This is a genomic window from Halorubrum tibetense (assembly GCF_055396225.1).
In genome coordinates this window covers 115,343-336,313 of sequence record NZ_AP043742.1, presented here as the reverse complement: position 1 = coordinate 336,313, position 220,971 = coordinate 115,343, and the positions used below count along the sequence as shown (strand labels likewise).

At 67.9% G+C, this 220,971-nt stretch carries 215 protein-coding genes, 3 tRNA genes and 2 pseudogenes (2 of these 220 only partly in view); 111 read left to right on the top strand and 109 right to left on the bottom strand.

Going from position 1 to position 220,971, the window contains the following annotated elements:
• From trpE to ACZ5TV_RS01595, 4 genes are all read right to left on the bottom strand, one after another.
• A protein-coding gene (gene trpE, locus ACZ5TV_RS01610; protein WP_379781740.1) for an anthranilate synthase component I crosses the window boundary here: on the bottom strand, nt 1-1,457 show its 5' portion. The gene continues 151 nt to the left of window position 1, outside the view; 1,457 of the gene's 1,608 nt are visible here — the first part of the coding sequence; the start codon lies at nt 1,455-1,457; its stop codon lies off the left edge, out of view.
• Complete coding sequence (locus ACZ5TV_RS01605) at nt 1,454-2,098, bottom strand: phosphoribosylanthranilate isomerase (RefSeq protein ID WP_464384042.1); 645 nt, start codon at nt 2,096-2,098, stop codon at nt 1,454-1,456. Before ACZ5TV_RS01605 ends, trpE begins: the two co-directional genes overlap by 4 nt.
• Complete coding sequence (gene trpD, locus ACZ5TV_RS01600; RefSeq protein WP_379783559.1) at nt 2,098-3,165, bottom strand: anthranilate phosphoribosyltransferase; 1,068 nt, start codon at nt 3,163-3,165, stop codon at nt 2,098-2,100. Before trpD ends, ACZ5TV_RS01605 begins: the two co-directional genes overlap by 1 nt.
• Nucleotides 3,166-3,345: 180 nt before the next feature.
• Nucleotides 3,346-4,059 carry a universal stress protein gene (locus ACZ5TV_RS01595; RefSeq protein ID WP_464384041.1) on the bottom strand — a complete coding sequence of 238 codons (714 nt, stop codon included), beginning with the start codon at nt 4,057-4,059 and terminating at the stop codon, nt 3,346-3,348.
• Between the two features lie 227 nt (nt 4,060-4,286).
• Here ACZ5TV_RS01595 and sucC point away from each other — a divergent pair, with 227 nt between their 5' ends.
• From sucC to ACZ5TV_RS01570, 5 genes are all read left to right on the top strand, one after another.
• Complete coding sequence (gene sucC, locus ACZ5TV_RS01590) at nt 4,287-5,432, top strand: ADP-forming succinate--CoA ligase subunit beta (protein WP_379778803.1); 1,146 nt, start codon at nt 4,287-4,289, stop codon at nt 5,430-5,432.
• Complete coding sequence (gene sucD / locus ACZ5TV_RS01585; RefSeq protein WP_379778805.1) at nt 5,429-6,298, top strand: succinate--CoA ligase subunit alpha; 870 nt, start codon at nt 5,429-5,431, stop codon at nt 6,296-6,298. Before sucC ends, sucD begins: the two co-directional genes overlap by 4 nt.
• 137 nt (nt 6,299-6,435) lie before the next feature.
• Nucleotides 6,436-8,955 (top strand): hybrid sensor histidine kinase/response regulator, encoded by a 2,520-nt coding sequence (locus tag ACZ5TV_RS01580; RefSeq protein WP_379778808.1) that lies wholly within the window; start codon nt 6,436-6,438, stop codon nt 8,953-8,955.
• Nucleotides 8,956-9,056: 101 nt separating this feature from the next.
• On the top strand, nt 9,057-9,362 hold the full coding sequence (locus ACZ5TV_RS01575; protein ID WP_379778811.1) for an ArsR family transcriptional regulator: 306 nt from the start codon (nt 9,057-9,059) through the stop codon (nt 9,360-9,362).
• A 94-nt stretch (nt 9,363-9,456) separates the two neighbouring features.
• Complete coding sequence (locus tag ACZ5TV_RS01570; RefSeq protein ID WP_379778814.1) at nt 9,457-10,767, top strand: tRNA (N(6)-L-threonylcarbamoyladenosine(37)-C(2))-methylthiotransferase; 1,311 nt, start codon at nt 9,457-9,459, stop codon at nt 10,765-10,767.
• Between the two features lie 39 nt (nt 10,768-10,806).
• Here ACZ5TV_RS01570 and ACZ5TV_RS01565 read toward each other — a convergent pair whose 3' ends face one another.
• The gene (locus ACZ5TV_RS01565) at nt 10,807-11,880 is read right to left on the bottom strand and encodes an aldo/keto reductase (protein WP_379778817.1); all 1,074 of its coding nucleotides are present in this window, start codon (nt 11,878-11,880) and stop codon (nt 10,807-10,809) included.
• A 129-nt stretch (nt 11,881-12,009) separates the two neighbouring features.
• Between ACZ5TV_RS01565 and ACZ5TV_RS01560 the strand changes: the two genes are divergently transcribed.
• Together ACZ5TV_RS01560 and ACZ5TV_RS01555 are read left to right on the top strand one after the other, a co-directional pair.
• Nucleotides 12,010-12,921 carry an acyltransferase gene (locus ACZ5TV_RS01560; protein ID WP_379778820.1) on the top strand — a complete coding sequence of 304 codons (912 nt, stop codon included), beginning with the start codon at nt 12,010-12,012 and terminating at the stop codon, nt 12,919-12,921.
• 15 nt (nt 12,922-12,936) lie between these two features.
• Nucleotides 12,937-13,698 carry an Nmad3 family putative nucleotide modification protein gene (locus tag ACZ5TV_RS01555; RefSeq protein ID WP_379778823.1) on the top strand — a complete coding sequence of 254 codons (762 nt, stop codon included), beginning with the start codon at nt 12,937-12,939 and terminating at the stop codon, nt 13,696-13,698.
• A gap of 38 nt (nt 13,699-13,736) precedes the next feature.
• On the opposite strand, the gene hisS is transcribed toward ACZ5TV_RS01555, so the two are convergent.
• From hisS to ACZ5TV_RS01540, 3 genes are all read right to left on the bottom strand, one after another.
• Nucleotides 13,737-15,053, bottom strand: a complete 1,317-nt coding sequence (hisS, locus tag ACZ5TV_RS01550) for a histidine--tRNA ligase (protein ID WP_379778826.1) — start codon at nt 15,051-15,053, stop codon at nt 13,737-13,739.
• A 79-nt stretch (nt 15,054-15,132) separates the two neighbouring features.
• A complete protein-coding gene (locus ACZ5TV_RS01545) occupies nt 15,133-15,726 on the bottom strand; it encodes a DUF7411 family protein (protein WP_379778829.1) in 594 nt (197 codons plus the stop codon).
• Complete coding sequence (locus tag ACZ5TV_RS01540; protein WP_379778832.1) at nt 15,727-16,077, bottom strand: DNA-binding protein; 351 nt, start codon at nt 16,075-16,077, stop codon at nt 15,727-15,729. It lies immediately after the preceding gene.
• A 113-nt stretch (nt 16,078-16,190) separates the two neighbouring features.
• Between ACZ5TV_RS01540 and ACZ5TV_RS01535 the strand changes: the two genes are divergently transcribed.
• Entirely contained in the window at nt 16,191-17,309 is a 1,119-nt protein-coding gene (locus ACZ5TV_RS01535) for a 60S ribosomal export protein NMD3 (protein WP_379778835.1), read from the top strand.
• A gap of 139 nt (nt 17,310-17,448) precedes the next feature.
• On the opposite strand, the gene ACZ5TV_RS01530 is transcribed toward ACZ5TV_RS01535, so the two are convergent.
• The 3 genes from ACZ5TV_RS01530 to ACZ5TV_RS01520 form a co-directional block, all read right to left on the bottom strand.
• Nucleotides 17,449-17,640 carry a DUF7317 family protein gene (locus ACZ5TV_RS01530; protein ID WP_379778838.1) on the bottom strand — a complete coding sequence of 64 codons (192 nt, stop codon included), beginning with the start codon at nt 17,638-17,640 and terminating at the stop codon, nt 17,449-17,451.
• 350 nt (nt 17,641-17,990) lie between these two features.
• The gene (locus ACZ5TV_RS01525) at nt 17,991-19,883 is read right to left on the bottom strand and encodes a helicase C-terminal domain-containing protein (protein WP_379778841.1); all 1,893 of its coding nucleotides are present in this window, start codon (nt 19,881-19,883) and stop codon (nt 17,991-17,993) included.
• Between the two features lie 69 nt (nt 19,884-19,952).
• The gene (locus ACZ5TV_RS01520; protein ID WP_379778843.1) at nt 19,953-20,576 is read right to left on the bottom strand and encodes a hypothetical protein; all 624 of its coding nucleotides are present in this window, start codon (nt 20,574-20,576) and stop codon (nt 19,953-19,955) included.
• Nucleotides 20,577-20,880: 304 nt separating this feature from the next.
• Here ACZ5TV_RS01520 and ACZ5TV_RS01515 point away from each other — a divergent pair, with 304 nt between their 5' ends.
• Both ACZ5TV_RS01515 and ACZ5TV_RS01510 read left to right on the top strand, forming a co-directional pair.
• The gene (locus ACZ5TV_RS01515; RefSeq protein ID WP_379778846.1) at nt 20,881-22,911 is read left to right on the top strand and encodes an AMP-dependent synthetase/ligase; all 2,031 of its coding nucleotides are present in this window, start codon (nt 20,881-20,883) and stop codon (nt 22,909-22,911) included.
• A gap of 187 nt (nt 22,912-23,098) precedes the next feature.
• Nucleotides 23,099-24,349, top strand: coding sequence for a hypothetical protein (locus ACZ5TV_RS01510; protein WP_379778849.1), 1,251 nt, complete (start codon nt 23,099-23,101; stop codon nt 24,347-24,349).
• Between the two features lie 64 nt (nt 24,350-24,413).
• On the opposite strand, the gene ACZ5TV_RS01505 is transcribed toward ACZ5TV_RS01510, so the two are convergent.
• Both ACZ5TV_RS01505 and ACZ5TV_RS01500 read right to left on the bottom strand, forming a co-directional pair.
• Nucleotides 24,414-24,860, bottom strand: a complete 447-nt coding sequence (locus tag ACZ5TV_RS01505; protein ID WP_379778852.1) for a universal stress protein — start codon at nt 24,858-24,860, stop codon at nt 24,414-24,416.
• A gap of 162 nt (nt 24,861-25,022) precedes the next feature.
• Nucleotides 25,023-25,979: a DUF7260 family protein gene (locus ACZ5TV_RS01500; RefSeq protein ID WP_379778855.1), complete on the bottom strand. Its 957-nt coding sequence runs from the start codon at nt 25,977-25,979 to the stop codon at nt 25,023-25,025.
• Nucleotides 25,980-26,158: 179 nt separating this feature from the next.
• Between ACZ5TV_RS01500 and ACZ5TV_RS01495 the strand changes: the two genes are divergently transcribed.
• The 3 genes from ACZ5TV_RS01495 to ACZ5TV_RS01485 all read left to right on the top strand — a co-directional run bounded on the left by ACZ5TV_RS01495 (nt 26,159) and on the right by ACZ5TV_RS01485 (nt 29,403).
• Nucleotides 26,159-27,643: a restriction endonuclease gene (locus ACZ5TV_RS01495; protein ID WP_379778858.1), complete on the top strand. Its 1,485-nt coding sequence runs from the start codon at nt 26,159-26,161 to the stop codon at nt 27,641-27,643.
• Nucleotides 27,644-27,751: 108 nt separating this feature from the next.
• Nucleotides 27,752-28,723, top strand: a complete 972-nt coding sequence (locus tag ACZ5TV_RS01490) for a VOC family protein (RefSeq protein WP_464384040.1) — start codon at nt 27,752-27,754, stop codon at nt 28,721-28,723.
• A complete protein-coding gene (locus tag ACZ5TV_RS01485) occupies nt 28,720-29,403 on the top strand; it encodes an alpha/beta hydrolase (RefSeq protein WP_464384039.1) in 684 nt (227 codons plus the stop codon). The genes ACZ5TV_RS01490 and ACZ5TV_RS01485 overlap by 4 nt, the downstream gene beginning before the upstream one ends.
• Nucleotides 29,404-29,435: 32 nt before the next feature.
• On the opposite strand, the gene ACZ5TV_RS01480 is transcribed toward ACZ5TV_RS01485, so the two are convergent.
• A complete protein-coding gene (locus tag ACZ5TV_RS01480; RefSeq protein WP_379783381.1) occupies nt 29,436-30,278 on the bottom strand; it encodes an eIF2B alpha/beta/delta subunit family protein in 843 nt (280 codons plus the stop codon).
• 185 nt (nt 30,279-30,463) lie between these two features.
• Between ACZ5TV_RS01480 and ACZ5TV_RS01475 the strand changes: the two genes are divergently transcribed.
• The gene (locus ACZ5TV_RS01475; protein WP_379783383.1) at nt 30,464-31,249 is read left to right on the top strand and encodes a TSUP family transporter; all 786 of its coding nucleotides are present in this window, start codon (nt 30,464-30,466) and stop codon (nt 31,247-31,249) included.
• A gap of 185 nt (nt 31,250-31,434) precedes the next feature.
• Nucleotides 31,435-32,070 carry an IS6 family transposase gene (locus ACZ5TV_RS01470; RefSeq protein WP_379784111.1) on the top strand — a complete coding sequence of 212 codons (636 nt, stop codon included), beginning with the start codon at nt 31,435-31,437 and terminating at the stop codon, nt 32,068-32,070.
• Nucleotides 32,071-32,487: 417 nt separating this feature from the next.
• Here ACZ5TV_RS01470 and ACZ5TV_RS01465 read toward each other — a convergent pair whose 3' ends face one another.
• Nucleotides 32,488-33,531 (bottom strand): DUF726 domain-containing protein, encoded by a 1,044-nt coding sequence (locus tag ACZ5TV_RS01465; RefSeq protein ID WP_464384038.1) that lies wholly within the window; start codon nt 33,529-33,531, stop codon nt 32,488-32,490.
• 77 nt (nt 33,532-33,608) lie between these two features.
• Between ACZ5TV_RS01465 and ACZ5TV_RS01460 the strand changes: the two genes are divergently transcribed.
• The 6 genes from ACZ5TV_RS01460 to ACZ5TV_RS01435 all read left to right on the top strand — a co-directional run bounded on the left by ACZ5TV_RS01460 (nt 33,609) and on the right by ACZ5TV_RS01435 (nt 37,785).
• A complete protein-coding gene (locus ACZ5TV_RS01460; protein ID WP_379782330.1) occupies nt 33,609-34,121 on the top strand; it encodes a hypothetical protein in 513 nt (170 codons plus the stop codon).
• Between the two features lie 93 nt (nt 34,122-34,214).
• A complete protein-coding gene (locus ACZ5TV_RS01455; protein WP_379782332.1) occupies nt 34,215-34,544 on the top strand; it encodes a hypothetical protein in 330 nt (109 codons plus the stop codon).
• A 38-nt stretch (nt 34,545-34,582) separates the two neighbouring features.
• Complete coding sequence (mch, locus tag ACZ5TV_RS01450; RefSeq protein WP_379782334.1) at nt 34,583-35,521, top strand: methenyltetrahydromethanopterin cyclohydrolase; 939 nt, start codon at nt 34,583-34,585, stop codon at nt 35,519-35,521.
• Between the two features lie 11 nt (nt 35,522-35,532).
• The gene (locus ACZ5TV_RS01445; protein WP_379782336.1) at nt 35,533-36,042 is read left to right on the top strand and encodes a hypothetical protein; all 510 of its coding nucleotides are present in this window, start codon (nt 35,533-35,535) and stop codon (nt 36,040-36,042) included.
• A 71-nt stretch (nt 36,043-36,113) separates the two neighbouring features.
• Nucleotides 36,114-37,319, top strand: coding sequence for a potassium channel family protein (locus ACZ5TV_RS01440; RefSeq protein WP_379782338.1), 1,206 nt, complete (start codon nt 36,114-36,116; stop codon nt 37,317-37,319).
• A gap of 34 nt (nt 37,320-37,353) precedes the next feature.
• On the top strand, nt 37,354-37,785 hold the full coding sequence (locus ACZ5TV_RS01435) for a nuclear transport factor 2 family protein (RefSeq protein WP_379782340.1): 432 nt from the start codon (nt 37,354-37,356) through the stop codon (nt 37,783-37,785).
• A 48-nt stretch (nt 37,786-37,833) separates the two neighbouring features.
• Here the strand turns inward: ACZ5TV_RS01435 and arcS are convergent, their stop codons facing one another.
• The 3 genes from arcS to ACZ5TV_RS01420 form a co-directional block, all read right to left on the bottom strand.
• Nucleotides 37,834-39,636 (bottom strand): archaeosine synthase subunit alpha, encoded by a 1,803-nt coding sequence (gene arcS / locus ACZ5TV_RS01430; protein ID WP_464384037.1) that lies wholly within the window; start codon nt 39,634-39,636, stop codon nt 37,834-37,836.
• Nucleotides 39,637-39,737: 101 nt separating this feature from the next.
• Complete coding sequence (locus ACZ5TV_RS01425; RefSeq protein WP_379781426.1) at nt 39,738-40,784, bottom strand: polyprenyl synthetase family protein; 1,047 nt, start codon at nt 40,782-40,784, stop codon at nt 39,738-39,740.
• Entirely contained in the window at nt 40,781-42,133 is a 1,353-nt protein-coding gene (locus ACZ5TV_RS01420; protein ID WP_379781424.1) for an RNase J family beta-CASP ribonuclease, read from the bottom strand. Before ACZ5TV_RS01420 ends, ACZ5TV_RS01425 begins: the two co-directional genes overlap by 4 nt.
• A 324-nt stretch (nt 42,134-42,457) precedes the next feature.
• Here ACZ5TV_RS01420 and ACZ5TV_RS01415 point away from each other — a divergent pair, with 324 nt between their 5' ends.
• Complete coding sequence (locus ACZ5TV_RS01415) at nt 42,458-42,700, top strand: LSM domain-containing protein (protein ID WP_379781422.1); 243 nt, start codon at nt 42,458-42,460, stop codon at nt 42,698-42,700.
• On the top strand, nt 42,697-42,873 hold the full coding sequence (locus ACZ5TV_RS01410; RefSeq protein WP_080505266.1) for a 50S ribosomal protein L37e: 177 nt from the start codon (nt 42,697-42,699) through the stop codon (nt 42,871-42,873). The genes ACZ5TV_RS01415 and ACZ5TV_RS01410 overlap by 4 nt, the downstream gene beginning before the upstream one ends.
• Nucleotides 42,874-43,276: 403 nt before the next feature.
• On the opposite strand, the gene ACZ5TV_RS01405 is transcribed toward ACZ5TV_RS01410, so the two are convergent.
• Nucleotides 43,277-43,552 carry a hypothetical protein gene (locus ACZ5TV_RS01405; RefSeq protein ID WP_379781420.1) on the bottom strand — a complete coding sequence of 92 codons (276 nt, stop codon included), beginning with the start codon at nt 43,550-43,552 and terminating at the stop codon, nt 43,277-43,279.
• Entirely contained in the window at nt 43,552-44,745 is a 1,194-nt protein-coding gene (locus ACZ5TV_RS01400) for an aminotransferase class I/II-fold pyridoxal phosphate-dependent enzyme (RefSeq protein WP_379781418.1), read from the bottom strand. Before ACZ5TV_RS01400 ends, ACZ5TV_RS01405 begins: the two co-directional genes overlap by 1 nt.
• Nucleotides 44,746-44,893: 148 nt before the next feature.
• Between ACZ5TV_RS01400 and ACZ5TV_RS01395 the strand changes: the two genes are divergently transcribed.
• The 4 genes from ACZ5TV_RS01395 (at nt 44,894) to ACZ5TV_RS01380 (ending at nt 49,137) form a co-directional block, all read left to right on the top strand.
• On the top strand, nt 44,894-46,546 hold the full coding sequence (locus ACZ5TV_RS01395) for a succinic semialdehyde dehydrogenase (RefSeq protein WP_464384036.1): 1,653 nt from the start codon (nt 44,894-44,896) through the stop codon (nt 46,544-46,546).
• Between the two features lie 107 nt (nt 46,547-46,653).
• The gene (gene thyA, locus ACZ5TV_RS01390) at nt 46,654-47,682 is read left to right on the top strand and encodes a thymidylate synthase (protein WP_379782839.1); all 1,029 of its coding nucleotides are present in this window, start codon (nt 46,654-46,656) and stop codon (nt 47,680-47,682) included.
• A 20-nt stretch (nt 47,683-47,702) separates the two neighbouring features.
• Nucleotides 47,703-48,356, top strand: coding sequence for a dihydrofolate reductase (locus ACZ5TV_RS01385; protein ID WP_379782843.1), 654 nt, complete (start codon nt 47,703-47,705; stop codon nt 48,354-48,356).
• A 43-nt stretch (nt 48,357-48,399) separates the two neighbouring features.
• The gene (locus tag ACZ5TV_RS01380; protein WP_464384035.1) at nt 48,400-49,137 is read left to right on the top strand and encodes a competence/damage-inducible protein A; all 738 of its coding nucleotides are present in this window, start codon (nt 48,400-48,402) and stop codon (nt 49,135-49,137) included.
• A gap of 24 nt (nt 49,138-49,161) precedes the next feature.
• On the opposite strand, the gene ACZ5TV_RS01375 is transcribed toward ACZ5TV_RS01380, so the two are convergent.
• From ACZ5TV_RS01375 to ACZ5TV_RS01365, 3 genes are read right to left on the bottom strand one after another with little or no spacing between them, the layout of a single operon-like run.
• The gene (locus ACZ5TV_RS01375) at nt 49,162-50,265 is read right to left on the bottom strand and encodes an ABC transporter permease (RefSeq protein ID WP_379783310.1); all 1,104 of its coding nucleotides are present in this window, start codon (nt 50,263-50,265) and stop codon (nt 49,162-49,164) included.
• A gap of 29 nt (nt 50,266-50,294) precedes the next feature.
• Nucleotides 50,295-51,116 (bottom strand): ABC transporter ATP-binding protein, encoded by an 822-nt coding sequence (locus ACZ5TV_RS01370; protein ID WP_379783308.1) that lies wholly within the window; start codon nt 51,114-51,116, stop codon nt 50,295-50,297.
• Nucleotides 51,109-52,581, bottom strand: a complete 1,473-nt coding sequence (locus ACZ5TV_RS01365; RefSeq protein ID WP_464384034.1) for a COG1361 family protein — start codon at nt 52,579-52,581, stop codon at nt 51,109-51,111. The genes ACZ5TV_RS01370 and ACZ5TV_RS01365 overlap by 8 nt, the downstream gene beginning before the upstream one ends.
• Nucleotides 52,582-52,824: 243 nt before the next feature.
• Here ACZ5TV_RS01365 and ACZ5TV_RS01360 point away from each other — a divergent pair, with 243 nt between their 5' ends.
• Both ACZ5TV_RS01360 and ACZ5TV_RS01355 read left to right on the top strand, forming a co-directional pair.
• The gene (locus tag ACZ5TV_RS01360) at nt 52,825-53,640 is read left to right on the top strand and encodes an archaeal proteasome endopeptidase complex subunit alpha (RefSeq protein ID WP_379783587.1); all 816 of its coding nucleotides are present in this window, start codon (nt 52,825-52,827) and stop codon (nt 53,638-53,640) included.
• 46 nt (nt 53,641-53,686) lie between these two features.
• Complete coding sequence (locus ACZ5TV_RS01355; RefSeq protein ID WP_464384033.1) at nt 53,687-54,589, top strand: MOSC domain-containing protein; 903 nt, start codon at nt 53,687-53,689, stop codon at nt 54,587-54,589.
• A gap of 264 nt (nt 54,590-54,853) precedes the next feature.
• Here the strand turns inward: ACZ5TV_RS01355 and ACZ5TV_RS01350 are convergent, their stop codons facing one another.
• From ACZ5TV_RS01350 to ACZ5TV_RS01340, 3 genes are all read right to left on the bottom strand, one after another.
• Nucleotides 54,854-55,723: a hypothetical protein gene (locus ACZ5TV_RS01350; protein WP_379781699.1), complete on the bottom strand. Its 870-nt coding sequence runs from the start codon at nt 55,721-55,723 to the stop codon at nt 54,854-54,856.
• 133 nt (nt 55,724-55,856) lie between these two features.
• Entirely contained in the window at nt 55,857-56,033 is a 177-nt protein-coding gene (locus ACZ5TV_RS01345; RefSeq protein ID WP_379781701.1) for a hypothetical protein, read from the bottom strand.
• Nucleotides 56,034-56,084: 51 nt separating this feature from the next.
• Nucleotides 56,085-56,954, bottom strand: coding sequence for a CheF family chemotaxis protein (locus ACZ5TV_RS01340; RefSeq protein WP_379781703.1), 870 nt, complete (start codon nt 56,952-56,954; stop codon nt 56,085-56,087).
• Nucleotides 56,955-57,149: 195 nt separating this feature from the next.
• Between ACZ5TV_RS01340 and fer the strand changes: the two genes are divergently transcribed.
• Nucleotides 57,150-57,539, top strand: coding sequence for a ferredoxin Fer (gene fer / locus ACZ5TV_RS01335; RefSeq protein ID WP_379781705.1), 390 nt, complete (start codon nt 57,150-57,152; stop codon nt 57,537-57,539).
• Between the two features lie 205 nt (nt 57,540-57,744).
• A complete protein-coding gene (locus tag ACZ5TV_RS01330) occupies nt 57,745-58,578 on the top strand; it encodes a geranylgeranylglycerol-phosphate geranylgeranyltransferase (RefSeq protein WP_379781707.1) in 834 nt (277 codons plus the stop codon).
• A 103-nt stretch (nt 58,579-58,681) separates the two neighbouring features.
• On the opposite strand, the gene yciH is transcribed toward ACZ5TV_RS01330, so the two are convergent.
• From yciH to ACZ5TV_RS01305, 5 genes are all read right to left on the bottom strand, one after another.
• Nucleotides 58,682-58,975 (bottom strand): stress response translation initiation inhibitor YciH, encoded by a 294-nt coding sequence (gene yciH, locus ACZ5TV_RS01325; RefSeq protein WP_379781709.1) that lies wholly within the window; start codon nt 58,973-58,975, stop codon nt 58,682-58,684.
• 84 nt (nt 58,976-59,059) lie between these two features.
• Nucleotides 59,060-61,396: a transglutaminase TgpA family protein gene (locus ACZ5TV_RS01320; protein WP_464384032.1), complete on the bottom strand. Its 2,337-nt coding sequence runs from the start codon at nt 61,394-61,396 to the stop codon at nt 59,060-59,062.
• The gene (locus ACZ5TV_RS01315; RefSeq protein WP_464384031.1) at nt 61,393-62,604 is read right to left on the bottom strand and encodes a DUF58 domain-containing protein; all 1,212 of its coding nucleotides are present in this window, start codon (nt 62,602-62,604) and stop codon (nt 61,393-61,395) included. Before ACZ5TV_RS01315 ends, ACZ5TV_RS01320 begins: the two co-directional genes overlap by 4 nt.
• Nucleotides 62,605-62,607: 3 nt before the next feature.
• Nucleotides 62,608-63,642 (bottom strand): AAA family ATPase, encoded by a 1,035-nt coding sequence (locus tag ACZ5TV_RS01310; RefSeq protein WP_379783320.1) that lies wholly within the window; start codon nt 63,640-63,642, stop codon nt 62,608-62,610.
• A 219-nt stretch (nt 63,643-63,861) separates the two neighbouring features.
• Nucleotides 63,862-65,178, bottom strand: coding sequence for a dihydroorotase (locus ACZ5TV_RS01305; RefSeq protein WP_464384030.1), 1,317 nt, complete (start codon nt 65,176-65,178; stop codon nt 63,862-63,864).
• Between the two features lie 230 nt (nt 65,179-65,408).
• Here ACZ5TV_RS01305 and ACZ5TV_RS01300 point away from each other — a divergent pair, with 230 nt between their 5' ends.
• Nucleotides 65,409-65,618 carry a DUF1328 family protein gene (locus ACZ5TV_RS01300; RefSeq protein WP_379780797.1) on the top strand — a complete coding sequence of 70 codons (210 nt, stop codon included), beginning with the start codon at nt 65,409-65,411 and terminating at the stop codon, nt 65,616-65,618.
• Nucleotides 65,619-65,659: 41 nt separating this feature from the next.
• On the opposite strand, the gene ACZ5TV_RS01295 is transcribed toward ACZ5TV_RS01300, so the two are convergent.
• The 4 genes from ACZ5TV_RS01295 to ACZ5TV_RS01280 are packed head-to-tail and all read right to left on the bottom strand — an operon-like array spanning nt 65,660 to nt 69,324.
• Nucleotides 65,660-66,529, bottom strand: a complete 870-nt coding sequence (locus tag ACZ5TV_RS01295) for a phosphate ABC transporter ATP-binding protein (RefSeq protein ID WP_379780800.1) — start codon at nt 66,527-66,529, stop codon at nt 65,660-65,662.
• Complete coding sequence (locus tag ACZ5TV_RS01290) at nt 66,526-67,386, bottom strand: PstA family ABC transporter permease (protein WP_379780802.1); 861 nt, start codon at nt 67,384-67,386, stop codon at nt 66,526-66,528. The genes ACZ5TV_RS01295 and ACZ5TV_RS01290 overlap by 4 nt, the downstream gene beginning before the upstream one ends.
• Nucleotides 67,386-68,345 carry a phosphate ABC transporter permease subunit PstC gene (gene pstC / locus ACZ5TV_RS01285; protein WP_379780804.1) on the bottom strand — a complete coding sequence of 320 codons (960 nt, stop codon included), beginning with the start codon at nt 68,343-68,345 and terminating at the stop codon, nt 67,386-67,388. Before pstC (ACZ5TV_RS01285) ends, ACZ5TV_RS01290 begins: the two co-directional genes overlap by 1 nt.
• Nucleotides 68,346-68,349: 4 nt before the next feature.
• The gene (locus tag ACZ5TV_RS01280; protein WP_379780806.1) at nt 68,350-69,324 is read right to left on the bottom strand and encodes a PstS family phosphate ABC transporter substrate-binding protein; all 975 of its coding nucleotides are present in this window, start codon (nt 69,322-69,324) and stop codon (nt 68,350-68,352) included.
• Between the two features lie 264 nt (nt 69,325-69,588).
• Here ACZ5TV_RS01280 and serS point away from each other — a divergent pair, with 264 nt between their 5' ends.
• A complete protein-coding gene (gene serS, locus ACZ5TV_RS01275) occupies nt 69,589-70,959 on the top strand; it encodes a serine--tRNA ligase (protein ID WP_379780808.1) in 1,371 nt (456 codons plus the stop codon).
• Nucleotides 70,960-71,024: 65 nt separating this feature from the next.
• Here serS and ACZ5TV_RS01270 read toward each other — a convergent pair whose 3' ends face one another.
• Entirely contained in the window at nt 71,025-73,220 is a 2,196-nt protein-coding gene (locus ACZ5TV_RS01270; RefSeq protein ID WP_379780810.1) for a PAS domain-containing protein, read from the bottom strand.
• A 98-nt stretch (nt 73,221-73,318) separates the two neighbouring features.
• Between ACZ5TV_RS01270 and ACZ5TV_RS01265 the strand changes: the two genes are divergently transcribed.
• On the top strand, nt 73,319-73,885 hold the full coding sequence (locus ACZ5TV_RS01265; protein ID WP_464384029.1) for a helix-turn-helix domain-containing protein: 567 nt from the start codon (nt 73,319-73,321) through the stop codon (nt 73,883-73,885).
• 150 nt (nt 73,886-74,035) lie between these two features.
• Nucleotides 74,036-75,241 (top strand): HD domain-containing protein, encoded by a 1,206-nt coding sequence (locus ACZ5TV_RS01260; RefSeq protein WP_464384028.1) that lies wholly within the window; start codon nt 74,036-74,038, stop codon nt 75,239-75,241.
• A 32-nt stretch (nt 75,242-75,273) separates the two neighbouring features.
• Here ACZ5TV_RS01260 and ACZ5TV_RS01255 read toward each other — a convergent pair whose 3' ends face one another.
• Entirely contained in the window at nt 75,274-75,675 is a 402-nt protein-coding gene (locus tag ACZ5TV_RS01255) for a universal stress protein (RefSeq protein WP_379783442.1), read from the bottom strand.
• 224 nt (nt 75,676-75,899) lie between these two features.
• Here ACZ5TV_RS01255 and ACZ5TV_RS01250 point away from each other — a divergent pair, with 224 nt between their 5' ends.
• The 4 genes from ACZ5TV_RS01250 to ACZ5TV_RS01235 all read left to right on the top strand — a co-directional run bounded on the left by ACZ5TV_RS01250 (nt 75,900) and on the right by ACZ5TV_RS01235 (nt 79,737).
• On the top strand, nt 75,900-77,168 hold the full coding sequence (locus ACZ5TV_RS01250) for an HD domain-containing protein (RefSeq protein WP_464384027.1): 1,269 nt from the start codon (nt 75,900-75,902) through the stop codon (nt 77,166-77,168).
• Between the two features lie 194 nt (nt 77,169-77,362).
• Entirely contained in the window at nt 77,363-78,421 is a 1,059-nt protein-coding gene (locus ACZ5TV_RS01245) for an amidohydrolase family protein (RefSeq protein WP_379783696.1), read from the top strand.
• Between the two features lie 48 nt (nt 78,422-78,469).
• Nucleotides 78,470-78,934, top strand: coding sequence for a hypothetical protein (locus ACZ5TV_RS01240; RefSeq protein WP_464384026.1), 465 nt, complete (start codon nt 78,470-78,472; stop codon nt 78,932-78,934).
• Nucleotides 78,935-79,110: 176 nt separating this feature from the next.
• Nucleotides 79,111-79,737 (top strand): thymidine kinase, encoded by a 627-nt coding sequence (locus tag ACZ5TV_RS01235; protein ID WP_379781152.1) that lies wholly within the window; start codon nt 79,111-79,113, stop codon nt 79,735-79,737.
• 5 nt (nt 79,738-79,742) lie between these two features.
• Here ACZ5TV_RS01235 and ACZ5TV_RS01230 read toward each other — a convergent pair whose 3' ends face one another.
• The 3 genes from ACZ5TV_RS01230 to ACZ5TV_RS01220 all read right to left on the bottom strand — a co-directional run bounded on the left by ACZ5TV_RS01230 (nt 79,743) and on the right by ACZ5TV_RS01220 (nt 81,703).
• A complete protein-coding gene (locus ACZ5TV_RS01230; RefSeq protein WP_379781150.1) occupies nt 79,743-80,924 on the bottom strand; it encodes a hybrid sensor histidine kinase/response regulator in 1,182 nt (393 codons plus the stop codon).
• Between the two features lie 129 nt (nt 80,925-81,053).
• On the bottom strand, nt 81,054-81,341 hold the full coding sequence (locus ACZ5TV_RS01225) for a hypothetical protein (RefSeq protein ID WP_379781148.1): 288 nt from the start codon (nt 81,339-81,341) through the stop codon (nt 81,054-81,056).
• A 65-nt stretch (nt 81,342-81,406) separates the two neighbouring features.
• Nucleotides 81,407-81,703, bottom strand: coding sequence for a ubiquitin-like small modifier protein 1 (locus ACZ5TV_RS01220; RefSeq protein ID WP_379781146.1), 297 nt, complete (start codon nt 81,701-81,703; stop codon nt 81,407-81,409).
• A 234-nt stretch (nt 81,704-81,937) separates the two neighbouring features.
• Here ACZ5TV_RS01220 and ACZ5TV_RS01215 point away from each other — a divergent pair, with 234 nt between their 5' ends.
• The 3 genes from ACZ5TV_RS01215 to ACZ5TV_RS01205 all read left to right on the top strand — a co-directional run bounded on the left by ACZ5TV_RS01215 (nt 81,938) and on the right by ACZ5TV_RS01205 (nt 86,109).
• Nucleotides 81,938-83,344 (top strand): class II fumarate hydratase, encoded by a 1,407-nt coding sequence (locus tag ACZ5TV_RS01215; protein ID WP_379781144.1) that lies wholly within the window; start codon nt 81,938-81,940, stop codon nt 83,342-83,344.
• Nucleotides 83,345-83,757: 413 nt separating this feature from the next.
• Nucleotides 83,758-84,873 (top strand): hypothetical protein, encoded by a 1,116-nt coding sequence (locus tag ACZ5TV_RS01210; protein ID WP_379781142.1) that lies wholly within the window; start codon nt 83,758-83,760, stop codon nt 84,871-84,873.
• 30 nt (nt 84,874-84,903) lie between these two features.
• Nucleotides 84,904-86,109: an outer membrane protein assembly factor BamB family protein gene (locus ACZ5TV_RS01205; protein WP_379781140.1), complete on the top strand. Its 1,206-nt coding sequence runs from the start codon at nt 84,904-84,906 to the stop codon at nt 86,107-86,109.
• Between the two features lie 83 nt (nt 86,110-86,192).
• Here the strand turns inward: ACZ5TV_RS01205 and ACZ5TV_RS01200 are convergent, their stop codons facing one another.
• The gene (locus ACZ5TV_RS01200) at nt 86,193-86,522 is read right to left on the bottom strand and encodes a hypothetical protein (RefSeq protein WP_379781139.1); all 330 of its coding nucleotides are present in this window, start codon (nt 86,520-86,522) and stop codon (nt 86,193-86,195) included.
• Between the two features lie 289 nt (nt 86,523-86,811).
• Complete coding sequence (locus ACZ5TV_RS01195; RefSeq protein WP_379781137.1) at nt 86,812-88,095, bottom strand: tRNA pseudouridine(54/55) synthase Pus10; 1,284 nt, start codon at nt 88,093-88,095, stop codon at nt 86,812-86,814.
• A 57-nt stretch (nt 88,096-88,152) separates the two neighbouring features.
• Between ACZ5TV_RS01195 and ACZ5TV_RS01190 the strand changes: the two genes are divergently transcribed.
• Complete coding sequence (locus ACZ5TV_RS01190; RefSeq protein WP_379781135.1) at nt 88,153-88,575, top strand: DUF5830 family protein; 423 nt, start codon at nt 88,153-88,155, stop codon at nt 88,573-88,575.
• Between the two features lie 14 nt (nt 88,576-88,589).
• Here ACZ5TV_RS01190 and ACZ5TV_RS01185 read toward each other — a convergent pair whose 3' ends face one another.
• Nucleotides 88,590-89,873, bottom strand: coding sequence for a DUF7115 domain-containing protein (locus ACZ5TV_RS01185; protein WP_464384025.1), 1,284 nt, complete (start codon nt 89,871-89,873; stop codon nt 88,590-88,592).
• Between the two features lie 197 nt (nt 89,874-90,070).
• Between ACZ5TV_RS01185 and ACZ5TV_RS01180 the strand changes: the two genes are divergently transcribed.
• Both ACZ5TV_RS01180 and ACZ5TV_RS01175 read left to right on the top strand, forming a co-directional pair.
• Nucleotides 90,071-90,224 (top strand) — tRNA-Met (locus tag ACZ5TV_RS01180).
• A 122-nt stretch (nt 90,225-90,346) separates the two neighbouring features.
• Nucleotides 90,347-90,823 carry an efflux RND transporter periplasmic adaptor subunit gene (locus tag ACZ5TV_RS01175; protein ID WP_379783218.1) on the top strand — a complete coding sequence of 159 codons (477 nt, stop codon included), beginning with the start codon at nt 90,347-90,349 and terminating at the stop codon, nt 90,821-90,823.
• A gap of 10 nt (nt 90,824-90,833) precedes the next feature.
• On the opposite strand, the gene glmU is transcribed toward ACZ5TV_RS01175, so the two are convergent.
• A complete protein-coding gene (gene glmU, locus ACZ5TV_RS01170; RefSeq protein WP_464384024.1) occupies nt 90,834-92,018 on the bottom strand; it encodes a bifunctional sugar-1-phosphate nucleotidylyltransferase/acetyltransferase in 1,185 nt (394 codons plus the stop codon).
• A 57-nt stretch (nt 92,019-92,075) separates the two neighbouring features.
• Nucleotides 92,076-93,482 carry a phosphoglucosamine mutase gene (gene glmM, locus ACZ5TV_RS01165; protein ID WP_464384023.1) on the bottom strand — a complete coding sequence of 469 codons (1,407 nt, stop codon included), beginning with the start codon at nt 93,480-93,482 and terminating at the stop codon, nt 92,076-92,078.
• Nucleotides 93,483-93,605: 123 nt separating this feature from the next.
• Between glmM and ACZ5TV_RS01160 the strand changes: the two genes are divergently transcribed.
• Both ACZ5TV_RS01160 and aglF read left to right on the top strand, forming a co-directional pair.
• The gene (locus ACZ5TV_RS01160; protein ID WP_379782581.1) at nt 93,606-94,469 is read left to right on the top strand and encodes a M14 family metallopeptidase; all 864 of its coding nucleotides are present in this window, start codon (nt 93,606-93,608) and stop codon (nt 94,467-94,469) included.
• 121 nt (nt 94,470-94,590) lie between these two features.
• A complete protein-coding gene (gene aglF / locus ACZ5TV_RS01155) occupies nt 94,591-95,376 on the top strand; it encodes a UTP--glucose-1-phosphate uridylyltransferase AglF (protein ID WP_379782583.1) in 786 nt (261 codons plus the stop codon).
• 75 nt (nt 95,377-95,451) lie between these two features.
• Here the strand turns inward: aglF and ACZ5TV_RS01150 are convergent, their stop codons facing one another.
• The 3 genes from ACZ5TV_RS01150 to ACZ5TV_RS01140 form a co-directional block, all read right to left on the bottom strand.
• The gene (locus ACZ5TV_RS01150) at nt 95,452-96,279 is read right to left on the bottom strand and encodes an undecaprenyl-diphosphate phosphatase (protein WP_379782585.1); all 828 of its coding nucleotides are present in this window, start codon (nt 96,277-96,279) and stop codon (nt 95,452-95,454) included.
• 179 nt (nt 96,280-96,458) lie between these two features.
• Nucleotides 96,459-96,788 (bottom strand): 4Fe-4S dicluster domain-containing protein, encoded by a 330-nt coding sequence (locus ACZ5TV_RS01145; protein WP_379782587.1) that lies wholly within the window; start codon nt 96,786-96,788, stop codon nt 96,459-96,461.
• Between the two features lie 71 nt (nt 96,789-96,859).
• A complete protein-coding gene (locus tag ACZ5TV_RS01140) occupies nt 96,860-98,689 on the bottom strand; it encodes a glutamate--tRNA ligase (protein WP_464384022.1) in 1,830 nt (609 codons plus the stop codon).
• A gap of 420 nt (nt 98,690-99,109) precedes the next feature.
• On the opposite strand from ACZ5TV_RS01140, the gene ACZ5TV_RS01135 reads away from it, so the two are divergent.
• Complete coding sequence (locus ACZ5TV_RS01135; RefSeq protein WP_379782655.1) at nt 99,110-99,343, top strand: hypothetical protein; 234 nt, start codon at nt 99,110-99,112, stop codon at nt 99,341-99,343.
• 36 nt (nt 99,344-99,379) lie between these two features.
• On the opposite strand, the gene surE is transcribed toward ACZ5TV_RS01135, so the two are convergent.
• Both surE and carA read right to left on the bottom strand, forming a co-directional pair.
• A complete protein-coding gene (gene surE / locus ACZ5TV_RS01130; protein WP_379782653.1) occupies nt 99,380-100,303 on the bottom strand; it encodes a 5'/3'-nucleotidase SurE in 924 nt (307 codons plus the stop codon).
• Nucleotides 100,304-100,536: 233 nt separating this feature from the next.
• Entirely contained in the window at nt 100,537-101,598 is a 1,062-nt protein-coding gene (carA, locus tag ACZ5TV_RS01125) for a glutamine-hydrolyzing carbamoyl-phosphate synthase small subunit (protein WP_464384021.1), read from the bottom strand.
• A 123-nt stretch (nt 101,599-101,721) separates the two neighbouring features.
• Here carA and ACZ5TV_RS01120 point away from each other — a divergent pair, with 123 nt between their 5' ends.
• The 3 genes from ACZ5TV_RS01120 to ACZ5TV_RS01110 all read left to right on the top strand — a co-directional run bounded on the left by ACZ5TV_RS01120 (nt 101,722) and on the right by ACZ5TV_RS01110 (nt 105,225).
• Nucleotides 101,722-104,307, top strand: coding sequence for a penicillin acylase family protein (locus ACZ5TV_RS01120; RefSeq protein WP_464384020.1), 2,586 nt, complete (start codon nt 101,722-101,724; stop codon nt 104,305-104,307).
• Nucleotides 104,304-104,621 carry a hypothetical protein gene (locus ACZ5TV_RS01115; RefSeq protein ID WP_464384019.1) on the top strand — a complete coding sequence of 106 codons (318 nt, stop codon included), beginning with the start codon at nt 104,304-104,306 and terminating at the stop codon, nt 104,619-104,621. Before ACZ5TV_RS01120 ends, ACZ5TV_RS01115 begins: the two co-directional genes overlap by 4 nt.
• A gap of 190 nt (nt 104,622-104,811) precedes the next feature.
• Nucleotides 104,812-105,225, top strand: coding sequence for an Lrp/AsnC family transcriptional regulator (locus ACZ5TV_RS01110; protein ID WP_379783583.1), 414 nt, complete (start codon nt 104,812-104,814; stop codon nt 105,223-105,225).
• A gap of 42 nt (nt 105,226-105,267) precedes the next feature.
• Here ACZ5TV_RS01110 and udk read toward each other — a convergent pair whose 3' ends face one another.
• Nucleotides 105,268-105,999 carry a uridine kinase gene (udk, locus tag ACZ5TV_RS01105; RefSeq protein ID WP_379783581.1) on the bottom strand — a complete coding sequence of 244 codons (732 nt, stop codon included), beginning with the start codon at nt 105,997-105,999 and terminating at the stop codon, nt 105,268-105,270.
• Nucleotides 106,000-106,204: 205 nt separating this feature from the next.
• On the opposite strand from udk, the gene ACZ5TV_RS01100 reads away from it, so the two are divergent.
• From ACZ5TV_RS01100 to ACZ5TV_RS01090, 3 genes are all read left to right on the top strand, one after another.
• Nucleotides 106,205-106,882: a CBS domain-containing protein gene (locus tag ACZ5TV_RS01100; RefSeq protein ID WP_464384018.1), complete on the top strand. Its 678-nt coding sequence runs from the start codon at nt 106,205-106,207 to the stop codon at nt 106,880-106,882.
• Nucleotides 106,883-106,906: 24 nt separating this feature from the next.
• On the top strand, nt 106,907-107,485 hold the full coding sequence (locus ACZ5TV_RS01095; RefSeq protein ID WP_464384017.1) for an N-acetyltransferase family protein: 579 nt from the start codon (nt 106,907-106,909) through the stop codon (nt 107,483-107,485).
• A gap of 83 nt (nt 107,486-107,568) precedes the next feature.
• Nucleotides 107,569-107,642, top strand: a tRNA-Thr gene (locus ACZ5TV_RS01090).
• Between the two features lie 64 nt (nt 107,643-107,706).
• On the opposite strand, the gene ACZ5TV_RS01085 is transcribed toward ACZ5TV_RS01090, so the two are convergent.
• Together ACZ5TV_RS01085 and ACZ5TV_RS01080 are read right to left on the bottom strand one after the other, a co-directional pair.
• The gene (locus ACZ5TV_RS01085) at nt 107,707-108,171 is read right to left on the bottom strand and encodes a universal stress protein (protein WP_464384016.1); all 465 of its coding nucleotides are present in this window, start codon (nt 108,169-108,171) and stop codon (nt 107,707-107,709) included.
• Nucleotides 108,172-108,315: 144 nt separating this feature from the next.
• Nucleotides 108,316-109,950 carry a heme-binding protein gene (locus ACZ5TV_RS01080; RefSeq protein WP_464384015.1) on the bottom strand — a complete coding sequence of 545 codons (1,635 nt, stop codon included), beginning with the start codon at nt 109,948-109,950 and terminating at the stop codon, nt 108,316-108,318.
• Between the two features lie 259 nt (nt 109,951-110,209).
• On the opposite strand from ACZ5TV_RS01080, the gene ACZ5TV_RS01075 reads away from it, so the two are divergent.
• Entirely contained in the window at nt 110,210-110,782 is a 573-nt protein-coding gene (locus ACZ5TV_RS01075) for a PadR family transcriptional regulator (protein ID WP_379781943.1), read from the top strand.
• A 33-nt stretch (nt 110,783-110,815) separates the two neighbouring features.
• On the opposite strand, the gene ACZ5TV_RS01070 is transcribed toward ACZ5TV_RS01075, so the two are convergent.
• Nucleotides 110,816-111,694, bottom strand: coding sequence for an SDR family NAD(P)-dependent oxidoreductase (locus ACZ5TV_RS01070; protein WP_379781945.1), 879 nt, complete (start codon nt 111,692-111,694; stop codon nt 110,816-110,818).
• A 116-nt stretch (nt 111,695-111,810) separates the two neighbouring features.
• Between ACZ5TV_RS01070 and ACZ5TV_RS01065 the strand changes: the two genes are divergently transcribed.
• Nucleotides 111,811-112,029, top strand: a complete 219-nt coding sequence (locus ACZ5TV_RS01065; protein ID WP_379781948.1) for a hypothetical protein — start codon at nt 111,811-111,813, stop codon at nt 112,027-112,029.
• A 46-nt stretch (nt 112,030-112,075) separates the two neighbouring features.
• On the opposite strand, the gene ACZ5TV_RS01060 is transcribed toward ACZ5TV_RS01065, so the two are convergent.
• Both ACZ5TV_RS01060 and ACZ5TV_RS01055 read right to left on the bottom strand, forming a co-directional pair.
• Nucleotides 112,076-112,306: a hypothetical protein gene (locus tag ACZ5TV_RS01060; RefSeq protein ID WP_379781950.1), complete on the bottom strand. Its 231-nt coding sequence runs from the start codon at nt 112,304-112,306 to the stop codon at nt 112,076-112,078.
• Nucleotides 112,307-112,466: 160 nt separating this feature from the next.
• Nucleotides 112,467-113,240: a GTP cyclohydrolase III gene (locus ACZ5TV_RS01055; RefSeq protein WP_379781951.1), complete on the bottom strand. Its 774-nt coding sequence runs from the start codon at nt 113,238-113,240 to the stop codon at nt 112,467-112,469.
• Between the two features lie 167 nt (nt 113,241-113,407).
• Here ACZ5TV_RS01055 and ACZ5TV_RS01050 point away from each other — a divergent pair, with 167 nt between their 5' ends.
• The 7 genes from ACZ5TV_RS01050 to ACZ5TV_RS01020 all read left to right on the top strand — a co-directional run bounded on the left by ACZ5TV_RS01050 (nt 113,408) and on the right by ACZ5TV_RS01020 (nt 118,694).
• Nucleotides 113,408-114,187, top strand: coding sequence for an HAD-IIA family hydrolase (locus ACZ5TV_RS01050; protein WP_379781953.1), 780 nt, complete (start codon nt 113,408-113,410; stop codon nt 114,185-114,187).
• 349 nt (nt 114,188-114,536) lie between these two features.
• Nucleotides 114,537-115,889: a DUF92 domain-containing protein gene (locus ACZ5TV_RS01045; RefSeq protein ID WP_464384014.1), complete on the top strand. Its 1,353-nt coding sequence runs from the start codon at nt 114,537-114,539 to the stop codon at nt 115,887-115,889.
• Nucleotides 115,890-115,894: 5 nt separating this feature from the next.
• Nucleotides 115,895-116,347: a GNAT family N-acetyltransferase gene (locus ACZ5TV_RS01040; RefSeq protein ID WP_379783452.1), complete on the top strand. Its 453-nt coding sequence runs from the start codon at nt 115,895-115,897 to the stop codon at nt 116,345-116,347.
• 99 nt (nt 116,348-116,446) lie between these two features.
• On the top strand, nt 116,447-116,845 hold the full coding sequence (gene hisI / locus ACZ5TV_RS01035; RefSeq protein WP_379783450.1) for a phosphoribosyl-AMP cyclohydrolase: 399 nt from the start codon (nt 116,447-116,449) through the stop codon (nt 116,843-116,845).
• Nucleotides 116,845-118,020 (top strand): DUF7118 family protein, encoded by a 1,176-nt coding sequence (locus ACZ5TV_RS01030; protein ID WP_464384013.1) that lies wholly within the window; start codon nt 116,845-116,847, stop codon nt 118,018-118,020. The genes hisI and ACZ5TV_RS01030 overlap by 1 nt, the downstream gene beginning before the upstream one ends.
• 33 nt (nt 118,021-118,053) lie before the next feature.
• On the top strand, nt 118,054-118,452 hold the full coding sequence (locus tag ACZ5TV_RS01025) for a hypothetical protein (RefSeq protein WP_379781667.1): 399 nt from the start codon (nt 118,054-118,056) through the stop codon (nt 118,450-118,452).
• Nucleotides 118,453-118,529: 77 nt separating this feature from the next.
• A complete protein-coding gene (locus ACZ5TV_RS01020) occupies nt 118,530-118,694 on the top strand; it encodes a DUF7838 family putative zinc beta-ribbon protein (RefSeq protein ID WP_379781665.1) in 165 nt (54 codons plus the stop codon).
• A 45-nt stretch (nt 118,695-118,739) separates the two neighbouring features.
• Here ACZ5TV_RS01020 and ACZ5TV_RS01015 read toward each other — a convergent pair whose 3' ends face one another.
• The 4 genes from ACZ5TV_RS01015 to ACZ5TV_RS01000 form a co-directional block, all read right to left on the bottom strand.
• Complete coding sequence (locus ACZ5TV_RS01015) at nt 118,740-119,576, bottom strand: fumarylacetoacetate hydrolase family protein (protein WP_379781663.1); 837 nt, start codon at nt 119,574-119,576, stop codon at nt 118,740-118,742.
• A complete protein-coding gene (locus tag ACZ5TV_RS01010; RefSeq protein WP_379781660.1) occupies nt 119,576-119,923 on the bottom strand; it encodes a cupin domain-containing protein in 348 nt (115 codons plus the stop codon). The genes ACZ5TV_RS01015 and ACZ5TV_RS01010 overlap by 1 nt, the downstream gene beginning before the upstream one ends.
• A gap of 65 nt (nt 119,924-119,988) precedes the next feature.
• Complete coding sequence (locus ACZ5TV_RS01005; protein WP_379781657.1) at nt 119,989-120,786, bottom strand: SDR family oxidoreductase; 798 nt, start codon at nt 120,784-120,786, stop codon at nt 119,989-119,991.
• 46 nt (nt 120,787-120,832) lie between these two features.
• A complete protein-coding gene (locus tag ACZ5TV_RS01000) occupies nt 120,833-121,144 on the bottom strand; it encodes a hypothetical protein (protein WP_379781655.1) in 312 nt (103 codons plus the stop codon).
• Between the two features lie 105 nt (nt 121,145-121,249).
• On the opposite strand from ACZ5TV_RS01000, the gene ACZ5TV_RS00995 reads away from it, so the two are divergent.
• The 8 genes from ACZ5TV_RS00995 (at nt 121,250) to ACZ5TV_RS00960 (ending at nt 128,954) form a co-directional block, all read left to right on the top strand.
• Nucleotides 121,250-122,488, top strand: a complete 1,239-nt coding sequence (locus ACZ5TV_RS00995; RefSeq protein ID WP_379781653.1) for a CaiB/BaiF CoA transferase family protein — start codon at nt 121,250-121,252, stop codon at nt 122,486-122,488.
• Nucleotides 122,489-122,575: 87 nt separating this feature from the next.
• Entirely contained in the window at nt 122,576-123,814 is a 1,239-nt protein-coding gene (locus ACZ5TV_RS00990; RefSeq protein ID WP_464384012.1) for a threonine synthase, read from the top strand.
• 98 nt (nt 123,815-123,912) lie between these two features.
• Entirely contained in the window at nt 123,913-125,412 is a 1,500-nt protein-coding gene (locus tag ACZ5TV_RS00985; protein WP_464384011.1) for an SLC13 family permease, read from the top strand.
• A 62-nt stretch (nt 125,413-125,474) separates the two neighbouring features.
• A complete protein-coding gene (locus ACZ5TV_RS00980; RefSeq protein ID WP_379782164.1) occupies nt 125,475-126,389 on the top strand; it encodes a decarboxylating 6-phosphogluconate dehydrogenase in 915 nt (304 codons plus the stop codon).
• A gap of 186 nt (nt 126,390-126,575) precedes the next feature.
• Entirely contained in the window at nt 126,576-126,812 is a 237-nt protein-coding gene (locus ACZ5TV_RS00975; RefSeq protein WP_379782162.1) for a hypothetical protein, read from the top strand.
• A gap of 231 nt (nt 126,813-127,043) precedes the next feature.
• The gene (locus ACZ5TV_RS00970; RefSeq protein WP_379782160.1) at nt 127,044-128,123 is read left to right on the top strand and encodes an alpha/beta fold hydrolase; all 1,080 of its coding nucleotides are present in this window, start codon (nt 127,044-127,046) and stop codon (nt 128,121-128,123) included.
• A gap of 76 nt (nt 128,124-128,199) precedes the next feature.
• Nucleotides 128,200-128,526 carry a cupin domain-containing protein gene (locus ACZ5TV_RS00965; RefSeq protein ID WP_464384010.1) on the top strand — a complete coding sequence of 109 codons (327 nt, stop codon included), beginning with the start codon at nt 128,200-128,202 and terminating at the stop codon, nt 128,524-128,526.
• Nucleotides 128,526-128,954, top strand: coding sequence for a rhodanese-like domain-containing protein (locus tag ACZ5TV_RS00960; RefSeq protein ID WP_379782156.1), 429 nt, complete (start codon nt 128,526-128,528; stop codon nt 128,952-128,954). The genes ACZ5TV_RS00965 and ACZ5TV_RS00960 overlap by 1 nt, the downstream gene beginning before the upstream one ends.
• 119 nt (nt 128,955-129,073) lie before the next feature.
• Here the strand turns inward: ACZ5TV_RS00960 and ACZ5TV_RS00955 are convergent, their stop codons facing one another.
• From ACZ5TV_RS00955 to ACZ5TV_RS00935, 5 genes are all read right to left on the bottom strand, one after another.
• Nucleotides 129,074-131,290 carry a CARDB domain-containing protein gene (locus tag ACZ5TV_RS00955; RefSeq protein ID WP_464384009.1) on the bottom strand — a complete coding sequence of 739 codons (2,217 nt, stop codon included), beginning with the start codon at nt 131,288-131,290 and terminating at the stop codon, nt 129,074-129,076.
• Between the two features lie 269 nt (nt 131,291-131,559).
• On the bottom strand, nt 131,560-132,459 hold the full coding sequence (locus ACZ5TV_RS00950; protein ID WP_464384008.1) for a Vms1/Ankzf1 family peptidyl-tRNA hydrolase: 900 nt from the start codon (nt 132,457-132,459) through the stop codon (nt 131,560-131,562).
• 56 nt (nt 132,460-132,515) lie between these two features.
• Nucleotides 132,516-132,860 carry a DUF5802 family protein gene (locus ACZ5TV_RS00945; protein WP_379783819.1) on the bottom strand — a complete coding sequence of 115 codons (345 nt, stop codon included), beginning with the start codon at nt 132,858-132,860 and terminating at the stop codon, nt 132,516-132,518.
• Between the two features lie 111 nt (nt 132,861-132,971).
• Nucleotides 132,972-133,724: a transcriptional regulator FilR1 domain-containing protein gene (locus ACZ5TV_RS00940; protein ID WP_464384007.1), complete on the bottom strand. Its 753-nt coding sequence runs from the start codon at nt 133,722-133,724 to the stop codon at nt 132,972-132,974.
• Nucleotides 133,717-134,355 (bottom strand): class I SAM-dependent methyltransferase, encoded by a 639-nt coding sequence (locus tag ACZ5TV_RS00935; RefSeq protein WP_379783781.1) that lies wholly within the window; start codon nt 134,353-134,355, stop codon nt 133,717-133,719. The genes ACZ5TV_RS00940 and ACZ5TV_RS00935 overlap by 8 nt, the downstream gene beginning before the upstream one ends.
• Nucleotides 134,356-134,529: 174 nt before the next feature.
• Between ACZ5TV_RS00935 and ACZ5TV_RS00930 the strand changes: the two genes are divergently transcribed.
• The gene (locus ACZ5TV_RS00930) at nt 134,530-135,078 is read left to right on the top strand and encodes a CinA family protein (RefSeq protein WP_464384006.1); all 549 of its coding nucleotides are present in this window, start codon (nt 134,530-134,532) and stop codon (nt 135,076-135,078) included.
• Here ACZ5TV_RS00930 and ACZ5TV_RS00925 read toward each other — a convergent pair.
• Both ACZ5TV_RS00925 and ACZ5TV_RS00920 read right to left on the bottom strand, forming a co-directional pair.
• Nucleotides 135,066-135,269, bottom strand: coding sequence for a hypothetical protein (locus tag ACZ5TV_RS00925; RefSeq protein WP_379779181.1), 204 nt, complete (start codon nt 135,267-135,269; stop codon nt 135,066-135,068). The two genes, ACZ5TV_RS00930 and ACZ5TV_RS00925, sit on opposite strands and share 13 nt — an antisense overlap.
• A 120-nt stretch (nt 135,270-135,389) precedes the next feature.
• A complete protein-coding gene (locus ACZ5TV_RS00920) occupies nt 135,390-136,019 on the bottom strand; it encodes a hypothetical protein (protein WP_379779183.1) in 630 nt (209 codons plus the stop codon).
• A 188-nt stretch (nt 136,020-136,207) separates the two neighbouring features.
• Between ACZ5TV_RS00920 and ACZ5TV_RS00915 the strand changes: the two genes are divergently transcribed.
• Complete coding sequence (locus tag ACZ5TV_RS00915) at nt 136,208-137,113, top strand: DUF6159 family protein (RefSeq protein ID WP_379779185.1); 906 nt, start codon at nt 136,208-136,210, stop codon at nt 137,111-137,113.
• Nucleotides 137,114-137,146: 33 nt separating this feature from the next.
• Here the strand turns inward: ACZ5TV_RS00915 and ACZ5TV_RS00910 are convergent, their stop codons facing one another.
• A complete protein-coding gene (locus ACZ5TV_RS00910) occupies nt 137,147-138,130 on the bottom strand; it encodes a D-2-hydroxyacid dehydrogenase (protein ID WP_379779187.1) in 984 nt (327 codons plus the stop codon).
• Between the two features lie 64 nt (nt 138,131-138,194).
• Complete coding sequence (locus ACZ5TV_RS00905; protein WP_379779189.1) at nt 138,195-139,367, bottom strand: cystathionine gamma-synthase; 1,173 nt, start codon at nt 139,365-139,367, stop codon at nt 138,195-138,197.
• Nucleotides 139,368-139,590: 223 nt separating this feature from the next.
• Here ACZ5TV_RS00905 and ACZ5TV_RS00900 point away from each other — a divergent pair, with 223 nt between their 5' ends.
• The 4 genes from ACZ5TV_RS00900 (at nt 139,591) to ACZ5TV_RS00885 (ending at nt 143,842) form a co-directional block, all read left to right on the top strand.
• Complete coding sequence (locus ACZ5TV_RS00900) at nt 139,591-140,778, top strand: extracellular solute-binding protein (RefSeq protein ID WP_379779191.1); 1,188 nt, start codon at nt 139,591-139,593, stop codon at nt 140,776-140,778.
• Nucleotides 140,779-140,793: 15 nt separating this feature from the next.
• The gene (locus ACZ5TV_RS00895) at nt 140,794-141,738 is read left to right on the top strand and encodes an ABC transporter permease (protein WP_379779193.1); all 945 of its coding nucleotides are present in this window, start codon (nt 140,794-140,796) and stop codon (nt 141,736-141,738) included.
• Nucleotides 141,735-142,724 carry an ABC transporter permease gene (locus ACZ5TV_RS00890; protein ID WP_379779195.1) on the top strand — a complete coding sequence of 330 codons (990 nt, stop codon included), beginning with the start codon at nt 141,735-141,737 and terminating at the stop codon, nt 142,722-142,724. Before ACZ5TV_RS00895 ends, ACZ5TV_RS00890 begins: the two co-directional genes overlap by 4 nt.
• A gap of 89 nt (nt 142,725-142,813) precedes the next feature.
• Nucleotides 142,814-143,842 (top strand): ABC transporter ATP-binding protein, encoded by a 1,029-nt coding sequence (locus ACZ5TV_RS00885; protein ID WP_379779197.1) that lies wholly within the window; start codon nt 142,814-142,816, stop codon nt 143,840-143,842.
• A gap of 49 nt (nt 143,843-143,891) precedes the next feature.
• Here the strand turns inward: ACZ5TV_RS00885 and ACZ5TV_RS00880 are convergent.
• A tRNA-Glu gene (locus ACZ5TV_RS00880) sits at nt 143,892-144,002 on the bottom strand.
• Between the two features lie 195 nt (nt 144,003-144,197).
• Here ACZ5TV_RS00880 and ACZ5TV_RS00875 point away from each other — a divergent pair.
• The gene (locus ACZ5TV_RS00875; RefSeq protein ID WP_379779199.1) at nt 144,198-144,959 is read left to right on the top strand and encodes an alpha/beta fold hydrolase; all 762 of its coding nucleotides are present in this window, start codon (nt 144,198-144,200) and stop codon (nt 144,957-144,959) included.
• On the opposite strand, the gene pstB is transcribed toward ACZ5TV_RS00875, so the two are convergent.
• The 4 genes from pstB to ACZ5TV_RS00855 are packed head-to-tail and all read right to left on the bottom strand — an operon-like array spanning nt 144,935 to nt 148,911.
• Complete coding sequence (pstB, locus tag ACZ5TV_RS00870) at nt 144,935-145,795, bottom strand: phosphate ABC transporter ATP-binding protein PstB (RefSeq protein ID WP_379779201.1); 861 nt, start codon at nt 145,793-145,795, stop codon at nt 144,935-144,937. The two genes, ACZ5TV_RS00875 and pstB, sit on opposite strands and share 25 nt — an antisense overlap.
• A gap of 1 nt (nt 145,796) precedes the next feature.
• Complete coding sequence (gene pstA / locus ACZ5TV_RS00865; protein ID WP_379779203.1) at nt 145,797-146,810, bottom strand: phosphate ABC transporter permease PstA; 1,014 nt, start codon at nt 146,808-146,810, stop codon at nt 145,797-145,799.
• Nucleotides 146,807-147,832: a phosphate ABC transporter permease subunit PstC gene (gene pstC, locus ACZ5TV_RS00860; protein ID WP_379779205.1), complete on the bottom strand. Its 1,026-nt coding sequence runs from the start codon at nt 147,830-147,832 to the stop codon at nt 146,807-146,809. Before pstC (ACZ5TV_RS00860) ends, pstA begins: the two co-directional genes overlap by 4 nt.
• Nucleotides 147,829-148,911 (bottom strand): PstS family phosphate ABC transporter substrate-binding protein, encoded by a 1,083-nt coding sequence (locus ACZ5TV_RS00855; RefSeq protein WP_379779207.1) that lies wholly within the window; start codon nt 148,909-148,911, stop codon nt 147,829-147,831. The genes pstC (ACZ5TV_RS00860) and ACZ5TV_RS00855 overlap by 4 nt, the downstream gene beginning before the upstream one ends.
• Nucleotides 148,912-149,120: 209 nt before the next feature.
• Here ACZ5TV_RS00855 and ACZ5TV_RS00850 point away from each other — a divergent pair, with 209 nt between their 5' ends.
• From ACZ5TV_RS00850 to ACZ5TV_RS00820, 7 genes and pseudogenes are all read left to right on the top strand, one after another.
• Complete coding sequence (locus ACZ5TV_RS00850) at nt 149,121-150,122, top strand: PhoU domain-containing protein (protein ID WP_379779209.1); 1,002 nt, start codon at nt 149,121-149,123, stop codon at nt 150,120-150,122.
• A gap of 60 nt (nt 150,123-150,182) precedes the next feature.
• The gene (locus tag ACZ5TV_RS00845; protein ID WP_379779211.1) at nt 150,183-150,977 is read left to right on the top strand and encodes an alpha/beta hydrolase; all 795 of its coding nucleotides are present in this window, start codon (nt 150,183-150,185) and stop codon (nt 150,975-150,977) included.
• Between the two features lie 36 nt (nt 150,978-151,013).
• Nucleotides 151,014-151,397, top strand: coding sequence for a hypothetical protein (locus ACZ5TV_RS00840; protein WP_379779213.1), 384 nt, complete (start codon nt 151,014-151,016; stop codon nt 151,395-151,397).
• Nucleotides 151,398-151,507: 110 nt separating this feature from the next.
• Nucleotides 151,508-151,783, top strand: a pseudogene (locus ACZ5TV_RS00835) (ubiquitin-like small modifier protein 1); the annotation flags it as partial.
• Complete coding sequence (locus ACZ5TV_RS00830; RefSeq protein WP_379779225.1) at nt 151,760-152,131, top strand: MoaD-like domain-containing protein; 372 nt, start codon at nt 151,760-151,762, stop codon at nt 152,129-152,131. The pseudogene ACZ5TV_RS00835 and the gene ACZ5TV_RS00830, both read left to right, overlap by 24 nt.
• Nucleotides 152,131-152,592: a DUF8048 family protein gene (locus ACZ5TV_RS00825; RefSeq protein WP_379779215.1), complete on the top strand. Its 462-nt coding sequence runs from the start codon at nt 152,131-152,133 to the stop codon at nt 152,590-152,592. The genes ACZ5TV_RS00830 and ACZ5TV_RS00825 overlap by 1 nt, the downstream gene beginning before the upstream one ends.
• A gap of 82 nt (nt 152,593-152,674) precedes the next feature.
• Nucleotides 152,675-153,409, top strand: a complete 735-nt coding sequence (locus ACZ5TV_RS00820) for a fumarylacetoacetate hydrolase family protein (RefSeq protein WP_379779217.1) — start codon at nt 152,675-152,677, stop codon at nt 153,407-153,409.
• An 11-nt stretch (nt 153,410-153,420) separates the two neighbouring features.
• On the opposite strand, the gene ACZ5TV_RS00815 is transcribed toward ACZ5TV_RS00820, so the two are convergent.
• From ACZ5TV_RS00815 to ACZ5TV_RS00790, 6 genes are all read right to left on the bottom strand, one after another.
• Nucleotides 153,421-154,623, bottom strand: coding sequence for a DUF418 domain-containing protein (locus ACZ5TV_RS00815; protein ID WP_379779219.1), 1,203 nt, complete (start codon nt 154,621-154,623; stop codon nt 153,421-153,423).
• 81 nt (nt 154,624-154,704) lie between these two features.
• The gene (locus ACZ5TV_RS00810; protein ID WP_379779221.1) at nt 154,705-155,163 is read right to left on the bottom strand and encodes a hypothetical protein; all 459 of its coding nucleotides are present in this window, start codon (nt 155,161-155,163) and stop codon (nt 154,705-154,707) included.
• Nucleotides 155,164-155,540: 377 nt separating this feature from the next.
• Nucleotides 155,541-156,605, bottom strand: a complete 1,065-nt coding sequence (locus ACZ5TV_RS00805; protein WP_379779223.1) for a Gfo/Idh/MocA family protein — start codon at nt 156,603-156,605, stop codon at nt 155,541-155,543.
• 86 nt (nt 156,606-156,691) lie between these two features.
• Entirely contained in the window at nt 156,692-158,434 is a 1,743-nt protein-coding gene (locus tag ACZ5TV_RS00800) for a thiamine pyrophosphate-binding protein (protein WP_464384005.1), read from the bottom strand.
• A 152-nt stretch (nt 158,435-158,586) separates the two neighbouring features.
• Nucleotides 158,587-160,491, bottom strand: coding sequence for a DEAD/DEAH box helicase family protein (locus ACZ5TV_RS00795; RefSeq protein ID WP_464384004.1), 1,905 nt, complete (start codon nt 160,489-160,491; stop codon nt 158,587-158,589).
• Nucleotides 160,492-160,529: 38 nt separating this feature from the next.
• Nucleotides 160,530-161,264, bottom strand: a complete 735-nt coding sequence (locus ACZ5TV_RS00790) for a hypothetical protein (RefSeq protein ID WP_379781185.1) — start codon at nt 161,262-161,264, stop codon at nt 160,530-160,532.
• Nucleotides 161,265-161,450: 186 nt separating this feature from the next.
• Between ACZ5TV_RS00790 and ACZ5TV_RS00785 the strand changes: the two genes are divergently transcribed.
• On the top strand, nt 161,451-161,984 hold the full coding sequence (locus ACZ5TV_RS00785; RefSeq protein WP_379781183.1) for a multiprotein bridging factor aMBF1: 534 nt from the start codon (nt 161,451-161,453) through the stop codon (nt 161,982-161,984).
• Nucleotides 161,985-162,005: 21 nt separating this feature from the next.
• On the opposite strand, the gene ACZ5TV_RS00780 is transcribed toward ACZ5TV_RS00785, so the two are convergent.
• Complete coding sequence (locus tag ACZ5TV_RS00780; protein ID WP_379781181.1) at nt 162,006-162,791, bottom strand: DICT sensory domain-containing protein; 786 nt, start codon at nt 162,789-162,791, stop codon at nt 162,006-162,008.
• Between the two features lie 143 nt (nt 162,792-162,934).
• Here ACZ5TV_RS00780 and tpiA point away from each other — a divergent pair, with 143 nt between their 5' ends.
• The 5 genes from tpiA to ACZ5TV_RS00755 all read left to right on the top strand — a co-directional run bounded on the left by tpiA (nt 162,935) and on the right by ACZ5TV_RS00755 (nt 168,266).
• On the top strand, nt 162,935-163,579 hold the full coding sequence (tpiA, locus tag ACZ5TV_RS00775; RefSeq protein WP_379781179.1) for a triose-phosphate isomerase: 645 nt from the start codon (nt 162,935-162,937) through the stop codon (nt 163,577-163,579).
• 335 nt (nt 163,580-163,914) lie between these two features.
• Nucleotides 163,915-165,846 (top strand): molecular chaperone DnaK, encoded by a 1,932-nt coding sequence (gene dnaK, locus ACZ5TV_RS00770; RefSeq protein WP_464384003.1) that lies wholly within the window; start codon nt 163,915-163,917, stop codon nt 165,844-165,846.
• A gap of 102 nt (nt 165,847-165,948) precedes the next feature.
• Complete coding sequence (gene dnaJ / locus ACZ5TV_RS00765; protein ID WP_464384002.1) at nt 165,949-167,100, top strand: molecular chaperone DnaJ; 1,152 nt, start codon at nt 165,949-165,951, stop codon at nt 167,098-167,100.
• A gap of 91 nt (nt 167,101-167,191) precedes the next feature.
• Nucleotides 167,192-167,512 (top strand): cupin domain-containing protein, encoded by a 321-nt coding sequence (locus ACZ5TV_RS00760; protein WP_379780386.1) that lies wholly within the window; start codon nt 167,192-167,194, stop codon nt 167,510-167,512.
• 1 nt (nt 167,513) lies between these two features.
• On the top strand, nt 167,514-168,266 hold the full coding sequence (locus ACZ5TV_RS00755; protein WP_379780384.1) for an AMP-binding protein: 753 nt from the start codon (nt 167,514-167,516) through the stop codon (nt 168,264-168,266).
• A gap of 37 nt (nt 168,267-168,303) precedes the next feature.
• On the opposite strand, the gene ACZ5TV_RS00750 is transcribed toward ACZ5TV_RS00755, so the two are convergent.
• From ACZ5TV_RS00750 to ACZ5TV_RS00725, 6 genes and pseudogenes are all read right to left on the bottom strand, one after another.
• A complete protein-coding gene (locus tag ACZ5TV_RS00750; RefSeq protein ID WP_379780390.1) occupies nt 168,304-169,647 on the bottom strand; it encodes an ABC transporter ATP-binding protein in 1,344 nt (447 codons plus the stop codon).
• Nucleotides 169,643-170,689, bottom strand: coding sequence for an ABC transporter ATP-binding protein (locus ACZ5TV_RS00745; protein WP_379780382.1), 1,047 nt, complete (start codon nt 170,687-170,689; stop codon nt 169,643-169,645). Before ACZ5TV_RS00745 ends, ACZ5TV_RS00750 begins: the two co-directional genes overlap by 5 nt.
• Nucleotides 170,689-171,873, bottom strand: a complete 1,185-nt coding sequence (locus tag ACZ5TV_RS00740) for an ABC transporter permease (protein WP_379780380.1) — start codon at nt 171,871-171,873, stop codon at nt 170,689-170,691. Before ACZ5TV_RS00740 ends, ACZ5TV_RS00745 begins: the two co-directional genes overlap by 1 nt.
• Before the next feature lie 13 nt (nt 171,874-171,886).
• Nucleotides 171,887-172,861, bottom strand: a complete 975-nt coding sequence (locus ACZ5TV_RS00735; protein WP_379780378.1) for an ABC transporter permease — start codon at nt 172,859-172,861, stop codon at nt 171,887-171,889.
• Nucleotides 172,862-172,903: 42 nt separating this feature from the next.
• Nucleotides 172,904-174,688 (bottom strand): annotated as a pseudogene (locus ACZ5TV_RS00730) (ABC transporter substrate-binding protein); the annotation flags it as partial.
• Nucleotides 174,689-174,921: 233 nt separating this feature from the next.
• Nucleotides 174,922-175,737, bottom strand: coding sequence for an IS5 family transposase (locus tag ACZ5TV_RS00725; RefSeq protein ID WP_379780376.1), 816 nt, complete (start codon nt 175,735-175,737; stop codon nt 174,922-174,924).
• Between the two features lie 316 nt (nt 175,738-176,053).
• On the opposite strand from ACZ5TV_RS00725, the gene ACZ5TV_RS00720 reads away from it, so the two are divergent.
• Entirely contained in the window at nt 176,054-176,551 is a 498-nt protein-coding gene (locus ACZ5TV_RS00720; RefSeq protein WP_379780374.1) for a LabA-like NYN domain-containing protein, read from the top strand.
• 83 nt (nt 176,552-176,634) lie between these two features.
• Here ACZ5TV_RS00720 and ACZ5TV_RS00715 read toward each other — a convergent pair whose 3' ends face one another.
• The 6 genes from ACZ5TV_RS00715 to dapA form a co-directional block, all read right to left on the bottom strand.
• On the bottom strand, nt 176,635-177,855 hold the full coding sequence (locus ACZ5TV_RS00715) for a M20/M25/M40 family metallo-hydrolase (RefSeq protein WP_379780372.1): 1,221 nt from the start codon (nt 177,853-177,855) through the stop codon (nt 176,635-176,637).
• A complete protein-coding gene (gene dapF, locus ACZ5TV_RS00710; RefSeq protein ID WP_464384001.1) occupies nt 177,852-178,781 on the bottom strand; it encodes a diaminopimelate epimerase in 930 nt (309 codons plus the stop codon). Before dapF ends, ACZ5TV_RS00715 begins: the two co-directional genes overlap by 4 nt.
• Nucleotides 178,778-180,160: a diaminopimelate decarboxylase gene (lysA, locus tag ACZ5TV_RS00705; RefSeq protein WP_464384000.1), complete on the bottom strand. Its 1,383-nt coding sequence runs from the start codon at nt 180,158-180,160 to the stop codon at nt 178,778-178,780. The genes dapF and lysA overlap by 4 nt, the downstream gene beginning before the upstream one ends.
• The gene (locus ACZ5TV_RS00700; protein ID WP_379783707.1) at nt 180,157-180,996 is read right to left on the bottom strand and encodes a 2,3,4,5-tetrahydropyridine-2,6-dicarboxylate N-succinyltransferase; all 840 of its coding nucleotides are present in this window, start codon (nt 180,994-180,996) and stop codon (nt 180,157-180,159) included. Before ACZ5TV_RS00700 ends, lysA begins: the two co-directional genes overlap by 4 nt.
• 75 nt (nt 180,997-181,071) lie before the next feature.
• A complete protein-coding gene (dapB, locus tag ACZ5TV_RS00695) occupies nt 181,072-181,857 on the bottom strand; it encodes a 4-hydroxy-tetrahydrodipicolinate reductase (RefSeq protein ID WP_464384325.1) in 786 nt (261 codons plus the stop codon).
• 80 nt (nt 181,858-181,937) lie between these two features.
• Nucleotides 181,938-182,945: a 4-hydroxy-tetrahydrodipicolinate synthase gene (dapA, locus tag ACZ5TV_RS00690; protein ID WP_379783011.1), complete on the bottom strand. Its 1,008-nt coding sequence runs from the start codon at nt 182,943-182,945 to the stop codon at nt 181,938-181,940.
• A 358-nt stretch (nt 182,946-183,303) separates the two neighbouring features.
• Here dapA and ACZ5TV_RS00685 point away from each other — a divergent pair, with 358 nt between their 5' ends.
• On the top strand, nt 183,304-184,125 hold the full coding sequence (locus ACZ5TV_RS00685; RefSeq protein WP_379783009.1) for an HD domain-containing protein: 822 nt from the start codon (nt 183,304-183,306) through the stop codon (nt 184,123-184,125).
• A gap of 63 nt (nt 184,126-184,188) precedes the next feature.
• Here the strand turns inward: ACZ5TV_RS00685 and ACZ5TV_RS00680 are convergent, their stop codons facing one another.
• Nucleotides 184,189-185,583, bottom strand: a complete 1,395-nt coding sequence (locus ACZ5TV_RS00680) for an aldehyde dehydrogenase family protein (protein ID WP_464383999.1) — start codon at nt 185,581-185,583, stop codon at nt 184,189-184,191.
• A 101-nt stretch (nt 185,584-185,684) separates the two neighbouring features.
• Between ACZ5TV_RS00680 and ACZ5TV_RS00675 the strand changes: the two genes are divergently transcribed.
• A complete protein-coding gene (locus tag ACZ5TV_RS00675; protein ID WP_464383998.1) occupies nt 185,685-189,527 on the top strand; it encodes a tetratricopeptide repeat protein in 3,843 nt (1,280 codons plus the stop codon).
• Entirely contained in the window at nt 189,517-190,050 is a 534-nt protein-coding gene (locus ACZ5TV_RS00670) for a PUA domain-containing protein (protein WP_464383997.1), read from the top strand. The genes ACZ5TV_RS00675 and ACZ5TV_RS00670 overlap by 11 nt, the downstream gene beginning before the upstream one ends.
• 263 nt (nt 190,051-190,313) lie before the next feature.
• Here the strand turns inward: ACZ5TV_RS00670 and ACZ5TV_RS00665 are convergent, their stop codons facing one another.
• The 7 genes from ACZ5TV_RS00665 to ACZ5TV_RS00635 form a co-directional block, all read right to left on the bottom strand.
• Entirely contained in the window at nt 190,314-191,333 is a 1,020-nt protein-coding gene (locus ACZ5TV_RS00665; protein ID WP_379782555.1) for a presenilin family intramembrane aspartyl protease PSH, read from the bottom strand.
• Between the two features lie 580 nt (nt 191,334-191,913).
• Nucleotides 191,914-192,720: a carbon-nitrogen family hydrolase gene (locus ACZ5TV_RS00660; RefSeq protein WP_379782557.1), complete on the bottom strand. Its 807-nt coding sequence runs from the start codon at nt 192,718-192,720 to the stop codon at nt 191,914-191,916.
• Nucleotides 192,717-193,145, bottom strand: coding sequence for a CoxG family protein (locus ACZ5TV_RS00655; protein WP_379782559.1), 429 nt, complete (start codon nt 193,143-193,145; stop codon nt 192,717-192,719). Before ACZ5TV_RS00655 ends, ACZ5TV_RS00660 begins: the two co-directional genes overlap by 4 nt.
• A gap of 189 nt (nt 193,146-193,334) precedes the next feature.
• Nucleotides 193,335-193,559, bottom strand: a complete 225-nt coding sequence (locus tag ACZ5TV_RS00650; protein WP_379782561.1) for a DUF7123 family protein — start codon at nt 193,557-193,559, stop codon at nt 193,335-193,337.
• 65 nt (nt 193,560-193,624) lie between these two features.
• Nucleotides 193,625-193,807: a DUF7525 family protein gene (locus ACZ5TV_RS00645; protein ID WP_379782563.1), complete on the bottom strand. Its 183-nt coding sequence runs from the start codon at nt 193,805-193,807 to the stop codon at nt 193,625-193,627.
• Nucleotides 193,808-193,850: 43 nt separating this feature from the next.
• Nucleotides 193,851-195,308: an IS66 family transposase gene (gene tnpC, locus ACZ5TV_RS00640; RefSeq protein WP_464383947.1), complete on the bottom strand. Its 1,458-nt coding sequence runs from the start codon at nt 195,306-195,308 to the stop codon at nt 193,851-193,853.
• Between the two features lie 234 nt (nt 195,309-195,542).
• Complete coding sequence (locus tag ACZ5TV_RS00635; RefSeq protein ID WP_379782225.1) at nt 195,543-196,574, bottom strand: PhoU domain-containing protein; 1,032 nt, start codon at nt 196,572-196,574, stop codon at nt 195,543-195,545.
• A gap of 205 nt (nt 196,575-196,779) precedes the next feature.
• Between ACZ5TV_RS00635 and ACZ5TV_RS00630 the strand changes: the two genes are divergently transcribed.
• Nucleotides 196,780-197,139 (top strand): response regulator, encoded by a 360-nt coding sequence (locus tag ACZ5TV_RS00630; RefSeq protein WP_379782227.1) that lies wholly within the window; start codon nt 196,780-196,782, stop codon nt 197,137-197,139.
• A gap of 48 nt (nt 197,140-197,187) precedes the next feature.
• Here the strand turns inward: ACZ5TV_RS00630 and ACZ5TV_RS00625 are convergent, their stop codons facing one another.
• Nucleotides 197,188-197,568 carry a DUF7522 family protein gene (locus tag ACZ5TV_RS00625; protein WP_379782229.1) on the bottom strand — a complete coding sequence of 127 codons (381 nt, stop codon included), beginning with the start codon at nt 197,566-197,568 and terminating at the stop codon, nt 197,188-197,190.
• A gap of 159 nt (nt 197,569-197,727) precedes the next feature.
• Between ACZ5TV_RS00625 and aglJ the strand changes: the two genes are divergently transcribed.
• The 4 genes from aglJ (at nt 197,728) to ACZ5TV_RS00605 (ending at nt 201,947) form a co-directional block, all read left to right on the top strand.
• Nucleotides 197,728-198,726, top strand: a complete 999-nt coding sequence (aglJ, locus tag ACZ5TV_RS00620; RefSeq protein WP_379782231.1) for an S-layer glycoprotein N-glycosyltransferase AglJ — start codon at nt 197,728-197,730, stop codon at nt 198,724-198,726.
• A gap of 91 nt (nt 198,727-198,817) precedes the next feature.
• The gene (locus tag ACZ5TV_RS00615; protein ID WP_379782233.1) at nt 198,818-199,933 is read left to right on the top strand and encodes an AI-2E family transporter; all 1,116 of its coding nucleotides are present in this window, start codon (nt 198,818-198,820) and stop codon (nt 199,931-199,933) included.
• Between the two features lie 76 nt (nt 199,934-200,009).
• Nucleotides 200,010-201,122 carry an FtsZ/tubulin family protein gene (locus tag ACZ5TV_RS00610; RefSeq protein ID WP_464383996.1) on the top strand — a complete coding sequence of 371 codons (1,113 nt, stop codon included), beginning with the start codon at nt 200,010-200,012 and terminating at the stop codon, nt 201,120-201,122.
• A 75-nt stretch (nt 201,123-201,197) separates the two neighbouring features.
• A complete protein-coding gene (locus tag ACZ5TV_RS00605; protein ID WP_379781224.1) occupies nt 201,198-201,947 on the top strand; it encodes a hypothetical protein in 750 nt (249 codons plus the stop codon).
• 41 nt (nt 201,948-201,988) lie between these two features.
• On the opposite strand, the gene ACZ5TV_RS00600 is transcribed toward ACZ5TV_RS00605, so the two are convergent.
• Nucleotides 201,989-202,606 carry a CDP-alcohol phosphatidyltransferase family protein gene (locus tag ACZ5TV_RS00600; RefSeq protein ID WP_379781222.1) on the bottom strand — a complete coding sequence of 206 codons (618 nt, stop codon included), beginning with the start codon at nt 202,604-202,606 and terminating at the stop codon, nt 201,989-201,991.
• A gap of 202 nt (nt 202,607-202,808) precedes the next feature.
• Here ACZ5TV_RS00600 and ACZ5TV_RS00595 point away from each other — a divergent pair, with 202 nt between their 5' ends.
• A complete protein-coding gene (locus ACZ5TV_RS00595; RefSeq protein WP_379781220.1) occupies nt 202,809-203,984 on the top strand; it encodes a 5-(carboxyamino)imidazole ribonucleotide synthase in 1,176 nt (391 codons plus the stop codon).
• Nucleotides 203,985-204,105: 121 nt separating this feature from the next.
• On the opposite strand, the gene ACZ5TV_RS00590 is transcribed toward ACZ5TV_RS00595, so the two are convergent.
• Entirely contained in the window at nt 204,106-205,773 is a 1,668-nt protein-coding gene (locus ACZ5TV_RS00590; RefSeq protein ID WP_379781218.1) for a histidine kinase N-terminal 7TM domain-containing protein, read from the bottom strand.
• Between the two features lie 85 nt (nt 205,774-205,858).
• A complete protein-coding gene (locus tag ACZ5TV_RS00585; RefSeq protein ID WP_379781216.1) occupies nt 205,859-207,466 on the bottom strand; it encodes a glutamate-cysteine ligase family protein in 1,608 nt (535 codons plus the stop codon).
• 207 nt (nt 207,467-207,673) lie between these two features.
• On the opposite strand from ACZ5TV_RS00585, the gene ligA reads away from it, so the two are divergent.
• The 4 genes from ligA to ACZ5TV_RS00565 all read left to right on the top strand — a co-directional run bounded on the left by ligA (nt 207,674) and on the right by ACZ5TV_RS00565 (nt 212,142).
• Entirely contained in the window at nt 207,674-209,623 is a 1,950-nt protein-coding gene (ligA, locus tag ACZ5TV_RS00580; RefSeq protein WP_464383995.1) for an ATP-dependent DNA ligase LigA, read from the top strand.
• A gap of 120 nt (nt 209,624-209,743) precedes the next feature.
• On the top strand, nt 209,744-210,697 hold the full coding sequence (locus tag ACZ5TV_RS00575; RefSeq protein WP_464383994.1) for a hypothetical protein: 954 nt from the start codon (nt 209,744-209,746) through the stop codon (nt 210,695-210,697).
• Nucleotides 210,698-210,748: 51 nt separating this feature from the next.
• The gene (locus ACZ5TV_RS00570) at nt 210,749-211,480 is read left to right on the top strand and encodes an MBL fold metallo-hydrolase (RefSeq protein WP_379779095.1); all 732 of its coding nucleotides are present in this window, start codon (nt 210,749-210,751) and stop codon (nt 211,478-211,480) included.
• Between the two features lie 74 nt (nt 211,481-211,554).
• Complete coding sequence (locus ACZ5TV_RS00565; protein ID WP_379779093.1) at nt 211,555-212,142, top strand: GNAT family N-acetyltransferase; 588 nt, start codon at nt 211,555-211,557, stop codon at nt 212,140-212,142.
• Between the two features lie 33 nt (nt 212,143-212,175).
• Here the strand turns inward: ACZ5TV_RS00565 and ACZ5TV_RS00560 are convergent, their stop codons facing one another.
• Nucleotides 212,176-212,757 carry a DoxX family protein gene (locus ACZ5TV_RS00560; RefSeq protein WP_379779091.1) on the bottom strand — a complete coding sequence of 194 codons (582 nt, stop codon included), beginning with the start codon at nt 212,755-212,757 and terminating at the stop codon, nt 212,176-212,178.
• Between the two features lie 294 nt (nt 212,758-213,051).
• Here ACZ5TV_RS00560 and cdd point away from each other — a divergent pair, with 294 nt between their 5' ends.
• The 3 genes from cdd to ACZ5TV_RS00545 all read left to right on the top strand — a co-directional run bounded on the left by cdd (nt 213,052) and on the right by ACZ5TV_RS00545 (nt 215,657).
• Nucleotides 213,052-213,459: a cytidine deaminase gene (gene cdd / locus ACZ5TV_RS00555; protein ID WP_379779089.1), complete on the top strand. Its 408-nt coding sequence runs from the start codon at nt 213,052-213,054 to the stop codon at nt 213,457-213,459.
• A 99-nt stretch (nt 213,460-213,558) separates the two neighbouring features.
• The gene (locus ACZ5TV_RS00550; RefSeq protein ID WP_379779087.1) at nt 213,559-214,377 is read left to right on the top strand and encodes a nucleoside phosphorylase; all 819 of its coding nucleotides are present in this window, start codon (nt 213,559-213,561) and stop codon (nt 214,375-214,377) included.
• 101 nt (nt 214,378-214,478) lie between these two features.
• A complete protein-coding gene (locus ACZ5TV_RS00545) occupies nt 214,479-215,657 on the top strand; it encodes an NAD(P)/FAD-dependent oxidoreductase (protein WP_379779085.1) in 1,179 nt (392 codons plus the stop codon).
• Nucleotides 215,658-215,898: 241 nt separating this feature from the next.
• Here ACZ5TV_RS00545 and ACZ5TV_RS00540 read toward each other — a convergent pair whose 3' ends face one another.
• Both ACZ5TV_RS00540 and ACZ5TV_RS00535 read right to left on the bottom strand, forming a co-directional pair.
• The gene (locus tag ACZ5TV_RS00540; protein ID WP_379779083.1) at nt 215,899-216,432 is read right to left on the bottom strand and encodes an Rrf2 family transcriptional regulator; all 534 of its coding nucleotides are present in this window, start codon (nt 216,430-216,432) and stop codon (nt 215,899-215,901) included.
• A gap of 69 nt (nt 216,433-216,501) precedes the next feature.
• Nucleotides 216,502-216,813 (bottom strand): hypothetical protein, encoded by a 312-nt coding sequence (locus tag ACZ5TV_RS00535; RefSeq protein WP_379779081.1) that lies wholly within the window; start codon nt 216,811-216,813, stop codon nt 216,502-216,504.
• Nucleotides 216,814-216,917: 104 nt separating this feature from the next.
• Between ACZ5TV_RS00535 and rocF the strand changes: the two genes are divergently transcribed.
• From rocF to ACZ5TV_RS00520, 3 genes are all read left to right on the top strand, one after another.
• Entirely contained in the window at nt 216,918-217,823 is a 906-nt protein-coding gene (gene rocF, locus ACZ5TV_RS00530; RefSeq protein ID WP_379779079.1) for an arginase, read from the top strand.
• Between the two features lie 57 nt (nt 217,824-217,880).
• Nucleotides 217,881-218,708, top strand: coding sequence for a DUF7117 family protein (locus ACZ5TV_RS00525; protein ID WP_379779077.1), 828 nt, complete (start codon nt 217,881-217,883; stop codon nt 218,706-218,708).
• A 186-nt stretch (nt 218,709-218,894) separates the two neighbouring features.
• Nucleotides 218,895-219,122, top strand: coding sequence for a DUF7385 family protein (locus ACZ5TV_RS00520; RefSeq protein WP_379779075.1), 228 nt, complete (start codon nt 218,895-218,897; stop codon nt 219,120-219,122).
• Between the two features lie 77 nt (nt 219,123-219,199).
• On the opposite strand, the gene ACZ5TV_RS00515 is transcribed toward ACZ5TV_RS00520, so the two are convergent.
• Nucleotides 219,200-220,971, bottom strand: the 3' portion of a protein-coding gene (locus ACZ5TV_RS00515; protein WP_379779073.1) for an MATE family efflux transporter. Its footprint extends 16 nt past the window's final position; the window shows 1,772 of its 1,788 coding nt (coding positions 17-1,788); its start codon lies beyond the right edge, outside the window — the gene reads right to left on this strand; its stop codon occupies nt 219,200-219,202.

The following is a 220,971-nucleotide window of genomic DNA, read 5'->3' as shown; positions in this document are numbered from 1 at the left end:
GTCAGCTCGTCCTCGGCTCGGTCGCCGACACCTTCGCGGATCGTGGCTGTTCGGATGACGATGGCGAAGTCCGCGTCGCCGGTCCACGAGTAGTAGCCGACGCCGCCGCCGTACGCCTCCCGCGGCGTCGTCTCCAGGTCGTCGATGATCTCCATCGCGCGCACTTTCGGCGCGCCGGTGAGCGTTCCGGCGGGAAACGCCGCCCGCGTCGCGTCGAAGGGGTCGGCGTCCGCCGCCAGCGTGCCGGTCACGGTGGACTCGATGTGCTGGACGTGGCTGTACTTCAACACGTTCATGAACTCCTCGACGCGGACCGTCCCCGGAGCGGACACTCGCCTAACGTCGTTGCGCGCGAGGTCGACGAGCATCGTGTGCTCGGCACGCTCCTTCCCGTCCGCGAGCATCTCGCCGGCCAACCGGCGGTCCTCGACGGGGCTCGTCCCGCGGGGACAGGTGCCCGCGATCGGGTTCGAGACGACCCGGTCGTCCTTCACCGAGACCAGCGTCTCCGGGCTCGCCCCCACGATGCTCCGGTCGTCGTGTTTTAACACGTACATGTACGGCGAGGGGTTGACGTCGCGGAGCGCCGCGTACAGTCCGAGCGGATCGACGTCCCCGCGGAGCCGGCGGCTCCGTGAGATCACGCCCTGATAGATGTCGCCGTCGAGGACGTGCCGTTTGGCCGTCCGTACCGCGTCCTCGTAGGCCGCCTGCGGGTCGGCCGTCTCCTCACGTACCCGGATCCCGTCGGGGTCCGGCGGGTCGGCGTCGGCGAGCGCGCTGGCAACCCGCTCGGCCTCGGCCGCGAGCTCGTCGTACACCGCCCCAGGATCGTCGTCCTCGCCGATCACGGGCGTGAAGACGAGTTCGACGCTCCCGTCCACCTCGTCGAAGACGACCGTCCGCGTCGTCAACAGGAACTCGGCATCGGGGAACTCGGTCTCGGGTCGGTCGATTCCCACCTCCGCCAACCAGAGGTCGTACACCGCCTCGTACGCGAGGAAGCCGACGAACCCGCCGGAGAGGATCTGTCGGTCCGTCTCGGGGAACCCACGGCGCGTCACGTCCGGGAACGCCGTGCGGATCCGGTCGACGACGTCCCCGTTTCCGCTCCCGTCGACTCCCGCTATCAGGTCGGCCGCTGGCCCGAGCCGTGTCACGTCCGTCCGATCCGGATGGACCGAGACGACCGCCTCAGGGTCGTACCCGACGAACGAGTACCGGGCGTGTTTGTCCGCCTTCCCGCCGGCGGTGAACGCGCCGTCCGGGTCGCTCGAGGCCACCTTCTGTCCCGATTCGAGGAGGAACCCGTAGTCGCTCCCCCCGACGAGCGTCGCGTAGGCGGTCAGCGGCGTCGTCTCCGGGTCGAGCGCCGCGGCAGCACGGACGACGACGGGTCTATCGGCGTCCGTGGCGAGCTCGACGAACGACTGGCGCGAGCGGTCGAGCCGGGTCACGCGAACCCCACCTCGGTTCCCGCGTTGGCGACGAACCGGGCGACCGCGTTGTGGTCCTTTCGGCCGTCGGGAAGCTCGACGCCGGAGGCGACGTCGACCGCGAACGGCTCGGCGACACGCACCGCCTCGGCGACGTTCTCCGGCGTGAGTCCCCCAGCGAGCACGACGGGGGTCGTGAGCCGGGCCGCCAGTTCGCCGGTGCCCGCCCAGTCGTGTGTCTCGCCAGTGCCGCCCGCGCCCGACTCGTCGGTCGAGTCGACGACGAGCGCGTCCGCGACCCCGTCGAACTCCTCGGCCCGAGCGGGGTCGTCGGCGTCGATCGCCAGCAGCACCTTCCGCTCCGTCTCCGCGCGGATGAAGGCCAGCTCGTCGGGGGTCCACTCGCCGTGGAGCTGGATCGCGTCCGGGCCGACGGTCCGGACGAGCTCGACCGCACGCTCGGCCGACGGCGGCATCGTGACGAGCGTCGCCGTGACGAACGGCGGCACGTCCGCGAGCAGTTCGGCGGCCGTCGCCGGGTCGACCTCGCGCGGGGAGTCGACCGGAACCGCCGACACGACACCGACCGCGTCGGCGCCGGCGTCGACGGCGGCCGCGAGGTCCACGTCGCTCGTCAGCCCACAGATCTTCGCCCGGGCCATCAGTCGTCCTCCGGGCTCGTCGAGGGTGCCGGGTTCGACGAGCCGGCCACGTCGGAGCCGGTCTCCGGATCGCCACACAGCGCCGCGAACTTCGCCGCGGCGTCGCCGGAGTCGATCGCCTCGGCCGCGCGCTCGACGCCCGCCCTGAGGGAGTCGGCTTCGCCGGCGACGTAGATCGCCGCCCCGGCGTTAGCGAGGATCAGGTCGCGTTTCGGCCCCGTCACCGAGCCGTCGACGATCCCGCGGAGGTCGGCCGCGTTCTCCTCGGGGTATCCCCCAGCGACCGCCTCGATCGGGGCGGCATCGAGTCCGAGGTCCTCGGGTGTGATCGTGAACTCCCGGACTTCTCCGCCGTCGACCTCGGCGGCGACGGTCTCGTCGTGAAGCGCGATCTCGTCCATCCCGCTCCCGTGGACGACGAGGGCGCGCTCGACGGGCATGTGTGCGAGCGCCCGGGCGATCTGTGGAACGAGGTCCGGGTCGTACACGCCGAGCACCTGCGCGTCGGCACCGGCCGGGTTCGTGAGCGGCCCGAGCACGTTGAACACCGTCCGCATTCCGAGCTCCTGTCGCGGGCCGATGACGGCTTTCATCGCGGGGTGGAACACGGGCGCGAGCATGAACCCGATCCCGTCGTCCTCGATCGCTTCCTCGACGGCGGCCGGCTCGGCCTCAACGTCCGCACCGGCGACTTCTAGGACGTCGGCGCTCCCGGAGGAGGACGAGACGGAGTAGTTACCGTGTTTGGCGATCGGAACGCCCGCGCCCGCGGCGACGATCGCCGCGGTCGTCGAGACGTTGATCGTGTCGTAGTCGTCGCCGCCAGTTCCGCACGTGTCGACGAGTGGCTCGCGGTCCGGCTCGATCGTGCGGGCGGCGTCACGCATCCCCTTCGCGAAGCCGGCGATCTCCGCTTCCGTCTCTCCTTTCGCTCGAAGCGCGGCGAGCAACGCGCCGATCTGCGCCTCGGTCAGCTCCTCGAAGACGAGTCGGGCCGTCTCACGAGCCTCGTCGACTGTCAGGTCCTCCCCGTTCGTGACGCGTTCGATCGTGTCGTGGATATCCATAGTATACACCAATGTATGAGTTCGTCTTATGATGTACAAGTATGTACACCGATTTAACGTTGTCGGGGAGTGCGGTGGGACGATCGTCAGGCGCAGAAACGTAGCGGGCTGTTCGTCCGGCGGGCGGCGCTCGATGGAGTTCGGAGAGGCTGACGGGGGTCCAACCGAGCCGGATGGAACTCAGCGGAGCGGGGTGGGCTCGTCGGACTCGACGACGAGTACCGGGACGTCGGCGTCGTCGACGACGGTGTCGGTCGTACACCCGAACACGAACCGCCCCACCGTTCCGGTGGTCGGTGTACCGACGACGACGAGGTCGTAGTACGGCGACTGGTCGACGATCTCCTCCGCGGCCGACCGACCCTCGACGAGCCATCGATCGGCGCGGTCGAACTCCCCGAGGCGAGTCTCCGCCGCGGTCAGGATCGACTCCCCGCTCGCCGTGTCGTCCTCCCAACTGCCCGTCGCCTCACTGCCACTTCCGATAGCGTCCGCGCCGCTGGCTTCGGCGGCGTCGTGGTCCGCTCCGTCGCTATCGTCGTCGGGACGACCAGTAGCCTCAGCAGCCCCGTTCGAGGGGACCACGTGGAACAGGTCAACCCACGCATCGGTCGTTTCGGCCACCGCCTTCGCGACGTCGACGGTCGCCCCGGAGTGTGGCCCGCCGGCCACGGCGACGAGGATCGACGAGACGCGATCCGGTCGCTCCGTCCGGTCGGCACCCTCGAGCGTGACCCGGCTCGCGGTCGGCGTCGTCGCCGCCTCGTCGATGGCCGCCTCCAGCGACGGCGCGTTCCCGGACTGGCCGGCCCCACCCTTGCCGGCGATACCCTCGACAGTGGCGTCGTCCGGGGCCGCCTCGGCCCCCGAGTCGTCGGCGTCGCTCCCGTGCATACGTATCCGTCAGACAGACGCATGATAAATCCTGTTGGTTTCGAGTGTCGACCGGACGGCCCGCCTCGGGGTCGTCGAGACCACGCGTCGTCGAGACCACGCGTCGTCGATACCGCGCGTCGTCGACACACAACGGTCGTGAGGCCTCACGTCGTCCGCGGAGCCATACCGGTCGCTCGCGCCGGATCGGCACCATTTAAGCCGCCGTCGGTCCGCTTTCGAGACGGATGAAACTACACGAACATCAAGCGAAGAGTATCTTCGCGGATGCCGGGATCCCGGTACCGGACTCCCGGCTCGCGACGACCGTCGAGGAGGCGCTCGACGCCGTCGACGAGATCGGCTATCCCGCCGCGATCAAGGCACAGGTCCACGTCGGGGGACGCGGCAAAGCGGGGGGGATCAAGATCGCGACCGATCGGGACGAGGCCGAACAGTACGCCGAGGCGATCCTCGGGATGGACCTGAAAGGCTACACCGTCGACCAGGTCCTCGTCGAGGCGGGCGTCGATTTCGTCGACGAACTGTACGTCGGCGTCACGATGGATCGCGGCGAGGGGAAGCCGGTCCTGATGGTGTCGACGGAGGGCGGCGTCGACATCGAGCAGGTCGCCGAGGAGACGCCGGACGCCATCGCGCGCGAGCACGTCGACCCCGCGTTCGGGCTCCACCCGTATCAGGCCCGGAAGGTCGTTTACGAGGCCGGCGTCGATGCCGACGTGGCGCTCGACGTGGCGTCGATCCTCTCGACGCTGTACGACCTGTACGAGGACAGCGACGCCTCCGAGATAGAAGTGAACCCCGTGATGATCACGAGCGAGCGCGACGTGGTCGCCGCCGACGCGGTGATGAACATCGACGAGGACGCGCTGTTCCGGCAGCCCGAGCTCGCGGACCTCGCCGAGGAGTCCTACGAGAACGACCTCGAACGCAAGGCAGGCGAGTACGGGTTCGACTACGTCCGGCTCTCGGGCAACGTCGGTATCATCGGTAACGGCGCGGGGCTGGTGATGACGACGCTCGATCTGGTCGATCACTACGGCGGTGCCCCCGCCAACTTCCTCGACATCGGCGGCGGCGCGAAGGCGGAGCGCGTCGCGAACGCGCTCGATATGGTGTTCTCCGATCCGAACGTCGACAGCGTCGTGTTCAATATCTTCGGGGGGATCACCCGTGGCGACGAGGTCGCGAAGGGGATCAACGAGGCCTTAGAGCGCTTCGACGAGATCCCGAAGAAGGTCGTCGTCCGGCTTGCCGGCACGAACGCCGAGGAAGGCATGGAGATCCTGAACACCGACCTCGTCGAGGTCGAAGAGACGCTGGAAGACGCGGTCCAGCGTGCGGTGAAGAACGCGGAAGAGGTGACCCAATGAGCGTATTCGTCGACGACGACACCAGAGTGGTGGTCCAGGGGATCACCGGCGGGGAAGGGAAGTTCCACGCCGAACAGATGATCGAGTACGGGACGAACGTGGTCGCCGGCGCGGTCCCCGGCAAGGGCGGACAGGAGGCAGCCGGTGTCCCCGTCTACGACACGGTCGACGAGGCCGTCGAAGTCGAGGACGCGGATGCGTCCGTGATCTTCGTGCCGCCGGCGTTCGCCGCGGACGCGATCTTCGAGGCGCTCGACACGGACCTCGATCTGGCCGTCGCCATTACCGAGGGGATCCCGACCCAGGACATGGCGAAGGTGAACAAGCGGCTCGGCGAGAGCGACACCCGGCTACTCGGTCCGAACTGCCCCGGCATCATCACGCCCGGCGAGGCCAAGCTGGGGATCCTGCCCGGCAACATCTTCGCCGACGGTAACGTCGGACTCGTCTCCCGCTCGGGGACGTTGACGTACCAGGTCGTCGACAACCTCACCGAGCGCGGAATCGGCCAGACGACCGCCATCGGTATCGGCGGCGACCCGATCATCGGGACTTCCTTCATCGACGCCCTGGAGGCGTTCGAGGCGGACGATGAGACGGACGCCGTCGTGATGTGCGGCGAGATCGGCGGCGAGGACGAGGAGCAGGCCGCTCGCTTCATCGGCGAGCACATGGACACGCCCGTTGCGGGGTTCATCGCGGGGCGCACCGCGCCGCCGGGCAAGCGCATGGGCCACGCCGGCGCGATCGTCTCCGGTTCGGGCACGGGCACCGCGCAGTCGAAGATCGACGCACTCAACGACGCTGGCGTCCCCGTCGGCGACACTCCCGAGGAGGTCGCCGACCACGTCGAAGGGTTCCTGTAGCCGGCCGGACCAGGGATCGGTACCTGATCCCTGCAACGCTCCCGGTACCCGAACGGCTTCTGTGACCCGCCCGGCTTGCTATCAGCTCTGATTATTCGGGAGGAACGTTAAAATAATGACACGGTAGTACAACATGTATGAATTCCAGTCCCGGAGACCGGGACCCCGGGATCGGAGACGGGAGTTCCGACAGGGTGGGCCCCGACGACGACCAGCCCGGATCGTGGGGGCGGGTGACGGAACGGACGGACGCGTCCGTGGACTGGTCGACGGCGGCAGCGTCGGACCGTGTGCTCGTCGTCGACGACGAGCCGGGGGCCGCCGACCTCGCCGCGACGTATCTCGAACGGCTCCTCGACGGTATCGAGACGACCACGGCGTCGTCACCCGAAGCGGCGATGGAGCGGCTACGGGACCACCCGGTCGACTGCGTCGTCAGCGACCACGACATGCCCGGTGCGACGGGACTCGACCTGCTCGCGGACGTCCGTTCCGAGATCGGCGACCTGCCGTTCATCCTGTTCACGGGAAAGGGAAGCGAGGAAATCGCGAGCGAGGCCATCTCGGCCGGCGTCACCGACTACCTCCAGAAGGGTGGTGGGGCCGACGGATACGAGATGCTGGCGAACCGCGTGAGCAACGCGCTCTCCCGACAGCGCGCCGAGGCCGACCTGCGAGCGATCAACTGCAAGGTCACCGCGATCCACGAGTTCGCGACCGAGGTTTCCACGGCTGAATCGGTCGACGCCGTCTTCGAGCGCGTCGTCGATGTCGCGGAACAGGTCCTCGAGTTCGACCGGTGTATCACGGCCCGCCGCGACGGTGAGTACGTTCATCCAGCCGCACTTTCGGAGGGCGTTACGGCCGACGAAGTCCGACGCTTCGAGCTCGGGGAAGGTATCGCCGGTCGGACCGCCGCCGAGGAGCGGACGTTCGTGATCGACGAGCTGGACCGGTCGTCCGACGCGGATCCGGTCGCCGACGACATCGGCTCGGCGATCAGCGTCCCGATCGGCGGTCACGGGATCCTGCAAGCGGTTTCCAGTTTCCCCGCCTCGTTCGACGAGACGGACGTGGAGTTCGCGGAACTGGTTGCGACACACGCCTGTGAGGCGATCGAGCAGATCGAGACCGAGAACGTGCTCCGCGCGGAGCGGGACCGATTGGCCGCGCTGTTCGACAACATGCCGCTCCCCATCGCTCGGATCGTCGTCGACGGCGACGACACGCAGCACCTCGACGAGACGAACGACGCGTTCGAAGCGACGTTCGGGTACTCGGCGGCGGACAGCGGATACGAAGAGACCCGTGAGGCGATCACTCCGGAAGACGCCGAGCGGGTCGGCCCCAACGTCCTCGAAGATGACGACCCGGTCCGCGTGGAAGTCCGGCGACGGACCGTCGACGGCGTGAGGGATTTCCTCCTCAACGGGATCCCGGTGAGCCGGTCCGAGGGGGGTATCGTCTACAGCGTGTATGCCGATATCAACGATCAAAAACGCGTCGAACGGACCCTGCGGGGGCTTCACGAGGCGACACGGGAGATGTTTCGCGGGGAGGACCGCGAGACGGTGGCTACCGTGGCTGCTCGCGCGGCGATCGATACGCTCGGGTTCCCGAACAGCGGTATCCGGTTGTACGACCCCGAGTCGGGAACACTCAAGCCGACCGCGATAACGGAGGAGGCGACCGATGCCATCGGGGAGCGCCCCCCGATCGGTCCCGGTGACGGGACGATCTGGGAAACGTTCGACCAGGGTGAAACGACGGTAGTCGACGACATCGACGAGTCGATCACCGAGATCGAGTACGGCGACCTCCGGAGCCTCCTCGTCGTTCCTCTCGGTGATCACGGGGTGATGCCGCTGGGCTCACGCGAGCGTGGCTTCTTCGACGAGCACGACGTACAACTCGCGAGGGTGCTGGCCGCGAACGTCGCCGTCGCGCTCGATCGCGCCGAGCGCACCGAACAGCTCCGGGAGCGTGACGCGGCACTCCAGCGCGAACTCGACCGTCACGAGAAGTTCGCCGCCGTGATCTCCCACGACCTCCGAAGCCCGCTTACGGTCGCGAGCGGTCGGGTCAAACTCCTCCGGGATCTGATCGATGAAGCCGACGACGACGCTCTCGCCGAGATCGAGCAGATCGAGGCCGCTCACGACCGGATGGCCGAGCTCATCGACGATGTCCTCACGCTCGCGCGTCAGGGGCGAACGGTCGATACTGCCGAGCCGGTCGATCTCGCAGCGGCCGCGAGAGAAGCGTGGGGAACCGTCAATACTGACGGGAGCGTCCTCGAAACCCCCGGATCCGACGTGACGATCGAAGCGGATCCGGAGCGACTCCGGACCTTATTCGAGAACCTGTTTCGGAACTCGGTTGAGCACGGCTCACGGGACGGCGGATCGGGCGTAAGCGAGGCGGCCGGAGTCACGGTGACGGTCGAAGCGCTCTCGGACGGGTTCTCCGTCAGCGACGACGGACCCGGATTCGACCGTGTCGACCCCAGCGAGGTGATGCAGCGTGGCGTTACCAGCACCGAGAGCGGATCCGGGTTCGGTCTGGCCATCGTTCGGGAGATCGCTGAGGCACACGGCTGGCGGACGACGGTCGCGGACGATGACGGTGCACGCTTCGAGTTCCGGTCCGAGGAGTGACGCCGAGGTCGGAACCGCTCGAAGCGTGAAACCGGGATCGGTCGTGCGCGCATTCCGCACACCCGGACCACGGTTATGCCGGTATCGCACGACCGATCGGTATGGACGACGACACCCGCGAGCGACTTGAGCCGCTTCCTCCAAGTGCCAAGCTGGTATACTACGTCCTCGACACGGAGGGTCGGTTCGACCAGACTGGACTGGCCGAGGAGACCCGACTGTCCACTCGAACGGTTCGGTTCGCGATCGAGAAGCTCGTCGATGTCGAGCTCGTCGAGGAGGGCCTCTGTCCCACGGACGCTCGACGATCGGTGTACCGAGCCGTCGACCCTGCCGGCTCGAACGCGGGCTCCGACTCGGACTCGGAGGCCGGCAGCGCGCACTCGGCAGTCGTCGCCGAGGACTAACGACAAAACACGACTCGGCGCATGAGCGTCGGACGTGTTCACGTCCCCGGGACCGTCGCCCTTTTGCCCGCCGGCCCGATAGAACGCGTAACCGATGGCGACGTACCACATCGAGACGTACGGCTGTACGTCGAACCGGGGTGAGAGCCGCGAGATCGAACGCGCCCTCCGCGACGGCGGCCACCGCCCGGCAGACGGGCCTGCCGACGCCGACGTCGCCATCCTCAACAGCTGTACGGTCGTCGAGAAGACGGAACGGAACATGCTCCGGCGCGCGGCCGAGCTCGACGAGGAGACCGCGGGCGACCTCGTCGTCACCGGCTGTATGGCGCTCGCACAGGGCGAGGAGTTCCGCGAAGCCGGCATCGACGCCGAGGTGCTCCACTGGGACGAGGTACCGGCCCACGTGCTCAACGGGGAGTGTCCGACACACACGCCCGATACGGAGCCGATCCTCGACGGCGTCGTCGGGATCCTCCCCATCGCTCGCGGCTGTATGAGCAACTGTTCGTACTGTATCACCAAGTTCGCGACCGGTCGCGTCGACTCCCCGCCGATCGAGGAGAACGTCGAGAAGGCCCGCGCGCTCGTCCACGCCGGCGCGAAGGAGATCCGTGTCACCGGACAGGACACCGGCGTCTACGGCTGGGACACCGGTGATCGGAAGCTGCCCGAGCTGCTCGACCGTATCTGCGACATCGACGGCGAGTTCCGCGTCCGCCTCGGGATGGCGAACCCCGGAGGGATCCACGGGATCCACGACGAGCTGGCGGACGTGTTCGCCCGCAACGAGAAGCTGTACGACTTCATCCATGCGCCCGTCCAGTCCGGCTCTGACGACGTGTTGGCCGACATGCGCCGTCAACATCGCGTCGAGAAGTTCCGCGAGGTCGTCGCGGCGTTCGAGGATCGGCTCGATCACTGGACGCTCTCGACCGACTTCATCGTCGGCTTCCCGACGGAGGACGACGAGGACCACGAACGGTCGATGAGGCTCCTCCGTGAGGTCCGTCCCGAGAAGATCAACGTCACTCGCTTCTCGAAGCGCCCCGGGACCGACGCGGCCGACATGAAGGGGCTCGGCGGCACGATAAAGAAGGAACGCTCGAAGACGATGTCGACACTGAAAATGGAGGTCGTCGGCGAGGCGTACGAGGCGATGGTAGGTGAGCGGTACGAAGTGCTCGTGGTCGAGGAAGGGACCGGCGATTCCGTGAAGTGTCGCGATCCCGCCTACCGGCAGGTGATCGTTCGAAACGCGAGCGATCGGGGGATCGATGTCGGTGATGTCCTCAACGTCGAAGTGACGAGCCACAACACGGTGTACGCGTTCGGCGAGCCGATCGACGAAGCCGATCCGGCGTCGGTCGAGCCCGCGAGCGTGGACTCGGTGTCTTCGCCGTAAGTCGCTCCTTGTGCGTCGCTCCCAACCAGCGACCCTCGGTCAGTACGACGCGGCGCGCTTGTCGAGACCCGCCTCCGCGATGTCCTCGCCGTCGACGGAGGTGCGGAGCGCGTCCATCCCGTCGTCGCGGTCGATCCCGAAGTTCGTCGCGTACAGCTGTTCTAACCGTTCGTACTCGGCGTCCGTGATCGCCGGAACGTCGCTCGCTGCGCTCCACTCGGCGATATCGGAAGCGTCCCGGAACGTGGGGGTGACCGAGGCGACCTCGTCGTGTGCGAGCAGCCAGCGGATCGCGGCCTGGCTCAGTGTTCGGGCCCCCTCGACCCCGTCCGGGTCTTCGAGGAAGCGGATCGCCTCCACCTTCTCCCAGCCCGCCTCGTACCACTCCTTCGGCCGGTGTGAACGGTGGTCGCCGTCCTCGAGGACGGTGTCGGGCGTGACCTGCTCGTTGAGCAGTCCCGAGGAGTGCGGCACGCGCGCGATAACCGACGTCTCCGAGCCGGTCTCCCGGATCGTGTCGATGAAGTGACGACCCGGCTCCTGTTCGAAGAGGTTGAAGACGGTCTGGACCGCGTCGAACTCGTCGTACTCGACGGCGGCGTCGCCCTCGGCGAGCCAGCCGATCGAGGGACCGAGCGCCCAGCCGAGCGCCCGGACACGCCCCTCCGCCTTCCACTCGCGGAGGAGGTCACGAACCTCGGGCGTCACCTCGCTCACGTTCGCGTTGTGGAGCTGGAGAACGTCGACGTAGTCGGTATCGAGCCGGTCGAGCGAGGCGGAGAGCGCCTCGCGAAGGTACTCCTCGTTCAGCTCTTTCGGGAGCTCGCCGTGGCCGGCCTGCGGGTTGTCGTAGAAGTCGTACCCGACCTTCGTCGACAGCGTCACCTCGTCGCGGCGGCCCGCGATCGCTTCGCCGACGATCCGCTCGCTGTCGCCGTGGCCGTACACGTCGCCGGTGTCGATGTACGTGACGCCCGCGTCGAGCGCGGTCTCGACCATTTCGACGGCCTGTTCGTCCGAGCGGTCCCCCCACCAGTCGGTGCCGACGACCCACGCGCCGAAGCCGACTTCCGAGACCTCGACGCCGGAGCTTCCGAGTTCGCGGTACTGCATGCGTCTCGGTTAGTGATGGGTACACTTATCCGGCGCGGTCGACTTCGATGACCGGCGATCCCCCGCGGACGGATACGGGCGACGACGCACAACCGAATCCCTTTGTGGATCGGCATCGAACGTTCGACGATGACAAAGCGACACGTGTCCCTACCGGACGCCACGGAGGCGTCGGTGCAAGCGTTCGTCGACGAGGTGGACGAGCGACTCGCCTCCGAGGAGGACACCTGTGAGGTCGTTCGGGACACGCTGATCGACTTACACGGCGACCGCGACCGCTGGGAGGCGTGGCAGAACGGTGCCGATGTCTCGAAGGCGGAACGGGTCCGTCTACAGGGGTACGACCCGTGTAACGCTACGCTGGAGTCGGAGTATTACGCCGAGAAGGACGAGGACCGCTTCCAGCGCTCGAAACACCTCCAGTGGCTCTGGCGACAGTTCGACGCCACGCCGATGGCCGACAACGTCGAGTTCGCGCTCCGGTTCCGCCAGATGCTCGGAAACCACCTGTTCGCCGAGTGCGGCGACGACTGTCGGTTCTTCAAAGGGATCTCCGTCACGTACGGTCACAACATCGAAGTCGGCGACAACGTCGTGATCCACGACGACGTCCACCTCGACGACCGTGGAAAGCTGACGATCGGCGACCGGGCGTCGATCTCCGACGGCGTCCATCTGTACAGCCACGACCACGACCTCGTCGACCAGACGACGGTCCGCAACTACCACACGATCGTGGGTGACGACGCCCGCGTGACCTACGACGCGATGGTCCGTGCCGGCTGCCGTGTCGGCGAGAACAGCGTCGTCGGTGCGCGGGCTGTCGTCCAGGGTGATGTCCCGGACCATCACGTCGTCGTCGGGACACCGGCACGAAGTATCCGCGTGAAACCCGGCTGGGAGGACGTCGCCGAGGAGTTGGAGGACGGTCGACTCGTCAACCGCGGCGACCAGCGCGAACTGGAGTACGAGCTCGACGACGAGCTCGAACGTTTCGACGAGTTCCAGCGCGACCTCCAGCCATCCGGAGCGTCGAAGTAACCGAACCGCCGGATCGTGCCCCGTGCCGTCGCCGTCAACGTCGCCGCCAACACGAACGAGCCGGGGTTCCGTGGCCCCGTCTACCCGGACGGATCGTTCGCCTACGTCCCGATCCCGGAGTCGGCGGAGACGCTCCCGCGCGAGCGCTATCCCGTTGACGAACCGCTACCGACGTACGCCGACCTCGACCTCCCGTTTTCGCTCCCCGACGACCTCTACGGGACACCGGTCCACATGGATCCGGAGTTCGCAACCGTCCACGGGCGGGACGCTGCAACGTACGGGGATCCGTACGCGATCAAGTCGGGACCGATCGCGACGCTCGAACCGGACGACTGGCTGTTGTTTTACGCGACGCTGACGCTCCGGCCCGCGGGCTGGGACGGACCGGTCGGCGACGGGTGCTCCGCGACGCCGGAGCCCGGAGCCGTCGACGACGACCTCGCTCCCGAGTGGGGTGCGTACCTGTTCGCCGGCCTCCGCGTCGATCGCGTGCTCGACGGACCGGATCGCACGGAAGCCAGCGATCTCGTCTCGACCAACGCCCACCTCAAACGCGACCCGTTCGACGCGCGGGTCGTCGTCGACGGCGACCCCGACGCGTCCGGGCTCTTCGACCGAGTGGTCCCGTTGAGCGCCCCGGAAGGGGGCGCGACGGCGAACCGTCTGGTCACCGATCTATCGAGCGATTCGGGGAACGGACCGTGGTGGCGGCGGCCGATGCGGTTCGACGAGGCGGCGACGGAGACGCTCCTCGGTCGGATCGACGTCGCCTGAGGCGTCCGTCGACCGCCGTGATGTCGACTCTCGACCCGCTACTCGTAGTCCTCGTAGGTCGGCCGTCCCGATTCCGGCGGGAACTCCTCGACCGGTGCGGTCGTCTCGTCCCCGCTCGCCATGTCCTTTACCGTCACCTCGCCGTTCGCGAGGTCTCGTTCTCCGACGACGATCACCGTCTCGGCGTTGATCGAGTCGGCGTAGCCGAGCTGTGCACCGAACGAGCGGTCGGCGACGTCGCCCTCGACGACGTGTCCGAGATCGCGGAGCCCGGACGCGATCTCCGCGGCTTTGGCGCGCGTCTCACCGACTGACAGCACGTAGTAGTCCGTCGACAGCGACTCCTCCGGCCAGACGCCGGCGCGCTGACACAGCAGCTGGAGCGGAGCGTGACCGGGCGCGACCCCCACTGCGGGGGTGGGCTGACCGTCGAAGCTCTCGATCAGGTCGTCGTAGCGCCCGCCGCCGAAGACGGAGCGAGACACCTCTCCGGTGGAGTCGAAACACTCGAACACGACGCCGGTGTAGTAGTCCAGTCCCCGAGCGGTCGTCAGCGACACGTCACAGAACTCGCCCGCGCCGAGATCGTCGGCCGCGGCGAGCACGTTCCTGAGGTTTTCGACGGCCCCCTCGACGTCCGCACCGCCCGCCTCGGCGACCGCGTCGAGGTCGTCGACCGTTTCGACATCCGTGATGAGGTCGTCGAACTCGCGGGCGGTCGCGCGGTCGAGCCCGGCGTCCGAAAGGAGCCCGAAGTACTCGCCGTCGTCGACCTTCGCGCGTTTGTCGACCGCGCGGATCGCGGCCTCGGTGTCGACCGTCTCCGGGTCGGCTGCCAGCGAGCGGACTAGCCCGCCGAGAATGTCTCGGTGTGAGACGCGGAACTCGAAGTCGTCGGCGGTGAGTCCCAGGTCGGTCAGGGCGTCGGCGGCGACCGCGAGCACCTCGGCATCGGCTTCGGGGGCCGACGAACCGAAGATATCGATGTTCGTCTGATAGAACTCCCGGAACCGGCCCTGCTGGACCTGCTCGTAGCGCCAGAACGGTCGGGTCGACATCCACTTGATCGGTTTCGATAGCTCTTGACCCTTCGCGACGACCATCCGGGCGACCGTCGGCGTCAGTTCAGGCGTGAGCGACACTTCCCGCCCTCCCTTGTCCTCGAAGGCGTACAGCTCGTCGACGATCTCCTCCCCGGACTTGTCGACGTACATCTCCGTCCGTTCGAGCGCCGGGGTCGCGATCTCGCGGAAGCCGTACCGTCCGGCGGCGTCTTCGATCGCGTCGGTGACTTGCCGGCGGGCCGACTGCTCCCCGGGGTAAAAATCGCGGAACCCCTTGAGTCCGTCGTACATGGAGACGACTTCGGCGAGCGGCCGCTTGAAACCATCCTTTCGGGAGCGTCCTCACCCCCGCTCGGCCGCGCCCCCCGTCTCAATCACTCCGGCCGCGAACGTATGTCTGGTCGTGTGCGGGGAACACGTCGGCGACCGTTTTCTCGCCGTGTTCCTCGGCGATGAGCGCGCGAAGCTCGTCCTCGTAGTCGGCTTTCGGGACCTCCTCGCTCGGTCCCTGTTCGACCTCGAACGTCGCCTCGACGAGGCGGTCGACCGCGTGTCGCCCGAACCCCGAGAGCGGCGAGATGTAGTCCACGCCGTGGCGGTCCTCCAAGCTCTGTGCCTGCGCTCTGGAGACGGTCGGAACCCGGTCGTCGCGCCGGCTCCCGTCGGCGATCGCGTCGACGTCGTGTTCGGCGATCGTCTCCAACGCGTGCTCGTGGACGCGCTGGATCCCGTTTCTGGGGTAGCCGTCGTCGAGCATTCGCTCGGCGGCCTCCTCGGCGACCGCACGGTCGAGTGCGACGCGCTCGAACGGGAAGCCGAGCTCGGTCGCGGCCCGCTCGGCGTGCTCCCAGTCGTCGGTGAGCCCGAAGCTCCCCGTGACACACCGGACGTCGTAGAACCGATCGAGCAGGGTGGCGGCGAGCGAGGAGTCTTTCCCCCCGCTGTACAGAAGCGCGAGCTCCATCTACCGCCGCCGGATGTCGAAGCTCTGCTGTTCGGGCTGGAGTTCCTTCAACAGGTCACGCATCTGGTCCTCGTCGATACGGCCCTGAACGCGGCCGCTCTGTGCGAGCGCCGCGACTTGCTGTTTGACCTGCTTTGCGAACTCGGGTTTCGACATCTCGACCGCGTTGAGTCGTTGGCGCGCGCCGTCAGTGAGGTACTGTTTGAGGACGGCCTCCTGCTGGGCCTCTGCGCGCTGTTGGGCCTCCTCGCGAGCCTCGGCGTCGCCGTCTCCCTGCTGGCGCTCGCGGAGCTCTTCCATCTTCTTTTCGCGCAGTTCTTCGAGTCGTTCGTCGTCGGGGTTCCCGCTCATACACACGCGTTCTCGTCCCGGGCGAAAAACGATTTCGGAGGGGAAGGGTCGAATACGGAGGTCGGGAGCCACGCTCCGGGCTGTTTAAACGGCGCAGCGTCGTAGCGTGTGCCATGAGCGAGTCGCGGAAGTTCTGCCCCCGGTGTGGCGACGCCGTCCCGGAGCGTCGCGACACTCTTCCGGGGGATCCGGGCGGTCGGGACGCGCTGTTGTGTGACGACTGCTACTTCGCGAAGTTCGAGCTCGTCGACGCGCCGGACCGGATCGAGGTGCTCGTCTGCTCGGGCTGTGGGGCGGTCCGCCGCGGCGACTCTTGGCGTGACGTTGGAGCGCGCGATTACACCGATATCGCCGTCGACGAGGTCGCTGAGGCGCTCGGGGTCCACGTCGACGTGGAGGACGTGGAGTGGGGCGTCGAGCCCGAACAAGTCGACGAGAACACGATCCGGATGCACTGCCGGTTCTCGGGCGTTGTCCGCGGGACACTTCGGTCGGCCGAGGTGACGGTCCCGGTCAAGATATCGCGGGGGACCTGTGACCGCTGTGGCCGGATCGCCGGCGGCTACTACGCGGGGGTCGTCCAGGTGCGCGCGGACGGGCGGGACCTGCGACCCGAAGAGCGCGCGGAGGCGCTCGAGATCGCCGAGTCGTACGTCGCCGATCAGGAGGCGAAAGGCGACCGGGAGGCGTTCATCACCGAGGTGAAATCCACCGACGACGGGCCGAACGTGAAGCTCTCCTCGAACCGGCTCGCCAAGAACGTCGCGGGACGGATCACGGAGGCGCTCGGCGGCAGCTACGAGTCGTATCCGACGCTCGTCACCGAGGACGGCGACGGTAACGAGGTGTACCGGGTGACGTTCGCGGTTCGGCTCCCACGGTACGCCGTCGGCGAGATCCTCGACCCCGAAGACGGCGACGGCCCCGTACTCGTCACGGGCGTCTCAGGCCGTCTTCGAGGGGTTCGACTCGCGAACGGCGACCCGTACAGCGCCCCGTTCGAGGAGGGCGCATCTCCGGATGCGACGCGGCTCGGGAGCCGCGAGGACGCCGCCGAGACGACCGTCGTGACGGTCGAAGACGAGCACGCGATACAGGTCCTCGACCCGGAGACGTACGAGGCACGGACCGTCTCGAACCCCTCGTTCGTCGACGACGACGCCGAGACCGTCTTGGCGTTCGAGCACGGCGGCGATATCCACCTCGTTCCTCGGGACGAGGGCGGAGAGTAAGAGCGCGATCGGCTCTGAGGTGGCGAGTAGTGTCTCGGCGAGGGCCGTCGCTCTCGGCGGTCACTAGCGGGGAAATCGAGAGGCGAACGAGGATCTAGAACGCAGGTGATCCGATCGTCGTTCGGGGCTGGCCTGTCGGTCAGTCGGCGCGAGCGGTGTGGTCGCCGGCCGAGACGGCCGCGCGCTCGGACTCCGTGACCTCGATACCGCGGCGTTCGAGTTGGCGGACGAACTCGTCCTCGCTGAGCCCTGCTTGCGCCGCCGCCTGCGAGAGCGTCAGCGTTCGCGCACCGTACAGCGTCAGCGCACTCGACAGCCCGTTCGTTGCCATATCCACCTATCCTCCATGAACGGTTATGAACCTTACTAATTCATTCAGGACCATGAAACACCTTATACGATAATATGTAACATACAGCAAGCAGGGACGATATAATGACGCCGGCCGATCCAAGCGTCGGGCTTCACGACGATTGGTAGTTGGCGGACCACGAAGGTCGGGACTCGGGGTGGACCCGCAGGAATTATGAGTCCTTATAGCCCACGTCCGGTATGGACAGACAGCAGATAATCGCCCTGTTGTTCGCGTTTCTCATGGTGAGCTCCATGGTCGCGTGGGGCGTTAGCATCATCTGACACACCGAGACGGTCTCTCGCGTCTCCGGTGCCCCTCCCCCGTCGTTAGCCGTCGCCCCAGACGTCCGAGAGTGGATGGTTCTTTTTCGGGTCGGTGTCGGTCCCGGACCGTTTCCGGTTGCCGCCCGACGTGTTGCCGCCACCACCGCTCGACGAGGACGGCTCTGACCGGGATCCGGCGTCGCTGCCCGATCCGCCTGTCGACATCGACCGGTCCCGACGACCTTCCCTCCCCCGTCCTGCACGCCCCGGTCCGGACGGCTCGGCGTCGATCCCCCCGAGCGCGGCGGCGGGATCGAACTCGGGGAGCGTCGGCGTCGTCATCGCGTCGATCTGGTCGCGGAACCATGGAGGCGTGTCGGTGGCCGCCCGGTCGAACAAGTCGAGTAGCGAGTCGTCCGCGAGGTACGTTGCCCCGTAGTCGTCGGGTGCACGCACGACGCGTCCGCACGCTTGGATGACGGTCCGCAACGCGGTCCGATGATACCATGCCCACTGATCGTCGGCCAGGCGCCGGGCGACCCGGGAGTCGTTCGTGTTTCGGTACGGTGCCTTACACACGACCTGCCAGCGGCAGAGGTCGTCGCGGAGGTCCAATGCCTCCTCCATCTTCACCGAGACGAACACGTCCGGGTCCGCGCTCGCCTTCCACGCCTCCAGCTCCGCGTCGCGGTTCGACCGGTCGTGGCGACGGACCCGAGCGGCGACCCCGAACTCCCCGAGGCGCTCGGCGAGTCGTCCGGCGATGTCGTAGGAATGTGCGTGTATCAGCCCCTTCTCGTCGGGGTGATTCGCCATCAGTCGGACGATCAGCCGGGCGATCTTCGGTACCGTCTCGTCACGGTGTTCGTACGTCATCGGGCCCTGTGTCACGTCGTACAGCGGTCGGTTCTCCAGCGGAAACGTGTGTTCGACGTCGACGAGCGCCACGTTCGACGGATCGAGCCCGACACCCCGACAGAACGCCTCCTTCGAGAGGATCGTAGCGGACAACAGCGCGAATCGGTTTCCACGCTCCCAGACCGTGTGTGTGAGGTAACGGGCCGGATCGAGGGGTTTGATCGCGATCGGCGAGCCGTCGCCGTCCGGCTGATCGACGACCCACGTCGTGGGCGAGTCGGGGTCCCGGTAGTCCTCGAGGAACCAGCCGAGCTCGGAGCGAAGCTCCTGTAACCGGTCCCGTCGAGCGACCTCCTCGCGGCTCAGCTCCGGCCGACCGACGAGCTCGTCTTTCGCTCGCTCCGTGACCCCTCGAAGCGTCTCGACGAACCGGGCGGTGCGGTCGAGCACGTCCTCGTCGCCGCGAGTGTCGGCCGTGACGTCCGGCACGCCGACCTCGTCCCAGACGGGGACGCGCTCGGGGGAGAGCTCGATGGTCGCGTACATCTCCGCCCACTCGGCGAGCCCGTGGGCCTCGTCGATCACGACGACATCGCGCTTCCGAAACACCTCCGAGCCGGCGGTACGCATGAAGTACGCGAGCGTCATCGCGGCGTACCGGTTTCCGGAGGCGATCGCCCGGTCGGAGAAATACGGACACCGGTGTTTGATCGAACAGTCGAATCCCTGTTGTCTGGCACACGGCGCACGCGTGACCGGCGTGTCGTGTTCGCCGGGGAGGACACAGTCGTAGTTCGACTTCCCGCGGATCACCGCGAAGTCGTCGAGCAGGTCGTCCCGCTCGACGTCGTCGATCTGTGACACCTGCGGAGTGGTGTAGTACGCTCCGGTCGCTTCGTTCGGCGCGGTCTCCTCGACCGTCGCCGACGCACCCATAATGGCGCGCGCGAGCAGCGACTTGCCGCTGCCGGTCGGGGCGCGCACCAAGACGACGTCGTTGCCGGCATCGAACGCGTCGCGGATGTCGGCGAGCGCCTGCTCCTGTGTCCCGCGGAACGTCGGGGCCGGGAACTCGGCAGGGATCCGGTGGGGGTCCACACACCTCCCTCGCGCGCTCCCGGAATTAAACCCTCGGAGTGGGGCGCACCTCGGAGCAATCCGAGCGAGTCACGTATCGCGTCGGTCCGGGGAGTCGCCGGTCTCGCCGTCGCCGTCGTCGCTGTCCTCACCGCCGTCGCTCTCGCTTCGCGCCGCTCCCTGCACCGAGCTTCGGGCTCGGTCGCCACCGTCCTGATCCACCCCGAGAAGCCGGTTCGCAACGGTTTCGAGCGCGAGGAGGGTCGTACTAACGTACAGTCCGGCCAAGAAGACGAGCCCCGCGATGACCCGCTCGCGGGCCACCGCGTTCGTCGGATCTCCGGACATCGCGGGTTCCGTTCCAAATCCGAGAAACGCGAACGCGAGGAGGTAGACGCCGGCGACGAGCGGGAGTGCGGCGACCGTGCGGCTGAACACTTTGAGCCGATACCGACCGTGTTCGTCGAAGCGCCGAGCGAACGTCGTGAACGCGTACACGGTCGCGCCGAGGAAGCCGAAGAGGTACACGTACGGCGGGATCGTCGTTTCTACGTCGGGCAGCGACACGGGCACGGTCTCGTCGAGGAAGGCGGGAAACCCCGCCGTCGAGACCGCGACCGAGAGCAGGGTCGCGACGATGAGCCCCCAGTACAACGTCCGTCCGGCTCGCGTTGCGTACCAGTCGGAGCGGTCGGGGGCATATTCGTTTGACATGTTTGGAGGTATAAACAAATCGAATATAAAACTACGTGTCGACCAGTTGTTATCGCTCGGTCGAGGCCGAGCGAACGGCCGGACCGATGGGTCGCCGACGGGGACGTGGAGGGATCCCGTACCGGCGGCGACATCGGTGCCCCGGATTCGGCATCCGTGACCGTCCGACGCCGCGACAACGGGCTCTCGGAAACCAGGAATGCGGACTCCAAGGGGCTGAGTGGTGGGGTAGAAGCGCTCGGATCCCGGAAACAAACGAACAACCACCGGATCGTTTATGATGGTTCGGGGGTTCGCAGTCGGTATGAGTTGGCAGGAGGCCGAACGCGAGTTCGTGGACGACGTCGTCGCCCGCGAGACGCTCCCCGAGACGTTCGAGCGGTCCGCCGAGCGGAACGCGGACCGGATCGCCCAGCAGTATAAAGGTGGGATCTACGACCGTTCGCTCGTCACCGAGGGAGTCGTCGATCCGGCCCCCGAAGGGGCGTACGCCGACCTCACGTACGCCGAGACCCGGTCCATCATCAGACGCCTCGCCGCCGGGTTCCGCGAGGTAGGTGTCGACGACGACACCCGGGTCGCGATCTACGCGGGAACCCGTATGGAGTGGGCACAGGCGGACTTCGCGGCGCTCTCGGCCGGTGCGGTCGTCACGACCGTCTACGCCTCCTCCTCGCCCGACCAGCTCCGGTACCTCCTCGAGGACCCGGAAGCGACCGTCGTCGTCGCCGAGAACCGAACGCTCCTCGACGAGATCATCGCGGTCCGTGATGACCTCGACCACGCGTTAGACGCGATCGTCACGATGGACGACGTCGACACCGATGGACTGGACACTACCGAATCCGATCTCGTGTACACGCTCGGGGACGTCCACGCACTCGGCGATGACGCCTTCGACGCGGACGCCTACGAGTCTTGGCTCGACGCGACCGCGATGGACGACCTCGCAAGCCTCATCTACACCTCGGGTACCACCGGACAGCCAAAAGGCGTCCGGCTCACCCACGCCAACTTCCGCACGAACGTCAACCAGTGTTACAAGCGGTTCGGCGACCGCCCGGACCGTGACCCCGACGCGCCGGGGATCTCGACGGAGACGACGACGCTGTCGTTCCTCCCGCTGGCACACGTCTTCGAGCGGATGGCCGGTCACTACATGATGTTCGCGGCGGGGGCCACGGTCGGATACGCCGAGAGCCCCGACACGCTGCGCGACGACTTCCAGCTGGTCCGGCCGACGACGACCACGAGCGTCCCGCGAGTGTACGAGAAGCTCTACGACGCGATCCGTGAACAGGCGTCCGAGTCGGGCGTGAAACAGCGGATCTTCGAGTGGGCGGTCGAGGTCGGCCAAACCCACCACGAGACGGCGAACCCGGGGACGATCCTCGACGCGAAGCGATCCCTCGCCGACAAACTCGTCTTCTCCTCGGTCCGCGAGGCGATCGGCGGCAACGTCGACTTCTTCATCTCCGGGGGTGGGTCGCTGTCGGCGGAGCTGTGCGCGCTGTATCACGCCATGGACCTCCCCATCCTGGAAGGGTACGGGCTCACGGAGACCTCGCCCGTGATCAGCGTCAACCCGCCAGAGGAACCGAAGGTCGGGACGATCGGGCCCCCAGTGGTCGACACCGAGGTCGCGATCGACGGCGGAATGGTCGGCGAGGAAGTCGCGGGCATCCCTGGGGATGTCGGCGAGTTACTCGTTCGCGGCCCGCAGGTCGCCGACGGCTACTGGAACCGGCCGGACGCGAGCGCGGACGCGTTCACCCCCGCGGACGCACTCCCGGGCGACGCCGTTACGGCGGGGACGCCTCCGTCCGACCGCGAGGGCGACCCGGACGATCCGTGGTTCCGTACCGGCGACATCGTCCAGCTGCGTCCCGACGGCTACATCGCGTTCCGCGAGCGCGCCAAACAGCTGCTCGTGTTGTCGACCGGGAAGAACGTCGCGCCCGGCCCGATCGAGGACCGCTTCGCCGCCAACGAGTTCGTCGAACAGTGCGTCGTCCTCGGTGACTCGCGGAAGTTCGTCTCGGCGCTGTTAGTCCCCAACTTCGAGCGGGTCGCCTCGTGGGCGGAGACGCGGGGGATCGACCTCCCGGAGGAGCGAAAGGCGATCTGCCGTGACGATCGAGTCCGTGATCGGTTCCAGGAGGAGGTCGATCGCGTGAACGAGGAGTTCGAACCCTACGAGCGGATCAAGAAGTTCCGGCTCGTTCCCGAGGAGTTCTCCGAGGAAAACGACCTCCTCACGCCGACGATGAAGAAGAAGCGACGGAACATCCTCGATCGGTTCGCCGACGACGTCGAGATGATCTACGAGGAGTAGCCGACGCGAGCGGACGAACGCGTCGCTCTCGGTCCGTCGGAAGCGTGGTGGCTCGGTCGGAACTGATCGTCACACGGGGCTCAGTGGGGGTAACATCTCGTCATTGCCACCACGACCTCAGTATTCCGCTGAAGGTTATAAACCACGTGGACCGAACGTTCATGCCGCTCGCCGACGAGCGCGGCGTATGGGTAGCGCGGTGTCACTTTCAGAGCCCCGGGTTCTCGCACATGCGAAACACCGTCTCTTTCCGGATATCGACGGATCGAACGCGTACGCCGTCACGGACACGCAGTTCGCGACCGACGAGTGGCTCTCGGACCGACCGATCGACGAGGAGCTCCGGTCGCGGCTCACCCCGTTCAATCACGTTCGGGTCGGCAGCGGCTACCCGGACCTCGTCGGCGTCGGCGCTCTCGAGTCCGATCTCCTCGCCGTCGACCGGCTCGGCGACGATCCGCCTCTCGTTGCCGTCGAAGCGAAGGGCCACACCGCGACCGCGGCCGCCGACGTCGAGCGCGGCGTCATCCAGGCGTACGACCGGCTCCACGAGGCGAACGCGGCGTACGTGGCCGCGCCCGTCGACGCCGTCTCGCAGTCGGACCGCACGCTCGCACGCGAGCTCAACGTCGGCGTCCTCGGTGTCCACGAGGACGGTGGCGTCGCCGCGCTTGAGGTCCCCCGCGTGGTCGGAAATCGGACGTCGAACGAGGCGGCGGCGATCCGGTTCCAAGCGACCGCACAGGGGGTCGCCGAGAAATCGTTCGGGCTGAACCATCCGAAGAACTACCTCGGCTACGCGCTCGCGCTGTACCATCCGGCGGACACCCGTGACGTACTCACGACGCACGTCGTCGGTGCGGTCGACGGCGCGAAACGCGGGGCGTCGTTCCTCGGTCTGGTCGATGAGCGACCCGATCGAGCGGTGTTGACCCCGCTCGGCGAGGAGGTCGTCCGGTTCGCGGTGAACCGATACGCGTCCGTCGAGACGGCACTCGAGGCGTTCGACGACTGGAAGCGCTCGCGGAAGCGGTTCATCACGGTCGCCCCACAGTGGGGGTTGCTGACGCGCCGGGTGCTCTGGCAGTACCCGGCGACACAGCTGCTCGTCGAGGAGCTCCAGACGATGTTCGACGACGGGATCGCCGCGCCGTCGCTCGTCGACCTCGTCGAGTGGCTCCACGTCCACCACCCGACGTTCACCGTCGAGCTGTTCATCCGCGGAACGGGGGGCGTGCGCGAGCGTGTGCTCGACGCGGACGGGGAACTACGAAGGAGCGAGCTCGCCGACGGGGCGGTGTTCCACTCGCCGACCGTCTTCCAGCTGAAAGCGATGCTGTACCACGCCGGGGTGGTGGCCGAGCGCGGCGCGGAACCCCACCGACTCGACCCGACGACTGACTCGTGGGCGTTGCGGGAGCCGCTTCACGCTCGGTGAGCGTGTACGTGGACCCCGACAGCGGGCATCCATCAACGAACTCCGTTGACCCGCTGAGACGGGCTTAGTTCGACTCCGGCCCCTCCGCTCTCGGCAACGCGATCACGGGGAGCTCGGCCTCCGTCACCAGTCGTAACGAGAGGTCGCCGGACAGGAACTGCATGAGGCGGTTCCCCTCACGCGCTCGGTACGCGATCGCGGTCGCATCGATCCCGTCGGCCGCGGAAAATATCGCTTCGACCACGTCGTCGCCGTACGTGAGGTGGTCGTCGGCGTCCGGAAAACGCTCGCGGAACGCGTCGAACGACTCCGCGGCCATCTCTTCGGAGTAGGAGGCCGGGATCTTGTCCGGTGCTCCCGTGGTCGTTTGGACGACGTAAACGACTGTAACGTGCGCTGGAGAGTGTCGTCGTAATTCGGCCGCAGTTACCCGTGCGTCCTTTCGGTTGGCGACTGGAACGAGAACGTGGTCGAGCAGGTCCGACGCCCCATCCCCGTGATTCGTTGCCATACCTACACGTCCGCGATCGACCGTAATGAAGCTGTGCGACGCTTACATTCGAGGCGGCCACACGACGGACACGTTACCCTCGCTACTGGCATCCCACGCACCATCGCTGGCGTCGAACAGTGGATCGGATCACCAGTGTGATCGAGGCGATCCGCAAGACGATTAACAGCCGTCGCCCACCCGACGAGCGACTCGCGAGCGGTCCGCACGGATCCGGTCCGCCAGCGACGCGATCGACGCCAACACTGGGTGCTGCGGACCGTCCATCGGATCGTACAGGTATTCGCGGAACGTCGGGTCGGACTCGTCGCCGGCTCCCTCAATGACCATCGGTGGGTTTCGGAGCGCGGCCTGTCGATCGGCCGCCGCGTCGTCACACCGGCGTTCGAGACCACCCAGCCGTTCCCAGACGTCTATCGAGGCGTCGACGCGGGACCCCCTCGGGATCCCGTCGAGATGCTCGTTCAGCCGACTCCGCTGTCGGTCGATCTCGGTGAGTGTCGTCTCCACGTCGGCGAGGTCGTCGAGCTCCTCGTCGATGGCGTCGGCGAGCGACGTTCGGGCCCGTGCGGCCTGTTGTCCCCGGTCGACGAGCGTCGACTGCAACGCCGGAGAGAGCGTCCCGTTGGTCGCCAGCGACGTCGTCGTGTCGGGGCCGAGCTCGGCCGCGAGGCTCTCCGCGACGCTCTCGTCGTACTCCTGGGTGTAGTGCGGGAGCGACATCACGGTGTCTCGGTAGGTATTCAGCACGTTCCGCAGTCTGATGTCACCGGGTGCCCTCGCGCTTCCGGTCCGGTGAGCGCCGATCACCGGACCGTCGAAACCGCCTCCAGCCGTGTCGACCGGAGCGGGATCGAGCCCGGAGACGCGCTCGGCGAACTCCTCGAACGCGTCCCGCTCGTCGATCACGCGGCGTCGCTCGCGCCGGCAACACGCTTTCGCGTCCCTGACGTACGCGAACGCGACGAAGGCGACGAGCCCGGCGATGACGACCGCGGTGACGACTCCCGGTTCGGTCGCCATCGCCGTCAGCTCACACGAGAGGCTGGTACAGTCGGCCCCGAGCGAGGCCTCGCTCGGGAGCCGAAACGTCACGTCCGCCCCCCGGTTCACACTCATATAGTTCGTTAACAGTGTGCACACTCAAAACCGTTTTGGCCCGCGTCCGGCGCGAACGCCCCGGGATCACGGAAGGAAAAGCGGCCTCCACCGAGGGGCCCCTGTGCCGAGAGACGGCCGTCGGAACCGTCGATCCGTCCGACCGGAACGGTTTTGCGGATCGCCGCCCGGATCCGACCGTGCCGACGCTGCTTGACGACCTGTCGGGGTTCGAGTTCGAGGAGCTGATGGTGGCGGTGTTCCGCCATCAGGGGTACGCGAACGTCCGCCAAGCGGTCCGGACCGCCGACGAGGGACGCGACGTGACGATGGTCGACGATTCCGGGCCCGGAGCACCGGTCGGCGTCGTCGTCGAGTGCAAACACACCGACACGGTCGGACGGCCGGTCGTCCAGAAGCTCCACTCCGCGGTCGGAACCTACGACTACGACGGTCCGGTTCGCGGGATGGTGGCGACGACCGGGCGGTTCACCGGGCCGGCTGAGGAGTACGCGGAACGGGTTTCTTCGGCCCCTGACGACGTCGACATCGACCTCCTCGACGGGCGACGACTCCGCGAGATCGGCGAGTCGATCGGGATGGACCTGTACAGCGGCCGGATCGAGGTGTTGTGTGACGAGGCGCTTCCACCGCCGGAGGACGTCGACGACGCCGTCGCCGAACGCGACGCGGCCGCCGCGTCCGTCGAGAACCTCTCCCCGGATACCCTCCCCGAGCCGACCGCGCGGCTGTCGTTCGCCCCGTGCCTCCTCGTCGAGACGGAGGTGGACGCGACGTTCGAGACGAGCGTCGGCGTGATCCACTCCGTCTTCGAGCGCGAGCGACTCGCGGTCTCGGCCGACCGGGACGGGCCGTCGCTACTGTCGGGGGACGTCGCCCGACTCGTCGCCGACGGATCGAACGGACGCACTCCGCTGCCACGGGACCGCTTCGACGACCAGGGCGACCTCGAGATCACGAATGCCGACGAGACTCCCCTCGGGACACCCGGCGACGGGAGCGGTCACCGGTCGGACGGGAGCCCCGATAGCCCGGTCGACCCGCGATTCGACGCCGTCGAAGTCCAACGCTTCGGTCGGACCGAGTCCGAGTACGTCGACTGGGTGACCGAGCGACAGCGCGACCGACACGAGCGGACGGTCCGGTACACGGGGGACAACAACGTCACCTACACGAAGACCTGTACGCCCCGTGCGTCCGACGTTCGAGTGCTTGCCGTCGACCCCGTGTACCGCCCGGAGGCGACGACGACGACCGAGCTGGGCGAGTACGAGTACGACCACACGTTCGTCACGAACGGCGACAGGCGCGTGACGCTGCACGACGAGTTCGGGACCTGCGTCAACTGTGAGACAGCGGGGGAGAACGGCGGGATCGAACCGGACGAACCGATCACCTACTGTGCGAACTGCGGGAGCCTCAACTGCGACGACCACGTCCGTGAAGAGCGGCTCGTCGGCGAACCAGTGTGTACCGGATGCTCGACGACCGGCGAGTTCTTCTTCGCGACGAAACACTTCTACGACGAGGCCAACCGCGCGGCGTTCGCCGCGGAGTACGAGGCGATGCCGTTCTACCGGAAACCGCTCGAGAACCCGAAGCTAACCGTGGCGGTCGCGGTAGGCGTGGTGGTGTTGCTCCTACTGCTGCTCGCCGCGATCTGATCCGTCGACGTCGCGTCGGCCGGACCGGTCGCTCGATAGGCGTCCGACGGCGGTTCGATCGACCGCCGCAGCCGACACCGATTTGCCGTCACCCGACGAACATCGAGCGTGACCGCTCGAACGCCCGGGATCCACCACGTGACGGGTATCGTCGGGGACGCGGACGCTGCCGTCGGCTTTTACGCGGGAGCGCTGGGACTCCGCCTGCTCCGAACGACGGTGAACTACGAGGACGTCCTCCAGCACCACCTCTATTTCGGGGCCGGTGCCGGCCGCCCCGGGTCCGTGCTCACCGTCTTCCCGGACCCCACGGGGGACCCGGGACGGATCGGGAAACCGAGCTACGAAACCGTCTCGCTCGCGGTGCCGCCGGGGTCGCTGGAGCACTGGCGGGAACGGCTGGCGGCCCGAGGGATCGACGCGACGGAACCCGACGCCGAGGAACGGTTCGGCGATCGGGTCCTGCGGACGACCGACCCCGCGGGGACCCCGGTCGAACTGGTCGAATCCGCGGATGCGGGCGATCAGTGGACCGGCGGGCCAGTCCCGGAGTCGATGGCGATCCGGGGAATAGACGGAGCGACTGGCCTCCCCGCGGACCCGTACGGTGCGGCGAGCGTCCTCGAAACCCTCGGGTTCGAGTACGAGGCGGAACGGGACGACCGGATCCGCTACCGTGCGCCGGGCGAGCGGGCGACGCGGATCGACCTGCTGGACCGCGACGCGCCCTACGTTCGCGAGGGCCCAGGGACCCTTCATCACGTCGCGGTCCGGGTTCCGGACCGCGAGGCGCTGCTCGACTGGCACACGCTGTTCCGCGAGCGCGAGCGGGGGTTCGACGTCTCCCGGGTGAAAGACCGCCACTTCTTCCACTCGCTGTACGTCCGCGGACCTGGCGGCCTGCTCGTCGAGCTCGCCACGGAGTCGCCGACGCCGGAGGGACCGTCCGGGCCCGGGCTTGCCGACCCGGCGATCGACGGGCACGCGACCGAGCTCTACCTGCCGGGGCGGTTCGCCGAGGACCGGGCGCTGATCGAGGAACAGCTGCCGCGGATCGACCCGCCGGACGAGCGAACGTGAGCCGAACGCTCGACGGCGTCGGGGGGCCGCACGCCGACGCCGAGCTGGTCGTCGGGGGCGCGCCCGCCGCGGCTGCCGAGGTCGCCGTCGTCCTGGTTCACGGCCGCGGAGGGACCGCACAAGGGATGATTCGGCTTGCGGACGGGTTCTACCGCCCGGGCGTCACCCTCCTCGCCCCCGCCGCTCGTCGGTCGAGCTGGCTCCCCGTTCCCCACGACGCGCCGCTCGCGGCCACCGAACCCGCGCTTACCTCGGCGGTCGACTGTGTCGCCGGGGCCGTCGCGGCGGCCGGTGAGGTCGGTATCGCCCCGGAACGAACCGCCTTCGTTGGCGTCTCACAGGGTGGCTGTGTGCTCGCGGAGTTCCTCTGCCGTCGCCCGCAGCGGTTCGGCGGCGCGTTCGTCGTCTCGGCGGCGCTGCCGGGCGAGTCGGTCGATCGTCGGGAAGTGGCCGGCGACCCGGCGCACGACCCCCGGCCGCTCGCGGGGACCCCGGTCGCGCTCGACGCGAGCGAGGGGGATCCGCACGTGCCCCGCGACCGAGTCGAGGCGACCGCGACGGTGCTCGAACGGGGCGGCGCAACGGTGGACATGCGGATCGATCCCGGAGCCGGCCACGGCCTCTCGAACGCGACGGTCGCCCGGATCGGGGAGCGACTCGACGCCCTGCTCGACGAGTGAATGTGGCGAGGACGGTCCTCGCCGGGGGTGACTCAGTCGCGGACGCCGTCGTCGGTGATCACGGTGTCGATCATCCCCACCGGGGTGGCGTCGTAGCTGGGGTTCTCGATCGTGACGCCCTCGACCGGTTCACGCATCACCTCGACGGCGTCCCGGAACTCGTTCTCGAAGCGGAACTCCTCTATCGTCTTCGCGCCGGAGCCCACCGCGGTGACGGGCACGCCGAGCTCACGCGCGGTCACGACGAGGGGGAACGTCCCGATCCGGTTGTAGTAGGTGCCGCCCGTGATACAGGTGATCCCGAGGAGGACGCGGTCGCAGTCCCGGAGCGCGTACCCCATCGCGCTGTCGACCACCATATGGGTGTCCACCCGGTCCATCCCGGCGAGCGCTCGTGCGGTCTTCCGGCCGAGGGTCCGTGGCCGGGCCTCGGTCACGTACACCGTCAGGTGTGCGCCGCCCATCGCGGCCGCCTCGATGGACTCGAGCACCGTCGTCGAGTAGTCGTGGACCAGCAGGGTGTCGCCGTCCGCGATCCGCTCCGCGGCGTTGGCGGCGGCAGCGGCCTTCGACGTCTCGATGTCGTCGACGACGCGTTCGATCGTCTCCTCGAGCAGCTGTTTGGCGTCGTCGACGGACGTCGGCTCGCCGACGATAGTCCGTTCGACCTCGCGCATCGCGTTGTGTAACGCGGCGTGAGAGGGGTTCGACCGGCGCAACACGCCCGCGTTGTGTTCGAGGTCGCGCTCGAACTCGTCGACGGTCCGATAGTCGCGGTCGAGCAGCTCCGCGAGCGACTCCGTCGCCTTCACGGCCACCGCCGACGTGCTGTGGGTCCGCATCGCCCGTATCTCGGCGACCGTCTCGTCGATCATACTCGAACGTCGTAGCCACGATTGAAATCGGTTCCGGGGTCGAACCGCCGTAACCGTCCAACCATCGAACCGTCCAACCATCGAACCGCCCGACCCATCAGAACCGCCCGACCCATCAGAACCGCACGTGTCGTTCTACCGCACGCGCGGCGGGCGTTTATGTTCGTCCACTGCGTGACCGCGACATGAGTCTCGGAGTCCCGGTCGACGCGCTCGCGACGGTCGTCCTCGTGATCGTGCTCGCGGGTGCCGTCAACGGTATCGCGGGCTTCGGCTTCGCAGTCGTCGGCACGACCGTGCTCGCGACGGTGCTCGATCCGGCCAGTGCCGTCGTGTTCATGATCCTCCCGATACTCGCGGTGAACCTCGCGCTCGTTCGCGAGCTATCCGGCGAGGAACTCCGAACGTGTGGGAGGCGGTTCGCGCCGTTACTCGTCGCCGCGGCCGTCGGGACCGTCGCCGGGATGGCGCTGCTCGACTGGCTCCCCGACGCCCCGCTCCGACTCCTCCTCGGGGTCGTCTCGCTCGGGTTCGTCCTGACGGCGCAGCGAGTCCGGCCGCTTCCCACGCTTTCGCGGGCCGCGGACCGCTGTTTCGTCGAGACACCGCTCGCGATGGCGGGGGTCGGCGCGGTCTCCGGCCTCCTGTTCGGCGCGACGAACGTCGGTGTCCAGATCGTCGCGTTCGTCCGGAGCTGTGACCTCTCACACGGGTTGTTCGTCGGCGTCGTCGCGATGGTGTTCGTCGGGATCAACGGGCTTCGGATCGGGGTCGCTGGCGCACTGGGGCTGTACCCGAGTCTCGACCTCGCGTTCGCGTCCGCCGCCGCCGCGATTCCGGCCGTCGCTGGCGTGGCCGTGGGAGCGCGCCTCCGGGGTCGAGTGACCGAGCGCCTCCGTCGCGGGGTCGTGCTCGGCCTCCTGACCGTCATCGGTGCCCGTCTGCTCCTCGCGGGGGCCGGAGTCGTCTGAAACGCCGGGGTACCGAAGCGAGCGTCTCGGTCGCGGATGAGAACGATCGATCGATGTTGCTGGCGGTTGTATATAAGTGGTCGATCGGTGTTGCTGGCGGTTGGGTATAAGTAGTCGATCGGTGTTGCTGGGGCGGTGTTCAGATAAGGATTGAAAGGTGAGGCGGTGCGTTTTCAAAGTGATCTATGCCCGAAAACGACCGCCTCGGCGGCTGTTTAGACGAGATCAACTTAGAGTTTGTGGAGCGAGAAGCAACACCGAAGCTGTTGATGAAGCTCAGTATTCAGCTTCATTTGTCTGGATTATCGCTTTCAAATACTGTTTCTTTTCTTGAGGTATTCGGTGTTGATCGGGTTCGATCTACCGTTCATAACTGGGTTCATAAGGCCGATCTACAGCCGGAATCTGGTCGGAATCCGAATCACGTTGCGGTTGATGAAACTGTGATTCAGCTTGATGATGAACAATATTGGCTGTACGCTGCCGTCGATCCTGAATCAAACGATCTGCTACATACAAAGCTCGAACCGACAAGAACGAACGTGATCGCAGATCAGTTTTTCGCAGAACTCCGCGAAAAACACGATGTAGATGACGCGATCTTTCTCGTTGATGGCGCGGTTCCACTTCACCGAGCTTGTGAAAAACATGGCCTCGATTTCAGATACGAACGACATGGAAATCGGAACAGTGTCGAACGTGTCTTTCGAGAGGTAAAACGACGAACTATCTGTTTCTCAAACTGTTTCAGCAACGCCGAAGCAGAAACTGCTGACGAGTGGCTCAAATCGTTCGCATTCGCATGGAATCAGCTTATCTGAACACTACCGTTGCTGGCGGTTGTATATAAGTGGTCGAGCACACGATCAGCACGGCCGAATCCACGGCCACTCACTTATAAAATCAACCGGGGCCTTGGTAAATCCCGCGAGAACCCGTAAGCGCTCCGCAACCGCTCCGCAACCGCACCTCACGCCTCCCCAGCCTCGCAGCGGTCGCTTATAAGCGACCGCTGCGTCCATCGAGGGGCTCTTCGGCCCCTCTAGCAGTCGGGCGAAGCCCGACGACCTCGCGCGGTGCTGCTCGCGCCCGTATCAGGGCGCTCGCAGGCACGCGCCACCGCACCGCTATTGATACCCGATCGTCGCGTTCGCTCGGCGGGAGTCGCATACACCGTCTTCGCCCCGGATCTGCGACGCTCGCCGCGGACCCATGGGAGTGTCACGGGCGGCGGTCGACTACTGGATCCGCTCGACGAGCCGTCCCAAGCCCCCCTCCTCGGGCTGGAAGTACGAGTAGTGGTCGGCGACGAGGTCAGTCACGTCGACGTCGCGGTAGCCGTCGGGGAGGGAGGCGGAGGCGGCCGCACCCCCGTGTCCGACTGCGCGGACCCTATCCGACGCGCGGTACACCCAGCCGAGCACCCGGTCGTTCCGGCTGTGGAGGTTCAGTACCGGTGCGTCGAGCGCCGCGATCGCCGGACCGTACCGCCCGTCGCGGGCCACGCTCTCTCGCGGTATCGCCCCGCCGAGCAAGGAGACGGACGCGAGGCCGCCGTGGCGACCCCGGTCGTCGAGGACGCGAAGCGCCTCTCCAGTCACCCGTGCGCCGAGCGAGTAGCCGATCACGTGGACGGGACCGCCGCCGTCGTCGGCCCACTCGATCAGCCAGTCCGCGAGCGGGTCGGCGAGGGAGTCGGCGGTTCGCTTGGCCTCCTCCCAGTCGACGTCCGAGTCCCAACTGAACGCGACGACCGGCGGGTCCCCCGGCATCCCCGCCTCCTGTAGCCCGAGCTCGGCGGTGTACGCCTGGTCGCGAGCGGCCTCAGCGTCGGTAGCGAACCCGTGGACGAACAGCACCATCGAGTCGGCGTCGTCGACCGCCCACACGCCCGCACGGCGGGGCCGGTCGCCGGCATCGGCCCGATCCCGGACGTTAAGGACCGGCTGCGTCGCCGGCGCGGTGTACTCGCCGTAGTCGCCGTCCAGTGCGCGCGAGACCGTGAGTCCGCCGCCGGCGAGGAGCCCGCCGCCGACCGCCGCACCCAGGAGGAGCCGCCGTCTGGTGAGGGTTCGTCCGCCGTTGCCATCGCTGTCGCCGTTGCTGTCGGCGTTGCCGCTGCTGTCGGCGTTGCCGCTGCTGTCGGCGTTGCCGCTGCTGTCGGCGTTGCCGCTGCTGTCGGCGTTGCCGCTGCTGTCGGCGTTGCCGCTGCTGTCGGCGTTGCCGCTGCTGTCGCCGGAGGGATCCGATGTGATATCGAGTCGAACGCGCTCCCCGATCAAGTATCTGACGCGTCGGCGACGGGCATACTCTGACGTATCGGCGACGAGCGTATACGAACCGAGCCCGTATCTGATATATGGGCTACCCGGTCACGTATCACTGTCCGGCGTGTGAGACGATCGTCGAGCTCGAACGCGACGGCTATCTCGCCGACAAGGCGGTGACGCCGTATCCGTTCGAGGGGTGGACGTACGTCGAGCCGACCGCGCCGTTCGAGGACGACGCGGCCGACGGCGTGCGGTTCGTCTGTGGCGCGAGCGACGGGGTCGTCTGGAACCCCGACGAGGGGATCGAGACAACAGACGCCGACGGCGACGTGGTCGACTCCGCTGACGCCGACGGCGACGTGGTCGACTCCGCTGACGACGACGGCGGCGTGGTCGACTCCGCTGACGACGACGGTTCCGACGACACCGACATGGGTTCGGACCGGGCCGCCGGCTGCGGCGAATCGTTTTATCTCTCGTTCGTTCGGTACGAGGAGGGGCGCGAGATCGATCCGCGACCCGAGACGGAGCTCGTCGAGATCGATCCGGATCCGCGTTCGAGCGGCCCCCGCGGCCCCTCCGGTCCCGGCGGCTTCTGGTGAGTCGGGAGCCACCGGTCCGTCCCGCCAGAGTGTATCGGTACCCTCGTTGCACTCGGGCGTACCGTTATCCCCGCGCCGCCCGATGGATGACGTATGCCCGACACGAAAGCGGGACGGGAGGAACAGGCTCGAACGGCCGATCGCCGACGCGTCGAGCGTGACGTCTCCGAGGCGCTTGCCCGTGGGGACGAACCGGAGCCGCCGGACGATACGCCGACCGAGTGCTACCGCCGCGGCTGTACGGAGCCCGCCGCGTTCTCGGTCACCGAACGGTATCAGGAGGAGACCGGGAAGGGTGCGGTAGAGGCGTCCGCGCTGCTCTGTGAGCCACACACCGGCGAGGAAGCACCCACGAACCTCGATCAGGCGTATTCGGGCTACGTGTTCCTCGTCGAACCGATCGACGCGGCGACGGGGGAGTGACCGGCAAACCCCTTACGTGAGGGGGAGAAAGGGGGCGTATGGAGAGTATCAACCGGACCGCGATCGAGCTCGTCGACGAGGCGCTCGATTTCGCCGGCGAACTCGATATCGCGGGGTACGAGCTCGAGAACGGGGCTACTGTCGTCGACTTCGGGGTCGACGCCAAAGGCGGGGTGGAGGCGGGGCTGCTTCTCACCGAGATCCAGACCGCCGGGTTGGCGAGCGTCGACACGCGGATGGGCGAGGTCGCCGGCGCGCCGCGCGGCTACGTCGAGCTGTCGACCGACCACCCCGCTGTCTCGTTGTTGTGTTCACAGAAGGCCGGCTGGGAGCTGGCGTTCGAGAACGGGTTCGAAGGGCTCGGCTCCGGGCCCGCCCGGGCACTCGTGGGACAGGAGACGGAGTTCGAGCGCGTCGGCTACTACGACTCCTCGGAGTTCGCCACGCTGACGATCGAATCGACCGCGCTCCCGGACGAGACGGTCGCCGAACACGTCGCCGACCTTGCCGAGGTCGACCCGGAGGGCGTGTTCCTCCCGACGTACGCGACGGGGTCGACGGCGGGCTCCGTCTCGACCGCCGCGCGCGCGGCGGAGCTCGCGGTGTTCCGGCTCCTCGAGGTCGGCTACGAGCCGACCGACGTGCTCCACGCGTCCGGCTCCGCACCGATCGCGCCGGTGACGCGCGACGAGTCGGTCGCGATGGGACGCACGAACGACGCGCTGGCGTACGGCGGTGAAGTCCACCTCCAGGTCGCCCGGGACGACGACCGGTTCGAGCAGATCGTCTCCACCGTTCGTGACGACTACGGGACGCCGTTCGTCGAGGTGTTCGAGGACGCCGGTTGGGACTTCTACGAAGTGCCCGAGAGCGTGTTCGCGCCCGCACAGGTGACCGTCGACGTCGTCGACGGCCCCGTGTACACGGTGGGGGAGACGGACGAGTCGATCCTTGCGGAGTCGTTCGGCTACCGCTGAGCGTCCGACCCATGCGGCTCAAACCCCTCCCCGAACCGCCCGCCTCCCTCGGCGCGCTCGCCGACCTGCAACGCGCGGTCCCGCTCGTTCCGGGGACGACCGACGACTGCTGTGCCCGGCTCCGTGAGCGACGGGGACTCCCGGACCGGCAAACGGCGAACGACTGGCTCGCGCTCCTCCGTGTCCTCGGACTGGTACGTGCGACGCCGCGGGGGTTCGTTCGAACCGAGGCCGACCCGACACCGAAACGCGTTCGGGAGGGACTCCGCGAGGGGGTGTTGTTGGTCCCGGAGACGCTCTCGCTGTTGCGTGACGCGTCGGGGACAACCCCCGTGACGCCAGCGTCGCTGTTCGCGGCGACCCGCGAGTCGGTCCCGCGGCACGACCGCGCTCGGGACCCGAACTGGGAGGGTTCGTGGCGGAACCGGGCCGACCGGCTCCTCCGCTGGCTGGCGCTCGTCGATCTCGCGGAGCCGGTGTCGGACGCTGATGCGGCCTACGTTGCCGGGAACGCGATGTAGCCGACGACCTCCCAGATACCCCGTAACCCCCCGTGACAAGCCTTTTACTCGCCCCCGGAGAGATACGGGTTATGGGACGATTCGAGGGGCAGAACCCGCCGCGAAAGGTCAGTTACGAGCCGACGAGCGTGAAGGACCTGCTCGTGGAGATGAAAGACACCGCCGAGCTGCTCATCGATCTCTCCTACTCCGCGGTGTTACACGGCAGCCCCACGGTCGCACAGGAGGTCATCGAGCTCGAAAACCGGATGGACGTCCTCCAGATGCGCGCACGAATGAGCCTGATGCTCGCGGCGCGCAACCCGAGCGAAGCCGAGACGCTCGCCCCCGTACTCGGTGTCGTCGCCGCGGCGGACAAAGTCTCCGACGCGGCCGGTGACATCGCGAAGATCGTGTTAGAGGAGATCGGTCTTCCCGACGCGATGCGTGGCGCACTCTCCGAGGGCGTCGAGACCTTGGTCCGTGGCACCGTCGCGGCCGACTCCGAGTACGACGGACGCACGCTGAAGGACATCGACCTCGAATCCGAGACCGGCGTTCGGGTCATCGCGATCCGGCGCGACGACGACTGGATCCTCAACCCCGGGCCGAAAACCCGTCTGCACGGCGACGACATCGTCCTCCTCCGTGGTCCAGAGGGCGGCGTCTCGGACGTGTACCCGACGCTGACGGGCGAGTCGTTCGAACCCGACGAGCCGGCGGAGCCCGCCATTGACGACCTCGAACGCGCTGTCGACTCCATCGTGTTGATGAAGAACCTCTCGGAGCTCGCGGTCGACCTAGCGTACGGCTCCGTCCTGTTCGACAACGAGGAGCTGGCCGAGGAGGTGACGAACTTGGAGATCGAGGTCGACGCGCTCCAGTCGCGGTTCGAGGCGTGGACGCTTCGCGCCGCCAAGGAAGCCGACGATCCCGTCTCGTTGCGTGGGCTGATCCACCTCGGCGTGGCGACCGAGGAGATCTCCGACGCGGCCTTGGAGATCACGGAAGGCGTGCTCCGTGATATCGGCGTCCATCCCGTCGTCGAGATGGCGGTCCAGGAGTCCGACGAGATAATCACGCGAACGACCGTCCGGGAGGGGAGCACTCTCGACGGGACCGAGGTCGAGGCGGGCGTGCCCGCGACCGGGATCGCGACGAGCGTCCTCGCCGTCCGGCGGCCCGAGGAGGGGTGGCTCCTCGGCCCGGACATCGACACGACCCTCCGTGCCGGCGACGTGATCATCTCCAAGGGCACCCGCACCTCGGCAACCGAGTTCGCCGAGCTCGCGTCGTGACCCGGGTCGACGGTGCGAGTGATCGATATCGCCGATGACCGATCGTCCGGCGACGCTCGCGCGCGAGTACTACCGACGGACCGACGCGAAAGCGTACGACGCGCTCGCCGAGCTGCTCGCCCCCGACTTCGTTCACTATCGGCCCGATCGGACCCTCCGCGGGCGGGACCGGTTCCTCGCGTTCACCCGCGACGAGCGTCCGCTGACCGACACCACTCACGTCGTTGACGGCGTGTACGATGTCGGTCCGGGCGACTCAGCAGACGAGGAGTCGGCCGGTGACGGCGCGGGTCACAATGGACCGTCCGACGAACCGGCGGTCGGCGACGTGGCGGTCCGTGGCCGCCTTCTCGACGCCGACGACACGACGCTGTTCGCGTTCCTCGACGTGTTCACCGTCCACGACGGTCGGGTACGACGAATAGAGACGTACGCCCGATCGGACGCCGACGCGAAGGAAAACTGAGCGGGACCCGACCTCGGCGGGGTCGCGCGGCCGGCCGGCGGCGACGTGCTACCGCTCCTCGACGTGTCTGACCTCGCTGGCGACGCCGCGGGTCGACTCGACCATCTCCGGGCCGGACATCTCGGCGCGACCGACGGCGAACGCCTTCGGCCCCTCGATGACGACCTCGTCGCCGACGCGGATCTCGGGATCGGCGTCGACGACGCCCGGCGCGAGCACCGAGCCGTGGGGAACGAACCCGTCGATCGCGACCCGCTTCGTCGGCGCGTCGCTCTCGACCCACCGTCGCGCGCCGGCGAGGGTGAACGAGAGCGTGCCGTACTGCGGCACCATCGTCGCGAGCTGGGTGCCCGGCTCGCCCTCGCGCCCGCCGTCGTCGTCCGCCCACACCTGGAGCTTCGGGTAGCGGCCGGTCGTCCGGATCCGCGCGTCGCTCCCGTCATCGCCGAACACCGCGTCACCCGCGGCGTCGCCGAGGACGTAGTCGGCGATCGCTCGAACCGTATTGTGCTCGCGCTCTCGCTTGCTGTAGGCGGGTTCACCCGCCAGCGCCGCGTTCAGCTCGCCGAGCGACTCGTCGGTGGTCGGATGGTCGACGCAGGTGTACTCGAACGGGACGTCCACGGCGGGGTCGGACGCCACCCGCTCGCAGATCTCACGGTAACCGTCGGCGGGGACGTGGGCGATCACCCTCGAGTAGTCGTTACGCTCCAGGTAGCGCCGGAGCACCTCCGCGACGAACTCGATCTCGGCCTCGCTCCAATCGCCGGTGACGACCGAATCGTAGTGTTGAGCCGGATACGTCGTCTCCAGCTCCTGTGGCACCACGCCGATCGGCGACGTCATCGAGACGGTGTGACCGCGCCATGTGACGGCGTCGTGGAACTGGCGGTGGCTCTGAGAGTCGCTGTAGGGTTTCGTCGCCGAGCAGGGAACCAACACGAGCGGCTGGTCGGAAAAGCGGTTCCGATACCGGCTCGTGACCCGGTCGGCGAACCGCTGGATCTCGACGCGGTCGAGCGTCTCGGCGGAGGCGGCGGTGAGCTCCGCGTCACGGAGGATCGGCGTCCGCTCCTCGAGATACCCCCACTGGTCGTCGAACAGTCGGAGCGTCGCGGTGAGCCACCCGTCGTGGCGGGCCTGTCCCTCGAGGTAATCCCGCAGTCGACCGGCACGGACCCGTTCGCGGACCCGCCGGAGCTCGGCGGCGAGAGCGTTGACGTTGTGTTCGGCACAGTCCGCGCGGGTGAACGACGCCCGTGGTTTCGCGCAAGCCGGGCACGCACAGGGGAGCTCCGTCAGGTCCTCGAGGAAGTGCTCCGCGTCAGCGGTGAGGTACTTCCCCTCAGCCCCCTTGGTCCGCGCGAGCGACCCGTCGACGAGGTCCACGCCGGCGGCGACGAGCGTGGCGACGTTCGCGGGCGTGGCGACGCCCGAAAGCAGGAGCGCGGCGTCGGCCGGGAGGGCCGATTTCGCCGAGAGGATCGCGTCGCGGAACGCTTCGCCGTGGCCGACGAAGCCGGACGCGTCGGCGAGGACGTACGCGTCCGCACCCACGTCGCGGGCACCCTCGCTGTCGACGACCACGGCGGTCGGGGCGTCGATATCGGGGTGATCGACACGGAACGATTCGCGGACCTCCTCGCGGGTCCCGGCCGGGAACGAGCGGTGTGGGAGCACCGTGAGTGCCGTCTCGTCGGCCTCGGGCACCTCGCGCTCGGCAGTCCAGAGGCTCCCGGCGTCGGTGAGGAACGAGTCCGCGAGTGCGGGCGTGGTGACGGGATCGGCGAGGCGTACCTCCCCGAGCCGAGCCGCACCGTCCCGCTCGTGGACCTCGAAGTAGTCGGTCATACGTCTCCTCGCCGGGGAACGCTCAATTCTCTTGTGTTCCGCGGCCGTCCCGTCGTCGCGGGTGACTCGAACCGGAACGGGAGCGCTCGCGGCAAGCGCGGTCAGTAGCCGCGGGTGATGAGGTAGTCCGCGAGGTCCTCCAGCAGGCTCCGGGAGCCGCCCTCAGGGAGCGCTTCGAGGTGTTCTTTCGACCGGGCAGTGAGCTCCGACGCCGTCTCGCGTGCGTACGAGATCGACCCCGACGCTTCGAGCGCCGCGACCGCGTCGTCGACCTCCGCTTCCGTCACCTCGGCGGGGGTCTCGGCATCGACGAGCCCGTCGACATCGACGCCCTGCTGCCGGGCGTGCAGCGTTATCAGCGTCTCTTTCCCCTCGACGAGGTCCGAACCGCGCTGTTTCCCCAGCTCTACGGACGGGACGGTCAGGTCGAGCACGTCGTCTTGGATCTGGAACGCCCGCCCGGAGTCGATACCGTACTGATAGAGCGCGTCGGACACCTCGTCGTCGGCACCGAGGAGGACCGCAGGGGTGGCGGCGGCCGCCCCGTACAACACCGCGGTCTTCAGCTCGACCATCTCCAAGTACTCCTCGGGGAGGATGTCGTCGCGCGACTCGAAGGCGACGTCGAGCGCCTGTCCCTCACAGATCTGCGTACAGGTGGATGCGAGCAGCCGCATCGCCTCCAGCCCGTTAGTCGGGTCCGAGCCGGTCTCGGTCATGATCTCGAACGCCTTCGAGTACAGCGTGTCGCCGGCGAGGATCGCCGTCGACGTGTCGTACTGCTCGTGGACGGCAGGGACGCCGCGGCGGAGGTCGTCCTCGTCCATGATATCGTCGTGGATCAGCGTGAACGACTGGATCACCTCGATCGAGACGGCGGCACGCATGATGTCGACCGGCTCGCCGTCGAGGGCGTCGAACTCGCGGAAGTCGGCGCCCATCGGGTCGGTTCCCGTGACCGCCTCTGCCGCGAGCGTCGTCACCGTCGGACGGAGACGCTTCCCGCCCGCGTCGAGGATGTAACGCGAGGCCTCATAGAGGCGCTCGGGGTGCCCGATCGGTAACTCCTCGTCGATAGCGGCGTTGACCAAGTCGCGCCGCTCGCGGATGGCGTCGAGCACCCGCGCCTCCGTGGTCTCGTTGGTCATTCGACGAGCTGGATGGTGTTGCCGTTCTGCGTGACGTGGACGTCACGGCCGAGCTTGTACCCCTGCGAGCTCGCGAGGTCGACGTACGGCGAACGACCCTGCAGGTCCTGGTGTGCCGGGATGAGGTGCTGTGGCTGAAGCGCCTGCAGCATCTCGTAGTGACCCTCCTCGCGCAGGTGGCCGGAGACGTGGATGTCGTCGTAGAGGCGTGCGCCCTGCATCCGGAGCAGCTGTTCGGACTGGTAGCGCTGCCCCTCGTTGGTCGGTTCGGGGATGACGCTCGCGCTGAACACGACCTTGTCGCCGTCCTCCAGCTCGTACGGCGTCTCGCCGCGACCCATGCGGGTGAGCATCGCGCGCGGCTCGCCCTGGTGGCCGGTGACGATGGGGAGGAAGTTCCCCTTCCCCTCCTTCATGATCCGCTTGAACGTTCGGTCGACCGACTTGCGGTGGCCGTACATGCCAACGTCGCCCTGGAAGTCGACGAAGTCGAGCCGCTCGGCGGTACCGGAGTACTTCTCCATCGAGCGGCCGAGAAGGACCGGCTGACGGCCGATCTCGCGGGCGTACTCGACAAGCGTCTTCACGCGGGCGATGTGGGAGGAGAACGTCGTGGCGACGATCCCGCCCGAGTAGTCCTCCATCGACGTGAGGGTGTCTTTCACGTGTTTTCGGGCGAACGACTCCGACGGCGTTCGACCCTTCCGGCCGGCGTTCGTACAGTCCTCGATGTAACAGAGGACGCCCTCGTCCTGGCGGCCGATCTCGCGGAACCGGTCCATGTCGATCGGGTCGCCGATAACGGGAGTGTGGTCCAGCCGCTTGTCGAGCCCGTAGACGATCGCTCCCTCGGGAGTGTGGAGGACCGGATTGATCGCGTCGATGATCGAGTGGGTGACGTTCACGAACTCCATCTCGACCTGCTCGGAGTCGCCGATCGCCATCGTGCCACCGGCCTCCATCTTCACGAGGTCGTTGTCGACCTGGAACTTGCTCTCGTCGGCGATCTGCTGTTTGACGAGCTCGATCGTGTACGGCGAGCCGACGACCGGCGCGTCGTAGCGGTGGGCGAGCTTCGGGATCGCCGCGATGTGGTCGAGGTGCCCGTGAGTCGGAACGATCGCCTGGACGTCGCCCTCCAGGTCGCTCATGATCCGATCGTCCGGGATGGCACCCATGTCGATCAGGTCGAGGCTGTGCATGTTCTCGGCCTCCACGTTGTCGTGGATCAGGACCTTACTCAGGTTCAGGCCCATGTCGAAGATGACGATGTCCTCGCCCGCTCGGACCGCCGTCATCTGTCTGCCGACCTCTTCGAATCCGCCGATTGTCGCGATTTCTATTTCCATGGTGTGGTGGTTCGAACGCCGTGAAACGGCGTCTATCACTGATACCCCGCAAAGGAGCCGTCAGCCCTGGCGTCTAACCGCGCGTCGGTGAGGGCCCCGCTACGGTCGAGCCACGTCGGCCCACCGTGTCCCGCGGGAGTGTGGTGTTCGATGCTAGATGGGCCCATCTTAAAAACTACGGGGTTCTGTATCTGCCGGACGGGCTGAGATCTGAGGGGTCCACGTGGCGGACTGACGCGCAACCGCGTTATTACGGCCGGTTCAGTCGGTTTCCGTCGGGTCGTCCCGGTATTTTTAATAGCGCGACGGGCGGCGGGGTAGGTAATGAGTGGACGACCCCTCGACGTGCTCGAAGCGTCGCTCGAGGAGCCCGTAACGGTACACCTGAAGGACGGAACGACGTACTACGGGATCCTGTCCGGCTACGACCAGCACATGAACGTCGTCATCGAACCGGAGACCGGCGTCGACGACCGCGTCGACGGCGAACTCGACGGCGAGTTCGCGGTCGCCATCGAAGACACAACGATTATACGCGGCGATAACGTCGTCACGATCAAAGCATGACCGGCTCCGGTACGCCCTCTCAAGGGAAAAAGAACAAGACGGTACACGTGAAGTGCCGCCGCTGTGGCGAGAAGTCCTACCACCTCACCAAGGAGCGCTGCTCCTCGTGTGGCTTCGGCAAGTCCGCGAAGCGTCGCGACTACGCCTGGCAGTCGAAAGCCGGCGACAACTGACGGCGACCCTCGACAGTTCTCCGCGCGCTCCGATCTGAGAGCGGTAGCGGCGGGTGTCTGTTCGTTCGGTTCTGTTGGTGCTGTTGAACCCCTTCGGAGTCGATGCGAACTCCGCGATGAGTACCGGTTGAGAGGTACCCGGCGATGGGACGGATCTCGTGGAAAACTCTCAGACGGTCTCCGTTCTCGCGGCCATTCTTGACGGCCTCGCCCGGGGGACAGGTGCCCGCTGTTGCTCCGGTTGTAGACCGATCGACTCTCCCGTGTTGCTGACGCTGCTATCTGTCGCTTCGCCAGCGTTCCAGACTCCGTACACCGTTCGAGAACTCACGGGTCGCTGGGTCGAGTCCGTTGATCGGTGTGATACACTTACCCGGCGGCGGCTCCCCGATCCGCAACTGCGTTAGGGGTGGAACTCGTCCTCGTACTCCGCTTCCTCCTCGTCGTCTTCGTCCGGCGGTACGAGCTTCCCCGTGAGGATGTAGCTCGTGATGAACAGCGCGATAAACCCGACGCCGACGGCGGCGGTCGTCCGCACCACGAACGGGAACTCGATCCACAGGAAGTAGCGGTCCGCGACGAAGATAGCGACGATGGCGACGAGGATCGCTTTCTGCTCGTCCGTCGGATCGCGGACGAGGCCGACCACGTCGGCTTTGAGCTCGTCGGCGAGCCCCATCAGGCGTCACCCCCCGTCGCATTGGGGTCGATCCCGCTCCCGCCGGGCCCGTCCTCGATCACGCGGCTCACGCGGTCGAGTCCCTCCTCCAGCTCGTCGGTCGGGAGGCCGAACCCGATCCGGAACCGGTCGGGAAAGCCGAACAGATCGCCCGGCGCGAGCACGACTCCTTCGCGCTCGACGACCGCGCGACAGAACTCGCGACCGCTCTCGAACGCCTCGGGCACCGTCGGAAAGGCGTTGACACCGACCGGGTCGTACCAGTCGAGCTCGTGGCGGGCGACCCACTCGGCGACTCGCTCGCGATGGTCGCGGGCCAGCTTGCGGTTCTCCTCCAAGATCCGCCCCTCGCGCCGGCCGAGCGCTTGCTTCGCGACGTGCTGGCCGAACAGCGACGGGGAGATGGTGGTGTAGTCCTTCCACTGCCAGGCACGCTCGACGAGCGGCTCCGGGCCGGCGATCCAGCCGAACCGGAGCCCCGCCAGCCCGTACGCCTTCGTGAGACTAGTGGTCGAGATGCCGTGAGCCCCGAAGCTCGCGACCGGGGGCTGTGGCTCCTCGGCCAGCAGCCGGTACACCTCGTCACACAGCAGGTACGCGTCGTGGTCGGCGGCGACATCGTACACCGCGCGCATCGCCGACTCCGCGTGGTACCGGCCGGTCGGGTTGTTCGGGTTGTTCACGACGACGACGGCGGTGTCCTCGCGGACCGCGTCGGCGACGGCGTCCGGGTCGAGCCGCCACTCCGGCGGCTCCAGCTCGACCCGCGTCACCTCGCCGAACGCCTCGGGCACCGCGTGAAGCGCCTGGTACGTCGGGGTGACGACGACCGCGTGGCTCCCGGAGCCGATCCCGTCGCGCTCTTTCCCGTCGTCCCCGGTCCCGGCGTGTGCTCCGTCGGCCCCTTCGCCGATCGGGTCGTCGGTCGCCACGAGCGCGAGGAACGCGAGGAAGTTCGCCTCCTGGGTACCACAGGTGAACAGTACCTCGTCGGCGCTCCGCCCGTATCGCTCACCGACGCGTGCCCGGAACTCCGGGTCGCCGTTCGTCGGGATCACGTACCCCAGCTCGCCGGGGTCCAGATCGAAGCGGCTCGCGTCAAGCGAGCGGATCCCGCTTTCGGCCAGCATGATGTCGGCCTCGTGTTCGTACTCGGCGAACCAGCGCTCGAGGCCGAACGGGTCGATTCGCATATCCATGACTCGGGCCGGCGCGAGGTTAGGTGCTACGGTCGCGGACAGCACCCTTCGCTCACGCCTCCGGCCCTGTCGCCGAAGCCGCGTCGCTTCCGTTCCGCCGCCGACACCGCTTTGGGCCGCCGTCCCCTTCCATCGATAATCGATGCCTCCCGGACAAGCAGAGTCGGCCCCGCCGACCGCCATCGCCGATGCCGGCTCGCTCTCACCCGACCGCCTCGTCGAGCTCGCCTCCCGCGTCGAGAGCGAGGCGGACGCCAGCCTCGACGTGTTCGCGCCCGCGACGACCGAGCGCGTCGGTTCCGTGCCAGCCTGTACCGACGACGACATCGCGAGCGCGGTCGAGCGGGCACGCAAGGCCGGTGCGGCGTGGGCGGAACGACCGGTCGCCGAACGGGCTGCGGTGCTCGACCGGGCCGCCGACCTCCTGCTCGACCGTCGGTCGACGCTGCTTGACCTCCTCCAGCTGGAGACCGGGAAGTCGCGTCGGACCGCCGTCGAGGAGCTGTTCGAGGTGCCGCTGGCGTGCGAGTATGCGGCTCGGAAGGGACCGGACGCGATCGCCGAGGACCGCCGAACGGCCGCCGTCCCGGGGCTCTCGACGGCGACGGTCACCTATGAGCCGGTCGGCGTCGTGGGCGTGATCTCGCCGTGGAACTATCCGCTCACACTGTCGGTCGCGGACGCGATCCCAGCGCTGCTCGCGGGCAACGCGGTCGTGCTCAAGCCGGACGAGAAGACGCCGTACACCGCGCTTGCGCTCGCGGAGCTACTGGAGGACGCCGGTCTTCCCGAGAACGTCCTGACCGTCGTCACCGGCGAGGGACCTATCGTGGGCCCCGCACTGATCGACCGGGTCGACTACGTCGCGTTTACCGGGAGCACCGAGACGGGCCGAGCGGTCGCCGAGCGAGCCGGGCGGAACCTGATCGACTGTTCGCTGGAGCTCGGCGGCAACAACCCGCTCGTCGTGCTCGGTGATGCCGACGTCGACGAGGCCGCCCGTGGCGCGGTCCAAGCCTGCTTCTCGAACGCGGGTCAGCTCTGTCTGGCCGCCGAGCGGATCTACGTCGTCGAGTCCGCCTACGACGCGTTCCTCGACGCGTTCGTTCGCGAAACGGAACGACTGACGCTCGGAACCAGCTACGACTACGACGCCGACCTCGGCTCGCTGATCGACGCCGACCAGCTCGATCGGGTGCGGTCACACGTCGACGACGCTCGCGACCGTGGCGCGACCGTCGAGACCGGCGGCCGTCACCGTCCGGACGTCGCGCCGTTCTGTTTCGAGCCGACGGTGGTGACCGGGGTCGACCCGGACGCGACGGTCGCCTGCGAGGAGACGTTCGGGCCGGTCGTTTCGGTGGCGCCCGTCCCCGATGCCGACGCGGCGGTCGCGGCCGCCAACGACTCCCCGTACGGATTGAATGCGAGCGTCTGGACCGCGGATCGCGACCGGGGCGCGCGGGTCGCCCGCGAGATCGACTGCGGGACCGTCTCGGTGAACGACGGGTTCCTGACCGGGTGGGGCGCGCGCGACGCCCCGATGGGCGGGTTCGGCGACTCCGGGATCGGCCGGCGCAACGGGCCGGAAGGCGTGCGACGATTCACCGAGTCGCGGACGGTGGGCGTCTCCCGTATCGGGCCGTTCACTTTCCCCGATCGGGTCCCGACCGGCTGGTTCGTTCGTGGCGCGTTCACGGCGACGATCGCGGGGCGGACCGCCTCGAAAGCCGTTCGACGCGTGAGGGACGGAACGATCGGGCGACTCAGGGACCGGGTGTTCGGACGGAAGTGAAAAGCCGCCTGAAAGGAGATCGATTAATGTAGCGCGGTTCGTTGAGCCGATAGACCGATCGCTCCGACGACCGGGTCGCCGGGGCGACGTCAGCACGCCACGACACCATGCAACAGTACCTCGATCTCGTCGACGACACGCTCTCGACGGGCACGTACAAGCCGAACCGAACCGGCGTGGACACCATCGCGACGTTCAGCGGCCAGTACACCGTCGACCTCGCCGAGGGGTTCCCCCTGTTAACGACGAAACGGATGGACGGCTACCGCTGGAACTCGCTGATACACGAGGTGTTGTGGTATCTCTCGGGCGAGGAGCACGTCCGGAACCTTCGCGAGGAGACGAAGATCTGGGACGCGTGGGCCGACGAGGAAGGGCACCTCGATACCGCGTACGGCCGATTCTGGCGACGGTACCCGGTCCCCGACGACGGCGACGCGCTTCCCGGCGAGACGTGGCCCGAGGACGGCCATCGCTGGGTGACCGTCGAGGAGGGGCCGGACGGGACCGAACGCCGAACGTTCGACCAGATCGGATACGTGCTCGACACGCTCCGCGAGAACCCCCACTCCAGACGGATGGTGGTGAACGCGTGGCACCCGGCGAACGCGACGGTTTCGACGCTCCCGCCGTGTCACTACACGTTCGTCGTCAACGTCCAGGACGGGAAGCTCAACCTCCATCTCACGCAGCGCTCGGGGGACATCGCGCTCGGCGTCCCGTTCAACATCGCCGCGTACGCGCTGCTCGCGAACGCGCTCGCCCAGCGGACCGGCTTCGAGGTCGGCGAGTTCGGCCACACCGTCGTCGACGCGCACGTCTACTGCGGGCAGGGCGAGCGCGGCGAGTGGTACGCCGACAACCTCCCCCGACTCCAAGAGCGGCTGGCGGACGTCGAGGACGACGTCGACTACCTGCGCGTGAAGGAGTGGCTGGAGGCGACGGCCCCAGCCGAAGCCGACGGCGACGAGGGGTACGACCACGTCCCCGGCCTGCTCGAACAGCTCTCTCGGGAGCCGCGCGAGCGGCCGCGGATCGAGATCGCCGACATCCCGCTCGACGAGCTGACGTACGAGGATGTCGAGGTCGTCGAGTACGACTGCGCGGAGGGGATCTCCTTCGCGGTCGCGGAGTGATGCCGGGGAGCGACCGTGAGATGGGCAGTCACACCGACCGCGAGGGGAGTGACCGCGACCGGGTCGATCTCGTCCTCGTCGCGGCGGTCGCGGAGAACGGCGTCATCGGTGCGGACGCGGGGATGCCGTGGCACTACCCTGCGGACCTCGCCCACTTCAAGCGACTGACGAGCGGTCATCCCGTGATCGTCGGGCGAACCACCTACGAGAGCATCGTCGACCGGATCGGCGGGCCGCTCCCGGAGCGGACGAGCGTCGTCCTCTCCACTCGCGATCTCGATCTCCCAGACTGCGCGGTGCTCGCCGGGGACCTCGACGAGGCGGTCAAGCGAGCCACGGCCGCCGCGACGGACCACGGCGTCGACACGGTGTACGTGATCGGCGGGGCGACCGTCTACGAGGCGTTCCTCCCGCTCGCGGACCGGATGGTACTGACGGAGATCCCCGAGCGCCCCGAGGGCGATACGCACTTCCCGGCGTGGGACGCGGACGGCTGGCGGGAGACGGCCCGGGAGACCCCCGGCAGCGACGGTGGAAGTGGCCGGGATGACGGTGACGACGGCGACGACGGCAACGGCGAGGACGACAGCGACGGCAGGGACGACAGCGACGGCAGGGACGACAGCGACGGTGATGGGCTGGCGTTCGTCACGTACGAGCGGATCGAATCGTGATCCCGACCGAACCCTGAAACCCGCCGCCATCGTACGTCCGGTGATGGACGTCGCGCTCATTACGGTCGGAGACGAGCTGCTCGCGGGCGACACCGTGAACATGAACGCCAACTGGCTCGCAGCCGAACTCGCTGACCGGGGCGTGACGGTGACGCGGATCCTCTCGGTGCCGGACGACCGACTCACGATCGCCGACCGCGTCGCGGCGTACGCCGAGGCGTTCGACGCGGTCGTCGTCACCGGCGGGATCGGCGGGACGCCGGACGACGTGACGATGGAGGCGGTCGCGGACGCGTTCGGCCGCGAGATGACGGTCTCGGCGCTGGCCCGCTCGTCCGTCGAGGACCGGCTCGCGGCGATCGGATCGCGGGTCCCCGACCGCGACCTGCGCGTCGACGTCGACGCCGAGGCCGCACTGCCAGAGGGGAGCCGCCCGCTCCCGAACGACACGGGACTTGCCCCAGGGTGTGTCGTCGAGAACGTGTACGTCTTTCCGGGGATCCCCGAGGAGCTCCGCGCGATGTTCGACTCGGTCGCCGACGAGTTCGCGGGCGAACAGCGGTCGCGGTTCCTCTACACCGTCGAACCCGAAGCGAACATCGTCCCGGCGTTAGAGGCCGTGATCGACGAGTTCGACACTACCGTCGGCTGTTACCCAGACCGCGAGGCGGGGCACAACCGTCTCAAAGTGACGGGGACGGACCCCGAGGAGGTCGACGCCGCGATCGACCGGCTGTTGGCGACGACCGACGCCAGCGAGACGCCCGTCTCGCGGGACTGACTGACGGCCCTCGGTTCGGCCCGATCAGCTCCGCAGCGCCTCCACGGGCCGTTCGTTGGCGGCCTTCCACGCGGGGTACGCACCGCTCACGACGCCGACACCGACGCCGAACCCGAGCGCCAACAGGAGGTAGTAACCGTTCGTCGGGTCGAGAACGAGCTCGGCGTCGACCGCCGGGGTCGAGACGACGAGCGCGGCGACGAGCAGGACCGTCAACGCCGCCCCGATGGCCGCCCCCGCCGCGCCGATGAGCCCGGCCTCCGCGAGCAACACGCGAAGGACGTCGTGGCGAGTGACGCCGACCGCGCGCATCACGCCGATCTCCTGGCGGCGCTCGACAGTGCTCATGAGCATCACGTTGAGGATCGAGACGCCGGCGACGACGAGCGAGATCCCGCCGAGCCCGAGCAGGAACGTGCCGAGGAGGTCGAAGAACTCGTCGATCTCGTCGACGATCGCGGCCAGCTCGAACACGTCGACGCGCTCCTCGCGGGCGTTGACGTCCTCGCGGATCGCGGCCGCCGCCTCGCGCGCCTCGCCGCCGGTCTCCGAGACGACGAGTACCTGGTCGTAGCCGGCGGCCGCGAACGCCGATTCGGGGAGGAACACCGCGTCGTCCGGAGCCACCGGGCTGAACGTCTGTGACTCCGCCAACACCGCGACCACGCGAGTCTGTGCGCCCGCGATCTCTACCCGATCGCCGACCCCGATGTCGAGGTCGGCCGCGAGCCCCGCACCGACGATCGCTCCCTGTCTGTGTCGCTCGGGGAGCCGTCCCTCGGCCGCCTCGAACGCCAGTCCCGGCTGTTCGACGCCGTAGACGGTGGCGAAGCGCTGTTCGGCCGGGCCGGCGACGACCGCCCCGTCGGTGTACAGCGGCACAACTGCGGGGTCGCCGACCGCCCGCCGGATCTCGGCGACGTCGACGTCGGAGAGTGACTCCACGCCCGCGTCCGCGTTCGGCGAGAGCACCACCTGGGTCCCGATGTCGCCGATCGCGTCGTCCGCGCCGAGCGCGAGCACGTTCCCGAAGATCCCGAGCACCGCGACCGCGAGCACGCCGATACACACCCCCAGGACGGCGAGCACCGTCCGAACCCGGTTTCGCTGGAGGTTCCGCGCCGCCATCGCGATCGCGGGTCGCCACGCGCCGGGGTTCACTCCGCGTCACCTCGTGGAGTCGCCGGCGGGTCGCCGAACAGTCCGGGCGCGTCGTCGCTGCTGTCGGTGTTATCGCGGGTGTCGCCGTCGCCGTCGTTCCCGTTGTCGGCGTCATTCTCGCCGCCGCCGTCGGCATCGTCGTCACCGCCGGGAATCCCCCCAACCACCACGCCATCGGTCAGTTCGACCACCCGGTCGGCGTACTCCTCGACGAGCGCGTCGTGGGTGACGGCGATCACGGCGACCCCCTCCGACCGGACCCGCTCGAACTCCGCGAGGATGGACTCCCCGGTGTCGGTGTCGAGGTTCCCGGTCGGCTCGTCCGCGAGCAGTACGTCGGGGTCGTTTATCAGCGATCGGGCGATCGCGACGCGCTGTTTCTGGCCGCCGGACAGCTCGTTCGGTTCGTGATCGAGTCGGTCGCCGAGCCCGAATCGGTCGAGCAGCGCCGCGGCCCGGTCGCTCGCGTCCCCGGGGTCGAACGCCGTCGGTAGCGCCACGTTCTCGACCGCCGTCAGCGTCGGCAGCAGGTGAAAGTCCTGAAAGACGAATCCGATCGACTCCTTTCGTGCGGTCGTCCGCTCCCCGACCGAGAGGTCGGTCACGTCCGTTCCCGAGAGGAGCCGACGGCCGTCGGTGGGGTCGTCGAGCAGCCCGAGCACGTTGAGCAGCGTCGACTTTCCGGAGCCGCTCGGCCCGACGACGGCGACGAACTCCCCCGGCTCGACCGCGAAGTCGACGTCGTCGAGCGCGATCACCGGCTCCGCACCCCCACCCGGGTAGCGCTTCGTCACCCCCTCCAGCGCGACGCTATACATGGCGGCGGCGGGCGACGAGGCCGGCGGCCGCGAGCCCGATCACGCCGACGACGCCAACGCCGAGCGCGACCGGCCCGGGGTTGCCGCCCGAGAGCGCCGCGAACCGGCCGTCGCTCCCGTCGTCCTCGGGCGGCGGCGGAAGATCGACGTGGACGGTCTCGACGTACCGAACCCCGCGGTCGGTGTACTCGATCCGGAGCGGGACCGTGTCCGCGACGGAAGCGTTGGCGGTCGCGCCGAGTTCGAACGGGACGAAGTCGCTCTCCCCGACGACGCCGACGAAGTACGCGCCGCCGTCCGGAGTGGCGGCGACCCCCTCCGCCTCGGCGACGCCGATGACGACTCCCTCGATCGCCCTGTCGCCGACGTTCGCGAGGTTGGCGTCGACGACGACCCGGTCGTCACCCTCGTGGGCGACGCTCGCGCCCGTTATCTCCGGGGTGGCCTCCCTCGATGGGTACACCAGGTCGGCCCCGACGGTCCCGGCGGCACCGTCGCCGTCCGGCGGGGTCGCCGCCGACCGGAACGCCGCGGTGACCGTCACGTTCGACCGGTGGTCGAGCGGGCCGAGGTCGATCACGACCCGTCGCTCCTCGCCCGGCGCGACATCCTCGACGACGAAGGGGCCGACGTCGACCGTCCGCCCGTCGACTGGTCCGTCACCACCGGCGTCGCTCGACCCGTCGCCGCTGGCGTCGCTCGACGCGCCGTCGGCCGGGGAGTCCTCGCCGATTGAAACGCCGGTCGCGGTCAGGCTCACCCGGTCGGCGGGGACGGTTCCGGTGTTCACGACCGTCACGGCGACGGGCGACGAGACGGCCTCGGAGACCGGCTCGTCGTCGCCGGTGTCCAACCCGCCGGCTCCACCCCCGCCGAGCAACCCCTCTATGCCGCCGATCCCGCCGACGTCGACGCCGGCGTCCCCCTCCCCGTCGCCGTCACGGAGGTCCTCGGGCGAGAGCGCGCTGACCCGGAGATCGACCGCGCTCTCTGCGGGTTCGACATCGACGATGATATCACGCTGCACGCGGACGATCGGCGGTTCGGGCTCCTCGTCGGCGTCATCGCCATCGTCGGCGTCGTCGGCAAGCGCGTCGTCGTCGATCGGCTCGGTCGCGACGACCTCGACGGTGAGCCGGTGTTCGCCCGGCTCGTCGAACGTCGCCCACAGCGTCGCGTCGAGGGTGTCGCCCGGCGAGACGGCTCCCGGGGCGACCGCGACGTCACGAGCCTCACCCTCGGCGTCGAGGAGGCGGAGCTCGGTCACGTTCGCCGGCTCCCCGCTCCCCGCGGAGCTCGCGACCGTGACGTTCACCGCAGTGCGTTCGCCGACGACCGGGTCGGCGGGGCCGACATCGATCGAGTCGACGGTGATCCGTGCGTCGGGGACCCCCACAGCGCCGCCGACTGCCGCGACCGCGGCGAGGCAGGCGAGCAGGAGGGCTGTCGTGCGAGTAGATGGCAAAGTCAATCGATCTACGGGTTCTGGTAGGATATATGCGTCGTAGGCGGTCGATTCGTGAGGCAGGCTGCCGTCCGTTCCTAGTGCAGGATACCGTCCGTTTGTCGGACGACGACGCCGTCGTCCGGAGTAGTCAGAGGCCACGCGGCCGGTCCGACACGTACCGGTTAAGGAGGGTTTTTCAACCGTCCCGCGTTATCTACCGGTAATGAGCGAACTCGCCACCGCGCGAGCGGGTGAGAAGCGATGATGGGCGGCAACGACCAGCAGGCGTACGACCGCGGGACCTCGCTGTTCTCGCCCGACGGTCGTATCTACCAGGTGGAGTACGCTCGCGAGGCAGTCTCGCGGGGCGCACCGAGCGTCGGCGTCCGGACGGCCGAAGGGGTCGTCTTCGTCGCGATGTCGCGCGCCAGCTCGACGCTGATGGAGGCAGAGAGCATCGAGAAGCTCCACAAGCTCGATGACCACCTCGGCACGGCGAGCGCGGGCCACGTCGCGGACGCCCGCCAGCTGATCGATCTCGCCCGCCGCCAGTCGCAGGGGAACCGTCTCCGATACGGCGAACCAGTCGGCGTCGAGACGCTGACGAAGTTCATCACCGACCACATCCAGGAGAACACCCAGCGTGGTGGGACGCGACCGTACGGCGCTGCCCTCCTCATCGGCGGCGTCGAGAACGGCGAGCCGCGGCTGTTCGCGGCCGACCCCTCCGGCACGCCCAACGAGTGGAAGGCGACCGTCATCGGCGGCGGCCGCAAGGCGATCCAGGGACATCTCGAGGAGTCGTGGACGGACGAGCTCTCCCTGACTGACGGGATCGAGCTCGGACTAGCCGCGTTGGCGGCACACGACGACGAGTTCGGCCCGAACGACGTCGCGGTCGCCACGATCACCGAAGCTGACGGCTACCGGACCGTGCCCGAGAGCGAGGTCGCGGAGTCGTTCGACGCCGCCGGCCTGAGCGCGGGCGACGACGAGTCGGACGCGGAAGACGACGACGCCACGACTGACTCGGACGACGAGTCGGACGCGGAAGACGACGACGCGGCTGACGAGTAGTCCGCCGGACGCACGCCTTTTTGCTCGGCGGTCGCGAATCGACCCCATGGTACGTCTCGGCGATCTGATCGCGTATCCGATGAAGTCGCTCGACGGCGTCGCCGTCGAGCGTGCCGAGCTGGGTCCGAGCGGGGCACTCCGCGGCGATCGCTCGTACGCGCTCGTGGAGGCTGGCGTGGACCCGGAAACCGCGTCCGTCGGCGGGAACGGCGGCTACGTCAACGGGAAGCGCGAACCGGCGATCCATCGGTTACGGGCGAGTTACGAGCTCGCGGGGGCGACGGACGCGACCCCGACCGCCGTGACGCTCGAACGGCCGGCGCGCGTCGTCGACGGGGATACCGTCCCCGCCGATGAGGAACGGTTCGCGCTCCCCGAGGACGCGGCCGAGCTCGAAGCGTGGATCGGCGAGTACCTCGGCTACGCGGTCGACCTCGTCGCCGACGACGCCGGCGGGTTCCCCGACGACCGCGCCGCTCCCGGTCCGACGGTCGTCTCGCGTGCGACGCTCCGAACGGTCGCCGGCTGGTTCGACGGGATCGCGGACGCGACGGAAGCCCGGCGTCGGCTCCGGCCGAACCTAGTGATCGCCGACGCGCCGGCGTTCTGGGAGGACCGGCTGTTCGCCGACCACGGCGAGGGGGTCCGGTTCACGGTCGGCGACGTCGACGTCGTCGGCGTCAACCCGTGTCAGCGCTGTGTCGTCCCCTCGCGGCATCCGGACACGGGCGAGACGCTCGACGGCTTCCGGGAGACGTTCGTCTCAAACCGGCGGGACACCATGCCCGAGTGGACCGGGAGCGACCGGTTCGACCACGACTTCCGGCTGATGGTCAACACCGTCGTCCCCGAGCGTTCGTGGGGGTCGACGGTCGGCGTCGGCGACGGGATCGGGATCGACGGGACGGTCGGGCTCGACGATGCTGGCGTCGAGGTGTCTGACGCGTAACACTCCTGTCGTGGTGTCGGGCGCGTAGCGCTCGCGTCGACGGATCGATCGACCCGTATCCGACACGGCACGTAGTATATACGGGGCTCACGGGGCGGCATGTCCGACTGGTTGTGACGACCGAACGACTGAACGACCGGACCGGGAATATCAGCGGATCGCGGACGGAGTATATAACTGGTCTTTCAGGACGAGTTATATGTTGGCCGCTCAGAGGCGTATATAAGTAGGCCAGTCAGAACAGTATATAACAGACGAGCCGACTCAGCGGCCGCCGTCGGTCAGCGCGACCCGCTCGTCGCTTTCGGCGTCGGCGTCGGTCGCCGCCGCGTCCGCCGGGTGTGTGGTTCCGTCCCCGAGCGGTGCGTCCTCGCCGGTGAAGTGCGTCCAGAGCGTGACCCCGGCGACCGCGTACGCGACGAGGTCGTAGTGGGCGTTCCCGCCGAACCCAGTGAACGCGGCGAGCGTGCTGTAACCGAACACCGCACAGACCGCCGCGACGAAGCCGAGTTCGGGCGTGAGTCGCCCCTCCGCGGCCGCACCGATCGCCTCGCGGATCTGCGGCCCGCAGGCGACGAGGAACGCCACGCCGGAGAGCGCCGCCAGGTTCACGAAGAAGTGTGTCGCCACCGACGATTCGAGGATCGACTGGAGGTACGCCACCGTCACCGGGTCGTAGAAGAGCCACTCGACGCGCGTCGGGTAGAGGACGCCGATGTACGGCGTCGCGACCATCAGTCCGAACAGCACCGCGACGGCGACGCGGGCAGACGCGAACTGCGATGCGCGCCGGCTGGCGAACGCCGAGTCGCCCGGGGCGACGACGAGTCCGTACGACTCCAGCGACTCCCGGAGCGTCTCGCGGGAGACCGACGGGTCGTGGTGGACGCCGACCGTCCCGTTGCGCTGTGTCGCCGAGGCGGCGCTGACGCCGTCGTGGTCGGCCAACACCGATTCGAGCAGCGACTCCTCGCGTTTCGTCTCCAATCCGTCCACCTCGAAGGTGTCGTTGACGTGCGACTCCGGCACGCGCGCCACTCGCGGGCCGGCGTCGGGATCCGGGTCGTCGATACCCCGCCGGTCGACCGCGGTCTCAAGCGCCCGTCGAGCGCCGCGGTAGTCGTCGCCTCGCATGAAGGATACCTACGGTTCCACGAGCATGAAGCTTCGCCCGATCGGGTCGTCGAAGCCGGGCGAACGACGGAGCGCCCAAGCTGGGCGAACATGGGGCGTCGAAGCTAGCGCTTCCCGAGGCAGGGTCCCCGCCTCACTTCGCGTAGTAGCTGGTGAAGAACCCGGAGAGGAACGCCGTGATACCGACGGCGGCCAGCAGCTCCGATCGGTCCCAGGCGTCGCGGCCGGTGTCGGAGAAGACCGCGGTGACGACGAGGCTGATCACGACCGAGATGACACCGTTTGCGACGTGCGTGGTGAGTCCACTCATATGACGAGGTACGGACGCGGCCGGCATATCGTTTCGGGGATCTCCGATCGCTCAGGCGTTGACCGATTCGAGATAGCGGGTGACGACCATCTTGCCCTTGCGCGTCAGCGCGGCACCCGTGTCGCCGTCGACGACGAGCCCCGACTCCCGGAGCGAATCGAGTATCATCGACGTTCGGGTCGCGTCGCCGGTGACGACATCGGCGACGCTGGCCTCGCCGCCGGCGGAGTAGATGGAGACGAGCACCTCCAGCTCGTCCTCCGTCGGATCGAGCGTCTCGACCTCCTCGCGGACCTCGGCGTACTCCAGCCTGATGTACCGCCCGAGCACGTTCAACGCCCGGGCGTCGGGGACCGTCACGATCGAGGTGACGGTTCGCGTGTCAGGCACGTGTCTGAAGACGAGCGCCGGGTGTCGTGACCCGCCGATCGTCCGTTCGGTCCGCTCGTAATCGATGACCGTCGTGAGATCGACGGCGAACGGCTCGGGACACCCGACGAACTCGATCCGTTCGGGCGACGGCGAGAGACGCGCCTTGTGGTCCGACGCGCCCGTCACGCGACCGCCCACCTTCGCCGGGTGGCGAACCGTCACCGTCACGTCGCGCAACAGCGCCTTGAACAACACTCGGGTGAACCGCTCCATGTCGTCAGGCTCGCCCTCGACGAGCGCCGTCCGCCGCGTCCCGTCCCCGTCGTAGGCAACGGTCACGCTGTCGCTGAAAAACGAACGTAGGTCGCCGGGGACGGTTCCGACGACGACGTCGAAGACGCGCGCGAGCGGGACCGTCGTCCGCGACTGGCCGGTCGCCAACACGAGTCGCCGCTGGCTCAACAGCACGCGACCGCGAACCGGTTCGTCGGCGTCGACGTCGGGGGTGTACAGCCGGCCGACGAAATCGGCCACCACGGACTCCTCCATCGGAGGACGATACGGCGAGTCTGACCTTTAGGGTTCCGTGCGACCTATCAGCCGTGATAACGGTTCCATCGCGACGAACGGACCGCGAAAACGGGTATCGAGACGGTTCTCGCGGGGCGATGGATTCATATACTCTTCGCGTGGCGAGCGGGTGAACAGCAAAGCCTAATGAGGAGGGGGTCGAACCGTCACGTGATGCCCACTGTAGAATACCTTAACTACGAAGTGCTCGACGACCACGGCTGGTCGATGGACGACGATAACCTCTTCGAGGAGGCGGCAGACGCCGACCTCGGCGAAGAGGACTACGGTAGTCTCGAAGTCAACCAGGGCGAGTACATCCTCGAAGCGGCCGAGGCACAGGGCTACGACTGGCCCTTCTCGTGTCGCGCCGGTGCGTGTGCGAACTGTGCGTCCATCGTCAAGGAGGGCGAGATCGAGATGGACATGCAGCAGATCCTCTCGGACGAGGAAGTCGAGGAAAAGAACGTCCGCCTGACCTGTATCGGCAGCCCGGCTGCCGACGAGGTCAAGATCGTCTACAACGCGAAGCACCTCGACTACCTCCAGAACCGCGTCATCTGAAGCGCCGAGTCCCCGATTCGGGACGCGTCGTCGACGCGGTCGATTCCCAGATTTTCGCCGCTCCGCTCCGTGTCGGAGTGGCAACGCCGTGAGTCCGGGGAGCGCGCCGTCCGTGAGGGCCGCTCCGGGCGGAGCGCGGCCGATCTGACACCAGCCGACGGATCCCGCGCCGTTTATGTCTCGGGCGGGAGAGTCGGTCGATCACGTGCGAGACACGCTACGTGGAGGACTGGAGCTCACCCGACCGGCCAACTGTATCGCTGCCGGCGTGCTCACGGCGATCGGCGCGTTCGTGGCCGGGATCGGGGACGCCGGTGATGCGACGACTATCGCCGTCGTGACGACCGTGTTAGCTGTCGCCGCCGGCAACGCGATCAACGACTACTTCGACCGCGAGATCGACGCGATCAATCGGCCTGATCGGGCGATCCCGCGCGGGGCGGTGTCACCACGCGGGGCGCTCGCGTTCTCCGCGGTCCTCTTCGCGGCCGCGGTGGTGCTCGCCGTCCAGCTCCCGCCCACCGCCATCGCTATCGCCGCCATCAACCTCGTCGCGCTCGTCACCTACACGACCGTGTTCAAGGGGACGCCCGGGCTCGGCAACGCGCTCGTCGCCTACCTCGTCGGGTCGACGTTCCTGTTCGGTGGCGCGGCCGTCGGCGACCTCAGGACGCCGGTCGTACTGGCCGCTCTCGCCGGGGTGTCGACGTTCACCCGCGAAGTGATAAAGGACGTCGAGGATATGGCCGGCGACCGCGAGGAGGGACTCCGGACGCTCCCGATCGCGATCGGTGAGCGCGAGGCGCTGTGGCTCGCCACCGGCGTGCTCGCCGTCGCCGTCGCGGCCAGTCCGATCCCATACCTCCTCGGGACGTTCGGCATCGCGTACCTCCTCGTCGTCGTCGTCGCCGACGCGGTGATGGCGTACGCCTGTTACGAGTCGTTCTCGGACCCGACGGCGGCACAACGCCGCTTCAAGTACGGGACGTTCCTCGCGGCGGCGGCGTTCGTCGTCGGGCGCGTCGCGGTGTCGATCTGACGGACCGACGGGTGCCGGGACGTGGTGGGTCCGGACGGACCTGATGCTCGACGGTGAACTTCGGTGGAGAGAACGCTGCTCGACGGCGGCGGTCAGGTGACGGTCACGCGACGTTGAATCCCTTGTCGCGGAGGAAATCCTCCACGCGACCCGAGTGGTTCCCCTGTAGCTCGATGGCGCCGTCCTCGACGGTTCCGCCACAGGCGAACTTCGATTTCAGGTCCGAGGACAGCGAATCCATGTCCACGTCCTTCGGGTCGAACCCTTCGATGACCGTTACCTCCTTTCCGTACCTGCGCTCGTCGATGCGGATGCTGATCTGCTGGGACTCCTTCGCGACGTCTTCACAGACGCAGAGTTCCTGGGGCAGTCCGCACGTCGAGCAGACTTCCGACATTACAGTTCGGAGATACAGTATGCCCGTATTAAATAGTGTCGGGAGGTGACGGCCGTGACACACGGTCCGGCGGCTCGGATCCGGTCACAGTCGTTCGAATAGACGGCCGACGAGCGGCGTCGACTCCAACGCCAGCTGCCGGACGGTCCGTTGCGCCTCGTCAGCCGACTCGCGGGGGATCGACCCCGCGTACATCGCGCGTTCGTACGTCTCGCCGACCGCGTGGACGCGTTCGTCGACTCCCCGATCGCGAAGCGCGTCGAGGTACGCACGCGGCGTTTCACCGGGTCGTCGCTCACGGTACGTCCGGGAGAGCAGGCGCTCGAGGTCGGCGAACGCGCGCTCGGCGTCCCGCTCCGGTGTCCCGCCACGAGCCGGCAACCGGAGTCGAGCGGCGTGATACGCCCGCCCGGTCAGGCCGACGTGGCGTGCGCCGGCCGCCGCGACGACGACGACGAACAGCCAGTAGCCGAGCACGTCCCGTGAAGGGAGCGAGAATCCCTCGTCGGCGTCGGCGGTCCCCCCGGTCGCCGCACCGGGCGTCAACACGTCTTGGTCGGGACCGAGAGTGCCGGGGTCCGACGCTTGGACGTCCCGTATCTCGGACGTCGCGTTCGTTTCGTTGGCCGTCGCGTTCGTCTCGTTCCGCTCGTCTTCCACGTCGTCCCGCGCGTCGTCGGGGTCGGTCTCGGGCTGCCCGTCGGTCGCCGTCGCGGGGTCGGACGCGTCCGTGTCGACGTCTCCCTCGCCCGCGCTACGGGCGTCCGCGAGCCGAGTCTCGCGCGCCTGGTCGCGCTCCGCGCTCGGCGTCGGGTCGAACTCGACCCAGCCGTGGTCGGGGAAGTACACCTTCACCCACGCGTGCGCGTCCTGGCCCCTGACGACGTACTCGTTCTCGCCCACCTGCTCGCCGCTGGAGTATCCGGTAGCGAACTGGGCCGGAATGCCCTGTGAGCGCAACATCGCGACCATCGTGGTCGCGAAGTACGTGCAGTAGCCGGCATCCATCTCGAACAGGAACCCGTCGGCGATGTCGCCATCCGGGCGCTCGACGGCCAGCGAGTAGTCGTACTCGGCGATCAGGTAGCGCTCTATCGCGACCGCGGCGTCGTACGGGTTGTCGGCGTCCGCCTCGTCGATGATCGCCGCGGTTCGCTCGCCGACCCGGTCCGGCGTGCTCCCCGGGAGCTGGGTGTAGCGGTCCTCGATCTCAGGGTCGTACGCCGTGCTGGCGTTCCGGAGCTCGGCGGGTGACGCGTCGAGCACCTGGCTCTCGACGCCGACGCGGTCCCCCGGGAGCAGCGCGGCCGACGGCCGTATCGTGCCGCGCTCGTCCACCTGCGCGCTCCCCGCGGCCGCCCCCTCGACGTCGACGGCCTGCCACGGCACTGGGAATGCCTTCATGTCGGTTTCGGTGGTGAACGCCGACTCCACGTCGGTCGTCTCGCCCGGTGGCCCCTCAAGCGGCCCGTCGAGCGACGACGACTCCCCCGATCTGACCCAGCCGTCGCCGGTGTACGTGTCGTACGAGCCGGTGTGCCAGTTCCGTTCGACCTCGCTTTGCATCGTGAACCGGACCTCGGGGGAGAGGCGAGTGGTGCCGACGATCTCGAGCTCGTCGTCGTCGACGAGCGTCGACTCGATCGCGGGCGCACCGCGCTCGACGGCCCACGGCTGTGCGGCACCCGCCGGCAGCACCGTGACCGTCGCGCTGGCGAGGATCATCAGCGCCATCACCGCGCCGAGGGTGTTTCCGTGGCTCCCGAAGCCGGCCGGGATCGACAGCGTCGCGAACCCGACCGCCGCCGCGACGCCGACGACGCCAGCGAGCGTGACGAACTCGCCAGCGTCGCCCGTAAGCACGAAAAAGGACAGCGTGAGTCCCGCGACGGTCGCCGCACCGACATGACGGCCGCGGCCAGCGAGGTAGGCGACGAGGAACGTCGGAACGGGCGCGAGAGAGAGCGCCCAGACATCGGCGAGCGCGAGCCGAAGCACCGACAGGCCGGTAAGCAGCGACACCACGTCGAAGAACACGTTCCGGACCGACAGCAGTGCCCGTTGACTCTCGGGGATGGTGAAGTAGTAGAGCAGCAGCGCGCCCGCGAACAGCACGACCGTCAACCGGATCGCGGTCCGTTCATCGATGACCCGTGCGAGCGCCGCCCCGGTGACGGCGGCGACGGCGACGACGGTTAGGGTCCGGGCCGTCCCGCCGACGACGTCCGTGATCGAGACGAACACGGCGAGATACGAGAGGGTCGCGAGCGCGACCCCGAGGACCGCCGGCTGTGAGAACCCTCTCGGGATCGCGCCGAACGGACCGACGCCGCGACCCGGGCCGTCCGATACGTCGTCAGTGTCCGTCGGCGTATCCTCGTCCCCCTGCCGCATCCGCTCGAGGAGCGGTTGGTCGCTCATCGTGACTCACCTCCGCCCCCGTCGTCGTCCGTGACGGACGCCGGAGCGTCGGCGTCGGGCGGGGCACTCCCGGCAACGAGCCTCTCGGACTCGGAGCGTTCGGTGTCGACGGATCCGGGGCGTTCAGTGTCAACGGATTCGGAGCGCTTAGTGTCGACGGACGACGAAGGGCTGTCGTCACCACCCGTCGTCGCCGTTCGTCCCGCGTTCGACTTGAGGTCGTCGAAACCGACCGTAACGCCGTCGACGCTGATCTCGGCGTCGACCGTGTCGGCCTCGATCCGGACGTCCGCGCTCTCCGGACCGGAGACGGTACCGGTGCCCGTCCGCGCCGCGAGTTCGAGCACCACACGTCGACCGCGCGGTCCGGGTCGGACGTCCACCTCGCCGGCCGGAAGCGACAGTTCGACCGGGATCCCGTCGTCGAGGAGCGCCAGCGACACGCTCGCGCTGGCGCTCGCGAGGACGTCGGCCGCCGCGCTCGCCCGCGCCTTTCCGGTCCCGCCCGCGACCGACACGCGTCGGTGCTCCGTCTCCGCCGCGAACTCCTTGACGACGAGGTCGTCGTGTTTGGCCGTCGCCGGCCAGTGGATGTCACGGAGCGCGTCGCCCCGCGCGTACTCGCGGAGCCGGTCGAACTCCTCGCGCTGACGGCTTTCGCCGAGGGCCTCGTCGGCGTACAACCCCCGTCTGAACCACGCCGGAACCGAGTGACACTCCGGGTACACGGTGACCCGGTCCCGGTCGTCGACGACCAGCCGTTTCTCGAACAGGCCGAGCACGTCGGTCGCGGTCACGTCGACGGGACCGAACCCCTGGCCGCCGCGGTCAGTGTAGTGGACCCGATACGTCGCCGCCCCGTCCCCGACCGCGGTCCGAACCGGCTCGTCCGGGCTGATCAATCCGTCATCGAGCCGGTCCGTCACGCGAGCGACGAACGAGTGCTCGACCGGGAGGCCGGGACTGTCGCCGTGGAACTCGAGGCGAACGTCGTGGCTCTCGCCGACGAACCCGTCAGCGAGTCCGGACCGACGGACGCCCGGCGGCTTGATTCGGTCGACCTGGACGTACGCGGCCACGAGGGCGACGATCCCCGGTATCACCACCGCGTTGAGCGACCGGCCGCCGACGACGAACGCCATCACGGTCCCGACGAGACAGACGCCGGCGACGATCCGACCTCGTCGAGTGAGCGCGGTTATCGCCATGGATTACTCTACGGGGACCCGTTCGAGCGCGCCCGAGACGACGTCCTCGCCGGTCCGTGCCCCAGAGTCGGTTCGGATACGGTGCGGGAGTACCGTCGGGGCCTCGGCTTGCACGTCGTCGGGGATCACGTAGTCGCGGTCGTCGAGGACGGCTCTGACCTGTGCGGTCCGCAACAGCGCGAGGCTCCCGCGGGGGCTCACGCCGAGCGCCGCCTCCCGACGGGTGTGTTCGGCGAGCCGGGCGACGTACGTGCGGACGGGCTCGGTTACCTCGACGGCCGAGACGGTCCGTCTCGCGCGCCGGACCTCCCCGACGGTCGCCACCGGCTCCACCGCGTCGACCGGGTGGTCGCCGACCGTTCGGTCGAGGATCGTCGCCTCCTCCTCGACCCCGGGGTAGCCGAGCCGTATCTTCTTCGTGAACCGGTCGACCTCCGCGACGGGGAGCTCGTACGTCCGCCCCGGCTCCACGTCGTTCTGCGTCGCGATGACACAGAACGGGTCCGGGAGCTCGCGAGTGACGCCGTCGGTCGTCACCTGCCGCTCCTCCATCGCCTCCAAGAGGGCGGACTGTGTCTTGGGCGGGGCGCGGTTGATTTCGTCGCCGAGGACGACGTTCGCGAACACCGGTCCCGGCCGGAAGTCGAACTCGTCGGTCTTCTGGTTGAACACGTTGACCCCGGTGACATCGGAGGGCAGAAGGTCGGGCGTGAACTGAACACGCTTGAACGAGGCGTCGACGGAGCGAGAGACGGCCTTCGCGAGTGTGGTCTTCCCGACGCCCGGCACGTCCTCGACCAGGAGGTGCCCCCTCGCGAGTAGCGTAACGAGGACGTGCTCGACGGCGTCGTGTTTGCCGACGATCACCTCCTCGACGTTGTCGACGACCCGGTCGACGAGGGCGCTCGCCGCGTCCGGCTCCATGGGTGAGAGCTCCGTCCGGTCGGCGCGACTATGGGAGTCCTTCTTTCCGGCCCGCCTCGTGTCTCCCGTTTCAGCGGGTTGGGGGGCTTCGGCCGCGTCTCTCGCGTCCGTCATCGTCGCACCTGGCCTCCCGTCGGAACGGCACGATCCGGCGTCCGCTTCATTCGAGTCATGTGAACACGGCGCATGAGAGGTGTGATATCGCGAGTTACGGACAGCAGCGGCATAGGCGTTCCGCCGCATCGAGGGGCCTCACTCGGCCGCTCGGTTCACTACATCTGCCTGCTCGGTCCGGACGTTTCGGTGGCTACCGACTCCGGTCGTCGTGACCAGTCACCGCGTCCGAACGTTTCGGCCGGCCGACTCCCCGAACGATGCGGCACCCGTGACGGGGTCGCGCTCGTACACCGGCTCGCCGCGAACGAGCGTCAGCTCGGGGAATACGCCCTGAAGTCCCTCGAACGGAGTCCACTCGGCCTTCGAGTGGAGCGCGGCCGCCTCGATCTCGCGCGGGTTCGTGAGATCGACGAGCACGAGGTCGGCGTCGGCACCCGCCTCGATCCGTCCCTTGTTGTCGAGTCCGAAGAGCGACGCGGGGGTGGCGGCGACCACGTCGCGGACCCGCTCGAGCGACAGCTCGCCCGACCGGACCGACTCCAAGAGCAGCGGGTACAGCGTCTCGACGCCGGGGACGCCGCTCGGCGCGTCGGTCAACCCCTGGCGCTTCTCGGCGACGGTGTGTGGCGCGTGGTCGGTGGCGACGACGTCGACGTCGCCGTCGCGGAGCCGCTCGAACACCGCCGCGCGGCGCGACTCCGAGCGCAGCGGAGGGTTCATGCGGCCGAACGTCCCGAGCCGATCGGTGTCGGCACGCGACAGGAAGAGGTGGTGGGGCGTCACCTCACAGGTCGCGTCCGTCCCCGCGACCGCGTCGATCCCCTCCGGTGTCGAGGTGTGTGCGATGTGAACGCGCGCGTCGCTCTCGGCACCCGCCGCGACCGCGCGTTCGACGGCGGCCGCCTCGGCCGCCGCGGTCCGATACGCCGACCAGGCGTCGGCGGCCGCCGCGGTGCCGACCCCGCCGAGGTCGCCGGAGAGGACCGACTCGTCGAACAGCGTCGCGTCCTCCGCGTGGACGGTCACGGGGACGTCGCGGGCGGCGGCTTCGGCGAGCGCTTCAGAGAACAGATCGAGGTCGATCCCCATCTCGCCGGTCGAGTCCGCGAGGAACACCTCTCCGAGCGCGAACAGCGGCCGGTCGAACAGCGTGTCCGGGTCCCAGTCGGCGACGACCCCGCCGTTGATCCCGTAGTCGACGAGCGAGGCGTCCGCGGCGAGCGCCGCCTTCCGGTCGAACGCGTCGCCGTCGACGGTCGGTGGCGAGGTGTTCGGCTGGTCGACGACGGTCGTGACGCCGCCGGCGGCCGCGCTCTTCGACCCGGTCTCCCACGTCTCCTTGTGGCTCCCGCCCGGCTCCCGGAAGTGGACGTGGATGTCGATGGCTCCGGGGAGCAGGTGCCGACCGCGTCCGTCGACGACGCGCTCGCCGGCGACCGGGTCGAGTCCCTCCTCGACCGCGTCGATGACTCCGTCCCGGACCCGCACGTCGCGGACCCGACCGTCGGCGAGCGCCGCGCCTGTGATGAGCATGCCTACGCGCTCGCGTCGCGTCGGTTAAACCGTGGTGGTCCCACCCGACCGCGACGCGTGCTGGTCCCGCCCGACCGCGACGGCGATCCGATCGACCACCATTTGATACGGCCGCGCTGCCCGGCGGTAACTGAGAGTGGGTTGCGCGTTCCCCCACGTCCGACAGGGAAACGCTCACAACCGGTCGATAACGGTCTCCTAACTAAGCGGATGGAAACGGAGGGCCGAGTATGGGTCTCTCCCAGGTGGTTCACGACGGAACGCTGCTCGCACCCCTTCAGTTCGGCGGAAACCTGATCGAACTGGCGATCCTCTTTCTCGTCTTCGCGATCGTCGCGGCGGTCGCCGGTGCCAGGGGGGTCGCCGGGATGAGTATGCGGATCGCGAAATGGCTCGTCATAATCTTCATCGTGCTTGCCATCGTCGCGTTCGTTCTCTGAGGCGAACCGGCCGACGCCCCGTCCGTCATGGCGTTTCAGCGTTACTCCGCCGTGGGGGGATCCGAGGCACCCTCGTCCCTCTCGGTATCGCTCGGCTTCGTTTCGGCTTCCGACGCCGACCCGGCCGGTCCGAGCGTATCCGGCGTTCCGGGTCCGCTGATGAACCGTTTCGTCCGTTCGTGTTCGGGGTTCTCGAAGAACGATCGTACGTCGTTCGCCTCGACGACCTCCCCCAAGTACAAGAAGACGACCTCGTCGGCGAGCCGACGAGCTTGGTCCATGCTGTGTGTCACCATGACTATCGTGTACTCCTCGGCGAGTCCGGCGAGCGTCTCCTCGACGTTTTCGGCCGACACCGGGTCGAGCGCCGACGTGACCTCGTCACAGAGTAGCACGTCGGGCTCGACCGCGAGCGACCGCGCGAGACAGAGCCGCTGGATCTGCCCGGTCGAGAGCCCCGCTGCCGGCGCGTCCAGCCGGTCGGCGACCTCGTCCCAGAGGTCGACCTGCCGGAGATACCGCTCGACGCGGTCGTCGAGGTCATCTTTCGAGTCGTGGAGGTCGTGGATCCGGAGCCCGTACGCGACGTTCTCGTAGATCGACAGCGGCAGCGGGGTCGGGTCCTGGGGGACGTAGCCGATCCGCCGCCGGAGCTCGGGCGCTGGCACGTCGGTGTCGTAGACGGGTTCGCCGCGCAGATACACCTCTCCGGTGACCTCCACGTTCGGCTGGATGTCGTGGAGCCGGTCGAGGGCCTTGAGGTACGTCGATTTCCCGCAGCCCGACGGCCCGATGATCGCTGTCAGTCGGTTCTCCGGGAACGATAGGTCGACGCCTTTCACGGCTTCGACCCGACGGTCTCCGGTGTACGTTACGGCCAGGTTCCGTGTTTCGAGGACGGTGTCGGTCATGAGTGTCTCCCACCCGGAGCGAACCGGGCGTAGCGTCCGGCGAGCAGTTTCGAGGCGAGGATCAGTCCCAACACGACGACGATGAGGACGAACGACGCGGCGTACGCGTGCGATCGGACCTCGGCGTTGAACGACGTCGCTTGGTCGAATATCAACACGGGTAGCGTCGTCGCCGGCTCGAAGAGGCCTCGGGGCATCCGGGTGCTTCGACCGGCCGTGAAGAGGACGGTCGCGGCGTCCCCGACCCCACGGGCGAACCCCATGATCACCCCGGCGACGATGCCAGGAAGCGCGGCGCGAGCGGTCATTATCGCGCTCTCGAAGCGGGTCGCCCCGAGCCCGTACGTCGCCTCCCGTACCGTGTCGGGCGCGGACCGCAACGCCTCGTCCGTGTATCGGGTCATGATCGGGTACTGGAACACCGCGATGGCGACGATACCGAAAAAGAGGCTGGTCCGCGCGCCGACGGCGATGACGACGGTCAGCACGAACACGCCGTAGACGATCGGCGGGGTCGCCCACAGCACGTTTAAGAAGGTGTTCACCGCGTCGGAGAAGCGCTCGCTGGAATAGTCGCTCTGGAGGTACGCCGCGGTCGACACGGCGAGCACCATCGCGACGACCGTCGCGGGGCCGACGATGAGCACGCTCCCCAGCATCGCGTGGAGGAACCCGCCGTTCGCTTCCAGCATGTAGCGTGACCCGGGCGGGGTGACCGCGATGGTCGGGTCGGTGAGGAGCACGCGGCCACCGCGTGCGAGCGTCACCCCGATCACGATCGCCATCACGGCGAGGACGACCGCGGTCGCCGCCCGGACCGCGAACCCGAACGCGCGCTGTTTCGCGTATCGGTCCATCAGTACTGCCACCTCCGTTTCAGCCGACGGCGAACGAGCATCGCGCTGAAGTTGAACAGCCAGACGACGATAACGAGCAGCAGTCCGACGAAGATCAACGCCGACTGCGTGAGCGGTAGCGACATGAGTTCGCCGAAATCGTTGACGATCAGCGTCGGGAGCGTCTGTCCCGTCGAGAAGACGGAATCGGGCAGCTGTGTCTGTCCGCCGATCAGCATCGCGGGAACGATCGTCGCGCCGAACACGCGGCCGAAGCCCAGCAGAACCGCGGAGAAGATCCCCGGTCCCGCCGCCCGCAACAACACCGATCGGATCGTCTCCAGCCGGGTCGCGCCGACACCCAGCGACGACTCACGGAGCTCGTCCGGGAGCGCCTCCAGCGACTCGACAGAGAGGGAGATCATGAACGGCGTGACGACGATCGCCATCACGAGACTGACGGTCAGGATCCCGAGCCCCGTCGCGTCGGCCCCGACTGCCGGCGCGAGGTAGTTCCCGACGAACGGCACGACGACGACGAGCGCGACCAGTCCGAAGATGACGCTCGGGATCGCGGCGAGAACGTCGATAAACGTCGATACGAGCGTCTTCGTTCGACCGGTCGCGTATTCCGCGATGTACACCGCCACGAGGATCGCCAGCGGTGCACCCATCGCCATCGACAGCGCGGTGACGTACAGGGTGCCGACGATCGCGGGGAGGAAGCCGAACTCGTGCGACGCCGGGTCCCAGTTCGACGACAACAGCAGCTCAGAGAGGGGGTACTCCGCCAGGATCGGGAGCGACTGGTACGTGAGTACCGCGACGATGACGACGAAGAGCCCGACAGCGAAGTACCCCGCACCCCCGAGCAAGTAGCTGCTCACCCGCTCGGTGCGAAGCCGGCGGCGGAGACCCGGAGACAGCTCGCCGGCGGACGGATCGTCGTGCCGGTTCCCCCCGAGTGAGTCCTCGCTCATCCCGCTAGGAACCTCCCGGAAGCGCGTCGAGCGCCTCGTCGAGCCGGTCCTGTTCGAGCGGGACGTACCCGTTCTCGCGGACGTACTGTTGGCCCTCGGTGAGAACCCACTCGACGAACGACGCGGCTTCGCCCTCGAAGCCGTCGTCGGCCGCGAGGAACATCTCGCGGGCCGGCGGGGCCGGATAGTCGCCGGCCTCGACGGCCGAGAGGAACTCGTCACGGGTCTCGTAGAAGTCCTCGGCGGGGTCGAGTCCCGTGCCGTCCCGGTCGAGCGGGACGGGGGTGATATCCCCTTCCAGCTCCCCGCTGGAGAGGTCGTACACGTAGTTGATGTTGTTCAGGGAGATGGCGTTCGGCTCGCTGGCGATCGCCTCCGCGACCGGCTGGTCACCGTTGTAGTTCGCGTCGGCGACGCTCTGGAGGTCGTTTTGTGTGTACGCATCGGCCTCGCCGGCGAGGAAGTCGCCCCACTGTTTGTACGCCGCGGAGGCGTCCGAGCGCCCGTACACGACGATCTCCTCGTCGACATCGGCGTCGACGAGCTCACCCCAGTTGGTGGTCTCCCGCAGGAACACCGACTCGAGCTGCTCGCGTGTCAGTCCGTCCGACTGTAGCTCGTCGAGGACCGGGTTCTCGACGTTGACCGTTCCGACGACCGTGTCGATCAGCATCGGCACCGCGAACAGCCCCTGCTCTTCCTCTTCGGACTCCGGCTCTCGGCCCATCATCGCGATGTCGACCTGATCGTTGAGGACGTCCGAAACCCCGACACCGGTCCCGCCGCCGGAGACGTCGAACCTCGCGTCCGTCTGTTCCTCGTAGAGATCGACCCACACCTCGACCATCGGGAGGGGACCGACGCCACCGGAGACCCTGACCGTTTCCTCGCCGTCACCGCCCAAACAACCCGCCACGGACGCTACTGCAGCACTTCCGAGAATACCCAACGCCGCTCGCCGAGACTGTGTTCGGTTCATTCAGTCCGGGCTACGGAACCAGCACGAGTTTATTCCACGGCCTCTTCAAATTTCGTTGGGAGTTCCTGAGAACGGCAATTGTTGCAGATACCGCGTTCGTCCAGACGCCAGCGGAGCAGCACACGTGCGGACAGCCATACCAGGCGGGAACGACGATCTCGGCCAGCGGACGGCCAGACAGACGTCACCACGGTCGGTACTCGTGTGTCACCCGATACCGACGCTCCGATACGGTTTTGGGCCGTCCGCCGGAACCCCCGGTAAATGCTATCCCGCCAGTTCGTCCGGGAGAACCCCGAGACGGTCCGCGAGGCGCTCGACAACAAAGGCGTCGACGTGGACCTCGACCGGATACTCGACGTCGACGAGGAGTGGCGCGAGCTGAAAAGTCGCGGCGACGACCTGCGTCACGAGCGCAACGAGGTCTCCTCGCGGATCGGCGACCTCAAACAGGCCGGCGAGGAGGCGGCGGCCCAGGAGGCGATCGAACGCTCACAGGCGCTCAAATCGGAGCTGCAGGAGATCGAGGAGCGCGCCGACGAGCTGGAGGCCGATCTGGAGGCGGCCCTCCTCGAGCTCCCCGGGATCCCCCACGAGTCGGTGCCCGTCGGCGCGGACGAGTCGGAGAACGTGGAGCGCCGCCGGGAGGGGTTCGACGACCTGCGGACGCTCCCCGACGACGTGACCCCGCACTACGACCTGGGCGAGGAGCTGGAGATCCTGGACTTCGAGCGTGGCGCGAAGGTCGCCGGTGGCGGCTTCTACGTCGCGAAGGGCGACGGCGCGCGCTTGGAACACGCGCTGATCCAGTTCATGCTCGACGTTCACCGCGAGCAGGGGTATCACGACGTGTTCCCCCCGATACCCGTGAACTCCGCGTCGATGCGGGGCACCGGCCAGCTCCCGAAGTTCACCGAGGACGCCTACCGCGTCGAGGGGACGAACGAAGAGTCGTACGACGACGACGACCTGTGGCTGCTGCCGACCGCCGAGGTACCCGTCACGAACCTCCATCGCGACGAGATCCTGCTCGGCGAGGACCTCCCGATCAAGTATCAGGCGTACACGCCGAACTTCCGCCAGGAAGCGGGCGAACACGGCACCGAAACACGCGGGATCGTCCGCGTCCATCAGTTCAACAAGGTGGAGATGGTGAACTTCGTTCGCCCGGAGAACAGCTACGACCGGTTCGAGGCGCTCGTCGACGAGGCCGAGGCGGTGCTCCGTCGCCTCGAGCTCCCGTACCGCATCCTGGAGATGTGTACGGGCGACCTCGGCTTTACCCAGGCGAAGAAGTACGACATCGAGGTGTGGGCCCCGGGAGACGACATGGAGGAGGGCCCCGACGAGGGTGGCCGATGGCTGGAGGTGTCGTCGGTCTCGAACTTCGAGGACTTCCAGGCGCGCCGCGCCGGTATCCGATACCGTGAGGAGCACCACGAGTCGGCCGACTTCCTCCACACTCTCAACGGCTCCGGGCTCGCGGTCCCCCGGATCGTCGTCGCGATACTCGAGTACTACCAGAACGACGACGGGACCGTGACCGTGCCCGAGGCGCTCCGGCCGTACATGGGTGGGACGGAGCGCATCGACGGGCACGACCCGGTCGGCGAGACGAAACTCGGCGGGGAGTGAGCTCGGTCTCGGCCGTGGACGGACGGCTCCCGTGATCTTTTGCGGGGTGCTCCGCCGGGCGCGTCTCAGCGAGGCAGCTCGATCACGATGGCATTCCCCGACTCGTCGATGTCGGAAAAAGAGAGCGAGCCGTTCGAGCGGCGAACGACCCAGTAGACGAACCAGAGGTCGAGCCCGGTGCCGTGGTTGAGCGCGTCGATATCCTCGGTGTCGAGGAGGATGTCCCGGTCCGTCTCGGGGATCGGGTTCTCGGCGTCGGCGATCCGGATCGTGACCCGGTCGGTGGTGGTCGTGACCGTGACGTCGACGTGGGGCGTACTCGATTCCGCGTGGCCGAGCAGAAACTCGACGGTCTCCGTGATCGCGTCCGAAACGTTTTCGGTCGCGATCGCTTCGGTGTCGGTCGGGCAGTCGACCCGGAAGTCGAGCGTGGCGTCCGGGTGCGACTCGCGGGCCTCCCCCAGCGCCGCTCGGAGGGTCGGCACGATCTCGACCGCGACGCGTTGCGGGCGCTCCAACAACATCCGGTTGATCTCGCGCCCGCGGTCCGCGATGGCGAGCAGATCGTCGATCGCCTCCGAGATCGCGTCCGCATGTTCGGCTGTAGAGTCGTCGACCGCCGCCCCTTGGATCGCCTCAGTGTGGCCCATCACGACGTTGAGCCGGTTCCGAAGGTCGTGTCTGAGCACCCGATCCAGCGTGGCGAGGTGGCGTTCGTGCTCCTTCTGTACCGTGACGTCGGTTTGGATCGCGACGAGTTCCTCGACCGAACCGTCGCCGTCAAACACCGGGGTGATCGTCTGAATCGCGTGATACGTCCCCCCGTTCGCGTGGCTGTTGACGACCTCCTCCGTCCACGTTTCGCCGCTTAGCACCGTCTCCCACATCCGCGCGTAGTACGCCTCGTTGTGTCGGCCGGACTGGAGTATTCGCGGGGTTTCACCGATGACCTCGTCCGCGTCGTGGCCGGTTATCTCCTCGAACGCGGGGTTGGCGTACGTGACCGTCCCGTCGGCGGTCGTGGTGAAGATCGCTTGGCCCGCCGCCTCGACCGCCCGTTCGAGCCGACGACGGTCGTGTCGGGCGTCGACCCACGCCGTGACGTCCTCCTGAAACCCGACGAAATGGGTGACTTCGTCGTTCTCGTCGTGGATCGGGGCGACCGTGAGTCGGTTCCAGAACTCGCTTCCGTCCGCGCGGTAGTTGCGGAGCTCGACGGTCACCGACTCGCGTGCGGCGATCGCCTCACGAATCGCTTGGACGGGCTCCTCCGCGGTGTCCTCGCCCTGGAGGAACCGACAGTTATGGCCGAGTATCGTCGATCGGTCGTAGCCGGTCAGCTCCTCGAACCGGTCGTTCGCGTACACGAGCGGCAGGTCATCGGCATCGGCGTCCGCCAGGGTGATGCCGATCGGCGCGTCGTCCATCGCCCGGCTCTTGACGGCGAGCTCGTGCTCCAGCCGCTGTCGGTCCGAGACGTCGGCGAAGACGTACACGATCGCCCCCTCGTCCCGCCAGTCGGCGCGTGCGACGGTCACGTCGACGGGGACGTAGCCGCGGTCCGGCGAGAACAGGTCGAGGGTGACCTCGTCGAACGCCCGATCGCCTGCGCGGATGCGTTCGACGACCGCCTCGATCGAACCGGTCTCCCGCGGGCGAAGCCACTCGGACACCGGGCTCCCGCGGTCGCCGAACGCCCTGGGGACTGCTCGCTCCCCCTCGGGGTCGAGGAGCGTCCGGGCGTTCTCGTTCGCGAACACGACCAGGTCGTCGATAGCGACGATGACGCCGTCGGGGATCGCGTTCAACACCGCCTCGGTCCGTGTCGTCCGGTCGACCAGGTCCTCGCGACCCCGTCGGTACGCGACCGCGTCGCGTACCAGCGACGCCAGCCGGTCCCACTGGTTGCCGAACCGTTCTTTGATCAGATAGTCGGTGACGTCGGCGGCGATCGCGTCGCTGGCGATCTCTTCGGTGCCGTCGGTGGTGAACAGGACGAACGGGAGCGTCGGCGCGGCCGCGCGGACGACCTGAAGGAAGCGCACGCCGTTCGAATCCGGGAGGTCGTAGTCGCTGACGACACAGTCGATCCCGTTCGAGTCCCCGTCGCTCACGCCGTGGGCGGCGAGCGTCGCGACCGCCGCGTCGACGGAGCTCGCGGTGAGGACGCGTATCCGCTCGCGTCCCTCGAGCGCCGTCACGAACTCGTCGAGGTACGCGTCGTCGGCGCTGACGACGAGCACGGCGGTAGGATCGCCCATCGGTTTTCCGAACCTACGGACCCGTCCGGGTTAGACCTACTGACTCACCGAGCGCGTCACCCGCCACCTTTTATCGCCGCGGCGATACTACCCCCGATATGCCGAAGTATTCGACGGGCGGCGGTGGCGGTGGCGATGACGGCGACGCCTGTGAGCTCTGCGGACGCGAGACGACGAACCTGCAGCGGGCGAACGTCGCCGGCGCGCAGCTCCTCGTCTGCTCGAACTGTCGCCCCCACGACGACGCGACCCGAACCACCGGCAGGGGGCGTGGCGGGGGAAGCGGCGGCGGGAGCGCGGGCGGTGCCGGCGGATCGAGCGACAGCTCCGACCCCGCGGAGGGGACGGGGAACCGGTCACAGGAGATCGCGAACAAACAGGCGCGGGTGTACGACGCCGCAACCGGGGACTCGAGCCACTGGGAGGAGGAAGGGACGAGCTACGAGGACGACCGGCTCCCCTACCTGGTCTCCGGCTACGGGGACGCCGCGAGGGACGCTCGGCAGGACGCCGGTCTCACCGTCGAGGAGCTGGCCGACGAGCTCGGCGTCGCCGAGGACGACCTCCACGCGATCGAGGACGGACGGGCCGCGACGGCGAACGTCGGCGGCTCCGTCGTCCGCGCGGTCGAAGAGCGCCTCGATGTCGCGCTCGTGGACGAGTGACCCGCCCGCGTTGTGGAGGAGTGACTCGCCCGCGTTGTGGACGGACGGCCGACGTTCGCCGAGAGACGACCGTCCGAGGGGCCACACGACCCGAGTCGAAACGACCAATCCTACCGGGATCGATCCCTCGATAATGGCGGCGATCCGTCGATGACGGCGATCAAGGACAGCGTCCACGGACACGTCCGGCTCGGTCCGGCCGCGGTCGATCTGATCGACACACCGGCGTTCCAGCGGCTGCGCCACATCAAGCAGCTGTCGACCGTTCGGCTCGTCTACCCGTCGGCGAACCACACGCGCTTCGAGCACAGCCTCGGCGTCTACCACCTCGCCCGGCAGGCGCTCGACGGCCTCGGACTGGACGACGAGACGGCCGCACATGTCCGTGCGGCCGCCCTGCTTCACGACGTGGGTCACGGCCCCTACGGCCACCAGACCGAGGGGATCATTCGACGGCGGACCGGCAAGGACCACGACGAGGTGGAGTGGTTGTTGACCGACGCCGATCGGGAGCTGTGTACGGTCCTCGAACGGCACGGGCTCGATCCCGAGCGCGTCGCGGCCTTGGTCGCCGGCGATGGGGGTGTCGGGCAGCTCGTCTCGGGGGAGCTCGACGTGGACCGGATGGACTACCTCGTCCGCGACGCTCACCACACCGGCGTCCCCTACGGCACCGTCGACACCGGCCGGCTGGTGAACGAGCTCCGCCTCGTCGACGACGGGCGAGAGCGAGGGGCCGACGACGCGGCGCTCGTCCTCGCCGAGGGGAACGTCGCGACCGCCGAGAGCCTGCTCGTGGCCCGGTCGCTGATGAACGCCGTCGTCTACCGGCACCACGTCTCCCGAGTCGCGGGCGCGATGCTCGAACGCGCGTGCGAACGCTATCTCGACCGCACCGACACCGGTGTCGAGGCCTTCCGCCGGCTGGCCGACCACGACCTACTCGTTGCGGTCCGCGACGTGGTTCCCGAGCTCGGCGAGCGGATCGAACGCCGTGACCTGTACAAGCGCGCGGTCTGGGTCGGCCTCGGGGACGTCCCCGCCGGCACCGTCGACGCGGAACACGCCGAGGAGCTCGCGGCCGAGCGCGAGATCGCCGACCGCGTCGGGATCGACCGCGCGTCGGTGATCGTCGACGTCCCGTCCCGGCCCGGGCTCAAGGAGTCGGCCTCGACCGTCGTCGTCGACGGCGTGCCCCAGCGGTTGGAGGACGCCTCGGAGCTCGTGTCCGGGCTTCGCGCCGCGGAGCGCCGCCGCTGGACGCTCGGGGTGTACTGTCCCGAAGAACACGTCGAGGACGTCCGCGACGCGGCCACCGACGTGCTTGGTATCCGGTCGCTCGGACGGCCGACGTAGGCTGATCGCGTCGCCCTCGTTCGCCGGTGGGACTACTCGCTCTCGGGGCGCGGAACCGTCAGGACCGGCCGGTCGCTGGAGAGGATCACTTCCTGCGTGACGCTTCCGAAGACGGCCTTCCCGGTCGGACTCCGTTTGCGTCCGGACACGCAGATCGAATCGGCGTCGATCTCCTCGGCCGCGGCGACGATCTCGGGACCCGGCTCGCCGCTCGCCTCGTAGTGGACACACTCGACGCCGGCGTCCTTCAGCGTCTCGCGTGCGCGCCTGACCGCCGAGAGCTGGTTGACCGACGCGCCCTCGGGGTTGTCGGTGAACACGTGACTGAGGTGTGCGGTGATGCCGCCGTCCGCGCCCGGCAGGTCGGCGATCGCTCGCGCCTGCGCGACTGCCCGGGTTTCGTCGTCGTCGATGGCGACAAGTACGTCGTACATACCCGATGATCGATCACCCGGGATATAAACCGTGTCGACTGCGGCATGGTGGTGTTCGACGATGCGGACCGACCGCGGACCGGGGCCCGAGCGAGGGGGACCAAGCGAGTGCCGGGCGGGTCGGGGGTGAGCGGCGGGTCGGGGATGAGCGGCAGGCAGGAACCGCTCGAAGGGTGGGCAAGCCCGACGACGGCGTTTTTAAGTGATGGCGACGAACGGCCGGCATGATCACGGTCAAGGACACCGTTCACGATCACATCGAGATCGACGGTGTCGCCGCGGCCCTCCTCGACACGCCGGCCGTCCAGCGGCTCCGCCACGTCAAACAGCTCGGAACTGTCCAGCTGGTGTACCCGTCGGCGAACCACACCCGCTTCGAGCACAGCCTCGGCGTCTACCACCTCGCCCGGCAGGCGCTCGACCACCTGGGGATCGAGGGGAAACACGCGGACCGAATCGAAGCCGCCGCGATGCTCCACGACGTCGGCCACGGCCCGTTCAGCCACAACCTGGAGGCGCTCACCCACCGACGGACCGGGAAGTACCACGACGATGTCGACGAGCTGTTGGCGACCGGCGACGTCGGCGACGTGCTCCGCGAGCACGACCTCGACCCGGCGCGGATCGCCGACATCGTCGCCGGCGAGGGGACGTACGGCCAGCTCGTCTCGGGGGAGCTCGACGTGGACCGGATGGATTACCTCGTGCGCGACGCCTACCACACGGGCGTGCCATACGGCACCATCGACACCGGGCGGTTCGTCCGGGAGCTGGCGTTCGTCGAGGACGTCGACAGCGCGGATGCCTCGAACAGCGACGACGACGCCAACGGTCCGGCGCTGGTCCTCGACGAGGGGAACGTCCAGACCGCCGAGAGCCTGCTGTTGGCGCGGGCGCTGATGAACCCCGTCGTGTACACCCACCCCGTCGCCCGGATCTCGAAGGCGATGTTGCGGCGCGGCGCTGCCGAGCTCCTCGACGCGACGGCGACGACCGCGGCGGCGCTCCGCCGAATGGACGACCACGACTTCCTCGCGGCGCTGCGCGGCTGCCCGGCGACCGCCGAGATATCCCGTCGCTACGACGAGCGCGACCTCTACAAACGGGCCGTTTGGGCCGAGTACGACGACGTCCCCGAACGGGTCCGCGAGGCGGACCACGAGACACGGACGGCGCTCGAACGGGAGATCGCGGCGGCGGCGGGGATCGACCGCGAACACGTCGTCCTCGATGTCCCCCCCGAGCCGTCGATGCGGGAGTCGACCGCGCGGGTGACGGTCAACGGGGAAGTGCGACGGTTGGAACGGCAGTCGCCGCTGGTGTCCGCGCTCCGGACCGCCCAGCGAAACCAGTGGCGTTTGGGGGTGTACGCGCCCGCGGCCGCCACGGACCGGGTTGGACGGGCCGCCGCCGACGTGCTCGGGCTCGACCCCGACACGCTGGTGAGTGAGGTCCGGAAGGCGATGCCGACGACGCTCGACGAGTTCGAGTGAGGCGACCGCCGGCACGGGCCGGCCGAGCGCCCGCGCCGACGACTGCGCCGATCCGTTCTGCCGACCGCTTCAATTCGTTCTGCCGACCGATTCGATCCGTTCTGCCGACCGATTCGATCCGTTCTGCCGACCGATTCGGCGACCGCACCGATCCGCTCCGTGACCTTTTAACCCGTGACCGACGACGCTGGCGTATGCACATCGAGGGGACGATACTCGTCGGGACGGAGTTCGACCCGGTCGAGGGGCGGGTCGTCGTCGCGGACGGCGAGATCGTCCGGATCGAGGAGACGACGACCGACAGCAACGCGGTCGTCCTTCCGGCGTTCGTCAACGCCCACACACACATCGGCGACTCGATCGCGAAGGAGGCGGGCGCGGGGCTCTCGCTCGACGAGCTCGTCGCGCCGCCGGACGGGTTGAAACACCGGCTGTTGCGGGCCGCGAGCCACGAGGAGAAGGTGGCGGCGATGGCGCGGTCGCTCCGGTACATGGAGTCGACCGGAACGGGGACGTTCATCGAGTTTCGCGAGGGAGGTGTCGACGGAGTCCGGGCGATCCGAGACGCGCTCGCGGGCGAGGGTGTCGAGCTAGGCGACCGGGCGATCCGGGCGGTCGTCCTCGGCCGCGATGACCCCGACGTGTTGCCGCTCGCGGACGGGTACGGCGCGTCCGGCGCGCGCGACGGCGCGTTCGAGTCGGTGCGGAACGCGACCCGTGAGGCGGGCAAACTGTTCGGGATCCACGCGGGGGAGCGCGACGCCGACGACGTTGACGCCGCGATGGATCTGGACCCGGAGTTCCTCGTCCACATGGTCCACGCCGAGTCACACCACATGGACCGGCTCGCGGATCGGGAGACGCCGGTCGTCGTCTGCCCACGGTCGAACCTCGTGACGAACGTCGGCGTGCCGCCGATCGCCGAGCTTGCCGAGCGGACGACGGTTGCGCTCGGGACCGACAACGTGATGCTCGACTCGCCGTCGATGTTCCGCGAGATGGAGTTCGCGGCGAAGCTGTCCGATCTCCCCGCTCGCGAGGTCCTGCGTATGGCGACGGTGAACGGTGCCCGGATCGCGGGCGCGAACCGCGGCGTGGTCGCGACGGGGGCCGACGCCGACCTCCTCGTGCTCGACGGCGACTCCGACAACCTCGCGGGCGCACAGGACCTCGTCCGGGCCGTCGTCAGGCGGGCCGGAGCCTCCGACGTCGAGTCGGTCGTCATCGGCGGCGAGCGGATCGACCACGACTGAGGGGAGCGACCGACGGGGTAAAACCGGGGCGGGCCGTATCCGGCGACGATGGTCGAGTTCCCGTTGCTCACTGGACTGATCGTCGGCCCAGTCGTTGGGCTGGTCGCGACGCTGGCGATGGACCGCGTCATGCCCCGCCTCCCCGAAGGCGACACCGCGCCGCGAGTCGCGGCGAGCGTCCTCACCGACACGCCGGTCGACGAGGCCCCGGAGCGGCTGGCGTCGTGGGTCCACTACGTCGCCGGCGTGGGCTCCGGGCTCCTGTTCGTAGGGCTCGTCGCCGCGGTCGGCAGGCTCGGGGTCGGGTCGCTCGTCACGCTCGCCGTCGGCGGCGTCGTCATGACCGCGCTGATGGTCGGGTTCTTCGCGCTCGTCCCCCTGCCGCGGGCGGTCGGGCTGCCGCGACAACGACTGGCCCCGGTTCGGCGTGATTGGGCCGTCTGTGCGGTGACGTACGTCGTCGTCGCCGTGGCCCTCGTCGCGGGCGCCGACGCGCTCCTCGCCGGGGCGTAACGGCGCGTGTGGACGGGGACGACCCGGCGGACGCTACCTCCGAGACGGACGCCCGTCGCTGGGGAAAACTGGCTGTCCGTCACCGGGGGGAACTGGACGCCCGTCACCGGGTGAGAACCGAGCGCGCCGACGGCGGGAGAGAAACCGTTTAGTCGCTGGCAGGTGCCCGTTATCGCATGCACGCGATCACCCGAACCGGGTGGATTGAGGTCATCACCGGGTCGATGTTCTCCGGGAAGACCGAGGAGCTCCTGCGGCGGCTCCGCCGCTCGGAGATCGCCGGTCAGTCCGTCGCTGTTTATAAACCCGCGGTCGACGACCGATACGGCGAGACGACGATCGGAAGCCACAACGGTCGCCAGTGGGAGGCGACTGTGATCGACAACGAGGGAGACGGTCCCCGCGAGATCCTCGATACGGCTCCGGATGCTGAGGTCGTCGCCATCGACGAGGCCAACTTCTTCTCGCCGGCGCTCGTCGATGTCTGTGATACGCTCGCGAACCGCGGGGTGCGAGTGATCGTCTCCGGCCTCGACCAGACGTTCCGCGGCGAGCCGTTCGAGCCCGTCCCGGAGCTGATGGCGACCGCCGAGTACGTCGACAAGCTCCGGGCCATCTGCTCGCAGTGTGGCGAGCCCGCGACGCGGAACCAACGGCTCATCGAGGGCGAGCCCGCTCACGTCGACGATCCCACGATCCTCGTCGGTGCGGAGGAGTCCTACGAGGCGCGGTGTCGCGCGTGCCACGTGCTCCGGACCGGCGAAAGCGGTCGACACGAGCCACGACCCGGGGACGACGACTGAGCCCGTTACGCCTGCCTGTCCGCGTCCTGATACAACCACAGGTGGCCACGCCCCTCGGGGAGGTCGATCGGTCGGTAGGACCGAAGGAGCGCCCCCTCATCCGCGAGCGGGAGCCGCTCACCCCGGACGGGCTCGGCCGCGTCGATGACCCGATCGATACCCGCGAGGAACGCGTCGGAGTCCCTGAACCGGTCGCTCACCTCGCGGGCGAACGCCACACAGTCAGTCCCGGTGACGTCGGTAGACGCGGCGTCCACATCGAACAGGTCGAGTAGCCGGTCGTTGGCCGCCAGCACGTACCTGTCGGCGTCCTCGACGAGCACCCCATGGGGGAGGGTGTCGAACACGGACGACAACACCGCGTTCGTCCGCTCGACCGCGCGCTTCCGTCGCTCGCGGTCCGTGATGTCCTCGAACTGTGAGAACACGCGTATCACCTCGCCGTCGTCGTCCGTCACCACCTGATTGTGCCACGCGCACAGGATCCGGTCCCCGTCCGCCGTGACGTTCTCGTTGACGCTGCGGTAGCCGCCGCGGTTCGCGAGGAGCTCCCGCTCGATCGCCGCGACGGCGCGTCGTTGGTCCGTCGGGACGAACGGCATCCACGTCCCCTCGACGAGCGTCTCGGCGTCGTAACCGAGTATCTCCTCGGCCGCGGGGTTCGCTCGGACGATCCGGAACCCCTCGTCGTACTCGATAGTTCCGAGCGGGGACTGTTCGATGAACCGTGAGAGGCGTTCCTGGCTCGCCGCAAGCGCGCGCTTCGAGCGGTACTGGTCGACCGCGTTGCGGACGCGGTTCGCGAGCACGGTGTACTGATCCGCACCGCCCGCCTTCTGGAGGTAATCCGTGGCACCGGCCGCGATCGCGTCGCTGGCGATCTCCTCGCTCCCCTTTCCGGTGAACAGGACGAACGGGAGCTCCGAGTCGCGCTCCCGGATCCGATCGAGAAGCTCGAGGCCGCTCACCCCCGGCATGTCGTAATCGCTGACGACGCAGTCGAACGTCGTCGAGTCGAGCGCCGCCAACGCCGTCTCACCGTCAGGCTCCGAGCGGACCTCGAACGCGTCGTCGATCCGTTCGAGATACGTCGAGACGAGATCCCCGAACGCCTCGTCGTCGTCGACGTGGAGGACCCGTATCCGCGATTCGGAGTCCACACCGTCTCCGTCAGCGGGCGCGTGCATGACGGAGATGTCCGACGGACCTGAAATATAGTTTCGGGTGACTCGGGTCGGATCCGCGGGGGTGAGAGGTCGACCCGCGGGAGCGAGGGGTCGACCCACCGAGTCTCGAACGACCGGGAACTCAGCGATTCAGCGGGTCGCGGCGTCGACGCTCGCGGTGTCGGGGGTCGCGGCGTCGTCGCGTGCCGCGTCGGCGTTCGTCGCGCGGGCGCTCCGAGCGGTTCGGAACAGTCCGATCAGGCCGAAGAGGACGAGGATCGCACCCTCGATCCGAACGACGGTCCGGAACCACGAGCGTGGCTTCACCGCCGCCGTGTCACGGTACGCGGCGCGGGTGAACGCGTCCACGAAGACGCCGGGCAGGAGCGTCTCGAGCAGTCCGACGATACCGACGACGAGGTAGACGAGGGCGCGCATACCTCATCTTCGACGGGTGTCGTCAAAAGCGATGCGGCGGGGGCGGCTCGGCGTCGAACGGCCCTTCAGGTTCGCCCCGCGGTACAGCCGCCGTAGACGGACGGGATCGTACGGACCACGTCGCCCTCCTGGACCGGGGTATCGAGGCCGTCGAGGTGTCTGAGGTCCGTCCCGTTCCGCGTCACAACGGTGCTCCCGGCGAACCCCCCATCGCCATCGACCAGGCGACCGGCGAGTTCCGGATAGCGGTCCTCCAGCAGGGCCAAGAGCTCGCCGTAGGTGTCGGCGTCGATGTCGAGTACGACCCGATTTCCGTCGACCGCCTCGCGGAACGGTCCGAAGAACCGACACTCGATCTCCATACGGGGGATTCGACCGGCGTCGACTTCGGTCCGTCGGTTGGGGTCGACGTCGGTTCGTCTGGTAGGGTCGACGTCGGTTCGTCTGGTAGGGTCGACGTCGGTTCGTCTGGTAGGGTCGACGTCGGTTCGTCTGGTAGGGTCGACGTCGGTTCCCAGATCCGGTGACTACGGTCCGCGTCCCGTCGTCCGCCGCCATCCAGTAGACTTTACCACGTCTCCGGAGAACGAGCGCGCATGGGCGAGGACTACCGCACGGAGGAGGACAGCCTCGGCGAGATGCAGGTACCGGCCGACGCGTACTGGGGCGCACAGACCCAGCGAGCCGTCGAGAACTTCCCCATCTCGGGGATCACGTTCGGACGGCGGTTCGTTCGCGCGCTCGGCGTGGTGAAGAAGGCGGCGGCGCAGGCGAACCGCGACCTGGGCCTCCTCGAGGCGGACACCGCGGACGCCATCGCCGCCGCCGCCGACGAAGTGATCGCCGGCGAGCACGACGACCAGTTCCCGGTCGACGTGTTCCAGACGGGGTCGGGAACCTCCTCCAACATGAACGCCAACGAAGTGATCGCGAACCGCGCGGCCGAGATCGCCGGCGCGGAGATCGGCGACCGGGTCGTCCACCCCAACGACCACGTCAACTACGGCCAGTCGTCGAACGACGTGATCCCGACGGCGATGCACGTCGCCGCTCTCGAAGCCGTCGAGAAAGACCTCATACCCGCCCTCGAAACCCTCCACGCCGAGCTCGAGGCAAAGGAGGCGGCGTTCGACGGCGTCGTCAAGACCGGCCGCACCCATCTCCAGGATGCGACGCCGGTCCGGCTCGGCCAGGAGTTCGGCGGCTACCGAACGCAGGTCGCGAAGGGGATCGACCGCGTGGCGGGCGTCCGGTCGAGCCTCCGCGAGCTCGCGCTCGGAGGGACGGCGGTCGGGACCGGCCTCAACACCCATCCCGAGTTCCCCGAGCTCGCCGCGGAGTACATCTCCGACGAGACGGGGACGACGTTCCGCGAAGCGGACAACCACTTCGAGGCGCAGGCCGCCCACGACGCCATGGGAGAGGCGCACGGCGCGCTCCGCACAGTCGCTGGCAGCCTCAACAAGATCGCCAACGATCTCCGGCTGCTCGCGTCGGGCCCTCGAAACGGCCTCGGCGAGATCGAACAGCCCGAAAACCAGCCCGGCTCCTCGATCATGCCGGGGAAGATCAACCCGGTCGTCGCCGAGTCCGTGAACCAGGTCCACAAGCAGGTCGTCGGCAACGACGCCGCGGTCTCGGCCGGGGCGGCGCGCGGCGAGCTCGACCTGAACCTATATAAACCGGTGCTCGCGTACAACTTCCTCCAGTCGGCCGAGCTGTTGGCGAACGCCGCCGAGACGTTCGGCGAGCGCTTCGTCGGGAAGCTGGAGGCCAACGAGGAGCACTGTGCGGAACGCGTCGAGGAAGCGATGGCGCTGGCGACCGCGCTGAACCCCGCGATCGGCTACGACAAGGCCTCGAAGGTGGCCAAGCAGGCGCTCGACGAGGGGAAGACAGTTCGACAGGTCGCCGTCGAGGAGGGATACCTCACGGAGGCGGAGGCCGACGAGGTGCTCGACCCCGAAGCGATGACACACCGAGTCATCCTCGGCGGCGACTGAACGCCGCCGAGCGGACGGGTGGGCCGTCGGTGGCGTTCGCGCCGAGGTCGTCACTCACGGATCAACAGCCGACACCAACACCGCTCGTCTACTTATAAATAGCCGACACCGACATCGCTCGATCACTTATATACGGTTACGCTCTTGTGAAGCAGATTGTTGATATTGCTCGCTTCAGAAGAATCGGAACAGAAACCAGTCGCTTGAGCGCCTGAAGTCTGGAATCCCATTCAATTACGAAGAGCGTGAAACCGCAAGAAGACTCTACATCAACAATGTACTACGCAAGAGCGTATACAGAAAACCGGGACGAAGCGCGCTCAAACACGCCATCAAAGCGACGCTGTGAAATCAACAATGTGCTACACAAGAGCGTAAGATATATAAATCCTAATTTGTGGTTTCTCACTGTCATGTCCGACAGCAGACTCACCCGGAGAACTGCACTGGGACTACTCGGACTGGGCGGCGCGACCGTACTCTCCGGCGTTGCGGCCGGCGAGAGCCGGGAAGATGAAGACCCGTTCACCCACGAGAACGGAACCCCAGTCGTGCGTATGAGGTCGGAATCGACAATCCCGTTCGAACAGATCGCCGATGCCCGGCAGGCTTTCGTCAATCGCCACGGAGAGCTACTCGACGCAGCCGTCGATTCCCCGGCGTTTGCACTGCCCGAAACGAACCGCGAGGATATCGTGGCGTACAACCTCGTCCTGGATGGGGCTCCCCGGGAGTACTTTGGTTACTATCACGAACGTTCGGATCGATCCGGACGGAGTCGCCGCATCGAACACGTCCACGACCGCGCCGACGACCATATCGATCGGCAAACTGGCGGTGCCTCGGGAGTGGGGGCGATGGGTGACGTCGATACGACGACTACTGGGGACTTCGACGACTGGGTCACGATCGACGATGTCGAAGAGGACCACGTTAGTTCGACCGGAAACCTCTATCTCAATGCGACCTGCCACCGGAAGCACTCCGACTCGGAAGAGAACGACGCGTACGGGTTCGTTTCCTTCGCTGAAATGGGTGGGGGCGGGCTCACGGCACCAGACGATACGATCCGGAACGTCGGGCTCGAAGTGGAACACGACTGGGCATCCAACGCGGACATGAGCAACGGCGACCGATACCCGAAGAGCAAGCTCATTGGAACACACGGAGAGTCTTGGGAGGTCGGGGTAAACATCTCGTGGCCGCCCGGAATCACTGCGTCCGGTGGGGGATACTACGAACAGGCCGACGTACAGACACTCGACGAGAGCGACCCGTGGGCCAACTACGGCAAGTGGGTCGTCGAAATCGAGAGTGATCACACACAGGAGTTCACCGCGCACCTGGATCCGGTGTCTGCCGCCGACGTCGACCGGACCGACTGCGTGAACCCGCCGCACAGTCCGCCGATCCAACCTGTCGGGCACGTCATTGCGACCGGAGAGTGGGTCGATATCGACCCGAACGATCCCGACACCTACCAGGAAACGCACTCGATCGGATTCAACGACGGTGGATCGACCTGCTGAACTGAAACTATGCCAATCCGACGAACCATTTTGGCTTGCGCTCCGTTCGCTCTCGCTGGCTGTCTCAGTCGTTTTGAGAGTGGAGAAGGCGATAGCGAACCGGGATCGGATTCCGGCAGCAGCGACCAGACCAGCGGATGGACGACGTACCGCGGCGACGTCGCCGCGACGGGGCGGGCAGACACGACCCTGTCCGAGTCGTTCGAGGTCGAACGGCTCTGGGGCTGGGACGACCCGATAGCAACACCACCGGATCACCCGCGGCTCGCGCGGTCTACACCGGGCGTCGTCCCCACCACCGACGCAGTGTACGCGACTGCGGCCGACCCCGAGTTCGCGCCGGTAGCTGTCGATCGGACGGATCCTGGACTGCGGTGGACGCTCGACGACCTCACCGACGCTCGCGACGGCGAGTACGACCGGACGCCGACGCCCGTCGTTGCCGACGGGGACACGTTCGTTCACACCAGCTACCGGCTGTGGCGAATCGACGACGGTAACCCGGTCTGGGCCCAGGATACCGGCCTCTGGGTCGGCGACGAACTGATCGGTGATCGGTCGGAGCTGTACACCACGACCGCGGTAGCGCGGATCGATCCGGAGGGAGGAGAGACGATCGACACCGAACGCGCTCGGGAGTCTGGATCGACCGCGGGGCTGGCAGTCGGATCCGATGGCGCAGTGCAGGCCCTCCGGGTCGGTGACACACCCGACGGTCTGCTCGTCGGATACGACGAGCGCTGGAACGTCGACTGGGAGATCGAACTCCCCGGCCAGCCACCCCGGCGCGCACCCGCTCTGTGGGACGGAACCGCTGTCGTCGTCGCCGGCGGTGAGACGATCGGTGTCGACATCGCAGACGGTGAACTCCGCTGGCGGACCGACGACCGGGGGTTCCGGTCCGGCGTCGCCGTCGACGGGGAGGGGACGGTGTACGCTCCCCACGAAACCGACGTCCTCGTCGCCCTCGACGGTCCCGACGGAACGCGACAGTGGAGTTCGGAGGTCGATAGACCGCTCGAAGCGTTCGTCGGTGACCAGCAGCACGTCTTTCCGCCGATCGTCGCAAACGACGCAGTCGTACTCGGCGGTCCCGGCGGGCTTGCCATTTTCGACCGTGCAAGCGGTACCCTCCGCTGGCACGAGGACCTCGCGCTGGCTGGCGCGCCGGCAGTCGCGTTCGGGGACGTGTATACGATCACGGAAGCGGGCGTAATCGCTATCAGGGGTCAGTAGTATCGGCACCCGATTCTCTGTTCTGGTCCTCCTCCACTACCGAACTCGCTACCACGGGTTCGGACCTCCTGTGGCGGCGCTATTCAGGAAGCGATCAGCGTTTCCTCGACGATGATGGTCTCCGACGGGATATGAATGACCTGCACCATGACTGAACTCCCTGCCTGCAGATCACAATCCCCGCTGGTGATTCTGAACTGTATCTTATCACCAGGGCCAAACGGGTTGGGTCCATCTCTATGCAGTGCAGAATCCGAATCGAGGCCAGGGAATGACTCATCGAAGAAGCTCTCTCGGTCATCGTCGATGTTGTTATCGGTCAGTCGCGCTTCGTCTGATGGTAAATTGATCAGCCGGCCAAATTTTGTTCCGTCTGCACACTCTGCTGTAACGGATATTTCGATCTCATCCACTTGTACAGGGTCACCGGCTTCGTGAAAGAGGTTGATGTTTCGCTCTTGCGTAGTACATTGTTGATGTAGAGTCTTCTTGCGGTTTCACGCTCTTCGTAATTGAATGAGATTCCAGACTTCAGGCGCTCAAGCGACTGGTTTCTGTTCCGATTCTTCTGAAGCGAGCAATATCAACAATCTGCTTCACAAGAGCGTATACGGTTAACATCGACATCGCTCGATCACTTATATACGGTCGCTCCGCCACACTGTTCATTCGCTTCACCTCTCGAAGCGCGGACCCGTCCGGTCAGTCCCGGAAGAACGCCTCCCGCTCGAACGGCTCCGATTCGCCCTCGACCGCGAGTACGTCGAGGGCGGTGACCGTCGCACCAACCCCGAGGAGTCCCGCGAGGCTCGGCTCCGTCCGGCCCTCGTCGCTCGACACGAGCTCTTTTATATACAATCCGCCAGCGCCGTGGATCTCCACGATAGCGTGGCGCGGGTCGACGAGCTCGGCGTCGGCTTCGTACACGTCACGCTCGCGGGTCAGGCTCGCTCGCCGATGGTCGACACGGTTCGGCGTGTACTGCTCGACGGTCGCGCCTTCGAGCGTCGCGATCGCGTCCGCGAGGTCCGACTCGCTCACGTCGTCGTCGAAGGCGACCTCCGCACGGTAGCGCTTCGAGGCGTCGAGCTCCTTCACCCGCTCGACCATGTCGTAGGTCGCCAGCCGGAGCCCCTCGACCTCGACGGCCCCGTCGGCGAACGCGTTGATGTCGGCCTGGAGCCGGTCGACGTCGGCCCGGCGGCGACGCGGCTCCGCGATCTCAACCACGAACGGTCGGCCGGTGCCGAGCATCCGCGCGTCGACGTCCTCGCGGCCCGCCCCGTGGAACGTCGCCTCCGTCCCGTCCAGCACGTCCTCGATCACCGGCGCGGTGAACTCCTCGACGCTGTCGTCGTAGAGGTATCCCGACCCGCCGCAGTGGTCACACGGTTCGTGGCCGGCCACCCCCGAGCCGTGACACTCCCGACAGGGCCACTCGGTCTGCGGGATATCACGCTCCAGCTTGCGATAGCGGCCGTACACGAACGTCGAGTTCACTTTCGTGTCCAGCGTGTCCTCGCCGAGATCGATCGTGAACTGGACGTCCGGGCGGTCGAAGGAGACCTCCGCGTCGGTTAGCCGACCGAACCGTTTGCCGACCTCGCGGTTGAACTCGGATTTGAACGGCTCGCCCGCGTCCGACGCGACCCCCGCCTCCTCGCGCAGTAGCGTCTCGTTCTCCTCGATCAGCGGCGGGGGACGCGTTCCGACGTTGTACGTCGCGAACTCGACATCCGAAACCGCCTCGACGGCGCGCTCGGCCCACGCGTCGAACGCGGCACAGTACCCCTCACACACCCAGCAGTCCGCCGTGTCGACCGGCTCGAAGTCGACGTCGTCGCGGAGTGCGAGCGCGGTCCGCAGCGCGGACCCCCGATCGGCGTTCGACAGCCCGAAGCTCCGATCGGCGACGAGCCGGCCCAGACAGGCGTCACACACCGGCCCGGTCGCGATCGCGCGGTTGGCGACCTCCAGTACGTCCATATCCGCACCAGTCGGCCGCGCGGTAACTGTCTTGCTGTCCGCGGTCACGACGGCGGGATGTCGACCGAATTTATACGACCCCCGTCCGTTCGGACGAGCGTGAGTGGGTCGGCGAGCCGGGAAGAGAAACGCGAGCTCGGAGTCGAGCTGCTGGCGAACCTCGAACACGACGAGCTCCCGCTCGCGGACGCGATCGACCGGATCGAGACGGTGACGACGAGCCCTTCGCTCACCAGAGAGATACTCGACGCCGCCGAGAAGCGAGGGGTCATCGACCGGGAGAACGCCCGGCTTCGAGTCAACCGGGGCGGGACGTACGTCGACTACGACAGCCAGGTGGTCTCCCGCGAGGGGGAGTTCGAGTGTCGTCGGTGTGGCGCGTCGATCACGACCGGGCACTTCGTCCGGCTGGACGCCGGCGAGCTGGGGCCGTTCGGCTCCTCGTGTGTGCGGAAGGTGACCGGCCGCGACGCCGACTGATCGGAGGCGGTCGCTCAGCGACCGCGCCGGAGCTCCTCGATGAGTCGCTCGATGAGCTCCGACTGCCGGTCGAGGCGCTCGGACTGTGCTTCCACTGCCTGTCGGAGGGAGGCGACCTCCGCGGCGAGGTCGTCGTCCTCGACGCCGGCGCTCTCGAAGGGCGACCCCTCGAACGCGTCCGGTTCGTCCGGGGCAGCGTCGGAGCCTGTCCCCGGCTCGGACGGATCGCCGCCGAACGCGTCCTCGAGCGGGTCCGACCCGACCGAGGCCGGCGCTTCCTCGGCTCTCCCCGACGCTTCGGCCGACTGCCCGCCGGGAGTGTCGGCGGCGGGTTCGGCTCCCGTCGAGCGGGTCCGGTCGTCACGAGCCGTGTCGCCCGCGGCGGTGTTCGCCGTCTCTTTCGTCCCGGTCGGCTCTGCCGTCCCGGCCGCACCCGCTGCGTCGGTCGCGCTGGCCTCCGCGGCCGCGCTCGTCCCAGTATCCGTCTCCACTGTCGGGTCGACGGCGGGTTCGGTTCCGGCGCTCGTCCCCGCGTCGGCCTCCGCGTTGGCTTCTGCGTTGGCCTCCGCGTCGGCGACCGGCGAGGCCGACAGCGGATCCGGCCCCTCGCCGAAATCGGTCGTGCCCGCGGACTCGCTCGCGTCCGCGTCGTCAGCGTCGTCGGCCGCCGTCACTCGGAACTCCTCCAAACTACCGACCTCGTGGAACGCACACACCGCGTCGACGAGGGTCTCCCGGACGGCACGGGCGGACTCGTTGGGGGCTTTGAACCGCTCCGACCGACCGTCGTGGGCGAGCACGACTGCGGTGGCGACGGTCCCCTCCTCGAAGTCGAGGTCGGTCAGGTTCGCGTACGGGAACTCCTCGAACTCCTCGTCCCACACCGCCGAGCCGACGTGTTTCACGAGCCGGCTGTCGGTGACGACGAGGGTGAGCTCCGAGAACCGGAACGTCCGTCTGACCGACTCTCCGGGCTCCGTGACCCCCGTCGCCGACAGCACGCCGGCGAGGATCGGGTGGAGCGCGTCATCGACGCGTTTCGTCGGGAGCGAGAGCGTTTCGTCCCCGTCGAGCCCGTAGCCGAGAACGATCTTCGACTTGCGTCGGCCGGTCGACACCGCGATCCGCTCGGCGTCGTGACCGTACTCCTCGACCGACTCGTCGGAGAGGAGGCCGTCCGCCCGGTACACGAGCGTTCGCGTCGGCGTGACCGCGAGGACATCGTCTCCCCCGAGCGGGACCTCGGCGACGACTTCCTCGTCGCCGACGGCCCCGGACAGTAGTTCGGGAAGGCTCATACGCCGAACGTCCGGGGCGTCCGGCATAAATCCGCGGGGTCCGGTTCTCGCGACTGGATCCGGCCTGTCATCATCTCGATCTGTTATCATCTCGGCCTGTCATCGTCTCGATCTGTTATCATCTCGGCCTGTCATCGTCTGCCACGGTTCCGACGGATGGGAAGGTTAAAGGGTCTCATCGCGGTACGAAAGGGTGAGGCCGGGTGGCTTAGCTGGACATAGCGCCGCACTCATAGGGTTCGGAGATTCGGTGCGGTGACGCCTTGGAAGCGTCCGCGTCCTTCCCGTGGCTCCGCCGAGCCTCGGACCTGGGACATGCGGAGATCGTGGGTTCGGAGCCCACCCCGGCCATCCCTCTCCTTCCCGAACGACTGATCGCCGAGCCCTGCGTCCACGACTCGATGTCCACCCTCCACAGGACCCCCGCGTCGTTTCAACGGAAGACACATACCTCCGGAACCGAAGCGGGTGATATGAAAGACGCCTCACGACGCCAGGTTCTCGGCGCGGCAGCGACCGGAACCGCCCTCTCGATCGCCGGCTGTAGCGCGCTCGACGGTGACGAACCGGTACCGGATACGGACGGATCGGCGGGAGTCGCAACCGTCGCTGTCGACATCGACGAGCGCATGGCCGAGCGCGAAGCGGAGATCCAACAACAGCTCGAAGACGAGGAGATCAGCCAGGAGGAGGCACAGGCCGAGTTCCAGGCCGCCCAGATCGAGGCCTTGGGGGACGCGGTGGACGCCGTCGAGTCGTACGCCGCCGAGACTGACGGGCTCGATGTCGTCGACAGCAGCGATCAGGTCGGCGCACTCCTCGTCGACGGCGACCCTGCCGCGGTGATCGCGGCGCTCGACAACGACGACGTCGGCGCGCTCGTCTCCGCGGCCCAGTTCCAAGAGTTCCAGGAAGGACAGCCCGCGGAGGGCGACGACGGCGGCCAGTAGCCGGCGTCGGCTAGCGATCCCGCAGCACCGTCTCGCCGGGCGCGACCGTGGCGTCGGCCGAGAGGGTCACGCCCGCGTTGATCGTGCAGTTGATTCCGGTTTTGACCCCATCGCCACAGACGATCCCGAACTTCCGTCGCCCCGTACTGACGCGGTCCCCCTTCACCGTGAGCTCGACGGGCGCACCGTCGTGTCTGAGGTTCGCGACGGTCGTCCCCGCGCCGAGGTTGACGTCGGTTCCGAGCACGCTGTCGCCGAGATAGGTGAGGTGTGGCACCGCCGAGCCGGCCATCACGACGCTGTTTTTCACCTCGACGCCGTGGCCCACCCGAGTGTCGGGACCGAGGTAGGTCGCCCCTCTGAGGTAGGCGTTCGGCCCGACGTGACTCCCGGCGCTTACGTACGCCGGCCCCTCGATCACGACGCCCGGCTCGATCGTCGCGCCGTTCTCGACGACGACATCGCCGCGGAGCTCGGCGTCGTCGCTCACCTCGCCGCCGACCTCGCGGTCGAGCTCCGCGAGCGTCCACTCGTTGGCCGCGAGCAGCTCCCACGGTCGCCCCACGTCCAGCCAGCGGTCGAAGGGGATCGACCGCACGTCGGTCGTCTCGCAGGCGCGCTGGAGAACGTCGGTGAGTTCGAGCTCGCCGCGGTCGCTCTCGTCCACGTCGAGCCACGACAGCGCCGCCGCCGGGAAGACGTACGCGCCCGTGTTTACGAGATCCGAGGGCGGGTCGTCGGGCTTCTCTACCACCTCCAGCACTCGCCCGTCCTCGACGCGTAACACGCCGTAGGCCGACGGGTTCTCGACGCGATAGGAGCCCACCGCGGCGTCGGCGTCGTACAGCGCCGCGAGCGAGGCGCGGTCGTAGAGCACGTCGCCGTTCAACACGACGAACGGGGCGTCGTCGAGCGCGGGGCGAGCCGTCCGCACGGCGTCAGCGGTGCCGCGCTGTTCGGCCTGCTCGACGGTGTCGACCGGTATCGGCCAGTCGCGCGCGGCGATCGCTTCCCGGACGACGTCGGCCTCGTAGCCGACGACGACGACGGCGCTCGTCGCGCCGGCCGCGATCGCCTCTTCCAGACAGCGCTCCACGAGCGGCGTCCCGGCGACCGGGAGCATCGGCTTCGGCGTCCGCGCCGTCAGCGGACGCATTCGGGTCCCTTCGCCGGCCGCGAGCACGACGGTTTGCATACCGGACCGACAGCCGACGGGCGGAAAGGTATTACGCCGACGGACGACGGACCCGTCTCAGGCCCCGCTCGAACCGGCGTCGGTATCGTTCCCTTCGTCGCCGCCGACCGCGCTCTCGACGAGCCCGACCGCGTCCTCAACGATCCCGACCGCGCGGTCAAACAGCGCGTCGGCCGCCGTCTCCGCCCTCGCCTCCGCGGTGACTCGGACGAGCGACTCGGTGCCGGACGGCCGGATCAGGAACCAGCCGTCGTCGGTGTCCACCCGCAGCCCGTCCAGCGTGGAGACCTCGTCGTAGGCGTCGCCGACGGCGGTTTCGACGCGCTCCATCACGGCCGCCTTGGCGTCGACCCGGATCGCCGTTCGTCGGATCGGATACCGGTCGATCCGGGAGAGCCGCGTGGAGAGCGGCTCCGTCGCGACGAGCGCGGCCAGCCGGACCGCCGCGAGCGGCCCGTCGGGACACAGGGTCTCCTCGGGGAAGATCCACGCGCCGGACGGCTCGCCGCCGAACGCGACCCCGTCGGTCGCGGCGCGCTCGGCGACGTACACGTCGCCGACACGGGTGTAGACGAGCTCGGCACCGACGTCTGCGACGGCGTCCGCGGCCGCGAGACTGGTGTCGACGGGGGCGGCCACCCGTTCACCCGCCGTGGCCTCCGCCCGACCGAACACCGCCAACAGGAGGTCGCCCGGGACGAACACCCCCTCGTCGGTGACCGCCATCATCCTGTCGGCGTCGCCGTCGTGGGCGATCCCGAGGTCGGCGTCCAGCGCCGCCACCGTCGCGACCAGACTGGTACAGTTCTCCGCGTTCGGCTCGCTCGGCCGCGCTGGGAACCGCCCGTCGGGTCGTTCGTTGAGCGTCTCCACGTCGGCACCGAGCGCGTACAGCGCCTCCGCGGTCACGCCGCCCATGCCGTTCCCGACGTCGACGACCACGGAGAGCCCGTCGAACGGGGTCGCGTCCGGGTCGGCGTCTTCCGTCGCCCGCCGCCCGGCGTCGACGAGCGCGTCGCGATGGTGGGCGAGTGCGCCGTCCCACCGCTCGTGATCGCCGTGGCCCTGCCAGTCCGCGAGGGCGAACGCGCCCTCGCCGATCCGCTCCTCGATGACGTCCTGTCGGGCCGGCGGGTACGCCTGTCCCGAGGGGGTCCACAGCTTGAGCCCGTTGTCGGGTGCCGGATTGTGCGAGGCGGTCACGACGATCCCCGCGTCCGCCGAGCGGGCCGGGATCGCCCGGGCGACGGTCGGCGTGGCCGCGCGACCCACGTCCACGACGTCGGCCCCGGTCTCCCGGAGGCCGGCAACGAGCGCGTCGCGGAGCGTCTCGCCGGTCCCTCGGGCGTCGCGGCCGACCACGACCCGATCCGTCTCGGTGCCGACAGCGCGCCCGACGTCGAGCGCCACCGCCGCGGTGACGCTCTCGCCGACGCGGCCACGGATGCCGCTGGTTCCGAACATGTTCGATCCCTTTCACCGACGGGGCTTGTAACCACCGGCGGCCGGTCGCCGAACGGCCCCCAGTTGAGACCGTGCCGCGGTCGGGAGCGGGGCCTTTTACCGAGTCGCCGTCGAACAGACGGTATGGAGGTCATCGACCGTCGGTCGGCGGGACCGGCACGGGTCGCGATCGTCGGCGGGATCCACGGCGACGAGCCCGCCGGCGAGCGGATCGTTCGACGGCTCGCGGCGGCGCTCCCCGAACTGTCCGGCGAGGAAGCGGACGCCGCGCCTGACGGCGAGCAGGCTGTCGGCGACGGGAACGCCAGGGGCGTGATCCGGCTCGTCGTCGCCAACGAGCCCGCTCTAGAGGCGGGAGTCCGGTACACCGACGTCGACCTGAACCGGTCGTTCCCCGGGGACGCCGACAGCGACGAGTACGAACGGGCACTCGCACCCCGAGTCGCCGAGGCGGTCAGGGGGATGGACGCGGTGCTCGCGCTCCACACCTCACACAGCGCGCCGCCGCCGTTCGCCATCTACAGCGAGTGCACCGAGTCGGTCCGGCGAACCGTGACGGGGATGCCCGTCGACTACGTGGTCGACTCGGGGGGGCTCCGCTCCACGACGCTCGACTCCGTCGTCGACCACACCGTCTCGGTCGAGGTCGGCCGCCAGGGGAGCGAGGAAGCGGCCGAGTTCGGCTACGAGGCGTCACTAGCGTTCCTCAGGGCCCACGGCGCGCTCGACGACGAGCCGCCGACGTTCACCGAGACCACGGTCGTCGAGGGGTTCGAGGAGGTCCCGAAGGGTGGCGGCGAACCTCACGTTCACTACCGGAACTTCGAGACGATCCCGCAGGGTGCGGTGTTCGCGCACGACGACGTGTACACCCATCGCGTCGAGGGGGCGGACGTCGTACCGATCCTCGCGAGCGAGCACGGCTACGAGGATATCTTCGGCATCTACGGCCGAATCACGGGAACGATCGATCCGCCGGAGGAGTGACTTGCCGGACCGTCGGTGGATCGACCCGTCTGACCGTCGGTGGATCGACCCACGGACCGCGGGAACCCCGACCTGTCATACACAGAGAAGACTTTTACTCATGCCCGGAGAACGCCGGGACATGCAAGCAGTCGTACTCGCGGCGGGCCAGGGGACACGGCTCCGGCCGCTGACCGACGACAAGCCGAAGGGGATGGTCGAGGTCGCCGGCAAGCCGATCTTGACCCACTGTTTCGACCGGCTCATCGAGCTCGGCGCGGAGGAGCTGTTGGTCGTCGTCGGCTACAAGAAAGAGGTCATCATCGACCACTACGACGACGCCTACGAGGGCGTGCCGATCACCTACGCGCATCAGCGCGACCCGAAGGGGCTGGCGGATGCGCTGTTGACGGTCGAAGAACACATCGACGACGACTTCATGCTGATCCTCGGCGACAACGTCTTCGAGGCGAACCTGGAGGACGTCGTCCGTCGGCAGCGCGAGCGCCGGACCGACGCCGCGTTCCTCGTCGAGGAGGTGCCGTGGGATGAAGCGAGCCGGTACGGGGTCTGTGACACCAACCAGTACGGCGAGATCACGGACGTCGTCGAGAAACCGGACGACCCGCCGAGCAACCTCGTGATGACCGGCTTCTACACGTTCTCGCCCGCCATATTCCACGCGTGTCACCTCGTGCAACCCTCCGACCGCGGCGAGTACGAGCTCTCGGACGCGGTCGACCTGCTCATCCAGTCGGGCCGCACCATCGACGCCATCGGTCTCGACGGGTGGCGGATCGACGTGGGTTACCCCGAGGACCGCGACGAGGCCGAACGCCGGCTGGAAGACGCAGAAGGGGAGGCGACAGCGGACGGGGAGGCGACAGCGGACGGGGAACCGGACGTCGAAGCCTCGCCGGACGCGTGAACGGCCAGGCGTCCGCCTCGCCAGCCCCGTAACCGCTCATACGACCTCTCGTACTCGCCCGTTTCTTTCCTCTCTTCACGCGACGACAGAGACGACGCCGCCGCCGACGATCGCGAGCCCGCCGAGCCCGAAACAGACGACCCAGAAGGGAACCCGGTCGACGACGCGCATCAGGGCGTCGATCGTGAGGTAGCCGACGACGGCGCTGACGACGAGCGCGACGAGCGCGGCGGTCGGACTGATCCCCGGAAGCCCGCCCGCGCCGAGAACGGTGAGCGCCGCGCCACCGAGGCTCGCGGGGATCGAGAGGAGAAACGAGAGTCGGAACGCCGCCGGCGGGTCGTAGCTCCGGAACAACAGCGCGCTCGTCGTCACGCCCGACCGGGAGATCCCGGGGAGGATCGCGACGCCCTGTACCGCGCCGACGAGGACGGAGTCGAGCAACGTCGGCTCCTCCCTGATCCCCATCGATACCGACTCCGAGGCGAGCTGGAGGACCCCCGTCAGGATCAACAACACGCCGATCGCGGCGATGAACACGCCGCCGGTCAGCTGCCCGGCGAGATCGACCGCGAATATATATAAGGGGATCCCGACGAGGCCGGTCAACAGACACGCGACGACGACGTAGGAAGCGATCGCGTTGTCGCCCTCGTAGGCCCCCCGCGGCGTCCAGCCGGGGAGCGCCTCGAACGCGACGCGGATATCGTCGCGGTAGTACGTCGCGGCCGACAGCGTGGTACCGACCTGCAAGAACAGCGCGAGCTGAAGCGCGATATCGGGATCCGTGCCGACGAACGTCAAGAACAGCGCGAGGTTACCCTGACTGGAGACGGGAAGCCACTCGACGATCCCCTGAACGATGCCCGCGAGGACCGCCACGACGAGTTCCGTTCGGCTCACTACGATGAACGCGACGGCGGCCGTACTTAAGGACAGCCGATCGACGGCGACGTGATGCCGGGGCCGATGGCGACGTGATGCCGGGGCCGATGGCGACGTGATGCCGGGACCGACCCCGCTAGCGATGTCGGTGTCACCGATATCGCGGTAAGGGATACCGATCGATAGGGAGACGGTACTTAAATGCGGTTCTCGCGACCGGGGTCGACGTCGATGGCGTCGACCGGACAGACGTCGACACACAGCATACAGTCGATACACTGCTCCTCGTCGGTCGGGTTCGCCTTGATCTCGGACTCGCCGTGGCCGGGGGTGTCGACCCACTCGAACACGTCGACCGGACAGTCCTCGAGACACGCGCCGTCGGCGAGGCAGATATCGAAATCGACGGCCACGTGGGTCCCGCGGATCCCGAGCTGCTCCGGCGGGTCGACTGGCCCCCACACGGCGACGTCGTGCTCCTCGCCGACCTGCTCGCGGTTCCGCTCGAAGTTCGGGTCGATACCCATCGTACACGTCGTTTCGCCCGTCCGTATTTAAACTCCGCGACGAGGCGGCCTCTCAGGCTGGCGAATGGCGCTTACGGGTGTGCGTAGTAGGCGACGAGCGCCTCCTCGCCGGTCGGGCCGTCCGGGTCGGCCGTCGCCGTCGGGTCGAACGTGTCGATCCGGGCGAACCCGACCCGTTCGAACTGGACGACCGTGTCGACGGCGGCGTCGGCGACGGCCGGCTCGACGTACCCACGGACATCGCCCTCGACGGTCCGGAGGAGCGTGTCCAGCGACTCCGCGGCGGGCACCCAGTGAACGACATCGACCCCGCCCTCGCGGACCACGTCGATGCTGGCGTCGACGTAGACGAGCGATCCTGCCGCCGATGCATCGGTCGGACCGTCGCTTGGATCGTCGGCCAGCTCGTCGGCCGGTTCGTACCTGACACAGCCGTACCCCTTCAACCACACGCGCTCACCCGCGTCCGGGAGGTCGGAGGCTTCGATCCGAACGCGGCCGGCCGGGACGGTCCGGTCGCCGCGGTCGGGGAAGTCGGGATGGACGGGGGGGTGGCCGGCGTCCGGCGCGGGGGCGTCCGGCGCGTCCTCGATCGGGAGCGCGACGGCGGGGTCGTCCTCGCGATCGCGGACCAGGAAGTACCGGTCTGCCTCGTCGTCGACGAGATCGCGGTTGTTGGCGTAGACGGACGACATCGCGAGGTCGACGTCGGAGGTCGACATCCCGAGCTCGGTCATCGACTCGACGATCGCCTCGCCGCGGATCCCCCGGCGTCGAACGGCGGCGATCGTCGGCGCGCGCGGGTCGTCCCAGCCGGTCAGGTCACCCGCTTCGATCAGCGACTTGATCGTCGACGTCGAAAGCGAGATGTCGTACTCGTCGAGCTGGACGTGGCCCCAGTGGAGCACCTCCGGGTACTCCCAGTCGAAGTAGTCGTAGACGAACCGCTGGCGCTTCGCGGAGTCCTGCAGGTCGATCCCGCGGATGATGTGCGTGACCCCCGTGAGGTGGTCGTCGATACCGGACTGGAAATCCAGCATGGGCCAACAGCGGTAGTCGGCGGCTTCCTCGCGCGGGTGCGGCGTGTCGATCATCCGGAACGCGACCCAGTCGCGCAGCGCGGGGTTCTTGTGCTCGATGTCGGTCCGCACACGAAGCACCATCTCGCCGGCGTCGTACTCGCCCGCGATCATGCCGTCGAACTCGTCGTGGACGGTCTCGGGGTCCTTATCGCGGTTCGGCGAGGGCTCGCCGGCGTTTTTCAGTTCGGAGAACTCCTCGGCCGGGAGGTCACAGGTGTACGCGCCGCCGGCGTCGATCAGGTCGCGCGCGTGGTCGTAGTAGGTGTCCAGTCGATCGGAGGCTCGCAGCACGCGGTCGACCTCGAACCCGAGGTACGCGATGTCATCCAGGATCGCGTCGTACGCGCCGAGATCCGGGCGTTTCGTCTCGGGGTCGGTGTCGTCGAACCGGCAGATGAACTCGCCGTCGTACCGTTCCTTGTACGTCCCGATAACGGCGGGCATCCGGGCGTGCCCCATGTGCCACGGGCCGTTCGGGTTGGGGGCCGCACGCATGACGACCTCGCCCTCTTCGGCGTTCGGTAGATCGGGGAGGACGTGGTCGTCGCCCTCGTCGTCCGCCTCGAGCGTCGCGAGTCGCTCCGGGGCTACCTCACCCAGTCGGTCCCGACGTTCCGATTCGTCCATCCCGGCGACACGGTTCACGATCGGCGCGATCACGCCGGGGATCTCGTCCCCGTGGGGGCGGAATTCGGGATTTTCGCCCATTAACGGCCCCATAATCGCGCCGACATCGGGGTCGCTCCCGTGTTTGAGCGCGTTGAACAGCGCGGCCGCCTCCCCGGCCGCCTCGACCCGCTCGCGGAGTTCGTCGTCCATGTCATCGGCTTGTCGGGGTCAGGTCAAAAGTACCGCGGAACAGGTGTCGCCGGCGAAGAGGTCGAACCCCGCTGAACGCTCTCGCGGTGGGCACAGGGTACAACCCGCCGACACGGCGGCCGCCGGGACGCCGTCCGTTTCATCCCGGCCGCACCGCCGTCGGACCGAGCCGGATCCGTCCGCGCCGTGGCAGGGTCCGCGGGTAGGGGCATCGATCGGTCGGGGCGGGACGAACTTAAACAGTCCAGACCGTTCATCCCGACGATCGGCCGTTACGGGCGTGAACGGTCGCGAGATTTATCACCGTGCGTCACGCAGCCAGTGGTTCGGTTCGGTCCATGAGGTTGATACCCGCCCGGTGCGTGACCCGACCATGGAGACCGGATGGCGCGGGACGAACACCCTTTGGACGGGTGTCGGATGGTAGAGCCGATGACGCCGGCGGAGCGCGACGCCGGCAATCGGAAGATCAAGGCGGGGTTCGTACTGCTCGTGACGGTGTCGCCACCGCTGATCTCGCTGCTCGGCGATCCGACAGTCACACAGATCGCGGCGGCCGCCGCCGGCGGGCTCCTCCTCGGCCTGCTGTTGGTGTGGTATCTCGGTCGGCTCGCCTCGGAGTTCACGAGTAGCTCGCGTCGCCCCCGACGGTAGTTCCCGAACACGGCGCGCCTGACAGTCGATTCCCGATCACGAGGAACCCGATGGACGGGAGCTCCCGTCGCCCCCAGTCGCTTCCGTACTGGCGTCGAGCGGAAGCCGTGCGCCGATATCGATCGCCTCCCCGGCACGGTCCCCCGCGATCGCTCGTGAGGAGGAGAGTGGCGAGACGCTGATCTCGCCGTCGACCGTTGCGAGCCGGTCCGATCCGGGGTCGTCGGCGACGTCCCCGCGGAGGAACTCCCGCCAGAACCGGTCGCGCAGCTCCATCCCCATCTCGCCGCGCCGCTCGTCGAAGCGGGCCGCGGCCGACTCGTCCCCGTCGCCGTGACTCCCTGCGTCGGTGCCCGGGTGGAACTCGATCACGTCGAACCCCCGCGCGGGTTCGGTCAGCCGGTACGTCGGGTCGCCCGCGTTCTCGTCGTCAGCGGCGGGAACGTTCACGTTCAACACGTCCGCGCCGAACGGGAGCACGCCGTCTTCGATCCGATCTATCAGCGCGAGTACTGCTTCCCCCGCCAGCGCGAAGTCATCGCGCCCCACCGTCGGCGGGATCGGGAGGTTGCCGCGGTCGTACATCGACACCGCGATGGCGGGCGTTCCGAGGAACGCTGCCTCCATCGCGGCACCGACCGTCCCCGACTGCCCGAGGATGTGTGCACCGATGTTCGGCCCGTGGTTACAGCCGGAGACGACGAGGTCGGGGTCAAGTTCGAGCGCGACGTCCGCGACGGCGACGCAGTCGGCCGGCGTCCCCTCCACCGCATAGCCGAGCTCCGTCTCGGAGTACTGGACCGTCGTCTCCCACCACGAACGGGTACCGCCGACGCCCGACTGGTTCGTCGCCGGTGCTACGACGGTGACGTCATGGTCCCGCGAGAGCGCGTCGGACAGCGCGCGGATCCCCGCAGCGTCGATACCGTCGTCGTTAGTGAGGAGGATCTTCAGGCTCATGGTGGCCACTCGCGGGCACCGGTGAAAACGCCGCCGGAAACGGGCCGTCGAGCGGACGAAACAAGGACGCGGCTCGAGTGGCAGGCACGTGGAGCGAGGACGCGGTTCAAGTGGTAGGCATGCGGAGCGAGGATGCGGTTCAAGTGGTAGGCACGCGGAGCGAGGACGCGGCTCGGGCGTCGGTGGAGGGCTGGTACTCCAGCTCGGTCAGTGTGTGGGCGGTCGCGACTCGCTTAGTCGGCGGCGATTCGACGGCGGTTGTCGACCATCGCCAGCACGTCGTCGAAAAAGCCCAGCGAGTCGTGCGGGCCGGGGTTCGCCTCGGGGTGGTACTGGCGGGTGATGACGTCGAGCTCGTCGCTGTCGAGCCCCTCGACCGTGTCGTCGTTGACGTTCACCTGAGTCACCTCCAGCGGTCCCGTGTCGTCGACGGTGTAGCCGTGGTTCTGTGTCGTCATCACGACCCTGCCGCTCCGGAGGTCCTTCACGGGCTGGTTGACCCCGCGGTGGCCGAACGACATCTTCTCCGTCGTGCCGCCGAGCGCGCTCGCGACGATCTGCTGGCCGAGACAGATGCCGGCCATGGGCGTCTCGCCCGCGAACGCGTCGACGACTTCCTGGGCCGCGACGAAGTTCTCCGGGTCCCCGGGACCGTTCGAGACGAACAGCACGTCCGGGTCGGCCTCGGCGACCTGTTCGGGCGTCGAGTCGTACGGGAACACGTGGACGTCGGCTCCGCGCTCGGTGAGCGAGGAGACGATCGACCCTTTCGCGCCGCAGTCGAGCATCGCGACGGTCGCCTCGCCGCCGCCCTCGTGAACGGTCGGCTCCGCCACGGAGACGCCCGCGCCGATATCGGTGTGCGCGCTCATCGGCTCGCAGGCCTCCATCTCCGCCACCGCGTCTTCCGGGGTCGCGTCCGGCCCCGCGGCGATCCCGCAGGCCATCGCGCCCTCCTCGCGGACCGTCGTGACGATCTCGCGGGTGTCGACGTGGTCGACGGCGGGGACGCCCTCGGTCGCGAGCCAGTCGGCGACGTCGTCGGTCAGTTCGCGGGCGACGGCGGCGCGCGGCTGCACCGAATCGGACTCGAATCGCTCCGCTCGGACGCCGTAGTTCCCGATCAACGGGTACGAGAACGTGAGGATCTGTTCGGCGTAGGAGGGGTCAGTGAGCGACTCCTCGTAGCCGGTGTACGCGGTCGTGAACACCAGTTCACCACGTGTACGCCCCGGGGCACGGGAACGCGCTTCGAGCACGCGACCGTCGGCCAGAGCGATGTAGGCGTCCGACATTACGAGATACGTATAGATGAACCGTAATAAGTGCGTCGTTCGTAGCATCGTTACGAAATTCGTAGCGAGCAGGTTGGCGGGGGGTCACCGCAGGTTGAATAGGGCAGCGACGGTGAGGGCGGTATGACCGATGCCGACGACGCCCGAACGATCGATGGCGTCCGAACCGACACCGTGAGCGCCCGCACTGACGGTGGCGACGCCCGTGACCTCCCCGCCACTCGACGCGGTCTGATCGCCGCGATCGTCGGCGGGACCGCGAGCCTCGGGCTGATCGAGCCCGTGGCCGGCTACCTCCGGGCGTTCTCGCCGCTCTCCGGGTCCGCGTGGCGAACCGACGCCGGACGGCGGACGGTGTCGAGCCCGTACGGTGAGGCGACCGTTCGCGTCGATGGCGACGGTGTCCCCCACGTCACAGCCGATGAGGAGGCCGCGGCGATGTTCGCAGTCGGCTACGCGCAGGCGAACGACCGGCTGTTCCAGCTCGACCTCCAGCGACGCGTGATGCGCGGCCAGCTGTCCGCCGTCGTCGGCGAGGCCACGCTCGAGTCTGATGCGTTCAATCGGCGAATGGGGTTCGTCCGCGCCGCCGAGGCGACGTGGGAACGGGTCCGTGACACCGACGCCGGCGCGGCGGTGGCGGCCTACGCGGACGGCGTTTCCGCGCGGATCGACGACGGCCCACTCCCCCCTGAGTTCGGACTCCTCGGCTACGATCCGTCGCCGTGGACGCCCGTCGACACCATGCTGATGGAGAAACAGATCGCATGGACGCTCACCGGCAGCTTCCGGAGCCTCCGACGGGCGCTGCTCCGCGAACGGCTCGGCGAGGAAACGGCGACGCGGCTGTTCCCCCGGCGGTACGACCACGAGTCGCCGATACTGCGGAGCGCGGCGAACGACGCCGAACCGACGCACACGGCGTCGCGTGCGACTGTCCCTGCGCCCGCGACCGCACACGGCGACACGGAGCATCGGGCGGGCCCTCGGGAGCGCCGGCTCGGCGTCGAAGACGAGCCGCTCGTCTCCTGGCTCTCCGGGTTCGAGTCCCGGCCGGGCATCGGCTCGAACTCCTGGGTCGTCTCGGGCGAGCACACGGCGTCCGGCGACGCCCTGCTCGCGAACGACCCGCACCTCGCGTTACAGGCCCCGCCGCTGTGGTACGAGCAGCACGTCGATGCGGCCGGCATGTCGACCCGTGGCGTCACGTTTCCCGGCGTCCCGTTCGTCGTCATCGGGGCCAGCGACACCTGCTCGTGGGGGTTCACCAACCCGGGGACCGACCAGCTCGACTGTTACACCTACGAGACTCGGGGGGAGCGAGCGGCGGCGGGCGGGACCGGCCTCGACCCCGTCGGCTCGTCCACCGTCCCTCGCGAGTATCGATACGGGGCCGAGTGGCGCGAGTTCGGGTTCCAAACCGAGCGGATCCGCGTCGCCGACGGTCCCGACAGGGTCGTGCCGGTCCGGACCAGCGTCCACGGGCCGGTGCTCGAACGCGAGGGTCGCGAGGTCGGCGTCTCGTGGGTGGGGCTGGCGGGCTCCGCGGTGACGACCGCGATCCGGGCGTTCGCGTTCGCCGACGACGTCGACGGGATCGAGGACGCGAGTCGCGCGTTCGACGGGTTCAGCCAGTGTCTCGTTGCGGCCGATTCCGACGGCGGTACCCTGTTCCGAGTAACGGGTCGGGTTCCGATCCGGCGAACTGACGGCGAGCCGGTCCGCGGTGACCGAGTGCACGACGGTTCCGCTCGCGAGGGCGAGTGGCCGGGGTTCGAGCCGTACGCGAGCGACCCGGACTGGTCGGGGACGATCCCGTTCGCGGAGATGCCCGCGCGGTCGAATCCGGACGCGCTCGGGACCGCGAACCAGCGGCTCGTCGACGACGCCGCTTACCCGTACTATCTCTCGGAGGGGTACTCGGAGCCGTGGCGGGGGATCCGCCTGTGGGCGCTGCTCGACGAGGGCGTTGCCGATAGCGACCTGACGCTGGACGACATGCGACGGCTCCAGCGCGACATCGTTGACGGGAGAGCCGAACGACTCGTTCCCCTGGTCGTCGACGCGGTGGCGGACGCGCCGGCTGACGGCGACGTGAACGACGCGACCCGCGAGGCGGCCGCGACGCTCGACGACTGGGACCGGGAGATGACCCGCGACTCCCGAGCGGCCCTGCTGTTCGACCGCTTCTTGGAGACGTACCGCGAACGAGTGTGGGGACCGGGGTTCACGGAGGCCGACCTCGACGAGGGGTACTGGCCGAGCGACTGGACGCTCGCGGGGCTCGGGCCCGACGACCCGTGGTTCGACGAGCCGGGGGACCGCGGCCGGCTGCTGCGTGAGAGCCTCGCGGCGGCCGCCGAGCGCGTCGACGGGGAGGCCGCGAGCACGTACGGCGACGTCAACACCACCGCGGCGATCCGCCACCCGTTCGACCAGGGGTTCCTGAACTACCCGTCGTACCCGACGGACGGCTCGCCGGGCACGTTGTTCAACTACCGGCGGCGGTCCGCCGCCGGGTCGAGCTGGCGGATGGTGTGGTCACCGGAGTCGGCCGCCGCGATCCTCCCCGGCGGCAACGACGGCCACCCGCTCTCCTCGCGGTACGCGGACCAGCTCCGCCGGTGGGCGGACGGGGAGTACAAACCGCTGGACTTGGCGGTCGCGGGCGACGTTCGACGGCGGTTCGTCGGGGGTGGGGAGCGATGAGCCGCGCCGAACGCGGCCTCCTCCGATCGCTCGCCGCCATCGGTGGCGGCGCGCTCGCGCTCGCGACCGCGACGGTCCACCCGCTCGGGATCCTCCTCGGCGGGGTGGTGTGGGGCCTGCTCGCGCCGACCGTCCGCCGCGGCGTCCTCTACGGCGTGGCGTTCGGCGTCGTCGTCGTGACCGCGTTCGGGGGTCGACTCGTCGCCGCCGGCACCGGGTCCGCGTTCCTCGGGACCGGCGCACTCGCCGCCGCGCCGGTCGCTATCGCCCTCGTTCTCGGCGGTGTCGGCGGTCTCGCCCGGGGGCTCCGGTAGCGCGACCACGCGGGCGTTTCGGCCGAGACCGGAGCGTCGTTTCCGGCGCTGAGTAGCCCTCAGTCGGAACCGAAGGAGACGTCACCGCCCGTGCTACGAAGATCGCACGTTTCTCCCCTAGTGGCTGTGGAGTTCGTAGTTTCGCTACGATCTTCGTAAGCGGTAAGTCGACGCGGAGAGACCCCAGTACATGGACGACCTTGACCGTCGGATCCTGTCGATCCTCCGACGGGACGCACGCACCCCGTACACCGAGATCGCCGACCGTGTCGGCACGTCCGAGGGGACGGTCCGCAATCGGGTCGATCGGCTGACAGACGAGGGGATAATCGAGCGGTTCACGGTGACGACCCGCACCGGTAACGTGAAAGCGATGATCGAGATCTCGGTAGAGATGAACGTCAACACCGCCGCGGTCGGCGAGCGGATGGTGGAGTGGGAGGAGGTCGACTTCGTCTGGCAGGTGTCCGGCGAGGAGGATATCGTCCTCGTCGTCGACGCCGTCGACACCCGCGCGGTCAACGAGCTCATCACGCAGGCGCGGGAGCTTGACGAGGTCAAATCAACGAAGACGCGGCTGATCCTCGACGAGCGACTGGGCTGATCGTCGGCAAACGGATCGGTCGGCCCCGGAGCGACCGTTTCGTCAGCTCTCGTCGTCGCCGCCGTCGCCCCCGGACGCCGGTTCGACGTCGAGGTCGAGCGACCGCTTCTCCGCGAGCTCGCGTTCGAGGGCACCGCGCTCCCAGTTCCGGAGCGCGTCGCCCTCGACTTCCGCGTGGAGCTTCTCCTCGATGAGATCGATCGCGACGCTGTTCGCTCCCTCCGGGATGATCAGGTCGGCGTGACTCTTCGACGGCTCGATGAACCGCTCGTGCATCGGTTTCACCGTCGAGAGGTACTGGTCGATGACGCCCTCCAGGTCGCGACCGCGGTCGAGCACGTCTCGACGGATCCGCCGGAGTATCCGCACGTCCGCGTCCGTCTCCACGTACAGCCTGAGGTCCATCATCGCGTTGATCTCCTCGTCGTACAGCGCCAGGATCCCCTCCAACACGATGACGTCCGTCGGCTCGACGGTGACCCGCTCCTCCTTCCGGTTGTGGATCTCGAAATCGTACTGCGGCATCTCGATCGACTGTCCCTCCAACAGCGATTCGAGGTGCTCCCGGAGGAGCGACCACTCGAACGCCGATGGGTGGTCGTAGTTGACCTCCTGGCGCTCCTCGAAGGAGAGCCCGGAGAGGTCCTCGTAGTAATTGTCGAGCGGGATCCGGGTGACGTCGTCGCCGAGGTTCCGGGTGACGAGCCGCGAGACGGTCGTCTTACCCGCCCCGGTCCCGCCGGCGATGCCGATCACGAACGAGGGGATGGTCATACCGGCGTTGTGCGACCGGAGCGCTTCAAGCCTCCCTTTCCGGTCCGGCCCGTAATAGGGAGCTCGACAGTGACGGCCCTCTACCGCTTCGAACTGCCGTGGACCGTCACGACGCGCGTTTTCGGTCCAGAGCATGTCGTATGTGCGCGTGAGTCATAACGGTACCGGGGGCACCTTTTAGCCGCTCGCCCCGGATCGATCGACCATGCGTACAGATACCACGGTTCGTGACGTGATGCATCGGGAGTTCCTCGGCGCGAGCGAGTCGGACGCGCTCACGGAGGCGGCCGCCCTACTGGTCGAGGAGGTGACCGACTGCGCGGTGGTCCTCCGGGGGGGCGAGGCGGTCGGCCGGCTCGCGGCGCGTGACGCGCTGGAGGCCGTCCTGGACGGCCGGTCGACGGACGCGAGCGCCGACGGCGGGGAGGCGGGGGCCCCGTCCGGGGACTCGTCCGTCACGACCGTCGGCGACGTGATGCGCCCGCCGCTTCCGACGGTCGCGCCCGACGACGCGCTGTCGGCGGTCGAGGAGCGGTTCGTCGCCGACGGGGTCAGCCGGGTCGTCGTCGTCGACGACGGGGAGACCGTCGGCGTCGTCACCGCCAGAGACTCGCTCGCCGCGGCCCCCACCCGAACGGCGACGGCGGGGACACCGGCCGGGGAACCGGGAGTCACGCCCGAGGGTGCAGAGGGGGCCCGGCTTGAGGCGAACGCGACCACGGCCCCCGACGCGGCTCGGGGCTCCGAACGGGCCCGGACCGCCGCGTCGACGGACGCGTCCGGCGCGTCGACGCAGGGCGTCTGTGAGGTGTGTGGTGCGCTCGCGCCCGAGCTCGCGGACGCCAACGGCCAGGCGGTGTGTCCGAACTGCCGTGAGGTCTGAATCGGCCGCTCACCGCGCCGGATAGTGTCCCGAAACGACGACGCGGACGCCGCGTTCCGGGTGGCCCCCGCGACGATCGACGACCTCGACGCGGTCACCGACCTCTGGGTCGACCTCGCCCGCGACCAGCGTCGTCACGGGTCGACGCTGCTCGCGCGGGCGAACCGTCCCGCGGTTCGCGAGTGGGTGGCCCGAAGCACCGTCACCGGGGAGCTGCTCGTCGCCCGGTCGACGGAACGTGATGGGACGACGGCCGCCGGATCGGACGCCGACGTGGGGTCAGAGAGAGTCGTCGGCTTCGTCGGCTTCACGCTCGAACGCGACGGGTACGAGCGAGACCACACCCGCGGGGTCGTCAGCAACCTGTACGTTCGGCCCGGACACCGGGGAGAGGGGATCGGGGGGGCGCTGCTCGCTGCGGCCGAAGACGCGCTGGTCGAGGCCGGCGCGGACGCCGTCGCGCTCGAAGCGCTCGTCGACAACGAGCGTGCACGCGCGTTCTACGCCGAGCACGGGTACGAACCGAACCGCGTCGAACTGTGGAAGTCGCTCGACGGTGGGGGCGAGACCGACGAGAGAGACGGGAGTACCGATGACGAGTGACGCGCGGACGCCGACCGATGCGGCGACCGATCGCTCGTCGAAAGCGACACGCACTCATACGAGGACCGAGTACGCCCGCCTGCGCTAGGGGAGCATGGGTGGTTCATGCACTCGACTTGTAATCGAGACTTCCGGGGTTCAAATCCCTGCCCTAGCTTCTGAAGTGATCCCCGGTAGCAACCGGTGTGTTCGGGTAGCTGACGGCTCTCGCCGGTCCTCAGTCAAACGGTGACGCGCCGGGGATCCTCGTCGGTGAGTCGCCGAACGGTCAACACGGGGACCGGACAGGTCCTGACGACGCGCTCGGCGACGGAGCCGATGAGGAACCGGTTCTCCCCGTGTCGACCTCGCGTTCCCGTCACGACGACGTCCGCGTCGACGGACCGGGCGTACTCGGTGATCTCCGTTGCCGGCTGTCCCTCGCGGACCTCCGTCGTGGTCGCCAGTCCGTCGTCGCGCGCCGTCGCGGCGTCGAGGACGTCGTCGAGCGCCTGATACCCGCGTTCGCCGAGCGCGTCGCGGAGGTCCTCCCGGACCGCGTCCGGCGACGACTCGACCTCGCCGCTGTCGACGACGTACAGCGCGTGGACGGCCGCGTCGAACCGCGCGGCCAGGTCGACCGCGAGGTCGACGGCGCGACCCACGCTGTCGGAGCCGTCGGTCGCGATTACGATGGTGTCGAACATGACCCACCGTTTGCCGACGCCGAAGTTAAAAGGGTACGGTCGGAGCGATCCGCCCGACGCTCACGGGTACGTCTGGTCGGCGGGTCGCCGAGCCCCGAGCCGTGACATCGCGGGCGCACGTGATCGCGGGCCTTCGTGCCGCGATCAGGCGAGGAACACGTGTCGCGGGCGGTCCGCGAGCACCTCGCGACCCCACTGGACCGTTTCACGGAAGTCGTCCGAGCGGAAGAACGCCATCGCGTCCTCCTTCGAGCGCCACTGGCTGGCGATGAACATGTCGTTCTCGTCCTCGACGTTGACCATCAGGTCGGTGTCGAAGTGGCCGTCCATCCCGTCGAGCGCCGCCCCGACGTCTTCGAACGTATCGACGAAGTCGCCCTGGTGTTCGGGTTTCACCGTGTAGAACATCCCCATCGTCCCGAACCCGGACTCCTCGCCCGCGCGAGCGACGATCCCTGGCAGCTCGGAGAGGAAACCTGCCGCCGTCTCCGCCGCCGAACCCGTCTCCCAGATCGAGACGACCGCGGCGCGGTCGGCGTCGTGGCCGTCGTAGACGGCAGTTTTGACGTGCGTGCCGTAGTGGTCGAAGTTGCCCCGGAGACCCTCGACCTCGTCGAAGAGCCCGTCCACGTCGGCTTCGCTGTACAACACGGTCGCGTACACGTCCTCGCCCGACGGCTTGCCGGCGTAGATGTCGAGGTCCGCGAGCTCGCCGCGGATCTCCGCGTTCGAGACGCCCTCGTCGACCCCGTCAGCGTCGCCCTCCGCGCCGCCCTCGCCGTGCGGGTGGTCGCCGTCGCTCCCCCCGCTCTCGTCGCCGTGCGGGTGATCTCCGTGGGCCGACCCCCCGCTCTCGTCACCGTGCGGGTGATCTCCGTGGGCCGACCCGCCGCTGGCGTGGCCGTGCTCGTCGCCGTGCTGACCGCCGTGGCCGTGTGCCTCGCCGTGACCGCCGGTTTCGCCGTGGCCGTGACCCTCGTGCTCGGCGTCGGCCTCGCCGGTCGGCACCGACTCACCGGCGAGATACGCGCTGAGGTCACTCGGAGGGAACCGGCGGCCGACGTAGAACTGACCGAACTCGCCGTACCGCGAGGACGCCTCGTCGAAGCGCATCTCGTAGACGATGTCTTTGATGTCGGTGGGGTCGGAGCCGAACAGCGTTACGCCCCACTCGTGGTCGTCGAAGCCGACGGAGGAGGCGATGACCTGTTTGATCCGCCCGGCGTACTGCTTGCCGACCTCCCCGTGGCCGGCCATCAGGTCGGCGCGGTCCTCGAACGAGAGGTCGTACCAGTTGTACTCCTCGCCGCGGCGTTTGCTCATCGGATAAAACGAGACGTACTCGTCGTCGGGCATCTCGGGTTCGATCTTCCCCTCGATGTACCGGCGAAGCCCCTCGTCGATCTCGGCGTCGTCGTCCGCGAAGTACTCGTCGGAGACGTAACCGGAGACTTCCGTGACGGAGACGTACGACGACTCCTTCGTCGTGAACTCGGCGAACGCGGTGTTCTCGAACGACCGCTCGATAGCCGAGAGCTCGTCGAGCGTCGGGCGGAAGTGGATCGTCAGGAGGTCGGCCTTGTGTCCGAGCACGGAGAACACCGCCGAGTCGCCGGCGTCAGCCCTCGCGAGCGCTTCACGGTGGGCCAGGAACGACCGGCCCTCATCGATGGCCCGTTCTCGCTCGTGGTCCGGAGCGTTCCGCCACGCGTCCCAGTCGATCGACCGGAACTCGTGGAGTGCGAACCACCCTTCCTCGGTCGCAGGTGCCTCAACCATACGTGAGCTTGGGTCGCCGTGACTTAGGGGTTTCCGAGTCGTGTCCGCCGATTCGCCGCGTCGGTGTACCGCCGCCGGTGCCCGATCGGTCCGTGACAGGCGGCCAGTGGGACCCGATCGGTCCGCGACAGGCCATCGGAAGGGAATCGTTGATCTGCGCGGTGGGATGATGGCGAGGGTGCGGCCAAGAGCGACGGCCGCGTCGGCGAACGTCGTCGGGACCGAAACCCTTTCACGACGACCGTGAGACGGTGGAACGATGCGGAAAAGCGGCCCACCGAAAGGACTGATCTCGTATCTCGTGTTGGAGCTGCTCGCCGAGCGGCCGCGATACGGATACGAGCTGCTGGGCGAGATCACGACGATCAGCGGCGGCCACTGGGAGCCGTCGTACGGGTCAGTGTACCCGATCCTGTACAAGTTCGAGGAGGACGGGGTCGCCGAACGGGTCGAACGGGAGGACGAGCCGGACCGGAAGTACTTCGCGCTCACCGACCACGGCCGGGAGACGCTGGTCGAGAAACGGTCCGAGATCGGTGGCGAGGCGCGCGATTTCGGGGACGTCGTTCTAGGGTTTTATCACCTCTACGCGGCGCTCGCGACCGACGACCGATTCGCGGTCGACGACGGCGAGGGCGAGTGGAACTACGACGAGCGGCACAGCGCGTGGATCGTCGAACAGATGATCCGCCACCACGAGCGCGATTTCGGAGAGTTCGAGCGGATCACCGACTCACCCGAAGCGTTCTACGCCGGGACGGACGGCACCGAGGCCGCGAACGATGGGGGTGACGAGGGGGGCGGTGAGGCGTCGTCCGGATCGGCTGATTGACTGCGGCCGGCTCGACGGGCGCTAGGGCGTCTCTCACCGGTCTATCAGCCGGCCGAGCGTCCCGCCGGGGAGTCCCGAACGGACCAACCGGTCGTAGAGCCGGTCCGGCAGCACTGCGGCGAGCCGTGGGAGCCATCGGGCGCGGCGGCTCACCCGGTATCGTGTCCGCGGGTTTCGGGTCGTCGTCGCGGTGACGATCGACTTTACGACCGTGTCGACACCGGTCGCGGTCGGCGTGTACGACTCGAACGCCCGATAGGCGTCGGCGTACACGCTTTCGGCGTCCCCATCGCGCCCCGCCGCGTCCCGGGATCCGCCTCCGATTCGGGATCCGTCGCCGACTCTGGATCCGTCTCCGACTCGCGACCGGAGCGCGTCGGCCGCGCGCTCGTTGAACCCGGTCCGCACCGGCCCGGGTTCGACGAGGACGACGGTGGCCCCCAGGGGTTCGAGCTCTCGCCGGAGCGCGTCGGTGTAGCCGCGGACGCCGGCCTTCGCGGCGCTGTACGCGCCGTGATATGGAAGCGCGACGCTCCCGAGCATCGACCCGACGACGACGATCCGACCGTGTCGCTCGCGGATCGTCGGAGCGGTCGCGCGGACGACGGTATGGACGGTCGTGAGGTTCGTGTCCAGCTGTCTCCGAAAGGCGTCCGGCGTGGTGTCCTCCAGTGAGGCGATCTCGTAACCACCCGCACACGTGACGACGGCGTCGATCGGGTCCTCCGCGAGGGCCTCACGTACCGCGTCGCCGTCACGAAGGTCGACGACGCGTGTTTCGACCGCATCGGGGAGCTCGGCGAGTCCCGAACGATCGCGGTCGATCCCCACCACCTCGTGATCTGCGGCCGCCAGCCGTTCGGCTACCCCGGTTCCGATCCCGCCGGCAGCTCCGGTGACGACGACGCGCATACGTCGTCCTCCGAACCCCGGCTTGATAGTATGGTCCCTTTCCGACGGCGGCGTCCACTACATCCGACCGAGAACGTCCCGAAGGACTATACCCGTTACCCGCGACCGTTCGAGACATGTCATCCGAGGAGCCGAGCGTTCCGATCGTCTGTACCGACTGTGGGACCGAGACGCAGGTGCCGCTCTCGGACGTCGCCGACACGCTCGAGCGACACAACGACGGAAAACACGACGGTGAAGAGGTCGCGGAAGTCGACCCGGCGCTCAAAGACCACCTCGCCGACCTCGTCGCCGAGGACCTCGGACTGTTCGAGGACGAACACGGAGCCGGCTGAGGAAGGGTGGATCGAACGATCCGAACGGGACCACCGTACGGATCCGTCAGTCGTGGTCGGCGAGCGCGCCCTGCGGATGCCCCTTGTGCTGGAGGTTCCGGTTGTCGCGTTTCCGGACCGTCGTGGCCGGAATGACGTCATCGACTTCGGAACGCGGCCGACCGGTGTAGCCGTGATCGGGGTGCTCCTCGCAGTGTGCCATCGCGTCGTGAGCGCCCTCCCACGGTCCCGCATCGCACTCGTCCGCCGTACAGACGAACACTATCTCTTCTGACATGCTATCCTCTCGTACCGGTCGGGTATATAAAAAAGTCACACCGAAATTATCAGGTTTAATATCTCACGTCTCGGGGGCGAAGCGGCCCGACAGAGTGGAGCAGAGAGAGCTCATCAGCGATCCTCGTCGTCAGCGATCCTCGTCGTCAGCGATCCCCCGATCAGTCGCTTGCGGCCGGCGTCCCGATCATCTCGACGCTGGTGCCGTCGTGGCGGCAGTCCTCGAGGGCGTGTTTGGCCGCGAACCCCGCCTCGTGAGCCGTCGCCCCGCGGCCGACGCCGACTTGAAGCTCGACGTCGACGTCGCCGCCGACGTGGTCCACGGCCTCGGTGAACGCGGACTCGGGGAGGTCCGGACAGACCGCGATGATGTTGTCGCCGCCGACGAAAAACGAGAGCGCGCCGTGGGCTTCCCGCAGGTACCGCATCAGCGACGCGTACGCCTGTTCGATGTTGATAAACGTGTCGAACTCGTTGAGCCGGTCGGTGTACTTCCCGGTCGCGTTCACGACGTCGAAGTGAGCGATCTGGACGTCAGTCGGCGCTGTTTCCGTGAGGTACTCGCCGGCGAGCACCTCCGTCCGCCCGGCGTCCTGTGCGCTTCCCTCGTGTTGGAGCTCCCGGTTCGCCGCTTCTAGCGCGTCGACAGGCCGGTCGCTCACGGCGGTCCCGAGGCTGATCGTCACGGGGTACCGGTTGCCGATCGACTCCTGAAGCGTGGCGTGGGCGTCGCCGTCGACCCCGTTCGTCACCGCGATCATGTTGTCGAACCGGGTGAAGAAGGCGTATCCGTCACGGTGGCCGAGGAACTCGGCGATGTCGGCAAACAGGCGGGACTGGAGCGTCTGTAGGTCCATCTCCCGACGGGGTTCCGGCGTCACGGTCCACGGCCCGTAGTTGTCGATCTGGACCAGCGTCACCTGGGTCGTCGTCACAATAGCGATCGGTTGGAGTCGCGCTCGCTTTACGCTTCCGTTATCCCGAAGGTGGAACCTGTTCCGAAAGTGGGACGTGATGGACTCGTGGGGTGAAACGATACTGGATCGGAGGACGACGGCTTCCGGAGCGCAACCACTACGACGGCCCCGGCCCCAGAGACCGTATGGAGTTCTCCGGAGCGGTCCTCGACGTGGACGGGACGGTCGTGCGCGGAAACGACCCAATACCCGGTGCGCCCGCCGGCTACGACCGGATACAGGAGGCAGGGATCGAGACGCTGTTCGTCTCGAACAACCCGACGAAGGCACCGCCGGCGTACGTCGATCGACTTGGGGCAGCGGGGTACGACGTCGACGCCGACCGGGTGATAACGGCGGGCACGGTCACGACCGAGTACCTCCGGCGACACCACGCCACGGACGACCTGATCTGTATCGGTGCGCCCGGCCTGCTCGACCAGTTCGACGACGCCGGGCTCTCCACGACGGACGACATCGAGGCCGCGGACGCGCTGGTCGCGTCGATCGACCACGAGTTCGACTACGACGACCTGTGTACCGGCCTGTGGGCGCTCGACCGTGGGATCCCCTTCATCGGGACTGATCCGGATATCGTCATCCCCGCGCCCGACCGGGACGTACCGGGATCCGGTGCCGTGATCCGTTCGCTGGCTGCGGTGGCGGAGCGTGACCCGGACATCGTCCTCGGAAAACCGTCCGACCCGGCGATAGCGATGGTTCGTGAGCGGCTTTCACACCCGCCCGAGGAGTGCCTCGTCGTGGGGGACCGCCTTGACACCGACATCGCGCTCGGCGCGCGTGCCGGGATGACGACTGCCCTCGTGTTGTCCGGCGTCACCGACGAAGCCGACGTGGCCGAGAGCGACGTGGAACCCGATCACGTCCTCGACGACCTCGGCGAGATCGGTCGGTTGATCGGCTGAACGGTCGGTCTTACGGATCTACCGGCAAAAATTTATATACTATCACGTCATGTCGTCACACATGCCAGCCGTTGACTCACAGGGATCGGCGTCGGACGAGGAGGAGGACCCCGAACGGACGGTCCGGATCGTCGAAGGCCACGCGGTCCAGTTCAACGAGTACCGTTACTGACGCGTTCGGGACTCCCGATCCGGTTGCCGTCCGATCGGCGCTGTCGCTTCAGATATCAGGTGACCTTCACGTCACGGCGACTGCCGACTCGTTCTTCGGTTGACCGGCCGCCGTCCCCTAGATTCCCGACCGACCGGCTGTCGGGAGGGTTAAGTGGTCGTCGGCGGTACTCCACGTGTGAATCGGAGGGTCACGCGCGCGAGCGTGTTCGCCGCGGTTGCCGCACTCGCGGTGTTCGCGCCGGCGCTCGGCGACGCCGCGGCCGTGCCGTTCCTCGCGGTCGCCGGCGTGGTCCTCCTCGGGATCCGCGAGGGCAACTGGTTCGAGACGCTCGCGTTGCCGGGCGACCGGGAGGCCGAACGGCTGTACGGGCTCGGCGCGTTCGCGCTCGGGCTCGCCGGGCTCGCCGCGTTCGCGACGCTCCCCCGCGTTCCGCTCCCGTTCGGCGCGTTCGCCGCCGCAGCCCTCGCCGTCGGCGGTGGACGGCTCGGCCGGGCCCTGTTCGCTCGTCGATTCGAGGGCGAGTTCGAGCTCGTCGGCGGGTACCTCCTCGTCGCCGGCACCGCGGCGGTCGCCGGACAGGTCGCGATCGGGCTCGTCGGGAGCGACCTCTCCCTGTCGGATCTCGTCGCTGTGGACCCACTTGCGGGGACGCTTCCGGTGTTCGTCTTTCTCGCGGCGGTCGCGGCGTTGACGGCGGGGCTCGTCCGATCGCTCGTGTACGCCCGCGACGAGCACATCACCGTCGTCGTCGTCGCCCTCGTCGTCTGGGGGTTCATGGCGCTCGAACCGACCGTGAGCGCCCCGGGGATCGTCGCCGGGCTCGCCGTCACCGTCGCACTCGGCTACATCTCGTACGCGCTCGGGACGGCGTCGGTTCCGGGGATGCTGACCGGGGTGTTGCTCGCGCTGCTCACCGTCGTGCTCGGCGGCGTCGGCTGGTTCCTCACACTGATGGCGTTTTACGCGGTCGGCGGGTTGGCCTCGAAGTACCGGTTCGACGAGAAGGCCGACCGCGGCGTCGCACAGGAGAACCAGGGCGCTCGCGGGACGGGGAACGTCCTCGCGAACTCCGCGGTGGCGCTCGTGGCGCTGCTCGGCTATGCCGCGACCGGCCACGTCGAGGTGTCGCCGGCGCTGTTCGGCTTCGCGTTCGCCGGCGCGATCGCGACCGCGATGGCCGACACGCTCTCCTCGGAGATCGGGGGTCTGTTCGACGGACCACGGCTGATCACGACGCTCCAGCCGGTCGAACCGGGAACGGACGGCGCGATCACTTGGCAGGGCGAGCTCGCCGGCGGGACGGGTGCCGCGGTGGTCGCCGCTATCGCCGCGGTCGGGATCCCGATCGGGGACCCGCTCGTCGGCGGCGCGGTCGTGTTCCTGGCCGGCGTCGTCGGCATGACCGTCGACAGCCTCCTCGGTGCGCTGATCGAGGGCGAACGGGTCGGCAACCAGGCCGTCAACTTCCTCGCGACGCTGTCGGGCGCGGTCGTGGCCGTCGCCACGGGCAGTCTCCTCCTCGGGTGACCCCGATGCGGCCACCCGACCCGTGCGTCCGACCCGCGAACCCGACCGACGCCGACCGGATCCGCGAGCTGCAGTCGCACCTCAGACAGCCCAGCCCGGAGCTGCTGGAGTACGGACTCGTCGCCGGCACGACGCTGGTGAGCGTCGCCGATGGGAGCGGAGAGGCGACCGGGTCAGCCGGCGGCGAACCGGTCGGCTACCTCCTCCCGGTCGACGCGCGGGATCGGGCAGGGTGTCACCTCGCGGAGCTCGTCGTCGCGCCCGCGTTCCGACGCGAGGGACGAGCCCGAGGGCTCGTGTCCGCGGCGCTTCGCGGGGCGACCGGGCCGGTGACGCTACAGGCGCACCCCGACAACGACGCCGCGATCGCGTTGTACGAGTCGCTGGGGTTCGAGGTCGTCGACCGGCGATCCGACGCGTACGCCGACGGCGACGCGCTCGTGTATCGGTACGATTGACACCCACGTTCCGGGACGGCCGACGGACGGGTCCGACACGCCCCTTTCCGGCGCGGATAGACACAAGGCATATTCGCGGCGCACGCCTCGGTTCCCGATATGAGCCAGTCCGAGACGGACCCCGACGCTACGGACGACGCCGACGTGGCGGTCGATTTCGGCGACGACGGCCTCGTCCCCGCGGTCGCACAGGACGCCGAGAGCGGCGAGGTGCTGATGCTCGCGTACGTCTCGCCGGAGGCGCTCGAGCGAACCCGTGAGACCGGCGAAGCTCACTACTACTCCCGGTCCCGCGACGAGCTCTGGCACAAGGGCGGGTCGTCCGGTCACACGCAGGCCGTCCGCGAGATCCGTGTCGACTGCGACGCCGACACCCTGTTGTACGTCGTCGACCAGTCGGTCGGCGCGTGTCACACCGGTCACCGGTCGTGTTTCTATCGCACCGTCGACGGGGAACACGTCGGCGAGCGGGTGTTCGACCCCGACGAGGTGTACTGATGGCGTCCGAGGGAGTGCGGGACGTGGAGGGAGACGGCGACGCGGGGCCGGATGCCGTCGCCGCCGCGGGCGAGGCGGCGGCCGAGCTCCGCGAGCGGTACGACGCGCTCGCCGGGATCGAGTCCCGGATCGCGGGGCACGGCGAGGACCGCGTCGAGGCCGCCGCGGACGCGTACCGTCAGGCGCACCGCGTGCTCGACCAGTACGAGGACGACGCAGTCGGCAGCGGCGACTTCCCGTCGTACGTCCGGTTCGAGGGGGCGTTCGCGAACGCGACGGACGTCGACGACGACGCGCTCGCGGCCGACGCGTTCGCCGCCGCCGACGAGGCGGTCGACAAGCGACGGCTTTCCGAAGCCGACTTCGCCGCCGCGCGCGAGGCGCTCGATCCCGCCGGCGCGTACGTCGACCTGCTGACCGATCGCGACGACGCGACCGACGAGTATCGGGCCGCCCGGAAGGCCGCCCGCGAGGCTCACGACGACCTCACGGCACGGCTTGCTGCGCTCCGCGAGGTCGCCGACATGGCGGACGCGGACCTCGACGCCGACGTCGCCCGGCTTCGCGATCCCGTCGAGGAGTACAACGAGTCGGTGCGGGAGGCGTTTCGATCGTTCTATCGGTCCGCGTCCGCCCGCGACGTCTTCGCGTTCCTCGACCGGGCCGACGACACGCCGTTCGTCGACGCGGACCTCCCGCCGGCTGACCTCCGGGAGTACGTCGCGGAGTACGCGGCCGGCGAGGAGCCGCTCCCGACGCTGCTGGAGTACGCCGACTACTCCAACTCGAAGCTCGACCACTACGTCGACGACCCCGGCGCGCTCCGCACCGCGGTCGCGGTCCACAAGACGTTCATCGACCGGATCGACGGCGAGCCGCTGACGATCGACTGGCCGCCCGCGCCGGGCGACGAGCTCGCCTACGAGATCGACGAGCTGATCCCGCTGGTCTCGCGTGTCGCCGGCGACGAGACCGTGGCGACGCTCCGATCGATCCGCGATCTGGCCCGTTCGGACGAGTACGAACGCCTCCGACGCGCCGCCGAAGTGCGTGACGCGCTCGACGATCCGGAGCTCGCGCTCCTCGAATCCGGCGCGATCGACGACCGGGTCCGGGAGGCGGAGCGGACTCTCGAACTCGTCGAGGACGTGCTGGCGGAGACCGACCGGGACTGATCCCTTATATACCGCCGGCCACGACGCGGGAGTATGACCAGATTCGACGCCGCGACCGAGTCGGAGCGACTGTCGCTGTTCGCGGACGCGGCGGCGGCCCACCGCGCCCGGTCGAGCGACGTGATGACCGTCGACGTCGACCCCGACAGCGACACCTCCGACGGGGGCGAGCTGCCGCCGTGGATCCAGCTCGTCGGCACCGAGATCGTGATGGATTGCACCGACGAGGAGCTCGACCGCTTAAAAGGGCTGCTCGGGGAGTTCCCGGAGTTCCGGATCGACGAGCTCGTGAGTCCCGAGGAGGCCGAAGGGACGAACGCCGTGATCACGGCGCGCTCGGACGCCAACCGCGTCGCCGGCTTCATCGAGCGCGCCTTCCGGGAGGTGTACGAACTCGAACCGGCGTACAAGGCGTGGGTGACGGCCATTTAAATAGAGACCCGAGTCAGGGATCGACGGCCGTTCGGCGGATCAATAGGTTGAAATCCTCGCCGACTCCGAACACGAGTATGGCGCTCGAAAAGGACGTGGATTGTCCGTCGTGTGAGAGGGAGACGTCGTTCTACCGGTCGGCCGCGATGACGCTCCACCTCGGCGAGAAGACGAAGTGGCGCTGCTCGGAGTGTGGCTACGGGTTCGTCGCGATCAATGGTATCGACACGCTCCCGGCCTGAACGCTCTGCTTATTCGTTTTTCGCGAGTCCGCAACCGCCTCACAATCACGACTCCCGTACCACGTCGGCCTCCAGCACCCCCACTCCGTCGACCTCGGCACGCACGGTGTCGCCGTCCTCGATCACGCCCGCACCCGGCGTGCCTGTCGAGATCAGATCGCCCGTCTCCAGCGTCATCACCCGCGAGTGGACGGCGACGAGCTCGGGCGGTGAGAACAGCATCCGGTCGAGCGTGTTCTCGGCGACGACCTCGTCGTTCACCACCGTCCGGACCTCGACATCGTCGAGGCGGTCGACGGTCGCCGGCGCGGACACCCACGGCCCGACGACGCAGAACGTGTCGTAGCTCTTCGCGCGGGTGAGGAAGCGCGGGTTCCGTTCGAGGACGTCCTCCGCGGTCACGTCGATCACGGGGACGAAGCCGGCGACGACGTCGCCGAACGCGGCCTCGTCGACGTTCCGACAGGTGCGCCCGATCACGACCCCGAGCTCCGCCTCGGCGGTCACGCGCGCCGACTCGGAGACGGGCGGGAGCCGGATCGGCCCGCCGGGAGCGGCCAACGTCGTGGCGGGTCTCATGAAGCTCGCCGGCTCGTCGGGACGGGTCTCGTCGAGGTCGGCGGCGTGGTCCGCGTAGTTAAGCCCGATCCCCCACAGCTTCCCGAAGTCGAACGGGAGTCCGAACGAGAGGTGGTCGGCGGGGGTCCGGTTCGCGGGAAGCGCGTCGACCGGGGGTAACACCGCGGGGCCACCGGTCACCGCTCCGAGGGCGTCGCTCACGTCGTCGAGCCCGGCGGCGGCCAGCGGGACGAACCCGTCGTCGTCGCCGACGAGCGGGTCGCCCGTGACGGTCCGGGCGAACCGGTGGGTCTCTTCGGACATCACTCCTCGCGGTCGGTCCAGAAGTCGAACCCACGCCCCGGCGCGAACGCGTCGAGCCCGACCGCGCGCTCGTCGGTCGCGTTCTCGACGCGGTGGGTCTCCCAGGCGTCGAGGTGCACGGAGTCGTACTCGCCGAGCGTCACGCTCCGCTCCTCGGTGTGAACCGTCAGCTCGCCCTCCAGACAGACGCACACCTGTTCGTTCTCGTGGTCGTGATCGGGCGATGCGTGACCCGGGGGCTTCTCGAACCACTCGAAGGTGAACCGGTCGCTGCCCGCGAGCGCGGCGCGACCCCATCCGTCCTCGGGTTCGTACGTCTCGGCCTCGTCGAACGGCACGTGGTCCATACGCGTGGGATCGGACGGGGTCGGTAAGTCCGTTCGGGTCCCGGCGGTCCGACGGCGAGACGCCCTCAGAGGTTCGACGCGCCCGCGCCGCCGTCGATCACGATCGACTGCCCGGTGATGTAGCCCGACTTCGGCGAGGAGAGGAACGCGACAGTGTTGCCGAGCTCCATCGGGTCACCGATCCGTTCGAGCGGGACGCCCTCGCCCCAGTCGGCGAGTCCCTCCTCGTAGGAGTCGTACTCGCCGCGCTCGACCGCCTGGTCGACGAGCTCCTCGATCCGGCTGGTCTCGTGGGGGCCCGGGAGCACGGCGTTCGCGCGCACGTCCGGCGCGAGCTCCGTCGAGAGCGTCTTCTCCAGGCCGATCACGCTCATCCGCACGGAGTTCGAGAGCACGAGTCCGTCTATCGCCTCCTTCACGGATCGCGAGGTGACGTTCACGATGGTGCCGCCGTCGCCCGCTTGGAGGGGCTCCGCGGCCGCCCGACAGAGGCGGACGGCACTCATCACGAGCAGCTCGTACGCCTCGTACCAGTCGTCGTCGTCGGTTTCGAGGAACGGCCCGGACGGCGGACCTCCCGCGGAGGTGACGAGATGGTCGAGCCGCCCGAACTCCTCGAGCGTCTCGTCGACGATCCCGGTCACCGCGTCCTCGTCTGTCAGATCCGCGCGAACGGGGTGGACGCGGGCGTCGCCCGCCGCTTCCGCACGAAGCGCCTCGGCGGCGGCTTCGAGCCGGTCGGGATCGCGGCCGTTGATCACCACGTTTACGCCCTCGCGAACGAGCGCGGTCGCAGCCGCGTTGCCGAGGCCGGCGCTCGAGGCTGTCGTCAGTGCGACGTTGCCGTCGATCTCTAAGTCCATGTCCCGACGTGGCGTCCCCGACGGTTTAACCGTTGGCGACGCAGCGCTATCCGCGCCCCGGCATCGACCCGCCACAGACCGGGCACTGACACCGCTCCTCATGCGTTTGACGGAGCTGTTCCGTGACCGCCTCGGGAGCGCCCTCATCGTCGACCTCCTCCGACTCCCCGTCGAGAGACGCTTCGTCGGAAGCGGCTTCATCGAGAGCGGCTTCTTCCGGCGCCGTTCTCCCGGCTGTGGCCGCATCGGCATCCGTCGATGCGGAGTCGTCTTCAGTGACCAGCCGCCCCGAGAGGGCGACGACGGAGAGGGAACCGGCGGTCCCGAGCGCCCTCCGGATCGCGTCACGTCGTTTCATACCATGGCGTTCGTGTCCGGAGCCTAAAACGTACCGTCGCTCGCCACCGGTTTTAAGCGGTCGCGCTCGGTGGTCGGCGTATGCGCGGTATTACGGGGCAGATCGATGGTCGGTGAGGCACGCGAGCCGTCGAGCGAAACGGGACCGCTGGACGGCGTGACCGTGCTCGACGCCTCGCGCGTGCTGGTCGGCCCGTTCTGTACGCTCCAGCTCGGTGATCTCGGCGCGGACGTGATCAAGATCGAACGGCCGGGGTCCGGCGATCAGACCCGAACGTGGCGGCCGCCGGCGTTCGGCGAGGGCGCGGACGCACAGAGCGCGTACTACGCCAGCGTCAACCGGAACAAGCGCTCCGTCGAGCTGAACCTCGCCTGCGACGAGGGGCGCGCGGTGTTCCGGGATCTGGCCCGCGAGGCCGACGTGCTCGTCGAGAACTTCCGGGTAGGAAAAACCGCCGAGTGGGGGCTCGACTACCCCGACCTCGCCGAGGAGAACCCGGGACTCGTCTACTGCGGGATCTCCGGCTACGGCGAGTGGGGTCCCGACCGCGACGAGCCCGCCTACGACATCGTGATGCAGGCGAAGGGCGGGCTGATGTCGATCACGGGCGTCGAGGACGGCCCGCCCGTTCGGGTGGGCGTCGCGCTCGCGGACATCGGGGCGGGGATGTACGCGACCCAAGCGATCCTCGCGGCGCTGCTCGAACGCGAGCTCGGCGACGGGAGCGGCCAGAAGATCGACGTGAGCCTCCTCGACGGGCAAGCGGCGTGGATGAGCTACATGGCGACGAACTACTTCGCGAGCGGCGATCCGCCGGGACGGATGGGGAGCAAACACCCGAACATCGTTCCCTATCGCGCGTTCGAGACCCGCGACGACTACGTCGTGGTCGCCTGTTCGGCCGACGCCTTCTGGCCCCGGCTCTGCGCGGCGCTCGACCGCCCGGACCTGGCCGCGGACGAGCGGTTCGAAACGAACGAGAGACGGGTTCGAAACCGGGCGGCGCTCGACGCCGAGCTGGAGCCCGAGTTCGCCGACTTGACGACCGCGGAGGCCGTCGATGCGCTGACCGACCACGACGTGCCGGCGAGCCACGTCCGCGACATGGCGGAGCTGTTCGCGGACCCGCAGATCGAAGCGCGCGACATGCGCGTGACCGTCGATCACCCGACCGCAGGGGAGATCGATCTGCCCGGTTCCCCGATGAAGTTCTCACGGACGCCGACGACCGTCCGGCGACACCCCCCGTCGCTGGGCGAACACACCGAGGCGGTCCTCCGGGAGTACGGCTACGCAGACGGCGACTTGAAGCGCCTACGAGCGGCGGACGCGATCCCGAAGTGATCACCGTAACGCCGATCCCTGAACCCAGATCGCCGCGTGGACCGCCGCGACCGATGGAGCGAAACCCCCGGAGCGTGATCGGCGGGCATGGAAACGACCGCCGCCTTCGCTGGACTCTCGTGTGTCGACTGCGAGGAGACGTTCGACGCCGAGACGGCGACCCACCGCTGTCCGGACTGTGACGGGATCCTCGACCCGGCCTACGACTACGACGCGATCGATCTGACCCCCGCCGATCTCGAACGCCGGGACGGCGACTCGATGTGGCGGTACGCCGAACTGCTCCCGTTCCCGCGATCGGCCGCGGTGTCGCTCGGGGAGGGCGCGACGCCGCTCGTCGAGTGTCCGGCACTCGCGGACGCGATGGGCGTCGGGCGAGTCCTCCTGAAAGACGAGGGCGCGAACCCGACGGGGACGTTCAAGGACCGCGGGCAGTCCGTAGCGATGACGGCCGCACGGGAGCACGGCGCGAGCGACGTGGCGCTGAATAGCGCCGGCAACGCGGGACAGGCGGCGGCCGCCTACGCCGCCCGTGCGGAGCTCGACGCACACGTGTTCCTCCCGTCGCGGGCGGGGTTCACCCAGAAGGCGATGACGGAGGTCCACGGCGCGGAGCTGACGGTTACCGACCCGGTCGGTGGGAACTCCCAGATCAGCGACGCCGGAGCCGCTTACACCGCAGCGATGCAAGACCATCCGGAGTGGTACTCGACCAAGACGTTCGTTACCCCGTACCGCCACGAGGGCAAGAAGACGATGGCGCTCGAACTGCTGGAGGCGCTCGACTGGGAGGCTCCGGACGCCGTCGTCTATCCGACCGGCGGCGGGGTCGGCCTCGTCGGGATGCACAAGGCCGCTCGCGAGGCCCGGGAACTGGGGTGGGCGGACGAGCTGATCCCGATGTACGCCGCGCAGGCGGCGGGCTGTGCCCCGGTCGTCGACGCGTACGAGGCCGGCGCGGACCGCCACGAGCCGCTCGACGACGACGCGATCGACACCGCCTGCAACGGGATCGCGATCCCCGACCCGGGCGCGAGCCACCTGATACTGGAGGCGATCCGCGAGTCGGACGGGGGTGCGGTGGCGACGACCGACCACGAGATCCTCGATGCCGCCATCGAGGTAGCCCGGAGTGAAGGACTGGAGGTGGGTGCGACCTGCGCGGCCGCGGTATCGGGGGCGTTCGCGCTGGCGGAGTCCGGCGAGTTCGACGCCGACGACACGGTCGTCCTGCTGAACACGGGCGCGGGCAACAAGGACGTGGACTCGCTGCGAGCACACCTCGGGGAGCGGGAGGCGATGGAGCGTGACGGATCGGTGGCGTAATCCCCCGAGAATTGGGTAGCACCTCCCGATCGGCGTCCTCCGAGAACCGGTGTCCCCTACGACGATCCGTTTAACACGAGCGCGAGAGACGACGCCGTATGCGTCTCCCCGCGCGAAGCGATATCGGCCGACCGCTCGGTCCCGTCGCGTTCGGGGTTCTGTGGTTCGCCGGCGGCGGGCTCGGCCTCGGGCCGGACGCTGCCGCGGCGCTCGCGTGTACCGCCTGGATCGTCGTCTGGTGGGTGACGGAGGCGGTGCCGATCCCGGTGACGAGCCTGCTGCCGGTCGCCCTCTTTCCGCTCACGGGTGTACTCGACGCGAGCGCGACGACGACCGCCTACGGCGACCCGATCGTTTTCCTCCTTCTGGGTGGGTTCCTGCTCGCGCTCGCGGTCGAGCGGACGGGGCTTCACGAGCGCATCTCGCTGCTCGTTATCAGCCGCGTGGGGGTGAGCGCGCCCGGCCTCCTGTTCGGGTTTATGACCGCAACCGCGCTGCTCTCGATGTGGATCTCGAACACCGCGACCGCGATGCTGATGGTCCCGATCGCGATCGCCGTGATCTCACAGACGTACACGGTGACCGATGGGCCACAGGTCGACGTGGGAGAGGGTGTCGGCGAGATGGTCCACGACACCGACGAGGACCCGGCGGACCTCCCCGCGACGCGGTTCGGCGTCGCGCTCATGCTCGGTATCGCGTACGCGGCCTCCGTCGGCGGCGTCGGGACGCTCATCGGGAGCCCGCCGAACGCGGTGCTCGCGGGCGTCGCGGAGAGCCAGCTCGGCGTCGACGTCGGCTTCCTCGAGTGGATGCAGTTCGGGTTCCCGGTCGCCGTCGTCGGCACGCTCGCGGTCTGGGCGACGCTGCTCGTCGTCGTCCGGCCGACCGTCGACGTGGTGCCCGGGCGGGAGGCGATCGCGGCGCACAAGCTCGCCGAGCTCGGCCCCCCGTCGCCGGGCGAGCGGCGGGTGGCGGCGCTGTTCGGGCTCGTCGCGCTGGGCTGGCTCACGCGGCCGTTCCTCATCTCCCCCGTGTTCCCCGAGGTGACGGACGCGACGATCGCGATCGCCGGCGGGATCGCGGCGTTCCTCGTCCCGGTCAACGCCCGTCGACGGGAGTTCCTGCTCGACTGGGAGTACGCGCTTCGGCTCCCGTGGGGCGTGCTGCTCCTGCTCGGCGCGGGGTTCGCGCTCGCCCGTGCGTTCCAGCGCACCGGCCTCGACCGCCGAACCGCCGACCTGATCACCGGGGCAGGGATGACGGAGCTTGTCGGGCTCGTCGTCCTGCTCGCGGTCACGGTGGTCGTCCTGACGAACGTCACCTCGAACACGGCCACGGCATCGGTGTTCACGCCCATCGCGGTCGCGGTCGCGACGTCGATCGGCGCGCCGCCGCTGACGCTGATGGCGACGGTGGCACTCGCGGCGTCGTTCGCGTTCGTCCTCCCGGTGGCGACCGCGCCCAACGCCATCGTGTTCGGGTCCGGATATCTCTCCATCCCCGAGATGGCGAAGGTCGGGGCGGCCGTCAGCGTCACCGGAACCGCCGTCATCGTCGTCGGCGTCGTCTGGTGGCTCCCGTTCGTTTGGGGGTGATCGGACCGCGGTCCGCCGCCGGAACCGGAACCACTACGGCCGCCGCCCGACACCCTCCGACCATGCAACTGGGCGTTATCGGACTCGGGCGGATGGGGCAGATCGTCGCGAACCGGTCGATGGACGCGGGCCACGACGTGGTGGCGTTCGACCTCTCGGCGGAGGCGACCGCGGAAGCCGCGGAGAACGGCGCGGAGCCGGCGGACTCCGTCGCGGACCTGTGTGATCGGCTGGCGGCGGGCGACGAGGGGGGGAAACGGATCTGGCTGATGGTGCCCGCGGGCGACGCGGTCGACGCCACGCTCGGCGACCTGGAACCCCACCTCTCGGGCGACGACGTCATCGTCGACGGCGGCAACTCCCACTTCGAGGCGTCCGTCCGGCGCGCCGAGGGGACCGACGCCGCCTACCTCGACTGCGGCACCTCCGGCGGCCCCGCGAGCGCCGAGGAGGGCTTCTCGCTGATGATCGGCGGTCCCGAACCCGCATACGAGTCGATGACGCCCGTGTTCGACGCGGTCGCCACCGGCCCTGACGGCCACGACCGGATGGGCGAGTCGGGCGCGGGCCACTACGTGAAGATGGTCCACAACGGCGTGGAGTACGCCCTGATGCAGGCGTACGGCGAGGGGTTCGAACTACTCTACGACGGCCGCTACGACCTCGATATGGAGTCCGTGGCTCGCACCTGGAACAACGGCGCGGTGATCCGGTCGTGGCTGCTGGAGCTGTGTGAGGAGGCGTTCGCCGAGGAGGGGTCCGACCTCGGCGACGTCGCCGACCACGTCGCCGGCGGGTCGACGGGTACGTGGACGGTCCAAGAAGCGCTCGAACAGGAGGTGCCGGTGCCACTTATATACGGCGCGCTCGCCGAGCGGTTCGACTCCCGCAACGAGGGACGGTTCTCCCGGCGGCTCGCGAACCGGCTCCGATACGGGTTCGGCCGTCACGAAGTCGCTCGGCGGGACGGGGAGTAGGTAGTCGAATTCAGTTATATACTCCAGAGCGGCTCCAGTTATTCGCTTCGAACAGTTCTATTTGACCCTGTTGAAATCCTCAATTGGTGATAGGTCTCTCGCGTCGTGCTGAATAGAGAGATTACATCTCTCAGAATTCTGGGAATCGCCAGTCATCTATATGACACTCGCTCTCGTAGTTAGCTCATGACAGTGGATGTGCTCATGACGATAGAGGAGTTGTTAGAGCAAGTTCAAAAAGATATAGAGAACCCGGACGCAAGTTACAAACTCAGGACTGCGAGACAACTGCTCAGCATCCTTGAACAGCGTAACGAAGACCTGAGTGTGGCAGTCAGCGAAGCAGTTTCTGACGATGAGTTGCGTGACCGACTCCGCGAGTTGGGTTATCTAAAGCCAGCAGCTGACGACTTCGCCGGGTAGGCTTGTTACTTGTCCATACTGTTGGCGAATCCACCTACTTGATAGATAGTACACGGCCAATTCGCGCCCTGTGTTCAGCACGCGCCTCAGGTCAATGTTGATGAATTTACACAGGGTCTTTTAGTTATATACTGGCACGGCCGCGTGCGTTTATATACCGGATCGATACAGGGTATATGTACTGACATCGCGGAGGTGCATCTATTAGGCGACGGCGGACGAACGGTGTGTATGGTCGATATCCCTATCGAGACGCCCTCGGACGACGACGATCGGTCCGGCGACGATCGGCCGGGCGGCGACGATCGGTCCGGGAGCGATACCGGCGATACCGATCGGGTCGAGGGGACCCGCGACGGAGAGGGCGACGCCGCGTTCGTCCCGACCGGCGGGACGGTCCCGGAACCGATCCCGGACGACGAGATCCCCGCGTCGGTACCGGGCCGGTCGCGGGCTGTCCGGACGAACGGGGTGGACCTCCACGTCGTCGAGGCGGGTCCGGAAGACGGGAAGCTGCTGGTGTTGCTCCACGGGTTCCCCGAGTTCTGGTACGGCTGGCACGAGACGATCGCCCCGCTCGCGAACGCGGGATACCGGGTGGTCGTCCCCGACCAGCGCGGCTACAACCTCTCGGCGAAACCCCCGCGCGTGGCGGACTACCGGATCGGCGAGCTCGCCCGCGACGTGGTCGGGCTGATCGACGCCTACGGTCGGGAGACCGCGGCCGTCGCCGGTCACGACTGGGGGGCGGCCGTCGGGTGGTGGCTCGCGATCCACCACGCCGACCGCCTCTCGGAGTTCGTCGCGGTCAACGTCCCTCACCCCACCGTGTTCCAGCGCGCCCTGCAGGAGTCCTGGAGCCAACGGCTCAAGAGCTGGTACGTGCTCGCCTTCCAGCTGCCGACGCTCCCCGAAGCGGTCGCGAGCGCGGGGGACTGGCGGCTCGCAGTCCGAAGCCTCCGGGAGACCAGCAATCCCGGGACGTTCGACGCGGACGACTTCCGGCGGTACCGGCGGGCGTGGAACCGGGAGGGAGCGTTCGAGTCGATGGTGAACTGGTACCGCGCGATCGTGCGCGACCGACCTGAACCGGCGACGCCCGAGGTATCGGTCCCGACGCTCGTCATCTGGGGCGCGAACGACCAGTTCTTAGAGAAACGGCTCGCGGCCGACAGCGTCGAGTACTGTACGGACGGCCGACTGATCACCGTCGACACCGCGACACACTGGGTGATCCACGAGGAGCCCCACCGGGTCGCGGACGCCATCGCCGACCATGCCGACCCGCTCCCGCCCGGCGCGCGGGAGTGACGCGGCCCCAACCCTCCCCATCGACGATCCCCCGCTCGACGACGCCTTTTATTTCTCGGGGCCCGACCGACCGGGTATGGCCCTTGACCGATACGCAGACGCCGTCGACGACCTCGACCCGGTCGACGGGGAGGTCGCGACCGCCGAGCTCGTCGTCACCGACGACGTGCTCGTGAAGGCGTTCGTCCTCGCACCCGGCGGGGAGATCGACGCCCACGAGCACGCCGACGCGACCAACGTCTTCCACGTGCTGGAGGGGGAGCCGACCGTGGTCCGCGACGGCGAGAGCGAGCGGCTCGCCGCGCCGGCCGTCGTCCTCAACGAACGCGGCGACGTCCACGGGGCGCGAAACGACACCGACGACCGCGCCGTGCTCACCGCGAGCCTCTGTCCGCTCCCCTGATGGACGGCGAGATCGACCCCGACGAACTGGCCGATCTGGTCGGTGTCGGCCGCGACGACGGCGGTGGCGACGCCGGATCCAAGGACACCTCCGGCTCCGGGGTTCGGATCGTCGATATCCGCGACCGCCGGGCGTTCGACCGCGGGCACCTCCCGGGGAGCGAGTCGATCCCCTTCCCCGAGCTCACGACACGGATCGCCGAGCTGGAGGGCGCGGAGCGGGTCGTCACGGTCTGCCCGCACGGGATCGCCAGCAAGCAGGCGGCCCAGCTGATCGGCAGTTACGAGGGGACGGCCGACACCCGCGTCGAGAGCCTTCGCGGCGGGATCGAGGCGTGGGAACGCGACGTCGGGGCGCTCGAACGAACGGACAGGTCTGCCGAACGCGACGAGGAAGGAGCCGAAGAGGGCCCGGACGCGCCGTTCTGACGGACCGCGCGGCAGTCTGGCGGGGACCCTGAACCGGTGGAACCACCGGACCGTGCGGAAGTCGGCTGACGCGTTGGCTCGTGTCGGGCCGGACTGGGTCGTGCCGGGCCGAGCCTCGCTCAGTCCCGTCGACCGAGCACGGCGATCGCCGAGAGCAACGCGACGATGGCGACGACTGCGCCGAAACCGGGGACGCTCCACACCACGTCGCCCGGGGCCGTTTCGTCGCTTCCGCCCGCGGAACCGTCCCCGGCATCGCCGTCGACGGCGTCCTCGACCTGGACACTCACGGAGGCCTCACCGAGGGGGCCGGCGACGCTCACGGTCACGGCTCCGGAGTCGTTGAGGGCGACCTCGCGCTCGACTGTCCCCTCCGTTCCCGCGTCGAGCCTGACCGGCTCCGACCCGACGGACTCGCCGTTGACGCGGAACTCGACCGATCCGCCCGCCGGGATCGCTCCGTCGCTCCCGACGGTCGCGCGCACGAGGACGGAGTCACCCGCCACGATGCGATCGGCGTCGATCGAGACGTCACGGACGGCCACCGACCCGGGTTCGTCGACGACCACCGAGAGCGTCTCGCTCCCGACCCGGACCGTGTACTCGCCGGGGTCGGCGAACGCGTGCTCGAACCGTTCCGTCGTCTCGTCGCCGGCCTCGACGCTCCCCGACCGCGTGTCGACGGGCTCGCCGTCGACGTACAGCGACACCTCATAGCTCCCCGTTGTCCCCCCGGTGTTGGAGACGGCGAGGTCCACGCCGAGGCTCTCGTTCTCGACGAGCCGAACCGGGTCGCGGTCGACCGGGCGGTCGCGGTACTCGCCGCTTGCACGGATCCCGTCGGCGGCGAGGCCGTAGCCGACCTGGGCCGGCGTCTCGCCGAACGCCTCGGCGTGCGCGTCACGGTCCCACGCCTCGGGCGTCGCGTCCGTCGTCGTCAGCCGCTCCGCGTCCGCCCGGACCGCCGCCGCGGCCTCGTCGTCGCCGCCGGCCGCTGCAGCCGCCTCGACCGCGTCGAGGAAGTCGCGGTTCGTCACCCACGAGTCCGGCTCGTCGCGAGCGGACGGGGCCTCGTTGAGGTCGCGGAACGCGGTCGCCAACGAGGCGCTCCCGTCGCTGGCGACCCGGATCCGGCGGTCGATCTCCCCGGCGACGAGCGCGCCCTTCACGTAGTCGGCGTTGGCGCTCCACGTACCGGGTTCCGCGAGGACGGACGACGCGAACGGCTCGCGTTCGCCGGCAGAGAGCGTCCGTTCGAACTCGTCGAAGTCGGTCGCTCCCCGTTCGAGTGCGAACAGCGCGGCGTAGTACGTCGCGGTCGCTTCGGTGAACCACTCGACGGTCGAGTCAGCGACGTACGACTGCCGGGTGTGGACGTACTCGTGAGTCCAGACGTCGTCGGCGGTGCCCGCCGGTTCGGCGTCACGGACCCAGAGGTCGGCGTCACCGATCTGGAGCCCGCGAACCGCCCAAGAGACGTCGCCGGTCGGCGCGGCCACGGCGAACACCTCCTCGTCGAGCGCCCCCACCCGAAGCGCGGCGGCCGCGCCCTCGTACGCCTGGAACACCTCGTCGGGCGAGGGTTCGAGCGTCGCCGCCTCCGGGACGATCAGGCGGTAGCGCTGGTCCGCGGTCTCGTGGACGTGTTCTTCGTGTGCACCGAGGAATACAACGGCCCGCGAGGCGGCCCCTTCCCCCGCCACGGCGTTCTCCCGGGCGAGCGTAACGCGGCTGCCGCCGCCGGTGAACGTCCACCCCACGGCCGTCCGTGGCGGCCTGACGATCGCCCACTCACCCGTGTCGACGAACCGATACGATCCCTCCCCTGCGAGCGGTCCGTCGGCGTCGTCGGTCACGTTCGCGTCCATCGCGTACGTAAGCGAGGGACGCTCGGTCTCCCCGTCCCACACCCACTCCGCGTCGCCGTCGGTCGTCTCGCGGTCGAACCCGTCCGCCTCGATCGGCTCATCGTTCCCGCTCAACAGCTCGATCCGGAGCTCGGTCACGCGGTCGGGGATCCGCGCCTCGGTCGTCACGCCGACGCTCCCCGCTTCGTCGGTCGTGGACAGCTCGTGCCGTATCAGGATCGTGTCGTCGTCGACGGACGCCGTCCCCGTCGCGGGATCGACCGCGGGTCCGTGGCCCGTCCCGTCGAGAACGGCACGCTCGCTGACCGTCGTATCGGACACCCCGCCGAGTGCCCCGGGTGTCCCGCCGAGCGGCCCGCCCACCCCCGCCACGCTCGTCACCGCAGCGACCGCCAGAAGGGCGACGAGCACGACGGCGACCGCCGCGAACAGCTCGCGTCCACCGACGGGATCGTCGATCCGGGTCATAAATAACGGCCGTGCTCACTAGGCTTACGTGTGTCTATCAACTCCGTGAAACTAAGTGGGCGGAGCGCTGTCGGCAACTCCCAGGTGTCCGTCCTGTGTCGATGGCGGACGGGTTTCGAAGTCGGACAGGTGTCGAGGTCGGTCGCGCGACCCGAGTCGCCGTTCGTAGGGGGGGGAGGGAGCGTGTGACGTGTCCCTCCAGAATATCGTGTGGCACAGAGGCACATAGGTATTCGGTGCTTACCATCGCGATTCGGGCCCGAACGCGTTCAGATAGCGTACACACGGGTCGTCCAGAAGTCACGGAACGCGTCGTCGAGGGCGGCTTCGGGGCGTCCGGTCGCATCGGTCACGTCGGTGTGATCGGCGAGGTCGCGTACGTCCCCGAGGACGCTCCGTTCGCCGACGACGATCGTTCGGTCGACGTCGTCGAGGTCGTCGAGCACCTCACGGGCGCGTTTCACGTGGTCGTCGATCTGTCCCTCACGTCGTCGCTCGAATCGCCCCTGGGAGAACCCGCCTTTGGAGTGTGCCTCCTTCACGTCCGAGTCGAACCCCTCGAACGAGACGCGCTCGTCGCCCTCGTACACCCCGAGCGCGAACGTGTCCGACCGGACGAGCGCGAACGCGAACCGGCCGGTCGGTCGGAACCACGCCCGCTCCAGACGCGGGGACGCCGCCCACCGGTCGAACGGCTCCGGCTCGACGGGTGGCGACAGCGCGACGCTCACCGCGCCGGTGTCGTCGGCGATCACGACCGCGGGCGCGGCGCGTCGAACGAGCCGGGAGCGGTCCCCGAACCAGTCGGCGACGCTCGTCGGGACCGCATCGTCCTCGGGGACGAACGCCGTGAGAACCCCTTCCGGGTCGTCGGTCTCGACCCCACGCAGACGGCCGAGAACGTCGTCGAGGCGGCCACCGCTCGCGTCGCTCACGCGGCGGAACTCGACCGTCTCCTCGTCGCTCTCGGCCCGCTCCACGCGGTCCTCCAGCGACTCGATACGGTCTTCCAGCCGATTGACGCGCTCCTCGGCGCGCTGGCGGTCGGCGACTGCCTCCGAACGCCGCTCTTCTTCAGCCTCCGCGCGACGCTCGAGGTGGCGCTTCTCCTCTTCGAGCGTCTCGATCCGCTCTTTCAGCTCGGCGCGGCCGAGCAGCCGGTCGATCATACCCGAGGATCGGCCCCCGGTGACCTAAAAGGCCCGTCGTCGGACGCCGGTCCGGCTCAGGCGTTGGCGGAGGGCTCCCACCCCTCCCAGCGGAGGAGGTTCTCCGCCCGGTCGGCGTCCGCCAACAGGACGTTCCGCGTCGCCGGGAGGTCTTCGTCGGCAATGGATCGGGGAACCGCGAGCGTCCCGCTCGGAACGCCCTCGTCGCCGCCGACCGGGATGTGTCCCGCGCCGAGCTTCATTACGAGGGGCGCGTCGAGCCGTTCGAGGCCCGTTCCCGCCGCGTACAGTTGCTCGTTGACGTGCTCGTGGTCGGCCTGCTGGATGACGGCCCGGTCGCCGTCGTGGGGCTCGACGTACAGTTCCCCCAAGTAGTATCCGCTGGAAAAGCGTTCGAACATTCTGTGCGTGCTATCCTCTGCCATGGTAGTATATAAACATTTCTCGGAAATCGACGATCGTGACGGACGATCCCGAGGCCGCTGGGTTCGGCGTCAACGCGCTCGCTCGATTCACAACGGCTCGGCGGCATCGGCGTATCGACGATAGGTCTCGGCCGCCCAGCCGCGAACCGCTGGATCGTCGGTAGCGAGCACGGCCGCGAGTCCTCGACCGTCGAACAGTCCGACAACCGCGCGGTCGTCGACGAGGAGGATCCCAATCGGTGAGTCACCGTCGTGGACGCGGAGATCGGCGCCGCGGTCCGCCATCGACGACCGGATCGCGGGGCGCGCAGGGCCGGTGAGGCGTGTTCCCGCGCGTCCCGTGAGCACGATTCGCGCCTCCATCTCCGCTGCGGTGGCAGCTGTCAGCCGTTCCACGAGCGACGCGTCGAGCCGCGGCACCACCCCGACGATCGACCCCGCGTCGGCGAGCAGCGACGGGAGCCGCTCGGCCGGTCCGACGGTCCCGTCGCGGCCGACGACGGTCGTCGTTCCCGAAGCCCCGCCATCGTCCCCGTTCCTGTGCTCGTCCTCGTCCCCGTTCCTGTGCTCGTCCTCGTCCCCGTTCCTGTGCTCGTCCTCGTCCCCGTTCCTGTGCCCGTCCTCGTCCCCGTTCCTGTGCCCGTCCTCGTCCCCATCCCCCACGTCGGTGTCGAGGTCGACCCCGGCCGCGGATTCGACGATCCGAACGAGCGCCGCCGTCGTCGTCACCGCGTCGTCGACGCCACTGTCGTCGACTTCGCTGTCGTGGACCTCGCTGTCGTGGACCTCGCTGTCGTCGACGCTGCCGTCTGCGGCTCCACCGAGCGGATCGTCAGCCACGATCCCCCTCCGTCGGTCCCTCGGGGTACGACTGCCGGGGGCCGTGTGCCCGACAGGCGAGCAGCCGCGCGGTCGCCCGGCGGCGGTCGTCCGGGCGTTCCTGCGTCGTCTCGTCGTAGTAGCGGACGCTCAACCCGAGCCCCGCGCGCAACAGCTCGTTCGCGGCGAACCGATAGCGGTCGTCGCTCGGCCCCGAGGGGGTCGACCGAGACGACCGGAGATGGCCTTCGACGAACAGATAGCCACCGTCGACGAGCGCCGCTGCGAGGTCCGAGAACCGATCGACGGTGTGATAGAAACTCACGGTGACGAGCGCGTACCGCTCCGTCGGGAACGCGTACTCCGTCGCGTCGGCGTGGACGGTTTCGATCCGGTCGGCGACGCCGCGTTCCGCCGCGCGTTCCCGCGTGATCCGGAGCCCCTCTCGGGAGGCGTCGAGCGCGTCGACGTCGTATCCGGCCTCCGCGAGGAACACCGCGTTCCGTCCCGTTCCGGTCGCGAGGTCGAGCGCCCGACCGTTCGGAATCGACGGTTCGTACGCGCGCAACACCGACGACGGCTCCGGATCGCGGGGGTACGACCCGGAGGCGAACCGCTCGTCCCAGTCGGTCGAGCCGTTCGAGTCGGCCATGGGCGACGTACTCGCCCGCACCGGATAACCCCACCGCCGTATCGTCTCCAGTCGCCCGGAAACCGCCCACGAGTCGGCGACGTGTCTCCCCGTCACAACGACCGCGAACGAGGGGTCCCTAGAGATACACGGAGTCGCCGGAGGTATACAAGTGATCGGACCGAACCGGGTCGTATGACCGATCACTCCGACCCGGCCGCCGCTGTCGGCGAGCTGTTGACCGCCCGCGGAGAGACGCTCGCGGTCGCGGAGTCGCTGACGGGCGGGCTCGTCGGGTCCCGCGTGACGGACGTGCCCGGCGCGAGCGCCTACTTCGACCGAGGGTACGTCACCTACGCGTACGACGCCAAGCGCGAACTGCTGGGCGTCTCCCGGGAGACGCTCGACGAACACGGCGCGGTCGCCGGACCGACCGCCCGCGAAATGGCCGCGCGCGCCCGGGACCACGCGGACACGACGTGGGGGTTGTCGACGACCGGCGTCGCCGGGCCGGGCGGCGGCACCGACGAGAAACCGGTCGGGCTCGTCTTCGTCGGTGTCGCGTACGCCGCGCCGTGGGAAACTGGAGACTCCTTCTCGCGAAGCGTTCGGGCCGTGTTGGACGGCGATCGCGACGCGATCAAAGCCGCCAGCGCGGAGCGCGCGCTCGCGGCGTTGGCCCGGACGATCCGGGAGATTCGATCCGACACCGCCGGCGTCGACGACGGGAGTCAACCGATGTAAGCGTTCCCGACGGCGGCAACGAGGAGCGCGGCGACGACGATCCACGCGATCGGCTCCGCTACCAACAGGGAGAACGGGCGTAGCACCGACTCGTCGAAGCCGAACAGGGCACCGGCGGCAATCGCCGCCGCGAGTACGACGGCGGCGACGACGCCCGAGACGCCGAGCAGCGCCGTGTCCGAAGGGTCCATGGCTCCCCTGCGTGGTCGTCGACCATATACCTATTCCCGAGGAGAGCGGCCGCGGACGACGCCGCATCAGCCGTCATCGACGATCGGTGACGCGCGGATCCCGCTAGCGTTATCGACGTATCACGCCTCGTCGTCGGCGGCGGACTCGTCGATGTGATCTCCGAGATCGGTGAACTCCTCGATCACGAACAGCTCGAACGGCTCCGCGAGCTCGTCGGCCCCGAGAACGACGACCGCGTGTTCCTCCTCGGGATCCGTGATCTCCCCGATCAGCTCCGCGCTCCGCTCGCCGTCGATCCCGTCACCGTCGAGCGTGACCGCGAAGACGTGTTCGCCCGGCGTCTCGAAGCGGTCGCCGAACACCGCCTGTGAGTCGTCGTCGCCCGTGTCCGCCTCCTCGTCGGCCGGTTCGAGGGAGAACTCCTCGTCGAGGAGCGTCTCATCGTCCGGTCCAGTCACGGTGATCGTTCCGGTAAGGACTCGGTCCGTCTCGTTCAGGAGGTTCACGTCGTCGAGGACGAACTCCGCGATCAGGTTACCGATCGTCTCGGCACAGCCGGCGAGTCCGGCGGTCATCGTGACCGCGCCGATACCGAGGAACCGTCGGCGGTCCGCCGTCGGAACCGCCCGGATGCGACCCGACACTCCGCCGTCGGAGGCGTCCGTGCTGCTGTCTCCCGCGTCCGTGTCGCTATCAAATCGATCCGTGTCGCTGTCGCTGTCGAACCGCGTATCGTTCGTGGAGGGCATGGAAGGTACCGATATGGCGTTACCTGTTGTATTATTTGAACGTTCGGATCGGTTTGCCGAGAGTCCGTCACGTCGCCGCGCCAACCGACCGCCGCGACGGACCCGCTCGCCGCTCCGGAACCTCGCGACACATCGTCCTCGAAAGCGTGAAGCGTATACTTATAAGCTGAGCCGGCGCAGGGGAGCCCATGTCGCTCGGTACACGATCCGGTCGCCCCGGCTTCTTCGAGCGGGCGAAAACCGGCTGGACACTCACGAAGGACAGCGCGAGCGTGATCCGGGACTACCCGAAACTACTCGTATTCCCGCTGCTTGCGGGGGTCGCGAGCGCGGCTTTCTTCGTCGTCTTCTTCTTCCCGCTGCTGATCGCCAACCTGATCGGCAGCGGCGTCGAGTACGTCGCGCTGTTCGTCGTCTACTTCGCGACGACGTTCCTCAGTACGTACGCGGCGGCCGGGTTAGTCCACGCGACCAACGAGGCGTTTCACGGCCGCGAGCCGAACGTCGTCGGCAGCCTCAAAGCCGTGAGCAGCCGGCTAGGGCCGATCGTCGTCTGGTCGCTCATCTCGGCGACCGTCAGCGTCGTCCTCAAGGCGATGGAGGACTCCGACAACCCGATCGCCGGGATCCTCCGGTCGATATTCGCGATCGGCTGGGCGATCATGACGTTCTTCATCGTCCCCGTCATCGTGTTCGAGGACGTCTCCGTCACGTCGATGTTCTCGAAGAGCGCCGGGGCGTTTCGCGACACGTGGGGCGAGACGATCGGTGCCGGGTTCGGGATCACGCTGGTCGTCACCGTCGTCGGGATCGTGTTGGCGCTCGGAGCGCTCGCGGTGTCGATCCCCGTCGCCGCGGTGTTCCCGGGGCCCGGGATCCTGCTCACGGTCCTCCTACTCGCCGGCGTGATCGCGTTCACCTACCTCCTCAGCCAGACGATCTGGGGGGTGGCGAAGACCGCCTTATACGTGTACGCCGTCGAAGGCCGACGGCCGGACCAGTTCGACAACTTCGATTTCGAGACGCTGGGCGGCCGGACGGAAGGGCGGGCTTCGCCCGGCAACGCCGGCAGCCGGGACACGCTCGGTCCGTAGGCGGCGTCCGCGGGCTGCCCGTAACCGGCGTTCTCAGGCGACTCGATTCCGAAGCCCGACATCCCCGTCGTCGCTGTCCCCGTCGTCATCACCCTCCACGCTCGCTAACCGCTCCACGTTCTCCACGAGCACGTCCGCCACGCGTTCGAAGTACGCCGGGGTGTGTCCCGCGTTGTGCGGCGTGATCGTCACGTTTCCGAGTCCCCACAGCGGGTGGTCCTCCGGAAGCGGTTCGGGGTCGGTCACGTCGAGTGCTGCCCCGCGGATCCGGTTGCTTCGGAGCGCGTGGACGAGCGCGTCAGTGTCGACGACGGCTCCGCGAGCGATGTTGACCAGCACCGCGTCCGGCCGCATCGTCCGGAGCAGCTCCGCGTCGACGAGCCCCCGAGTCGTGTCCGTGAGCGGGCACGCCAACACGACGTACGCCGCGTCGATGACCGCCTCGTGGATCCGGTCAAAGCCGTACACCTCGTCGGTCGGCCCACCCTTCTCGGGGGAGTACCGGACGCCGACCGTCTCGACATCGAACCCCGACAGGCGGTCGACGACCGCCCCGCCGATAGCGCCGAGGCCGACGACCGCGACTGTGGAGCCGTACAGCTCCGTCGTCGGGTAGCTCCGCCACTCCCGGCGGGACTGCTGGCGATACGCACGGTGGAACTCGCGGGCGTGGCCGATCATCGCGCCGACGACGTACTCCGCGATGTTCGGACCGTGAACCCCCGAGGCGTTCGTGACGGCAACGCCGCGATCGGCGAGCGCGTCGAGCGGGAGATGGTTGGTCCCCGCGTAGACGCAGGCGAACAGCTCCAGGTTCTCGGCGGTGTCGAGCAGGTCCGCGTCGAGGCTGGGCCCGACCGCTATCCGGGCGGTTTCGAGGAGCGTTCGCTCCTCCGACGGCGTCCGTGCGAGCGCCACCTCGTGGTCGGGGAGTCGTTCCCTGAGGATGTCGGCCAGCTCGGGCGCGCCGACGCCGTGGATCGTCTGTCGGAGCACCGCGATATCGGGGTCGCTCATACTATCCGGTTCTCGCCGGTCGTGAAAAGGATCGGTGTCCCGGTGAGCGAGGACGCCCAGCGGGCTATTCCCGGGTGGCGTCGAACGCCTGCTGGAGGTCCGCCTTCATGTCATCGACGTGTTCGATCCCGACGGAGACCCGGATCAGTCCGTCCGTGAGCCCGGCGGCGACTCGTTCCTCGCGTGGGATAGCGGCATGAGTCATCGCGGCGGGCTGCTCGATCAGGCTCTCGACGCCGCCGAGCGACTCCGCCAGGGTGAACACGTCCGTCTCGCTCACGACCGTCGACGCCTCCTCCAGCGTCCCGTCGAACTCGAAGGAGAGCATCCCGCCGAAGTCGTCCATCTGTTCGGTGGCGAGTTCGTGGTCCGGATGGCTCTCCAGTCCCGGGTAGTAGACGCGCTCGACGTCCTCGTGGCGCTCCAGCCACTCGGCGAGCGCGGCCGCGTTCTCACAGTGTCTGTCCATTCGGACGGGAAGCGTCTTCGTGCCACGCAGGACGAGGAAGGCGTCGAACGGGCCGGGCGTCGCGCCGACCGAGTTCTGATAGAAGCCGAGCCGCTCGTCGAGGTCGGCGTCGTCGACGATCAGCGCGCCGCCGATCGTGTCTGAGTGGCCACCGAGATACTTCGTGAGCGATTGGCAGACGACGTCCGCCCCGTGTTCGAGCGGACGCTGGAGGTACGGCGTCGCGAACGTGTTGTCGACGGCACACAACGCGTCGTTCTCGTGGGCGATCCCGGCGAGCGCGCCGATGTCGTTCACGTTCATCAGCGGGTTCGTCGGGGTCTCAACCCACACGAGCTCCGTGTTCGGTCGCATCGCGTCGCGAACCGCGTCGTGGTCGGTCGTATCGACGAACGTCGTCTCCAGGTCGTACTGCTCGTACACCTGCGTGAGGATCCGGTGGGTGCCGCCGTACACGTCGTCGCCCGCGACGACGTGGTCGCCGGCGGAGAGCAGGTTGAGGACCGTGTTGATCGCGCCCATCCCGGAGGAGAAACAGCGGGCGTGGCTCCCGGATTCGAGATCGGCGAGGTTCGCTTCGAGGTCGCTCCGGGTGGGGTTCCCTGTGCGCGAGTACTCGTAGCCGCGGTGGTCGCCCGGACCGTCCTGTTCGTACGTCGAGTTGGCGTGGATCGGGGTCATCAACGCGCCCGTCTCCGGGTCCGGCTCCTGGCCCGCGTGGATCGCGCGGGTCTCGAACCGTCTGTCGGTGGGTTTGTCGTCGCTCATACCGGATCGTCGTCGGCCGACGCCCTGACTCTTGTCCTTCCGGGTGGCGATGACCGAAGAGCCTGGATCGGATCTGGCCGGGGCAGGTCGAGGGGGGTCGTATCGGAGCGAGCGAAGCGGACGGAGCGGATCGCCCGCTGACACCAAACGGATATATATCTCTCTGATCGGGAATAACAATTATTATAAAAGTATTAGGCGGCCCGCACCTTTCATCGGGTGAATGACTGGAGATAGTTCGAACGGTCCGTTCTCGCGACGTCGATTCCTCCTCGCTAACGGCGCGGCGGCGACGGTCGGGCTCGCCGGCTGCCTCGGCGGGGACGAAGGCGACGATGAAGATGGAACCGGCTCGGGCGACGGCGGTGAGGGCCGCTCGTGGGAGGTCGGCCACGACGAGTACCGGACGACGGTGACGGAGGACGACCTCCCGGAGGAGCTGTTCATCTACGCCGTCCAGACCGGCTGGTCCAACTGGGACGCCGTGATGGCGGCGTTCGAGGAGGAGTACGGCGTCCCGCTGCACGACGACCAGCGGACCTCCGGGGAGGCACTCTCGAACATCCGGGCAAACGCCGGCAACCAGGACTACTCCGCGTACAACGGCTTCTACCCGACAGGCCTCCAGGCGTGGGACGACGGGTTCACCACCGACTACAAGCCCGAGGGGTGGGACCGAGTGCCGGACGACTTCAAGACGGACGACGGACACGTCACCGCGACCCGGCAAATGACCATCGCGATCAACTACCGGAAGGATATCTACGAGGAGCGCGGGATCGACGAGCCGGAGACGTGGGAGGACCTCAAACAGCCGGAGATCGCCCAGGACCTCGCGATCAACGTCCCCGGCGCCGGCGCGGGGCTGAACGCGATGCTCTCGATCAACCACGCGTACGGCGGCGACTTGGATAACCTCGACCCGCTGTTCGACTACCTCGAAGAGATCGGTGAAAGCGGTGCCCGACACCAGCGCAACCTCGATCGACAGTTCACCGCCGGGGAAGTGTCGACGTACGCGGAGTTCGACTTCGGCGGACTGTCGACGAAGTACAACAGCGATGACATCCCCGAGGAGGACGTCGGCGTGGTGATCCCGCAAGCGCCCGGCGGCGGCGAGGGCGCGGTCGCGGCCCCGTACGGCTACGCGATGCTCGACGACGCCCCGAACCCGGAGGCGTGTAAGCTGTTCATGGACTTCGTGCTCTCGCTCGACGTCCAGCAGCTGTTCTTCGACGGGTTCGTCCGGCCGATCCGTGCCGACGAGCTGGACGCGCCCGACGAGTTCCCCCCGGACGAACAGTACGAGGCGGCGACGTTCGAGATCGACCAGGTCGAGCTGTTGGAGAAACAGCAGGACATCGTCTCGGAGATCATCGAGCGGAGCCCCCTCCCGGGCGTCGAGGCGTAACCCAGCGACGCCCTGATGTCGGACACCCGTTCGAACGCCGGCGACGGCACGCCGTCCGCGACCCGTCTCGGGTCGATAGTGGCCGCCGTACGCGCGTTCGTCTCCCCGCGAACCGAGGCGGACCGCGAGCGCCGTCGGATCGTGGTCATGTGTCTGCCGTATTTCGTGTTGGCGACGTTCGGGGCGTTCCTCCCGCTCGGCATGTTGGCCCGGATGAGCGTCTCGGAGAACCAGTTTCAAAACGAGGGGTTCAGCCTCGCGGCGTGGGAGACGCTGGCGACCGAGCCGGTGTACCGTGAGATCGCCTGGAACACCCTCTGGTTCGCGACGGCGACGACGCTGTTCAGCGTTGTCGTCGCCGTCGCGATCTCGCACGCGCTCGCGAAGTACCGCCTTCCGTTCCGCCGGTGGATCGTCGCGATGGTGTCGTTCCCCATCGCGCTGCCGGGGATCGTCGTCGGCTTTATGATCGTGGTGCTGTTCGGCCGAACCGGATTGCTCACCAACGCCGTCGCCTTCTTCACCGGCGAGAACCCGATCGACCTCGCGATCGCGCTTACCGTCGGCGGGCTCTTTCTGGGATATAGCTTCTCGCTGATCCCCCGAGCGACGATGGTGCTTCGAGGCACGTTCGCCGAGGTCAACGAGGACGCCGAGGAGGCGGCCCGGGCACTCGGCGCGAGCCCACTCCTGACGTTCAGGTACGTGACGCTCCCACAGGTCTGGCCGGGGATCGTCGCCGCGTTCGTCCTCACGTTCCGGACCGCGCTCGCCATCTTCGGGACGGTACTCGTGTTGCCCGCGCTCAACGTCGCGACACTGCGGATCAACCTGGAGATCCAGGATCTCGGGTTCAACCTCGCGACCGCCTCCGCCATCGGGCTGATATACTTCGTGTTCATCTTCGCGTTCACGTTCGGCGGCGTCAAAGTGATCGACAACGAGAGCCTCAAAATATGACCGGGGAGGATCGACGCACTGACCGCGGGGAAGATCGACGCGCCGACGGCGGTGAGGATCGACGTACCGACGGCGGCGAGACGGTGGTGACGGAACGAACCGACCGAGCCGATGGGTCCGCGGGGACCGGCCGGACTAGCCGGGAACGACGCGGCGGGCTCCACCGGTTCGACGTGAGCTCCGCGGTCGGTCGCCGGGCGGTGACGCTGGTGCTCGCGGCGACGCTCGCGTTCCTCATGCTCCCGATCCTCGTCACCGTCATCGCCTCCTTCGGGACGACGTGGGCCGGGGTGGTCCCCCGTGGCTACGTCAACTTCGACAACTGGCGGACGGTGCTCGGGCTCGCGGAGGGCGTCGGGGTCAGACAGGGCGTGATCCAGGGGCTCGCGTACAGCGCCGGGCTCGCGACCGCGGGCATGCTGATCAACATCGTGGTCGGCGTCCCGATCGCCTACTCGCTCGTCCGGTACGACTTCTTCGCCAAGGACTGGATCAACACGCTCGCGATCCTCCCGATCGTGCCCGGCGTCATCCTCGCTATCGCGTTCTTGCGGATGTACCCCGAACAGGGAGGCTCCACGTTCGGCCTGATCATTGGGTACGCGCTGTTGAAATCGCCGTTCATGGTGTTGACCGTCCAGAGCTCGCTCCAATCGATGAACCTCCAGCAGATAGAGGAGAGCGCCCGGTCGCTCGGCGCGTCGTGGCCGCGGACGTTCCTGACGGTGATCGTCCCGAACGCGAAAGACGGGATCGTCGCCGGCTCCATCATCACGTGGACGCTGGCGGCGGCGGAGTTCAACTTCACCTACATCGTCCACTCGGCGGGACCGCGGCCGTTCTCGCTGTTCCTCTTCGAGAACATCACGCGCTCACCGGTGTTACAGGGCGCGGCGGCGGTCTCCGTCTACTTCCTGATCGTCACGGCCGTGATCGTGCTCCTCCAGCGGGTGGGGAAGGCCGGCTTTACAACGGTGGAACGGTGATCCCCGTGACGAGCGCGACGCGCCACGACCCCCTCTCGAACGACCCCGCCGAACGCGACCACACGAAGCAACACTGAAACACGGACACTATGTCGGAAGTCACACTCGACTCGCTCACGAAACGCTACGACGAGGAGGTCGCCGTCGACGGGATCGACCTGACGGTCGAGGACGGCGAGGTACTCGGGGTGATCGGCCCCTCGGGCTGCGGGAAGACGACCACGCTCCGCACCATCGCCGGCTTCGAGACGCCGACCGAGGGACGGGTGCTGTTCGACGACGACGACGTCACCCACGTCCCGCCGGAGGACCGGAACGTCGGGCTCGTCTTCCAGTCGTACGCGCTGTTCAACAACATGAGCGTGCTCGGCAACGTCGCCTTCGGACTGAAGATGCAGGGCGTCGGCAAGGAGGAGCGCCGGGAGCGCGCACGGGAGCTCCTGTCGCTCGTCGGGATCGCCGAGCACGCCGAAAAGAATCCACAGCGACTCTCCGGGGGACAACAACAGCGGGTCGGACTGGCTCGCGCACTGGCCATCGAGCCCCGGATCCTGTTGCTCGACGAGCCGATGACGGGGCTCGACGCCAAGCTGAAAAAGCGCCTCGAAGCGGAGATCGGCTCCCTCCTCGACGAGCTCGACGTGACGACGCTGTACGTAACTCACGACCAGGAGGAGGCGATGGTGATGTGTGACCGGATCGCCGTGTTGAACGACGGACACATAGAGCAGATCGGGACGCCGGCGGAGATCTACGAGCGCCCGGCAAACGCGTTCGTCGCCGACTTCGTGGGGACGTCCAACGCGGTCTCCGCGACGGTGACCGACGGCCGGCTGGATCTGGGGTTCGCGACGTACGACGTCGACGACCTCCCGGATACCGCGACCGGGACGGCGATCCTCCGGCCCGGAGACTTCAGCGTCGGCGACGGCGGCATCGAGGGGACCGTTCGAGACCGGTTCTACCTGGGCGACCGCGTTCGGGCACGAGTGGAGCTGCCGAGTGGCGACCTCGTCACCGTCGCGCTCGATCCCGCGAACGAGAACGCGCGGACGGGCGACACGGTTTCGCTGGAGCTCGACCCGAGCGGCGTCCACGTGATCCGGTCCGCGGAGTGACGGCGAACGCGGTAGTCAAGACTGTCGCAGTCGACACGTCCGAGAGAAGTGCTCGGTCAGGGATTTGAACCCTGGTCGTCGGCTGTCTTCCGAACCGGAACGGAGCGGTCCCGCGTTCGTCGAAAGGCCAACATGATTGGCCGGACTACACCAACCGAGCGTAATCGGTCATTGCGACGCATCGGATTTAACTCTTCTCAACTCCCCGCCGTATGAGACTGAAAGACACGGGGAATCGAGGCGTTTCGGCTCCGGTCCGCCCTGCCAGACGGCCCGACCGCCGGCGAGTCAGGTCGGTGCCTCGGTTGAACAGTTAACGTGCGGGTTGATACGTCGTCACGTAATTATTACAGCTATGTCGAAGGTGATACGCGACGGCGTTTCGATCGATTATGCCGTCGACGGGGACCCCGGTGACCCGTCCGTCCTGCTGCTGGCAGGGCTCGGATACGGTCGCTGGATGTGGCGCTGGTTGACTGCGGCGCTCGCCGATGAGTACGAGGTCATCCGTCCCGACAACCGTGGTACCGGCGAGTCAGACGTTCCGGAGGGGCCGTACACGATCGACGAGTTGGCGGCCGATGCGGCCGCCGTCCTCGACGACCACGGTGTCGATCGCGTCCACGTCTGCGGGGCGTCGATGGGCGGAATGACCGCTCAATCGCTCGCGCTCGCCGACGATCGGGTCGCCTCGTTGACGCTGTTGTGCACCTCGCCGGGTGGCGAGGGCGCGGTCGAGACGCCCGCCGACGTACGAGAGCACATCTTCGATCCGCCGGAGGATGCGGATCCCCGTGAACGGATACGGTATCTGATGGAGCCGGCAGTGAGCGACGGGTTCTACGGGCGTGAGCCGGAACTCGTCGAGGAGATCGTCTCGTCCGTGATCCGTACCTCGTGGGTCGCTGTCTCGCCGACGGCTGCGACTGGCATACGTATCCACACGACCTCGACCACTCTCAACCTCGGGGTTCAGCCTCGAACCTCCGGCACCACCGGCGGACATCGACCAGTGAACGAGCGACGAACTTCCGGGTTCACTCGGAGTAATCGCCCGATCACCCGGACTCGCCGATGGCGTCGTCCTCGTGACTACCCGAACTTGCCGGTGATGTAGTCCTCGACCCGCTGGTTCTCCGGGTTCTCGAAGATCCGGTTGGTGTCGCCGAACTCGACGAGGCGACCGCCAGTGAGGAACACCGCCGTTTTATCCGATATCCGAGCCGCCTGCTGCATGTTGTGGGTGACGATGATCACGGTGTACGACTCGGCGAGCTCGTCGATCAGGTCCTCGACTTTCGCGGTCGCCACGGGGTCGAGCGCGCTCGCCGGCTCGTCCATCAGGATCACTTCCGGGTCCGGCGCGATGGCCCGGGCGATACAGAGCCGTTGTTGTTGTCCTCCCGACAGATCGAGCCCGGACTCGTCGAGCTGGTCTTTCACCTCGTCCCACAGTGCGGCCCCCCGCAGCGCCTCCTCGACGCGCTCGTCGATGTCGCCGTCGTACCCCTGAATCTTCAGGCCGTACGCGACGTTGTCGTAGATCGATTTCGGGAACGGGTTGGGCTTCTGAAACACCATGCCGATCCGCCGACGCAACGCGACGGGGTCGACGTCGCCGCCGTACACGTTCGTCCCGCGATACCGGAGCTCGCCGCCGATCCGGGCGGCGTCCACCATGTCGTTCATGCGGTTGATACACCGCAGGAACGTCGACTTCCCGCAGCCGGACGGACCGATGATCGCCGTCACCTTCCGTTCGGGGAGACGGACGTTCACCGGTTTGAGCGCCTCCACATCGCCGTAGTGGACGGTCAGGTCTTTCGCCTCGATGACGGTGTCTCGCTCCGGCGTCTCCTGGATCGACGGCGTCGTATCGTCGATAGTCTCACCGGGGGCAGTGTCATCGGTCGCGTCAGTCGGTTCGTCGGTGAGTGAGTGGCTGTCGCTCATGTTATCGTGTCTCGTACTTGTTACGGATGAGGATCGCCGCCGCGTTCATCAACAACAGGATCGCGAGCAGCACGACGATCCCGGCGGCGGCGACGTGTTGGAAGTCGGCCTCCGGCAGCCGTGCCCAGTCGAAGATCTGCATCGGCATCGCCGCGAACGGGCCGAACAGGTCCGGGACGGGGATGCCGGCGTACTGTTCGATCGGGGCGCGGAACATCGAGGTCGCCGCCCCGACCATGATCAGCGGCGCCGTCTCGCCGATCGCCCGCGACAGGGAGAGGATCGTTCCGGTCATGATCCCGGGCAACGCGGCTGGAAGCACGACGTCGCGGACGACCTCCCAATCCGTCGCGCCGACACCGTAGGCGGCCTGTCGCTGTGAGTCCGGAACCGCTCGGAGCGCCTCTTGTGCGGAGACGATGACGATCGGAAGGATGAGCAGCGTGAGCGTCAACGACCCGGCGAGAAGGCTCTCGCCGAACCCCGCGAACCGGACGAACACCGCCAACCCGAGCAGACCGTACACGATCGAGGGGACGCCCGCGAGGTTAGAGATATTCGCCTCGATAAAGCGCGTGAACCGGCTTTCGGTCGCGTACTCCTCCAGATAGATCGCGGCTCCGACGCCGAGTACGAGCGTGAAGACGGCCGTAAGCGCGATCAGCAGTATGGAGCCGACGAGTGCGGGGAAGATCCCGGCGCCGCGACCGCCCGGATAGTAGTTCTCGATGAACCGGGAGGGCGGATAGGTGAGGAAATCCAGCGTCACCCACCCCCACGCCTCGACGAGCACGTCCGTCAACAGGACGACGAGCGCGACGATACCCACGAGCGTCGAGGCCGCACACACCCCGACGAAAACGCGACCGATCCGTCGTTTCCGTTCGATGTCGTCACCGACGGTCGCGAACGGGTCGGCGTGCTCGCCACCGTCCGTCCGAGCCGTCGTCTCCTCGGCGTCACCCGACGACGTGTCGGCGTCGATATCGGCGTCGCCGTCGCGCGTTCCGGTCATCGGTACGCCTCCTGATACCGCCCCTTGATCCAGAGGCTCAACAGGTTCATCCCCAGCGTCATGACGAACAACAGCAGGCCGACCGCGAACAGGCTCTGGTAGCCGATCGAGCCGACCGACACGTCGCTGATACCGATCTGTACCATGTACGCCGTCATCGTCTGTGCGGGCTCGAGCGGGTTCAGCGTCACGTTGGGCTGCATCCCGACCGCGAGCGTCACCGCCATCGTCTCGCCGATCGCCCGCGAGATCGCGAGGATGTACGACGCCATGATCCCCGACAGCGAGGCGGGGAACACCACGTCGGTCGACACCTCGAACTTCGTCGCGCCCAGGCCGTACGCGGCGTTCCGGAGGTCGTCCGGGACCGCCGACATCGCGTCCTCGGACAGCGACGACACCATCGGGATGATCATCACCCCCACGACGATCGCCCCGGCGGCGACGTTGAACGTGCCAGTGTCGGGAAAGAACCGCTGGATGAGCGGCGTGATGAACGAGAGCGCGAAGAAGCCGTACACGATGGTGGGGATCCCTGCCAGCACTTCGAGGGTCGGCTTGACGACCTTCCGAACCCGGCGGTCCGCGTACTCGGAGAGGTACACCGCGGTCGCGGTGCCGACGGGGAGCGCGATGAGCGCGGAGCCGACGACGATGAGCATCGTCCCCCACACCAGCGGGAGGATCCCGTACGAGCGCGGCCGAATGATCGGCGACCACTCGGCGCCGAGGAGGAACTCCCGAACCGTCACCTGTGCGGCGAGCCCCGAGCGGAGCGAGTCCAGCGCTTCGCCGGGGTTCCCGGCGAGCAGTCCGCCGAGAACCCCGCCGAGCAGCTCGAAGAGGGTTTCCTCGCGGAAGAACCCGAGCGCGCCGTCCACCAGCACGAGGATTATCCCGAACGTCGTGAGCACCGTGAGCAGGGCACACGCGAAGAACACCCCCCGGACCGCGAGATTCTTTCCGGCCGGGATGTCCGAGCCGGCACGGGAGAGGTCGGCGTTTTCCCCCGACCCGCTCATCGGTCACCCTCGCCGGAGGCGGTCGGGGACTCGTTCGACTCGACCGATTCGATCGCCGCCTGTAGCCGTTCTCGGCTCTCCTCGACCGTCGCGTCCGGGACGGCGTAGAAGCCGACCTTCCGGGCGGCCCACTGGGTCCACGTGAGCGTCTCGCCCGGGTCGACGTCCTCGCGGTCGGCGTCCTCGTCGATCTCCTCGAAAAAGAACTCCGCGTACGCGCGGAACTCCGGTCGTCGGAGCTCCGGAACGGCGAGATACACGTACATCGGTCGGGAGAGCGGGGTGTACTCGCCGCTCTCGATGGTGTCTCGGGTGGGTACGACCCCGCCGTTGTCGTCGTCGACGGCGACGAGCTGGAGCTCTTCCTCGTTCTCGTAGAAGTAGCCTGCGCCGCCGAAGCCGAGCGCGTGCCGGTTCCCCCGAACGCCGCGGACGATGACGTTCGTGTCGGCGCTCGCGGAGTAGTCGGACCGGATGTTCCCGTACTCCCCGTTTATCGCCTGTGTGAAGTAGTCGAACGTGCCGGACGCTGAGTCGCGGCCGTACAGGTCGATCTCCTCGTCGCCGAACGGCTCGTCGGCCCACTCCGCACGCAGATCGCCCCACGTCTCGACGTCGGAACCGGACCGCCACAGCCGGTTGAGCTCGTCGACAGTCAGCGTATCACACCAGTGATTCTCCGGATGGACCCATATCGCGATCCCGTCGAGCGCGGCCTCGAGCTCCACGTAATCGATGCCGTTGGAGCCGCACAGCGCGACCTCGTCGTCGAGGATCGCGCGGCTGGCGTTCTGTACGTCGGTGTCTCCCGCGCAGAACCGCTGGAACCCCGCGCCAGTTCCGGACCCGCGGACCGGCACCCGGACGCGGTTGTTTCGCCACTGGAACTCCTCGGCGACGGCGGCACCGTGGGGCAGCAGGGTGTTACTCCCGTCGACGACGATCCGGCCCTCCAGTCCTCGACTGTCCTCTCCACGAACGAGACAGCCCGAGAGCCCGGCGGCGCTCGCGCCGACCGCGGCCAAATACGTCCGCCGATCGAGCCGCTGACCGCCCCCGTCGGCCGTGTCACGCTCCATCGATCAGTAGAGCGGTATGGGTGCCTAAATACGCTACTATAATAGGTATATATTACTATATAGAACTACCGTGGAGATACCGATCGAGGTGGATCAGGGGACGGAAAACGATATTAAACGCATAGAACGCGGGTTTTCACGTATGTCATGGTAGTCCGGCCAGTATATAGAGTACACAAGCTTAACAACGTCGGTGCCGTAGCCTCGGTATGGAAACGCGGAAGGTGCAGGTCACCGGCGGTTCGACGTACACGGTCTCGATTCCGAAGTCGTGGGCGACCGAGAACGATGTCGGTGCCGGCAGCGAGGTCGAGTTTCACCCCGACGGCGACTCGCTGTTTCTCACGCCGCGGACGGAGACCGGGCGGACGCGCGGGACGCTCGATGTCACGGACTTGACTGGCCAAGAGCTCACGCGGGCGGTAACGACGATGTACGTCAGCGGATTCGACGTCATCGAGCTGCAGGGATCGACGATCACGACCGAACAGCGTTCGACGGTCCGGGAGGCGGTACAGAGCCTCGTCGGCCTCGAAGTGCTCGAGGAGACGGAAGACCGGGTCGTGATCCGGGACCTCCTCGACTCCTCGGAGCTGTCGATCCACAACGCCGTCACCCGGATGCGGCTCATCTCGCTGTCGATGTTGGAGGACGCGCTCGCGGCCCTCGCGGCGCTCGACCACGACCGCGCCCGCGACGTGATCGGCCGCGACGACGACCTCGATCGGCTGTGGCTCGTCGTCTCGCGGATCTTCCGGGCGACGCTTCGCACCCCGAAGGCGGCCGAGGAGGTCGGACTGCCCCGCGAGGAGTGTTTCGACTACCACTCCAGCGCCCGACAGCTCGAACGGATCGGGGACCACGCGACGAAGATCGCGCATCTGACGCTCAACATCGAGGAGCCGCTTCCCGACGAGGTGCTCGACGCGATCGACGACCTCCACGAGGACGCGGTCGAGGTAGTCGACACCGCCATGGACGCCCTGTTCGCCGAGAACAACGAGACCGCCAGCCGTCTGGCGAACGACGCCCGCGCCGGCGTTCGGGAGATCGACGAGCGCGTCAGGGCGATCGACGAGCTGCTCCGCGACCTCGACCCGGCCCGCGCACAGCTGCTGGGGCTCGTCGTCGACTCGGTGCTCAGGTCGGCGGACTACGGGGGAAACATCGCCGAGACTGCCCTCCAGAAGGCCGCGCCGACGCCGCGATGACCGCCACCGCCGACGCGATTCGGATCCCATGACCGCCACATCCGTCCCCGTGCGCCGTCGGTGTCACCCGTGAGCGACCGTCGGCGAACGGCGACGCTCGTTGGTCTCGGCGTCCTCGCGGTCGCTCTCGTCGTCGCCGCGGGCGTCGGGGTGGTTTTCGCCGTCGGGCTCGGCCCCGACGAGGAGGCGGTGGCTGCGGTCGAGGGATCACCGGACGTGACGGTCGAACGGGTCGATGCCGGTTACCTCGTGTCGAGCGGGCCGATCACCGCGGAGACGACCGGTCTCGCCTACTATCCGGGGGGGAGGGTGAACGCCGAGAGCTACGTCCCCACCGCGGCGGCGATCGTGACAGGTGGGGACGGCGATCCGGGCCGCGATATCGCCGTCGTGATCGTGGAGATGCCGCTGAACCTCGCCGTGTTGGGGGCCGATCGTGCTGATGGTGCGGTCGCGTCGGTTCCCGCGATCGAGTCGTGGTACGTCGGCGGGCACTCGCTCGGCGGAGCGATGGCGTGTCGATACGCCGCCGACAACGCGGCGGAGCTGGAGGGACTGGTCCTCCACGCCGCCTACTGCGACCGCGACCTCTCGGGGACTGACCTGCGGGCGGTTTCCGTGCTCGGCACGGCCGACGGCGTGATCGACGCCGAGGCGGAGCGGGAGGGTCGCGCGCTCCTGCCGGCGGAGACGGAGATCGTCGAGCTTGACGGCGTCAACCACGCCGGGTTCGGCGCGTACGGCTCACAGCGCGGTGACAGCCCCGTGTCGACGGCTCCCGCCGAGATGCGGGTGATCGTCGGGAACGCCACCGGCGAGTGGCTCGTCGGCGACACCACGCGCGGGGACGGGTGACGTGTCTTTTTGGTCGTCGCTCCCCCAGTCCGGGGTATGCCCGATATCGAGTTAGGCGTCCCGCGGGGGGTCGTCGAGTCGTTGCCCGACGAGGACGGAACCGCGGAACAGGACATGCGGCGCGCTATCGCCGGGATCCAGTCGCGACTGAACGAGGAGATCGACGGGAGCGATCCGGCCGAGGCCGCTGCGGTCGTCGCTGACGCGGTCGAACGGATGGAGGCGCAGGCGAGCACCTATCACGAGTTCGTCCCCGAGCTGCGCGCGTGGGGGCAGTCGCCCATCTACGCGATCGCGTGGCGGAACCTCTACGTCGAGCTGATCGGCCAGCTGTACGAACACGAGTGGCTCGCCGACGAGCTCGACCGCGAGCGCAATTTCCGCTTGGTCGATGACGGGATCCGGCTCTCGGACCTGTAGCGGATCGGTTGGGGTTTCGGGCCTGTCTCGAGTCCGCCCGCGTCCCCGACCGGTCGCGAGCGCTTCCGGCGACGACCGTTTTTAAACCCTCACGTCCCCTGTACGGAGGTATGGAACTGGAGCTGCGGTTCTTCGCGACGTTTCGGGAGGCCGCCGGCGGAAAGACCGTCCACCGCGAGTTCCCCGACGAGTCAACGACCGGAGACGTGCTTCGAGAGCTGGAAGCGGAGTACGACGGGATGGCGGGCCGACTGATCGTCGACGGCGATCTGGCCCCGCAGATCAACGTCCTGAAGAACGGACGCGAGGTGTTACACCTCCAAGGCCTCGACACGCCGTTGGAGGACGGCGACCGCCTCTCGGTGTTCCCGCCTGTCGCGGGCGGAACCGCCGAGTCGGACTCGGACGATGGGTCGGGGGAATCCGCGGGGGGCGGTACACCACCGGCCGAAGACGGATGGGTCCGACGTGAGGTCGCGTACCGCGGTATCTCCCGACGGCTGGCGGCCCACTACCTCGTGAACCTCGGCGGCGAGCTCGTCGACGCGAACGACCCGGCGGAGGCGACCCGCGTGGACGGTGACGGGTGGCGAGCGGCCCTCCGCGCGGAGAAGGTAACCGCCGCGGCCGCGATAACGCTGACCGAGGTGTCCGTCTCGTTTGCGGGCGAGGAAGCCGTCCTCGACGACCTCCTGCCGAAGTTCAAACAGAAGGCCATGCGGGCGGGCGGCTAATGAGCGGTGAGGAAACTGATGGGACGGACGCGACGGACGGCCCCGCCGAGACGGACGCGACGGACGGCCCCGCCGAGACGGATACGGGTGACGGCCACCACCCGATCGACGGCACGGCACTGGTGAAGACGGCCGCGCTGGCCAGCGTCCCAGCCGACCGTCTGCCGGCGCTCCTCGCGCGGGTTCAGGCCGACCTCGAACCCCGGATCGACGAGTACCGGCGGGGATACGAGCGGATCACCGGCGACACCGACCGCGAGGCGTTCCTCGTCGAACCCGACCACTGGACGGGGATCGGCGAGCGTCTCGGGCTGTCGAACCGCGAGCGTGACGCCGCCGCTCGGGCGCACGAGACCGCCGTCGAACGCTGGGGGTCCGAGACGGGCCGTCGGGAGGAGTTCGAGACCGCCCTCGAGATCCGGTCGGCCGTGGTGATCGGGACGGGACCAGCGGACGAGTGACCGACCGCAACGAGGGATCTGCCGGAAACGACCCGTCGCCCGGATCCGACGGGCATTTACCCCCGCGATCGGACGATGAGCCATGCGACTCGCCCGCCTGTTGACCCCTGACGGCCCGGTTTCGGGACGCTACGAGGACGGCGTCGTCGTCACCGACGACGGCCGCTACGAGGTCGGCCGCGATGGCCGGCTCCTCCCGCCGTGTGACCCGAGCGCGCTGTACTGCGTCGGCCGGAACTACGCCGAGACACTCGATCAGATGGCGTACGAACGCCCCGAGGAGCCCGATTTCTTCATCAAGCCTCCCGCGAGTCTCATCGCACACGGCGACCCGATCCGCTACCCCGACTGGACCGAGGAGCTGACGTACGCGGGCGAGCTCGTCGCCGTGATCGACGAGCGATGCCGCGACCTCAACCCCGCGGACGTCCCCGACGTGGTCCGCGGATACACGGTGCTCAACGACGTGGACGCGCTCGATCAGGACGGGCGGACCGCGCGCAAGGCGTTCGACGGGTCCGCGCCGCTCGGCCCGTGGATCGAGACCGACGTGGATCCGACCGGCCTCGAGATGTCGACGACGGTTGGCGGGGAGCGACGCCAAGACGCGAACACGGAGCTGATGCTGTTCGACCCGTACGAGGTCGTCGCGTACCTCTCACGGCGATTCACCTTCGAACCCGGAGACTGCGTCGCGTTCGGGAGTCCCGCGAACCCCGGGCTGGTCGAGCCGGGCGAGACGGTGGATATCACGTACGAGGGAGTGGGAACGCTGTCGAACCCCGTGGTGGCCACGGGGGGTGACCGCCGGGGATAGGTGGGTATCCCTCACTCCGAGCGGCGCATCGGCTGGCGCTCGCCGTAGGTGAGCGTCCGCCAGAGCCACTCGACCGGCCCGAACCGGAAGGCACGGAGCCAGAGCACGGAGCAGACGACCTGTCCGACCCAGACCGCGACGACGAACCCCAGCGCTTCGACACGGCTCACGGTCCCGAACAGGCCGAGTCCGTGGCCGTAGAAGACGGTCGTCGCGACCACGGTCTGAAGCAGGTAGTTCGTGAACGCGGTTCGACCGACCGCCGCGAACGTGCGGGTTATCGCGCCGTCCGGCCGCCACCGGGTGTAGGAGACGATCACCCCGACGTAGCCGCCCGCGACGAGCAGCGCGCCCCAGTAGTTGAACTGCCGCCAGAACAGCGCGGCGTCCGCGGACCAGTCGTTGGCCTCGATGTACCAGACGCCCGCGAGGACGACGCCGACGCCGACGACGCCGCCGGCGATCAGGCCTCGGTAGACGCGGGTCGACCGCTCCCCGGTCAACACCCCCCACTTGTACAGCGCCATCCCGAGCAGGATCACGCCGCCGACCTGCCAGAACGACCCCCCGATGAAGCCGGTCGTCTGTCGCTCGAACGCCGCCGGCACCCGATGGTCGAGCTGGCCGAGCCACCCGCCCTGATACGCCGACACCTCGGCGGCAATGGCGGCCGCGGCGGGCGACCACTGGCCCGCGATCGCTTCGGCACCGCCGGCGAACCCGGCGAACACCTCAAGCGACGACGGGACGAGCAGCAACAGCAGCCCCGCAGTCGCCTGTCCGGCCGGCGTCCAGTCGCGACAGAACACCAACACGAGCGCACAGAAGCCGTAGGCGACGAGGATGTCGCCGTACCACAGCAGATAGGCGTGACCCATCCCGATCGCGATCAGCCACGCGGTTCGACGATAATGAAGGGCCATCGCGGACTGTCCCTTCCGCTCCTTGCTCTCGATGAAGAGGACGATCCCCGCCCCGAACAGCGCCGAGAACAGGGTGATGAACTTCCCCTGGGCGAACACGTGGCCGACGAGCCAGGCGTAGTAGTTCGCGCCGGTGAAATCGCCGTATATCGTGGGGTTCAGAAGCGTCTGTTCGGGCATCGAGAACACGCGGACGTTGATGACGAGGATGCCGAGGACGGCGACACCGCGGAGGACGTCGAGGCTGACGATGCGTTCGGAGGGCGGCGTCGGACCGGAGGAATCGCTCACGGATGGTTCGATACACGGACCGCATCGAGGAATAGGTTCGTGATCCGGATCGACGACCCGTCAGCGCGACCGATCGGTCCCTCAGCGACCGAGGGCGACCGACCCGACGAAGTAGACGGCGAGCGCGACCGCGAGCGCCGCCGGGACGCCGACGAGGAGGTCCGCGCCGTCGAGCGTGAGGGCGACCGCGATCATCACGACTGCGCCGATCTCCAGCCCGAGCCCGAACACGCCACGTTGGGCGCTGTACGGGACACCGTCGGCCGCGTCCGAGAGCGATATCTCCCCGTCCGCCGCCTCCTGTGCGGCGGAGAGCCCGAGGAACCACGGGAGGAAGAGGGCGCTTCCGACCCCGGCGAACACCCCGCAGACCGCGCCGTACGCGAGGCTTTCGAGCGCGATCGCGCCGACCGCGGTGAACCCGACAAGCGAGGTCGCGCCCCCGCCGATCCCGATCAGCCGGAAGACCCGTTCGTTTGCGTGGGCGTCGTTCTCGTCGACTGCAGCACCGTCCGCGTCCGAGGCGGGTGTGGAGGACATTCGTTCGTGTTCGGTAAACTGGATACAAATAGATTCCCGTTCGGTAGCCGGAGCGGTCGCGCCGACGCGATCGGTTTTATATACCTCGTGTATGCGTCCGCGAGCTCTCGGAACACGGACGGAGCACGACGAGCGAGCGCTTATATACTCGGTGGGTGAGTGCCATGTCGCCTAAAAGCGGCGGACTGAGGATCGCTTATAAGGACGATCCGCTTGGGGCCATACAACGGAATCAACAGACGACCGGTGAGGAAAGAGGCGGGACCGCGGTGTGAGATCCGCACCGTTGTTGCAGCCGAAACCGAGCGTGCGCTCGCGGAATAGCGCGCTGTCTCGACCGTCGGCTGAGTATATAAGTGCCGTCGACGCGACCGGATTCAGTCCAGCCGGATCGCTCGGCCGTCCTCGGAGGAACGGTAGATCGCGTCGATGACGCGTTGAACGGAGAGTCCTTCCTCGACCGTGTTGATCGCGGGTGCCTCGCCGTCGGCGCACGCTTCGAGGAACACGCCGAGCTCGGTCGCGTGTGAGTCACCGTCGCGCGTCTCGACGGCCGCATCGGAGAGGTGGTGGCTGCCGCCGTTGCCCGCCTCGTGGATCGTGAGTTCGTCGGCCCCCCGGTCGAACGTCGCGCCGGCCTCCGTCCCACGGACCACGAACTCGTCGTTCGTCGGGCGGTTCGTCGCCCACGCGACCTCCAGCGAGACGGTGTTGCCGTCGGCGTCGCGGACGAACGCGGACGCGGAGTCGTCGACGTCGAACCCCTCGGGCCCGGTGTCCTCGCCCCACATGTTGACGTACGCGTAGTCGTCGCGGCCGCCGAACTCCGAGCGCGTCTCGCCGGACACCTCGACGACCTCCGGGTGATCGAGGAAGTAGAGCGCGAGGTCGATCGCGTGGACGCCGATGTCGATGAGCGCGCCGCCGCCGGCGACCTCCTTCGAGGTGAACCACGACCCCCGTCCGGGGATCCCGCGTCGGCGGACGTAGTTGGCCTCGACGTGAGTGACCTCCCCGAACCGACCCTCTGCCTGCTGGTGTTTGATCACCTGGACCGGCTCCGCGAACCGGTTGTTGAACCCGACCATACAGAACCCGTCGGCGTCGTCGGCCGCCGCGGCGATCCGTTCCGCGCTCTCCAGCGTGTGCGCCAGCGGCTTCTCGAGGAGGACGTCGAGGCCCGCGTCGAGCGCGGACGTGGCGTACTCCTCGTGGAAGCGGTTCGGCGTCGTGATCAGGACGGCGTCACAGACGTCGTAGAGTTCGGCTTCGTCCTCGTAGGCGTGAACGTCGAACTCGTCGTGGAACGCCCGTCGGGCGTCCGCGTCGATATCCATCCCACCGACGAGGTTCGCGTCCCGTTCGACGAGCCGCGTGGCGTGGTGGCGACCGATCCCGCCGAGCCCGACGATCCCGACGGCGACGTCGTTCGCGTGCGTCATGCTCTGAAACTCACAACGGTCGTTGTTAAGGCTCACGCTCCGTGAATCGAGATCCGGCCGGGCCACCGGGCGGGGTGGGGTGTCGGCTACCGCGTCATCCACTCGCTCGCTTGCGGTTCGGCCGGGTCGGTGACGACTTCGACCAACGCGGGACCGTCCCGACGCAGCGCCGATGCCACGGCGTCGCCGACGCCGTCGCGCTCGGTCACCCGCTCGGCCGGGACGCCCATCCCGCGGGCGACGCTGACAAGGTCTAGGCTCGCGTCCGCCCAGCCGTACGCCCCTTCGGGGAAGCCGAACGAGCGGGACGCCTCCTCGCTGATGATCGCGTAGTCGTCGTTGTTCAACGCGACGACGGTGACGTCGATCCCCTCGGCGGCGAGCGTGTGGAGTTCGTGGACGCACATCAGCAACCCGCCGTCGCCGGTGAGCGCGACCACGTCACGGTCGGGGTTCGCGAGCTTCGCGCCGGCGGCCGAGGGGAGCCCGGTTCCCATCGTCGCCCATGACCCGGGGTTCACGTACGAGTCCGGACCGCTCGCCGGGAAGCCGACGAGCGTCCACAGCCGGAACCCGCCGGCGTCCGCTGTCACCACCGCGGCGTCGGGAACGGCCCCGCGGACCGCCCGAAGCACCTCGACCGACCGAAGCGGGTCGTCCGGCTCTCGCGCCGCCGCGACCGCCGCAAACCGGTCCCGGTCGGCCTCGCGGACCGCTGCCGCACGGGCCTCCCCTGACATCTCGGGACCCCCCTGGGTCCGTTCCCCGAGCCGCGAGTCGAGGGCGGCGAGGAACCGGTCCGCGTCGGCGACGACGCCGAGATCCGTCTCGTAGCCGAACCCGATGTCGTCGCCGTCCAGTGTGACGTGGACGAGGGTCTCCGGGAGCGAAACCGACCATTTCGCGGTCGCGACCGCGTCGAGGTCTGAGCCGACGACGAGGCCGGCGTCCGCCGTCGCGAGGAGATCGCGCAGCTCCGTGCTCGCCCCGCCACACAACACGCCGGCGGACAGCGGGTGCGTCTCGGGCAGCGTTCCCTTCCCCTTATACGTCGTCACGACGGGTGCATCGAGCCGCTCGGCCACGGATCGGAGTCGGTCGCTCGCACCGGCACGCCTGACGCCGCCGCCGGCGACGACGACCGGTGCGTCGGCCGCGTCGAGCAGCGAGGCGGCACGATCGACGGCGGCCGCGTCGGGTTCCGGTGTCGTCGTCTCCGCCGGCCCTTCGGCCGGGGGTGTTGCCTGTGGCGTCCGGCTCGCGAGAACGTCTTTCGGGATCCCGACCCGAACCGGTCCCTGCGGCGGTTGGCGGGCGACGCGGATCGCGTCGGCGACCGCGGCGACCGCGCCCGCAGGCGACTCCACGAGCACGTTCTCCTTGACGACGGTGTCGTACGTCGCTGGCGGCGTCTCGTGGATCCCATCCCCGCCTCGGACGTCGCGCTCGGTCTCGACCGCGAGATGGAGCAAGGGAACGCAGTCGTTTTTCGCGTTCTTTAGCCCGTTCATCGCGTTCATGTCGCCGGGGCCGGGGACGACCACCGTCGCGGCCATCGTCCCGGGCTCGCTCGACTCGGCGTACCCCCAGGCCTGGTGAGTGACCGCGGTCTCGTGGCGGGCGACGACGAACCGCGCGTCCCGGTCCGCGAACGCCCGGTTGAGCGGGAGTGTCTGCTTGCCGGGGATCCCGAACGCGACCTCGACACCGTGGTCGAGCAGGCAGTCCACGACCGCTTCCCCGACCGTCGGGCGATCCACACCGTCATCGTCCCCCGCGGGTCCGTCGTCCGTGATCCCCGTTTCAGTGGATCCGTCGTCCGTGTCCATGATCGGCTCCGACGGCGGAGTGCGTGAAAGGTCCGTCGGCTACACAGTCGGACCGAGGGCGGTGCGACGAGATCCGATCCGCTTCGATTCGGTTCAGTCAAGTCCGGCTCAGGGCCGGTTCACACGGATACACTTCGCGACGTGACCCTCACTCACTCCGCGACGTTCGTCTCCCGTACGCGCACGCCCTTCCGCGCGAGGTGGCGCATCTGCCGCTGAGCGAACTCCTCCTCGCTCGACCCGCGAGTCGCGAGCACGTACACGAGCGCGGTGCCCTCGGGTCGCATGGTCCGACCCGCCCGCTGTGACCCTTGTCGGCGGCTCCCGCCGAGCCCGCTCGCGACGACCGCGAGCTCGGCGTTCGGGAGGTCGATCCCTTCGTCGCCGACCCGCGACACGACGAGGACGTCGACCTCCGTCCCCGCCTCGCGGAACCGGCGGAACAGCTCCGCCCGCTCGTGGTGGGGCGTCTCGCCGCTGACGAACGGCGCGTCCAGCGCGTCGGCGAGCGCCTCGCCGTGATCGAGATACTCGATGAACACGAGCGCCTTCTTACCGCGGTGGGCGGCGAGCAGGTACCGGACCTCCTCGACTTTCGCCGGATTCTCGGCCGCCAGTCGCCGCCGTTCACGCCCGTCCGCGCTGGCGTACTCGTTGCGAGCGAGCTCGTCGCGCCACGGGACGTACCGGATCTCGACTTCGGGCTCTTGGACGAACCCCGCCTCGAACAGTGCGTCCCAATCCGCGCCGATCGGCTGTCCGATCAGGGTGTAGATCTCCTCCTCGCTCCCGGTCTCACGAACCGGAGTTGCCGAGAGTCCGAGCCGGTGTTTCGCCTGGAGTTCTGCCGCCCGGGAGTAGACGGGGGCGGTAATGTGGTGGGCCTCGTCGAAGCAGATCAACCCCCACCGCCGGGAGTCGAACAGCCCGCGATGCCGGTCCATCCCCGCGATCTGGTAGGTCGCGATCGTGATCGGTCGGATCTCTTTTTGCCCGCCGTGGTACTCGCCGATATCGGCAGGGTCGACGGTGGAGTGGGCGAGCAGCTCCTCGCGCCACTGTCCGGCGAGCTCGCGCGAGGGAACGAGTATCAGCGTCTCGCCGCCGACGGCGGCGATCGTCGCGATGGCGGCGACGGTCTTACCGGAGCCCGGCGGGCCGACGTACACGCCCGACCGCGACTCGAGGAACGTCTCGACCCACGTCTCCTGGTACTCCCTGAGGTCGGTAGTGAGATCGATGTCGACCGGGTCGCCGGTGTCGAGGTCCCGGTCGTCCTGCACGGGGTACCCGGCGTCGTACAGCGCTCGCTTCACCGCCGCGACCGCGGCCTCGTTCACCCACGCCTCGGTTTCCGAGATCGGCGCGCGGAGGTGGTCGTCAGCCAAGTGCTGCTCCGCGACGTTGCCAAGCAGGCTCTCCGAGGCCGCCTCAAGCACGACGTAGTCGTCCTCGTGTGTATACAGCCGGAAACGGTTGGCGCGCCGCCACTGGTCGCGGACCCACTCCTCCAGCTCCGCGAACCGACGGGGGAGGACGGATCGGAGGCTGCCGATCAGCGCGTCGGCGTCGTCGAACGGCGCGGCCCACACGTCCTCCGGACGGATCCGGTAGAGATAGCCGCGGGTTCCGGGGTCGGTCCCGGTCGTGTCCACGAGGCGCGCGAACTGTGAGAGCTGCGCCCGCGTGTACTGGGTCGGCCGGTCCACGACGATCTCGCGTCGCTTCGGGAACGTGACGACCCGCTCGCGGCTCGCCAGCCGGCCCCACTCGCTCGGGTAGAAGACGACTGGGTCGCTCTCGACGTCGAGCCTCTCGACCGACCCGCGCTCGACGAGCGTGGCGAGGGCGTCCCTGGCAGCGGCTTGCGTCGTTCCCAGCCGTCGCGCAACCTCGCTCGCGGTGGCGACGGGTCGCTCCTCGGCTTCGAGCGCGTCGTGAAAGCGGTCGAGCGAGAGATCGCCCACGGTCGACTCACCCGCGTCCGTCCCGGGCTCGGTCCGGTCTCCCTCGGGCTTCTCGGAGTGGTCGTCCTCACGACCGTTCTCGTCTCCCATCGGTCACGAGTATGGCCGCGACGCTGAAACGTGTGGCGTCAGCGGCCGCGACGCCCGCCGTGACAGTTCCGTGAGGTGATCGCCGACTTCGACCGGAAGCGACAGCCACAGTCGACACACCGGACGAACGGCTCCCCGGGTTCGGTCTCCAACCGGTGCTCGCCGACTACGAACGGACGGGTCACCGTGCGGGGGCGGATCCGATCCGGGATCGGCTCCGACGAGTCCTCGCTTAACCCCGTCCGAACCGCGATCGTGTCGATATCGACGGGGTCGAACCGTGCGGCCTCGATCGCGTCGTCGCGGTCGGCCACCTCCGTCCACCCCGTGACGACGACCGGGGAGTTCGTCTCCGTGTCGCCGACGACGACGACGAACCGGATCCCGTCCTCGACGAGCGCGAACCGCCAGCCGTCGGTCCGGTTCCAGCGGAGCTGCCCGTGGCGTATCGCGTCGCTGACCGTCCGAGTCGAGACGTACCGGCCGGGTTGTTCGAGTCGCTCACGGAAGTGATCAGTGAGCGCGTACAGTCCGGGATCGCGTACCGGCGGGTCTTCCGGCGTCCGGCGTCGAGCCGCCGGGACGGACTGGGGTTCCGGATCGGACGTCGACGCCCGTTGCGGAGTTCCGTCCGGGCCGAACCGGCTCGGCGGCGTGGACGGTCCACGACGCCCGCCGGTGTCGGGGTGCGTCGCGTGCGGTGCGGTCCGGCGCTCCGTCGTTCCGGTGCCGGGCCCCTCGTCGGTTCCCGGTCCGCCCTGTCGGGATGCCACTACCGCTCCGTACCGACCCCGTTCTTAAGTGTGTTACGGGGACACAGGGGTGTGGAGATCGGTTGGGGTCCGTCGGGGCGGGTTGGGACGGTTGGGGGGTGGGGTGCGGTAGAGGGCCGTTAGGGGTATCGGCGAACGCATCGGAACGGCGCACCCTTTATACGAGAGGCCCCGTTACCCCCGCGTATGCCCCAGTGTGAAATGTGTGGCGCCGAGCAGGCCTCGCTGACGACGACGAAGGTCGAAGGCGCCGAGTTGGAGCTGTGCAGTTCCTGTACGGACTTCGGGACGGAAGTCCGTGAGGAGCCGAGCAGCTCCGCGGGGAGCAAGTACTCTACGAGCTCCAGCTCCGGGAAGGCGGCCTCGTCTTCCTCCTCCTCGTCCGGATCGAGCGGATCGGGTAGCTCGGGTGGATCGCGGCGTCGCCGCGACATGTTCGACGACATGGACGAGGTCGCGACCGACTACGACGACCGGATCCGTACCGCCCGCGAGTCCCGCGGGCTGAGCCAAGAGGACCTCGCCGACCAGCTGAACGAGAAGGCGAGCCTCATCCGGAAGCTCGAGCGCGGCGACACCCTCCCCACCGACGAGGTCCAGCGGAAGCTCGAACGCGCGCTCGACATCTCGCTGGTCGAGGGTGAGGACGTCGACGAAGAGTGGGAGACGACCGACGCCGGGACGATGACGCTCGGCGACGTGGTCAAGCGGAAGGACTGAGCTCCCGAGAACGGAGTCGTTTCACACGGTCGCGCCGTCGTCCCCGTCGTCGGTCGTCTCGGAGGACCAGTACCGGGAGACGAGGTGGTCGATGATGGTGTCGACGGTCGCCGGATCGTAGCTCCAGAAGCCGTAGAACTCACCAGGCGCGCGCTCCTCGGCGAGCAACGCACACTTCGCCTCGTCGAGGCCGTCGCCGTCGAAGGCGACGAACCACGTCTCGCGGATCTCGGCCGAACGGGCGACGTGGACCGTGTAGTAGTCGGCGTTTGGAGCGTCACCCTCGTCGGTCGCGTACGCGTGTACGTCTAGCTCCGGTTTTTCGCCGAGCCGATCGTACGTGTTCGTCTCCCCGGTCAGCACATCGAGGGTCTGGAACCCGGCGTGGAGCTCGCCGCGGCCGACGCGCCACGCACGGTCCTCGATCTCGCGGGAGGCTGCGACCATGTCGCCCCGTGAATAGGAGGTGAACATCGTCTCGTCGAGGTGATCGAGGACTGGCTCCCCAACTCTACCCGTGGTCGGATCCTCGGGTATGCCGCCGTCTACATCGGGAGCAGAGGGGTCACCGATCTCGGTACTGTGAGCCGGGAGGAGCTCCTCGACTCCCACCGCAGTCACGAACTCCCCGTCCCTGGAGAGTACGGCGTACCCGTCCGGTCCCCCGTCGGTCGAGCCGTCCACGACGCGGACGTTCCGGTCCGCGAAGTGTTCGGCGAGGGTCCGTGCGACCGCGGGATCGTCGTCGAAGACGGTGAGCGTGGCTTCATGCGACTCCACGCCGGCGATGATTTCGATGAGGGACATGTCCACGTCCGGCCCCAAAGGGGTCGTTCGACGCGTTGTCACCCCGGGTATATATATGATAGGGGGTCCCCCTCGGCGCGGAGGTGTGTAACCCAGTGCCGAAGTGTGTAAGCTATTTGCGCCCGCGGCCCGGTCGGACACGTATGTTCATCTTGGTGAACCTCAAGGCGTATCCGTGTGATCCGATCGAGGTCGCGACCGCCGCTCGCGACGTGGCCGACGCGTCGGGCGTGCGGATCGCGATCTCGCCGCAGGCCGCGGATATCGCTCGGGTTGCGGAGACGGGCGTCGAAACGTGGGCACAGCACGTCTCCCCGAACGCCCATGGCTCGCACACGGGCTCGACGCTCGCCGAGGCGGTCGCGGACAACGGCGCCGCGGGGACGCTCATCAACCACTCGGAAAACCGACTGAAGCTCGCGGACATCGACGGATCGGTCGACGCCGCGGAGCGCGCCAGTCTCGACACGGTGGTGTGTGCGAACAACCCGGCACAGGTCGGCGCGGCGGCCGCACTCTCGCCCGACGCGGTTGCGGTCGAACCGCCAGAGCTCATCGGCGGGGATGTCTCCGTCTCGACGGCCGATCCTGGAATCGTCGAGGACGCGGTCGCGGCCGCGGGTGCGGTAGACGAGGCGGTCGACGTGTTCTGTGGTGCCGGCGTCTCCACCGGAGAGGATGTAGCGGCCGCCGCGGAGCTCGGCGCGTCTGGCGTCCTTCTCGCCTCCGGCGTCGCCAAGGCCGATGACCCGGCAGCGGTCCTCGAGGACCTCGTCTCCGAGATCTGAATCGGAAACTATGTCCCCGCGAGTTGGCTCGCGACGGGATACGGACATAAGGGGATTGCAACCGGTCATGGGGTAACCGCGGCCGGTCAGGGGGTAACTGCGGCCGGTCAGGGGGTAACTGCGGCCGGTCAGGGGGTAACTGCGGCCGGTCAGGGGGTAACCACGCCGGACAACCGGGGCGACCGGGTGACTGCGCTTGCGGGTCAGTATAAAGACATCGATGTTAGTGGCTACCACGATCGGAAAAAACGCACGACCCGAACGGGATCGGCTGATCGCCAAAATCGGCTCGTCTAGTAACCTTTAACCGACACAAGCCGGTATCTATTGGTAAGATGGCGACCAACAAGATCCTCGGTATCGACCTCGGTACCACCAATTCCGCGTTCGCGGTGATGGAGGGTGACGAACCCGAGATCATCGCCAACGCGGAAGGCGATCGGACGACTCCCTCCGTCGTCGCCTTTTCCGACGACGACGAGCGACTCGTCGGAAAGCCGGCGAAGAACCAGGCCGTCCAGAACCCCGACCGCACGATCCAGTCGATCAAGCGGCACATGGGCGAGGACGACTACACCGTCTCGGTCGACGGCGAGGAGTACACGCCCGAGCAGATCTCGGCGATGATCCTCCAGAAGATCAAACGCGACGCCGAGGAGTACCTCGGCGACGACGTCGAGAAGGCGGTCATCACGGTGCCCGCCTACTTCAACGACAAACAGCGCCAGGCGACGAAGGACGCCGGCGAGATCGCTGGGTTCGACGTCGAACGCATCGTCAACGAGCCGACCGCGGCGTCGATGGCGTACGGCCTTGACGACGAGTCGGACCAGACCGTTCTGGTGTACGACCTCGGCGGCGGGACGTTCGACGTATCGGTGCTGGACCTCGGCGGCGGCGTCTACGAGGTCGTCGCCACGAACGGGGACAACGACCTCGGCGGCGACGACTGGGACGAGGCGCTCATCGACCACATCGCCGAAGAGTTCAAAAACGACCACGGGATCGACCTCCGCGAGGACCGGCAGGCGCTCCAGCGGCTGAAAGACGCCGCCGAGGAGGCGAAGATCGAGCTGTCGAACAAGAAGGAGACGACGGTGAACCTGCCGTTCATCACCGCGACCGACAGCGGCCCGGTTCACCTGGAACAGTCGATCACCCGTGCGACGTTCGAGAACCTCACGTCAGACCTCCTCGAACGGACCGTCGGCCCGACCGAGCAGGCGCTCTCGGACGCCGGCTACTCCAAGTCGGACATCGACGAGGTCATTCTCGTCGGCGGGTCGACCCGGATGCCGCAGGTCCAGGAGAAGGTCGAGGAACTCATCGGTCAGGCGCCGAAAAAGAACGTCAACCCCGACGAGGCGGTCGCGCTCGGTGCGGCCGTGCAGGGTGGCGTGCTCTCCGGAGACGTCGACGACATCGTTCTACTGGACGTGACGCCGCTCTCGCTCGGTATCGAAGTGAAAGGTGGGCTGTTCGAGCGGCTCATCGAGAAGAACACGACGATCCCGACGGAGGAGTCGAAGGTGTTCACCACGGCGGCGGACAACCAGACCTCCGTCAACGTCCGCGTGTTCCAGGGAGAACGCGAGATCGCCGAGGAGAACGAGCTGCTCGGCGCGTTCCAGCTCACCGGTATCCCGCCCGCTCCCGCCGGAACCCCCCAGATCGAGGTGTCGTTCAGCATCGACGAGAACGGCATTGTCAACGTCGAAGCGGAGGACCAAGGCTCCGGCAACGCCGAGTCGATCACCATCGAGGGGGGCGTCGGCCTCTCCGACGAGGAGATCGAGCAGATGCAGGAGGAGGCCGAGAAGCACAAAGAGGAGGACGAGGCGCGCCGCGAGCGGATCGAGGCCCGCAACGAGGCCGAGACGGCGATCCAGCGTGCGGAGACCCTTCTCGAAGAGAACGAGGACGCGATCGACGACGACCTCCGTGGCGACATCGAGGCGGCAATCGAGGACGTCGAGGAGACGCTCGAGGACGAGGACGCCGAAACCGAGGCGCTCCAAGACGTCACCGAGGCGCTCTCCGAGGAGCTCCAAGAGATCGGCAAGCAAATGTACCAAGAGCAGGCCGCACAGGCCGGCCCGGGCGGCGCTGGCGGCGCCGCGGGCGGCGCGGGTCCAGGCGGCATGGGCGGCATGGGTGGCGCGGGTCCAGGCGGCATGGGCGGTGCCGGTGCCGGCCCCGACGGCGACGACGAGGAGTACGTCGACGCCGACTTCGAGGATGTCGACGACGAAGACGACGAGGAGTAACCCGCCCCGTCCTCGACACGTCCCGGATCGACGGAGTGATCACGCACGACCCACAGAACGCAACGTATGACCGACCACCCACGTATGAGAGGAGCCTGATCCATGGCTGAGGATTTCTACGATATCTTGGGCGTCTCGCGGGACGCCAGCGAGGACGAGATAAAACAGGCGTATCGCAAGAAGGCGGCCAAACACCACCCGGACGTCAGCGACGAGGACGACGCCGAGGAGCGGTTCAAGAAGATCCAGAAGGCCAAGGAGGTACTCACCGACGAGGAGAAGCGTCGTCAGTACGATCAACTCGGCCACGACCGGTTCACGGAGGCCGACAAACGCGGCGCGACCGGGGGCGGCGCGGGCCCCGGTGGGGCCGGCGGACCGTTCGGCGGCGGTGGCGGCGGCTTCGAGGACATCTTCAATCAGTTCTTCGGCGGCGGTGGCGGCGGTCGCGGCGGCCGCCGCGACGACCGCCCCCGTCAGGGAAGTGACCTCCGGACGGGGCTCACGATCGACCTCGAGGAGGCGTTCGAGGGGACGACCAAGGAGTTTACGATCGAACGCCCGACTCAGTGTGACACCTGTAACGGCGAGGGGCACCCCCCGGACGCGGACGTGAGCACCTGTTCGCAGTGTAACGGACAGGGACAGGTCCGGCAGGTCCAACAGACGCCGCTCGGGCGGGTCCAGCAGACCTCGACGTGTCCCCGATGTGAGGGTTCAGGGGAGGTGTACAGCGAGGACTGCGCCGACTGCGGCGGCGACGGCGTCGTCCGCGAGGAAGCCACGCTCTCGGTGGACGTACCCGCCGGGATCCGGTCGGGGCAGAGTCTTCGGATGCAGCGTGAGGGCGCGCCCGGCGAGAACGGCGGCCCCAACGGCGATCTGCTGATCGAAGTCGACGTCGACGTCGGCGACCGGTTCGAACGCGACGGCGACGATCTTCGTGTCGAGGAAGCGGTCTCGTTCCCACAGGCGGTGTTCGGCGATACCATCGACGTCGAAACCGTCGACGGCGTGGTGCAGATGGACGTGCCTGCGGGGACACAGAGTGGGGAGACGTTCCGGCTGCAGCGAAAAGGGATGCCACGGCTCCGGCGGCGCGGGCGCGGCGACTTGTACGTGCAGGTCGGGGTCGTCGTTCCCGACTCGCTTAATGAGGAGCAGCGCGAGGCGCTCGAAGCGTTCGCCGAGGCCGGCGGGGAGGACATCGACGTCGACCGCGGCTTCTTCGAGAAGCTGAAAAGCTCGTTTTGACGGAGTCGGTCGGGTGCGTTCCGGGTCACACCGGGATTCAAACGAGGGATCGACGGCAGGGTTTTCGGTGCTCCGTCGCGTACCGTGACACATGGGATACGACGAGGTCACGTACACCGAAGTCGAACCGCGTGCGCCGGGCATGTACTTCCTCCGTGACGCGCTCGGGTCGGAGTCGCTCGGCGTGACGGTCGTGGAGGCCGACGACGGTTGGGACGGGTTGGAACACGATCACGCCGACGGTGACCACGAGGAGGTGTACCTGCTTCTCGAGGGATCCGCATCGCTCACCGTCGACGGCGAAACGATCGAGCTAGCCGCGGGGGACGCCGTTCGAGTCGATCCGGAGTCGACCCGAACGCTGACCTTCGACGCCGACGGCTCCCGAATGGTGATCGCCGGCGCACCCTGAGATGGACGTCGTCGGCGATCTCCTCGCACGTTCTCGCCGCTCGCGGGACGTCGCGCTCGTCACTGCGGAGGGAAGCGAGCGGACGTATCACGATCTGATCACGAACGCGTACAAGGCGGCGAACGTGCTGCGGTACCTCGGCGCACGCGAGGGATCGACGATCGCGATCGACCCGGAGCCAGGCGTCCACACGACGCTCGCCTTCCTCGGAGCAGCACGGCTCGGCGCGACCGTCCGATTCGATCCGAGCACCGGTATCGACGCCGGCGACCGGGTCGTGGTCGCTCCCCTCGACGACGAACCGGCACTCGACCCCGATCCGGGAACGAACCTCGTCGTCTTCGGCGGATCGCCCGACAGACCGGAGACCACTCACTGGGAGGCGGAGCTGTGGAGCGAGAACCCGGGGACACCCCCGAGTGGGGTCGGTCCCGACGATCCCGTGATACGCACGGGTCTCTCGAACACGATCGATACCGTCACACACCGATCGCTGCTCGAGGCCGCGGGCGACATGGCGGCCGCACACGGGATCGATACCGAGGCTCGGGTCGTGCTCCGGACGAGTTTTGCCGACCCAGAGGCGGTCGCAGCCGGTATCGTCGCTCCACTCTCGCGGGGTGGGACGGTCGTGCTCGCCGATCGAACCGCAACCGACGGGACGCCACGGGGTGACGTTGCGGTCGTCGCCGACGCCGACGCCGATGTTCCCGAACCCCGTCGGGTCGTCGTTTCGACGGCCGATCGGTTCTGAGCTGGGCCACCGGTCGCGGAGCCCGCCTCTGTGCCGCTCAGTCGTTCGCGGCGGCCGCCTGTGCGCGCTCCGTCCGTTCGTGAAGCAGACACGACGAGGCGTGTCTGTCGTCGTGTCTCGTTCGTTCCGGGACGGATTCTTCACACGGTGTCGTGAACGTCTCGGACATCACGTCGGCCGCGCCTTCCAAGTCGTCCTCGACGACACGATCGAGCGCCTGAGCAAGCGATCGCTCCACGTCCGTCGACCCTAACTGCTCCGGGATATCGAACTCGGAGCGGATCTGTGACCGAACCCTGTCGTCGCCCGCAGCGTTCACCCCCTCCTCATCCGTTGGCAGGTTCTCGCGTATCTGTTCCACGTCGATGTTACCAGCCTCCAGTCGGTCACGCAGGTTGAGGATCCCCCGCCAGTTCGCCTGATCGAGGTCGATCCCATCGGGCTGGATCACGCGATGGCACCGGGTGTGGAACCGGCACCCGCTCGGTGGGTTCGACGGGCTCGGAACCGTTCCCTTCAGCTCGATCCCGCCGGCGGTCGACCGGGGATCGGGTGTCGGTATCGCGGACAACAGCGCCTCCGTGTACGGGTGCTGGGGGTCGGCGAACAGCTGCTCGGTCGGGCCGATCTCGACGATCTCGCCGAGATACATCACTGCGACGCGGTCGCATATCTTCTTTATCACCGACATGTCGTGGCTGATGAACAGCAGCGACAGGTCGAACTCGTCCTGCAAGTCGTCGATCAGCTTGAGGATCTCGGCCTGGATCGAGACGTCGAGCGCGGACACCGGTTCGTCGGCCACGATGAAGTCCGGGTTCAACACGAGCGCGCGAGCCAGCGCGATCCGTTGTTTCTGTCCCCCGGAGAATTCGTGCGGATACCGATCGTAGTCGGATGCGGACAGCCCGACACGCTCGAGGAGGTTCTCGACGATCGCCCGACGGCGATGTCTATCGGACATCCCGTGGACCTGTAGCAGCTCCCCGACCGCTGCCCCGACCGTCATCCGCGGGTCGAAGCTCGACGACGGGTCCTGAAAGATCATCTGGGCGTCGCGCCTGAACGCTTTGAGCTCCGTCTCGGAGAACCGAGTGATGTCGTTCGGGTGTGACCCGTCGGCGTTTCGCTCCGCGCCCGCTCGCCCGCCACCGTTGAACACCACCTCGCCCGCAGTCGGCTCCTCCAGCCGGATTATCGAGGTGGCTGCGGTCGATTTGCCACAGCCGGACTCGCCGACGAGCCCCAGCGTCTCGCCGGGCGCGATGTCGAAGCTGATCCCGTCGACCGCGCGTGCGGCCCCGACCTGTCGGTTCAACAGTCCCTTCTTGATCGGGTAGTGCTTTTTCAGGTCGCGGACCGAGACGAGCGGTTCGTCAATCATCCGCCGGCCCCACCCCTTCGGTTTCCGACTCCGTATTCGGGATACCCTGCCGGACGACCGAATCGTCGCGGCCGGGGCGGTAGTGGACACAGGACGCCCACTGGCCACGGTTCACCTCGATCTCCTCGGGTTGACCCCCGTCCCGACACTCGGGTTCGGCGTGGTCACACCGGGGAGCGAACCGGCAGCCGTCCGGGGGATCGATCGGGTCCGGCAACGATCCCGGTATCCCGCCCTGGTTCCCGCCGATATCGGGAAGACAGTTCAGCAACTGCTGGGTGTAGGGGTGTGCCGGCCGGTCGAACACGTCCATCACGTCGGCTCGCTCCATGACTTTCCCCGCATACATCACGACGATCCGGTCCGCGATCTCCGCGACGACCCCGAGGTCGTGGGTCACGAACAACACGCCCATGTCGAACTCCTCCTGTAGGTCGTCGAGTAGTTTGAGGATCTGCGCTTGGACGGTGACGTCGAGTGCCGTCGTCGGTTCGTCCGCGATCAGCAGGTCGGGGTCCCCGACGAGCGCCATCGCGATCATCACGCGCTGTTTCTGGCCGCCGGAGAACTCGTGGGGATAGTCGTCGAACCTGGAGCTCGCGTTCGCGATACCGACTTTGTCGAGCAGGTCGACCGCCTTCGCGCGAGCCTCCTCGTCCGAGACGTCCCGGTGGATCTGCAGCGCCTCGGCGATCTGCCACCCGATCGTGTAACAGTGGTTCATCGCTTCCTGTGGGTTCTGGAAGATGTGGGCGATCTCGTATCCCCGGATATCACGGAGTTCAGGCTCGCTCATCTCGAGCAGCTCTCGTCCCTTGAACCGGACGGACCCATCGACGTGGCCGGGTGGGGATTTGATGATCCGGGTTATCGACTCCGTGGCGACGGTCTTGCCGGATCCGGACTCGCCGACGATACAGACCGTCTCACCGCTTTCGATGTTGAAGTCGATCCCATCGACCGCCGTCAGTACGCCGTTATCGGTGCTGAACGTCGTCGTGAGGTCTTCGACCTCGAGCAGTGGTGGTTCGGTGGACATTATTCGTTCTCAGCCTCCGCTTCGGGGTTCAACGCGTCCAACAGCGCGTCACCGAGGAAGTTGAACGCGAGAATGGTCAAGAACAGGACGATACCGGGTGCCAACACGATCCACGGGGCGAACGCGAGGTCGCTCCGTCCGGCGGAGATCAGCTGTCCCCACGAGGGGATGTCAGAGTCACCGATCCCGAGGAAGGCGAGCTGCGCCTCCGCCAACAGGAACCCCGGGATGAGTAGCGTCAGCTGCGTGATGATGCTGCTGGCGGTGTTCGGGACGACGTGGCGTCTGATCACTTGGTAGGTGCTCGCCCCGCTGATACGGCTTGCTTTGATGTACTCCTCCTCCGATACGGAGAGCGACTTGCTGCGGACGTACCGCGCGGTACCTCCCCACGCGAACAGCGAGAACACGAGGATGAACATCCCGAGTCCGGCCCCGTAGATGTAGAGAATGAGCAGGAACATCAACAGCGTCGGGAACGAGAGGACGATGTCGACGAACCGCATGAGGATCTCGTCGACCCAGCCACCCGCGTAGGCGCTGACAGTGCCGAACGAGATCCCGATCGCCGCGACGATCGTCGTCGTAATAAAGGCGATCTGCATGCTGATCGTCATCCCGTACACGATGCTGGTGAACACGCTCTTGCCGCCGCGGGTCGTTCCGAGGGGATACTCCCACGTTCCCTGACACTGGCCGTTCACGATGTCGCCGACACAGGTCGCGACGTTCGCGGCGTCGACGGTGAGATACACCGGCGGCTGATGGCCGATGAGGATGTCCTGCTCGGGCGCGCTCATCACGAGCGGGCCGAACAGGCCGCCGACGAACACGATCCCCAGCCAGATGAGGCTCACCACCGCCGGCCGGTTCCGCCTGAACTCCTTCCAGTAGTACATCGTCATCCGCGGGTTCTGATACAGCGGTAAGACGAGGTACCAGAAGAACAACAACAGGGTGAACAGGAAGAAGTAGTCGAGACTCTCCAAGTTCCTGCTCAGCCCGATCATCTCGAACGTATCCGTTCTGTCTCCGATGAACCGCCAATCGTACAGCCCCAACAGGACGATCGGGAGCGACGTGACGAGCATGCCGATCGTGTTGATCGACAGGTCGAATCGCCCGGACCGTGAGAGCTCGCTCCAGTCGACCTGGTCGAAGCGTTCCGGTTTCTGTGTTGCCATTGTATCGTTCTAATTACCTATCATCGTAGCTGATCCGTGGATCGAGAACGGTGAACACGATGTCCTCCAGCAGGTTTCCGACCACCGCGATGAACGTGAACGCCAGCGTGGAGCCGAGAACGAGGTTCGTGTCCTGCGCGATGAGCGCGTTGAACGTCAGCCGACCCAGCCCCGGAATGCCGAACACCACCTCGACGAGCAGCGAGGAGCCGAGGAACAGCGCGAGCAGCTGACCGACGAGCGTCGTCGACAGCGGGACCAGCGTGGGGCGCATTACGTGGAATGCGTACGCACGCAAGGGAGAGACTCCCTTTGCTTTCGCCGTCTTCATGAAATCGGAGTTCTGGAACTCCGCGGACTCGTTGCGTGACACGCGCATCGTCGCGCCGATCGATCCCGTCACGAGCACGAACACCGGTATTATCAGCTGATTCGCGTTCGCGAGGCTAAACGTGGGAACGCTCGTGTCGTACACGACGGGTATCAGGTCCAACCACACTCCGAATATCAACAACAGGATGATCCCGAAGAAGAAGTTCGGGATGGCGTATCCGAAGAACGCGAACCCGGTTGCGGCGTGGTCCTTCCAGCTGTACATGTTCGCGGCCGAGTAGACGCCGACCAGCGGACCTAACAACACGGTAAGGATCGTCCACGGGATCGAGTACTGTGCGGTGTAGAACAGCCCCTCCCAGAGCGCTTCCGTGACGGGCTGTGACCGCGAGTCGGCCCAGCCCCAGTCGAGGGTGTACACGCTCTGAAGGAAGTCCAGGTACCGCACGTACAGCGGCTGATCGAGCCCCCTGAGCTCGCGCTCGCGCTGTGCGGCTTCCGCTGGGTCACCACCCTGTAGCGCGGCCTGTGTCGCCGCTTCCCGAATAGCGGGGTTCGGCGCGGCCGCGAGGAGGACGAACGTAATCGTTACGATGATAAGCGATACGACTCCCGCCCAGAGTACACGTGCGCCGACGTACCTTCCGAATCCCATTGATATGTATACGTATGAGTTCTCGCGGGTGGAGGGAACGGCTTACTCGTCGAAGTGCCAGGACGGTAGGTCCCACCCGTTGGAGAAGTTCTCGATCGGGCCGCGGAGGTCGGGGTTGTAGCCGATCAGGTCGTCATCGAACAGCAGCATGATGTACGGCTGCTCCTCTGCGAGGTTGATGAACAGTTCGTCGAGCGCATCCTGTAGCTCGTCACGGTCCGTCGCGGTCCGGGCCTGTTCAAATAGTCCCTCCGCGTCGAAGCCGGGATAGTAGCCGACAGGGTTGTACAGCGCGTTCGGCCCGTCGAAGAACACGTCTCCAGTGAGCGGGTTGCGCGGGTAGGTGTTCAGCCCGAACACGAGCGACATGTCCCACCCCTCGTTCGACGTGACGGAACGCGGGCCACCGTTCCACTGGCTCGGGGCCTCCCACTCGACCTCTTCGCCGTTGACGGTATCCGTTCCGCCTTCGGCTTCCATGTTCCAGTACTCCGTGTCGAAGCGGGTCCCGTCGATCGCCTCGACAGTGACGTCGATCCCCAAGTTCTGGCCGAGCTCTTGGGCCACGAACTCGGCCGTGAGCTGTTCGGTCTCCTGCCCTGCGCTGTGGTAGATATCTAGTTCGACCTGGTCACCGTCGGGGTTGACCATCTCGTCCCCGTCGAAGCGGTAATCGTAGTCGGACTCCGCGAACGCGTCCTCCGCGAGGTCACGGGCGTAGTCGCGACCGTACTGGTCTCCGGTACCGAAGGTCGGCATTTCGTCGTCGCCGGGGTAGAACTCGGAGAACCGCGGCTGCCAAGTGAAGTGCGGCTCGGCGAGCCCGCGGTAGACGCCTTCGATGAGGTCGTCCTTACTGATCGCCGACGCGAGCGCCTGGCGGAATGGAACGTACCGGAACAGGTTCCCGGGGCCCGCGTTCCAGCCGTTATCCCGCATGTTCACCGAGATGATCTCGTTGTACGGTTGCGGGATCTGTCGGACGGTGACGTCCTCGTTTTCGACGTATTCTTGGTACCGTTCCGGCGGGATCCCGGCGGAGTCCGCCTCGCCGGTCTCGAGTGCACCGAGCCGAGAGGCCTGTTCCTCGACGATGCTGATCGACGCGCCCTCGAAGTACGGTGCCTCGTCGAACAGGTTCGGGCCCTCGTCGATCCCTTGGATGTAGTAGTCGTCATTGCGGCTGTACACCGTTCCGTCGCCACGGTTCCACTCGTCCATGGTGAAGGGACCGAGATTCCCCGTGAACTGCAGCTCGAGGAGCTCTTCGTCCTGCTGGAGTCCTTCCGCATCCTCTTCCTCGACGTACGGTTCCAAGAGATCCATCGGGATCGGGTACAGGAGCGGGTCGAACGATTCGGGGTACAGTAGGTCGGGGTTCGGTAGCTCCGCGACGAACTCGAACTCCCCGGTCTGTTCAACGTCGACGCCGTCCCAGTTGGCGGAGTTGACCGAGTTCGCCCAGTCGCTTTGGTGGATCTCCTGTATGAGATACACGAAGTCCTCCGCGGTCACCTGTCCGTACGGGTCGCTGAACTCCAAGTTCTCGCGGACCGTGAACGTCCAGGTCTGTCCGTCTTCCGTCTCCATGTCGTACAGCAGCGGGAAGAACTCCTGATCGGCGTCGAACGTGTACCCCTGATCCAGCGCGCGACCGATCGCCACGCCGGCACCCGCCTCGCTGTTATAAATGGGGTTGAGCGTCGTGAATCCGGACGCGGCCGTCACCGTGTCGTAGCTCCCGACGACGTCCGGAATATCCTCGTCATCTCCGATCCCGTCCTCGCCGTCGTCGTCAGCCGCCCCATCGTCGTCATCGCCATCTCCGGGGTCCGTCTCGTCCGCACATGCCTTGTTGAACGCAAGACGGCGACGAGGTAGGGTCGATTGTTTGTAGTCTCAAGCTGTCAGAGGCGCGTTCTTACCGTCAGAAGATGCAGTAGCTGTTACTGACGGCGGTTATCGAAGGGTCAAAACTATGGTATCTTGCTTCGTTGTGTCAGTGACGACGGCGATGCCTCTCCCAGATACGTCCGGAGAAAGGGAGCAGGCGGCGAGGCCTAACTCGCCGCCTGCGTGAGGTTATGTACGATGCACTTCCGCGTGAGCTCCCGGAACTGGCCGTGCCAGCTCCGGGAGCGCAGCTTCTCGCCGTCGTCTTCCTTCAACTGCGAGAACCCCGTTTCACTCATCCACCGCTGGTTGTAATCCTCGTTCATCCGGGCGTTGTGAGCCTTCTGCAGCGGTGTCTGCTCCCTGTGCTTGATCAACGGTCGCGTTGAGTTGGAGCGACACTCCTCACGGAGGTCGCTCCACGAATAGTTCGCGTCAGCAGACAACACACGCAGGTCTTCCGCGTTCCGGCGGAAGACCTGCATCCCGATGTGCCCGTCCCACGCCTTCTGAGTCGTGAAATGAACGTCCTTGATCGCCAGCGAGTTCACGTCGATCAAGATCGTCGTCTTCATCGACTGGAACGAGTAATTCGCACGGTCGCGGTAGTGGTAGCTGGTTTGATCGCGCTGGAAACCGCTCGCATCAATCGCGGCTTCACCACTCCAGCCCGCCTGCTCCGCCGAAGTGCGGAGCAGGCGGCGGAGTTCACGCATCCGGTACTCGTTTTCCCACCGACAAAACGAGCTGTAGTGCGGTGCGTCGTCGAGATCAAACACGGCGAGAATACCGGGCATCTCGTTGAGGTAGTCTTCAGTCTCACGGAGACTCTTTTCGAGCTCGACGCGGTACAGAATCAACGCGATCTGTACCCACTCGGCGTACCCGTCCGCGCCGTCCGGCGCGGCGGGTACGTCCGGATCATCAACATGCTGTTTGGCAAGATCTCGACACATCCAAGCAAGCCGTCTGAGCGATGCCATATCGCCAGACGGCGTCCATTTCCCGGTTAATCTGGCGGAAGATCACAGTAAGAGCGTTTGAGACTGTCGTCACTAGGCGGCAAAACAAGGCATCCGCACAACCGGCAAGAGTGACGACTCCCCCGAGACCGAGCGCGGAGAGCCACTGGCGTCGGTTGAGGCGGTTTTTGCTGTCGATACCATTCGTGTGTCGTCGTGACATGACATATGGCAGTAAGCCTATACATAAAAATCCTCACCTTTAGTAATGGATCATTTCCTCGTATTTTTGTAGAGCCCTTACTGAATATTCGATCAGAGAGCAGCCACTGAACTCATGTCAGACATACATCACTCACAGCGGGTCGGCGTCCTCGCCGATTCACAAAACCTGTATCACACTGCACAAAGCCTCTACTCGCGGAACATCGATTACTCCGCGCTCTTGGAGGAAGCGGTCCGCGACCGCTCGCTCGTCCGCGCCATCGCATACGTCATCCGCGCGGACTCCCCAGAAGAGGAGAGCTTCTTCGAGGCGTTACGCGACATCGGGTTCGAAACGAAGATTAAGGACATCAAAACGTTCGCCGACGGATCGAAAAAGGCCGATTGGGACGTCGGAATGAGCCTCGACGCGGTCACCCTCGCGAACCACATCGACACGATGGTGCTCGTTACCGGCGACGGCGACTTCGCCCGTCTCTGCTCGCACCTCCGACACGCCGGTGTCCGCGTCGAGGCTATGGGCTTCGCGAACTCGACTGCCGACGAGCTCGTCGAGGCCGCCGACGAGTTCGTCGACCTCGCCGAACGCCAAGACCGGTTCTTATTGTAATCACCCGGCTGCCGCCGGGCGGCCGAACCGCGAGTTCACTCCATTGCGAGCTCACAGCATCACGAGTTCACTCCATTGCGAGCTCACAGCACGGCATCGACGATATCGGCGACCGCCGCGGCCGCGACCGCAACCTCTCGGACCCGAACGTACTCCCGCTCGGCGTGTGCGACCGCGCCGTGGTCGTCCGCGAGATCCCCCGGACCGAACACGACCGTCGGCGCGGGAGCGAAGTACGACGCTTCCGTCGCCGCACCGAACGGTCGGATATCGCCGCCGCGTTCGGCCGGGAGGCCGCCGTTCCGGCACGCGGAGCGAGCCGCTCCCGCAACCGTCTCGACGAACGGGTGGGTCGGCTCCGTCGAAAACGCCTCCAAGAACGGTGACGCCCGCTCGGTGAGCTCGAAGGCGACCTCGACATCGCCGACAGTCGCCGACCGAACCGCGTCCGCGAGCTCGGTACGGAACCCTGCCGCCGTCTCCGGCGGGACGCTCCGCCGGTCGACGGTGATCGCACAGTCTGCCGGTACCTGGTTCGTCGCCGAGCCGCCTTCGATGACGGTCGGCGTGAGCTTCGGTGCGCCGAGCTGCGGGTGGTCGTTTGCCCCGTCATCGAACGTCCGGATCGCGGCGAGCGCGCCCTCCGCGGCCGCGACGGCGTTAGCGCCCGCGAACTCCGCAGCGTGAGCGGCCACCCCGGAGAGCTCGACTTGCCCCTGAAACCGTCCCTTGGCAGCCGTACAGACATCGAGACCCGTTGGTTCGCCGACGAGGAACAGATCGCCATCCAGCCGGTCCGTCGTCCCCGGGAGCCGGCCGGTGAGCGAGGCCGCACCGAGCGAGAGCGCCTCCTCGTCGGGCGTGACGGCGAGGGTGAGCCGCCCCGTCGACGGCTCCGACGCGAGGAACGCGTAGAGGAGCGCCGCAAGCGGCCCCTTCGCGTCACAGGACCCGCGCCCGCGGATCGTGTCCGCATCGCCCTCCGCGTCCCGCTCGAACGGGACGTGTGGCGTCACCGTGTCGATGTGCGTGTTCATCACGAGATGCGGCCCCGCGTCGGGGTCGGCGGACACCTTCTGGGCGAGCACACAACCCGCGTCGTCGACCGTGGCGTCGACGCCGAACCGGTCGAGCGTCGAGCAGAGGAGCTCGCGCATGTCGACGACGTCCTCGTGGGAGGGGGTACCGACGGCGGTTTCGAGGAATTCGACCGGGTCGAACTCAGTGGCGTCCAGCGGGAGGTGTCCGTCCGAACCGCCCCAATCGCCCCGTTCACCCGAGGCGTCTCGGTCGTCCGCCGTCATCGCGGGTCCGCGTCGACTCGTCCCTCGAACTCGCGGGCGACGGGGCCGGTCAGGGTCGCGTGCTCGCCTGCCGGGACCGTGATCCGCAGCTCGCCACCCGGCGGGCGGAGGCCGACGCGCTCGCCCTGGATCAGCCCGAGGCGCGCGGCGACGGCGGCGATCGCGACCGCCCCGGTCCCACACGATCGGGTCTCGCCTTCGACGCCGCGCTCGAAGGTCCGTTGATCGATAACCGGCGCTTCGCCCGCATCCGTTCCGCGTCCGCCGACACCGCTGTCGACGATCGCCGCGAGGTTCACGTTCGCTCCCTCGGGGAAGACGTCCGCGTGACGGACCGGTGGGGCGACCGACGCGAGATCGACCCCGTCGATCCCGCCGGGCGCGTTCCGGCCGCCGTCCACGAACGCCACCGCGTGGGGAACCCCAGTGTTCACGGCGCTGATCGTCAGTCCCCCGACGCGCTCCTCGATCAGGGGTTCCTCCCGGTCGACCGGCACGTCGTGCGGCGCGAACGACGGCGTCCCCATCTCGATGGTCGCGCCCGTCCCGTCCTCGGTCACGGTCGCGCGTCGGGTGCCGGCCTGCGTGTCGATCATGAACTCGTTGTCGCCGGTGCGGTCGTGCGCCCACCGGGCGACGACGCGGGCACCGTTACCGCACATCGCGGCGGTGGAACCGTCCGGCTGGACGAGCGTCATCACGACCCGAGTCGGCCGATATCGCTCCTCGATACTCAAAAAGAGGACGCCGTCAGCGCCCCGTCGACCCTCGCTGCCGCCATACGTCGCGGGGTCGATACCAGTTTCGCGGTCGCAGTACGTTCGTGCGAACGCCGCGCGGTCGCCGACGCCGTGGGTGGCGTCGACGACGAGGAAATCGTTCCCGGTCCCGTGATACTTCGTGATCGGGACGGCGTGCGTGCTCATCGGCTCGCCCCCCCTCGTTCGGTATTCGATTCCCCTCCCACCGCGTCAGTTCGCCCCGTCGCCTCGCGCTCGACCGTCGTGAGGTCCGCGAGTCGTTCCCGTCGTCGAACGAGCGTCGCGTCCCCGTCTGCGAGCGCGACCTCGGCCGGCCGTGGTCGCGAGTTGTATTGACTTGCCATCTCGTACCCGTACGCGCCCGCGACGCCGACGGCGAGGAGGTCACCCCGTGCCGGCCGCGCGAGCAGTCGTTCGTTACACAGGGTATCACCGGTCTCACAGATAGGTCCGGCGACCGTGACAGGGGTTGCCGAGCGGGTTTCGGGTGCGCCGGCGTCGTTGGCCCCGCCGAGGTTCCGGATCGGGTGGTACGCGTCGTACATCGCCGGCCGAAGGAGGTCGGTCATTCCGGCGTCGACCCCGACGACCGTCTCGTCGGGCGTCGGTTTCACCGTGTTGACCCGCGTCAGCAACACGCCGGCGTCGGCGACGACGTAGCGCCCGGGCTCGATCGCGAGGTCGGTCCCCGTCGGAAGCGTTCCGATCGCGTCACGGGTCGCGGCCGCGACGGCGGGTAGGTCGAGCGGTGGGTCGTCCTCGCGGTACGGGACGCCGAACCCGCCGCCGACGTCGACGTACTCGAGGTCGATCGCCGCGTCCGACCCCGACAGCGTCCGCGCGAGTTCGCCCATCCGGGAGACGAGCTCGCGGTGGCTGTCCAGCGCGTCGGGGGCGATCCCGGATCCCGCGTGCGCGTGGACCCCGACGAGGTCGAACCTGTCGGCGGCCTCGCGAGCGACATCCACGGCACGCTCGAAGGGCACGCCGAACTTCGCGGCCGCGCCAGTCCGAACCTTCTCGTGGTGGCCCGCGCCGACGCCGGGGTTCACCCGGAGACACACCCGGCCCTCGTACCCCCGCTCCGACAGCCGGTCGAGGGTGTCGACCGCGCCCGCGGTGACCGTCATTCCGGGCCGCCGGTCCGCGGCGTCGACGACGTATGCCAAGTCGCGAGCCGGGGGGTTGACCGCGGTGTAGTGGATCCGGTCGCCCGCGAACCCGGCAGCGAGGGCCCGGTCGACCTCGCCCGCGGACGCGCACTCCGCGTCGATCCCGGCCTCGCGAACCGTCTCCAAGACGGCACGACCGGTGTGTGCTTTCACCGCGTATCGGAGGTCAGCGTCGGGGAACGCGGCCCGGAGACGGTCGCAGTTCTCGCGCACGCGATCGAGGTCCTGAACGTACAGCGGGGTGTCGTGACCGGTGGCGAGCTCGTGGAGGCGACCGGCGTCCCAGTCGTCGACCCGACGGACCGACGGGTTCGACTCCGGGGACCCCTTGGTCTCGCTCTCGACAGTTCGGCCGGTTTCGAGGTCGCTCATTCGCGGAGGGCATCCTCCCGCCGGGTCGCCTCCAGCGTCTCCGCCTCGACGTCCGTCGCGACGACTGCGGGCTTGTACGCGCCGCCCTCGAACAGGTCGTGGTCCCCGATCGAGGACTCGACCATCCGCGTGAACGCCCGGCGGTCGGCGGGGAGATGGCCGTAGATTACCTCCTCCTCCACGAGATCGTAGACGGGGATTCGGGGCGTGAGGAGCGTGTTCTCGCCGACGATCGAGTTCTCGCCGACTCGGAACCCGCTCGTGACTCGGCAGCCGGCTCCGAGCGACGCGCCGGCCTCGATCACGACCGGCGCGTCCTCGACGGGTTCGAGCACCCCCCCGATCAGCGTGTTCGCGCCGAGTTTGACGTTCGCGCCGATCTGCGCACAGGAGCCGACCGTGTCACAGGAGTCGACGAGCGCGCCGTCGCCCACGTACGCGCCCATGTTGACGAACGAGGGACTCATCATGATGCAGTCGCTGCCGAGGTACGCCCCTCGGCGGATCGCGGTCCCGTCGGGGGTGTTGCGCGTGCCGCGCTCGCCGAGGTCGGCGGTGTCACGCAGTGGCAGCACGTCGTAGTACGTGACACCGCCGTACTCGCGGGGTCGTGTCTCGCGCAGGCCGAAGTTGAGGAGGATCCCCCGCTTGACCCATTCGTTGGCCCGCCACGAGGTGACGTCGTCGCCGGTCTTCTCGGCGGCGCGGACCTCGCCGGCTTCGAGCGCCTCGAGGAACGCCTCGAGTACCGCCTCGTCGCCGGTCGTCGTCTCGTCGGCTGTGAGTCCGTCCTGATAGCGGTTCCAGAGATCGGATACGTCGGATTCGAGCGTCATTGGTGTGTCGATGGATGAGTCACGGTATTTATTCGTCGATCGTGGTATGCGCTACAGTAATTCCATGGGACATGATCACTCGTCGAGCACGTCGTCGAACGCGTACCAGCCCGCGTCTCGGTCGGCGAGCCACGCTGCGGCGTCGATTGCCCCCTCCGCGAAGACGCCGCGGTCGCCCGCGCGATGGGTGAGTTCGAGCGTCTCGCGGTTGCCCGCCAGCAACACCTCGTGCTCGCCGGTTACGTCGCCCGCGCGGCGAGCGTGAACGCCGATCTCCCCGCTGTCGCGGGGGGCGTCGCCCGCCCGGCCGTGAACCCGTCGGTCGAGGTCCTCGCGGACGGACTCCACGTCGTCGAGCAGCGTCTTCGCGGTGCCGGACGGGGCGTCCCGTTTCCCGTTGTGATGTGTCTCGGTGAGCTCCACGTCGTACCCCGGCACCGCCGCGACCGCCTCCCGAACCGCTCGACGGAGCGCCGCCACCCCGCGCGCGAAGTTCGCGGCTTTCAGGACGGGGACCGACTCGCTGACCGACCGCAGTCGCGCGATCCCCGCCTCGTCGAAGCCGGTCGTTCCGGTGACGACGGCGATCCCGGCGTTGGCAGCGGTCTCGGCGTACGAGACGGCCGATTCGGGCCCGGTGAAATCGACGAGGACGTCCGGCCGCCCCGCGTCGACCAGCTCGCCCAAACGGTCGGCGTTAGCCACTTCGATCCCGGAGACTGGGTCGGTCGCCGACCGGTTGACCGCGGCGACGACTTCCACGCGCTCGCGGGCCTCGGCGGCCGCGATCACCTCGCGACCCATTCGGCCGCCGGCACCGGTGACGACGATCCGGACGACGTCGCCGGCGGCGTCATCCACGTCATCGTCGGCGGCGTCATCCACGTCATCGTCAGCGGCGTCATCCACGTCATCGTCAGCGGCGTCGACGGTACCGGCCGTCATTCGGCCGCCTCCACCGGTTCCGGGACGTCGCCCTCGTACGCCGACAGCAGCTCACGGAGCTCCTCTCGCCGATTCTCGGAGAGGCGGGTGAGCGGCGACCGGACCGCCGGACCGCCGCGGCCGCGGATGTGCATCGCCTCCTTCACCGGGATCGGATTGGTCTCGACGAACAGCTCGCGGACGAGCGGCGCGAGCTCGTGATGGAGCGTCCGGGCCCGGTCGTAGTCGCCCGAGAGCGCCGCGCCGACCATCGCACACGTCCGCTCCGGCTCGACGTTGGCGACGACGCTGATCGTTCCAGTGCCGCCGACGGAGAGCGTCGGCAGCGTCAACCCGTCGTCGCCGGAGAGCACGGCGAACCGCTCGTCACGGGTCCGCTCGACGACCTCGCTGATGCGATTCAGGTCGCCGGAGGCGGCCTTGTATCCCGCGATGTTTGGGTGTTCCGCGAGCGCGACGACCACGTCGACGGGTATCGACTGACCCGTCCGCGAGGGGACGTTGTACACTATCTGCGGGAGGTCGACGGCGTCAGCGATCGTCCGGTAGTGTTCGAGAAAGCCCGCCGCCTCCGGCTTGTTGTAGTACGGGGAGATGAGCAACAGTCCGTCGGCACCCGCGTCGGCGGCGCGACGCGATAACGACAGCGCCTCCGCGGTGTTGTTCGAGCCGGTCCCCGCGATCACCGGCACGTCGTCGACGGCGTCTCGGACCGTCTCTATCACGTCGACGTGCTCGTCGTGGGTCATCGTCGCGGACTCGCCGGTCGAGCCGACGGGCACGACGCCGTCGACGCCCGCCCGTTCGAGGTACCGGGCGTTGTCCGCGAGCTGGGCGTGGTCGACTTCGCCGTCCCCAGTGAACGGCGTGGTCATCGCGGGGTACACCCCCTCGAACGGTTCGTCCGCCAGACCGTCGCCGGTTCGGTCGGCGTCCGCCCGGTCAGCGTCGGTTCGGCTGTCGTCGGTTCTCGTGTATGGGGTCGTAGTTGTCGGTGTCGTCATGGTGTGTGGGTGGATTCGGTGAGTGGTGCGTCTCGCCGGTGATTCGGTTTCGACTGTTCGCGTTCGGGTCGGGGGTCGTCCGGGACGGGGTCGCCACTCCCGCCGGGGGACGCGTCACGCGCGTTTTTTCGAGAAGAGCCGCGTCGCTGTCGGGAGTCGCGGGCCGCGAACCGACGCGGTTGGAGTCACGGTGTCGGATACGTCGTTTTCCGGCTTATACGTTGTGTCTTCCCCGAAGAACTGCCGTAGCCTCGGGACGTGGACACGACACACACCTACACGCCGACACGCGGAAATACAGCCGCTCGCCGGTCCACCGACACACGCTTTTACCATTGCGACCCGTCTGTCAGGCTCCATGAGTGAGCCAGCCGACGACGCGCACGTCGAACGCCGCGAGTACGACCCCGATGCCGACCACGCCTTCCCCGACGACCGGCTCAATGCGGTGCTCGAGCGGATCACGAGCGATCCAGAGATCGAGGCGTATCTGGAGGCGCAGAACGTCAACCCGGTCGCGCGGAAGGGGTACAACGACCACGGAGAGAAACACGTCGAGATCGTTCGCGATCGCGCGCTCCAGCTGTACGACCTCCTCAAGGCCGGTGGCGTGGAGTTCAACGGTGCACGCCAGCAGGGCCTCGACGAGGCCGACGAGTCGGTGATCATCGCGCTCGCCGCGACGCTTCACGACATCGGTCACGTCGTCCATCGGGACGACCACCCGTACTACTCGATACCGCTTGCGGCCGACGTCCTCGACCGGTTCCTTCCGGAGTTCTACGACGTCCCCGAGCAGGTGCGCGTGAAAGCCGAGACGCTTCACGCGATCCTCTGTCACCACACCGAGGAGGAGACGCTAACGCGCGAGGCAGGGGTCATCCGGATCGCCGACGGCCTGGATATGGAGCGGGGCCGGTCACGGGTCCCCTACGAGAAGGGCGGGCGCGGGATCAACACCGTCTCCTCACAGGCGATAGAGCAGGTGGTTTTGAAACCGGACGAGAACCTCCCCGCACAGGTCGAGATCCGGATGAACAACGCGGCCGGCGTGTATCAGGTCGACTCGCTGTTGAAAGCCAAAGTGGAGGGGTCGCTGCTGGAGGAGCAGGTCCGGATCGTCGCGATCAACACGAAGGAGAACGGTGAGGGAGCGATCGTGGAACGGATCGAGCTGTGAGTCGGGTCGCCGAGCCGTGTTTCCCGATCCCCTCCGACCCGCTCTTCGGACTTTCCGAACCGGTCAGGGGCCGCGCCAGGTTTCGCCCGCCCCTGGCCCGTCCATGGCGGGGATCGGTGCGGCGTCGGTCGCGATCGCCGTCGTCTCGATGAAGTCCTCGACTCCCAGCCCACCTCCGAGCTGGCTCCCCTCGTCGGCACCGCCGCCGAGCACCGGGGTGACCGGGAACCCGTTTCGTGGCGACCCGACGGTCGCGATCCCGGGCTGGTTGACGACGAGCCGGCCGACACGGAGCGCCGTCGCCGCCCGCTTGACGCGCCGTTGCCGCGTCGTGTGGACCGCGGCCGCGTGTGGCCCGCCGATGTCGGCCGCGAGCGAGAGCGCCGAGCCGAACCCGTCGCGCTCGTGGACCGCGATCGCCGGGATCCCGGGGAGCGTCGCCACGGGGTCGTCGCGGTCGACGGGTTCCGCGACGAGGAAGGCGGCGTTCCGCGCATCCGGCGGGAGGTCGAGCTCGGCTGTCAACCAGCGCGGCGAACAGCCGCACGCGGCCTCGGGGAGCCCGCCGTTCTCGCGCGTCACGAGTGACCGGAGTCGGTCCTGTTCACGCTCGCCGAGGACGTACCCGCCCTCGGACCGAAGCGCGGACAACAGGTCGCCGACCGTGTCGCTCGTCGCCACGACCGCCGCGTCGGCGGCGGGGTGTGACCCGAAGTCGTAGGTGGCACCGACAGCGACGTGTGTCGCCACGTCGGTCGCCGGGTTGGTCCCGTCCGCGACGGAGACAAGCCCGTTAGCACTCGTACAGAGGTTAGGGGTGCCACAGCGCTGCCCCGCGGCAACCGTCGTCTCGGGACCCGGCGCGCAGACGAGGTCGACCAGCTCGAACAGCGAGTCAGTGCTCGGCTTCGACGCGGGTGCGGGGACCGTCGAGACGGACTCCGGCGGAACGCCGGTCCGCGAGAGCGCGCGTTGGACGGTCTCGACGACGACATCACAGGTCTCCATCGCTGACGGGGACGGTGCGAACACGACCGGGTTGCGGCCGGCCAGCGCGTACAGCGAGACGACGGCCGGCACGACAACCGGGTGTGTCGCCGGGACCGAGGTACCGACGACCCCGACCGGTCGAGCCACAGTCAGGGTTCCTCGCTGCCCGTCGCGGTCGATCACCCCGGTCGTCGCGCGTTCCTGAACCGTGGACCGTGCGCCCCGCAACACCGTGGTTATCTTCTCGGCTTTCGCGTCCGGGTGTCCGCGTCCGGTCTCGTCGGCCGCGATCCGTCCGAGTCGTGCGACGGTATCCGGGTCGGTCAGCGCGTCGCCGACCGCCTCCACGACGCTTGTCAGCTCGCGATCGTCGGTGTCGGCCAGCTCGCTCCCCGCGGATCTGGCATCCGTCACCGCGTTTACGACTCGTCCCGCCGGCCCGTCATCCGTCGTAACGTCTCCAGTCATAGACTATCGTGTGTCCGCATCCGTCATATTCTCACCCCGTGATGTATCATGTCACCCCCTGAAACGACATCTCCGAGGAGAAACAGTTATGATAATGGGGAATGGTACCACTCAGCAGATACATGGACGACCCGCCGGCGCTCGTCGAGGTCGTACAGCGGCGGCTCGACTTCCTTGAGACGCTCTCCGGCGGAGCGTTCCGGAAACACGAGCTGGTCGACGAGATGGATTGTTCGCGGTCGACGGTGAACCGCGCCATCGACGAGCTGGAAGACGAGAGCCTCGTCACCCGCGAGACGGACGGCTATCGGACGACGCTCACGGGGCGGCTCCTCGCGTCGAGCTATCGCGACTTCCTCACCGCCGCGGCTGATGTCGACGACACCCGTGAGGTCCTCTCCCCGCTGGGGGCTAGTATCGATCTCTCCCCGGTCGCCCTCCGTAATGCAGACACGTATCGCGCGGCCGGCCCCGACCCGTACCGACCGCTCGAACGGCTCGACAGCGCTGTCGTCGACGCGACGGTCGCCGACATCGCCGTGCCGACCCTTCCGTATCCCCGACTCCTCGATCGGCTTCGGAACCTCGCCAGCGGCGATGGACCGGGCAGTGGTAACAGTACCGACGGGGAGATACATGTCGACCCTGGAACGGGTGAAAACGGCGTTACGCTCGTCCTCGACAACGCGCTGTACCGCCACGCGAGAACCCGGTTCCCTGCCGACATCGCAGCCGTCGCGAGCGCCCCCGGCACGACTGTCGCCACCACCGACCGCGTCGATGTCGGGATCGTCGTCACCGATGGGGTATGTCTCACCCTCGTGTTCGACGACGAGGGCGGACTTCACGGGATCACCGAGTCGACCGACTCGGCGGCGATCGAGTGGGCGCGCAGCCGTGTCCGGTCGCTCGCGAGTGACGGGGACGAAGTGACCGGCGAGCTCGCCGACCTCTCCGAAAACGACGGCGGGGATACGGCACCCGGCGGGTTCATCGGTCGGACGGCCGCCGCCGACGGGATGTCCCTGACTGCACAAGGGTTCAGCGTTCTGGACGACGACCGCCTCACGAGGGAGGCGGACCCGACGGGTCCCCTCCGCGCCTCGCCCAGCTTCGCCGAGGTCGCGGCCGGCCACGTCGTCGAACGAACCGCGCCGACCCCTGAAGGTGACGGCCGTCAGGCGATCGCCGACCGACTCCTCACGGGGCTCGACGACGGGACGGACCACGCCCTCGTCGGCCCGCCGGGAAGCGGCAAGAGCACGGTGTGTCGGGATGTCGCGGTCCGTTGGCATCGGTCGGGTCGCGGCCCGGTCCTGTACCGTCGGGGCGACGCCGAGGGGACGTTCACCGCCGTCGAGACGCTCCGTGAGCGTGCCTCCGCGGCTGACGGACACGCTCTCGTCGTCGTCGAGGACGTGGTCGATCCCGAGGCGGCGCGAACGATGACGGTAGCCAGAGGACTCGCCGAGCGCTCCGACGTCTCGTTCCTCTTCGATGCCCGCGAGGCGGCGTACGACGACCCCGACGACCTGTCGCTTTCGCCCGCGGACCTCGCGTACCGACGGGTGGTCGAAACGGTTCGGATGCCCCGGCTCGACGCGCAGGAGGTCGAGCGGTTCATCGATCACGTCGACACGACGACCGACGCGTCCCTCACGGCGGACCCGACGACCCTACAGGAGGCGATCGGCGTCGGAGGCGCCGGCGAGGAGGACGGCGGTGCGGACGGCGGCGGACACAGCAGTCAGGGAGAGGTGTCGCGGCTGGTCCACCGGCTCGCCTATTCGGTCGCACCGATCCGCGGGGAGCCGGCGGCGCGGAGCGCCTTGGAGGACGAAGTCGCCCGCGCGGTTCGGGAGATCGCCGGCCGCCCCGCCCCGACGATGGACGTGGCGACGCTCCTTACCGTGTTGAACGTCGCCGGTGCCGACGACGTTCGCTCGCTCGCGTACGCCCTCCTCGACGGGACGGGCGAGTCCGCAGACGGATCGATCGCCGGTTCCGACGCGAACTTGCGTTCCGACGCGAGTGACGCATCCGGAACCGGACCCGACGCTATCCGACGTGCCCTCGAACGGCTGGAGGGAACGGTGCTGGTGTCCGCCCCAGACGGCTCGACTCGACTCGTTCACGAGGAGTGGTCGGCGTTGTTCTTGGAGCGGTTGTTGGAACGTGACCCGGAGCCCGTGGTCGCCCGGCGGGTAGGTCGCGTGGTGACGCGCCTGCTCTCGCTCGCCGACGACCCCGCCAGGCGGTCGCGGATCCGACGGGTGTTCGGCGGCGACGCTCCCGCGATCGACGAGATCGAACGCGACCCCGCGGAGTGGGCTGCGACGACGACCCGGGCGGTGTACGGTGTCGGGCGCGATTTTCCCCGGCTCGCGGGATTGTACGGCCGCGTCCGGTACTCCTGGATCGATCTCCCCGAGGCGTGTCCGGACGCGCTCCGGGAGCGCCCCCCGGAGTGGATCACCCGGATGTACATCGACGCGGGCGACCTCGAACGCGCGACGGAGGCCCTCGACGCGTGGCGGCCGGCGTCGGCGATCGGCGAGGCGAAACGACAGCGCGGGTTCGGAGACGTCGCCCGCCGACGTGGCGATCACGACGTCGCCATGGACCACTTCGACCGGGCGGCCGAGCTGTTCGACGACGCGGGCGATCGGGAGGGGCTCGCCGCGGCGGTTCGCGGGCGCGGACAGGCGGCCCACTTCGCCGGCGACTACGAAACCGCCTACGAGGCGAACTCCCGCGCGTACGCTATCGCTGCGGCGCTCGGCGACCCGATCGCGGTCGCGAAGAGTCTGATGCTCGTCGCGAACGCGCTCGATTCGATGGACGGCGGCGAGACCGTGATCGCTCACTACCGGTACGCGCGCGAGCTGTTCCGTGCGTACGACTACGTCCACGGGGCGGCGAACGTGTCGGCGAACCTCGGCGTGACGTATCGGCGGCGGGGGGACCTCTCGGCGGCGAGACGCGCCGGGCGGCGCGCGCTCGACGGCTACCGAACCGTCGGCGACACACACCGGGAGACGATCGTCCTCTTGAACCTCGGGGCGATCGCCGAGCAGCGCGGTCAGGCCTCCCGCGCCCGCCAGCGGTACCGTGAGGTCGAGTCGCTCGCCGAGCGGGTCGGCTCCGAGCCGAACCGGGGGATGGCACTGACCGGGCTCGGCTCCGCCGCGCTGGCGGCCGGCGAGCTCGACCGAGCGGAACGACACCTTCGGGACGCGCTCGCCGCCTTCGAGGGGGGAGACGCCGACCACCGGCGGGCGATGGTGCTCACCGCGCTCGCCGAGGTCGCGCTCGAACGCGGGAACCTCGACGAAGCCGACCGGACGCTCGACCGGGCCGCGGCCCTGCTCGAAGGTCACGCCGGGTTGAAACGGACCGCCGAGCTCGGTCGCGTTCGCGGAACGATATCGCTCGAACGCGGGATGCTCGCGGAGGCGGAGTCGTCGCTCACAGACGCCCTCGAGGCGGCCGAGTCCGGCGGGTTCACTGGACAACAGACCGAGATACTCGCCGCGCTCGGTGCCGTCGCCGCGGAGCGGGGCGACGACGACCTCGCCATCGAGCGGCTCACCGAAGCCCTCACGGAGGCACTGGCGTTCGAGTGTGCGCGGGCGATCGTCGCCGCGGCGGAGCGGTTGTCACACCTGCTGTCGGACCGAGACATCGGGCCCGCCGTCACGGCCGGCGCGGCGGACGACCTCACGCTACGTGACGGAACCTATCTCGACGCCGAGACCTGCCGTCGGATCGCGACACGGTGGCGGATCGGGGGTGATAACGACACCGAAATCGGGGACAGCGCCGAAAGCGGGAACGAGGACCGGGACGACGTGACCGGCCACGACGCGACCGACTCCGACGCGGTCGAGACCGTGTCGGAATCGCTTTCCGAACGGCAGGAGAACCCCGAGCATGAGCGATAGCGAGGACCTCGCGGAGTTGCGCGTCGGCGCCGACTACCAGTTCGGCGCGGGGGCCGGCGAGGCGCTGTTCCCGGTGGACGAACCGATCACCATCCGCCGGTCGAGCGGCGGGCGACCCCGACAGATCATCGACGGCGACGTCGACGACACGCCGGGGAGCCCCGAGGGTGACCGGCTGGTCTCGTACGGTACCGACGGCCGGTTCACGCTCGGAACCGCGGGCGCACGCCGGCTACAGGACGCGTTCCCCGAGCCGAGCCATCGCGTCGTCGTCGGCTCCGAGAGCGAGCCGTACGTGCGCGACGGCCGGAACGCGTTCGCGAAGTTCGTGACCGCCGCCGACGACGGGCTCCGTCCCGGCGACGAAGCGATCGTCGTCGACGCCGACGACACGCTGTTCGCGGTCGGTCGCGCGGAGCTGTCCGGCGCGGAGGCGCTCGCGTTCGATGCCGGCGTCGCGGTCAAGGTCCGTCACGGTGCCGGCCACGAGGTCCCCGCCGAGACCCTCCCCGACGATTTATAAGTGCGCCACGTTGTTCGAGGGGCCATATATAAACGAACTCGGTCCCACTATCCCCCTACTGCCGGCCCGAGATCCGTTTTCACGGAGGCACGGCTGTAATCCGGAGCGAAACGGGATACGGTCCGTATCGGTGCGGGGGAGGGGTTCGAAACGGGACGAGAGACGCCCAGTAACACCGATCGGTCAGGTATAAACACCGCGTCGCGAGCGGGACGATCACTTATAAACCGGCGGTCCGACGACGGTCCGTCTCGGGGCGGTAGTTAGATCACGACGCCGAGTCCCAGCGCGTCCACGAGCGACACGCCGGCAAGCAACGAACCGATCAGGTAGCCGCCGATGGCGCCGCCGTTTAGTAGCGGGAGCCCGGCGTGGGCGCGGCCCTTCATCACCCAGCGCATCAACACGAGCAGCCCGACGACCGTCCCGAGCATCGCGAGCACCGCAGGGAGGTTGATCTCGAGAGCGGCGAACGGAAGCGCCTCGGCCGGGGAGAACCGCGCTGCGCTGGCGACCAGCACCGCCGGGATCACGGCGTCGCCGAGCCCGATGAAGAACGCATCACGGCTACCGTCCCCGTCCTCGGTGGTACCGTCCGCATCGTCGTCGTTCGCGTCGCTTTCGTCCGTATCCTCACCGGTGCCGTTCCCGTCCGTGTCGAACTCCTCCACATCGCCCTCGTGGACATCGTTCGCGCCGGCGAAGTCGTCGTCGAGAAGCGAGTAGGACAGCGACAACGGGATCACCAGGACGACGGGGATGTTGAGGTCCATCACTCCCTCGGCGAGCGACAGCATGTGTTCGGTCCCGTACACCGAGATCGCGTCGTACACGGCGAGAAAGACCAAGAGCACGAGCGCCGGAAGCAACCCGAACGAGATCCCGAACAGTCCGGCCGCGCCCGCGCCCATCAACACTCCGGCGGCGTCGATGACGTACCACTCCGGATGGACCAACAACCCCACTGCGACCGCGACTGCGGGGATCGCGGCGACGAGCGGCGGAACGAACGCCGCGAACACGTACCACGAGAGCCACGCGGAGACACCGATGATCAACAGCCGGATCGCCCAGTCGAGCTCGTAGCGGAACGCCGCGAGCATGAAGCCGGTCATCACGACGATAGCGGCGATGTAGAGGAGGCTGTTCGTCGGGTCCTGTGGGTTCTCGACGGGCTGGTAGCCGCTCGCGTCGAACTCCGGGACCAGCGCCAGCGCCCCCACCTGGACGATGACGAACAGGCCGACGGCGAACGCGACGCCACGATACTCGCGGGGGAACATTCGACCGTCCGTTCAGGCGGCGGGGGTTTCGTCCTTACGTTTCACTCGCCGTTCTGTGAGCCCTATCGCCGAGGTTTCGCACGGCTCTCCGTTCGAGAGACGGTCCGGGATGGTGTGGGAGCGGGTGGGCCCGGACCGGGTGCCGACGGACGACGGACGGTGGAAGCGAGTGGTGGCCGACCATGCCCGAAACGGGTGGTCGGCGAGTGCGCGCCCGCGGCGTTTACCGACACACCGAAGGGAAATAAGAAGCCACCGACCGAATTATCTGAATTGATATTCATTCCTTCGCTGACCGGGCGAACGACGTGGTTCACTCCGAGACGGATGGCTCCCGAGCCGACGAAGAGGTGGGATGTGCGAAAGCGGACGGGAGGCGGGTGAACGGGCGGCGAGCGACAGCGGACCCCCGGGCTGTCGCAGAGACGCCGCCCGTGCGGGCGGGACGGGCGTGGATCGTTGTTCGCCGAACTCCGACGAGAAAAGCGTCGGACTTCGGCAACGATAGTTACGGTTTCGCGGCGTATAAAACCACGAGGTATCGGAATGGGCAGGCTCGGAGACCACCGAGCGGCACGGATCAGCGCCGGTCGCGCAACGCCGGGAACTCCTCGCGAACGGCCGCGACACGATCCGAGTCGACCTCGGCGGTCACCGTCGTCGGGTCCGGGCCCGCGGCGGCGAGCGTCGTCCCCCACGGGTCGTAGACGGCGGTTCGGCCGCAGAGCGCCTCGTCGTCGAACCGGCCGGTTCCGTTGACCGCGGCGACGTACGCGAGGTTCTCGATAGCGCGAGCGCGTCCGAGGGTCCGCCAGTGTTCAACTCGTGGATACGGCCACGCGCTGGGGACGAGTACGCACTCAACGCCGTCGTCGACCAGTCGTCGGAACAGCTCGGGGAACCGCAGGTCGTAACACGTCGTCACGGCGACCGTCACCCCATCGATATCGACGACCGGAACCCGGTCGCCCGGGACCATCCGCTCCGTCTCTTCGGAGCCGTATCCGAACAGGTGGTGTTTCCGGTACACCAACCGACGGTCGCCCGTGGCGTCGAACAGAACGGCCGTGTTGGCGAGCCCCGACGCCGCTGGCGTGTCTACCCCGTCTTTGGCGGAGGCGGCGAGGTCCTCCACGACCGTGCCCGCGAGCACGGCGACACCGGCCGAGGCAGCGGTCTCGGCGAACCGACTCAAGCGGTCACCCGCGACGCTCTCGGCGGCCCGGCCGTACGCGTCGAACGCGAAGTAGCCGACATCGAACAGCTCCGGCAGGACGACGAGGTCCGCGCCGTCCGTTGCGGCCGCCCGTACCCGGTCGAGGGCGCGGTCGACGTTGGCGGCGACGGCACCCCCATCGATGTCGAGCTGGATGCAGGCGATCCTCATACGTCGGGTGCGAGCGACCGCCGGAGCGCGGCTTCGAGGTTGTCGAGCTCCTCGTCGAAGTTCCGTTTAAAGAACGACTCCACACCCGGGAGCCTCCCGTCGACGACGAACTCGTTGGCCAGTGTACACCCGTCGGCCGTCTCCGTGATCACGTGTTCGCCGGTGACGCGGAACGCCTTCGACTTCCCGACGAACTTCACACGGTTCGGCGGATCGCGCTCGATCTCCTCGGTCTCGACGGTGATAGTCGACCGGATCATCGGGATCGGCAACGACACGTGCCAGGTCGCGCGGCCGGCCCCGTGGACCTCGAACGTGTCGACCACGCTGATGGCTTCGGCGCGTTGCTCGGCGTCCGAGATGAACGCCCACACGTCGGTTGCGGGTGCGTCGAACTCGAACGTCCGGGAAACTCGGACGGTCATACGTCACGTTGGGTGCCCAGGAGAATTAAAGGAACGGGAGTCGGCGGTCGGGACGACACCGGCGTCCGGACGGTGGTACCGGCCCGACGACGGTAGCGTCGGGACGGCACGGGCGTTGGTGGTGCGGCGGCGACGGAGGTAGGTGACCAAAGCGGGCCGACCGACACGACGGTCAGACCCGACGGACGGTCACCCGCGAGTGACGCGCCAGGTCGTCGAGCGCGCACGGCCCCACTTCTCGATCTCGACGTCGTCCGCCTTCTCGGCCAATCGGGGGAGCCGGGTACCGACCTGTTTGGCGGTGAGACCGATGGCGTCCGCGATCGTCCGGGAGCGGACGTACCGCTCGCCGCGAGTGACGCTGTCCGTGAGGTACGCGAGGATTCGCCGTTCCTCCTCGGTGTACTCGGTCATCACCCGATGTAGGCGTCTGACGTTCTTAACGGTTTCTCGTCAAGGGCTCCGGATCGCGGGCGCGGTCAGTCGAACAGCTGGACTGCGACGACGGAAAGCAGCGCGAAAACGAACGCCGCCGCGAACCCCCACGCGCGGCCGATCTGTGTCGGATAGCCGAACAGGATCACGGCCCCGACCAGCGCGACGGCCGCCAACGCGAGCGTCACGCCGATCCCCTTGTCCGATCCGATGGATGCCTCGCTCATACGCGTCGCTTCGCGGGTGGACACTTAGTTCATACGTACGTGTTTACCCCGAGGTCTCGACAGCCGGCACAGCGTGAGCCCGTGAGATAATCTTATTGTTGCTGACGACTCGACGAAGCTCTTCGTATGGATTGCGTCCCTGCTGGCGCCACGTCGCCAGCAGGGACAAGATCGTCTCGTGAACGAACATTCCTCGGTCATTACGGAGCGTTCCGATGATTTTCCGGAGAACCACTGGCTCACGAAGTGCGTTCTCTGCGGCATTGTTCGTCGGAGAGACCGCTGGCTCACCGACGAAGGTGAGCCAGTGGTCGAGACCTCCTTCGATCTTCCCGAGCAGTGTTGCCACTGGTCCGTCGGGTACTGACCGTTCAATCAGCGATTCAAGCTCTCTTCGCGCCACACGCTGGAGGTCTGCTCTCTCACGAGGGCTTGGGTCGCTCTCCAGCCGGGCCTGGAGAGCGACGTACACCTGTCTGAGAGCGTGGTAGATCGGTTCACCTTCTGCCTGCTTTTCGGCGGCGTCTTCAGCCTCTCGAAGAATGTGCGCCCAACACCGCTGGAGGTTGCTGCTGAAAGCTGGGTACGCCGTCCACCCGTCACAGATGACCGTTCCCGCGAAGTCCTCACCGAGGACTTCCGCGGGAACATCACTCCCACGACTCTCTCTCACCGCGTATAACGTATGCTGAGCGGTCTTGAACGTCCAGATCCATGCCTGCTCACCGTCACGTTTGATGCCTGTTTCGTCGATATGAACCACGTCGGCATCTCGGATCTCTTGACGGATCTGCTCGTACTCACAGCGACCGGCGCGCGCAGCGCGCTCGGTCGCGTGCCACGCAGATGCACCCGAGAGTTTGAGTCCATGCAGCTGCTCGAAGCGGTCAGCGATCTTCCGGTAGGGAAGGCGGTGATCGTACCGTGACAGAGCTGATTGAGCGATGACGTTCACCCCGAACTGCCCCTCATCGGGGCAGTCGGGGTGAGCCGCAACTGTCTCTGTTCCACAGGAATCGCACTGGTAGTAGTGGCGGTTGTACCGAGTGATTTCTGGGGGCTGCGGATCAGGGATCTCCTCGACGAGTCGGGGGCTGACGCCCACCGACTCGTCGAAGTGGTCGCCACACTCAGGACAACAGTCACAGGTGACTTCGATTTCTTCGTCGGGATCAGCTGTAGAACGCCACTCCGGATCGTGACCGTCCTTCCGACCGGGAGTGCCGCCGTCAGTTCGGACATCGTCATCTTCGTCATCCTGCGAGGTCGGGGACTCGTCGGTCCCCGACCGTCGCTTGCTGGGTGGAGTGTGTGGATTTTCGTACTTTCGGAGGCGTGTTTCGAGTTCTTCGATCCGCTCTTGCTGCTGCTCTATTCGTTCGTTCTGTTCCTCGATCCGCTCATTTTTCTGGTTGAGCTTTTCTTCCAACTCGTTGATTCGCTCCTCCATCTGGAGAAACCGCGAGAGAAGTTCATCCTTGGTGAGATCGTCCCAGCTCATCGATCCCACCTCGGAACGGCGACAGCAGGGCCAACGGGATGGTCTCCGCTGCTCGGAGACCATCCCTGAGAAGGCATTCCCGATTCCTGCTGACGGACCATGTGTCCCCCGCGTGTCTCTATCTACGAGACAGTGACGAAATCAGCCCGGGCTAAACACGTACGTTCATACGAAGAAACGGCCGCGTCGGAGCGGGCACCCTAGTCCGGTCGGTCCGCGTACCCCTGCTACCGCTCAGATGATGTCGACGTGGTCGGACGCCTCGTTGAGCGCGAGATTCGCGGCGATCTCGGCGTTTCGCATGGCGTACTCGGCGGTGTGCTGGAGGCTGACGAGCACCTCACGGGTCATCAGTAGGGTCTCGTTGTCGAGGTCGTTGGGGAGCTCGTCGAGGATCTCCCGCTCGCGGTCCTCGAGCCGGCCGAACCGGTCGCGACACTCCACGGTGAGGTCGTAATCCCGCTCGACAACGGCCCTGACGGCGAGCGCCGTGAGCTCGTCCACCTGATCGGTGAACTCGCGTATCTGCCGCATCGTGGCGCTGTCGACATCGAGGGTGTGGCCGTCCGCCTCCATGACGATGTCGGCGATGTCCTCGGCGTTGTCGGCGGTGAGCTCGAGGTTCTTCGCGACGGACCGGTAGCCGATCAGCGGGAACCCCTCCTCCAACCCGACGGCCCGTGCGAGGTTCGGGTTCTGGTAGGCGGTGAAGATCAGCCGCAAGAGGAGCACGAAGATCTTGTTCGCCTGTCGCTCCCGGTTGAGTGCACGCTGTGCGAGGTCCGGATTGCCGTGTGCGAGCGCCTTCACCGCCTCGCCGCGCATCGTCGACCCCGTGTTCTCGAGCCGTTCGAGCAGGTTGTCGAGCGTGAAGTCCTCGGGGTCGACGGAACACCGGATCGAGATATCGGACGGCGTCTCCTCTATCACGCCGAGACCCATCAGCTGGGTCTCAGCTTTGTACACCGCGTTGATGTGTTCACTGTCGAGCGTCCCCTCGCTCCGCACGTGGATAACACGACGGCCGAGCACGTACTGTGCGACGACCGCTCGTTCCAGCGACCGCGCGTCGAGTCCGTCGGCGTGGATCACGGCCTCCGACTCCTCCGTACTGACCGACTCGGGTAACACCGTCAGCGTTCCCTTTCCGCCCATCCGTAGCGATACCTCGTCACCTTTGTTCACGCCGTGCTCCTTCGCCCATTCGGCGGGGAGCGTCATCGCCAGCGTCGAGGGGCCGAGCCGCTGGACCTTCCGCGTTTCCATGTGCTCGAATACCACAGGATAGACCTTAACGTTGTCCCTATGGTCATTATACGCTCGCACAGATATACAAGGAATACCAGAGATATCGGGACGGTTCTGTCGGAGGGATGTCGTGACCGTCTCGTGGCTACGGCTCATCGGCCGTGGCGTCGACTAGGCTCCCGTCGACCACGGATATATATACGCGTCACTCGGTAAGACGGACATGGGAAACCGGGTTCTCGTCGTCGACGACTCCGCCTTCCAACGTACGGTGATCACGGACGCGCTGGAGCCGGAGTTCGAGGTCGTCGCCGAGGCGGAGAACGGCGTGGAGGCCGTCGATGCGTTCGAGGAAACGGCCCCGGACGCCGTCTCGATGGACGTGGTGATGCCGGAGATGACGGGGATCGAGGCGACTGCCGCGATCAAGGAACACGACCCGGAGACCACGGTCGTGATGTGTACGAGCGTCGACCAGCAGGAGAAGATGATCGAGGCGGTGAAAGCCGGCGCGGACGGATACGTGACGAAACCAGTCGACGCGGACGCTCTCCTTTCGGCGTTCGAGGACCACCTCGGCTGATCCGGGAGAACGACGTTCCGCCGGTCGGTGGGGACCGATCCTCGGCGATCACGCCGGGTCGAACGAGCGGAGTATCGCCGCGAGGGCGCTTGCGAGCTCCTCGAAGCGGTCCATCTCCATCGAGTCGGTGGTCACCCACACTCCGTGGTCGTTCGCGATCACTCGGGTGAGATATCCGTTCTCGAAGACACGAACGGTGAACAGGTAGTCTCCGAGCTGACTGTCCGCGTACAGCGACTGTGCGTGGAACCCGTTGCGCTCGTTTTCGGCAAATCCGAGAAGATCAGCAGTTCGGCTCAGGTCGCTGCGGAGGTAGAGCTGCTCGATGTCGTCCTCGGTGAAGTACGTGAGACTCCGCAGCTCGTCCCCCGTCGCCGTTCGTGCCGCGCTGAGCAGTTCGTCTGTGTGGTTGTTGGTGGATTGTGACATGCTACCATATAGAGGAGTATCCTACATGAGCGTATGGGTTGTATCCATCTCGCTCCGGTCGCCGATGCGACTACCGAACTGTCTCGGACACGACCCAGTCCTGTCGAGTGACGAATGGAAAGGGGAGCGTTTACGGATGCGCCCCGTATCGCTCCGATAATGAGCGAGCAGGACGACGTCTGTGTCCTCCTCCCGACGTTCGAGGAGGCCGAAACCGTCGAGACGGTGGTGTCGGAGTTCCGGAACGCGGGCCTCGGCCGGGTCCTCGTGATCGACGGTGGGTCGACCGACGGGACCCGTGAGCTCGCCCGCGACGCGGGTGCTCGCGTCGTGGAACAGTCCGGAACCGGCAAGGGACAAGCGATCCGGGAGGCGGTCCGCGAGCACGTCGAGGCCCCGTACGTGCTCATGGCGGACGCGGACGCGACCTACGACGCCGGGGACGCCGAAGCGATGCTCGAACCGCTTCGAACCGGCGCGGCCGACCACGTCATCGGGAACCGGTTCGCGGACATGCGTCCCGGCGCGATGACGCGACTGAACCGGATCGGGAACCGCCTCATCAACGCCGCCTTCCGAGTGATCCACGGCGAGGGGTTCGCCGACATTCTCTCGGGATACCGCGCGTTCACTCGCGAGTCGTTCCTCGAGCTCCATCTCTCGGCGGACGGATTCGGGATCGAGACGGAAATGGCGGTCGAGTGCGTCAAGAACCGGGTTCCCGTCGCAGTCGTGCCGATCACCTACCGGCCACGACCCGGTGGCTCCTCGACGAACCTCCACCCGATCCGGGACGGCGGCGTGATATTCCTCGAACTGTACCGGAAGGCGAAGACGAACAACCCGCTGTTTTACTTCGGCAGCGTGGGCGCGCTTTCGACGACCGCCGGTGCCGTGATGGCCGCCTACGTACTCTACCGATGGATCGTCCACGGCGTCGGTCACGAGATCATCGCCGTCGGTGCCGCGGGGGCGACGATCCTCGGGATCCAGCTCCTCGTGTTCGGCTTCCTCGCCGACATGATCCTCTCGTTACACCGCGAGCAGCTGGCCCACCACGACCGCGCCGTCGACGTAGGGGGAGAACGCGAGACGGACTCGAGAGTCGACGACGACAGCGCGACCGACGCGGACCCATCCACTGTGAGAGAGCGGTGACGCAGCGACGTCGCGGCGTTTCGGTTCTCACATACGTTCTTCCCGGGATATCCTCCACATAGTTTATACCACCACCGGGACACCGGCGTGCATGGACGAGAAGCGTTTCGTCGTTGCCCTCTTCGGTCTCTCGGTCGCAGTCGTCGCCGGTTACATCGCCTACCGGTTCATCGCCGCGCTCACCGTCGCGGTGTTCCTCTACTACTCGACACGGCGTTTTTACTACCGGTTGGAGCGGTTTCGGCTCCCCGCGCGGGTACGGGCAGTCGTCTCGTTGTCGCTCATCGGCATCCCGCTGATCGGGCTGTTGAGTGCCACGGTCGTTCTGCTGGTCGTGGAGGCCAGGCGGGTCATCGAGCGGTACCCGATCGGGGAGACGCTCGACGGCGAGGCGGAGTGGTTCGAGGGGTTACTCGATCTCTCCGAACTGACCCTCGACGGACTGATCGCGGCGTATCGGGCGGGCGAGTTCGACCCGTTGATCCAGTTCCTCGCCGAACACGCCTCGTTGCTAACGAACACGATAACCGGGTTCCTGTTGAACCTGCTCATCACGGTCGTCGTCACCTACTACCTGCTCCTCGACGGCTCGAAGTTCCACGACTGGCTTGTCGCCTTCGACGATCAGGCTATCGTTCGGGAGTACCTCGAAGCGGCCGACGCGGAGATGGAAGCGGTGTTGTACGGGAACCTGCTCAACGTTATCGCGATCTCGGTTATCGCCGTCACGACGTACACCGGATACAACCTGGTCGCGCCGGCGGGCGCACAGGTCCCGTACCCCGCGTTGGCCGGGGCGCTCACCGGGATCGCGAGTCTCATCCCCGTCATCGGGATGAAGATCGTGTACCTCCCCCTTGCCGCCGCGACCGCGACTCCGGCAGTGATGGGCGGTGATCTCGACCTCCTCGTGTACGTCGGCGGGTTCCTCCTCGTCGCGGTCGTCGTCGTCGACACGATCCCCGATATCGTGTTGCGACCGTACTTCAGTGGGAAGACGACCCACGTCGGTCTGCTCATGCTGGCGTACATCTTCGGTCCGGTCGTATTCGGTTTCCACGGCCTGTTTCTGGCACCGATCGTGCTGGTGCTCGCACTCACATTCGCCGACACTGCCCTCCCGAGACTCCTCGGTGCCGAACCCGAGGACCCGAACGTGGCCGACGCCCGGGTACCGCCCGGGCAACGTCGCCTCGACGAGTTCTGAGTCGCCGACTGGGCTCGAAACTGGCCGCCGTCTCGGCCGAAGGAGATAACTCCCCGGTGGGCGACCGGATCGACGTATGCGCGTGCACGTCATCGGTCTCGGTGGTGCCGGGGGCCGTATCGTCGACCGACTCGCCGCGGACCACCACGGGGATCGGTTCCTGCAGGGAGTGTCCGCCTTCGACACCGATATGGCGTCGCTCGAATCGCTGCAGACGCTCGGTCCCGATCGGCGGTACCGGTTCGGTGACGCCGCCGGCGGCGACGGGCTCGACGGCGACCTCCACGCCGGTCGCGAGCTCGGACGCGCCCACGCGAGCGAGCTCGGCCGGGCGATGGACGACGAGAACCCCTCGATCGCGGAGGCGTTCGTCCTCGTCGTCGGCCTCGGGGGGGCCGCGGGCGCGGGTGCTGCACCCGCCCTCGCCGCGGAGCTCGGTCGGTTGTACGACGCCCCGACGTACGTCTTCGGGGTACTCCCGACCCCTACGGAGACCGAGGCCGGCGCGAACGACGACGCACCCCGCCGCCCGCTCGCCGAGAAAAACGCGGCCCGGACGCTGGAGGCCCTCTCGGACGATGTCGACGCGGTCTTTCCGTTCGACAACGCGGCGTGGCTCAAGAGCGACGAAACGATCGTTGACGCCCACGACCGAGTGAACGGGGTCGTCGTCGAGCGGATCGCCGCCCTGTTCGGGGCCGGCGAGGGTGACGACGACGCCGTCACGCCACAGCAGGTTCTCGACGCCAGCGACGTCGCCCGTGCGGTCGGCGACGACGGCGAGATCGCGGCGCTCGGGTACGCGACACAGCCGGTCGAGCCGCCGGAGACGGAGTCGCGGTTCGGTCTCGGCCTGTTCGGGTCCAAGGAGCCGGAGAAGGTGGACACGAGCGCGGCGGTGTCGGCGATCGAGACCGTGATACGGAAAGCGACGCGAGGGAAGGGGACTATCGAGGTCCCGGACGGACGGGCGGACCGGACCCTGCTCGTCGTGGGCGGGCCGCCGGCGTGGCTGAACCGCGAGGCGATAGCCGACGGCCGCCGGTGGCTGGCCGAGGAGACGGGGTCCGGCGCGATACTGAGCGGTGACGCTCCCACGCCGGGGTCCGAGGCGGTGTTCGCCGTCGTGGTCCGGTCCGGTATCGACGAGCCCGACCGGCTCCGCGAGATCCGCGACTCGATCGCCTGAGCGACACCGCAGTGCGGGCAGCCGGGAGACGATCGGACCGATCCCGTTAACCGCCCGCGTCGCCCGCCTCTAGACATGACGACGCCTTCCGACGCCAGCGCGGAGCTCGGTCTCGGCCTCAACGTCCACGACGTGGATGCGGTCGCCGATCGGCGCGACGAGCTGGCCGATGCGGTCCGCGACCACGCCGGCACGATCGCCTACCAGCTCGCTCGGTTGCAGGGCGGTGATTACGGTCGGATCGAGCTGTCCACGCCGGGCGGCGAGTGGACCGTCAAACACGAGGCGGGCGAGCTGGAGTTCCTTCTGTTCTCACCCAACCGGGGATCCGACACCTACGTCGTCTCGACGAAACAGCCGCCGGATCCGGCCGGGCTCGCCGCCGCCCTGGACGATTACGCGAACATGGTTGCCGCGTGGAACGATCACGTCGAGTCGCTGTCCGGCGTCCTCGACGACGTCATCGCCGAGTTCCCCGATCCCGCCTCGACCGAGGGAGTCGTGGCCGAGCGTGACCGGGTGCTCGACGCGGTCCGTGAGACGTGCAGCGTGATCGCGGGCGAGATCTATCGCTACGAGGCGGACGACTACGGCACGTTCACCGCCCGGGTCTCGGGAGATCGGTGGGAGCTCAAGTGGGAAGAGGGGAGCGTCTCGTACCTTCGGGTCGGGGGTTCGAACGGCGTCTACCTGCTCTCACAGTACGCGGCACCCGCCGCACCGGACGTCCGGGAGTACGCCGATCGGTTCCCGGCGTTCGTCGAAGCGTACAACGAGTTCGTCGCGGGCGTCGAGAGCGACCTGGCGCGGGTCGAGCTTCGCTGACGGCAGCTCGGCGCCTTCAGCCCGAGTAACCCACCCCCTCGTCACGACTCCGCAGTGATCGCCCGCCAGCACCAGACGAACCGCTGGCCGGCGGTCACGTGCGTGAACACCGCGAGGAACGCGAGCGTCCACTCGACGAGCGAGAGTCCGTAGACGACCGGGTTCGCGACGGTCGCCACGGCGGCGACCGCCCCGACGAGGAGGAGGATGTCCGCCCGCCCGAGCAGGCCGCCGTAGATTCGTTCAAGCCCCAATGCCTCCGCCTGTGTCCCGAGGTACGCGGTGAGGAGGACGCCGGTGAGCGCCAGCATGCCGAGGACGTACCGCTCGACGCCGATCGCCAGCCCGCCAAGGATCAACACGTCGCCGTAACGGTCGAGGACGTGATCGAGGAAATCGCCGGCGTCCGAGGCAGTGTCCGTCGCGCGTGCGAGCGCGCCGTCGAGGACATCGAAGAAGCCGGTGACGAGCACGAGGAGGGCGGCGGGCGCGTACCAGATCGGGTCCGACCCGCCGAGAACGAGCGCGTACCCGCCGGCAGCCGCCGTGAACACCGATAGCGTCGTGATCGCGTTCGGCGTGACCCCGACCCGGTCGGCCGCGGTCACGAACGGGGTTATCGCCCGACTCGCCAGCGGACGAAGCCTGTCCAGCGTCATCGTCGCGAATCGCCCCCGGACGGTGATGACATTCCTGTCAGTCGCTACTCGCGCGGGTGGTATAAACCGGTCGTCGTCGCCGCCGCTCCCGGTGTCGTCGCCGCCGATCCCTCGCCGTGGTCGCTCGGCCGTCCGTCGCTAGAGGCGTTCCCCGACGCCACGGTTGACAACCCTTATTCCGGACCCCGTGGATCCGTTCGGCATGTCCATCAGCCTGCCCGGGCCGACGCTCGGTGTCGTCGGTGGCGGCCAGCTCGCTCGAATGCTGTCGGAGGCGGCCGCACCGCTCGGCGTCGACGTGGTCGTGCTCGATCCGACTCCCGACTGTCCGGCCGCACCGGTCGTTCGCGACCAGATCGTCGCCGCGTTCGACGACGCGGACGGGATCCACGAGCTCGCCTCGCGCGTCGACGCGCTCACCTTCGAGATCGAGCTCGCGGATCCCGAGGCGTTGGCGGCGGCCGCAGCCGAACACGACGTCCCGGTCCACCCCGACCCGGGGACCTTGGAAACGATCCAGGACAAGCTCGTCCAGGCGGAGGCGCTCGCCGACGCCGGGATCCCCGAACCGGAGTTCGTCGCGGTCGCGACCCAAGGCGGGGTCGAACGGGCGGCCCAGGAGTTCGGCGGCGTCATGCTCAAAGCCCGTAAAGGGGGGTATGACGGTCGTGGGAACGTCCCGGTGACGGACCCCGCGGACGCGGCCGACGCCCTGGCGGCGGTCGGGGGTGACGCCATGGCCGAGCGGTTCGTCGATTTCGAGCGCGAGATCGCCGTGATGGGTGTGAAAGGAGCCGACGGCGAAACGCGAACCTACCCGCCGACAGAGACGGTCCACCGCGACGAGATCCTCCGCGAGAGCGTCTCACCAGCCCGCGCCGACGACGCGGTCCTCGACCGTGCCGAGGCTGTCGCGGAGGACGTTCTCGCGTTTCTCGACGGGCGCGGGGCCTACGGGATCGAGCTGTTCGAGACCCGCGACGGCGACGTGCTCGTCAACGAGATCGCGCCGCGTCCGCACAACTCCGGCCACTGGACCATCGAGGGGGCCCGAACCTCGCAGTTCGAGAACCACGTCCGGGCCGTGCTGGGCTGGCCGCTCGGTCCGACCGATCTCGTCGCGCCGGCAGTCACGGCGAACCTCCTCGGCGACGTGTCCGACCCGACCCCGGCGACGCTCCGCGGGGTCGAGTCCGTTCTCGCCGCGCCCGACGCGGACCTCCACTGGTACGGAAAGGCGGAGGCGCGGCCGCTCCGCAAGATGGGCCATCTCACGGTGACTGCCTCGGACGAAACCGCTGACCTCCCTGCCGATCGCGACGCGCTGCTCTCCCGGGCGCGTGCGCTCCGAGACGGGACGACGTTCCGTCGGGAGTAGTCGGTCGGCCAGGGCTAGTCGGTCCGCCAGGGGTAGTCGGTCCGCGAGGAGTAGTCGGTCCGCCAACAGGTGTATTTCACGTACTGCCGGAACCGTCGATCGGCAGTCAGTAACCGGTGGTTCACCTCTCGACGAACTCGACGCCGGTGATCTCGAAGCGCGCACCCCCGCTCTCGCTCTCGACTGCTGCTATCGACCACCCGTGGGCCTCGACGATATCTCGAACGATCGCGAGTCCAAGCCCGGTTCCGGCCCCGCTCGTCGTGAATCCGAGGTCGAACACCTCCTCACGGTTCTCAACCCCGATCCCGGGACCGTCGTCCTCCACGTAGAACCCATCGGGAAGCGTCCCGATCGTCACTGACACGGGGCCGTCGACGTGGTCGCGAGCGTTCCGAAGCAGGTTATCGAACACCTGTTTCAGCCGCCCCGGATCCGCGAGGACGACCGCGTCGTCGGCGCTGGTGGCCGTCAGCTCGTCGTCCCGGATATCGGCGTCGAGCTCGTCGACGACCGCCGCGAGCGAGACGGGTTCGAGCTCCGTGACCGTCTCACCCCGTAGGGAGAGTTCGAGGAGGTCTTCGAGGAACGTCGTCATGTTCGTGACGGTTCGCTGGATCACGTCGAAGTGTCGCTTCTCGCCCGTTTCGCTCGCGATCTCCGCGTAGCCCGCGATGACCGACAGCGGGTTCCGGAGGTCGTGTGAGACGATCCGAGCGAACGCGTCCAACCGCTCGTTTTGCTCCTCGAGCTCCCGTCGCTGGAGCTCGATCGTCGTCACGTCCTGTATCAGGACCACCCATCCGTATCGCTCACCACCACGTCCGATGGGGGACCGACTCAACTGCAGGAACCGTTCCTCGTCGTCCCCCTGTAGCGTCATGAGGATCGACCCCTCCGCACTGAGTCGGTCGTACTCCGGGAGCCACGCCGAGACGTCGCCGCCGAGCACCTCGTCGCGACCGCCGAGAACACGCTCGGCGGCCGGATTGACGTCGACGACAGTCTCCTGGCTATCGAGGACGATCACGCCGTCGCTCATCTCCTCGAGTACGACTCGGGAAGCGATCGGCGTCAGGTCCAACAGTCGGTATCTGAACACGGCGACGCCGAACAGAACCGTCGAGAGCGACAGCGAGACGGGTGTCAAGTTCACCGCTGTCGCGTCGATCGGTGGGATCGAGAACACGTGAAACACGTTGACGACGAGCGGGATCGCGGCACCGAGGACCAGAAGCACGTCCCCGCGTCGGATCGACCGCCCCGACCGGAGCGCGTGCGCCGAGACGAGTACGGCCCCCGCGACGATCAGGACGTACGAGATGCCGAGATGGAGCTGGTAGATCGGCCCGTTCGTCGTCATCAGTCGCGCCAGCGACCCGGATGTCGACAGTGTCGCGTCGGTCAGCGCCAGCGAGTACGGGTTCGTCACCAGCGTGACGATCAGTACGACCGGGACCACGCCGAGAGCGGCGACGACCGCCGGGGTCAGTCGATCACCCCTACCCGTGTACGCCACCGCGAACGCGAACCACGCTGCCGGAGTCACGGCAGCACCGACGTGAAGAACCCGGTACGCGAACAGCTTCGCATCGAGTGTCGGACTGGCCAGCTGGACCGCAAACGTCCCGGCCCAGATCGACACCGAGAGACACAACACGACGAACGCGCCGAGGGTCGCGGTCCAGCCCTTCCGTCTCGCCGAATCGATCCCGTACGCGGCCCACAGCAGTGAGACGGCGGCAGCCACGAACAACAGGAGAACGTACGGGGTCGACTGCCACTCCATCTGGAACAACCGTTCGACCGAAAGCGCGTTCCGTATTTAAGTCGGTTGGCTATGACACCGGGAGGTTACCGGTTCTCACCCCCCGTTACCACGCCGAGAACCCGCCGGAAACGAGGGTTTCCGACTGTTTCTCGATGTACTCCCGCTGCATACCGTGGACCGCCTCGGCGAAGGAGTCACCCTCTTCGAGGCGGTCGCGGATCCGCTCACGCTTCCAGTCGGCGGGTGTCGTTCCGTGTTCGGCCCGGTAGCGGAGCGGGGCGAGCCACGAGTCGGCCTCCGCCTCCGAGCACCCCGCAGCACGCAACCCGGCCGCGGCGTGATCGAGGAGGTCGGCGTACATCCCGTGTGGTCCGTTCCCGAAACTCCCTGAACCCGCCTCCGCCGACCACGCCCCTTCAGCAGCGGAGGCCGGTCCCGTCGTGTGCTCGCCGTCGTACCCGATCCACTCCATATCGGCGTCGATCCCGTCCGCGACCGCCGCGTAGAAGTTGTCGCGGGCGGCCTCCCAGTCGAGCCCGATGACCGGGTGTTCGTGGCGCGGGAGCGCCTCCATCAGCCCCGCGAATGCCGCTTGGAACGCGATAGAGTCGCGGACGGTCGGCTGCGCCGGGACCGGACGGAACTCGATACGGGCGTTCGCGCTCGACCGGCTCGCCCCTTCGAACACCGGTCGGACCCACCGCCAGTAGGTGCCGTGTTTCGTTCGAAACGTGGCGAAGGCGTCGTCGAACCGGTCGGAGTCGTCCGACTCCGGCATCGGGATCAGCGTCTCGTCACCCGCGATCCGGTCGACCGCCTCCTCCACGTCGTGGATGTCACGCGGGAACCGGACCTTGTTCTCCGCCGTCCGAGCGTTAAGTACCGACTCGAACACGTGGACTCGGTTCTCCGTCGCCCCGTCAGCGAGGGCGCGCTCGCCGTCCCATCCCTCTTCGTACAGGTCCGGCGGGAGCACCGGCGAGTTGACCCCCAGAGCCAAGAGCGGACCGGCGATCCGGAGCGCGTAACGGAAGTGAACCGGGAGCGTCTCCGCTTGCGCGACCTGGTAGTGCGGCTGGATCGACGTGATGAGGCTCTCGGGCATCACGGTGTCCGCCGCCAGCGACACCCCGGGTGCCTCCAGCGCGACTGACTGTCCCGCTCCATCGGCGTTGGCCATCGCGTGGTACCGGACGGCGTCGCTCATGTTGGCCGCCACGGTGACCCCGTCGACCTCGACGCTGTCGGTGAGGTAGCCGCGGGCGGTTTCGCCGGCGGGCGGGATCGTCCACACGCCGTCGGAAACGAGGCGCATCCCCTCGACGCCGGCGCAGTTCTCGGCGGCCTCCAGTCGGGCGCGGACCTCGGCGAGCTGCGCACGGAGGCCGTGATCCGAGAGCGGCTGCGGGCTCGTACACATCTCCGCGTTGTGGAGGCCGAGCTCCTTTTCGAACCCCATCAGTTCGAGGAGCCGGCGCGGGACGCGCATCAGGGCGTACTCGCCGGCGCGGGACTCCTCGCTCCAGCGGCCGTCGGCGACGGCGTAGAACTCGTACTCGAACCCGACGATCGACTGGTGGTTGTCGAACACGCCGTCGTGTAACCCCTGTTTGACGACCTCCGCCTCCTCTTCGGCGCGGGCCGTGAACGCCTCCGGGTCGACGGCGAGCGCCTCCCGGACCCCGTCAGCGAGGGTCGACTCGATGCTCATGCGGTTGGCGGACGGTCCGCTGTCCTAAAAGCTCGCCGGCCGCGAGCGCCCGTTTCCGTTAGGGCCCACTGTTGGCCGATCCTCACGCCGACTGCTCGCTAGTGCCCACCCCGTAGCGGGCTACACCCACCCCGCCGCGGGCTACAGCCCACCTCGACCGCCGGTCCGCACCGGGGCCCTTTTGCCCGACGACAGTCGATCCAGTTCATGGAGTTCGAGGCGTTCGCCGACCGCTGTCGGCGGTTGGAAACCGAATCGGGGGATCTCGCCACGACCGCCGCAGTCGCCGATCTGTTTGGCGACGCCGGTGACGACCTCGCGGTTACGACCCGGTTCCTCCTCGGACGCGTCTTCCCGGCGCACGACACGCGGACGCTGGACATCGGCCCCGCCGCGTGCCACGAGGCGATCGCCCGTGCCGCCGGCCCCAACGTGAGCGCCGGGGACGTGGAGGACCGGCTCGCCGACCGCGGGGAGATCGGCGCGGTCGCCGCCGGCTTCGAGTTCGGCGGCCAGCAGGGGCTCGCTGCGTTCGCGGGCGGTCGCGACGCGCTCTCGCTCAGCGAGGTCGACCGGTCGTTACGGGAGCTGGCCGCCGCCGAAGGAGCGGGAAGCGAGTCGCGGAAGGTAGACGCGCTGTTCGGCCTGTTCAACCGGTGTGAACCCGCGGAGGCGAAGCTGCTCGCCCGCCTCGTGCTTGGGGAGATGCGGATCGGGGTGGGCGAGGGGACCGTCCGCGACGCGGTCGCCGAAGCGTTCCTCGTCGACGATGGAGTGACCGCCGGGGAGGCGGACGGTCGCGACACGATCGGTGACGACGTGGAGGCAGATGGCGTGGAAGCGGATGACGTGGAGGCAGATGACGCGGAGGCGGATGGCGTGGAAGCGGATGACACGGAGATGGGTGACGCGGAGACGGATAGCGCGGATCGGATCGGCGAGAGCGACACCACGGACGGGGACGGCGAGAACGGTCCGGTTCTCCACGCGAGCGACGAGGCGGTCGCGGCGGTGGCACGGGCGCTTCAGGTGACGAACGACTACGGCCACGTGGCGGTGCTCGCTCGCGAGCGGGGGATCGCGGGGCTGCGTGAGGAACGACTGGCGGTCGGACGCCCGGTTCAAGCGATGCTCGCACAGGCGGGAACCGCGAGGGACGCGGTCGAGTCGTTCGGGGAGGTCGCGGTCGAGACCAAGTTCGATGGCGCGCGGGTGCAGGTACATTACGTGCCGGAAGGATGGGCGAGCACCGGCGACGCCCGGGAGACACGGACCACCGAGGCGGCGGGAAGCGAGGGGTTCGGCCCCCGCCTCTACTCGCGGAACATGGACGACGTGACCGACGCCTTACCGGAGATCGTCGAGTACGTCGAAGCGCGTGTGGGAGTCCCGACGATCCTCGACGGCGAGGTCATCGCGGTCGACGACGACGGCGACCCACTGCCGTTTCAGGAGGTTTTGCGTCGGTTCCGTCGGAAACACGACGTCGAGCGGATGCGTGAGGCGGTCACCTGCCGGCTCCACGCGTTCGACTGCCTCCACGCCGACGGGGACGACCTCCTCGACCGGCCGCTGCGTGCGCGCCACCAACGCCTCGTGGACGTCTGTCCCGACGCGGCGGCCGACCTCCGGCTCGCGGACGAAGTCGATGCGGTCGAGGCGTTCGAACGCGACGCCTTGGAGGCGGGCCACGAGGGGGTGATGCTCAAGGACCCGGACGCGGCGTACACACCCGGCGATCGAGGGCGAGAGTGGCTGAAACGCAAACCGGACGTGGAGACGCTCGACGCGGTCGTCGTCGGTGCGGAGTGGGGCGAGGGTCGCCGTGCCGAGCTGTTCGGCACGTTCCTGCTCGCGGTCCGTAAGGAGGGATCGGACGACTACGCGACCATCGGGAAGGTGGCGACCGGGCTCTCGGACGCGGAGCTCGAAGCGTTGACCGCGCGGCTAGAGCCACACGTGACCGCGGAGTCGGGAACCGACGTGTCGCTCCGCCCCGAAGTCGTCATCGAGGTCGGCTACGAGGCGATCCAGTCCTCGCCCACGTACGACTCCGGCTACGCCCTTCGATTCCCGCGGTTCGTCGGCGTCCGCGAGGACAAATCGGTTACGGACGCGGACACCCTCGATCGAGTCCGTCGGCTCGCCGGGTCGTGAGCCGATCGTCCGCCGAGTCGCCCCTCCGAACTCCGGTTCCGACGGGTCTCTCGCCCGCCGAAACGCCCCATCCCGCCCACAGACGGAACCTCCTTGCTGCTTCGTCCCGTACCGACGCATATGTCGAACCCGCTCGGCGACACGACGCGCCATCGGTTGACGGACGCGGCGGCTGCACGGCTCGCCGCAGCCGGGTTCGAGGTCGTTCGCCCGGACACACGCGCCGAGCCGCCGGCGATCGCCGTTCGAAAGGGGGCGGAAAGCGGTGACGCCACCTCCTTCAGCGGAGCGAGGGCAGGGAACGCGGTGGGGGACGAGCCGTTCGGGGTCGAGCCGTTGACGGTGGACGACGTCACCCCGACGACGGTCGTCTCCCGGCTCGGCCACGCCATCGAACGGGACCGGCGTGCGCTGTTCGTCGTCGCAAGCGACGAGATCGCCGAATCCGTCCGGTCCGTCCTCGAGGACCCGCCACTCATCCTCGACGAACGGGATGGACGACGGACGTTCTACGCCGGTCCCGATCGGATCCCGGTCGATACGACCGCCCTCCGGGTCGACACCGGCGGGTACGCCTGTGTCAGGGTCGACGACGTGGACGGGATCCGTTCGGACCCGACGTTCCGCTGGCGCGAGACCGACACCCCGGTCGGTCCGGTTTCGGCGGTGTCGGGAGTTGACGCCGCCGCGGTCGACGCGGACGGCGCGCCGGCGGTTCCGCGCCTCGTCTGTGAGGCGGGTGAGCGCGTGATCGCGGTGCTCGCCGGTGTCGAGAGCCTCCGGACCCCGCCGGCTGCGGCGTTCCCCTACTTCTACCGACGCGACCCGTCCGACAAACGGTTCCGCGTGCGTCGTGGCGACGACGGGACCGTCGTCGAGAGCGTCGGCGGGTTCGCGGCGATGCACGCCGCCGGGTTCGTCCCGATCCCGATGCCGCTCGTGCCGGAACACGTGCTGGCCACCGGGTCGTGCCCCGCGGACGAGTCGAACGCGGGGTCGCCGCGCGTCGAGAGCCGCTGGGACCTGTTGGTCGTCGGGGATGGAAACGACGGTCCGGGCCCGAATGCGAACTGAGTCTCCGACACGATAGTCACCCTCAAGGGCGCGCCGCGCGGATCCCGGGACATGACCGTTCGATACGACGACCTGACGGTGGAGTGGCTCGGCTACGCGACCGCCCGCGTCGAGGACGGGGGGCCCGTCGTGTACACGGACCCCGGCCGGTACGGCGTGCTCGACGAGTACTGGGCGCGCGACGGCGACGTCGTGTTGGTCACTCACGACCACCACTACGACCCGGAGGGGATCCGTTCGGTCGCCGACGAGTCGGCAACGCTCGTCGTCTACGAGGCGGTGGACCCGGAGCGGATCGACCGGGACGTGGAGTCGATCGACTCGCTCGCGGCCGACTACGACGTGATACGGGTCGACGACGAGACGGAAACGGAGGTCGAAACTCCCTCCGGAACCGTCACCGTCTGGACGGTCGCCGCCTACAACGAACCCGACGGGCCGCGAGCCGACGCCGACGGGAACGTGCCCCACCCCGAGGGGTTCGGCTGCGGGTTCCTCTTTTCGGCGGGCGAACGAACCGTGTTCTGGCCGGGTGACAGCGATGCACTGGAGGGCTTCGCCGAGCTCGACGTCGGCGTGTTCCTCGCGAACATCGGCGGCGGCGACATCGTTTCCGACCGTCACGAGTCCGCCGACCTCGCTGAGCGGATGGACCCGGATATCGTCGTCCCGATCCACTACGACACGTTCGAAGCACTCGAAGCGGACGGCGAGGCCTTTGCCGGCGACGTCGCCGCCCGGTCGATCCCCGTCGCCCTCGACGCCCGCTCGGCGAACCAGTGACCGGGTGAACCGTTCGTCCGCCCGCTGAGCCGTTTCGCCGAACCGTTTTTATCCCGGCCCCCGTACGACGAGGTATGTACGTCCGCGACGCCAAGAACCGGGACGAGGCGTGGTTGCTGGACGCGATCGAGGACGTCGGTCTGGACGACGTCGCCTTCCGCTCGCGGGACTACGTGATCGCGGTCGATCAGGAGTCCGGCGACCGCGCGGGGTTCGGCCGACTACGGGTCCACAAGGCGGACGGCGAGGAGGCGATCGAGCTCACCGGGATCGGCGTGCTCCCCGAGTGGCGTGGCAGCGGTATCGGCGCACACGTCGTGGAACGGCTCGTCGACACCGCGGCCGCGGAGGGGTTCGACGACGTGTACGTGCTCACCGACCAACCGGAGTACCTCACGCAGTTCGGTTTCGAACCGATCGACGACGATGCGCTCCCCGGGTCCCTGGTCGAGCGCCGCCCGGAGAAACGCGAAACCCTCGACGGCGACATCACTCCGCTTCGGCTCGCCACTGACGCGTTCCAAATGCCGTCTCACCTCCGTGATGCGTTTAAAAACGCGGCACAGGGCCCGAACGACGACGGCGAAGACCCCACGGAGTCAGCGGAGGACTTCGGGATCGACCCCGACACGGCGACGTACAAGTACGATACCGGGCGCTGAATCGTTAAAAGCAGTGAGCCGATACCCGCCGGTTCACCCGAGTAAGAAGCGGAGCCAGGGGTTCTCCCGAACGATCGCTGTCTGTTCGAGCGCGCGGTCGACGCCGAGGATACGGCCGGCGCCCCACGCGCCGAGGCCGAACAGTAGGAGCATGTAGACGAACGAGCTGTCGATGAAGTAGCCGTTCGTCATGGGGAACCCTTGCATGAGTCCACCTTCCCACGCGGCGGTCCAGAACATCGACATCTGGATCGCACCCATCAGCGCGGCAAATCGGAAGAACACGCCGAACAGCAGCGCGAGCCCGATCAGGATCTGCCCGAAGATCACGAGCGGGTCGACGATCGCCCCGTAGTTGGCGAACCAGGCAAATAGCCCGCTCAGCGGGTTCGCCTCCGCGATCGCGTTCTGGAGAAACCCCGCCGACGACCACGCCAGCGGGTCCCCGACCCCGCCCTCGAACAGCTTCGAGAGCCCCGCCTGAAGGAACACCCAGGCCATCACGACCCGGAGTCCCAGCATCGAGTACGCCAACCACGTCTCCGAGTAGTTGAACTCGATCTCACGTCCCAGTAGCTCCGACTGCAGCGTCCGTTCGGCCGGTTGTGTCGACATATCGATCTCCTCCTACCTCGACATGGGCGAGACGGATAGGTAAGACCGTACGCGGATTCCGAAAACATAAGAACGCCCTTTCAGTCTATCTCGGATAGCCTTGATGAACGTACAGCAAAGCGGGATAGTTCAGTCCAATCGTTCGGCTCGGCTCACCAGCGACGGAGGTCGGCTCGGCTCACCAGCGACGGGGGTCGGCTCGGCTCAGTGACGTGCTGTACTCGGTGAGCCGGGCGTAGGATCTCACGCACTATCGAACCCGCCACTTATCCGACCCCCCGGCGATCCCTCGGTATGGACCCACTGATCGAGGCCGCCCGCGAGGCGCTCGCGAACGCGCACGTTCCGTACTCCGACTACCGAGTCGGAGCCGCCCTCAAGACGGCCGACGGAACCGTCTACACCGGCTGTAACATCGAGAACGCCAACTACTCCAACAGCCTCCACGCCGAGGAGGTCGCCGTCGCGGAGGCAGTAAAGAACGGAGACCGCGAGTTCGACCGGATCGCCGTCACGTCGAGCGTCCGTGACGGCGTCACTCCGTGTGGGATGTGTCGACAGACGCTCGCGGAGTTCGCCGACGGCGATCTTCCGATCGTCTGTGACGAGGGAGGCGGCGAAGTCACCGAATACACGCTCGGCGGGTTGCTACCGAACGCGATCACACAGGGGACCCTCGACGACGCGGCGGACCAGGAGTAGCGACGTCGGAACGGCGACACGGCCGTCCCCGAGCAGTGCTCTGCGGGCCCCAGTCGTGGCTCGAAGGACCTATATCGGGGGCCTCGGAACGTCACGGTCATGACCGGAGACAGCGAGGATCCAAACGACGAACGGCAGTATCACGTCGAGGTCGGTCCCGGCGACGTCGCCGACGCCGTGCTCCTTCCCGGCAACCCGGAACGCGTCGACAAAGTGACCGCGCTGTGGGACGACGCCGAGGAGGTCGCGTACCACCGTGAGTACCGCACCGCGACCGGAACGTACGACGACGCGCCGATATCGGTGACGTCGACCGGGATCGGTTCTCCCTCAGCGACGATCGCCGTCGAGGAGCTGGCGCGCGTCGGCGTCGACACGTTCATTCGCGTCGGGTCGTGCGGGGCGATCCAGCCGGGGATGGACGTCGGCGACCTCGTGATCACGACCGGCGCGGTCCGACAGGAGGGCACGAGCGACGAGTACGTCCGGGAGGACTACCCCGCGACCGCCGACGGCGAAGTCGTCTCCGCGCTCGTCGCCGCGGCGGAGCGGCTCGGACACGACTACCACACCGGGATCACGATGAGCGCCGACTCGTTTTACGCGGGGCAGGGCCGTCCGGGGTTCGAGGGGTTCCGGGCGGCCGGCTCCGAAGCGCTCGTCGAGGAGTTACAGGACGCGAGCGTGAAGAACGTCGAGATGGAGGCGTCTGCGATCCTCACGGTCGCCAACGTGTACGGACTCCGTGCGGGAGCAGTGTGCTCGGTGTACGCGAACCGGGTCACCGGCGAGTTCCGGACGGAAGGTGAGTCGCGTGCCGCCGAGACCGCGAGCCTCGCCGTGAAACTGCTCGCGCGGATGGACGAGGTCAAGCACGAGGCGGGTGCGGATCGATGGCACGCGGGACTCTCTCTGTAGACGGTACGGGGGGTTGGCCGTAGACCGCACCGGTTCTCGGCCGACTGGCCCGGCAGGCCGGTTCCAAAGTGACTTTACGCGCGGGCCGCGGAGCCTCCGGTATGACATCTCAGATCGTCGTCGTCGGCTCCGGATACGCCGGCGCGGGTGCGGTAAAAGCGTTCGAAGACGAGATCGGTGAGGGTGAAGCGGAGCTCACCTGGATCTCCGAACACGACTACCACCTCGTGTTACACGAAGTCCACCGCGCGATCCGGAAGCCCGCGGTCGAGGACAAGATCACCATCCCGGTCGGGGAGATCCTGTCCGAGGAGTCCGCGTTCGTCCAAGGCCGCGTCGTCGACGTCGACACCGACGAGCGCGTCGTCGAGACCGAGGGCGGCGAGACCGTCGACTACGACTACCTACTTCTCGCCGTGGGCTCGACGACGGCCTTCTTCGGCATCGACGGGCTGAAAGAGCACGCACATCAACTGAAGGGATTAGCGGACGCGAAAGCGATCCACGAGGACGTCCGCGAGGCGGCCGCGAACGCGACACGGTCGGACCCGGCGCAGGTCGTTGTCGGCGGCGCAGGGCTCTCCGGTATCCAGACGGCCGGTGAGATCGCGGAGTACCGCGATGAACATCGCGCCCCCATCGACATCAGCCTCGTCGAAGGACTCGACGAAGTATTCCCGGGTAACGACCCGCAGCTGCAGGGGGCACTCCGACAGCGCCTCGAGGACGCCGGCGTCGAGATCCTCACCGGCGACTTCATTTCGAAGGCCGACGCGGACGCCGTGTACTTCGGCGACGAGGACGACGGGTTCGAGGAACTCCCGTACGACGTGCTGGTCTGGACCGGCGGTATCACCGGTCAGCCCGAGATCGAGGAAGTCGACGTCGAGAAGGACGACCGATCGAACCGCGTGTTCGCGGAGTCCGACTTCACCACGAGTGATGACCGCGTGTTCGCCATCGGTGACACCGCGCTTATCGATCAGGGTGGCGACGACGTCGCGCCGCCGACCGCCCAGGCCGCCTGGCAGGCCGCCGAGGTCGCCGGCGAGAACCTCGCACGAGCTGCCCGCGGCGCGCCGCTACAGTCTTGCGAGCACAAGGACAAGGGAACGGTCATCTCGATCGGCGAGGAAGCGGTCGCTCACGACGTGATGGGAATGCCGATCAAAACGTTCGGCGGGACTCCGGCGAAGCTGCTAAAGAAGTCGATCGCGGTGCGATGGATCTCGAAAGTCTCCTCGACCGGACGCGGGATCAGCGCGTTCGGCGATATGTGACCAGCGGTCCGGTCGATCGCTACTGAGGGTGGTGTCTACGGGTCCCCACCGGATATCCCGAGACGAAACGATACACTGCCGTTCTCCCTTCGCGTCCCTTCTCTTCCCCCTCTCGTCCGCTCGTTCGCTTCTCCCTCTGTCGGTTCGTCCGTTCCCAGCTCGTCTACTCGTGTGTGCGGATCTGGCACTCGGAGGGCGCAGTGCGTGGACGGTTCACGGCGACGCGATACTTAAAAGAGACTCAGTGTGCCGGCTCCTCGTCTGGCGCACGCATGTCATCGATTCGGAGGATCAGGACGTTCGCGGTGTCGTCTTTCCCGTCCACGGTCCCGTCGATGACGAGCTTCGAAAGTGGTGTCGGGCCGACCGTCACCGAGTCACCCTCGTGGAAGTCACGGACGGAGCCCTGTACGTGAATTTCGGCACGGCAGAGCTCGGGGTGGTGAACGCTGGAGAGATCGATCCCGTCGACGTTGACGCCCTCGATGACCTCGCCCTCGTGTTCGATCGGAACGCGGGCCGGCTCGTCCATACGCTGGATATCGAGGGCCTCGTACGCGTTCGACGTGGGTTTGTACCCGCCTTTCGGTCCCGGTACCCCTTCGACCAGCTGGAGTGCCTTGAGGCTCTGCATCTGGTTGCGGATCGTGCCGGGGTTCCGGTCGACTTCCTCGGCGATCGCCTCGCCTTTGACGGCGTCCTCTTCCTGCCCGTACAGGTTGATGAGCGCCGTGAGGATGCTCTTCTGGCTTGACGTGAGCTCTATCGATGACATAACTCCGAATACATGGCCGCCCCGCATAAATGCGATGGAAGTGCCTTATAAACGGATCGACCATGTCGATCATGACGGGCCGACGTTCCTGAACCGGAGGTACGCGACCGGACTCGCGAACACGACGGCGATCCCGAGGACGACGAGCACGAGCGCCGCGTCGCCGACGACGAACGCGAGGCCGGCACCGATGAGCCCGATCAGTGCTCCCGTGAACGCGACCGCGATCAGCGCACCGGCGGGACCGATCTCGGCCGGATCTATTCGAGCGTGGGCGTCGTTCCGCCGGTCGTCGTCTTGCCCGTCGTGTGTCCCAGCGTCATCGGCCCGCCCGTCGTCTGCTTCCTCGCTTGTGCCCGATCGGCCTGTACTCCGGCTCATAGCGAGGGTTTCGGACGCGAACCCGAAGACGGTACTGGATCCGTGTCGGTCCGCGGGCCCGGCGGATCCCCGCCATTCAAGCCGTGGGGAGCTCCCCATCGAGTATGACACGAGTCAGGATCATCGGTGCGCCGACAGACTACGGGGCGAACCGACGCGGTGTCGATATGGGACCGTCAGCGATCCGGTACGGCGGGTTGGCCGACGAGCTTGCCGGTGCCGGTGTCGACGTGGTTGATGGGGGGGACCTCACCGTCCCACGGGCGGAAGAACGGGACCCGGAAGCGGAGGCACCCGCGACGGGCGATGCGAAGTTCCTGAAGGAAACCGCGGACGTCTGTCGGCGGCTCGCGGACGAGGTGAGCGGGGCGCTCGCGGACGGAGCAGTCCCTCTCGCGCTCGGCGGCGACCACTCCATCGCGATCGGATCGCTCGTCGGCTCTGCCCGCGAGGCGGAGATCGGCGCGGTGTGGTTCGACGCGCACGCCGACCTCAACACGCCCTCGACGACGCCCTCCGGAAACGTCCACGGGATGCCGTTGGCCGCCGCGCTCGGCATCGACGAGTTCGCCGACACCGACTGGGCGAACGCGCCGGGGCTCTCACCCGACAATATCGCACTCGTCGGACTCCGGTCGGTCGACGATGCCGAGGTGGAGCTGATCCGCGAACGGGGATTCACCGCATACACCATGTCGGACATCGACGAACGGGGGATCACGGAAGTCACGGAGGAGGCCTTGGCGGCCGCTGCCGACGGCGTCGACGGGGTTCACGTCAGTCTCGACCTCGACTGGCTGGACCCCAACGAAGCGCCCGGAGTCGGGACGCCCGTCCGCGGTGGCGTCACGTATCGTGAGGCGCACAGCGCGATGGAGCTCGTCGACGAGGCGGACTGTCTCCGGTCGATGGAGCTCGTCGAGGTCAACCCGACGCTCGACCGGAACAACGAGACGGCCGCGCTCGCCACCGAGCTCGCCGCCAGCGCGTTCGGCAAGCGGGTCATCTGATCTCGCGCCGCTGATCGACCCGCAGGGCTTTAGCCGCGACGCGAGTACCTCCATGGCATGAACGTTCGCGGCGAGCGGGAGTGTCGTGACTGCGGCGGTCGCTGGTCGTACTACGAGACCGGGACCGTCGAGTGCCCGGCGTGCGGAAGCGTCCGGAGCGTCGGGGTCGAGGGTCGGGCGACGCACACCGACTCCCCCGTCTCGCTGGATCTGGCCGCTCACCGTACCCGGTTCGGGGAGGCACGCGGGACGCTCCCGACGGATGATGTCGACGCCCTGAAACACGAGCTCCGAACGTACCTGCGCAAGCGCGGGTTCATCGACGGTGGTGAGCTTCGGACGCTCGACGACACGGTCCTCGCCGCGCGCGAACTGCTCGAGGCGGTCGACGTGTACGACCGTCGCCGCGACCCGAGCGACGCCGACCGCGAGTACCTCCTCGCGCTCCTCGCCGGTGCGGAGGAGGGAAAGCGCCCCGAGGCGACCGAGGTCCCCGAATCGATGCGTGTGGCGCGGGGAGCCGCGGCCGCCCGGGCGGTGAGCGAGTACCGTGACGACCTCCTGACGTTCCTCGACGAGCTGGCGTCCACGCCGGGACGTGACGGTGAGCCGATCGGGGGGGCGGACCAACACGACGACATCGACTCGTCGCCGACGGTGTCGGTCTCGGGAGACGAGGCGGAGTCGCGCGTCGCCCCCGCACGGCAGCTCCTCGGACGCGTCCGCGACCGCACGAAACGAGTCGACGCGCTTGGCGGGGATGTGGCTCCCACCGCCGCGGACGCGCTCGTCGAAGCGGTGAACGCGGTCGGCGAGTACGTCCGAACCGGCGACGGCGAGGCGCTCGATCGGGCGCGCTCGCGGCTCGCGGACACGGAGGCGTGACGGGGCAGTCCGATCCATCGATCGCGGTGCGGACCGGCTGTGTGCGTGATCGGCGGTGTGGGGGCCGTGGTCAGCGGTGTGGGGGTCCTGGTCGGCGGTCGGTTCGAGCCGTAATGAACGGTGAGTCCGAATCACGACTGATACTCGGAGGCGTACGTTCAAGCAGCCCGGAGCGTACCCGTGCGTATGTCCGGGTTCGACGTGCACGACCATCGGCACGCGCTGAAGCAGCTCCGTGACACCGGCGAGACGAGCCTCTGGGAGAACCGAAAGGCGATCACGTGTCCCGTGTGCGACGAACCGTTCGATCGGCTGTTCATCACCCGGAGCCCGGCGGCTCGGTTCCCCGAGAACGACGGATCACGGTTCTGCCTCCTGCGTGGCAACGACGAGATACAGCTGTTTCGGCACTAACACGCCGGAACCACCATCGCCGAGAGGACACTGGTTCCCGTCCAGCTTTCTCGCCGAAGTGGGCGTCGCCGACCGCGTCAGTCGTCGCCGACCGGATCGACGTCCGGGGACGGGTCGTCGATGTACCGCTCCGTCCACGTCCCGCGGGCGAACCACGCGACGCCCACGGCCGCGCCGAGCACGTTCCCGAGCGCCATCCCGACCCAGACGCCGGTCGGTCCCCACCCGAGCGCCGAGATGGTTACGTCAACGAGGGGGATCGTCACGCTCCACGTCAACGCGAGGTAGAACACGCTGGCGACACGGCCGACCCACAGCGTGAGGATCGATATCACCATCGCCGTCTTGGTGTTGCCCGCCCCACGGAACGCACCCAGAATCACCTGTGAGACGCCGATGAAGGCGAACTCGACCGATCGTATGCGGACGTACTCGACCGCGAACTCGATCGTCGCTGGCGCGTCGGGGACATCCCCGAGGAACACCGACACGATCGGCTCCGTGAACGTCACGGCGATCACGGCGACGAGGAACATCACTCCGGCCCCCGTCGTCGCCGCGATCTTGACCGCGCGTGCGGCACGGTCAGCACGGTCGGCACCGAGGTTCTGTCCCACCATCGTGTCGATCGCGCGTCCGAGTCCCATCGCCGGCAGGAACACGAGCGAGATGAGGCGGTTACCCAGTCCGTACGCCGCTACCACCGGCGGCGAGAAGGTGACGATCATCGCCGTCAGCGTGATCATCGCCATCGCGCTCGTCGTCTGCTCGACGCTGGAGGGGAGCCCCAGTCGGAAGATGTCCTCGATAAACCCGAAATCCGGACGGAGATCGGCGATCCCGACCGCCGGGCCGAGGTCGGTCGCGAACAGCACCCACAACCCGATAGCAGTCGCGACGCCACGCGCCCCGATCGTCGCCAGCGCGGCACCCTCGATCCCGTAGCCGGTGAACCCGGTTGCGGCGAACAGTGACGCCTCGACAGCGACGGGGTCGAGCGCCGCTACACCCGGTATCGCTGCGAGCCACTCGAACAGCGGGTTGTTCTCGAACCCGAAGATGAGGAACGGGTCGAGCACGACGTTGAGCACGACGGAAACGAACATCACGGCCATCGGCGTCCGGGTGTCACCGTACCCCCGCATGAGCGCGGAGAAGACGAAGAACCCGAACATCAACGGGATCCCGAGGAAGATGATCTCCATGTAGTCGGCCGCAAGCGGGATCACGGTCGCGGCCGTGTCGGGGTCGCTCGGCAGCAGTTCCAGCGCCGGCCGGGTGTAGAAGTACCCGCCGATACCGATGAACACCGAGAGCACGGCGACGGTAACTATGGTTTGGCCCGCAACCATCCCGGCGGAGTCGTCGCCTTCCGCCCCGGTGTACTGGGCGACGAGGATCGCCCCAGCGGTCGTGAAGCCGCCCGCGACGGCGATAAGAAGGAAAATGAGCGGGAACGCGAGGCTGATCGCACCGACCGCCTCGGCCGAGAGCCGGCCGAGGTACAGGGTGTCGACGACGTTGTACGTCACCTGTAACAGCTGGATGACGACGATCGGCCACGCGAGGTGGAACAGCGGGCGGACGAGGCTACCCTCGGTGATCGAGTCACGGGCGTCGTCGGGGCTGTCGGAACCATCCAACTCGTCGGGGTCGTCGGAGTCGTCACCGTCCGAATCGGCGGGGATATCACCGTTGGCCCGATCGGCGGGGGTACCGCTGGTCGGATCGGCAGTGTCGTTATCGCTCGGGTCGGGAGGGCCGATGTGTCCGTCGTTTTTGCCGTGTTCGTCGCTTCCGGAGGGGTCGTCGGTATGGTCGGGCTCTCCGGAGTCTGACGGGCGTTCGG

Bases quoted from the DNA above. Each gene is read 5' to 3' on its own strand.
- ACZ5TV_RS01605 (WP_464384042.1), bottom strand. From the start codon at position 2,098: ATGGCCCGGGCGAAGATCTGTGGGCTGACGAGCGACGTGGACCTCGCG.
- trpD (WP_379783559.1), bottom strand. From the start codon at position 3,165: ATGGATATCCACGACACGATCGAACGCGTCACGAACGGGGAGGACCTG.
- ACZ5TV_RS01595 (WP_464384041.1), bottom strand. From the start codon at position 4,059: ATGCACGGGAGCGACGCCGACGACTCGGGGGCCGAGGCGGCCCCGGAC.
- sucC (WP_379778803.1), top strand. From the start codon at position 4,287: ATGAAACTACACGAACATCAAGCGAAGAGTATCTTCGCGGATGCCGGG.
- sucD (WP_379778805.1), top strand. From the start codon at position 5,429: ATGAGCGTATTCGTCGACGACGACACCAGAGTGGTGGTCCAGGGGATC.
- ACZ5TV_RS01580 (WP_379778808.1), top strand. From the start codon at position 6,436: ATGAATTCCAGTCCCGGAGACCGGGACCCCGGGATCGGAGACGGGAGT.
- ACZ5TV_RS01575 (WP_379778811.1), top strand. From the start codon at position 9,057: ATGGACGACGACACCCGCGAGCGACTTGAGCCGCTTCCTCCAAGTGCC.
- ACZ5TV_RS01570 (WP_379778814.1), top strand. From the start codon at position 9,457: ATGGCGACGTACCACATCGAGACGTACGGCTGTACGTCGAACCGGGGT.
- ACZ5TV_RS01565 (WP_379778817.1), bottom strand. From the start codon at position 11,880: ATGCAGTACCGCGAACTCGGAAGCTCCGGCGTCGAGGTCTCGGAAGTC.
- ACZ5TV_RS01560 (WP_379778820.1), top strand. From the start codon at position 12,010: ATGACAAAGCGACACGTGTCCCTACCGGACGCCACGGAGGCGTCGGTG.
- hisS (WP_379778826.1), bottom strand. From the start codon at position 15,053: ATGTACGACGGACTCAAGGGGTTCCGCGATTTTTACCCCGGGGAGCAG.
- ACZ5TV_RS01545 (WP_379778829.1), bottom strand. From the start codon at position 15,726: ATGGAGCTCGCGCTTCTGTACAGCGGGGGGAAAGACTCCTCGCTCGCC.
- ACZ5TV_RS01540 (WP_379778832.1), bottom strand. From the start codon at position 16,077: ATGAGCGGGAACCCCGACGACGAACGACTCGAAGAACTGCGCGAAAAG.
- ACZ5TV_RS01535 (WP_379778835.1), top strand. From the start codon at position 16,191: ATGAGCGAGTCGCGGAAGTTCTGCCCCCGGTGTGGCGACGCCGTCCCG.
- ACZ5TV_RS01530 (WP_379778838.1), bottom strand. From the start codon at position 17,640: ATGGCAACGAACGGGCTGTCGAGTGCGCTGACGCTGTACGGTGCGCGA.
- ACZ5TV_RS01520 (WP_379778843.1), bottom strand. From the start codon at position 20,576: ATGTCAAACGAATATGCCCCCGACCGCTCCGACTGGTACGCAACGCGA.
- ACZ5TV_RS01515 (WP_379778846.1), top strand. From the start codon at position 20,881: ATGAGTTGGCAGGAGGCCGAACGCGAGTTCGTGGACGACGTCGTCGCC.
- ACZ5TV_RS01510 (WP_379778849.1), top strand. From the start codon at position 23,099: ATGGGTAGCGCGGTGTCACTTTCAGAGCCCCGGGTTCTCGCACATGCG.
- ACZ5TV_RS01505 (WP_379778852.1), bottom strand. From the start codon at position 24,860: ATGGCAACGAATCACGGGGATGGGGCGTCGGACCTGCTCGACCACGTT.
- ACZ5TV_RS01500 (WP_379778855.1), bottom strand. From the start codon at position 25,979: ATGAGTGTGAACCGGGGGGCGGACGTGACGTTTCGGCTCCCGAGCGAG.
- ACZ5TV_RS01480 (WP_379783381.1), bottom strand. From the start codon at position 30,278: ATGATCGACGAGACGGTCGCCGAGATACGGGCGATGCGGACCCACAGC.
- ACZ5TV_RS01475 (WP_379783383.1), top strand. From the start codon at position 30,464: ATGAGTCTCGGAGTCCCGGTCGACGCGCTCGCGACGGTCGTCCTCGTG.
- ACZ5TV_RS01470 (WP_379784111.1), top strand. From the start codon at position 31,435: ATGCCCGAAAACGACCGCCTCGGCGGCTGTTTAGACGAGATCAACTTA.
- ACZ5TV_RS01460 (WP_379782330.1), top strand. From the start codon at position 33,609: ATGGGCTACCCGGTCACGTATCACTGTCCGGCGTGTGAGACGATCGTC.
- ACZ5TV_RS01455 (WP_379782332.1), top strand. From the start codon at position 34,215: ATGCCCGACACGAAAGCGGGACGGGAGGAACAGGCTCGAACGGCCGAT.
- mch (WP_379782334.1), top strand. From the start codon at position 34,583: ATGGAGAGTATCAACCGGACCGCGATCGAGCTCGTCGACGAGGCGCTC.
- ACZ5TV_RS01445 (WP_379782336.1), top strand. From the start codon at position 35,533: ATGCGGCTCAAACCCCTCCCCGAACCGCCCGCCTCCCTCGGCGCGCTC.
- ACZ5TV_RS01440 (WP_379782338.1), top strand. From the start codon at position 36,114: ATGGGACGATTCGAGGGGCAGAACCCGCCGCGAAAGGTCAGTTACGAG.
- ACZ5TV_RS01435 (WP_379782340.1), top strand. From the start codon at position 37,354: ATGACCGATCGTCCGGCGACGCTCGCGCGCGAGTACTACCGACGGACC.
- arcS (WP_464384037.1), bottom strand. From the start codon at position 39,636: ATGACCGACTACTTCGAGGTCCACGAGCGGGACGGTGCGGCTCGGCTC.
- ACZ5TV_RS01425 (WP_379781426.1), bottom strand. From the start codon at position 40,784: ATGACCAACGAGACCACGGAGGCGCGGGTGCTCGACGCCATCCGCGAG.
- ACZ5TV_RS01420 (WP_379781424.1), bottom strand. From the start codon at position 42,133: ATGGAAATAGAAATCGCGACAATCGGCGGATTCGAAGAGGTCGGCAGA.
- ACZ5TV_RS01415 (WP_379781422.1), top strand. From the start codon at position 42,458: ATGAGTGGACGACCCCTCGACGTGCTCGAAGCGTCGCTCGAGGAGCCC.
- ACZ5TV_RS01410 (WP_080505266.1), top strand. From the start codon at position 42,697: ATGACCGGCTCCGGTACGCCCTCTCAAGGGAAAAAGAACAAGACGGTA.
- ACZ5TV_RS01405 (WP_379781420.1), bottom strand. From the start codon at position 43,552: ATGGGGCTCGCCGACGAGCTCAAAGCCGACGTGGTCGGCCTCGTCCGC.
- ACZ5TV_RS01400 (WP_379781418.1), bottom strand. From the start codon at position 44,745: ATGCGAATCGACCCGTTCGGCCTCGAGCGCTGGTTCGCCGAGTACGAA.
- ACZ5TV_RS01395 (WP_464384036.1), top strand. From the start codon at position 44,894: ATGCCTCCCGGACAAGCAGAGTCGGCCCCGCCGACCGCCATCGCCGAT.
- thyA (WP_379782839.1), top strand. From the start codon at position 46,654: ATGCAACAGTACCTCGATCTCGTCGACGACACGCTCTCGACGGGCACG.
- ACZ5TV_RS01385 (WP_379782843.1), top strand. From the start codon at position 47,703: ATGGGCAGTCACACCGACCGCGAGGGGAGTGACCGCGACCGGGTCGAT.
- ACZ5TV_RS01380 (WP_464384035.1), top strand. From the start codon at position 48,400: ATGGACGTCGCGCTCATTACGGTCGGAGACGAGCTGCTCGCGGGCGAC.
- ACZ5TV_RS01375 (WP_379783310.1), bottom strand. From the start codon at position 50,265: ATGGCGGCGCGGAACCTCCAGCGAAACCGGGTTCGGACGGTGCTCGCC.
- ACZ5TV_RS01370 (WP_379783308.1), bottom strand. From the start codon at position 51,116: ATGTATAGCGTCGCGCTGGAGGGGGTGACGAAGCGCTACCCGGGTGGG.
- ACZ5TV_RS01360 (WP_379783587.1), top strand. From the start codon at position 52,825: ATGATGGGCGGCAACGACCAGCAGGCGTACGACCGCGGGACCTCGCTG.
- ACZ5TV_RS01355 (WP_464384033.1), top strand. From the start codon at position 53,687: ATGGTACGTCTCGGCGATCTGATCGCGTATCCGATGAAGTCGCTCGAC.
- ACZ5TV_RS01350 (WP_379781699.1), bottom strand. From the start codon at position 55,723: ATGCGAGGCGACGACTACCGCGGCGCTCGACGGGCGCTTGAGACCGCG.
- ACZ5TV_RS01345 (WP_379781701.1), bottom strand. From the start codon at position 56,033: ATGAGTGGACTCACCACGCACGTCGCAAACGGTGTCATCTCGGTCGTG.
- ACZ5TV_RS01340 (WP_379781703.1), bottom strand. From the start codon at position 56,954: ATGGAGGAGTCCGTGGTGGCCGATTTCGTCGGCCGGCTGTACACCCCC.
- fer (WP_379781705.1), top strand. From the start codon at position 57,150: ATGCCCACTGTAGAATACCTTAACTACGAAGTGCTCGACGACCACGGC.
- yciH (WP_379781709.1), bottom strand. From the start codon at position 58,975: ATGTCGGAAGTCTGCTCGACGTGCGGACTGCCCCAGGAACTCTGCGTC.
- ACZ5TV_RS01320 (WP_464384032.1), bottom strand. From the start codon at position 61,396: ATGAGCGACCAACCGCTCCTCGAGCGGATGCGGCAGGGGGACGAGGAT.
- ACZ5TV_RS01315 (WP_464384031.1), bottom strand. From the start codon at position 62,604: ATGGCGATAACCGCGCTCACTCGACGAGGTCGGATCGTCGCCGGCGTC.
- ACZ5TV_RS01310 (WP_379783320.1), bottom strand. From the start codon at position 63,642: ATGACGGACGCGAGAGACGCGGCCGAAGCCCCCCAACCCGCTGAAACG.
- ACZ5TV_RS01305 (WP_464384030.1), bottom strand. From the start codon at position 65,178: ATGCTCATCACAGGCGCGGCGCTCGCCGACGGTCGGGTCCGCGACGTG.
- ACZ5TV_RS01300 (WP_379780797.1), top strand. From the start codon at position 65,409: ATGGGTCTCTCCCAGGTGGTTCACGACGGAACGCTGCTCGCACCCCTT.
- ACZ5TV_RS01295 (WP_379780800.1), bottom strand. From the start codon at position 66,529: ATGACCGACACCGTCCTCGAAACACGGAACCTGGCCGTAACGTACACC.
- ACZ5TV_RS01290 (WP_379780802.1), bottom strand. From the start codon at position 67,386: ATGGACCGATACGCGAAACAGCGCGCGTTCGGGTTCGCGGTCCGGGCG.
- pstC (WP_379780804.1), bottom strand. From the start codon at position 68,345: ATGAGCGAGGACTCACTCGGGGGGAACCGGCACGACGATCCGTCCGCC.
- ACZ5TV_RS01280 (WP_379780806.1), bottom strand. From the start codon at position 69,324: ATGAACCGAACACAGTCTCGGCGAGCGGCGTTGGGTATTCTCGGAAGT.
- serS (WP_379780808.1), top strand. From the start codon at position 69,589: ATGCTATCCCGCCAGTTCGTCCGGGAGAACCCCGAGACGGTCCGCGAG.
- ACZ5TV_RS01270 (WP_379780810.1), bottom strand. From the start codon at position 73,220: ATGGGCGATCCTACCGCCGTGCTCGTCGTCAGCGCCGACGACGCGTAC.
- ACZ5TV_RS01265 (WP_464384029.1), top strand. From the start codon at position 73,319: ATGCCGAAGTATTCGACGGGCGGCGGTGGCGGTGGCGATGACGGCGAC.
- ACZ5TV_RS01260 (WP_464384028.1), top strand. From the start codon at position 74,036: ATGACGGCGATCAAGGACAGCGTCCACGGACACGTCCGGCTCGGTCCG.
- ACZ5TV_RS01255 (WP_379783442.1), bottom strand. From the start codon at position 75,675: ATGTACGACGTACTTGTCGCCATCGACGACGACGAAACCCGGGCAGTC.
- ACZ5TV_RS01250 (WP_464384027.1), top strand. From the start codon at position 75,900: ATGATCACGGTCAAGGACACCGTTCACGATCACATCGAGATCGACGGT.
- ACZ5TV_RS01245 (WP_379783696.1), top strand. From the start codon at position 77,363: ATGCACATCGAGGGGACGATACTCGTCGGGACGGAGTTCGACCCGGTC.
- ACZ5TV_RS01240 (WP_464384026.1), top strand. From the start codon at position 78,470: ATGGTCGAGTTCCCGTTGCTCACTGGACTGATCGTCGGCCCAGTCGTT.
- ACZ5TV_RS01235 (WP_379781152.1), top strand. From the start codon at position 79,111: ATGCACGCGATCACCCGAACCGGGTGGATTGAGGTCATCACCGGGTCG.
- ACZ5TV_RS01230 (WP_379781150.1), bottom strand. From the start codon at position 80,924: ATGCACGCGCCCGCTGACGGAGACGGTGTGGACTCCGAATCGCGGATA.
- ACZ5TV_RS01225 (WP_379781148.1), bottom strand. From the start codon at position 81,341: ATGCGCGCCCTCGTCTACCTCGTCGTCGGTATCGTCGGACTGCTCGAG.
- ACZ5TV_RS01220 (WP_379781146.1), bottom strand. From the start codon at position 81,703: ATGGAGATCGAGTGTCGGTTCTTCGGACCGTTCCGCGAGGCGGTCGAC.
- ACZ5TV_RS01215 (WP_379781144.1), top strand. From the start codon at position 81,938: ATGGGCGAGGACTACCGCACGGAGGAGGACAGCCTCGGCGAGATGCAG.
- ACZ5TV_RS01210 (WP_379781142.1), top strand. From the start codon at position 83,758: ATGTCCGACAGCAGACTCACCCGGAGAACTGCACTGGGACTACTCGGA.
- ACZ5TV_RS01195 (WP_379781137.1), bottom strand. From the start codon at position 88,095: ATGGACGTACTGGAGGTCGCCAACCGCGCGATCGCGACCGGGCCGGTG.
- ACZ5TV_RS01190 (WP_379781135.1), top strand. From the start codon at position 88,153: ATGTCGACCGAATTTATACGACCCCCGTCCGTTCGGACGAGCGTGAGT.
- ACZ5TV_RS01185 (WP_464384025.1), bottom strand. From the start codon at position 89,873: ATGAGCCTTCCCGAACTACTGTCCGGGGCCGTCGGCGACGAGGAAGTC.
- ACZ5TV_RS01175 (WP_379783218.1), top strand. From the start codon at position 90,347: ATGAAAGACGCCTCACGACGCCAGGTTCTCGGCGCGGCAGCGACCGGA.
- glmU (WP_464384024.1), bottom strand. From the start codon at position 92,018: ATGCAAACCGTCGTGCTCGCGGCCGGCGAAGGGACCCGAATGCGTCCG.
- glmM (WP_464384023.1), bottom strand. From the start codon at position 93,482: ATGTTCGGAACCAGCGGCATCCGTGGCCGCGTCGGCGAGAGCGTCACC.
- ACZ5TV_RS01160 (WP_379782581.1), top strand. From the start codon at position 93,606: ATGGAGGTCATCGACCGTCGGTCGGCGGGACCGGCACGGGTCGCGATC.
- aglF (WP_379782583.1), top strand. From the start codon at position 94,591: ATGCAAGCAGTCGTACTCGCGGCGGGCCAGGGGACACGGCTCCGGCCG.
- ACZ5TV_RS01145 (WP_379782587.1), bottom strand. From the start codon at position 96,788: ATGGGTATCGACCCGAACTTCGAGCGGAACCGCGAGCAGGTCGGCGAG.
- ACZ5TV_RS01140 (WP_464384022.1), bottom strand. From the start codon at position 98,689: ATGGACGACGAACTCCGCGAGCGGGTCGAGGCGGCCGGGGAGGCGGCC.
- ACZ5TV_RS01135 (WP_379782655.1), top strand. From the start codon at position 99,110: ATGGTAGAGCCGATGACGCCGGCGGAGCGCGACGCCGGCAATCGGAAG.
- surE (WP_379782653.1), bottom strand. From the start codon at position 100,303: ATGAGCCTGAAGATCCTCCTCACTAACGACGACGGTATCGACGCTGCG.
- carA (WP_464384021.1), bottom strand. From the start codon at position 101,598: ATGTCGGACGCCTACATCGCTCTGGCCGACGGTCGCGTGCTCGAAGCG.
- ACZ5TV_RS01120 (WP_464384020.1), top strand. From the start codon at position 101,722: ATGACCGATGCCGACGACGCCCGAACGATCGATGGCGTCCGAACCGAC.
- ACZ5TV_RS01115 (WP_464384019.1), top strand. From the start codon at position 104,304: ATGAGCCGCGCCGAACGCGGCCTCCTCCGATCGCTCGCCGCCATCGGT.
- ACZ5TV_RS01110 (WP_379783583.1), top strand. From the start codon at position 104,812: ATGGACGACCTTGACCGTCGGATCCTGTCGATCCTCCGACGGGACGCA.
- udk (WP_379783581.1), bottom strand. From the start codon at position 105,999: ATGACCATCCCCTCGTTCGTGATCGGCATCGCCGGCGGGACCGGGGCG.
- ACZ5TV_RS01100 (WP_464384018.1), top strand. From the start codon at position 106,205: ATGCGTACAGATACCACGGTTCGTGACGTGATGCATCGGGAGTTCCTC.
- ACZ5TV_RS01085 (WP_464384016.1), bottom strand. From the start codon at position 108,171: ATGTTCGACACCATCGTAATCGCGACCGACGGCTCCGACAGCGTGGGT.
- ACZ5TV_RS01080 (WP_464384015.1), bottom strand. From the start codon at position 109,950: ATGGTTGAGGCACCTGCGACCGAGGAAGGGTGGTTCGCACTCCACGAG.
- ACZ5TV_RS01075 (WP_379781943.1), top strand. From the start codon at position 110,210: ATGCGGAAAAGCGGCCCACCGAAAGGACTGATCTCGTATCTCGTGTTG.
- ACZ5TV_RS01070 (WP_379781945.1), bottom strand. From the start codon at position 111,694: ATGCGCGTCGTCGTCACCGGAGCTGCCGGCGGGATCGGAACCGGGGTA.
- ACZ5TV_RS01065 (WP_379781948.1), top strand. From the start codon at position 111,811: ATGTCATCCGAGGAGCCGAGCGTTCCGATCGTCTGTACCGACTGTGGG.
- ACZ5TV_RS01060 (WP_379781950.1), bottom strand. From the start codon at position 112,306: ATGTCAGAAGAGATAGTGTTCGTCTGTACGGCGGACGAGTGCGATGCG.
- ACZ5TV_RS01050 (WP_379781953.1), top strand. From the start codon at position 113,408: ATGGAGTTCTCCGGAGCGGTCCTCGACGTGGACGGGACGGTCGTGCGC.
- ACZ5TV_RS01040 (WP_379783452.1), top strand. From the start codon at position 115,895: ATGCGGCCACCCGACCCGTGCGTCCGACCCGCGAACCCGACCGACGCC.
- hisI (WP_379783450.1), top strand. From the start codon at position 116,447: ATGAGCCAGTCCGAGACGGACCCCGACGCTACGGACGACGCCGACGTG.
- ACZ5TV_RS01030 (WP_464384013.1), top strand. From the start codon at position 116,845: ATGGCGTCCGAGGGAGTGCGGGACGTGGAGGGAGACGGCGACGCGGGG.
- ACZ5TV_RS01025 (WP_379781667.1), top strand. From the start codon at position 118,054: ATGACCAGATTCGACGCCGCGACCGAGTCGGAGCGACTGTCGCTGTTC.
- ACZ5TV_RS01020 (WP_379781665.1), top strand. From the start codon at position 118,530: ATGGCGCTCGAAAAGGACGTGGATTGTCCGTCGTGTGAGAGGGAGACG.
- ACZ5TV_RS01015 (WP_379781663.1), bottom strand. From the start codon at position 119,576: ATGTCCGAAGAGACCCACCGGTTCGCCCGGACCGTCACGGGCGACCCG.
- ACZ5TV_RS01010 (WP_379781660.1), bottom strand. From the start codon at position 119,923: ATGGACCACGTGCCGTTCGACGAGGCCGAGACGTACGAACCCGAGGAC.
- ACZ5TV_RS01005 (WP_379781657.1), bottom strand. From the start codon at position 120,786: ATGGACTTAGAGATCGACGGCAACGTCGCACTGACGACAGCCTCGAGC.
- ACZ5TV_RS01000 (WP_379781655.1), bottom strand. From the start codon at position 121,144: ATGAAACGACGTGACGCGATCCGGAGGGCGCTCGGGACCGCCGGTTCC.
- ACZ5TV_RS00995 (WP_379781653.1), top strand. From the start codon at position 121,250: ATGGTCGGTGAGGCACGCGAGCCGTCGAGCGAAACGGGACCGCTGGAC.
- ACZ5TV_RS00990 (WP_464384012.1), top strand. From the start codon at position 122,576: ATGGAAACGACCGCCGCCTTCGCTGGACTCTCGTGTGTCGACTGCGAG.
- ACZ5TV_RS00985 (WP_464384011.1), top strand. From the start codon at position 123,913: ATGCGTCTCCCCGCGCGAAGCGATATCGGCCGACCGCTCGGTCCCGTC.
- ACZ5TV_RS00980 (WP_379782164.1), top strand. From the start codon at position 125,475: ATGCAACTGGGCGTTATCGGACTCGGGCGGATGGGGCAGATCGTCGCG.
- ACZ5TV_RS00975 (WP_379782162.1), top strand. From the start codon at position 126,576: ATGACAGTGGATGTGCTCATGACGATAGAGGAGTTGTTAGAGCAAGTT.
- ACZ5TV_RS00970 (WP_379782160.1), top strand. From the start codon at position 127,044: ATGGTCGATATCCCTATCGAGACGCCCTCGGACGACGACGATCGGTCC.
- ACZ5TV_RS00965 (WP_464384010.1), top strand. From the start codon at position 128,200: ATGGCCCTTGACCGATACGCAGACGCCGTCGACGACCTCGACCCGGTC.
- ACZ5TV_RS00960 (WP_379782156.1), top strand. From the start codon at position 128,526: ATGGACGGCGAGATCGACCCCGACGAACTGGCCGATCTGGTCGGTGTC.
- ACZ5TV_RS00955 (WP_464384009.1), bottom strand. From the start codon at position 131,290: ATGACCCGGATCGACGATCCCGTCGGTGGACGCGAGCTGTTCGCGGCG.
- ACZ5TV_RS00950 (WP_464384008.1), bottom strand. From the start codon at position 132,459: ATGATCGACCGGCTGCTCGGCCGCGCCGAGCTGAAAGAGCGGATCGAG.
- ACZ5TV_RS00945 (WP_379783819.1), bottom strand. From the start codon at position 132,860: ATGTTCGAACGCTTTTCCAGCGGATACTACTTGGGGGAACTGTACGTC.
- ACZ5TV_RS00935 (WP_379783781.1), bottom strand. From the start codon at position 134,355: ATGGCCGACTCGAACGGCTCGACCGACTGGGACGAGCGGTTCGCCTCC.
- ACZ5TV_RS00930 (WP_464384006.1), top strand. From the start codon at position 134,530: ATGACCGATCACTCCGACCCGGCCGCCGCTGTCGGCGAGCTGTTGACC.
- ACZ5TV_RS00925 (WP_379779181.1), bottom strand. From the start codon at position 135,269: ATGGACCCTTCGGACACGGCGCTGCTCGGCGTCTCGGGCGTCGTCGCC.
- ACZ5TV_RS00920 (WP_379779183.1), bottom strand. From the start codon at position 136,019: ATGCCCTCCACGAACGATACGCGGTTCGACAGCGACAGCGACACGGAT.
- ACZ5TV_RS00915 (WP_379779185.1), top strand. From the start codon at position 136,208: ATGTCGCTCGGTACACGATCCGGTCGCCCCGGCTTCTTCGAGCGGGCG.
- ACZ5TV_RS00910 (WP_379779187.1), bottom strand. From the start codon at position 138,130: ATGAGCGACCCCGATATCGCGGTGCTCCGACAGACGATCCACGGCGTC.
- ACZ5TV_RS00905 (WP_379779189.1), bottom strand. From the start codon at position 139,367: ATGAGCGACGACAAACCCACCGACAGACGGTTCGAGACCCGCGCGATC.
- ACZ5TV_RS00900 (WP_379779191.1), top strand. From the start codon at position 139,591: ATGACTGGAGATAGTTCGAACGGTCCGTTCTCGCGACGTCGATTCCTC.
- ACZ5TV_RS00895 (WP_379779193.1), top strand. From the start codon at position 140,794: ATGTCGGACACCCGTTCGAACGCCGGCGACGGCACGCCGTCCGCGACC.
- ACZ5TV_RS00890 (WP_379779195.1), top strand. From the start codon at position 141,735: ATGACCGGGGAGGATCGACGCACTGACCGCGGGGAAGATCGACGCGCC.
- ACZ5TV_RS00885 (WP_379779197.1), top strand. From the start codon at position 142,814: ATGTCGGAAGTCACACTCGACTCGCTCACGAAACGCTACGACGAGGAG.
- ACZ5TV_RS00875 (WP_379779199.1), top strand. From the start codon at position 144,198: ATGTCGAAGGTGATACGCGACGGCGTTTCGATCGATTATGCCGTCGAC.
- pstB (WP_379779201.1), bottom strand. From the start codon at position 145,795: ATGAGCGACAGCCACTCACTCACCGACGAACCGACTGACGCGACCGAT.
- pstA (WP_379779203.1), bottom strand. From the start codon at position 146,810: ATGACCGGAACGCGCGACGGCGACGCCGATATCGACGCCGACACGTCG.
- pstC (WP_379779205.1), bottom strand. From the start codon at position 147,832: ATGAGCGGGTCGGGGGAAAACGCCGACCTCTCCCGTGCCGGCTCGGAC.
- ACZ5TV_RS00855 (WP_379779207.1), bottom strand. From the start codon at position 148,911: ATGGAGCGTGACACGGCCGACGGGGGCGGTCAGCGGCTCGATCGGCGG.
- ACZ5TV_RS00850 (WP_379779209.1), top strand. From the start codon at position 149,121: ATGGAAACGCGGAAGGTGCAGGTCACCGGCGGTTCGACGTACACGGTC.
- ACZ5TV_RS00840 (WP_379779213.1), top strand. From the start codon at position 151,014: ATGCCCGATATCGAGTTAGGCGTCCCGCGGGGGGTCGTCGAGTCGTTG.
- ACZ5TV_RS00825 (WP_379779215.1), top strand. From the start codon at position 152,131: ATGAGCGGTGAGGAAACTGATGGGACGGACGCGACGGACGGCCCCGCC.
- ACZ5TV_RS00820 (WP_379779217.1), top strand. From the start codon at position 152,675: ATGCGACTCGCCCGCCTGTTGACCCCTGACGGCCCGGTTTCGGGACGC.
- ACZ5TV_RS00810 (WP_379779221.1), bottom strand. From the start codon at position 155,163: ATGTCCTCCACACCCGCCTCGGACGCGGACGGTGCTGCAGTCGACGAG.
- ACZ5TV_RS00805 (WP_379779223.1), bottom strand. From the start codon at position 156,605: ATGACGCACGCGAACGACGTCGCCGTCGGGATCGTCGGGCTCGGCGGG.
- ACZ5TV_RS00800 (WP_464384005.1), bottom strand. From the start codon at position 158,434: ATGGACACGGACGACGGATCCACTGAAACGGGGATCACGGACGACGGA.
- ACZ5TV_RS00795 (WP_464384004.1), bottom strand. From the start codon at position 160,491: ATGGGAGACGAGAACGGTCGTGAGGACGACCACTCCGAGAAGCCCGAG.
- ACZ5TV_RS00785 (WP_379781183.1), top strand. From the start codon at position 161,451: ATGCCCCAGTGTGAAATGTGTGGCGCCGAGCAGGCCTCGCTGACGACG.
- ACZ5TV_RS00780 (WP_379781181.1), bottom strand. From the start codon at position 162,791: ATGTCCCTCATCGAAATCATCGCCGGCGTGGAGTCGCATGAAGCCACG.
- tpiA (WP_379781179.1), top strand. From the start codon at position 162,935: ATGTTCATCTTGGTGAACCTCAAGGCGTATCCGTGTGATCCGATCGAG.
- dnaK (WP_464384003.1), top strand. From the start codon at position 163,915: ATGGCGACCAACAAGATCCTCGGTATCGACCTCGGTACCACCAATTCC.
- dnaJ (WP_464384002.1), top strand. From the start codon at position 165,949: ATGGCTGAGGATTTCTACGATATCTTGGGCGTCTCGCGGGACGCCAGC.
- ACZ5TV_RS00760 (WP_379780386.1), top strand. From the start codon at position 167,192: ATGGGATACGACGAGGTCACGTACACCGAAGTCGAACCGCGTGCGCCG.
- ACZ5TV_RS00755 (WP_379780384.1), top strand. From the start codon at position 167,514: ATGGACGTCGTCGGCGATCTCCTCGCACGTTCTCGCCGCTCGCGGGAC.
- ACZ5TV_RS00745 (WP_379780382.1), bottom strand. From the start codon at position 170,689: ATGTCCACCGAACCACCACTGCTCGAGGTCGAAGACCTCACGACGACG.
- ACZ5TV_RS00740 (WP_379780380.1), bottom strand. From the start codon at position 171,873: ATGGCAACACAGAAACCGGAACGCTTCGACCAGGTCGACTGGAGCGAG.
- ACZ5TV_RS00735 (WP_379780378.1), bottom strand. From the start codon at position 172,861: ATGGGATTCGGAAGGTACGTCGGCGCACGTGTACTCTGGGCGGGAGTC.
- ACZ5TV_RS00725 (WP_379780376.1), bottom strand. From the start codon at position 175,737: ATGGCATCGCTCAGACGGCTTGCTTGGATGTGTCGAGATCTTGCCAAA.
- ACZ5TV_RS00720 (WP_379780374.1), top strand. From the start codon at position 176,054: ATGTCAGACATACATCACTCACAGCGGGTCGGCGTCCTCGCCGATTCA.
- ACZ5TV_RS00715 (WP_379780372.1), bottom strand. From the start codon at position 177,855: ATGACGGCGGACGACCGAGACGCCTCGGGTGAACGGGGCGATTGGGGC.
- dapF (WP_464384001.1), bottom strand. From the start codon at position 178,781: ATGAGCACGCACGCCGTCCCGATCACGAAGTATCACGGGACCGGGAAC.
- lysA (WP_464384000.1), bottom strand. From the start codon at position 180,160: ATGAGCGACCTCGAAACCGGCCGAACTGTCGAGAGCGAGACCAAGGGG.
- ACZ5TV_RS00700 (WP_379783707.1), bottom strand. From the start codon at position 180,996: ATGACGCTCGAATCCGACGTATCCGATCTCTGGAACCGCTATCAGGAC.
- dapA (WP_379783011.1), bottom strand. From the start codon at position 182,945: ATGACGACACCGACAACTACGACCCCATACACGAGAACCGACGACAGC.
- ACZ5TV_RS00685 (WP_379783009.1), top strand. From the start codon at position 183,304: ATGAGTGAGCCAGCCGACGACGCGCACGTCGAACGCCGCGAGTACGAC.
- ACZ5TV_RS00680 (WP_464383999.1), bottom strand. From the start codon at position 185,583: ATGACTGGAGACGTTACGACGGATGACGGGCCGGCGGGACGAGTCGTA.
- ACZ5TV_RS00675 (WP_464383998.1), top strand. From the start codon at position 185,685: ATGGTACCACTCAGCAGATACATGGACGACCCGCCGGCGCTCGTCGAG.
- ACZ5TV_RS00670 (WP_464383997.1), top strand. From the start codon at position 189,517: ATGAGCGATAGCGAGGACCTCGCGGAGTTGCGCGTCGGCGCCGACTAC.
- ACZ5TV_RS00665 (WP_379782555.1), bottom strand. From the start codon at position 191,333: ATGTTCCCCCGCGAGTATCGTGGCGTCGCGTTCGCCGTCGGCCTGTTC.
- ACZ5TV_RS00660 (WP_379782557.1), bottom strand. From the start codon at position 192,720: ATGAGGATCGCCTGCATCCAGCTCGACATCGATGGGGGTGCCGTCGCC.
- ACZ5TV_RS00655 (WP_379782559.1), bottom strand. From the start codon at position 193,145: ATGACCGTCCGAGTTTCCCGGACGTTCGAGTTCGACGCACCCGCAACC.
- ACZ5TV_RS00650 (WP_379782561.1), bottom strand. From the start codon at position 193,559: ATGACCGAGTACACCGAGGAGGAACGGCGAATCCTCGCGTACCTCACG.
- ACZ5TV_RS00645 (WP_379782563.1), bottom strand. From the start codon at position 193,807: ATGAGCGAGGCATCCATCGGATCGGACAAGGGGATCGGCGTGACGCTC.
- tnpC (WP_464383947.1), bottom strand. From the start codon at position 195,308: ATGAGCTGGGACGATCTCACCAAGGATGAACTTCTCTCGCGGTTTCTC.
- ACZ5TV_RS00635 (WP_379782225.1), bottom strand. From the start codon at position 196,574: ATGGAAACGCGGAAGGTCCAGCGGCTCGGCCCCTCGACGCTGGCGATG.
- ACZ5TV_RS00630 (WP_379782227.1), top strand. From the start codon at position 196,780: ATGGGAAACCGGGTTCTCGTCGTCGACGACTCCGCCTTCCAACGTACG.
- ACZ5TV_RS00625 (WP_379782229.1), bottom strand. From the start codon at position 197,568: ATGTCACAATCCACCAACAACCACACAGACGAACTGCTCAGCGCGGCA.
- aglJ (WP_379782231.1), top strand. From the start codon at position 197,728: ATGAGCGAGCAGGACGACGTCTGTGTCCTCCTCCCGACGTTCGAGGAG.
- ACZ5TV_RS00615 (WP_379782233.1), top strand. From the start codon at position 198,818: ATGGACGAGAAGCGTTTCGTCGTTGCCCTCTTCGGTCTCTCGGTCGCA.
- ACZ5TV_RS00610 (WP_464383996.1), top strand. From the start codon at position 200,010: ATGCGCGTGCACGTCATCGGTCTCGGTGGTGCCGGGGGCCGTATCGTC.
- ACZ5TV_RS00605 (WP_379781224.1), top strand. From the start codon at position 201,198: ATGACGACGCCTTCCGACGCCAGCGCGGAGCTCGGTCTCGGCCTCAAC.
- ACZ5TV_RS00600 (WP_379781222.1), bottom strand. From the start codon at position 202,606: ATGACGCTGGACAGGCTTCGTCCGCTGGCGAGTCGGGCGATAACCCCG.
- ACZ5TV_RS00595 (WP_379781220.1), top strand. From the start codon at position 202,809: ATGTCCATCAGCCTGCCCGGGCCGACGCTCGGTGTCGTCGGTGGCGGC.
- ACZ5TV_RS00590 (WP_379781218.1), bottom strand. From the start codon at position 205,773: ATGGAGTGGCAGTCGACCCCGTACGTTCTCCTGTTGTTCGTGGCTGCC.
- ACZ5TV_RS00585 (WP_379781216.1), bottom strand. From the start codon at position 207,466: ATGAGCATCGAGTCGACCCTCGCTGACGGGGTCCGGGAGGCGCTCGCC.
- ligA (WP_464383995.1), top strand. From the start codon at position 207,674: ATGGAGTTCGAGGCGTTCGCCGACCGCTGTCGGCGGTTGGAAACCGAA.
- ACZ5TV_RS00575 (WP_464383994.1), top strand. From the start codon at position 209,744: ATGTCGAACCCGCTCGGCGACACGACGCGCCATCGGTTGACGGACGCG.
- ACZ5TV_RS00570 (WP_379779095.1), top strand. From the start codon at position 210,749: ATGACCGTTCGATACGACGACCTGACGGTGGAGTGGCTCGGCTACGCG.
- ACZ5TV_RS00565 (WP_379779093.1), top strand. From the start codon at position 211,555: ATGTACGTCCGCGACGCCAAGAACCGGGACGAGGCGTGGTTGCTGGAC.
- ACZ5TV_RS00560 (WP_379779091.1), bottom strand. From the start codon at position 212,757: ATGTCGACACAACCGGCCGAACGGACGCTGCAGTCGGAGCTACTGGGA.
- cdd (WP_379779089.1), top strand. From the start codon at position 213,052: ATGGACCCACTGATCGAGGCCGCCCGCGAGGCGCTCGCGAACGCGCAC.
- ACZ5TV_RS00550 (WP_379779087.1), top strand. From the start codon at position 213,559: ATGACCGGAGACAGCGAGGATCCAAACGACGAACGGCAGTATCACGTC.
- ACZ5TV_RS00545 (WP_379779085.1), top strand. From the start codon at position 214,479: ATGACATCTCAGATCGTCGTCGTCGGCTCCGGATACGCCGGCGCGGGT.
- ACZ5TV_RS00540 (WP_379779083.1), bottom strand. From the start codon at position 216,432: ATGTCATCGATAGAGCTCACGTCAAGCCAGAAGAGCATCCTCACGGCG.
- ACZ5TV_RS00535 (WP_379779081.1), bottom strand. From the start codon at position 216,813: ATGAGCCGGAGTACAGGCCGATCGGGCACAAGCGAGGAAGCAGACGAC.
- rocF (WP_379779079.1), top strand. From the start codon at position 216,918: ATGACACGAGTCAGGATCATCGGTGCGCCGACAGACTACGGGGCGAAC.
- ACZ5TV_RS00525 (WP_379779077.1), top strand. From the start codon at position 217,881: ATGAACGTTCGCGGCGAGCGGGAGTGTCGTGACTGCGGCGGTCGCTGG.
- ACZ5TV_RS00520 (WP_379779075.1), top strand. From the start codon at position 218,895: ATGTCCGGGTTCGACGTGCACGACCATCGGCACGCGCTGAAGCAGCTC.